237 protein-coding genes, 1 pseudogene, 1 riboswitch and 1 other annotated feature (2 of these 240 only partly in view) are annotated in these 230686 nt (G+C 45.9%); of the genes and pseudogenes, 206 read left to right on the top strand and 32 right to left on the bottom strand.

Annotated features, from left to right (window positions below; translation table 11 throughout):
• Positions 1–301: the 5' end (the start) of an ABC transporter permease gene (locus tag G9U52_RS03635; protein WP_375790225.1), read on the bottom strand. 593 nt of this gene lie to the left of the window's left edge; the window shows 301 of its 894 coding nt (coding positions 1–301); it begins with the start codon at positions 299–301; the stop codon falls past the left edge of the window.
• A gap of 292 nt (positions 302–593) precedes the next feature.
• Complete coding sequence (locus tag G9U52_RS03630; protein ID WP_166146239.1) at positions 594–2117, bottom strand: extracellular solute-binding protein; 1524 nt, start codon at positions 2115–2117, stop codon at positions 594–596.
• 286 nt (positions 2118–2403) lie between these two features.
• Between G9U52_RS03630 and G9U52_RS03625 the strand changes: the two are divergent.
• From G9U52_RS03625 to larA, 4 genes and pseudogenes are all read left to right on the top strand, one after another.
• Positions 2404–2769 (top strand): annotated as a pseudogene (locus tag G9U52_RS03625) (ABC transporter permease subunit); the annotation flags it as partial.
• A 174-nt stretch (positions 2770–2943) separates the two neighbouring features.
• On the top strand, positions 2944–3912 hold the full coding sequence (locus G9U52_RS03620) for a dienelactone hydrolase family protein (RefSeq protein WP_243767097.1): 969 nt from the start codon (positions 2944–2946) through the stop codon (positions 3910–3912).
• Positions 3913–4216: 304 nt separating this feature from the next.
• Entirely contained in the window at positions 4217–5119 is a 903-nt protein-coding gene (locus G9U52_RS03615) for an NAD(P)-dependent oxidoreductase (protein WP_375790218.1), read from the top strand.
• A 29-nt stretch (positions 5120–5148) separates the two neighbouring features.
• Positions 5149–6414 (top strand): nickel-dependent lactate racemase, encoded by a 1266-nt coding sequence (larA, locus tag G9U52_RS03610; RefSeq protein WP_166146233.1) that lies wholly within the window; start codon positions 5149–5151, stop codon positions 6412–6414.
• A gap of 97 nt (positions 6415–6511) precedes the next feature.
• On the opposite strand, the gene G9U52_RS03605 is transcribed toward larA, so the two are convergent.
• The gene (locus G9U52_RS03605) at positions 6512–7435 is read right to left on the bottom strand and encodes a DMT family transporter (RefSeq protein ID WP_207952761.1); all 924 of its coding nucleotides are present in this window, start codon (positions 7433–7435) and stop codon (positions 6512–6514) included.
• Positions 7436–7670: 235 nt separating this feature from the next.
• Here G9U52_RS03605 and G9U52_RS03600 point away from each other — a divergent pair, with 235 nt between their 5' ends.
• Positions 7671–10001, top strand: a complete 2331-nt coding sequence (locus tag G9U52_RS03600) for a helix-turn-helix domain-containing protein (RefSeq protein ID WP_166146230.1) — start codon at positions 7671–7673, stop codon at positions 9999–10001.
• A 316-nt stretch (positions 10002–10317) separates the two neighbouring features.
• Here the strand turns inward: G9U52_RS03600 and G9U52_RS39125 are convergent, their stop codons facing one another.
• Together G9U52_RS39125 and G9U52_RS39120 are read right to left on the bottom strand one after the other, a co-directional pair.
• Positions 10318–10485: a hypothetical protein gene (locus G9U52_RS39125; protein ID WP_207952760.1), complete on the bottom strand. Its 168-nt coding sequence runs from the start codon at positions 10483–10485 to the stop codon at positions 10318–10320.
• A gap of 605 nt (positions 10486–11090) precedes the next feature.
• A complete protein-coding gene (locus G9U52_RS39120; RefSeq protein WP_207952759.1) occupies positions 11091–11402 on the bottom strand; it encodes a hypothetical protein in 312 nt (103 codons plus the stop codon).
• Positions 11403–11609: 207 nt separating this feature from the next.
• On the opposite strand from G9U52_RS39120, the gene G9U52_RS03595 reads away from it, so the two are divergent.
• From G9U52_RS03595 to G9U52_RS03550, 10 genes are all read left to right on the top strand, one after another.
• On the top strand, positions 11610–12569 hold the full coding sequence (locus tag G9U52_RS03595; RefSeq protein WP_375790224.1) for an ABC transporter permease: 960 nt from the start codon (positions 11610–11612) through the stop codon (positions 12567–12569).
• Positions 12570–12587: 18 nt separating this feature from the next.
• On the top strand, positions 12588–13469 hold the full coding sequence (locus G9U52_RS03590; RefSeq protein ID WP_166146227.1) for a carbohydrate ABC transporter permease: 882 nt from the start codon (positions 12588–12590) through the stop codon (positions 13467–13469).
• A gap of 185 nt (positions 13470–13654) precedes the next feature.
• Positions 13655–15187: a type 2 periplasmic-binding domain-containing protein gene (locus G9U52_RS03585; RefSeq protein ID WP_166146224.1), complete on the top strand. Its 1533-nt coding sequence runs from the start codon at positions 13655–13657 to the stop codon at positions 15185–15187.
• Between the two features lie 126 nt (positions 15188–15313).
• The gene (locus tag G9U52_RS03580; protein WP_166146221.1) at positions 15314–17344 is read left to right on the top strand and encodes an alpha-amylase family protein; all 2031 of its coding nucleotides are present in this window, start codon (positions 15314–15316) and stop codon (positions 17342–17344) included.
• Between the two features lie 166 nt (positions 17345–17510).
• Positions 17511–19052 (top strand): type 2 periplasmic-binding domain-containing protein, encoded by a 1542-nt coding sequence (locus G9U52_RS03575; protein WP_166146218.1) that lies wholly within the window; start codon positions 17511–17513, stop codon positions 19050–19052.
• A 115-nt stretch (positions 19053–19167) separates the two neighbouring features.
• On the top strand, positions 19168–21195 hold the full coding sequence (locus G9U52_RS03570) for an alpha-amylase family protein (protein WP_166146215.1): 2028 nt from the start codon (positions 19168–19170) through the stop codon (positions 21193–21195).
• A 112-nt stretch (positions 21196–21307) separates the two neighbouring features.
• Positions 21308–23317, top strand: a complete 2010-nt coding sequence (locus tag G9U52_RS03565) for a family 10 glycosylhydrolase (protein ID WP_243767095.1) — start codon at positions 21308–21310, stop codon at positions 23315–23317.
• A gap of 221 nt (positions 23318–23538) precedes the next feature.
• Positions 23539–24402, top strand: coding sequence for an alpha/beta hydrolase family protein (locus G9U52_RS03560; protein WP_243767094.1), 864 nt, complete (start codon positions 23539–23541; stop codon positions 24400–24402).
• 20 nt (positions 24403–24422) lie between these two features.
• The gene (locus G9U52_RS03555) at positions 24423–25397 is read left to right on the top strand and encodes an aldo/keto reductase (protein ID WP_207952758.1); all 975 of its coding nucleotides are present in this window, start codon (positions 24423–24425) and stop codon (positions 25395–25397) included.
• 19 nt (positions 25398–25416) lie between these two features.
• On the top strand, positions 25417–26088 hold the full coding sequence (locus tag G9U52_RS03550; RefSeq protein WP_166146212.1) for an HAD family hydrolase: 672 nt from the start codon (positions 25417–25419) through the stop codon (positions 26086–26088).
• A gap of 140 nt (positions 26089–26228) precedes the next feature.
• On the opposite strand, the gene G9U52_RS03545 is transcribed toward G9U52_RS03550, so the two are convergent.
• On the bottom strand, positions 26229–27167 hold the full coding sequence (locus tag G9U52_RS03545) for an AraC family transcriptional regulator (RefSeq protein WP_166146209.1): 939 nt from the start codon (positions 27165–27167) through the stop codon (positions 26229–26231).
• Here G9U52_RS03545 and G9U52_RS03540 point away from each other — a divergent pair.
• Positions 27158–29128, top strand: a complete 1971-nt coding sequence (locus G9U52_RS03540; RefSeq protein ID WP_207952757.1) for an ADP-ribosylglycohydrolase family protein — start codon at positions 27158–27160, stop codon at positions 29126–29128. The genes G9U52_RS03545 and G9U52_RS03540 overlap by 10 nt on opposite strands.
• 329 nt (positions 29129–29457) lie before the next feature.
• The gene (locus G9U52_RS03535; RefSeq protein ID WP_166146203.1) at positions 29458–29796 is read left to right on the top strand and encodes a DeoR/GlpR family DNA-binding transcription regulator; all 339 of its coding nucleotides are present in this window, start codon (positions 29458–29460) and stop codon (positions 29794–29796) included.
• Between the two features lie 152 nt (positions 29797–29948).
• Here G9U52_RS03535 and G9U52_RS03530 read toward each other — a convergent pair whose 3' ends face one another.
• Complete coding sequence (locus G9U52_RS03530; RefSeq protein ID WP_166146200.1) at positions 29949–30407, bottom strand: flavodoxin; 459 nt, start codon at positions 30405–30407, stop codon at positions 29949–29951.
• A gap of 218 nt (positions 30408–30625) precedes the next feature.
• Here G9U52_RS03530 and G9U52_RS03525 point away from each other — a divergent pair, with 218 nt between their 5' ends.
• Genes G9U52_RS03525 through G9U52_RS41270 form a run of 3 tightly spaced genes read left to right on the top strand, consistent with a single transcriptional unit; the run spans position 30626 to position 32982 of the window.
• Positions 30626–31315, top strand: a complete 690-nt coding sequence (locus G9U52_RS03525; RefSeq protein WP_311764798.1) for a DUF421 domain-containing protein — start codon at positions 30626–30628, stop codon at positions 31313–31315.
• 49 nt (positions 31316–31364) lie between these two features.
• Positions 31365–31967: a PDC sensor domain-containing protein gene (locus G9U52_RS39710; protein WP_243767093.1), complete on the top strand. Its 603-nt coding sequence runs from the start codon at positions 31365–31367 to the stop codon at positions 31965–31967.
• Between the two features lie 19 nt (positions 31968–31986).
• Complete coding sequence (locus G9U52_RS41270) at positions 31987–32982, top strand: sensor domain-containing diguanylate cyclase (protein ID WP_311764797.1); 996 nt, start codon at positions 31987–31989, stop codon at positions 32980–32982.
• On the opposite strand, the gene G9U52_RS03515 is transcribed toward G9U52_RS41270, so the two are convergent.
• Positions 32968–33855: an AraC family transcriptional regulator gene (locus G9U52_RS03515; protein ID WP_166146197.1), complete on the bottom strand. Its 888-nt coding sequence runs from the start codon at positions 33853–33855 to the stop codon at positions 32968–32970. The genes G9U52_RS41270 and G9U52_RS03515 overlap by 15 nt on opposite strands.
• A gap of 163 nt (positions 33856–34018) precedes the next feature.
• On the opposite strand from G9U52_RS03515, the gene G9U52_RS03510 reads away from it, so the two are divergent.
• Positions 34019–35494, top strand: a complete 1476-nt coding sequence (locus G9U52_RS03510; RefSeq protein ID WP_166146194.1) for an alpha-glucosidase/alpha-galactosidase — start codon at positions 34019–34021, stop codon at positions 35492–35494.
• A gap of 120 nt (positions 35495–35614) precedes the next feature.
• On the opposite strand, the gene G9U52_RS03505 is transcribed toward G9U52_RS03510, so the two are convergent.
• Positions 35615–36601 carry a GNAT family N-acetyltransferase gene (locus tag G9U52_RS03505; RefSeq protein ID WP_166146191.1) on the bottom strand — a complete coding sequence of 329 codons (987 nt, stop codon included), beginning with the start codon at positions 36599–36601 and terminating at the stop codon, positions 35615–35617.
• Between the two features lie 384 nt (positions 36602–36985).
• On the opposite strand from G9U52_RS03505, the gene G9U52_RS03500 reads away from it, so the two are divergent.
• The 30 genes from G9U52_RS03500 to G9U52_RS03355 all read left to right on the top strand — a co-directional run bounded on the left by G9U52_RS03500 (position 36986) and on the right by G9U52_RS03355 (position 71827).
• Positions 36986–38212, top strand: a complete 1227-nt coding sequence (locus G9U52_RS03500; RefSeq protein ID WP_207952756.1) for a hypothetical protein — start codon at positions 36986–36988, stop codon at positions 38210–38212.
• A 456-nt stretch (positions 38213–38668) separates the two neighbouring features.
• A complete protein-coding gene (locus tag G9U52_RS03495; RefSeq protein WP_166146188.1) occupies positions 38669–39106 on the top strand; it encodes a cupin domain-containing protein in 438 nt (145 codons plus the stop codon).
• Positions 39107–39109: 3 nt separating this feature from the next.
• The gene (locus tag G9U52_RS03490) at positions 39110–39967 is read left to right on the top strand and encodes a creatininase family protein (protein ID WP_166146185.1); all 858 of its coding nucleotides are present in this window, start codon (positions 39110–39112) and stop codon (positions 39965–39967) included.
• A gap of 1 nt (position 39968) precedes the next feature.
• Positions 39969–41168 carry an amidase gene (locus tag G9U52_RS03485; RefSeq protein ID WP_166146182.1) on the top strand — a complete coding sequence of 400 codons (1200 nt, stop codon included), beginning with the start codon at positions 39969–39971 and terminating at the stop codon, positions 41166–41168.
• 3 nt (positions 41169–41171) lie between these two features.
• Positions 41172–41927, top strand: a complete 756-nt coding sequence (locus tag G9U52_RS03480) for a cysteine hydrolase family protein (RefSeq protein WP_166146179.1) — start codon at positions 41172–41174, stop codon at positions 41925–41927.
• A 24-nt stretch (positions 41928–41951) separates the two neighbouring features.
• Positions 41952–42728, top strand: a complete 777-nt coding sequence (locus G9U52_RS03475; RefSeq protein ID WP_166146176.1) for an ABC transporter ATP-binding protein — start codon at positions 41952–41954, stop codon at positions 42726–42728.
• A 4-nt stretch (positions 42729–42732) separates the two neighbouring features.
• Positions 42733–43587, top strand: a complete 855-nt coding sequence (locus tag G9U52_RS03470) for an ABC transporter permease (RefSeq protein WP_166146173.1) — start codon at positions 42733–42735, stop codon at positions 43585–43587.
• Positions 43588–43619: 32 nt separating this feature from the next.
• Entirely contained in the window at positions 43620–44924 is a 1305-nt protein-coding gene (locus tag G9U52_RS03465) for an NtaA/DmoA family FMN-dependent monooxygenase (protein ID WP_166146170.1), read from the top strand.
• 58 nt (positions 44925–44982) lie between these two features.
• Complete coding sequence (locus G9U52_RS03460) at positions 44983–46116, top strand: ABC transporter substrate-binding protein (protein ID WP_166146168.1); 1134 nt, start codon at positions 44983–44985, stop codon at positions 46114–46116.
• 45 nt (positions 46117–46161) lie between these two features.
• Complete coding sequence (locus G9U52_RS03455; protein ID WP_166146165.1) at positions 46162–47175, top strand: aromatic ring-hydroxylating dioxygenase subunit alpha; 1014 nt, start codon at positions 46162–46164, stop codon at positions 47173–47175.
• Between the two features lie 40 nt (positions 47176–47215).
• Positions 47216–48523, top strand: a complete 1308-nt coding sequence (locus G9U52_RS03450; RefSeq protein WP_166146162.1) for an NtaA/DmoA family FMN-dependent monooxygenase — start codon at positions 47216–47218, stop codon at positions 48521–48523.
• A gap of 60 nt (positions 48524–48583) precedes the next feature.
• Positions 48584–49444, top strand: coding sequence for a fumarylacetoacetate hydrolase family protein (locus G9U52_RS03445; protein ID WP_166146159.1), 861 nt, complete (start codon positions 48584–48586; stop codon positions 49442–49444).
• A gap of 60 nt (positions 49445–49504) precedes the next feature.
• Entirely contained in the window at positions 49505–50185 is a 681-nt protein-coding gene (ribE, locus tag G9U52_RS03440) for a riboflavin synthase (protein WP_166146156.1), read from the top strand.
• Positions 50186–50189: 4 nt separating this feature from the next.
• Positions 50190–51455 carry a bifunctional 3,4-dihydroxy-2-butanone-4-phosphate synthase/GTP cyclohydrolase II gene (locus G9U52_RS03435; RefSeq protein WP_279538534.1) on the top strand — a complete coding sequence of 422 codons (1266 nt, stop codon included), beginning with the start codon at positions 50190–50192 and terminating at the stop codon, positions 51453–51455.
• A 13-nt stretch (positions 51456–51468) separates the two neighbouring features.
• Positions 51469–51939 carry a 6,7-dimethyl-8-ribityllumazine synthase gene (gene ribH / locus G9U52_RS03430; protein ID WP_166146153.1) on the top strand — a complete coding sequence of 157 codons (471 nt, stop codon included), beginning with the start codon at positions 51469–51471 and terminating at the stop codon, positions 51937–51939.
• Positions 51940–52185: 246 nt separating this feature from the next.
• Positions 52186–53778 (top strand): response regulator transcription factor, encoded by a 1593-nt coding sequence (locus tag G9U52_RS03425; protein ID WP_166146150.1) that lies wholly within the window; start codon positions 52186–52188, stop codon positions 53776–53778.
• Between the two features lie 4 nt (positions 53779–53782).
• Positions 53783–55522, top strand: coding sequence for a cache domain-containing sensor histidine kinase (locus G9U52_RS03420; RefSeq protein WP_166146147.1), 1740 nt, complete (start codon positions 53783–53785; stop codon positions 55520–55522).
• Between the two features lie 222 nt (positions 55523–55744).
• Positions 55745–56653 carry an ABC transporter permease gene (locus tag G9U52_RS03415; protein ID WP_166146144.1) on the top strand — a complete coding sequence of 303 codons (909 nt, stop codon included), beginning with the start codon at positions 55745–55747 and terminating at the stop codon, positions 56651–56653.
• On the top strand, positions 56647–57507 hold the full coding sequence (locus tag G9U52_RS03410; RefSeq protein WP_375790216.1) for a carbohydrate ABC transporter permease: 861 nt from the start codon (positions 56647–56649) through the stop codon (positions 57505–57507). Before G9U52_RS03415 ends, G9U52_RS03410 begins: the two co-directional genes overlap by 7 nt.
• Positions 57508–57532: 25 nt before the next feature.
• A complete protein-coding gene (locus G9U52_RS03405; RefSeq protein WP_166146141.1) occupies positions 57533–59056 on the top strand; it encodes an extracellular solute-binding protein in 1524 nt (507 codons plus the stop codon).
• Positions 59057–59585: 529 nt separating this feature from the next.
• Positions 59586–60989 (top strand): cytochrome ubiquinol oxidase subunit I, encoded by a 1404-nt coding sequence (locus G9U52_RS03400; RefSeq protein WP_166146138.1) that lies wholly within the window; start codon positions 59586–59588, stop codon positions 60987–60989.
• Entirely contained in the window at positions 60976–61989 is a 1014-nt protein-coding gene (gene cydB / locus G9U52_RS03395) for a cytochrome d ubiquinol oxidase subunit II (protein ID WP_166146135.1), read from the top strand. The genes G9U52_RS03400 and cydB overlap by 14 nt, the downstream gene beginning before the upstream one ends.
• Positions 61989–63752 (top strand): thiol reductant ABC exporter subunit CydD, encoded by a 1764-nt coding sequence (gene cydD, locus G9U52_RS03390; protein WP_166146132.1) that lies wholly within the window; start codon positions 61989–61991, stop codon positions 63750–63752. The genes cydB and cydD overlap by 1 nt, the downstream gene beginning before the upstream one ends.
• Complete coding sequence (gene cydC / locus G9U52_RS03385) at positions 63727–65475, top strand: thiol reductant ABC exporter subunit CydC (protein ID WP_166146129.1); 1749 nt, start codon at positions 63727–63729, stop codon at positions 65473–65475. Before cydD ends, cydC begins: the two co-directional genes overlap by 26 nt.
• 264 nt (positions 65476–65739) lie before the next feature.
• Positions 65740–66690: an ABC transporter permease gene (locus G9U52_RS03380; RefSeq protein WP_166146126.1), complete on the top strand. Its 951-nt coding sequence runs from the start codon at positions 65740–65742 to the stop codon at positions 66688–66690.
• Between the two features lie 125 nt (positions 66691–66815).
• On the top strand, positions 66816–67685 hold the full coding sequence (locus G9U52_RS03375) for a carbohydrate ABC transporter permease (RefSeq protein ID WP_166146123.1): 870 nt from the start codon (positions 66816–66818) through the stop codon (positions 67683–67685).
• Between the two features lie 121 nt (positions 67686–67806).
• Entirely contained in the window at positions 67807–69396 is a 1590-nt protein-coding gene (locus G9U52_RS03370; RefSeq protein WP_166146120.1) for an extracellular solute-binding protein, read from the top strand.
• 92 nt (positions 69397–69488) lie between these two features.
• Complete coding sequence (locus G9U52_RS03365) at positions 69489–70439, top strand: PfkB family carbohydrate kinase (RefSeq protein WP_166146117.1); 951 nt, start codon at positions 69489–69491, stop codon at positions 70437–70439.
• Between the two features lie 116 nt (positions 70440–70555).
• Positions 70556–71080, top strand: coding sequence for a DUF3450 domain-containing protein (locus G9U52_RS03360; protein WP_166146114.1), 525 nt, complete (start codon positions 70556–70558; stop codon positions 71078–71080).
• A 48-nt stretch (positions 71081–71128) separates the two neighbouring features.
• A complete protein-coding gene (locus G9U52_RS03355) occupies positions 71129–71827 on the top strand; it encodes an AIM24 family protein (protein ID WP_166146111.1) in 699 nt (232 codons plus the stop codon).
• Between the two features lie 142 nt (positions 71828–71969).
• Here the strand turns inward: G9U52_RS03355 and G9U52_RS03350 are convergent, their stop codons facing one another.
• Positions 71970–72176 (bottom strand): hypothetical protein, encoded by a 207-nt coding sequence (locus G9U52_RS03350; RefSeq protein ID WP_166146108.1) that lies wholly within the window; start codon positions 72174–72176, stop codon positions 71970–71972.
• Positions 72177–72345: 169 nt separating this feature from the next.
• On the opposite strand from G9U52_RS03350, the gene G9U52_RS03345 reads away from it, so the two are divergent.
• The 6 genes from G9U52_RS03345 to G9U52_RS03320 all read left to right on the top strand — a co-directional run bounded on the left by G9U52_RS03345 (position 72346) and on the right by G9U52_RS03320 (position 82102).
• Positions 72346–74100 (top strand): exo-alpha-sialidase, encoded by a 1755-nt coding sequence (locus G9U52_RS03345; RefSeq protein ID WP_166146104.1) that lies wholly within the window; start codon positions 72346–72348, stop codon positions 74098–74100.
• Positions 74097–75512, top strand: coding sequence for a M55 family metallopeptidase (locus tag G9U52_RS03340; protein ID WP_166146101.1), 1416 nt, complete (start codon positions 74097–74099; stop codon positions 75510–75512). The genes G9U52_RS03345 and G9U52_RS03340 overlap by 4 nt, the downstream gene beginning before the upstream one ends.
• Positions 75513–75646: 134 nt before the next feature.
• Positions 75647–77236 carry a response regulator transcription factor gene (locus G9U52_RS41265; protein ID WP_166146098.1) on the top strand — a complete coding sequence of 530 codons (1590 nt, stop codon included), beginning with the start codon at positions 75647–75649 and terminating at the stop codon, positions 77234–77236.
• A gap of 18 nt (positions 77237–77254) precedes the next feature.
• Positions 77255–78991: a cache domain-containing sensor histidine kinase gene (locus tag G9U52_RS03330; RefSeq protein ID WP_166146095.1), complete on the top strand. Its 1737-nt coding sequence runs from the start codon at positions 77255–77257 to the stop codon at positions 78989–78991.
• Between the two features lie 87 nt (positions 78992–79078).
• Entirely contained in the window at positions 79079–80698 is a 1620-nt protein-coding gene (locus G9U52_RS03325) for an extracellular solute-binding protein (RefSeq protein WP_207952755.1), read from the top strand.
• 81 nt (positions 80699–80779) lie between these two features.
• On the top strand, positions 80780–82102 hold the full coding sequence (locus G9U52_RS03320; protein ID WP_166146089.1) for a sialidase family protein: 1323 nt from the start codon (positions 80780–80782) through the stop codon (positions 82100–82102).
• 29 nt (positions 82103–82131) lie between these two features.
• Here the strand turns inward: G9U52_RS03320 and tatC are convergent, their stop codons facing one another.
• Genes tatC through G9U52_RS03305 form a run of 3 tightly spaced genes read right to left on the bottom strand, consistent with a single transcriptional unit; the run spans position 82132 to position 84808 of the window.
• On the bottom strand, positions 82132–82869 hold the full coding sequence (gene tatC / locus G9U52_RS03315) for a twin-arginine translocase subunit TatC (protein ID WP_166146684.1): 738 nt from the start codon (positions 82867–82869) through the stop codon (positions 82132–82134).
• Between the two features lies 1 nt (position 82870).
• Positions 82871–83092: a twin-arginine translocase TatA/TatE family subunit gene (locus G9U52_RS03310; RefSeq protein ID WP_166146085.1), complete on the bottom strand. Its 222-nt coding sequence runs from the start codon at positions 83090–83092 to the stop codon at positions 82871–82873.
• 48 nt (positions 83093–83140) lie between these two features.
• On the bottom strand, positions 83141–84808 hold the full coding sequence (locus tag G9U52_RS03305) for a PhoX family protein (protein WP_166146082.1): 1668 nt from the start codon (positions 84806–84808) through the stop codon (positions 83141–83143).
• Between the two features lie 262 nt (positions 84809–85070).
• On the opposite strand from G9U52_RS03305, the gene G9U52_RS03300 reads away from it, so the two are divergent.
• From G9U52_RS03300 to G9U52_RS03265, 8 genes are all read left to right on the top strand, one after another.
• Positions 85071–85253, top strand: coding sequence for a hypothetical protein (locus tag G9U52_RS03300; protein ID WP_166146079.1), 183 nt, complete (start codon positions 85071–85073; stop codon positions 85251–85253).
• Positions 85250–86611 carry a hypothetical protein gene (locus tag G9U52_RS03295; protein WP_166146076.1) on the top strand — a complete coding sequence of 454 codons (1362 nt, stop codon included), beginning with the start codon at positions 85250–85252 and terminating at the stop codon, positions 86609–86611. Before G9U52_RS03300 ends, G9U52_RS03295 begins: the two co-directional genes overlap by 4 nt.
• A gap of 13 nt (positions 86612–86624) precedes the next feature.
• The gene (locus G9U52_RS03290) at positions 86625–87392 is read left to right on the top strand and encodes a hydroxypyruvate isomerase family protein (RefSeq protein WP_166146073.1); all 768 of its coding nucleotides are present in this window, start codon (positions 86625–86627) and stop codon (positions 87390–87392) included.
• A 177-nt stretch (positions 87393–87569) separates the two neighbouring features.
• Complete coding sequence (locus tag G9U52_RS03285; RefSeq protein WP_166146070.1) at positions 87570–88487, top strand: aminoglycoside phosphotransferase family protein; 918 nt, start codon at positions 87570–87572, stop codon at positions 88485–88487.
• 58 nt (positions 88488–88545) lie between these two features.
• Positions 88546–88938 carry a VanZ family protein gene (locus G9U52_RS03280; protein WP_207952754.1) on the top strand — a complete coding sequence of 131 codons (393 nt, stop codon included), beginning with the start codon at positions 88546–88548 and terminating at the stop codon, positions 88936–88938.
• 64 nt (positions 88939–89002) lie between these two features.
• Complete coding sequence (locus tag G9U52_RS03275) at positions 89003–90436, top strand: MATE family efflux transporter (protein ID WP_166146064.1); 1434 nt, start codon at positions 89003–89005, stop codon at positions 90434–90436.
• Between the two features lie 151 nt (positions 90437–90587).
• Complete coding sequence (locus tag G9U52_RS03270; protein WP_166146061.1) at positions 90588–91175, top strand: histidine phosphatase family protein; 588 nt, start codon at positions 90588–90590, stop codon at positions 91173–91175.
• A gap of 80 nt (positions 91176–91255) precedes the next feature.
• Positions 91256–92512, top strand: a complete 1257-nt coding sequence (locus tag G9U52_RS03265; protein WP_166146058.1) for an aspartate kinase — start codon at positions 91256–91258, stop codon at positions 92510–92512.
• Between the two features lie 3 nt (positions 92513–92515).
• On the opposite strand, the gene G9U52_RS03260 is transcribed toward G9U52_RS03265, so the two are convergent.
• The 3 genes from G9U52_RS03260 to comA all read right to left on the bottom strand — a co-directional run bounded on the left by G9U52_RS03260 (position 92516) and on the right by comA (position 94643).
• The gene (locus G9U52_RS03260; RefSeq protein WP_166146055.1) at positions 92516–92980 is read right to left on the bottom strand and encodes a DUF441 domain-containing protein; all 465 of its coding nucleotides are present in this window, start codon (positions 92978–92980) and stop codon (positions 92516–92518) included.
• 67 nt (positions 92981–93047) lie between these two features.
• Positions 93048–93809 carry a 2-phosphosulfolactate phosphatase gene (locus G9U52_RS03255; protein ID WP_166146052.1) on the bottom strand — a complete coding sequence of 254 codons (762 nt, stop codon included), beginning with the start codon at positions 93807–93809 and terminating at the stop codon, positions 93048–93050.
• Positions 93810–94643 (bottom strand): phosphosulfolactate synthase, encoded by an 834-nt coding sequence (gene comA / locus G9U52_RS03250; RefSeq protein ID WP_166146049.1) that lies wholly within the window; start codon positions 94641–94643, stop codon positions 93810–93812.
• A 126-nt stretch (positions 94644–94769) separates the two neighbouring features.
• Between comA and G9U52_RS03245 the strand changes: the two genes are divergently transcribed.
• The 9 genes from G9U52_RS03245 (at position 94770) to G9U52_RS03205 (ending at position 101263) form a co-directional block, all read left to right on the top strand.
• On the top strand, positions 94770–95036 hold the full coding sequence (locus G9U52_RS03245; protein ID WP_166146046.1) for a YqhV family protein: 267 nt from the start codon (positions 94770–94772) through the stop codon (positions 95034–95036).
• A gap of 69 nt (positions 95037–95105) precedes the next feature.
• Entirely contained in the window at positions 95106–96299 is a 1194-nt protein-coding gene (locus G9U52_RS39700) for an AAA ATPase domain-containing protein (protein WP_375790223.1), read from the top strand.
• Entirely contained in the window at positions 96293–96811 is a 519-nt protein-coding gene (spoIIIAB, locus tag G9U52_RS03235; protein WP_166146043.1) for a stage III sporulation protein SpoIIIAB, read from the top strand. Before G9U52_RS39700 ends, spoIIIAB begins: the two co-directional genes overlap by 7 nt.
• Before the next feature lie 85 nt (positions 96812–96896).
• Positions 96897–97100 carry a stage III sporulation protein AC gene (gene spoIIIAC, locus G9U52_RS03230; protein ID WP_166146040.1) on the top strand — a complete coding sequence of 68 codons (204 nt, stop codon included), beginning with the start codon at positions 96897–96899 and terminating at the stop codon, positions 97098–97100.
• A gap of 9 nt (positions 97101–97109) precedes the next feature.
• Positions 97110–97499, top strand: a complete 390-nt coding sequence (spoIIIAD, locus tag G9U52_RS03225; RefSeq protein ID WP_166146037.1) for a stage III sporulation protein AD — start codon at positions 97110–97112, stop codon at positions 97497–97499.
• Positions 97500–97542: 43 nt separating this feature from the next.
• Positions 97543–98808: a stage III sporulation protein AE gene (spoIIIAE, locus tag G9U52_RS03220; RefSeq protein ID WP_243767132.1), complete on the top strand. Its 1266-nt coding sequence runs from the start codon at positions 97543–97545 to the stop codon at positions 98806–98808.
• Positions 98809–98845: 37 nt separating this feature from the next.
• Complete coding sequence (spoIIIAF, locus tag G9U52_RS03215; protein ID WP_166146034.1) at positions 98846–99694, top strand: stage III sporulation protein AF; 849 nt, start codon at positions 98846–98848, stop codon at positions 99692–99694.
• A gap of 46 nt (positions 99695–99740) precedes the next feature.
• Complete coding sequence (gene spoIIIAG / locus G9U52_RS03210; protein WP_243767131.1) at positions 99741–100367, top strand: stage III sporulation protein AG; 627 nt, start codon at positions 99741–99743, stop codon at positions 100365–100367.
• A 20-nt stretch (positions 100368–100387) separates the two neighbouring features.
• Entirely contained in the window at positions 100388–101263 is an 876-nt protein-coding gene (locus tag G9U52_RS03205) for a SpoIIIAH-like family protein (protein WP_166146028.1), read from the top strand.
• Between the two features lie 188 nt (positions 101264–101451).
• Here the strand turns inward: G9U52_RS03205 and G9U52_RS03200 are convergent, their stop codons facing one another.
• Positions 101452–101778 (bottom strand): hypothetical protein, encoded by a 327-nt coding sequence (locus G9U52_RS03200; protein WP_166146023.1) that lies wholly within the window; start codon positions 101776–101778, stop codon positions 101452–101454.
• Between the two features lie 281 nt (positions 101779–102059).
• Between G9U52_RS03200 and G9U52_RS03195 the strand changes: the two genes are divergently transcribed.
• The 18 genes from G9U52_RS03195 (at position 102060) to spo0A (ending at position 117825) form a co-directional block, all read left to right on the top strand.
• Complete coding sequence (locus tag G9U52_RS03195) at positions 102060–102257, top strand: hypothetical protein (protein ID WP_166146020.1); 198 nt, start codon at positions 102060–102062, stop codon at positions 102255–102257.
• Between the two features lie 82 nt (positions 102258–102339).
• Positions 102340–102846, top strand: a complete 507-nt coding sequence (gene accB / locus G9U52_RS03190; protein WP_166146018.1) for an acetyl-CoA carboxylase biotin carboxyl carrier protein — start codon at positions 102340–102342, stop codon at positions 102844–102846.
• 50 nt (positions 102847–102896) lie between these two features.
• Positions 102897–104255 carry an acetyl-CoA carboxylase biotin carboxylase subunit gene (gene accC / locus G9U52_RS03185; protein WP_166146015.1) on the top strand — a complete coding sequence of 453 codons (1359 nt, stop codon included), beginning with the start codon at positions 102897–102899 and terminating at the stop codon, positions 104253–104255.
• A gap of 142 nt (positions 104256–104397) precedes the next feature.
• Positions 104398–104808, top strand: coding sequence for an Asp23/Gls24 family envelope stress response protein (locus G9U52_RS03180; RefSeq protein WP_166146012.1), 411 nt, complete (start codon positions 104398–104400; stop codon positions 104806–104808).
• Between the two features lie 116 nt (positions 104809–104924).
• Positions 104925–105485, top strand: a complete 561-nt coding sequence (gene amaP, locus G9U52_RS03175) for an alkaline shock response membrane anchor protein AmaP (RefSeq protein WP_166146009.1) — start codon at positions 104925–104927, stop codon at positions 105483–105485.
• A 14-nt stretch (positions 105486–105499) separates the two neighbouring features.
• Positions 105500–105736 carry a DUF2273 domain-containing protein gene (locus G9U52_RS03170; RefSeq protein ID WP_166146006.1) on the top strand — a complete coding sequence of 79 codons (237 nt, stop codon included), beginning with the start codon at positions 105500–105502 and terminating at the stop codon, positions 105734–105736.
• A gap of 141 nt (positions 105737–105877) precedes the next feature.
• Positions 105878–106336: a transcription antitermination factor NusB gene (nusB, locus tag G9U52_RS03165; RefSeq protein WP_166146003.1), complete on the top strand. Its 459-nt coding sequence runs from the start codon at positions 105878–105880 to the stop codon at positions 106334–106336.
• Positions 106337–106351: 15 nt separating this feature from the next.
• On the top strand, positions 106352–107218 hold the full coding sequence (gene folD / locus G9U52_RS03160) for a bifunctional methylenetetrahydrofolate dehydrogenase/methenyltetrahydrofolate cyclohydrolase FolD (protein WP_166146000.1): 867 nt from the start codon (positions 106352–106354) through the stop codon (positions 107216–107218).
• 3 nt (positions 107219–107221) lie between these two features.
• A complete protein-coding gene (gene xseA, locus G9U52_RS03155; RefSeq protein ID WP_166145997.1) occupies positions 107222–108598 on the top strand; it encodes an exodeoxyribonuclease VII large subunit in 1377 nt (458 codons plus the stop codon).
• Entirely contained in the window at positions 108573–108830 is a 258-nt protein-coding gene (gene xseB, locus G9U52_RS03150) for an exodeoxyribonuclease VII small subunit (RefSeq protein ID WP_166145994.1), read from the top strand. Before xseA ends, xseB begins: the two co-directional genes overlap by 26 nt.
• Positions 108827–109732 carry a polyprenyl synthetase family protein gene (locus tag G9U52_RS03145; protein WP_166145991.1) on the top strand — a complete coding sequence of 302 codons (906 nt, stop codon included), beginning with the start codon at positions 108827–108829 and terminating at the stop codon, positions 109730–109732. Before xseB ends, G9U52_RS03145 begins: the two co-directional genes overlap by 4 nt.
• Positions 109733–109893: 161 nt before the next feature.
• Positions 109894–111780, top strand: a complete 1887-nt coding sequence (gene dxs / locus G9U52_RS03140) for a 1-deoxy-D-xylulose-5-phosphate synthase (protein WP_166145987.1) — start codon at positions 109894–109896, stop codon at positions 111778–111780.
• 33 nt (positions 111781–111813) lie between these two features.
• Positions 111814–112653, top strand: a complete 840-nt coding sequence (locus tag G9U52_RS03135) for a TlyA family RNA methyltransferase (protein WP_166145984.1) — start codon at positions 111814–111816, stop codon at positions 112651–112653.
• 65 nt (positions 112654–112718) lie between these two features.
• Entirely contained in the window at positions 112719–113186 is a 468-nt protein-coding gene (locus G9U52_RS03130) for a hypothetical protein (RefSeq protein ID WP_166145981.1), read from the top strand.
• Positions 113187–113636, top strand: coding sequence for a transcriptional regulator AhrC/ArgR (gene ahrC / locus G9U52_RS03125; RefSeq protein ID WP_166145978.1), 450 nt, complete (start codon positions 113187–113189; stop codon positions 113634–113636).
• A gap of 14 nt (positions 113637–113650) precedes the next feature.
• Complete coding sequence (gene recN, locus G9U52_RS03120; RefSeq protein WP_166145975.1) at positions 113651–115345, top strand: DNA repair protein RecN; 1695 nt, start codon at positions 113651–113653, stop codon at positions 115343–115345.
• Positions 115346–115463: 118 nt separating this feature from the next.
• Positions 115464–116795 (top strand): SpoIVB peptidase, encoded by a 1332-nt coding sequence (gene spoIVB / locus G9U52_RS03115; RefSeq protein ID WP_166145972.1) that lies wholly within the window; start codon positions 115464–115466, stop codon positions 116793–116795.
• A gap of 226 nt (positions 116796–117021) precedes the next feature.
• Positions 117022–117825, top strand: coding sequence for a sporulation transcription factor Spo0A (spo0A, locus tag G9U52_RS03110; protein WP_166145969.1), 804 nt, complete (start codon positions 117022–117024; stop codon positions 117823–117825).
• Positions 117826–118084: 259 nt separating this feature from the next.
• On the opposite strand, the gene G9U52_RS03105 is transcribed toward spo0A, so the two are convergent.
• From G9U52_RS03105 to G9U52_RS03095, 3 genes are all read right to left on the bottom strand, one after another.
• Entirely contained in the window at positions 118085–118597 is a 513-nt protein-coding gene (locus G9U52_RS03105; RefSeq protein ID WP_166145966.1) for a hypothetical protein, read from the bottom strand.
• A 770-nt stretch (positions 118598–119367) separates the two neighbouring features.
• Entirely contained in the window at positions 119368–119799 is a 432-nt protein-coding gene (locus G9U52_RS03100; RefSeq protein WP_166145963.1) for a universal stress protein, read from the bottom strand.
• Positions 119800–119941: 142 nt separating this feature from the next.
• A complete protein-coding gene (locus tag G9U52_RS03095) occupies positions 119942–120271 on the bottom strand; it encodes a hypothetical protein (RefSeq protein WP_166145960.1) in 330 nt (109 codons plus the stop codon).
• A gap of 109 nt (positions 120272–120380) precedes the next feature.
• Between G9U52_RS03095 and G9U52_RS03090 the strand changes: the two genes are divergently transcribed.
• Positions 120381–120659 (top strand): hypothetical protein, encoded by a 279-nt coding sequence (locus tag G9U52_RS03090; RefSeq protein WP_166145958.1) that lies wholly within the window; start codon positions 120381–120383, stop codon positions 120657–120659.
• 50 nt (positions 120660–120709) lie between these two features.
• On the opposite strand, the gene G9U52_RS03085 is transcribed toward G9U52_RS03090, so the two are convergent.
• On the bottom strand, positions 120710–120976 hold the full coding sequence (locus G9U52_RS03085) for a DUF2627 domain-containing protein (RefSeq protein ID WP_166145955.1): 267 nt from the start codon (positions 120974–120976) through the stop codon (positions 120710–120712).
• A 199-nt stretch (positions 120977–121175) separates the two neighbouring features.
• Between G9U52_RS03085 and lpdA the strand changes: the two genes are divergently transcribed.
• From lpdA to G9U52_RS03065, 4 genes are all read left to right on the top strand, one after another.
• Positions 121176–122597, top strand: a complete 1422-nt coding sequence (lpdA, locus tag G9U52_RS03080; protein WP_166145952.1) for a dihydrolipoyl dehydrogenase — start codon at positions 121176–121178, stop codon at positions 122595–122597.
• 108 nt (positions 122598–122705) lie between these two features.
• Positions 122706–123719, top strand: a complete 1014-nt coding sequence (locus G9U52_RS03075; protein ID WP_166145949.1) for a thiamine pyrophosphate-dependent dehydrogenase E1 component subunit alpha — start codon at positions 122706–122708, stop codon at positions 123717–123719.
• Positions 123719–124699 (top strand): alpha-ketoacid dehydrogenase subunit beta, encoded by a 981-nt coding sequence (locus G9U52_RS03070; RefSeq protein WP_166145946.1) that lies wholly within the window; start codon positions 123719–123721, stop codon positions 124697–124699. The genes G9U52_RS03075 and G9U52_RS03070 overlap by 1 nt, the downstream gene beginning before the upstream one ends.
• A gap of 103 nt (positions 124700–124802) precedes the next feature.
• Positions 124803–126167: a dihydrolipoamide acetyltransferase family protein gene (locus tag G9U52_RS03065; RefSeq protein WP_166145943.1), complete on the top strand. Its 1365-nt coding sequence runs from the start codon at positions 124803–124805 to the stop codon at positions 126165–126167.
• A gap of 57 nt (positions 126168–126224) precedes the next feature.
• On the opposite strand, the gene prli42 is transcribed toward G9U52_RS03065, so the two are convergent.
• Positions 126225–126308, bottom strand: coding sequence for a stressosome-associated protein Prli42 (gene prli42 / locus G9U52_RS39695; protein WP_279538543.1), 84 nt, complete (start codon positions 126306–126308; stop codon positions 126225–126227).
• Between the two features lie 84 nt (positions 126309–126392).
• On the opposite strand from prli42, the gene G9U52_RS03055 reads away from it, so the two are divergent.
• Positions 126393–127526, top strand: coding sequence for a M20/M25/M40 family metallo-hydrolase (locus tag G9U52_RS03055; RefSeq protein WP_166145937.1), 1134 nt, complete (start codon positions 126393–126395; stop codon positions 127524–127526).
• Positions 127527–127620: 94 nt separating this feature from the next.
• On the opposite strand, the gene mciZ is transcribed toward G9U52_RS03055, so the two are convergent.
• Entirely contained in the window at positions 127621–127905 is a 285-nt protein-coding gene (mciZ, locus tag G9U52_RS03050) for a Z-ring formation inhibitor MciZ (RefSeq protein WP_166145934.1), read from the bottom strand.
• Between the two features lie 231 nt (positions 127906–128136).
• On the opposite strand from mciZ, the gene G9U52_RS03045 reads away from it, so the two are divergent.
• The 4 genes from G9U52_RS03045 (at position 128137) to fur (ending at position 131237) form a co-directional block, all read left to right on the top strand.
• Complete coding sequence (locus G9U52_RS03045; RefSeq protein ID WP_166145931.1) at positions 128137–128697, top strand: NUDIX hydrolase; 561 nt, start codon at positions 128137–128139, stop codon at positions 128695–128697.
• A 1-nt stretch (position 128698) separates the two neighbouring features.
• Positions 128699–129925 (top strand): endonuclease Q family protein, encoded by a 1227-nt coding sequence (locus G9U52_RS03040; RefSeq protein ID WP_166145928.1) that lies wholly within the window; start codon positions 128699–128701, stop codon positions 129923–129925.
• An 82-nt stretch (positions 129926–130007) separates the two neighbouring features.
• Positions 130008–130649 (top strand): stage II sporulation protein M, encoded by a 642-nt coding sequence (gene spoIIM / locus G9U52_RS03035; protein ID WP_166145925.1) that lies wholly within the window; start codon positions 130008–130010, stop codon positions 130647–130649.
• Between the two features lie 138 nt (positions 130650–130787).
• A complete protein-coding gene (fur, locus tag G9U52_RS03030; RefSeq protein WP_166145921.1) occupies positions 130788–131237 on the top strand; it encodes a ferric iron uptake transcriptional regulator in 450 nt (149 codons plus the stop codon).
• Positions 131238–131306: 69 nt separating this feature from the next.
• Here fur and lepB read toward each other — a convergent pair whose 3' ends face one another.
• Positions 131307–131855, bottom strand: coding sequence for a signal peptidase I (gene lepB / locus G9U52_RS03025; protein ID WP_166145918.1), 549 nt, complete (start codon positions 131853–131855; stop codon positions 131307–131309).
• Positions 131856–132007: 152 nt separating this feature from the next.
• On the opposite strand from lepB, the gene ald reads away from it, so the two are divergent.
• From ald to G9U52_RS02990, 7 genes are all read left to right on the top strand, one after another.
• Positions 132008–133147 (top strand): alanine dehydrogenase, encoded by a 1140-nt coding sequence (gene ald / locus G9U52_RS03020; RefSeq protein WP_166145915.1) that lies wholly within the window; start codon positions 132008–132010, stop codon positions 133145–133147.
• Between the two features lie 98 nt (positions 133148–133245).
• Positions 133246–133479, top strand: coding sequence for a DUF4227 family protein (locus G9U52_RS03015; RefSeq protein WP_166145912.1), 234 nt, complete (start codon positions 133246–133248; stop codon positions 133477–133479).
• Between the two features lie 95 nt (positions 133480–133574).
• A complete protein-coding gene (gene xerD / locus G9U52_RS03010; RefSeq protein ID WP_166145909.1) occupies positions 133575–134483 on the top strand; it encodes a site-specific tyrosine recombinase XerD in 909 nt (302 codons plus the stop codon).
• Positions 134484–134729: 246 nt separating this feature from the next.
• Positions 134730–136058, top strand: a complete 1329-nt coding sequence (locus G9U52_RS03005; protein WP_207952753.1) for a GTPase — start codon at positions 134730–134732, stop codon at positions 136056–136058.
• Between the two features lie 32 nt (positions 136059–136090).
• On the top strand, positions 136091–137266 hold the full coding sequence (deoB, locus tag G9U52_RS03000) for a phosphopentomutase (protein ID WP_243767091.1): 1176 nt from the start codon (positions 136091–136093) through the stop codon (positions 137264–137266).
• A 62-nt stretch (positions 137267–137328) separates the two neighbouring features.
• On the top strand, positions 137329–138159 hold the full coding sequence (locus G9U52_RS02995; protein WP_166145903.1) for a purine-nucleoside phosphorylase: 831 nt from the start codon (positions 137329–137331) through the stop codon (positions 138157–138159).
• 35 nt (positions 138160–138194) lie between these two features.
• The gene (locus tag G9U52_RS02990; protein ID WP_166145900.1) at positions 138195–139043 is read left to right on the top strand and encodes a purine-nucleoside phosphorylase; all 849 of its coding nucleotides are present in this window, start codon (positions 138195–138197) and stop codon (positions 139041–139043) included.
• A 45-nt stretch (positions 139044–139088) separates the two neighbouring features.
• On the opposite strand, the gene G9U52_RS02985 is transcribed toward G9U52_RS02990, so the two are convergent.
• Together G9U52_RS02985 and G9U52_RS02980 are read right to left on the bottom strand one after the other, a co-directional pair.
• A complete protein-coding gene (locus G9U52_RS02985; protein ID WP_166145897.1) occupies positions 139089–139703 on the bottom strand; it encodes an MFS transporter in 615 nt (204 codons plus the stop codon).
• A complete protein-coding gene (locus G9U52_RS02980) occupies positions 139696–139893 on the bottom strand; it encodes an MFS transporter (protein WP_166145894.1) in 198 nt (65 codons plus the stop codon). The genes G9U52_RS02985 and G9U52_RS02980 overlap by 8 nt, the downstream gene beginning before the upstream one ends.
• Before the next feature lie 259 nt (positions 139894–140152).
• On the opposite strand from G9U52_RS02980, the gene G9U52_RS02975 reads away from it, so the two are divergent.
• Complete coding sequence (locus G9U52_RS02975; RefSeq protein WP_166145891.1) at positions 140153–140554, top strand: flagellar protein; 402 nt, start codon at positions 140153–140155, stop codon at positions 140552–140554.
• 253 nt (positions 140555–140807) lie between these two features.
• Positions 140808–141185 carry a cupredoxin domain-containing protein gene (locus tag G9U52_RS02970; RefSeq protein WP_166145888.1) on the top strand — a complete coding sequence of 126 codons (378 nt, stop codon included), beginning with the start codon at positions 140808–140810 and terminating at the stop codon, positions 141183–141185.
• Between the two features lie 124 nt (positions 141186–141309).
• On the opposite strand, the gene G9U52_RS02965 is transcribed toward G9U52_RS02970, so the two are convergent.
• On the bottom strand, positions 141310–142110 hold the full coding sequence (locus tag G9U52_RS02965) for a helix-turn-helix domain-containing protein (RefSeq protein ID WP_166145885.1): 801 nt from the start codon (positions 142108–142110) through the stop codon (positions 141310–141312).
• A gap of 278 nt (positions 142111–142388) precedes the next feature.
• Here G9U52_RS02965 and G9U52_RS02960 point away from each other — a divergent pair, with 278 nt between their 5' ends.
• From G9U52_RS02960 to sigF, 9 genes are all read left to right on the top strand, one after another.
• Positions 142389–144029, top strand: coding sequence for a type 2 periplasmic-binding domain-containing protein (locus G9U52_RS02960; RefSeq protein WP_166145882.1), 1641 nt, complete (start codon positions 142389–142391; stop codon positions 144027–144029).
• Between the two features lie 101 nt (positions 144030–144130).
• Positions 144131–145066, top strand: a complete 936-nt coding sequence (locus tag G9U52_RS02955; RefSeq protein WP_243767090.1) for an ABC transporter permease — start codon at positions 144131–144133, stop codon at positions 145064–145066.
• Between the two features lie 28 nt (positions 145067–145094).
• Positions 145095–145970 carry a carbohydrate ABC transporter permease gene (locus G9U52_RS02950; protein WP_166145879.1) on the top strand — a complete coding sequence of 292 codons (876 nt, stop codon included), beginning with the start codon at positions 145095–145097 and terminating at the stop codon, positions 145968–145970.
• Between the two features lie 55 nt (positions 145971–146025).
• On the top strand, positions 146026–147213 hold the full coding sequence (locus tag G9U52_RS02945) for a hypothetical protein (protein ID WP_166145876.1): 1188 nt from the start codon (positions 146026–146028) through the stop codon (positions 147211–147213).
• 138 nt (positions 147214–147351) lie between these two features.
• On the top strand, positions 147352–148683 hold the full coding sequence (locus G9U52_RS02940; protein WP_166145873.1) for a pyrimidine-nucleoside phosphorylase: 1332 nt from the start codon (positions 147352–147354) through the stop codon (positions 148681–148683).
• A gap of 141 nt (positions 148684–148824) precedes the next feature.
• A complete protein-coding gene (locus G9U52_RS02935; protein ID WP_166145870.1) occupies positions 148825–150012 on the top strand; it encodes a D-alanyl-D-alanine carboxypeptidase family protein in 1188 nt (395 codons plus the stop codon).
• A 146-nt stretch (positions 150013–150158) separates the two neighbouring features.
• Complete coding sequence (spoIIAA, locus tag G9U52_RS02930; protein WP_166145867.1) at positions 150159–150512, top strand: anti-sigma F factor antagonist; 354 nt, start codon at positions 150159–150161, stop codon at positions 150510–150512.
• Positions 150509–150955 (top strand): anti-sigma F factor, encoded by a 447-nt coding sequence (gene spoIIAB / locus G9U52_RS02925; RefSeq protein WP_166145864.1) that lies wholly within the window; start codon positions 150509–150511, stop codon positions 150953–150955. Before spoIIAA ends, spoIIAB begins: the two co-directional genes overlap by 4 nt.
• A 14-nt stretch (positions 150956–150969) precedes the next feature.
• On the top strand, positions 150970–151725 hold the full coding sequence (sigF, locus tag G9U52_RS02920) for an RNA polymerase sporulation sigma factor SigF (RefSeq protein WP_166145861.1): 756 nt from the start codon (positions 150970–150972) through the stop codon (positions 151723–151725).
• Positions 151726–151767: 42 nt separating this feature from the next.
• Here the strand turns inward: sigF and G9U52_RS02915 are convergent, their stop codons facing one another.
• Positions 151768–151980, bottom strand: a complete 213-nt coding sequence (locus tag G9U52_RS02915; RefSeq protein ID WP_166145858.1) for a DUF378 domain-containing protein — start codon at positions 151978–151980, stop codon at positions 151768–151770.
• 183 nt (positions 151981–152163) lie between these two features.
• On the opposite strand from G9U52_RS02915, the gene G9U52_RS02910 reads away from it, so the two are divergent.
• From G9U52_RS02910 to G9U52_RS02800, 23 genes are all read left to right on the top strand, one after another.
• A complete protein-coding gene (locus tag G9U52_RS02910; protein ID WP_166145854.1) occupies positions 152164–152796 on the top strand; it encodes a stage V sporulation protein AA in 633 nt (210 codons plus the stop codon).
• Complete coding sequence (locus G9U52_RS02905) at positions 152793–153218, top strand: stage V sporulation protein AB (RefSeq protein ID WP_166145851.1); 426 nt, start codon at positions 152793–152795, stop codon at positions 153216–153218. Before G9U52_RS02910 ends, G9U52_RS02905 begins: the two co-directional genes overlap by 4 nt.
• Positions 153219–153243: 25 nt before the next feature.
• Positions 153244–154908, top strand: a complete 1665-nt coding sequence (locus G9U52_RS02900; RefSeq protein ID WP_166145848.1) for a spore germination protein — start codon at positions 153244–153246, stop codon at positions 154906–154908.
• Positions 154909–154998: 90 nt separating this feature from the next.
• Positions 154999–156333, top strand: coding sequence for a diaminopimelate decarboxylase (lysA, locus tag G9U52_RS02895; RefSeq protein ID WP_166146676.1), 1335 nt, complete (start codon positions 154999–155001; stop codon positions 156331–156333).
• Positions 156334–156408: 75 nt separating this feature from the next.
• Positions 156409–156840 (top strand): peptidylprolyl isomerase, encoded by a 432-nt coding sequence (locus G9U52_RS02890; protein ID WP_166145845.1) that lies wholly within the window; start codon positions 156409–156411, stop codon positions 156838–156840.
• Positions 156841–157056: 216 nt separating this feature from the next.
• A riboswitch (FMN riboswitch) is annotated at positions 157057–157222 on the top strand.
• Positions 157223–157457: 235 nt separating this feature from the next.
• Complete coding sequence (ribD, locus tag G9U52_RS02885; protein WP_207952799.1) at positions 157458–158573, top strand: bifunctional diaminohydroxyphosphoribosylaminopyrimidine deaminase/5-amino-6-(5-phosphoribosylamino)uracil reductase RibD; 1116 nt, start codon at positions 157458–157460, stop codon at positions 158571–158573.
• 7 nt (positions 158574–158580) lie between these two features.
• Positions 158581–159252, top strand: a complete 672-nt coding sequence (gene ribE, locus G9U52_RS02880; RefSeq protein WP_166145839.1) for a riboflavin synthase — start codon at positions 158581–158583, stop codon at positions 159250–159252.
• Between the two features lie 42 nt (positions 159253–159294).
• The gene (locus G9U52_RS02875) at positions 159295–160509 is read left to right on the top strand and encodes a bifunctional 3,4-dihydroxy-2-butanone-4-phosphate synthase/GTP cyclohydrolase II (RefSeq protein ID WP_166145836.1); all 1215 of its coding nucleotides are present in this window, start codon (positions 159295–159297) and stop codon (positions 160507–160509) included.
• A gap of 43 nt (positions 160510–160552) precedes the next feature.
• Complete coding sequence (gene ribH, locus G9U52_RS02870) at positions 160553–161020, top strand: 6,7-dimethyl-8-ribityllumazine synthase (RefSeq protein ID WP_166145833.1); 468 nt, start codon at positions 160553–160555, stop codon at positions 161018–161020.
• A gap of 49 nt (positions 161021–161069) precedes the next feature.
• Positions 161070–161858, top strand: a complete 789-nt coding sequence (locus tag G9U52_RS02865; protein ID WP_512699204.1) for a segregation and condensation protein A — start codon at positions 161070–161072, stop codon at positions 161856–161858.
• A complete protein-coding gene (gene scpB / locus G9U52_RS02860) occupies positions 161827–162444 on the top strand; it encodes an SMC-Scp complex subunit ScpB (RefSeq protein ID WP_166145830.1) in 618 nt (205 codons plus the stop codon). The genes G9U52_RS02865 and scpB overlap by 32 nt, the downstream gene beginning before the upstream one ends.
• Positions 162445–162582: 138 nt before the next feature.
• Complete coding sequence (locus G9U52_RS02855) at positions 162583–163254, top strand: DUF2953 domain-containing protein (RefSeq protein WP_166145827.1); 672 nt, start codon at positions 162583–162585, stop codon at positions 163252–163254.
• A 119-nt stretch (positions 163255–163373) separates the two neighbouring features.
• Complete coding sequence (ytfJ, locus tag G9U52_RS02850) at positions 163374–163889, top strand: GerW family sporulation protein (protein WP_166145824.1); 516 nt, start codon at positions 163374–163376, stop codon at positions 163887–163889.
• Between the two features lie 310 nt (positions 163890–164199).
• Positions 164200–165252: an HD-GYP domain-containing protein gene (locus G9U52_RS02845; protein ID WP_243767089.1), complete on the top strand. Its 1053-nt coding sequence runs from the start codon at positions 164200–164202 to the stop codon at positions 165250–165252.
• Positions 165253–165428: 176 nt separating this feature from the next.
• Complete coding sequence (locus tag G9U52_RS02840) at positions 165429–166616, top strand: D-alanyl-D-alanine carboxypeptidase family protein (protein ID WP_166145818.1); 1188 nt, start codon at positions 165429–165431, stop codon at positions 166614–166616.
• An 82-nt stretch (positions 166617–166698) separates the two neighbouring features.
• Positions 166699–167319: a nucleoside recognition domain-containing protein gene (locus tag G9U52_RS02835; protein ID WP_166145815.1), complete on the top strand. Its 621-nt coding sequence runs from the start codon at positions 166699–166701 to the stop codon at positions 167317–167319.
• Positions 167320–167325: 6 nt separating this feature from the next.
• Positions 167326–167859 carry a spore maturation protein gene (locus tag G9U52_RS02830; protein ID WP_166145812.1) on the top strand — a complete coding sequence of 178 codons (534 nt, stop codon included), beginning with the start codon at positions 167326–167328 and terminating at the stop codon, positions 167857–167859.
• A 150-nt stretch (positions 167860–168009) separates the two neighbouring features.
• On the top strand, positions 168010–168756 hold the full coding sequence (locus G9U52_RS02825; RefSeq protein WP_166145810.1) for a pseudouridine synthase: 747 nt from the start codon (positions 168010–168012) through the stop codon (positions 168754–168756).
• Positions 168757–168877: 121 nt separating this feature from the next.
• The gene (gene resA / locus G9U52_RS02820; RefSeq protein ID WP_166145807.1) at positions 168878–169411 is read left to right on the top strand and encodes a thiol-disulfide oxidoreductase ResA; all 534 of its coding nucleotides are present in this window, start codon (positions 168878–168880) and stop codon (positions 169409–169411) included.
• A gap of 120 nt (positions 169412–169531) precedes the next feature.
• Positions 169532–171226, top strand: coding sequence for a cytochrome c biogenesis protein ResB (gene resB, locus G9U52_RS02815; RefSeq protein ID WP_166145804.1), 1695 nt, complete (start codon positions 169532–169534; stop codon positions 171224–171226).
• A 53-nt stretch (positions 171227–171279) separates the two neighbouring features.
• Entirely contained in the window at positions 171280–172470 is a 1191-nt protein-coding gene (gene ccsA / locus G9U52_RS02810) for a cytochrome c biogenesis protein CcsA (protein WP_166146672.1), read from the top strand.
• 42 nt (positions 172471–172512) lie between these two features.
• A complete protein-coding gene (locus tag G9U52_RS02805; protein ID WP_166145801.1) occupies positions 172513–173229 on the top strand; it encodes a response regulator transcription factor in 717 nt (238 codons plus the stop codon).
• A gap of 10 nt (positions 173230–173239) precedes the next feature.
• The gene (locus G9U52_RS02800) at positions 173240–175108 is read left to right on the top strand and encodes an ATP-binding protein (RefSeq protein WP_166146670.1); all 1869 of its coding nucleotides are present in this window, start codon (positions 173240–173242) and stop codon (positions 175106–175108) included.
• 87 nt (positions 175109–175195) lie between these two features.
• Here the strand turns inward: G9U52_RS02800 and serA are convergent, their stop codons facing one another.
• A complete protein-coding gene (gene serA, locus G9U52_RS02795) occupies positions 175196–176782 on the bottom strand; it encodes a phosphoglycerate dehydrogenase (RefSeq protein WP_166145798.1) in 1587 nt (528 codons plus the stop codon).
• 66 nt (positions 176783–176848) lie between these two features.
• Positions 176849–177107, bottom strand: a binding site (T-box leader).
• Positions 177108–177210: 103 nt separating this feature from the next.
• Positions 177211–178128, bottom strand: a complete 918-nt coding sequence (locus G9U52_RS02790) for a hypothetical protein (RefSeq protein WP_166145794.1) — start codon at positions 178126–178128, stop codon at positions 177211–177213.
• A 64-nt stretch (positions 178129–178192) separates the two neighbouring features.
• On the opposite strand from G9U52_RS02790, the gene G9U52_RS02785 reads away from it, so the two are divergent.
• Both G9U52_RS02785 and G9U52_RS02780 read left to right on the top strand, forming a co-directional pair.
• A complete protein-coding gene (locus tag G9U52_RS02785; protein ID WP_166146668.1) occupies positions 178193–178786 on the top strand; it encodes a CPBP family intramembrane glutamic endopeptidase in 594 nt (197 codons plus the stop codon).
• A complete protein-coding gene (locus G9U52_RS02780; protein WP_166145791.1) occupies positions 178786–179007 on the top strand; it encodes a hypothetical protein in 222 nt (73 codons plus the stop codon). The genes G9U52_RS02785 and G9U52_RS02780 overlap by 1 nt, the downstream gene beginning before the upstream one ends.
• A 51-nt stretch (positions 179008–179058) precedes the next feature.
• Here the strand turns inward: G9U52_RS02780 and G9U52_RS02775 are convergent, their stop codons facing one another.
• Positions 179059–180039 (bottom strand): polysaccharide deacetylase family protein, encoded by a 981-nt coding sequence (locus G9U52_RS02775; RefSeq protein WP_166145788.1) that lies wholly within the window; start codon positions 180037–180039, stop codon positions 179059–179061.
• 122 nt (positions 180040–180161) lie between these two features.
• Here G9U52_RS02775 and G9U52_RS02770 point away from each other — a divergent pair, with 122 nt between their 5' ends.
• The 55 genes from G9U52_RS02770 to G9U52_RS02500 all read left to right on the top strand — a co-directional run bounded on the left by G9U52_RS02770 (position 180162) and on the right by G9U52_RS02500 (position 226427).
• Positions 180162–180467 (top strand): hypothetical protein, encoded by a 306-nt coding sequence (locus G9U52_RS02770; RefSeq protein WP_166145785.1) that lies wholly within the window; start codon positions 180162–180164, stop codon positions 180465–180467.
• 199 nt (positions 180468–180666) lie between these two features.
• Positions 180667–181269, top strand: a complete 603-nt coding sequence (locus tag G9U52_RS02765; RefSeq protein WP_166145782.1) for a genetic competence negative regulator — start codon at positions 180667–180669, stop codon at positions 181267–181269.
• A 153-nt stretch (positions 181270–181422) separates the two neighbouring features.
• Entirely contained in the window at positions 181423–182115 is a 693-nt protein-coding gene (gene prsW, locus G9U52_RS02760) for a glutamic-type intramembrane protease PrsW (protein WP_166145779.1), read from the top strand.
• A 351-nt stretch (positions 182116–182466) separates the two neighbouring features.
• Positions 182467–183825 (top strand): germination protein YpeB, encoded by a 1359-nt coding sequence (ypeB, locus tag G9U52_RS02755; RefSeq protein WP_166145776.1) that lies wholly within the window; start codon positions 182467–182469, stop codon positions 183823–183825.
• A gap of 123 nt (positions 183826–183948) precedes the next feature.
• Entirely contained in the window at positions 183949–184602 is a 654-nt protein-coding gene (locus G9U52_RS02750) for a flagellar brake protein (RefSeq protein WP_207952752.1), read from the top strand.
• 198 nt (positions 184603–184800) lie between these two features.
• A complete protein-coding gene (cmk, locus tag G9U52_RS02745; RefSeq protein WP_166145770.1) occupies positions 184801–185478 on the top strand; it encodes a (d)CMP kinase in 678 nt (225 codons plus the stop codon).
• A gap of 1 nt (position 185479) precedes the next feature.
• Positions 185480–186064 carry a lysophospholipid acyltransferase family protein gene (locus G9U52_RS02740; protein ID WP_166145767.1) on the top strand — a complete coding sequence of 195 codons (585 nt, stop codon included), beginning with the start codon at positions 185480–185482 and terminating at the stop codon, positions 186062–186064.
• A 126-nt stretch (positions 186065–186190) separates the two neighbouring features.
• Positions 186191–187537: a 30S ribosomal protein S1 gene (gene rpsA / locus G9U52_RS02735; protein WP_166145764.1), complete on the top strand. Its 1347-nt coding sequence runs from the start codon at positions 186191–186193 to the stop codon at positions 187535–187537.
• Between the two features lie 20 nt (positions 187538–187557).
• Positions 187558–188655 carry a type 2 isopentenyl-diphosphate Delta-isomerase gene (fni, locus tag G9U52_RS02730; RefSeq protein WP_166145762.1) on the top strand — a complete coding sequence of 366 codons (1098 nt, stop codon included), beginning with the start codon at positions 187558–187560 and terminating at the stop codon, positions 188653–188655.
• Between the two features lie 126 nt (positions 188656–188781).
• Positions 188782–189429 carry a hypothetical protein gene (locus G9U52_RS02725; RefSeq protein WP_166145759.1) on the top strand — a complete coding sequence of 216 codons (648 nt, stop codon included), beginning with the start codon at positions 188782–188784 and terminating at the stop codon, positions 189427–189429.
• Between the two features lie 112 nt (positions 189430–189541).
• A complete protein-coding gene (der, locus tag G9U52_RS02720) occupies positions 189542–190864 on the top strand; it encodes a ribosome biogenesis GTPase Der (protein ID WP_166145756.1) in 1323 nt (440 codons plus the stop codon).
• Positions 190865–190876: 12 nt separating this feature from the next.
• The gene (plsY, locus tag G9U52_RS02715) at positions 190877–191470 is read left to right on the top strand and encodes a glycerol-3-phosphate 1-O-acyltransferase PlsY (RefSeq protein WP_311764795.1); all 594 of its coding nucleotides are present in this window, start codon (positions 190877–190879) and stop codon (positions 191468–191470) included.
• A gap of 14 nt (positions 191471–191484) precedes the next feature.
• Complete coding sequence (locus tag G9U52_RS02710; RefSeq protein ID WP_166145753.1) at positions 191485–192510, top strand: NAD(P)H-dependent glycerol-3-phosphate dehydrogenase; 1026 nt, start codon at positions 191485–191487, stop codon at positions 192508–192510.
• Positions 192511–192646: 136 nt separating this feature from the next.
• The gene (locus G9U52_RS02705; protein ID WP_166145750.1) at positions 192647–192922 is read left to right on the top strand and encodes a stage VI sporulation protein F; all 276 of its coding nucleotides are present in this window, start codon (positions 192647–192649) and stop codon (positions 192920–192922) included.
• Between the two features lie 176 nt (positions 192923–193098).
• Positions 193099–193278 (top strand): DUF2768 family protein, encoded by a 180-nt coding sequence (locus G9U52_RS02700; RefSeq protein ID WP_166145747.1) that lies wholly within the window; start codon positions 193099–193101, stop codon positions 193276–193278.
• A gap of 19 nt (positions 193279–193297) precedes the next feature.
• The gene (locus G9U52_RS02695) at positions 193298–193591 is read left to right on the top strand and encodes a 2Fe-2S iron-sulfur cluster-binding protein (protein WP_166145744.1); all 294 of its coding nucleotides are present in this window, start codon (positions 193298–193300) and stop codon (positions 193589–193591) included.
• A gap of 48 nt (positions 193592–193639) precedes the next feature.
• Entirely contained in the window at positions 193640–194257 is a 618-nt protein-coding gene (locus G9U52_RS02690; protein ID WP_166145741.1) for a nucleotidyltransferase domain-containing protein, read from the top strand.
• Between the two features lie 19 nt (positions 194258–194276).
• The gene (locus G9U52_RS02685; protein WP_166145738.1) at positions 194277–194621 is read left to right on the top strand and encodes a 2Fe-2S iron-sulfur cluster-binding protein; all 345 of its coding nucleotides are present in this window, start codon (positions 194277–194279) and stop codon (positions 194619–194621) included.
• The gene (locus G9U52_RS02680; protein ID WP_166145735.1) at positions 194615–195358 is read left to right on the top strand and encodes a YphF family lipoprotein; all 744 of its coding nucleotides are present in this window, start codon (positions 194615–194617) and stop codon (positions 195356–195358) included. Before G9U52_RS02685 ends, G9U52_RS02680 begins: the two co-directional genes overlap by 7 nt.
• Before the next feature lie 267 nt (positions 195359–195625).
• Complete coding sequence (gene spoIVA, locus G9U52_RS02675; RefSeq protein WP_166145732.1) at positions 195626–197104, top strand: stage IV sporulation protein A; 1479 nt, start codon at positions 195626–195628, stop codon at positions 197102–197104.
• A gap of 191 nt (positions 197105–197295) precedes the next feature.
• Positions 197296–197571 (top strand): non-specific DNA-binding protein Hbs, encoded by a 276-nt coding sequence (gene hbs / locus G9U52_RS02670; RefSeq protein ID WP_166145729.1) that lies wholly within the window; start codon positions 197296–197298, stop codon positions 197569–197571.
• A gap of 224 nt (positions 197572–197795) precedes the next feature.
• On the top strand, positions 197796–198719 hold the full coding sequence (locus G9U52_RS02665; protein WP_166145726.1) for a phosphatase PAP2 family protein: 924 nt from the start codon (positions 197796–197798) through the stop codon (positions 198717–198719).
• A 115-nt stretch (positions 198720–198834) separates the two neighbouring features.
• On the top strand, positions 198835–199062 hold the full coding sequence (gene mtrB / locus G9U52_RS02660) for a trp RNA-binding attenuation protein MtrB (protein ID WP_166145723.1): 228 nt from the start codon (positions 198835–198837) through the stop codon (positions 199060–199062).
• A 107-nt stretch (positions 199063–199169) separates the two neighbouring features.
• Entirely contained in the window at positions 199170–199700 is a 531-nt protein-coding gene (locus G9U52_RS02655; protein WP_166145720.1) for a hypothetical protein, read from the top strand.
• Between the two features lie 184 nt (positions 199701–199884).
• Positions 199885–200724, top strand: a complete 840-nt coding sequence (locus tag G9U52_RS02650) for a heptaprenyl diphosphate synthase component 1 (RefSeq protein WP_243767088.1) — start codon at positions 199885–199887, stop codon at positions 200722–200724.
• Positions 200725–200734: 10 nt separating this feature from the next.
• The gene (locus tag G9U52_RS02645; RefSeq protein WP_166145717.1) at positions 200735–201454 is read left to right on the top strand and encodes a demethylmenaquinone methyltransferase; all 720 of its coding nucleotides are present in this window, start codon (positions 200735–200737) and stop codon (positions 201452–201454) included.
• Positions 201455–201476: 22 nt separating this feature from the next.
• Positions 201477–202349: a UbiA-like polyprenyltransferase gene (locus tag G9U52_RS02640; protein ID WP_166146662.1), complete on the top strand. Its 873-nt coding sequence runs from the start codon at positions 201477–201479 to the stop codon at positions 202347–202349.
• A complete protein-coding gene (locus G9U52_RS02635) occupies positions 202346–202969 on the top strand; it encodes a UbiX family flavin prenyltransferase (protein WP_166145714.1) in 624 nt (207 codons plus the stop codon). Before G9U52_RS02640 ends, G9U52_RS02635 begins: the two co-directional genes overlap by 4 nt.
• Positions 202966–203940: a heptaprenyl diphosphate synthase component II gene (gene hepT, locus G9U52_RS02630; RefSeq protein WP_166145711.1), complete on the top strand. Its 975-nt coding sequence runs from the start codon at positions 202966–202968 to the stop codon at positions 203938–203940. The genes G9U52_RS02635 and hepT overlap by 4 nt, the downstream gene beginning before the upstream one ends.
• A gap of 76 nt (positions 203941–204016) precedes the next feature.
• Positions 204017–204460 (top strand): nucleoside-diphosphate kinase, encoded by a 444-nt coding sequence (gene ndk, locus G9U52_RS02625; RefSeq protein ID WP_166145708.1) that lies wholly within the window; start codon positions 204017–204019, stop codon positions 204458–204460.
• 14 nt (positions 204461–204474) lie between these two features.
• Complete coding sequence (locus tag G9U52_RS02620; protein WP_166145705.1) at positions 204475–205254, top strand: CheR family methyltransferase; 780 nt, start codon at positions 204475–204477, stop codon at positions 205252–205254.
• Between the two features lie 94 nt (positions 205255–205348).
• A complete protein-coding gene (locus tag G9U52_RS02615) occupies positions 205349–205513 on the top strand; it encodes a hypothetical protein (RefSeq protein ID WP_166145703.1) in 165 nt (54 codons plus the stop codon).
• Between the two features lie 496 nt (positions 205514–206009).
• Positions 206010–207173 carry a chorismate synthase gene (aroC, locus tag G9U52_RS02610; RefSeq protein WP_166145700.1) on the top strand — a complete coding sequence of 388 codons (1164 nt, stop codon included), beginning with the start codon at positions 206010–206012 and terminating at the stop codon, positions 207171–207173.
• Between the two features lie 51 nt (positions 207174–207224).
• On the top strand, positions 207225–208319 hold the full coding sequence (gene aroB, locus G9U52_RS02605; protein ID WP_166145697.1) for a 3-dehydroquinate synthase: 1095 nt from the start codon (positions 207225–207227) through the stop codon (positions 208317–208319).
• 5 nt (positions 208320–208324) lie between these two features.
• Positions 208325–208702 carry a chorismate mutase gene (gene aroH, locus G9U52_RS02600; protein WP_166145694.1) on the top strand — a complete coding sequence of 126 codons (378 nt, stop codon included), beginning with the start codon at positions 208325–208327 and terminating at the stop codon, positions 208700–208702.
• A gap of 255 nt (positions 208703–208957) precedes the next feature.
• Entirely contained in the window at positions 208958–210499 is a 1542-nt protein-coding gene (gene trpE / locus G9U52_RS02595; RefSeq protein ID WP_166145691.1) for an anthranilate synthase component I, read from the top strand.
• Between the two features lie 83 nt (positions 210500–210582).
• The gene (gene trpD, locus G9U52_RS02590; protein ID WP_166145688.1) at positions 210583–211626 is read left to right on the top strand and encodes an anthranilate phosphoribosyltransferase; all 1044 of its coding nucleotides are present in this window, start codon (positions 210583–210585) and stop codon (positions 211624–211626) included.
• Positions 211613–212410, top strand: coding sequence for an indole-3-glycerol phosphate synthase TrpC (gene trpC / locus G9U52_RS02585; RefSeq protein ID WP_166145685.1), 798 nt, complete (start codon positions 211613–211615; stop codon positions 212408–212410). Before trpD ends, trpC begins: the two co-directional genes overlap by 14 nt.
• 9 nt (positions 212411–212419) lie before the next feature.
• Entirely contained in the window at positions 212420–213175 is a 756-nt protein-coding gene (locus G9U52_RS02580) for a phosphoribosylanthranilate isomerase (protein WP_166145682.1), read from the top strand.
• Positions 213168–214373: a tryptophan synthase subunit beta gene (gene trpB, locus G9U52_RS02575; protein ID WP_311764794.1), complete on the top strand. Its 1206-nt coding sequence runs from the start codon at positions 213168–213170 to the stop codon at positions 214371–214373. Before G9U52_RS02580 ends, trpB begins: the two co-directional genes overlap by 8 nt.
• The gene (trpA, locus tag G9U52_RS02570) at positions 214360–215175 is read left to right on the top strand and encodes a tryptophan synthase subunit alpha (RefSeq protein ID WP_166145679.1); all 816 of its coding nucleotides are present in this window, start codon (positions 214360–214362) and stop codon (positions 215173–215175) included. Before trpB ends, trpA begins: the two co-directional genes overlap by 14 nt.
• A gap of 64 nt (positions 215176–215239) precedes the next feature.
• On the top strand, positions 215240–216340 hold the full coding sequence (gene hisC / locus G9U52_RS02565; protein ID WP_166145676.1) for a histidinol-phosphate transaminase: 1101 nt from the start codon (positions 215240–215242) through the stop codon (positions 216338–216340).
• A gap of 31 nt (positions 216341–216371) precedes the next feature.
• The gene (locus G9U52_RS02560; RefSeq protein WP_166145673.1) at positions 216372–217466 is read left to right on the top strand and encodes a prephenate dehydrogenase; all 1095 of its coding nucleotides are present in this window, start codon (positions 216372–216374) and stop codon (positions 217464–217466) included.
• 340 nt (positions 217467–217806) lie between these two features.
• A complete protein-coding gene (locus G9U52_RS02555; RefSeq protein WP_166145670.1) occupies positions 217807–218397 on the top strand; it encodes an RNA polymerase sigma factor in 591 nt (196 codons plus the stop codon).
• A complete protein-coding gene (locus tag G9U52_RS02550) occupies positions 218394–219029 on the top strand; it encodes an anti-sigma factor family protein (protein ID WP_243767087.1) in 636 nt (211 codons plus the stop codon). The genes G9U52_RS02555 and G9U52_RS02550 overlap by 4 nt, the downstream gene beginning before the upstream one ends.
• Positions 219030–219093: 64 nt before the next feature.
• Entirely contained in the window at positions 219094–219678 is a 585-nt protein-coding gene (locus G9U52_RS02545) for a histidine phosphatase family protein (RefSeq protein WP_311764805.1), read from the top strand.
• A gap of 143 nt (positions 219679–219821) precedes the next feature.
• On the top strand, positions 219822–220955 hold the full coding sequence (locus G9U52_RS02540; protein ID WP_166145664.1) for a hypothetical protein: 1134 nt from the start codon (positions 219822–219824) through the stop codon (positions 220953–220955).
• A 50-nt stretch (positions 220956–221005) separates the two neighbouring features.
• Positions 221006–221521, top strand: a complete 516-nt coding sequence (locus G9U52_RS02535; protein WP_166145661.1) for a gamma carbonic anhydrase family protein — start codon at positions 221006–221008, stop codon at positions 221519–221521.
• A gap of 1 nt (position 221522) precedes the next feature.
• Entirely contained in the window at positions 221523–221771 is a 249-nt protein-coding gene (locus tag G9U52_RS02530; protein ID WP_375790215.1) for an IDEAL domain-containing protein, read from the top strand.
• Positions 221772–221867: 96 nt separating this feature from the next.
• Positions 221868–222305 (top strand): DUF2487 family protein, encoded by a 438-nt coding sequence (locus G9U52_RS02525; RefSeq protein ID WP_166145658.1) that lies wholly within the window; start codon positions 221868–221870, stop codon positions 222303–222305.
• Between the two features lie 244 nt (positions 222306–222549).
• Positions 222550–223098, top strand: a complete 549-nt coding sequence (locus G9U52_RS02520) for a Rieske (2Fe-2S) protein (protein WP_375790214.1) — start codon at positions 222550–222552, stop codon at positions 223096–223098.
• 16 nt (positions 223099–223114) lie between these two features.
• Positions 223115–223786, top strand: coding sequence for a menaquinol-cytochrome c reductase cytochrome b subunit (qcrB, locus tag G9U52_RS02515; RefSeq protein WP_166145655.1), 672 nt, complete (start codon positions 223115–223117; stop codon positions 223784–223786).
• A 15-nt stretch (positions 223787–223801) separates the two neighbouring features.
• Positions 223802–224680 carry a menaquinol-cytochrome c reductase cytochrome b/c subunit gene (locus G9U52_RS02510; RefSeq protein WP_166145652.1) on the top strand — a complete coding sequence of 293 codons (879 nt, stop codon included), beginning with the start codon at positions 223802–223804 and terminating at the stop codon, positions 224678–224680.
• 83 nt (positions 224681–224763) lie between these two features.
• Positions 224764–225435, top strand: a complete 672-nt coding sequence (locus G9U52_RS02505; RefSeq protein ID WP_375790213.1) for a DUF1405 domain-containing protein — start codon at positions 224764–224766, stop codon at positions 225433–225435.
• Between the two features lie 122 nt (positions 225436–225557).
• The gene (locus tag G9U52_RS02500; protein WP_207952751.1) at positions 225558–226427 is read left to right on the top strand and encodes a sporulation protein YpjB; all 870 of its coding nucleotides are present in this window, start codon (positions 225558–225560) and stop codon (positions 226425–226427) included.
• 6 nt (positions 226428–226433) lie between these two features.
• Here the strand turns inward: G9U52_RS02500 and G9U52_RS02495 are convergent, their stop codons facing one another.
• Positions 226434–227300, bottom strand: a complete 867-nt coding sequence (locus G9U52_RS02495; protein WP_166145649.1) for a YitT family protein — start codon at positions 227298–227300, stop codon at positions 226434–226436.
• 250 nt (positions 227301–227550) lie between these two features.
• Between G9U52_RS02495 and G9U52_RS02490 the strand changes: the two genes are divergently transcribed.
• The 6 genes from G9U52_RS02490 to bshA form a co-directional block, all read left to right on the top strand.
• Positions 227551–227889, top strand: coding sequence for a nucleotide pyrophosphohydrolase (locus tag G9U52_RS02490; RefSeq protein ID WP_166145646.1), 339 nt, complete (start codon positions 227551–227553; stop codon positions 227887–227889).
• A 199-nt stretch (positions 227890–228088) separates the two neighbouring features.
• Entirely contained in the window at positions 228089–228589 is a 501-nt protein-coding gene (locus tag G9U52_RS02485; protein ID WP_166145643.1) for a tetratricopeptide repeat protein, read from the top strand.
• A gap of 46 nt (positions 228590–228635) precedes the next feature.
• Entirely contained in the window at positions 228636–229439 is an 804-nt protein-coding gene (gene dapB / locus G9U52_RS02480) for a 4-hydroxy-tetrahydrodipicolinate reductase (protein ID WP_166145640.1), read from the top strand.
• A 49-nt stretch (positions 229440–229488) separates the two neighbouring features.
• Entirely contained in the window at positions 229489–229905 is a 417-nt protein-coding gene (locus tag G9U52_RS02475) for a methylglyoxal synthase (RefSeq protein ID WP_166145637.1), read from the top strand.
• Positions 229905–230603, top strand: a complete 699-nt coding sequence (gene bshB1 / locus G9U52_RS02470) for a bacillithiol biosynthesis deacetylase BshB1 (RefSeq protein WP_166145635.1) — start codon at positions 229905–229907, stop codon at positions 230601–230603. Before G9U52_RS02475 ends, bshB1 begins: the two co-directional genes overlap by 1 nt.
• 56 nt (positions 230604–230659) lie before the next feature.
• Positions 230660–230686, top strand: partial view of an N-acetyl-alpha-D-glucosaminyl L-malate synthase BshA gene (bshA, locus tag G9U52_RS02465; RefSeq protein WP_166145632.1) — the 5' portion only. The gene runs 1143 nt beyond the window's last position; only the first 27 of its 1170 coding nucleotides appear in the window; it begins with the start codon at positions 230660–230662; its stop codon lies beyond the right edge, outside the window.

Genomic DNA, 230686 nt, shown 5'->3' with positions numbered 1-230686 from the left:
TACTATGCCGAACCTCATTGAGCATCAACGCCAATAAGATAGGCACAGGGAAAAAGAATAGCAGGTTGAGCCCAAATAAAATAAGCGTGTTCGCAAAAATTTGAAAAAATGCCGGATCCTCAAACAGCCGTTGAAAATGCTCCATGCCGACCCAGCGGCTTCCGGTCATCCCCAAATAAGGCTTATAATCCTGAAAGGCGATGATCAGCCCCCACATCGGAACATATTTGAAGATAAGAAAAAATAAAAAGCCTGGCAATATCATTAAGTATATAGCCCTGTTTTTAATAACTCGCCGCATCAGCGTAGAGCTGGAGTTGCGCCTGGCTTTTACTGTGTTGGATAGCGTAGTTTCGCTCATGCTGATTCACTCCTTTGTAAGCATTCATCAGCTGTCCGAAGCACAAGGCTTGAAGCTTGAAAGCTCGAGGTTCGAGATCCAAGATTCGAAGCACGTGTTTCGAGATCCGTTGAAGCAGAGCCAGCAAAGCTAGTAAGGTAAGCTATGACTTAAGCAGGCTTGCTGAGCCTCGGACAGATTCTGGAATGCTCTTAACTGTTTGACTTCATTAATACTTTATTTACTTTTCACTTTATTTCTTAATCTTCTGAAAAGCAGCCGAATATTCCTCAATGATTTTATCGCCGCCATCTTTTCTCCATCTGTCGACCTCTTTTTGAAAGCCGGCCTCGTCAATTTTACCGATAATAAAGTTATAGGTGGCATCCTTAATAATATCCTGCAGCCTTACGCCTTTTTCTGTATAGGTTTTGGAATCTAATGGAGCTGTCGGATCATTAATCAATACTTTATTGTTATCAATGACCAGTTGGCCTGCTTTGGTTCTTGTATCATAGGAGAAGTACGGCTCATACATACCGTTAGTGCTCGGACCTCCAACCATAAGTGCTTGGTAAGGCTTAACGTCACGGTCCGTCAGCTTGGCATCATCCACAACGGCCGCTTTACCATCCTTCAGGGTATAATGCTTGCCATCAAGCCCGAAATTGATGAAGTTGCTTAATTCTGGGCTCATTAATTGATCATAAAAGGTTAAAATCGCTTTAAGGTCCTTGTCGGTTTTGACTGCGGATTTCGGGAATAATACGGCTGAGCCGTAGCCTGGAATGGACCATATACCTGTTTTTCCATCTGGGCCATTCACACGGTTTTGCACATCAAGTACGGCATCCTTGTTTACAGGAGCAATTTTCTGGTAAAGCGAAATTACATCCTCCATCGAGCCGATGTACACGCCAGCTTTGCCTGTGACGAATAGATTAATTTGGTCATTTTTACTTGTAACCGGGAAGTCTTGGTTGATTAGACCTTCCTTGTGCAGCTTTTGAAAATATTTTAAAGTGTCCATATAAGCCGGAAATACAAACTCGGGAGCCATTTTTCCGTCCTTTTCACCCCAATTGTTCGGTGTGCCAAAATAGGAAGCAACGGTTTTAAAAGCGCCATAGAGCAGGTCATTCCGATCAGTTAGACCAATCGTATCTTTTTTTCCATTTTTATCGGGATCATTTTCTGTGAAAGCTTTCATCATTTTATAAAGGTCTTCCGTTGTTTTGGGTGCAGCAAGCCCGAGGCTATCCGCCCAATCCTTGCGGTAAATGACCCCTTGCCTTGAAAGCGGCCGTTCCTGATAAAGCGAATAGATTTTGCCATCTACCGAAGTATTGTTACTGATTGTCGGATTGAGCTTGTTCAAATTCGGATAATCCTTAAGCAGCGGACCTATCTCCCAAAACTGGTTATTGCGGATCGCATCTTTAAACAGCAGCAGTGATGCTTGGTTCCTTATATATACCGCTTGTGGAAGTGTTCCTGTTGCCATCGAAGCGTTCATTTTCTCTTCGTAGCTGCCGTCAGGCACCCATTGAATGTTAATGTCCGTGTTCGTTTTTTCCTCCAGTAGCTTCTCAACGGTATCCGAAGGCACCTCTGCTGTGTGCAAAACCGCCATCATCGTAAACTTAAAGGGACCAGCTGGGGCTGGAGTATTCGCCGCACCACTCGTTTCCGGCTTGCTTGCATTAGGTGTACAACCTGCCGCTACCGTTAAAGACAAAGCAGCTGCGATAACCATCATTCCGCGTTTTTTTCTCATTTGTATAGACCTCCAATTTATTTAAGGTACATCGTTTACGTCCTCAGATTATTCCTCCTTGCCAATTACGTCTATAATCATTGGATTGGCAGGCTCGCAGAAAGCGGTTTAACAAGGAAAAATCCAGTTCTGATCTCATTTATCTGATATAATGATTATTTCCTGGAAAATGATTATTGGACTTGGGAGTGGTATTTGTTACTATGGAATTCAAGTCCTTTTCAGACTAGATATAAGGAGTTTCCATTCATGAACAAGCAAAGCCTATTGACGAAGCTGATTCTTTTCTAAAATTGACGGCTGCAGCGATTGGGGCATTTTATTCAAAATTGTCATCCCGTTGTCGATGCCAGCGATTGCCACGATTTCGTTATTTTATGCAGTTACGTATTGGAATACGTATATGACGGCCATTTTATATTTGAATGAAAATGCCAAATGGCCGATTCAAATTATTTTGCGGCAAATCGTGATTCTCGCAAGCGGACTGAGCGGCGACACGTCTGGCTTTAGTGACAGCTATGTGGCTCCGCCGGACCAAACGATCAAGATGGCCGTTATCGTGGTGGCTACGATTCCCGTACTACTGGTGTATCCATTCCTGCAAAAGCATTTTGCCAAGGGAGCGCTGCTTGGTTCGGTTAAAGGTTAAATAGTCACGTTTAATGGCAATGGGCATTGAAATGAACGTCTTTTCCAGCATACTGGAACTATCATGGATTTATAAAAGGAGCTGTCTGTTATCTGGAAGCCTGACCGATTTCTTGAACAATTAGTTGCGGATACCCAAGTAATCCGTGATCACAGCAGTGGCCATCACGGCAGCTTGGAGGCAAAAAGGGAGCAGCTTCGAGCCAAGCTGCGGCAAACGCTTGGCTCTTATGGAGACGGAGCAGGCGATCAACCGCTGCTTGATCCGGTCGTGCTGGAGAGCACCGACCTGGGCGACGTGATCCGCGAGCGTGTCGAGTATTCGACAGTGGACGGCCTGCGGGTTCCGGCCTATGTGCTGCTGCCCAAGGAACGCGGCAAGCTACCGCTGCCCGCCGTGCTCGCATGGCATGGCCACGGCTATGGCAGCCGTCAGGTCGTCGGGCTGCTCCCGGATGGCTCCGAGGATCAGGGTGAGCCTGGAATCCATCGCCATTTTGCCCTGGAGCTTTGCAGGAGAGGGCTGGTCGTGATCGCTCCCGAGATTGTGGGCTTCGGCGACCGGAAGCTTGACTGGGATATTGCGCAGAATCCAGACACGCCAAACTCATGTTTTCCGATTGCTGCTGCGCTGCTTATGGCAGGCAAAACCATCGCCGGACTCAGGGCGCATGAAGCGATCCGTGCCGCCGATTATTTGGCTCAGCGAGCCGAGGTTGATGCTTCGCGAATTGGCTGCATGGGCTTATCCGGCGGAGGCATGGTGGCGTCCTTATCTGCCGCACTCGACAAGCGGATTCTAGCAACGGTTATTTGTGGCTACAGCAATACGTACGAGAGCAGTATCTTGGCACGCCGCCATTGCTTGGATAATTACATTCCCGGCATATTGCTGCATGCTGAGATGCCGGAATTGATCGGGCTGATTGCACCGCGCGCTTTATTCATCGAATCGGGCAGCCACGACCCGCTATTTCCTGTCGAAGCGACGAGGACGACCATTGCCAAGCTTGAGGAGATTTATACTTCACTTGGCGCCGAAGGCAATATCGAATCGGATATATTTGAGGGTGGCCATGAAATCAGCGGTCGGCTAGCTTTTGATTGGTTAGCAAGAAAGCTTGCGGATCCCAATAAGAATTAACATTAGAGCCATGACAGGAGAACCGCGAAAGTGGTTCTTTTTGCTGTAGGCATAACTAAATCCCTTCGTACAAAAATGTATTATAGACGGAAATTGCAACCACTTATTATAATCATAGTGGTTCTGTCAGCCGCCTGCCCCATATACGTTTGGACAGCAATTGATATTGGGTGCAGGTTTAAGCCAAGAACTGTGGTCAGACTAGGACGGATTTTGATATTTGAGCTGCCTTGAGGAAACATCAAGAAATGTCGCTTTCATATCTATCGAACTTCAATTAAACTGTAAGGGTAGCATTTATGGGATGTATCAAAGGAGGAATTTGAAAATGGGTTCAATTAAACAAGATGCCGCTATCGGCTTTATCGGTACGGGTGTTATGGGACAAAGCATGGTCAAAAACTTGATTAAAGCAGGGTATAAGCTTCATGTGTACAGCAGAACCAAATCGAAGACCGATGAGCTAGTGGAAGCGGGAGCTGTTTGGCAGGAATCACCTGCCGCATTAGCTAGCGAGGTTGATGTGGTGATCACTATGGTAGGTTTTCCGAGTGACGTTGAGGAGGTTTACTTGGGTGAGCAAGGCGTTGTCCATAATGCTAAGCCAGGTACCTATTTCGTGGACATGACCACTTCAAGCCCTTCATTGGCTAAAAAAATTGAGGAAGAAGCGAAAAAAGTGGGCAGCTATTCGTTGGATGCTCCTGTCTCCGGTGGCGATGTTGGTGCCAAAGAAGCAAGGCTTTCCATTATGGTTGGTGGCGACCAGGATGTATTTGAAGCTATGAAGCCAATCTTTGAGGTTATGGGCAAAAATATCGTCCACCAAGGGAAAGCAGGAGCAGGACAGCATACGAAAATGTCCAATCAAATTGCGATTGCCTCGAATATGATGGGTGTTTGCGAAGCTTTAATTTATTCCAAAAAGGCTGGACTTGATCCGTCCACTGTACTTAAAAGCATTGAATCCGGTGCTGCTGGAAGCTGGTCGTTAAGCAATTTGGGACCAAGAATTATTGATGGCAATTTTGAGCCGGGATTTTTTGTGAAGCATTTTATTAAAGATATGGGTATCGCGATCGAAGCGGCTGATGAGATGGGTTTACAAACGCATGGCTTAAAGCTTGCCAAATCTTTGTATGAGCAGTTGAAAGAGATGGGCGAAGAAAATAGCGGAACACAAGCTCTTTATAAAATTTACGAGTAGTGGATACGATTATAAAGGCGTGATAACTAGTGGAAACCTTTTTACAATATGGAAAAGCTGAATTGCGTATCCAGGTGCCTGACCATGCAACCGTCATTGAGCCCTCCCATATGGAGGGTCTTAAGGATGAGAAGGCAGCCGTGATGGCAGCTTTACAGCAGCCGATAGGTGTGCCCCGCCTGCGGGATATGGTCAAGGCAACGGATACGGTAGCGATTGTAATCAGCGATATTACGCGCCCCACGCCTAACGAAAAGCTGGTGCCTTGGTTAATTGAGGAGCTTTCACATGTTCCAGCCGGGCAATTCGTTATTATTAATGGCACAGGGACGCATCGCGACCAAACCCGGGAAGAATTCGTACAGATGCTGGGCGATGAAATTGTCGACAAGTATCGGGTAATTAATCACCATTGTCATAATCAAGACGAATTGGTCAATTTGGGCAAAATCTCATTTGGCTGTGACGCCTATTTGAACAAGGAATATGTGGAAGCTGATTTTAGAATCGTTACCGGGTTTATCGAGCCGCATTTTTTTGCTGGATTTTCTGGTGGTCCCAAGGGCATTATGCCGGGTATCGCGGGTATTGAAACGATTCTGACCTTCCACAATGCGAGAATGATCGGTGACCCTCTTGCCACTTGGGGCAATATGGATCGTAATCCGCTGCAGGAAATGGCTGGCGAGGTTAACCGTCTCTGCAAGCCGCATTTTATGCTGAACGTAGCCTTAAATAAGGACAAGGAAATTACCGAGGTTTTTGCCGGAGAGCTATTTGAAGCGCACAAAATAGGCTGTGCCTATGCGAAGGCGCATGCGATGGTCGCGGTGGAGCAACGTTATGATGTCGTCATTACATCGAATTCAGGCTACCCCTTGGACCAAAATTTATACCAGGCGGTCAAAGGGATGAGCGCTGCACATAAAATCGTCAAGCAAGGCGGCACGATCATTAGTGCAGCTGAATGCTCTGACGGGATACCGGATCATGGCAACTACGCGGCGATTTTGCAATTACGTCGAACACCACAGGAGATTCTGGATCTGATTAATGATCCCTCCTTCTCCCAGTTCGACCAATGGCAGGTGCAGAAGCAAGCGGTCATCCAGGTTTGGGCCGATGTATATGTCCGCTCATCATTGCCCGATGAGCTTGTTGAGAAAGCGATGTTTAAGCCAACGGCTAATATTGATGAAACGCTGGAGCAACTAAAACAGAAATATGGCGAAGGCATGACCGTCGCCGTATTGCCGTTGGGACCGTTAACGATTCCTTATGTGCAGGGTGAATAGCCGTTATTAGCAGGTAAAGTTAGCACGTTGATTTAGCCATTTCAAAGAGCCTTTGAGGCAACGGATCGGGAGCTAGTCCTAAACCAATCCTGTTGCTTCAAAGGCTTTTTTCTTTATTTTCACTAATCCCATCCGCATTACCGCTTTTATTAAACCGCAAAAAGATATAAATACCGATAAAGATTACACAAGAACCAAGCGCCTGCGGAAGGGTAATGGATTCACCCCAAATCAAGTAAGCCAATAGGCAGGTTCCTATAGGCTCTCCAAGGATACTCATCGAAATCGTCGATGCACTTAACCATTTAATCAACCAATTAAAAATCGTTTGTCCCATTAAAGTTGGAATGATAGCCAGTCCCAGAAAGCATAGCCAATCTGAGGCTGGATAGCCAACCAAAGGAGCTTGCATCATCAGGCAATAGGCGAGCAGGAATAACGAGCTTGTGGAATAGACAATAATGCCAAAAGGGACGAGGGACATATGCTTTCGAACATTTTGGGCGATTAAAAAATAAGCAGTAATTGCCGCGGCTCCAAGTAGGGCTAGAATGTCTCCGTAGAGCGCTGCTTCACCTAATTGCATATCCCCCCAGCCAATAATTACACTGCCTACGATCGAAAGAACACCTCCGCTGACCGCTACTTTTCTTAATCTTTCCCCATAGATCAAATAGCCCCCAATAAAAGCGAACAACGGTTGAAGCGTCACAAGTACAGTTGAACTGGCCACGGACGTGAACAGCAAGGATTCAAACCAAAGTAAATAATGGACTGCAATAAAAGCACCGGATAATGAACCCCATATCCATTGCTTCCTCGTTATTTTTCTAAGATCGGCTAAAGCATTGGGCACTATTAATAAGAAAGGGAGCAATAATATAAAGGAAAAAAACATCCGGTACAAGGCAGTTATGGGCGCTGGAGCGCTGGAAAGCTTTACAAAAATAGCTGAAGTGGAGAGAGCAAATACGCCCAGCAGTACATAGAGGGCAAAAAGTAAATTGTGCTTGCGGGACAAATAAAGAGCCTCCCTATCATGAAAATCATGCCTGACCTCTATAGATTGCCATATATGCTCCTATTCGTCTACTATATTGACCAATTTTGCCCTGAAATTAGTGGATGACAAGGATTGACGGTTCAATGCCGGGGTGGTTGAAGTTATAATCATGTAGTACAATACAGGTGTCGATCATGAATTACAGACATAACAGACATTGCGCGGAATCGTCCCGCAGCAGTTGGAGGCGACTATGGTTAATTGGCTAAACCGCTTGTATCGAATCCTATTTCCTGGGAAAGAGGAACGAAGCGGTAAATATTTTCACCGTTTAATTTGGGTCGGATGCCTTTCGGTATGTGTGCCTATTTTGATTGCTGGCTTAGTATATTATCAATTTGCGATGGAGCGGACCAAGGGTCAAATTATAGATGAAAGCAAATCCTCTCTGGCCTTAACGAGAGATAGGGCGGAACGCATTATCCAAGGCATTGAGAAGGAATCGCTACAACTGGCGGCCGAGCCGATCATTAACGATTTGTTCACTAATCGCATTGTAGATAAGCCTTTAGTATGGCATCTAGAGTTGATCAACAAAATTTTGCTGGTCAAAAATGCCAATGATTTCATTAATGAAATTTATTTCTACACCAATCAGGAAAATATAGTCCTAACGAACCAATATGGAGGCGTAGAATTACAGGAATTTAAATACAAAAATGATGTAGAGCAATTAATGGCAGATAAAAATCCGTTGCGCTGGATTTATTTGCCTGACAGCCAACAGGAGGGTTTGATTACCTATTTCCGTAAAGTGCCGGTTGTAAGCACATCAGCGAATCAAGGCATTCTTGCTTTCCAAGTGGAAGCTAAAGGCATTATGCGCTTTTTGCCGGATGAAACGGATCTCTTTTTTAAAGGAAAAGAAATGATCTTTGTGAGCTATCCCCATTCACTGGGTGCGGCAACGAATCAAACGACAGCGAATCGGCAAATGATAGAAAATTCGCCAGTTTTGCAAAAAATAAGTGAAGCTACCAACAGTATTGATAGCTTTTATTTTACAGACGAGGATGGAAAGGAGTCACACTACTCCTATGTGAAAAGTGTATTTGGACGTACCTATGTATCGGTCATTCCTGAGGCGCTTATTACGGAAAGGCTGGTTTGGATTCGTGTAGTTACCTTGTTAGCGTTAACTTTTTTTATTATATTGGCGGTTATTTTCACCTATTTCAGCACGAAGCGAGCCTACAGTCCAGTAGAGCAGCTTATTAAGCATAGCCGGTCACTTGGGGAAGGGCTTATTCAAAGCAATGAAAATGAATTCGACTATATTCGCGCTTGCCTTGATTACTTGAGTAAAGAGACACAGCAATTGGGCAGCTATATGGACAAGGTCCAGCCAACCCTTCGTGAACGGTGCTTGCAGCAGCTTATTAATGGCGATTATGTGCTCAGTACCTCACTAATCCAGGACTGTGAAACGTACGGGCTAACCGTCAAATCCAACTACGTGATCATGGTCGTAGAAGTGGAGAATGTGATACGGGAAACAAGGTTCCTGCCAGGGGACCAGCCGATTATCGCTTTTGCCGTGTCCAATGTTATTCAGGAGCTCATGGAAAAAACTGATGATTTAAAGGGCTATGTGTTCCCTTATCAAGGAAAGGGAATCGCCTTGCTGCAATGGAGCCAGGATGCGGAGCAATCCAAGCTGCCTGAGCGCTTGATCGAATTCGCCCATACGGTATGCGAGTCTTTAAAAAGCTTCCTATCCTTTGATGCCTCGGTTGGCATTGGCCGTTGTTACTCGCATATTGCGGACGTTCCGGTTTCATATAAGGAAGCAGAGGTTGCGCTGCAATACCGGATTTACCAGGATACGGCCTCTGTTTTATATATAGAGGATCTGGAAAATTCGAAAACGCGGGCAGTATTTCGGTATCCGCGTGACCTTGAAGGCGCAATCGTCGACTCTTTATCCAAAGGCGAATTGGCGCAAGCCGAGCAATCCCTTGAAAGATTTACGAAGGCATTGCAGACCTCACAATCGTATAATTTTATCCACCAAAGCTATTCCGTCTTATTGTCCGCAGTGATCACTTCCTTGGAGAAGCAAGGGGGGAGCATTTTGGATATTCTAGAACATAATCTGTTCGGGCAATTGGAAAGCAAGCAAACCTCGCGCGATATTATTGATTGGTTTACGGTGGTGCTGTTCCCGCTTCACAAAAAGCTTACCGAGGATTCGTTGAACGATACCGGACAAACCGCGATTTGGCAGGTTTCCCAGTATATTCGTGACCATTGTACAGAGGATCTTTCCTTGGTACATTGTGCCGAGCTGGTTGGCATGAGCCCTTCTTATGTGAGCAGGCTTTTCAAAAAGGAAATGGGCATCAACTTTCTGGAATTCGTTGTGGAGTGCAAGGTAGAGGAAGCGAAGCGGCTATTGCTGGAAACCGATCAAAGCATCAGCGAGATCGCGGCGATCATTGGCTATTCGGAGCGAAATTTGACGAGAGTGTTCCAGCGGAATATTCAAATGACACCGGGGATGTTTAGGACGGCTTATCGTTAAGGGTAAATACGTGCAGCTGCACGACCAAGATATTCCTCCGATTGCTGTTGTTCAAGAAGCCATCATATTACCGAGTTCATAGTAAATACGTGCAGCTGCGCGACCAAGATGTTCCTCCAATTGCTGTTGTTCAAGGAATTTTTGATTAGATAAATGATTAGCGGTAAAATTCCTTGAACAAAGGCACCGCTTTGCTATCTCCAGAACACCTTGGTCGCTCCGCTTGTTATTTTCATACTTTCACGAGCCTAAAAAGCCTTCATATTCCCGGATTAAATGGGATTGGAGGCTTCTTTCTTTTTATTTCTCGCTTTGCTCAATACTGAGCCACTGCCTCAATAGGCATCTTCACAGCTTTTGCTATCACGTCCAGAGCTATCCCTTGCTTGTATATGCCTAGAATGGCATTTGCACGAGCCCATTCATACAAAGGGGCATTTGCTGGGGGATCAATCGGCAATTTCAGCAGTTCAACAAAATGCAATTCTAATTTATCCGTGCCTAGCTGTAATGTGTATCTTGTTCTAGCACCTAGCAGGCTAATCAGAATTGGCTTTGTTCTTTCATTACCAAATACAGATTTAAAAACACTATTTACTTTACACTATCTACTTTTAAAGAAATAAATCGACTTTTCTTATTATTTACGGTCTACGCCAAAATCAGCGCTTGACGATGTCAAAAGGTAGATCAGTTGGACGAGTGGGAAAACCTCCTGTTTCTTTCAAAAATCCACCTTTCTAATACTTACATGGAAAAACTACCTTAAATTTGAGCCCAATGGGCTCAAACCTTGAAATCAAGGCGGTTTAGCTGGAGGTTTTCCAGTTACCTTTCTTTTTGTCAGAGTTCAAGCGCAATTAGCTGGAGCTATTCCGTTAAAACCAGCATACTGTCGGGTCAGAATCGATATGCCGCAACCCGTTTACTTCGGTGCTACTCATGCAGACTAATTTCGGTTTCTTCTAACTCCAATTTTAGCTACTCCGCATTCGTCAAGCACTTGTTTCTGCATAGAGCCTATTTAACTGATTAATATCTCCGCTGAAATCCATCTTATTTCCGATCACCATCCCATACCAAGTTGTTTTAAACTACCTGTAAAGCCTTCGGGATGTTCTCGTTGCTTTGAACAATTCCAGAATACCATAAAAAATTGAAGGAAATAACGACAAAACAGTCGTAATCCCTCAAAAAAATTCCCTGAAATCCCTGTCCGTCCACTCTCCACCGGCCCCCGCATCCGCCCCCCAAGCAAGCAAATCCCGAAGGGACAGCGACTCTTATCCAACGTTGCCGCACAACCCGCATCCGCTGCCAAACCAAGCGTGTCCCGAAGGGACGGTAGCGCCCCGAGAACCCCGCAGCCTCGCCGCACGCCAAAGGGAGTCCAGAGGGCAAAGCCCTTTGGGTCCCTCCCTATAAGGGAGGGTGGGGAGGGTGCTCTCTGAGGGTGCTCCCTAATTATATCAAATGACAAGAACTGTCCCTCCGTATCTCTTTCCTGCAAATTCAAGAATTGTCTGTATACTGCCCTCTGCATGCCGTTTAGTATAGGACTCACAAGGAACGTCCATAACAAATGAACAGAGAGGGTGTACAGCAATGATGGAAACAAGCAAAGCCGTACTGGTCACCAGAAGACCAAGTAACGTAGGCTATGGCTCTAGATTGTGGAATCGGATGGTTCAGCATAAATATATGTATATGCTGGCAATACCGGGTATTTTATTTTTTCTCATTTTTAAATTTGTACCGCTTTGGGGCTTGATGCTTGCTTTTAAAGAATATAATCCGTACTTAGGATTTACAGGCAGTGAGTGGGTAGGGCTGAAGCATTTTAATGAGTTGTTTTCGGATCGAAACTTTTATATTATGCTGCGAAACACCTTTGCGATCAATATTTTCGGCTTGATTTTTATGTTTCCTATGCCGATTCTTCTGGCTTTAATGTTAAATGAAGTGCGTCATGAATTCTTCAAACGTATTAATCAGTCAGTTGTATATTTACCGCATTTTTTATCTTGGGTAGTTGTAGCCAGTATGACGTTTTTTGTATTATCGACCGATGTGGGAATTGTTAATAAATTGATTACCGACTCCGGCGGTGAAAGTATTCCTTTCTTGTCCAACCCTAACTATTTTTGGGCGATGATTACGGTACAGAACATGTGGAAAGAGGTGGGCTGGGGAACGATCATCTTCCTTGCGGCTATGGCCGGTGTAGATCCACAAAGATATGAAGCAGCCGTTGTGGATGGTGCAACCCGTTGGCGCCAAATTTGGCATATTACTTTGCCAGCGATTCGTCCAACGATCTTCATTTTACTTATTCTGCGTCTTGGACAAATGGCGGATGTAGGCTTTGAACAAATATTATTGATGATGAACCCGTTAGTCTCGTCGCTCGCTGAAGTATTTGATACGTATGCATATACCCAAGGGATTCTTAAAGGACAGATTAGCACCGGGGTTACAGTAGGTATGTTTAAGGGTGTCGTTGGCTTCGTGCTTGTGATGGTATCCAATTATGTAGTGAAAAAATTAGGGCATGAAGGCATCTATTAATAGAAGGAGGAGAATCTGATGAGTTTTGTTTCGTCGAAGAAGCTGCAGCCCTTTGATTGGGTCAACTATACATTGTTGGGGATCATTTCATTGGTTTGCGTATTTCCGTTTTTGTATGTGTTTAGTGTATCTTTTACAGATCCAGAGGTTTATGTGCCTTTGCAGTTTTATATTTTTCCGGAAAAATGGTCGCTCTCTGCTTACAAATATATTTTATCGACCAACAGCTTCACTAACGCATTAAAAAGCACAACCTTTATTACGGTGATCGGCACGATCCTTAACATTATTGTATCGTTCTCACTGGCTTATGCACTAACGAAAAAAACAATGCCCGGACGTGGTATCATGATGGGAGCGGTTATTTTCACACTGGTGTTCAGTGCGGGTATCGTCCCGAACTACCTGCTGATCAAGCAATTGGGCTTGCTAAATTCATACTGGGCGCTGATCTGGCCTGCACTCACTAACGCATGGAGTTTAATTGTTATTAAAAGCTTCCTGGAATCCTTGCCCTCAGAGCTTGAGGATTCCGCGAAAATTGACGGCTGTTCCGATCTGGGTGTGTTTATGCGGATTGTCATTCCGTTGTCGATGCCTGCGATTGCTGCATTTACCTTGTTCTTCGCAGTTGCCCATTGGAACACGTACTTTAATGCGATGATCTATATTTCCGATTCGAAGAAATGGACGCTTCAGGTGCTGGTCAAGACATTGGTTATCGATTCCGATTCCAATGGTGTGGCTCAGTCGGGTTCCGGTGGCGATGACCGCATGGTACCACAGGAGACCATTCGTATGGCTTCGATTATGATGGCGATGGCGCCAATCCTTGTCATTTACCCATTCCTGCAAAAGCACTTTGCCAAAGGCGTAATGCTGGGCTCAGTCAAAGGTTAAGCTACAAAACATAGCTATAACACAGCTAGGATGAAGAACAGACAGTTCTTATCCTGCCCTGAGCTGTACATCAATTGTCTGTATAACTCCGTGCCGGGAAGCTATAAGATCGATAAAGTAAAGAGAAAATGTTCTCCATCAAGGGAACCTCTTCCAACATAATATTTTAGGAGGAAATCAATCAAATGAAATCAACACGCAAATGGACAGCAGGCGTATCCTGCATGGTGGCGCTATCGGTTTTAGCTGGCTGCGCAGGTAACGAGGCTCAACCAACAACAACACCAGGTGCAGCAGGAACAGGAGCTTCCGGGAAACCGCTGGAGATTAAATTTTTTGCCGGACTTTATAATGAAGTTCCCGATATGAATAATGCATTCTGGACAGAATGGCAAAAAAGAACAAATACGAAGCTGGATATGGAATGGATCCCCGATGGCGATTTGAATACGAAGCTGGATCTATTGCTGGCTTCTGCCGATTTGCCTGAAGTGCTTGCAGCACCGTCGGCGGTTCGCCCTACTTTATTGAATGCTGTACGCAGTGGCGCCTTTTGGGATTTGACGCCTTTCCTTGGCGATATGAGCCAATATCCGAATTTGAAAAACAATTTGGGTAAGGATGCACTTAAATATTTGACCGTTGATGGCAAGATCTATGCCGTGCCACGCTCCCGCTCAAGGATCGATCCCGGTATTAAGATTCGTAAGGATTGGCTGGACAAGCTGAATATTCCGGTTCCAACTACACTGGATGAATATGCAGCTGCTTTGAAGAAAATCGTTGAAGGTGATCCGGATGGCAATGGCAAAAAGGATACTTTGGGCTTAATCGGTAATGAGATTATTGTTAAAGATGCGGATCCTTCCTTTGCTGCTGGCTTTGGCGCGCTGGATCCTACTTTCGATGCAGAAGGTGGGATGATCGAAAGCCGTTTGACTCCACAATATGCGGATGCGGTGCTCTTTTATAAAAAGCTGTATGATGATGGCATTCTGTCCAAGGAATTTGCGGTTATGAAAAAGTCACAAGCCGAAGAATTGTACAAAACGGGTAGAGCGGCTTCTTATGGACGTAGTGTATGGTGGGACAATGAGTGGGAAACCGCAATCAAAAAAGTTCAACCTGAAGGAAAGATTCTTAACCTTCATCTAAAAGGACCTAAGGGCGACGCGATTGAGCTGCAAACCGGAGTTTCCGGTGGCTACTACATTTCCAAAAAGGTTCCTGAAGCTAAGGTTAAAGAGTTATTAAAATATTTTGACCAAACAGCTTCAACTGAATTGACTGATTTGGGGTATTATGGAATTGAAGGTGTCCATCATACTGTCGTGGACGGACAAAAGGTGTTGAATGATCTAGGTATTAAAGAAGTGAATACCACCAGTAAAGGTGCAGGTGTACTTGCTTACTCGAAATGGGGTAAGGTAGAGAGCGCGTCAGGCAGCAAGGCTTACAATGATGCGAAGAAAAAGGAAGTTGAAATTTTCGACGAGGTTGGTAAAGTAAACCCATTTAACTATACGTTGTCGAACACATGGAACAGCACATGGCCTAAATATGAGAATGAGTGGAAAGCGAATGTAACGAAGGCGATTGTTGGCCAAATTACAATAGACGAGTACAAGGCTTATGTGGAAAAGATCAACAACACACCAGAAATGAAAAAGGCCTACAAGGAATTTGCTGAATCCTATAAAGCTTTTAATGCGAAATAGACTGCAAAATGAACGGTAGACCAATTAGATAGAACACAATCAAACGGTTATCATGCCTTGTTGAATCAATCCTGAATGCTGGAATGATCCACCTGGATGGTAACCGTTTCTAGGAGGAAGCTAAAGATGAGCATATCAACGGAGTCAAAATCATGGTGGCAGAAACCACTGCGCGTTATTCAACCTAATCTACAAGTAAGGGATACCGATTTAATCGATCCCGCAGAGCTAGCGGCACAAATGAAGGACATGGGTGCCAATACGATCGTATTTAATGTAGGCGGCATTTATGCTTGGTACCATTCCCAAGTGAAATACCATACGATTAATGAGTTTTTGCCTACATCGTTTGATTTATTGAAAGCTGTTATCGAAGAATGCCACAAGCTGGATATTCGTTTTATTGCCCGCGTGGATTTTAGTAAAGCCGAAGACTCGATTTATTTACAACGGCCAGATTGGTTTGCCAGGGATATTGCTGGAGAACCCGTAACGATTGGAGCGCTTCGCCCTGGAAACTGGTCGTTGCTGATGTCCACATGCATCAACAGCGCTTATAGAAATGATGCTGTAGCTGTTCCTGTGTTACAAGAAATCATGAGCAACTATGATATTGATGGTATTTTCTTTAATGCTCCGAATTACACGGTTTGCTTCTGTGAAGCTTGCCGCCGTAAGTACTCGACTTTATATAACACCGAAATGCCTTCGGACAGGAAGCAATTCCATCCAGACTGGGCTTCCACTTGCATGCGTGACAATATGGATAATCTGTATGCGACGATCAAACAAACCGGCAAGGATATCCCGATGATCCTTTACTACAATTTGTACCATGATAATTTGTTTGACCGTGCTGAAACAACCGATATGCTTTGCACCGAGCCGCAGGATATTTTGTCGCTGGGCCATCACCATATCCCTGAATTTTGGAAGCCGGCGCTTAGCATGAAAATGGGAAGAAGCTTGCCTGACCGCCCTACTCCGTTTGGTATCGTCCATTCAAGTCCTGGTATGGATTGGCGGCATACAGGATTGCCACCAGCAGAATACAGCTTCTGGCTTTCACAGATTCCGGCGCATGGTGGCAGCATCTGGCATTCCTTGACGGGTATCCCGAACACAATTGGCGACAAACGGATTCTTGATGTGGTCAAAAGCTTCAACCTCAACGTGGAAAAGGTCGAGAGCTATATGGACGAAGCTATAGCATCTGCACAGATTGCCATGATGTGGACAGCCGATGCCTCTGCGGAAGGTTGGGCAGATGGCTTGATCAATATGCAAATTCCATTTGACGTCTTGCTGGAGGCACAAGCGACGCCTGACAAGCTTTCTGAATATAAGGGGCTCGTCATTCCGGAAGGCATGAAGTATAACGATAGCTTCATTAGTATCCTTACTCATTATGTTGAGGCTGGTGGACATATTTTCGTTGAAGGAACGATTCCTAATCATCCTGAGTTATTGAAGCTGTTGGGCATTTCCGAGGATTTCTATATCAGCGAGCCCTTAACGGCATCCTACTTGCGCTTTGAAGGAGCTAATAATCCTTTGCAAAAAGGGTTGGAGCATACCGAAATTATCGCACATCGCGGCAAGGTGTTATATGTATTGCCTAATGGAGCTAACACACAGGTACTGGCAACACTCGTTCCGCCTTTCTCACCTATGGAGAGTGTTGGCGCCCCTCCTGAACGTGCCTCGTTGCCTGTAAGCCATACCGACCTGCCACTTGCGGTTTGGAATGCTGTGGGTAAAGGCCATGCCTTATATCTGCCATTCTCATTAAGCCACTTAATTAATGAATATAAGCTGGGCGAGCATTACCAGGTATTGTCCAATGCGATTGATATGGCGCTCGGTAAGGACAAGTTTATTGAAGTCAGCAATTATCAAGGATTGCAAATGACCGTATTCGAAAAAAATAATACGTTATTGGTCCACTTGGTTAATGGTGTGGGCAGACGTCCATTGTCAACGAATATTCCTTTGCATGAAATTATCGTCAAGCTGAAGCTGGATAGCAAGAAAGTGAAAGCGGTGCGCCAGCTGATCTCGGAGCAGCCATTAAGCTTTGAGAGCAGCAATGGAAAGCTTTCCATTACAGTGCCAAAGCTAGATATTTGGGAATGCCTGCTGATTGAGTTCGAATAAAACGCTACAGACTGTTTTTGCCTTTCGGACAGTTCTTGTCTTTCCTCATAGATTACATGAATTGTCTGTATTATTCCGGTTGTATGCACCTTAATATCAAATCAATGGGGATCAGCCTTCACGAAAGTGGAGGCACCCTTAATACAATTATCAAGGGGGAAGATGTATGAAAGCGTTTCAGAAATGGTCAACAGGGGTATCTTGCGTCGTGGCTTTATCATTAGTTGCCGGCTGTTCAGGCGGGGCGGCTACAGAGAAACCAGCAGCAACGGCACCAGGTACTACAGATACGAAAGCTGCTGCGAAGCCGCTTGAAATCAAGATTTTTGCCGGCTTATACAATGAAGTTCCTGATATGAAAAATCCGTTCTGGACGGAATGGGAAAAGCGAACCAACAGCAAGCTGGATATCGAATGGGTACCTGATGGTGACTTGAAAACGAAAGCGGATCTATTGTTCGCTTCCGCCGATCTTCCTGAGGTTGTGGCATCACCTGATGCAACTTGGCCTACACTTCGCAGTGCGATCAGGAATGGTGCATTTTGGGACTTGGGACCTTTTCTTGGTGACTTGAGCCAATATCCGAATTTGAAAAAGAATATGGCCCCTGACTGGCAAAAATATTTAACTGTAGACGGTAAAGTGTATGCGGTTCCACGTTCCCGTTCAAGGATTGATAATGGGATTAAAATCCGTAAGGATTGGCTCGATAAATTAAACATTCCCGTACCGACTACTCTGGATGAATATGCTGCGGCATTGAAAAAAATGGTTGAAGGCGATCCTGATGGAAATGGCAAGAAGGATACACTTGGGTTAATCGGGCATGGAGTAATTATTGCTGACGGCGATGATGCATTTGGCGCTGGCTTCGGTACGCTTGATCCTACTTATAATAGTGAAGGCGGCATGATCGACAAAAGAATGACGCCTCAATATACGGAGATGGTCAACTGGTTTAAAGGCTTGTACACGGATGGGGTCCTTTCCAAAGAATTTGCTGTTATGAAGAAAACACAAGCTGAAGAGCTTTACAAAACAGGCCGTGCAGCTTCTTATGCAAGAAGCGTTTGGTGGGATAAAGAATATGAGGATTCCATTAATAAAACACAGCCGGATTCCAAAATTCTGAACTTGACTTTAAATGGACCTAAAGGACCTGCTATCGTATTATCTACGGGCGTATCAGGTGGTTATTACATCTCCAAGAAGGTTCCTGAGGCGAAAGTGAAGGAATTGCTAAAATATTTTGATTACACGGCTTCTGATGAAATGACGGACTTTGGTTATTACGGGATTGAAGGCGTGCATCATAAAGTGGTCGGTGGACAAAAAGTATTAACCGATTTGGGTGTGAAAGAGGTTAATACTACAAGTAAAGGCGCAGGCGTTCTTGCTTATGCCAAATGGGGTAAAGTAGAAAGTGCTTCGGGAGATAAAGCGTACAATGATGCCAAGAAAAAAGAAGTTGAAGCTTATGACACGATTGGTAAAGTAGACCCTTTCCGTTATGTATATTCCGCAACCTTCAACAGCACTTGGCCCAAATATGATTCTGAATGGAAAGCCATGGTGACGAAAGCTATTGTTGGACAAATTACAATGGATGAATATAAGGCTTATATTGAGAAACTGAATAATCTTCCAGAGATGAAGAAGGCTTATATGGAAAATACCGAAGCTTACAAAGAGTTTAACAAGAAATAAGCAGCACTTGATCGAGCGATACGTAATAAAGAACCAACCATGGACGGTTACCGGAGCTTCCTCCAGTAACCGTTTCAAGTTGCTTGGGGATACCGTTTAGAAGGAGGCTTTACCTATGCAAACGAAAGAAAAAGCTTGGTGGAAAAAACCATTACGCGTTGTCCAAACCAATTTGCAAATTAAAGACACTGCTTTAATTGATCCCGAACGTTATGCCGCAGGCATGAAGCAGCTAGGAGCCAATACGATTTGCTTTAATGTAGCGGGCATTTATGCTTGGTATCCAAGCAAGGTGCCTTACCATACGATTAATGAATATTTGCCGCAAAACTTCGATTTGCTGCAGGAGGTTATTGCCGCTTGCCATAAGCAAGGGATCCGCTTTATCGCTAGGTTCGACTTTAGTAAAACCGAGGATACGTTTTATTTACAGAAGCCACAATGGTTTATTAGGCAGCCTTCAGGCGAGCCTGAAATTATTGGTGCGGGTCGGCCAGGCAAATGGCCGCTTTTAATGTCTACCTGCTTGAATGGTGCATACCGCAATGAAGCAGTAGCGATTCCAGTGCTGGATGAAGTCATTAGCCATTATGATATCGACGCGATCTTTTTTAATGCGCCGCGATTTGTGCCGTGCTGGTGCGAAGCTTGCCACAAGAAGTATATCAAGCTATATAATAAGCCACTTCCTATCGATAAAAGCCAATTTGATCCTTCTTGGGCACCGACCTGCTTCCGCGACAATGCCAATAATTGGTATCGTTTTATTAAAAGCAAAAATCCAGAGCTTCCGATGATCCTTTATTTATATCCGGCTAATATGCTGGACCGGGAGCAAACATCGGATATGCATTGCACGGAGCCGCAGGATATTTTGTCGCTAGGGCATCATCATATTCCTGAATTCTGGAAGCCTGCACTCAGCATGAAGCTTGGCATCTCCCTTCCAGATCGGCCAACTCCGTGCGGCATTGTCCATTCAAGCCCGGGCATGGATTGGCGCCATACCGGACTGCCACCTGCTGAATATAGCTTCTGGCTATCGCAAATTCCAGCCCAAGGCGGGAACATCTGGCATTCGTTGACCGGCATACCGGAAACGATTGAGGACAAACGCATTCTTGAGGTGGTTGCTGATTTCAACCACAATGTCGAGAAGGTTGAAGCCTACATGGAGGATGCCATTGGCGTAGCGCAAATTGCGATGATGTGGACAGGTGATGCTTCCGCTGAAGGCTGGGCGGACGGCTTGATCAATATGCAAATTCCGTTTGATGTGATTTTAAGCGCGCATGCAACAGCGGAAAAGCTGTCTCCTTATAAAGGCCTGATCATCCCTGAAGGCATGAAGTATTCGGATGAATTTATTGCTTTAATCAGCGACTATGTGGAGGCCGGTGGTTGTATATTTGCCGAAGGGGCTATCCCTGAAGAGCCAAGGCTGCTTGCATTGCTTGGGATCGCCAACGATTTATATACCAGCGAAGCTTTGACCGCTTCCTATTTGCGCTTCGAACGCTCCGAGGGAGCGAGCAACCCGCTGCAAAAAGGGCTGGAGCATACCGAGCTGATCGCGCATCGCGGCAAGGTGGTCTATGTGAGGCCAGTTGGCGTCCAAAGCCAAGTGCTGGCAACGCTGGTGCCGCCATTCTCGCCGATGGAAAGCGTAGGGGCTCCGCCTGAGCGGGCCTCGCTTCCCGTAAGCCATACCGACCTGCCGCTTGCCGTATGGAATCAGGCAGGTAAAGGGCACGCGATGTATATGCCTTTTTCGCTGAGCCATTTGATCAATGAATACAAGCTGGGCGAGCATTACCAGCTGCTGTCCAACGCGATCGACATGGCGCTCGGCGAGCATAAATTTATTGAAATCAGCAATATCCAAGGGCTGCAAATGACCCTGTTCGAGAAGGGGAATACGCTGCTCATCCATTTGGTAAACGGGGTAGGCCGCCGGCCGTTATCATCAAATATTCCCTTACATGACATCGCGCTAAGCTTAAAAATTGACGGCAGACGTGTCAAACAAGTCAGCCAGCTTATTTCGGGTGAAGCACTTAGCTATCAAGAAGCTGCAGGCAGGCTGGCTATTAGCGTACCACGCTTAACGATTTGGGAATGCTTATTGATTGAGTTTGAGTAAAGTTTTGACTAGATTGGATGAACTTAAGAAACGACCAGCCTGAGCGGAGGAAGGGTCATCTTGTGGAGTGGCTTCTTGCTGGCTAAAGAATAGGAATAGGATTGGGGAGAATATGATGAGCTGGTGGCAAAAAAACAACTTAAGACTGGTACAAAATAATCTTCGTGAAACCGATGCGAATTTGGATGTAGACCGCTTAATTACAGACCTGCAGGCATTATCAACGAACGTACTTATGATGAATGGCGGCGGGATTGTCGCTTTTTATCCAACAAAGCTGGAGTACCAATATCGTGCAGAGGGTCAAACGAAGGATTTACTGAAGGAAGCTGTCGAGAAATCGCACACAGCCGGGATGAAGTTTATTGCCCGCTTCGATTTTAGCAAAGCCCATGAGACCATTTTCGCCCAAAAGCCGGAGTGGTTTTACCGTACCCGTGAGGGTAAGGAGGTCAATTACCACGGGATTGTTCATACCTGCATTAATGGTTATTACCAAAGGGAATATTCGCTGCAAATGATTGATGAAGTGATCTCCAACTACGATGTAGACGGTATTTTTTTCAATATGTTTGGCTACCAAACCCGTGACTACAGCGGCACGAATTATGGAATCTGCTTCTGCGATAGCTGCAAAACCAAATTCCGCGAATTTAGCGGCTTGGATCTGCCTTTGACCGAAAGCCTTGAGGATCCGGTTTACCGTCAATACAAGCTATTTCAAGATGCTACAACCAAGGAAATGCTGGACCGTATTTATGAGCTTGTAAAAAGTAAAAATAAAGATATCGCGATCTCCACCTACAACGAGCATAAAGTCGACATTGTCCGCAAGGAATCGAATACGGATAACAAACGCCCACTCCCGGTTTGGTTATATTCGGCTTCGGAGAATGTAGCGTCACTAGAGGACTCGTGGGATGACAAGCTGGTCAGCAATTGCTGCATCAATGCGATTGATTTGGTTCACCGCTTTACTGGTGTTTCCAGCCATGAGGTCAATATTCGCTTGAAGGCTGGCTTAGCAAGCGGTTCGGGTTTGGACTTCTGCATTATTGGCGTATTCGAGGATTACCCAGACCGGGAAAATCTGCCAACCGTCGCTTCTGTCTTTGAGTACCACAAAAATAATGAAGACTATTACGGCAATTTCCTCTCGATGTCTGATGTGGCATTAATTAAACCCGGAAAACCGGTTCAGAAAAATATGAAGGAATATTTTGGGATCTACAAAATGCTGAAGGAAGCGCATATCGTGTTTGACGTGCTGGACCAGAATGTACTTGCTCGCAAGCTTAGCTCCCTGAATTCATACAAAGCTGTCATCATTCCCGACATCAGCGAATTCTCCGAGGAGGAGCTGCAAGCACTGGAGAGCATCTCCCTGCAAGGCGTGTCCTTGATCAGTACAGGGGGTTCCTTTACAGCGGGCGCTGCTAATCAGTCGTTCCTCAAGCGTAATTTTGACGCTGTCTTGGCTCAGGAGCATGTCCATAATCAGGAAGCGGCTTATTTACTAACGGATGATAAGCAAATATTTAATAGCTTTCCCGAACGGGATTGGATTTTCCTTACGGGCTCCTTTTATAAAATGGAGTTTGGAGCCAGCACCCAGAAGCTGCTGCCTTATGTGATTCCATCCACTTTTGGTCCTCCGGAGCGTGCTTCCGGCCATAAAATATCCGAGCAGCTTTGGGGCGCAGCAACGAACAAGAAAGGGCAGCAAACCAACATCTATATCCCATGGCCGGCTGGCGAGCTTTATTATAAACATGGCTATGCTGACCATAAACATGTCGTGTTAAACCTGTTGCAGCAAGCGATTAAGCAGCCGCTGGTGCTTACGACGAATGCTCCTTCTAGTGTTGAGGTGTTCTTCCATAAGCTTGCTGATGGCTCCTATCTGTTGCATTTGCTGAATCTATCGGGATTCAACGGTTTAACGTACACACAGCCGCTACCTATTTTCGACTTAAAGATTACCCTTAATGGGCTTGGCGAATGCAATGAAGCCATTTATTTAGTTGATCAATCACAAGCTATCTATGCCAATTCGGAGCAACAAATAACGATTGAAGTGCCAGAGCTGACGGATTTTGCAGCGATTGTCATTCGCAAGTAGTTTACTATTTTCTACTCTGTAAACTCATAGATATAAAAAACACCTCACTATCCACTATTCAAGTGGGAGTTGAGGTGTTTTTTTATCGTGTACCAACAACGGCAGGAATCCCCATACGCTTGACTTCACCTGCCAGATGGCCACCTAGGGGTGGTCGTTTTTAAGTAACTCGAATTTTGTGGGGTAAAGCGTTACAATAGAAGAAAAAGGAGTGATGGGACTTGAGTGAGCATGCTATTATTGAGGAAGCTTTTACGCTAGAGGCGGGACACTTGGACACGGGTGAGCAGCTTTTTATCCGTGGAGAAGTTCGAGTCATACCTGAGGGCAATTCACCTAAGCCTGTACTTATCATCTGCCACGGCTTTAAGAGCTTTAAGGACTGGGGATTTAATCCTTATATAGCGGGACAATTTGCCAAGCATGGCTTTTATGTCATTACCTTTAATTTCTCTTGCAATGGAGTTAATCGCAGCGACTTTGACGAACTGGATCGGTTTGCGGTCAACACCTTTTCCAGAGAGCAGCAGGATGTGGGATTGGTTATTCAAGCACTGACGGATGTTGCACTTCCTTTGACTCCATATGCGGATGCAGCCAGCCTTCATTTGCTAGGCCACAGTAAAGGTGGAGCAACAAGCCTTATTTTCGCGGCTGACCACCCTGAGGTGAAATCCGTGGTAACATGGAATGGAATTGGATATACGGATTTATTCGATGATACCTTTAAGCAAGTGCTGGCCGAGAATGGAGTCGCTTATGTAGCAAATACCCGCACCAAGCAGGAAATGCCGATTAAAGCTGTGTTTTATGAGGATTTAAAGCTTAATGAAGACCGCTTTAATATTGTGCAGCGCTTGGCTACTCTGACGACACCTGTATTGCATGTCCAAGGCGACCAGGATGGCAAACGTTTAATGAAAAGCTTGGACGCGATGCGTGCCGTAGCTCCGCACAATCCCGTTGCCATGATAGAAGGCGGAACCCACACATTCGGGGCGGTCCATCCGTTTCAGGGAACAACACCACAGCTTGAGCAAGCCATACAAGCATCCGTACAATTTCTCTCAGGTATTCAAGCTTAAAAAAGGAGATGTTGATAGCCATGCAGCACAGAAAATTAGGGAGAACCGGATTAAAGGTATCCGAGGTTAGCTTAGGGACGATGGCATTTGGCCGTTGGATTGATGAGGAGCAATCGCAGCTCGTCTTGGATGCTGCGATAGATGCAGGCATTACGCTTGTCGATACGGCTGATGTCTATGGCAAAGGGATGGACCGTGATAATCCGCTGGAGTCCGGTGAATCGGAGTACATACTCGGGAGAGTGTTAAAGGGTAGGCGGAACCAGATTATTTTGGCGACGAAGGTTCATGGCAAGGTAGGCATCGGTCCTAACGACTCTGGCCAAAGCCGCTACCATATATTCCGTGCGATTGATGCCAGCTTGCAGCGGCTGCAAACGGATTATATTGATTTGTACCAAGTGCATCGCTTCGATCCCGAAACGCCTCTTGAGGAAACACTTAGCGCTTTGGATGACTTGGTGAAATCGGGCAAAGTCCGATACATCGGCTGCTCCAACTTTGCCGCCTGGCAAATTGCCAAGGCTCATGGCATTAGTGCGCTACACCACCTTCACCGCTTCGAAAGTGTACAGCCGGAATATAGCATAATTTCGAGGGGGATTGAAAGTGAATTACTGCCTTTTGTGGAGTCGGAGCAAGTCGGTGTGGTCGTGTATAGCCCATTAGGCAGAGGGCTTCTGAGCGGAAAGTACAAGCAGGGCGAGGCTCCTCCTGAAGGCTCACGCGGTGCGGCAGGGGAAAAGCGGCTCCATAGCCTGCTTGGTGCGGATAGAAATTACCATATTGTTGAATCGCTTAAGCCACTGGCAGCCAACAGAGGTTGGACACTGGCGCAATTCGCGCTGGCGTGGGTGCTTAGCAACCGCCATATTTCTTCCGCAATACTAGGGGTATCCCGTCCTGAACAAATTGGGGACGCTTTGCAGCATATCGACCAAAAGCTAACGTCTGAAGAATTGGCTGAGGTAGACCGGATTTCGAAAGTGGACTAATGCGGGAAAAGAGGATCATATGTGGAATAATCAAAGCATTAGCTGGATCTTTTTTGATATAGGCGAAACACTTGTTGATGAATCGAAGCCTATAGGAGATAGTATTGAGCAATTTGTGCAGCAGGCCGGCAAGCTCGGCTATTCGATTGAAGCTCCAACTGTAAAGCAAGCGCTGATGGACTATCATCGGCAATTATGCGAATTTCCCATGCGTCATGTTATGAAGCAATTGGTTCCATCCGAGCAGGATCGCCTTGCAATCTGGAAAGCGATGGCATTTCGTAAGGAGTTGGAGGAGCCTTATCCAGAATCGCTCAAAGTATTAAGTACCTTACAGCCCCATTATAAAATAGGGATTATAGCCAACCAAAGCAAGGGAACGGTCAGTAGGCTGGAGAAGTATGGGATGCTTCCCTATATTTCGCTCGTATGCTGCTCGGCGGAGACGGGTCTGTCGAAGCCGGATGCCCGCTTCTACGAGCTGGCTTTAAAGGAGGCCGGATGCCTGCCCGGGCAGGCGGTTATGATCGGTGACCGTATAGACAACGATGTGATCCCAGCCAAAAGCTTGGGGATGAGCGCCATCTGGGTGCGGCAAGGGCTTGCCAAGCATCAGGATATCCCGCAGAACCATACGGCACCGGATGCTGTGGTGGAGTGCTTGAACGATATTTTGGCATATTTTGCATAAGGTTAGCAGGATAGAGCCATCAGATATCCTATTGAGCAGATTGCAGATTGCTTATATCAGCTTGCGCAAATAGCTTTCTCGAAGGTTTCCTATTAGGAGCCAGCGAGAGGGCTTTTTTCATAAGGGTCATTCTTTTGCAGCTATTTCGTTTCATGAAGCTTTCGATAATGCTGCGGGGATAAGCCCTCCAGCTTTTTAAACATGCGGCTGAAGTAGAACGGATCTGCATAACCGATCGATTCACCGATTTCGCGTACACTTTGCTCCGTGTTCAATAAGTAATGCTTCGCTTGTTGAATTCGCATTTGATGGACATAGGCCATCATCGTAATACCTGCGTATTTTTTGAACACCTGGCATAAATATTCATATTTTCGATCGGTCATTTGCTCCAAGGCTTCGGTGGAAACCTCAGTTTCATAATTATTATTTAAATGATTGGCCAGCTTTCTGAACGTGGTGTAGGAAGTGGGGAACACCGTGTGCGTCTTGTTGTATTCGAGGAAATCATGGGCTAACAGCCTGATGATTTCACCCAGCAGCAGCGTGGCATGAAAGCGGAAATGGCCGACCGGCTTATCTAATATTTCGACTAACTGCTCAAATATGACTAATAGCTTATATCGATGCGAGGTAAGAAAGCGTCTCGGAATAATAAGCGGATCCTCAAACTGGCCCTCGGATATGCGTAATGCACTGCTTTGCACATGGACAATATTAAGCTTGGCTGCTCGTTCCGCGACAAACTCCTGAATGCCAGGCTCACAGGAAAACTGCACCCAGTAAAACTGCCCTTGCTGCTCATCGACCCTCCAGCCGCGATGCTGTTCCCAGGGCATAAGCAGCAGTGCTTCCCCAGTTTGCAGGGTTAACCGCTCTTCATTGGCAGCCTGCAGGTAAACAGGACCTTGGGCAATCAGGATCAATTGATAAAAGGGGTTTTGGTGATTGTCTTTGAAGGTTTTATGTTTGGCATGAAACAAGTCAGCCCACCGAACATCCATGACGGAAAGTCTAGAAAGTGAATAATACATGTCAGCCTCCGAGATTTTGTAATTGATAATCTTAATTGTCTTCATGGCTTTCCAGCACTCGCAGTTCGTATAATAGCATTATACCAAAAATGGTTGGCGGCATATTAAAAACGACCTCGGAGGATGATAAGAAAATGGGCATCAGTATATTGAATGAGCAGGATTATTATAGAATTGTTTACGGCGGTTGGTTAGGAAAAAATATTGGAGGCACCTTAGGGGCTCCCGTGGAAGGGGTCAAGGAGCTATTAAACCTGACCTTTTATCCGCGGCTGCCAGATGGTCCGTTGGAAAACGATGACCTGGATTTACAGTTGGTATGGCTCCACGCATTAGAGCAATATGGACCCAGCTTGACGAACAAGCAGCTCGGGCAAGAATGGGTAGAGCATATTTTTTTCCCGTTTGATGAATATGGCTATGCCTTAAGCAATCTGCGCAGAGGCTTGGTAGCTCCGGTTGCAGGCTGGTTCAATAACCCGTTCACCAATTGCATGGGCTCGCCGATTCGTTCGGAAATTTGGGCGATGGTAGCACCGGGTGCGCCAGAGATGGCTGCCCATTACGCTTACCAGGATGCGACCGTTGACCATGCAGGGGGAGAAGGCGTATATGGAGAAATGTTTTTTGCAGCTATTGAGAGCGCTATCTTTTATGAGCAGGACCGTGATACATTGATTACAATTGGTTTGCGTTATATCCCGGATGATTGCCGCACCGCGCTTGCCGTTAAGGATTTGATCAAATGGTTTGAGGAGGGCAAGGATTGGCAGGCCAATCGAGCGCTTATATTAGAGCATCACGGCCACGATAACTTCACGGATGCCCCACAAAATATCGCTTTTACCATTCTCGGCTGGCTGTATGGCGAGGACTTCGAGGATGCGATCCTAAAAGCAACCAACTGTGGCTATGATACGGACTGCACCGCGGCAACGCTTGGCGCGATTTTGGGTATGATACTTGGACCCGAGGGGCTGCCTGAGAAATGGGTACAGCCGGTCGGAGACCGCGTCGTAGTAAGCCCGCCGATCAAAGGCTTCCCGGCTCCAACGAATCTTGACGAGCTAACTCGCCGCACGATCCGCATGGGCAAGCAAGTGCTGGCGGCATGGGAGACAGATATTCTTATTCATCCTGACCTGCCAACCTCTTGGAACCGCGAAGCTGCCGGCGAACGGGCAGTTAAGCAATACTGGAGCCGCAGCGTGACAGAGAACCGTTATTTGCTGCCGCAAGGCACGAATAACAAGCCGGATCTGGAGCTTACGCTGGACTATGGAATGGAGGGACCAGCTATAGGCAGGGGACAGTCCAAAACACTTAAAGCCACTTTAACGAATCAGTCACGGATTGCGCTTAAAGGCAGCCTTTCGCTGGATACGCCACAGGATTGGACGGGAAGCGATCCGCTTGAGGTTAGCCTAGCTCCAGGAGAAACTGTGGAGTGGACGGCTACGGTGCAAGAAGCCTCTGCCACGGCTATAACTTCTCACGAGCTGGCAATCCGATGGACAAGAAGGCATGATGGCCAAGTGTGGTCCGTGGAGCGGGTGCCGTTTGTACTGCTTGGCGCGGGGCATTGGCAGGTATGGGGACCGGGCAGCGAGCAGGCAACAGCTGCTGTGTTTGCGGGCAACCGGCTTGACTGGAGAGCGGCGCTTGGCACAGAAGCAGATGGCTTGTACCGCGCCAGCACGCAGCTGCTGAATCCGTCTGAGCGTAAGCTTCGCCTGATCGCTGCGGCCAACGCCCCCGTTTTGTTGAAGCTAAACGGGGAAATCGTTATCGACTGCCCGCATACACGGGAGTTTATGCCAGCCTACCATAGGCCAGAATCACAGCAAATGATTGAGCTGACGCTTCCCGCAGGAAGCCACCTGCTGGAGGTTGAGGCTACCCGCGAAGGGGCACCGCTTGAGGTTTACATTCTTCCCGTGTCCACTCGGGAGACGGAATCCCCAGGTCCGTTCTATTACTATACGGATATGCTGTTTACACAATAGGAGCCATGATCGATAACAAAAAAGCACCTTCGTATCCACTACAATAGTGGACGGAGGTGCTTTTTTCTTTTGCTCGTAATGGTGGGTCAATGACTGGAAACGTAAAGATGTCAGGAATATGTAGGCAAGGGGATTGACGTATAAGTGTAAAATTCGGTAGGACACTAATGGAAATAAAACCAAACGAAACTAATAACAATAAAATGAAGATTATAAAAATAGATTGACCAAGCCATACCGTTAGACCGGATTCAAGATGCCTTCGATTTGTATAAGCAGCCAGGAGCCGTCAAGAGTAAAATCATGCTTATTAATGGAGCTGAGCCACTGTGAGGGCGCTCACGCAATCACGTAAATTACTGGGGCTGGAGCGCCATCAATACATTATGGAAGGAATCTATGTGGACATCGCTTTTATTGGGGTCAATGGGTTCAGCTTAACTCATGGGTTAACTACGCCAAGCATTGAAGAAGCAAGGGTCGTTAAAAAAGTGATGGTTAATGCACAGAAGGTGGTAGTTGCTGTGGATCATACGAAGTTTAATCATGTGGCATTTTTTCGGCTTTGTACGGTAGAGCAGATTCACACTATTATTACAGATGTGAGGACACCAACTGGCCAGATTGAGCATTTGCGGGACAAAGGTATCACTGTGATCTTAACTTGACAGTCTTGCAGGATAGATCGTGACAGATAAATCGTCGTCAAAATAGGTTCCGTGAGTCGCGAACCAACCAAGCCAGGTGTAGGCTGAACCAAGCCAAGTGCAGGCAGTCCTATACTTAGCAAGGGAAGCTGACTCACGAAATAGGTAAGATCCTAGGCTTGCTCTACGCCAACGAATTGTCTTGCGAATGCGGCTCCGAACTCCTGGCATTGCTCCAGCTCGCTTTTTGAAGGGGACATTTCGATCTTCAAGCCCTCAGCTACAACCTCTGCACCGATTTCTGTCAGCTTGGCAACCAATTGATCAACCGCTCCACCATAAACGGGGTAGGACGAATCGCAAGATCCGAATACAATCGCTTTCTGTCCATCCAGCTGAACCTCGCACATTTCATCGAAGAAATCGAGAAATTCGTCCGGCAAATCCCCATCTCCCCAAGTATAGGCACCAAGCACAATGCCGTCGTAGTTAAGCAGGTCATCACCTGAAGCATACATGACTTCCTTAATTTCCAATTCAACGTGCTCTGATTGAATACCCTCAGCAATGGCATCAGCCATATCTCTTGTGTTTCCAGTTAGGCTTGTAAAAACCATCAAAATTTTACTCATCCCTGTATCCAGCTCCCTATAAAAATAATTAATAATACATATAGGTGATAATCGTTATCACACATTCAATAATGATAATCATTATCATTTATAATGTCAATATTGTCAATCGAAAATTATTTTAAAGGATTTATGTCCCACATTTTAGCTGGATTTAGTATCAAGAATGCTTGCGATAGTGTAAAATGTTCTTAAACGTAAGAGAGGGATGTTCCTAAGTGGAGAGCTTTGTATACATAACAGTTAAATTGGTCACAGCCATGGTAGGGCTATGGTTGATTACAAGAATATTAGGCAAGAAAGAAATATCTCAACTGACTGCTTTTGATTTTGTATCCTCCTTAATGCTGAGCGAAATTGTGGGCAACACTCTTTATGATAAAGATATTAGTTTAATGGAGCTTTTGTACGCGTTGGTTTTATGGACATTGATGGCGATTTTTTTGGAAAAGCTGGTGCAGTTCATTCCAGGTATGTCCAAATATTTGAATGGTCGTGCCGAAATCATTATTTCTCATGGCAAGATTGATTTTCGCGCGATGAAGCGCAATAACCTCGATTTTGACCAGCTCCATACCCTGCTTCGCGAACAAAATATTTTCACGGTACGGGAAGTGGCTTTTGCCGTATTTGAAACCAATGGCAGTATCTCTGTTATGAAAAACTCGTCTGAGGAAAGCGTGACGCGCAAAGATTTGGGGCTGCACGATAAGCCACTCTCCTTGCCTATGGTGATTGTAGAAAATGGGCGTGTCCAACGTGACCGTTTAGCAAGGCTTGGTCGTGATGAGCAGTGGTTAGTTGGCGAGCTTAAGAAGCAGGGAATTAACCGTATACAGGATATCTTGTATATGGAATGGTCGGAGAACGACGGGATGTACATTCAAACCAAAAACGAACAATCTTAAAGCAGATCCAACACTATGTATTCAAGGCAGAGGCTTAGGGGGAACATCATTGGTAGAACACAAGTATGCAAATAAAGGATTTAAACTTTCTCTGATCATTTCCAGCGTCGTTTTATTTTCAGTAATTATTACATTGCTCATCAATGCCCTAGTTGCCTATCAAGCTGAAAAATCCTCTTTGTATAACAATACACTCGATTTAAACAGGATTCATTCCAATGAGCTTAGCCGAACGGCCCAAACGATTATATTATCCATGAAGCAATCCGTAAAAGGGACAGCGCTCTATTATTCGAATGAGGAGAGCTCGGATGAAGCTACACAGAAGCAGTTAGATTTTCTGATGAGCACGGATACCTTCTTTAGCTCGATGTCGATGATTGATACTGAAGGTACGGTACGTTCTGTATCGCCCAGCAGTTTAGGTATCGTTGGTCAAAAGCTGACCTCACAAGCATCGAAACAAGCGCTGGAGCTAAGGAAGCCTTTAATTTCCGAACCTTATGTATCCATTACAAAACGTATGGTTATCATGGTCAGCCACCCTATTTTTGATGTAACCGGCGCCTATAAAGGCTATATAGCTGGCTCTATTTACCTGCAAGAAGCGAATGTGTTGAAAAAAAATATTCGGGGAGCAATCAGAAAATAGTAATGGCTCCTACTTCTATGTGATAGACGCTTCAGGCCATATCTTATTTCATCCGAGTCCTGGGCGGATTGGTACGCCTGCTTCACCCAATCCTGTAGTTCAACAGCTGATGGCTGGACAAAGTGGTCAGCAAAAGGTCACCAATACGGAAGGCCGCCAATTTTTGGCGGGGTACTCCTATGTACCGGAGGTAGGGTGGGGGGTAGTCTCACAATCACCTGTAAGCAATGTGGAAGATAATGTGCGTGCCTTGCTGAGGACGATGGGCTTATACTCGTTGCCGCTATTAGTTATTGTGCTGCTTTTTGTGCTTTGGGTTTCAGCTAAGCTATCAGAGCCACTTAATAAGCTTGCACACCTTGCCTCAAGGCTAAACAAGAATGAAGCTCTATATAGCCAAATTCCGAATATTAATCACTGGAATTATGAGGCTAATGAGCTATACACCACGATAACCGAGGCTTTTAATGCGATGCGTAAAAGGGCGGAGGAGCTATCGTTTGAAGCGCAAACCGATCCTTTGACTGGCCTGACCAATAGAAGATCCATGGAATCCATTCTCCGTTTGTGGTTCGAGAACCCGATGAATTTCAGTATCGTGATGCTTGATTTGGATCATTTTAAAGCTGTCAATGACAAGCACGGCCATCAAATGGGTGACGAGGTGCTCAAATTTACAGCCCGTGTTATGCAGTCCGAAAAACGCGAGCATGATTTTTGCTGTAGATACGGTGGAGAAGAGTTTACCATTCTGCTGCCTGATACTACCAGTGAAGAGGCATTCCTCTTAGCCGAGCGCATAAGAACGCAGATTGAAATTCTGGAGAACCCGATTGGTGAGAAAATTACCATTTCTTTGGGGATTGCCTCTTACCCTGATTCCGCCCAGGATCTCCATACCTTATTTAAATATGCGGACCAATCCTTGTATGAAGCCAAAGAGAATGGGCGTAATCAGACCGTGCTATATAGCGCTTTGAAAAAAATTCCTTTAAATCAATCATCTCAAAAATAAATTATCGGTGGCCAAGCCTTGCTCGCTGCGGTATTTTCCCGGTGACATACCCACCCAATGCCTGAATACCTTGGAAAAATAATTGCCATTGGCAAAACCAACATGAATGGCAATTTCATCCAAGGTTTGCTCCGACGTCTTCAATAAAACGGCAGCCTTCTCAATCCGCAGCTTATTCAAATATTCCAGCGGGGTCAGCCCCATAAAGCGATTAAATTGGCGCAAAAAGTGGTATTTGGACAATCCAGAAATTTCTGCCATTTCGTCAAGATTAACAAGCTGCTCGTAATTAAGATCAATAAAATGGACGGTTTTTAAAATGGATTCCGGGATCTCTGAGCTGGATTTCTCAAAGGTAGTGCTGCGCTGAAGCTCGATAATAAATTGGTAGGCATACAGTGAATTCAAGTATCCATCTGTAATTTGCCGCAGCTTGGCCTGCTCGAATATCAATTTTAAAGTGCGGATAGTAGGGCTATCGATCGTGAAATCGGGTAAATATCCGAGCTTGCCGATAAGCTCCTGAATAATCGTGGCGAGGCGTTCGCCGCGCAAGATAACGAACATGTACTCCCAATGGTCGCTATCCGCAGGAAAATAATAGCGGTGGTTTCCAGGAATCCATACCATAAAAGCTTTCCCGGCAAGCAGGGGATGGGTTTGCTGATCAATCTGGATCATTCCGCGTCCAGATAATGTATATTGGAATAAAAAGCTGCTTTGGTCGCCACGGTTAAGGCCATCCCAGTCATACTCTGTGCTTATTGTATTTTCCCACCCAATCCCATGGATTTGGGCTATTTCATATTCCGGGGTTTCCCGAAACCGAAAGCCGTAGTTATGTCGAAACGGCTCTTTGGACTTGCTTGACATGCTCAGACCCTCCCTTTGGCCATATTTTGAAAGCGTTATAGTAGAACAGCAATATATTGTAGGGTAAAAGCAGTTTATTACCATTGTCATTGTTTATATAATACTTTACTTTATAGATAGGAAGCAATTTATTATATAGATGATCAAACAGGAGGGAATAAGCATGTTGAAGGTAGCCATGATTGGTGCTGGTAGTGTTGGTTTTACACGCAGATTGATGATGGACATTTTATCCGTCGAGAAATTCAGGGATACGGAATTTAGGCTGATGGATATTCACGCAGATAATTTGCGGATGGTTGCAGATTTGTGCCGCAACCTGATTGGCAAGAATAGCTTGGCTGCAACGATCGTAGAAACGACGAACCAACGGGAAGCGATCTCAGGAGCCGATTATGTGATTTGTATGGCGCGTGTTGGCGGGTTGGAAGCGTTCCATCACGATGTGGAAATTCCCTTGAAATATGGTGTGGATCAATGTGTCGGTGATACACTTGGACCGGGCGGCGTGTTTTTTGCACTGCGGACGATTCCTGTACTGCTTGGTATTGCCAAAGATATGCGTGAGACCGCACCTAATGCGTTGCTGCTGAATTACTCCAACCCGATGGCGATGAACACTTGGGCGCTTCGGCGCGCAGGTGGCATTAATGTGGTTGGCTTATGCCACGGCGTTCAAGGCGGCCACAAGCAGATTGCCCGGGCGCTTGGCTTGCCCCGCGAGGAAGTCGATTTTATATGCGCCGGGATTAACCACCAAACCTGGTATATTCAAGTGACCCATGAGGGTAGGGACATGACACCTTATTTGTTGGAGGCTTTCCAGAAGCATCCTGAGCTTTCCGAGCGCGAGCCTTGCCGGATCGATGTACTGAAGCGTTTCGGTTATTATTCAACGGAGTCTAATGGCCATCTGAGTGAATATTTGCCCTGGTATCGCAAAAACAAGGAAGAGATCGACAAATGGATTTATCAAGGCGAATGGATTGGCGGCAGGACCGCTGGTTATTTGAACCATTGCATCTCCAAACGCGATGAATATTTAGAAATGTATCCAAAATGGATGAGCGGCGAAGCTGAATATATGAAGCTAGGCGAACGCTCCGACGAGCATGGTTCTTATATTATCGAGGCGCTGGAAACGGGGAGCACTTACCGCGGCCACTTTAATATCGAGAACAAAGGCTTTATTACGAACCTGCCGGATGGCTCGACAGTCGAAATCCCATGCTACGTGGACCGTAATGGCATTAGTGTAGCATGGGTTGGCGACCTGCCGTTGCAATGTGCGGCGACCTGCCGCACAAGCATCAGTGTGCAGGAAATGGCCGTTGAGGCTGCGTTAACTGGCAACCGCGAGCTGGTAAAGCTGGCGATTCTGCATGATCCGTTAACGGCTACGCAATGTACGACCCAGCAGGTATGGGATATGTGTGATGAAATGTTCGATGCGCTTGCTCCTTGGCTGCCACAGTTTAACGGCGAAGGCAAAACCTGGCCCGATATCCCGCAGCCGGAGGCCTTTTACAAAATCAGCAAGTCGGCTGACGGCTGGCTGCCTCCCGCCCTGCGTGATGGCCAAGACCAAGCAACGGTCAATACAGAGGAACGCTTGTCCGTTGGCTACAAGGATTCGTAGAATAGCGTAGGAAGTATAAGAAAGGGTAGATTGGCTTACAAATAACGCATAAAGCGGCAGTCTATAACGAGCTCCTCGTCATAGGCTGCCGCTCTTTATCCAGAACTATCTCACTTACACTCATCTGAGCTCGCGCACCATCTTATAATTCCCAGGCTCCGCCCGGAAGCCAATCAGATCACGATTTATTCGCAGCATGGGGACATTCATTGAATCGTTGTGTGTTCTCAAATAGGGGACTCCGCATGTGCGGGCCGTTTGCACACCGAGCATTTTTAAGGCGAGCGCAATATGGCGTCCGCGGTATTCCAGAAGCACGCCGGTGTATTCATGATACATCGCCCATGTTTGATCGTTCTGCTGCAACGTGACGACGCCAATGTAGCGATCGCCATCCTTGGCGATATGGATCCATTCCGGGCGTACACCGGTTTGCTCAATGCTCCATTTTTTCCATTCTTCGAAAATGGGAAAGCTGCCGGAGTATCCAGGAATATCGGGATGCGTGACCTTATACAACTCATACAGCTTTCTCTCGCTCGCTTCCCCTGGCACCTCCCCCAACGTGACGAATCGGATTCCGGCTCGCTCTGCCTCGTTGATCGAATTGTACAGTTCACCGCCATCAAATGATGCCAAGTCCAGAACGGATTCGAACGTGTGGCGTTCCTTTACGTAGCCTCGACGTTTTGCAAAAGCTGCCGACCGCTCATCTGTTTCCCTAATGAAGTCGATCAGACGCGAGGCTTTGACAGCTACAGCCCATTGATGAAGCGCAACGTACAAGGCTGTCCCAACCCCGTTCCCACGGCTTTCTGGGTGAACGACAACGGTATGGATCAATGCTCCGGTCTCTGTCCATGGAGCTCTCCAAGCGATCGCGTAGGCGACGACTTGTCCATGCTCGTCTTCCGCAACCCATTTGGGACGATCCCATCCCATCAGCTCGCCCTCTTCATTGTAATGCAGCTTGCCTGGAGGGATTTTGTCCTCGTCTTCCTTCAGCCGTTCAGCCGTTGTCGGCTCCGACCAGATCAGATTTAGCAGCGGAGCAACCGCCACAAAATCGTCCGGTTGTCGCATCCTTCGAATAACGAACTTTGCCATTTTTCTACCTCCAGCTTATTCAAGTAAACTTACATGGAAATTATCCCATATATGTAATATTAATTCACGGGAAAGTCTGGATATAGAAAAAGATTCTGATCGAAGCCCTTTCGATGAGGATACATCGCAGAATTGCCATCAAATAGGTTTTCGATAAGATATTAAGTTTGGCTTAAACGCACGGTGCAAACTATCAGCTATTTGCATCAGGCTTTCGCTGGTGGGTGCGGATCTCTTTGTTGCAAACTTCACAGGGTATTGGCAAGCTAGGAGCATTAAGGTTTTGCGGGATTGGTACATGATTTGACGGATTGTATGCATAGCTCCTCCAAGGTGCGCTTGTTAAACTATGAGTAGTTAGTAAAACAAGGGAGGTAAGCGTCATTGATTGATTTATCTGCTCATTATCCTGCCTATACGGAATTTAACCCGGAGGTTCCCGTTTGGTGTGTCACCCCCAGCGAAGGACGGGTCATCCATCGTTTTTTTGATACATCACCCTTTAGTCCATCGGGTCGGTATATGGCACTTTTTCGTATGCCCTTTGAGGATCGGTACCCGGTTCCTGGTGAAATGGGGCAAATTGTACTGCTTGATCTGCAAGAAGGCACCGAGGCTATTGTAGCTGAGACCTGCGGCTGGGAGAGCCAGGTTGGTGCTCAGGTTCAATGGGGAACTAAGGACACGGAATTATTTTATAATGATGTGAATTCGACCACATGGAAGCCTATTGGCGTGAGGCTGAATCCGTTTACGGGCAGCAAACATATTTTTGAGGAGGGGTTGTTCGTCATTTCGCCTGATGGGCGAAGTGCTGCAACCACCTGCCCGCTCCGTGCAAGGCGAACCCAGCATGGTTATGGCGTGATCGTTCCTGATGAATTCATACCGAGAAATGGTGGGATGCCCTACGACGACGGCATTTATATTACAGATATAGAAAGCGGACGAAGAAAGCTGTTGATCTCGATTGGAGATATGCTGGAATCACTCAGCTCCCAGCTAGATTTGGATAAATTCCGTACGAGTGAAAGCTACGGCTTTCAATGCCGGTATAACCCGCAGGGCACGCGACTGATGATGATTCTCAGATGGCTGAAGCCTGGCGGTGGTGAAATCAAACTGGCCATTACTGTGAAAAGTGACGGCACCGATGTCCACCTGGCTGTATCTCTTGAGGAATATTCGAAGGGCGGCCATCATATTAATTGGCATCCTGATGGTGAGCATTTAACGATGAATTTGAATATCGAAGGGGAGGGGATCCGCTTCGTGCAATTCCGCTACGATGGTAGTGAATTGCACAAGCTGGTGGACAATCCGGGATCCGGGCATCCTACCGTTCATTTGAATGGAACCCATTTGCTGACCGATTCTTATTTAAATGACACAACTGCTTATGGCGATGGAACCGTACCGCTACGCTGGGTTGATTTGCGAAGTGGAAAAGAAACTGCGATTGTGCGCATCCGTACGGAACAAGCTTATGACAAAACTCTTAGGGTGGATCCTCATCCGGCTTGGGATTATGGGTTCAAATGGATTGCGTTTAATGGCTTTGTCGATGGAACGCGCAGAGTATATGTAGCGGATCTATCCTCACTGCTCTAATCTGGAATACGATTGCACCTTGCAATAGCAGGCAGAAAGAGGCGGAGCCGATCCGCCTCTTTCTCATTCACAGGAATTCTTCCAAACATCCGACTTGCCCCCTCCCCTTATGACAATAAGCATCCATGACAACGCGCATTCATCTGAACAGCTTAAATACTAAAGGATAATATTTCTTTTATTGTTAAAATACTTAATAATATCTGAATGAACATAACATACACATAACATTAACATTGGTTATTTTACAGCGTATTGAGTTTTATTTATGTAATTATACAAACTTATGTGATATCCATTGACTAAATACTAGATAAAATCTATATTTCTAATATAAGATGTCACCTAACATTACATAACAAATGAAAAGCTATTAATTGAATCCTCTTTATTATAGTTATGTTAGATATGGGTTCAATTCAAACATTGGACGAAGGTCCCGAGAGGAAGATGATAATGCTAACGACAGGAATGCTTGCAGACCATTTTGAAAACTGCCCGGTGCATAAAATTTCTGCCCAGGACAGCAACAAATTTATTATCCTTTGTGACGGAGAAAAATTTCCTTTTGTATCCGTTGTGGAAATTTTTGATGAGGGTGGGAAAACACCGCCGAACGAACATAGTGCAGCATACGAATATTTTTATGTAATTGCGGGGGAGGGCAAGGCGACCGTAGATGGGGAGGTAGTAGCGATCCGGCAGGGCTCCTATTTCGTTGTATCTCCGGGGCATATGCATGAAGTTGAGAACACGGGGGTCGGAAAGCTTTATGTGTTGACCACGTTGATTCCCGATGAGAATTTTACAGCTCTCATTCGATCCGGCCCAGAGGCTAGCCTGGATGACGAAGATATTCGTGTGCTAACAGGGTTACGCCTGAGAGGAGCATAAGACATGTTTAGATATGAAGGTAAGGCCTGGGAAGAACGGTTTTTACCCCGGCTCTCTTCCCTGCAAATCAAGCAGCTCGCGAAGGATGACGCTCTCGTTATTTTACCGGTCGGTGCAGTCGAGCAGCACGGTTGGCACATGCCGGTCATGACAGACGCTCTCATTGGGGAAGCGCTGCTGACGCAAACGATGGATCTGCTGCCAGAGGAAACGAACGTTTGGCTGCTTCCCCCGATTTCCTACGGTAAGAGCAACGAACACCTGGATTACGCGGGCACCTTTTCCTTGTCTTCGGCAACGCTGCTTCATGTGCTGTCTGATATTGGAGCCAGTGTGAAAAGAAACGGATTTCGACGGCTGCTGTTGTTTAACACACACGGCGGCAATGTTGATTTGCTGAACGTGGCTGCGAGGGAAATCCGGGTTTCAACCGGTCTGATGGTTTTCTACGTTAATCCCCACAGCTTGGACACAACGCATGATCTGGTTTCGGAGGAGGAACTGGAATACGGTATTCATGGCGGGGATATTGAAACCTCTATGCTTATGGCGATTAAACCAAATTGGGTCCAGGAAGAATTAAGGGTATCGGAAATGCCGGATGTGTCTCAACTTGAATTTTTGACCTTGGAAGGAAAAATTCGGTTTGCTTGGGTGATGAGTGATATTTCGCAAAGCGGGATCGCTGGGGACGCTACAAAAGCAACCGCTGAAAAAGGAGAGGTCATCATGCAGCGGAGTGCAAGCGAGCTGGCCAAAGCCATGCAAGAACTGTGTCGATTTGAAATCTCACAGGTTCTCCCCAAAGTAAAGCATGACCCATTCTTCAACAACCGTATCGAAGACGGAGGGGGTCATTAAGATGAGTGATCCTTATGGTGCCTTTTGTAATGATCTCCTTCAATTGGATGCTCTAGGTTCCGGTACATTGAACGGCTTAACCTTTGCGGTAAAGGACGTTTTTGACATAAAAGGGTACGTAGCAGGTGCGGGGAGTCCGGATTGGAAACGAACCCATGTCGCTGCCGAACGTGATGCGGATGCGATCGGTCTCCTGCTGAGGCAAGGGGCGAAAATGATCGGAGTCACGCATTCCGACGAATTAATGTTTGGTTTGAACGGAGAGAATTACCATTATGGAACTCCGCTTAATCCGATGGCGGAGCGGCATATTCCTGGCGGATCTTCCAGTGGATCGGCAGTAGCGGTCGCCGCCGGCTTGGTCGATTTTGCCCTAGGGACGGATACGGCGGGCTCCATACGCATTCCCGCGAGTTATTGCGGCCAATACGGTTTTCGCCCGTCTCATGGAAGTGTGTCGGAGCGAGGGGTTGTCCCGCTTGCTCCGATGTTTGATACCGTTGGCTGGATAGCGAAACAACCCAGCGTGTTGATGGAAGTGGGAATGGTGCTTTTGAAGTCCGAGCCTCCTGCTGATTCCGGTTTTCGCAAGTTGTTCGTGGCGGAGGACATGATGGCATTGGCGGACGGAACTTGTCTAGCAGCACTTTCCCCGGCGATAGGTCAAATCAAGAGCTTTGTAAATGGCACCGAAACTTTCACAGTAGCCGAAGAAGGATTGGAAGAATGGATGCGTGTCTTCCGCACCCTGCAAGGCTGGGAAATATGGCAAACGCACAGGGCATGGATTCAGCGTGAGCAACCACGCTTCGGACCTGGAACCGAGGAGAGGTTTCAGTGGAGCAGCACGCTGCAAGATATCGAAGTGCAGGAAGAACTGCGAATACGTGAACAGATCAAGGAAAGAATGAGAGAGTTGTTAAAGGATGACGGGGTCATCCTTGCACCGACGGCTCCGGGCACCCCCCCACTGCGTAATACGCGAGGGCAGTTGATGGAAGAACGTCGTCAACGAACGCTGCTGCTTGGCTGCGTTGCGGGTTTAGCTGGTTTGCCACAGGTGAACCTGCCTTTTGTCGGCAAGGATGGATTACCTATCGGCTTATCCTTGATTGCTGGTCCCGGACAAGATGCCCGCTTGTTGAAGTGGGTGGAGACCATAACGACTCAACTAGATTTAGACTATAAGCGGGAGGAATGAAATATGCAACTTCTAGGAAATCGCCGAAACAATTGGCAGGTGACAAAGGAGCAAGTGGATCTTCAAAGATTGCCGTTGCCCACTATACCGGTCACCTTCGATGCGCAGCCCCAACGAGTTACTGTGGATCTGGCGAAATCGGCGATTGTCGTTATTGATATGCAGAACGATTTTTGTACTGCCGGCGGTTGGTTGGACTATATTGGAGCGGATTTCATGCCAGCTCGAAAACCTATCGAAACGTTAAATCGATTACTTCCTGAGTTTAGAAAAGCAGATGTTCCCGTGATTTGGCTCAATTGGGGAAACCGGCCGGATCGGTTGAATTTAAGCCCGTCCGTGCTGCATGTCTATAACCAGAGCGGTGAGGACGTTGGTCTAGGCGGGCAGCTCCCGAAAAACAAATCGGCTGTATTGGAGAAAAATAGCTGGGGGGCGGCGATTGTATCGGAATTGGAGGTTCAGGAAACGGATATCTACGTGGATAAATACCGCATGAGCGGTTTTTGGGATACCCCCCTTGACAGCGTCTTGAGAAATTTAAACGTTCATACGTTATTTTTTGCCGGGGTGAACGTGGATCAATGCGTAATGGCTACACTGGAGGATGCGGTTTGCATCGGATATGACGCCATACTGTTGGATGATTGCAGTGCGACGACCTCACCCGCGTTTTGTGAAGAAGCGACAATCTACAATATAAAACAGTGTTACGGCTTCGTCGCTCAATCGACGTCAGTCTTATCCGGGATGATGTAATGGACTTCTAAAGGGGGCAGCAATGTGTCTTATATCAAGGTATCAAATCTCAGCAAACGTTTTGTTCGCAGGGGGCAATCAACCGAAGCATTAAGCGGCATCAATTTAGATATTGACCAAGGATCATTTGTAAGCTTTATAGGTCCGAGCGGATGCGGAAAGTCGACATTACTGCGGGTTATCGGTGGTTTAATGAATGCCGAGGAAGGTGATGTCACGGTAGGCGGTCGAACGCCGCTCGAGATGCAATCCGACAAGCAATTTGGGTTTGTTCCGCAAGTCCCAGCGCTTTTTTCCTGGAGAACAGTGCTGCAAAACATGAACATTCCTTTTGAAGTGAATCGTAAGAGTAAAATTGACCTTGCAGAGCAAAAAGGAGATCCGATCGAGCTGCTACAATCCGTTGGGCTTGGGGATTTCATGCATGCCTATCCGAGGGAGCTCTCCGGGGGGATGAAGCAAAGGGTCGGCATCGCCAGGGCGTTCGGCTCCGGTGCTCCAACTTTGTTGATGGACGAACCGTTTTCTGCACTCGATGAAATTACCAGGGAATTACTTATGCACCAACTGATGAAAATTTGGGAGCAACACAAAAAGACGGTTATTTTTGTAACTCATAACATTCAAGAAGCGATTTACCTTTCGGACAAGGTCGTTATTATGTCCAGTCGCCCAGGACGTGTGTCTTATGTAATTGATATCGATTTGCCTAGACCTCGGAATGAAGCAATCATCGAAACTCCCGAATTTTATAAATATTTGGTTCAATTGCGGGAATTGCTGCGGGAAAGGTGGGAATAGCGAGATGAGTCAATCCGAATCGTCGGTTCTGGCAGTAGGCAAAAAAGGGGTGGGCGGAATGGGCAGGAAGAAACTTGCCGCCGATTCGGCGGAATCCAGAATAAAGGGAATGACGGGCACCGTTCTCACGCCACTCCTAGCTTTTGTTGTACTGTTTGGCTTATGGGAGCTTGTGATTCGTGTATTTTCAATTAAAATGGTCATTTTACCGGCTCCATCCGGCATATTTGCCGAATTAGCTCGTAATTTCAGTTTTTATATGCCGCATATTTGGATTACATTCTATGAAGCGACTCTTGGATTTTTAATCGGATCGTTTGTTGCATTGATGGCCGGCGTATTAATGTCCCAGTCCCGTTTATTGGAGCGTGCGCTGCTGCCGATTGCTGTAATGGCCAATGTGACGCCGATCGTTGCCATCGCACCCTTGTTCATTGTTTGGTTTGGCTTCGGAGGGCTTCCCAAAATACTCTTGGCAGCGATTAGTACATTTTTTCCGATGCTGATTAACTCGATCATAGGCTTCCGTTCGATCGACGATAACAACTATGAATATTTGCAGTCCTTACATGCCAGTAAATTTGAGATCTTTTTGAAGCTTCGTTTGCCGAATAGCCTGCCGTTTATTTTTGCCGCCGCGAGGACGGGCATGAGCATGGGTGTCATCGGAGCTATTGTCGGTGAAATGTACGGTGGAAGTGAAGGGTTAGGTAATGTGCTTACAGTATCTGCAAATTACTTGCAAATGGAACGTATGTTCGCATGTATTTTATTGCTGGCGCTGATGGGTATATTGCTGACTAACCTCGTAAAGGTATTCGAACGCAGGTTCTTGCATTGGCACAGCTCTGCACAATAAAGGTTGGATTTCCATAGAAGAGAGGGTTAAACATGACAAAAAAGATTCATTTTGGATGGTTTTCCCAATATGCGGGACCTGTCGGCTTTAATAATCCTAAAGCTACAGAAGGAGCGGACTGGCGGCAGCCGGATATGTATCAGAAAATGGCGCAAATATGTGAGAAAGGCAAATTTGATTTTGCTCTGTTTGCTGATCATCTCGGCATATCGTCCGATTCCGGAAAATCTATCGATTCTCATGTGTTGCAAGGCGTGACCGTATGCCATGACTCAACGGTATTGGCCGCCATGGTAGCAGCCCAAACCAACCATCTGGGGGTTGGAGCAACCTTGTCCACGTCATTAACGCTGCCTTATCAGCTTGCCCGTCAGCTTGCTTCACTGGACCATCTGAGCAAGGGGCGCGTCGCTTGGAACATAGTGACGTCGTACAGTAAGTCAGCTTTTGATAATTTTGGCCATGACAGCGTACCAGAGCATGATGCGCGTTATGACCAAGCGGATGAATTTATGGAATTGTGCTATCAGTTGTGGAACAGCTGGGAGAAAGATGCAGTAGTTATGGACAAGGAAAGTGGAATGTTTGCCGATCCGAGTAAAGTGAAGCCGATTCATTTCGAAGGAGATTATTATAAGTGCGCCGGACCGCTCAATATGGTACCCCCGGTAGAAGGCAAACCGGTAACTATTCAAGCTGGTTCGTCCGATCGTGGTATGGAATTCGCGTCTAGATGGGCTGATGCGGTCATCGTAGCTAAGCAAACGGTGGATGACATGAAGATATACTATGACAGCTTAAAGGGACGACTGCACAAGTATGGACGGAATCCGGAAGAGGTAAAGGTCTTATTCATTATTAAGCCCATATTTGCAGCGACAGAGGAGCTTGCCAGACAAAAGGCTGCGGAGCCAGTGTCGGATTACGACCTCCATAGGGCGATATCGCAGTTGTCTACAAGAATGAATAGGGACTTAACCCAGTTAGACCTCGACGAGCCGGTACCTACGATGAGTGAGAAGGAAATTACGGGTGGCCAGACCACCTTGTCGCGACATCAGACTCAGGGTCAACGTCCGACATTGAGACAGATTGCAACCAAAGAGGTCGTCGGAAACAATCTGGATATTGTCGGTACTCCTGAGCAGGTAGCAGATCAGCTGCAGCTTATTATGGAAACCATTGGAGGAGACGGTTTTGTTCTACGGGTAAACCCGCATGAACATCAGTACATGCAGGAGTTCGTAGATATGGTGGTTCCTGTTCTTCAGCAGCGGGGAGCTATGAGAGCCGAATATACAGGGCATACCCTTCGTGACAACTTGCTGGAATACTAACAATAAATAGATGGCAGGGCCGAAGATGATAACTCTATCAGATGAGAGGGTGGGAAAGATGAAGAATAATAAAAGGTTTTGGGGAGCAATGGCGTTAAGCGTTATGATGGTAGTTTTGGCTGCTTGTGGAGGAAACGGATCCGCGAAACCAGCTGAAACGACGGGACCCGCGAATGCAGCAAGTACGCCAGTAACGACAAGCGGCATTAACTGGGGAGAGCGAATCGCTGCAAACAAAGCTGCCGGTGAAATCACGACTATGACTAGCTTTAACTATTCAGCAAACATCGCGAATACGAATGCATGGATCGCGGATGAGCTTGGGTTCTTCAAAGAGTTAGGACTTAATGTGAGTGTAATGCCCGGATTGAGTGCTGACGCTATGAAATTGCTTGCTGTCGGAAAGCTGCAAGTGGCTCACGCCGGTTCGGCGAGCGAGGTTGCCCAGTCTGTGGCGAACGGCGCTGAGATCAAGGGGATTCTAGCGATGGCACCGGTCGGATTGAGCGTATTGATCACGCTGGAGGAATCGGGTATAAAAACGGTTAAAGACCTGGAAGGTAAAATGATAGGGTATAAAGGAGCCATGCCTGCCCATATTACGGCGATGCTTAAAAAGGGAGGCGCGGATCTATCGAAAATTAAACAAGTAGGTGTAGGTTTTGACCCTACGATATTAAAAACTACCGAAGTTGTTGCGATCACGGGCTTTAAATCAAACGAACCTTATCAATTGGAAAAGCTCGGTTACAAAGTCCGTATACTGGATCCGGAAGAATTAGGGGTGAATACTTCGTTCGGGATTGTAGCTGCGAATAACGATTTTGCCGCCAAGCATCCGACTGCAGTAGAAGATTATTTGAGAGCACTCCTTAAGGCGCAAGAATGGATTGTGAAAAATCCAGCAGAGACGATTAAAATTTTAGAAAAACGGGCAGGCGGTAATTATAATGTGGAAATTGAAAGCAATCGCCTAAAAGTGGAAACGGGATTAATTGAAACTGCAAAGCATAAGGGTGTAGGGCTCGGCGTATTCACGAAAGAGCAATGGCAATCTGAGATCAACATCTTGAATGAAAGCGGAGTGCTGATGAAACCAGTGACGGCAGAACAAGTAGCAGATGCTCAATATATATCTAAAGTTTATGACGGCGAGAAATTAGTATGGCCGGAACAAGCGGCAAAAAAATAAATAGGCATTAAAAGAGGTGGGCGTTAAGAGGAGGAGGAAGTAATTATGCTACAAACCAAGCAAAAAGTACTAAGATCATTTTATTATCCTGTCATGCCAATTGCGGATCTTCAGGATGGTCCCAAGCCGTTCAAAATAATGGGTGAAAATATCGTCTTGTGGCTGGATGAAGAACAGAAACCTGCGGCAGCGATCGATCGGTGTTGCCATCGTACAGCTAAGCTGTCTAAGGGTGAGCTTCGGAACGGCTGCATCGTCTGCCCATATCATGGCTGGTCTTTTAACAGAGACGGCAAATGTACCTGGTTTCCGCAATCGGAGCTGGAAGATCCACCAAAAGTGTACAAAATTCAAGGCTACCACTGCGAGGAAAGGTACGGTTACGTATGGGTGGCATTGGCTGCGCCCATTACGGAGCTCCCTAAGTTTAGATATTCAGACAATCCTGAATTTCGCAAGGTGGATGAATTTTATGAAGTCATCCATTGCGCCGGTTTACGGTTGATGGAAAATTCGTTTGATGTGGCGCACGTAAATTTCGTTCATAAAAATACGTTTGGGGATGTCGACAATCCGAAACCGCCGAAAGTGACCATTACCTCGAATGACTGGGGCTTTGAAGCCTACATGGAAATTCCGGTTCATAACAAATTGAATCAAGAAGTGAAGGCGTTGAATATGGATGCAGATAGAACAGTGCGTAAGCAAGTCAGTGAATGGTTCATGCCCTTTATTCGGCAAACCAACATTACGTATCCGACGGGACTGATTCATTCGATTGTCACATGCACCACGCCGATCGACGACGATACCTGCCAACTGGTGCAGTTCGTTTATCGGAACGATCGTGAAGAAGATGTTCCTGCGACGAGTATCATTGCCTTTGACCGAAAAGTGGTCGATGAAGATATGGAAGTGCTGGAAACGACGGAAACCAATGTATCTCTGGATATTACTAAGAAGTTAGAAAACCATATGCTTTCTGACCATCCGGGAATTTTGATGAGAAAGATGCTTCTGGCGCTTTTGGAAAAGCACGGCGAACAGGAAGTGTACTGACGTCTGCAGCCATGATTAACTCATAGAGAGGAAGACTCCGTTGAAAAAGAAAATTCACTTTGGTTGGTTTACTGAATACGGTCCGATCGGCTGGGACGGTCCAGATGCGGTGGAGGGAGACTGGCGGCAGCCGGAGTTGTATCAGAAAATGGCGCAAATTTGCGAGAAAGGCATGTTTGACTTTGCACTGTTTGCGGATCATTTAGGAATTACAGCTTCCTTCAAAGGTTCAATAGATAACTATGTGAAATATGGTTTGAACGGGATCAACCACGATTCGACGCTGCTCGCTACGATGGTCGCAGCAGCGACAAAACATATGGGTGTCGGCACGACCGTGTCGACGATGCTTACCCCTCCTTATCTTTTGGCACGCCAGACTGCATCGTTGGATCACCTTTCCAAGGGGCGAGTGGCTTGGAATGTGGTCACAACGGGCAACGCTGCCGGCTTTTTAAATTTCGGTATTGATCAATTGCCAGATCACGATGCGCGTTATGAGCAAGCTGAAGAATATATGGAGCTGTGCTTTAAATTGTGGGGCAGTTGGGAACCAGACTCGGTCATTATGGACAGAAAAACGGGCATTTTTGCAGATCCGGAGAAAGTACATCCGATCGATTTTGAAGGCGAATATTACAAGAGCCGTGGCCCGCTGAATGTATTGCCATCACCTCAGGGCAGACCGACGATCATTCAGGCGGGCTCGTCGCAACGAGGCAAAGACTTCGCGGCAAAGTGGGCGGATGTCGTCATCGTGGGTGCGCATTATGTGGACGACATGAAGGCTTACTATGACGACATGAAGGAGCGCGTGATCAAATTCGGACGCAAACCGGAACAATTGAAGGTGTTCTTTATTATTAAGCCGGTGCTGGGGCAGACGGAGGAACAAGTCAACCAGAAGCTGGAGGCTCTGAAGCATCCGCCGGAGTCGCTCATTCATGCCGCATTGTCTGCTCTTTCGTCCAGAATGAGCTTCGACTTGTCCAAGTTTAACATCGATGAACCGCTGCCCGCGATCGATGAGAAGGAAATCCAAGGTGGTCAAACGACTTTGTCCCGGTTTTATACTTCAGGTCGCTGCCCAACGCTTAGGGAGGTCGCCATCCAAGAGGCTGCCGGTAACAAAGGATCCATTGCAGGCACGCCAGAGCAAGTGGCGGATCAATTGCAGCATATTATGGAATCGGTTGGCGGGGACGGTTTTGTCCTTAGGGTGGACACTCACGACCACAGCTACATGCAGGAGTTTGTAGACACGGTTGTTCCTATTCTGCAAGAAAGAGACTTGATGCGCAAGGAATATACGGGGAATACGCTGCGTGAAAACGTAATGGAATTTTAAGGGGCATGGTTGCCCAATAGTGTCAATAGGTGATTCAACGAAGCGATCGGAGATGAAGAAATGGAGCTAACGACACTGAAAGTGAATTCGGAGGAAATCGTAGCTATCTACACCTCCCACGGATATGTTGCACTGGATTCGTTTCATAGGGAAGACGGCGGGAGATGGCCGAGAACGTTAATAGAGCTCATTAGGGAAGGTTTGATGGATGAACTCGGTGAATGGTATCGAAACGGCGGCGTCCACAAGCTCGCAAATTTGCCAGTGATCCCTCATAAGGAAGCAGTTTTCGCGCCATTATATCGGAATCCCGAGAAGATTTGGGGAATCGGTATGAATTATGTGCAGGACCCCGCAGAGCTGGAGCTCAAAAATCCGGACGACGAGCCGGTCGGTTTTATGAAGCCGTCTACGACGTTGATCGGTCCCGGAGACTCGATTATGTTACCGGACGATTGCGGAACGATCACCGCCGAAGCAGAGTTAACTATCGTCATCGGGAAAAAATGCCGCAATATTTCGGAGTCTGAAGCGCCCTCGGTCGTGGCTGGATTTACAATGGCCTTAGATATGACGGCTGCCGATATTCACAGTAAAAATCCAAGGTTTTTAACAAGAGCGAAGAGCTACGATACGTTCTTTAGCTTTGGTCCCCATTTGATTACTGTCGACGAAATTCCCGACGTACTCGATCTCAACGTTTTTACCGTCCTTAATGGAGAAAAGGTGCATCAAAACCGCATTTTTAATATGAAGTATCGGCCTTGGTTTACGGTCGCTTTCCATTCCCAATTCATGACGCTCCTTCCAGGTGACCTGATCATGACCGGAACACCTGGACCGGTCATCATACGTAACGGTGATCGTGTAGAATGCCGGATCAATGACTTCCTGCCGCTGGTAAATCCGGTCGTCGGTTGAGTTCTTGAGATAATTGGTGCATGTTTTATATCCGTGGGAAGCGAGGTGGAAAGGTTCCATATGTTTACTGGACTGGTTGAAGAAGTCGGATCGTTGCAAACTATAAACAGGCAAGGCGAGTCGCTGGTGCTTACGATTCGTGCTAAGCGTGTTTTGGAAGGTGTCTGTCTTGGGGACAGCATTTCGGTAAACGGTGCATGCTTAACCGTCATTCGGTTTGATACTCATACGGTCTCGATGGATGTAACGCCGGAAACGTTCCGCCGGACGACATTGAATCGACTCGTCCCCGGCGAACGTGTGAATTTGGAACGCGCCATGCAGGCGACGGCCCGATTTGGCGGGCATATTGTTCAGGGCCATGTAGACGGAATCGGATTTATCAGGAATAGAGAAGTGCAGGTTAATGCTGTTTACTTTACGGTTGAACCCCAAGATCCAAGCTTATTTCGGTATATGATCCCGAAGGGCTCTGTCGCGATTGATGGCATCTCATTAACTGTAGTCGATACTGAGGGGCTGTGTTTCCGCGTTTCCATTATTCCGCATACGCTTGCTGATACGGCGCTGCAGTATAAGAGGCCAGGAGACTCGGTTAATTTGGAAACGGATGTTATAGGAAAATATGTAGAGCACTTGCTGTCATGGAACGCTATGGATGAAACGGGATCGAGACCCGTAAAGCGCAGCAGCGGATCACGTTTATCGGAGGCCTTTTTAAAAGAAAACGGGTTTCTATAACAGCATGATTGGAACGGAAACGGAGGGGAAGTTGATGGCGACTCGGTCGATGTTCGATAGCATAGAGGAAGCCATACATGATTTGAAATTGGGCAAGCCGGTCATTGTGGTCGATGACGAAAATCGGGAGAATGAAGGAGATTTCATTGCACTTGCGGAGAAAGCGAAGCCAGAGGTCATTAATTTTATGATTAAAGAGGGTCGGGGGCTTGTCTGTGTGCCCATTACCGAGGAACGGGCGCTAGAGCTCGATTTACAGCCGATGGTTCCACATAACACCGATTATCACAAAACCGCGTTCACGATTTCCGTCGATTATGTGGGGACAACGACAGGCATTTCTACGCACGAGCGCTCTCAAACGGTTCAAGCGTTGATTGATTCCAGCTCTAGGCCAGGCGATTTCCGCCGCCCTGGGCATATGTTCCCGCTTATTGCCAAGAAAGGCGGTGTGCTGCGCCGTGCCGGCCATACAGAAGCGTCTATCGACTTGGCTCTCATGTGTGGGAGTTATCCAGCCGCAGTCATTTGCGAGGTTATTAAAGAGGATGGCGAGATGGCTCGAGTGCCGGATTTGCGCAAAATCGCCGATCAGTTTGATTTAAAGCTGATCACTATTAAAGAGCTGATTCGGTACCGTAACGCGAAGGAAAAGCTTGTCCACCGCGAGGTAGAGGTGAAGATGCCGACAGATTTCGGCACATTCCGCGCTATCGCTTATACGAATGAGGTGGATGGCAAAGAGCATGTTGCATTCGTCAAGGGCGAGATTGATCCGGAGCAGCCGGTGCTTGTACGTGTCCACTCGGAATGCCTGACGGGCGATGTATTCCATTCGCAACGGTGCGATTGCAGAATGCAGCTGGCCGCTGCGCTGCGGGCAATTGAGGCGAACGGCTCCGGGGTGCTCCTTTATATGAGACAAGAGGGTCGCGGGATTGGGCTTATTAATAAATTGAAAGCTTATCAGCTGCAGGAGCAGGGATTGGATACGGTTGACGCGAATCTTAAGCTGGGATTTGCTCCCGATCTCAGGGAATACGGGATAGGCGCGCAAATATTAAAAGACTTGGGTGCTCGCTCGATTCGATTGTTAACGAATAATCCTAGGAAAATTGCGGGTTTAGAAGGGTATGGTTTATATATTGAGGAGCGGCTGCCGCTCCAGATGCAAGAGAACGAAGTGAACAGCAAATATTTACACACGAAACAGGAAAAGCTCGGACATCTACTTCAATTCGCGGATAAAGTCGATACAAATATATCATAAGGAGGATCATCTCATGGTACACTATTATGAAGGCAATCTGATTTCGGAAGGTAAAAAGTACGGTATTGTTGTCGGTCGATTTAACGAATTTATCTCCTCTAAGCTGCTCAGCGGGGCGCTTGATGCCCTCAAGCGCCATGGTGTGGCCGATGATGAAGTTAGCGTCGCTTGGGTGCCAGGCGCATTCGAAATTCCGCTAATCGCTCAGAAGATGGCAGAGAGCGGCCGATTCGACGCCGTGATTACGCTTGGTGCGGTCATTCGCGGATCTACGCCGCATTTTGATTATGTTTGCAGCGAAGTGTCCAAGGGTGTAGCGGCTATTTCGCTCAAGACTGGCGTTCCTACCGTCTTCGGCGTATTGACGACCGACTCCATCGAGCAAGCTGTCGAGCGTGCCGGTACGAAAGCTGGCAACAAAGGCTGGGACGCGGCGGCTATCGCCATCGAGATGGCAAATCTGATTCCCCAATTCGATAAATAAAAATGTGCTTTTCCATAGGCTGCAACCTTCGACCCGAGACAGGGATCGGAGGTTTTTTTATTTGGAAACATGACGAGGTTGACATCGGATATGCTACATTATTGGCATATGGATACAGAAATTACTGAATGGCATTTATAGAGGGTTGTGGTATGCTGTAGGCATATTTCTAATGTCGATCCTGGAAGGGTATAAGACATTCTATGGATAAAGGGTCTAACTGGAGAAAGAAGGAGGGGGCTTAAGGTGGGTGAATATGGGGGATCCAAGGGCGTGGCTAAAAACTTGCTGAGGATCATTATTGTGGATGACGAGCTTCCTATTAGGCAAAGGCTGCAGATGTTTGATTGGTTGGCTTGTGGTGCCGAAGTCGTCGGAGAAGCAGAGAATGGTGAGGAAGCGCTTGATTTATGTGCCAGCCTGCTGCCTGATATTGTGTTCACTGATATTAAAATGCCGGTCATGACCGGTCTTGATTTATTAAAACAAATTTCACAGGAATACCCTGAGATTCCTGTTGTACTCATAACGAGCTTTGATGATTTTAACTATGTCCACCAAGCCTTAAAGATGGGTGCCGTAGATTACTTAATGAAGGTCACCTTGCGACAGGAGGAACTGGCGCAAACGATCGATAAAGCGAGAGCCTGGATTCAGAACCGTTTTTCACAGAAGGAATATGAGCGGGGAGAGCTGCGCAAGCATAAATCCCAGATGTTTCGCCAAATGCTAGGGCATTCCCAGCCACAGCCGCAAGAGCAATCACAGGAGCTGTTAAAGGAATTACTGCAGCCAGAGCGTCTGCCTGAGCTTCCATTTCGTTTTATTCGCCTCATCACCCGCGTCAAGCGTGAGGACGAAATGGTCGTTGACCAGCAGCTCCAAGAAGTGCTGAATGTGCTGCAAAAGAAAAATAAACCAGCAGGCCCCTGCTATTGGTTCTGGTTTTCCATTAACTTGGGCGATTATCTGGTTTGGTTTCCACATGCCCAAACGTTGGATGAGCTTACAGCTGCTGCAAACCATATGTTAAGCCATATTCGGGCATCCTTGGCAACGAGCATGCCCTATTTATTCCATGAAGCTGCCGTCTATGCCATTATAAGCAGCGAAGTACATAGCTACAGCGAATACCGTGAAGTGTTTCGCGAAACCTTTTATTGGGTCGATTATTGTTTTTTTAATGAGGATTATTCCGTATTTATGGGTAAGCCTGTGCCGATGCAGGTGATGGATGGCAAGCTGGAGTTCGAATTACGCACAGGCTTTCGCCGCAGCTTAACCGATATATCGAGCTTTAACGAATACATAAGGAATGACTTTAATGCGTGGATGCTAAAGCATCGGGTACATCCGGCAGGGATACGGATGTTCCTCAAATCGGAGCTGCAGGAATGGAATTCAGGCTCCAAGGATATCGCCCAGGACCATAATCAGCTAGCCACACGGATCGACCAATCCGCAACGATGGATGAGCTGATCTCGAATATGATTTATTGGATGGAGGATAAACGCGGAGATTTTGTGAGAACCGAAATACGCAGAGCCAAGGAAATGATTCAACAGCGGTTAGGCGAGCCAGTAACCTTATCGGCGATTGCTGAGGAGGTTGGGCTGAGCGGTGATTATTTTGGCAGGCTGTTCCATGAAGAGCTGGGGATGACCTTCAAGGAATATTTGACCCGCTGCCGGATCGAGAAAGCGATTGAGCTTTTGCAAACGACGAATTTGAAAGTATACACGGTATCCGAAATGGTAGGCTTCCCAAGCTATCGTTATTTTGCTCCATTATTCCGTAAATTCACCGGCCTCTCACCATCTGATTATAAGCGGGGGTAACATCATGCTCGGACGTATATATCGTATGAGGCTCGCAACCAAACATTTTATTTTCCTGTTCTTAGGGGGACTGCTTGTATTCGGTGTTCTTGCTGGAAGTACCTTAGTGCAATCGGAGCAGCTGTTTCGCAGCCAAACTATCCGGGATTCCGAGGTTATCATCAGCCGTACGAATGATTATTTGGATGCTTACCTGGAAAATGTCCAACATGTTATTTTGCAGCTGGCGTCCAGAACGGATATTCTCGATAATCTTGACCCCGCCTATACCGAAAAAGCGTTGCAGGAATATGCGGATAGGAATAATTCGATCATTAGTACCATCCTGCTGGTTAAGGAAGACGGAACGATGCTGAGCAATGCCCCGCTTTATTACGACATTCTCGGCTATGGGGAGCTACCCAATGTATTTGAGCTCGCCGAAGGCAATTATGGCGGAATCAATTGGAGTGAGCCCTATTGGTCGCCATTATCCCAGCATACCGTAGCTTTTGTCCGTCCAGTGGGCAGCTCACAAAAAAGTATCATCGTGATCGAAATTAATTTAAAGGAATTTTCTTCGCGGCTAGCTACACTGAGCAGTAATGACTTCCAAACCTTTATGATCCTCTCAGCGGGTGGGCGCCTTGTGGTGGGCAATCCCTACAGCAAATTATTGCCATACCCGTCTTATCCTCCCGAGCTTCCAGGAGATTTGACCGCCCAGTTATCTGGGCTGCCGACAGGAACCAGCGAGCTTGCGGCCAGTAATAAACAATTAATTGCCATCAAGTCGAACATGAACCGATTGGGCTGGAGCTTGGTTTCTGTATTGGACAAGGGCTATTTTTACGGAAATATTGGTGAATTGTATGCTACTTATGGCAGGGCAGCCTTGCTCTTGGTGATCATCCTTATTGTAGGTGCGCTTATGATTAGCAGAACCTTTTCCTATCCAATTATTACTTTGGCCAAAAAGATGGATCGCGTTCAGGATATTGATGTCCCTTCCTATTTAAGTGTGTCGAGGGGCGATGAAATAGGTGATTTGGCCAGAAGCTACAATTCCTTGATGGCTCGGATCAGCATACTGAGCAAAGATATTGTCGAGATGGAAGTGAAAAAAAGAAGCTATGAAATCCGCATGCTACAAAACCAAATCGGGCCACATTTTTTATATAACACGCTTGCCTGCATAGCCAGCCTGGCCTACCAGAACAAAAACGACCAGGTTCAGGAGACGATCAACTCGCTGGTAGGTTTATTAAGTATTACGATGGGTAAAGAATCGCCGCTGACGACACTTGCCGAAGAAATTCAAGGGATTGAAATGTTTACGCAAATCCAAAATGTGAGGTATGGCAACCGCTTCACCCTGAAATTGGAAATTGATCCAAGCGTGGCCCATGTGCTGATGCCCCGCTTAACGCTGCAACCACTTGTCGAGAATGCGATTTTTCATGGCATTGTTCCTACCCGCCAGCATGGCATCATTACGATCCGGGCGTTCCGTCATAGGAAGGGTGTGCGCATTTATATCCGTAATAATGGAGTCGGCATTAACAAACGGTTTTTTCAAAAGCTGTTGGAGGGTCATTCGGATGATACTGACTTGAACCAAGCGGACGGGCTTGGCGTTTACAACGTTAACCATCGGTTATTTTTGTATTTCGGAAAGCCCTACGGGCTGAGGGCAAACGGTATTCATACAGGTACGGTGCTGAGTGTGCATATACCTTATACGACGAAGCGAGACCCATTGTAAGTGGATGGGCAAAAGGGCAAGGGGTAGAGCTTCGGCTGCCTTCGCCTTTACCACAGAGGATCGAGAAGGAAGCGGGGGCATAGGCTCGGCTTCTTTTTGGTATGGGGCGATCTAACGGAAATAGAGGAGAAAATCACGGTATTTATGTATAGAGTTGCATCCGGCGACTTGATAAACTTAAGTAGTCAACAACGCAAAACTTGGAGGAGGTCCCAAACTTGAATGCTGCTCAATAGACACAAATGGAATAAGTATTTTGCTTACTACACGATGCTGCTGCCGGGGGTCATTTATTACATTGTTTACAAGTATTTTCCGATGTATGGGTTGATCATTGCTTTCAAAAATTTCAGCATTTTGGATGGGATTGTCGCCAGCCCTTGGAACGATCCTTGGTATGGGCACTTCCAGGAGTTTTATCAGTCGCCTTACTTTTGGCAGCTGCTGGAGAACACCTTTTTGTTAAGCGTTTACAAAATGGTTGCAGGTATCGTACCGCATATTGTGCTCGCGATTTTCCTGTTTGAATGCAGGGTCATCTGGTTTCGCAATGTGGTGCAGACGCTTAGCTACATGCCCCATTTCTTATCGTGGGTCATTATTTACGGGATTTTGATTGCGTTCCTGTCGCCTAGCTCAGGCCTCATCAATAGCTGGATCGTAGGCGCAGGTATGCAGCCAATCGCGTTTATGTCTTCGGTGGATTGGTTCCGAAGCGTACTTGTAGGGTCAGACCTATGGAAGGATCTTGGCTGGGGAGCGATCATCTATTTGGCATCAATGGCGGGCATTAACCCTGCGCTGTATGAAGCTGCCAAAGTAGATGGAGCCAATAAGTTTCGGATGATCTGGCATATTACATTACCAGGCATACGCAACGTCATTGTGATGATGGTCATCCTAAAGCTGGGCCATATCCTTGACGCTGGATTCGAGCAGGTGTACTTGTTGTATAATATTAGCGTTTACGAGGTATCGGATATTTTGGATACCTGGGTGTTCCGAACAGGGCTTGAGCAGTTGAATTTCAGTCTTGCCGCTGCTGTGGGATTATTCAAATCTTTAATTGGGCTTGTACTGGTCCTCCTATCCAATCAGTTGGCGAAGAAGTGGGGTGAGGGCATTTGGTAAACTGGAGATCCGACCAATTATTTAATGTTCTGATGTATGTCACGCTTACGTTGGTATCGGTGGCAGCCCTGTTTCCGATGCTTTACGTTGTATCCGTATCCATTACACCTTACACAGAGCTATTGCGCAATGGTGGGTTTATTGTGATCCCAAGATCGGTTACTTTTGCAGCGTATCGAGAATTATTTAATCAGCCTTATATTCTAAGCGCCTTTAATGTTACGCTTTTTATCACCATTGTCGGAACCGCAATTAACCTCGTGCTAACAACATTAATGGCTTTTCCGCTAAGCCGTAAAGGCTTGCCTGGACGTAATATTGTGCTCATGATGGTCGTGTTGACCTTGTTATTCAGTGGAGGGATCATTCCTACCTATTTGATTGTCAAAGATACGGGGCTGCTGGATTCGGTTTGGTCAATGATCATTCCAAATGCAATATGGAGCTTTAATGTATTAATTATGAAAAGCTTTTTCGAAAATTTACCGGAAGAAATTATGGAGTCTGCAAGAATGGACGGATCATCCGAATACGGCCTGCTCCTCAAAATTGTGATTCCGTTATCAGTGCCGGTTATGTTTACCTTAGGCTTGTTTTATTTGGTGGGCCATTGGAACGAATTTTATCAGGCGATCATGTATGTGACGAAGCCAGAAATTCAGCCTTTACAAGTCGTAATCCGCAATATGTTGATGAAGGCGCACAGCCAAGTGGAAAGTGTGGATGAGACCATACCCACAATGACCTTACAGATGGCAGCCGTCGTTTATGCCTCTTTACCGATTATCGTGTTTTACCCGTTTATCCAAAAGCATTTTTCCAAAGGGATTATTATTGGCGCTATCAAAGGATAAATATAAATAGAAAGAGGGAGTTCGAATGAATCGAAAATTTACAATGGTTATATCCATGCTTGTTACAGGGGGATTATTGGCAGGCTGCTCGGGGGGAGCCACTACGGCAGGTACCGATGCGAACAAAGCAAAAGAAACAGCGACAGTCAAAACACCGGAAAAACCAGTGAAAATTGAAGTGGCACGTCCTGGAGGCAATTTGCCAAAGCCGGAAGAAGATTTGGTGAAGCAAGGTATTGATAAAAAGCTTAATGTCGATTTCAACCTGGTAATGATTGGCGGAACGGATTACAAAAACCAAATCAATGTAAGGCTGGCTGCGGGGAATTATCCGGATGTGTTCGAGCTGGAGCCTGGAGAAATCAAAAGCTTTGCCGACAAAGGGCTGCTGCTTGATTTGACCCCTTATGTGGAGAAGCTAAAGCCTGTGCTTGATTTCCAAGGCAAGGAGGATTTTGAGCGGGGCGTAATTGGCGGCAAGCAATTTGCGATTGGGCGTGATGCCAACCTTCCATTTAATACGTTTCTGATCCGCAAGGATTGGCTGGATAAGCTTGGAATGAAAGCGCCAACGACACTCGAAGAATTCAAGACGGTAGCCAAAGCATTTGTTGAGCAGGATCCCGATGGGAATGGCAAAAAGGATACGATTGGCCTGACAGGCTTTGAGTTCGATACGTTTGCTCCGTTATTTGGCTCCTTTGGCGTAGGCAGTCCAGGCAATCTGTATTTGAAAAATGGCAAGCTGACCGATGCGATGTTTGACCCTGCTATGAAGGATGCGCTCACGTATATTAAAGATCTGATTGATTCAGGTGGCGTAGATATGGAATATATAACGAATAAAAACGGGCTTGCTCTCGAAAAAGCGTATCAAGGCAAAGCGGGTATTATTTATACGGGCTGGCAGAGCTTTCTTAGAAAAGATAGCGAGCTGAAATGGAAAAGTGTGAATCCGAATGCCCAGTGGGTGCAAATGGCTTCCCCAACAGGACCAGGCGGACAATTTGATGCTTCCTATGATTATGGTAAAGCCCCTCAATATTTCGTCATCTCCAAAGCCGTCGAGAAGGATCCGGCCAAGCTGCAAAAAATATTGGATGTCTTCAACTATATGGCAAGCCCTGAAGGCTTGAATTTGGTTTCCTACGGTGTGGAAGGACGGCATTATAAGCTCAACGGCGGCAAGGTTGAACCTACCGAGCTGATGGACACAGAGGGCGGCTACTTCTCCCTATACCAAATGGCTGGACGTAAGGAATTGGAGTACCTATCCACTCGCTTCCCTTATGTAGAGAAGGAGCTTAAGTTCACGAATGAGCAGCCACGCATTAAAATTTTGAACGGCTATATTTATAACTACCCAGCCGGCTTTAACAAAAACGATATGGATCGCTTCACCAAAGACGAGATCATTAAGTTTATCCACGGCAAACGCCCGTTAACGGAATACGACCAATTCTTGGGCACGTTGAACTCGACCTTTAAGAATGATGCTTATCTGGAGCATGCTGCAAAGCTTTTGAAGGAAAAGGGTGTTTTGAAATAAATAAAGAACAACAATGGGAAAATAATTGTGTGTTCCCTATTATTGAATAAAACCGTCTGTGGGATGATTCCCGCTAGCGGTTTTTTTGCTTATTTTTAAGTTTACAAAAGTGCAGGATGTAACTAAACCAAGACGGTCATCAACGGTGTATGCAGTCCTTTCTTTGCGTTAAGGCCAGAAAGCAGAGTTATTCTGGAATTTATGGGTCTGTAGGCGTGGAAGTATAAATCTTGTGATTTACTTCACATAGTTGTCAACACCATGCCACGAATCAGACACGATCATAGCCCTTTTGAGTATTGGATTAGCCAATATTATTAGTATAATAGGTGTTATAAACCAAATCCTAATTGTTGGATTGGCATCACAGACTCAGGATATGTGAAGAACAAGGAACAGTCATGACATTATTGTGAATATTTTCACATAATATGTGAAAATATTCACGTTGTAACCACAAGCCGCATCCTGGTCCTTTCACCGTAGTCGGAATGGGGTTCAAAATAACAAAGAAAGTAGGGATCGCACTATGGATATCGTTGATTTAGCCCGTCTTCAATTTGCCCTTACCACCATTTTTCATTATATTTTCGTACCCATTTCCATTGGTTTATCGTTGCTTGTGGCCATTATGGAGACATTGTTTGTGGTGAAGAAAAAAGAAATATACAAAAAAATGGCCAAATTCTGGGGCACCTTTCTATTAATCAATTTTGCTGTTGGGATCGTCACAGGGATCTTACAGGAATTCCAATTCGGGATGAACTGGTCTGCCTTTTCACGCTTTGTCGGTGATGTTTTTGGAGCCCCATTGGCCATCGAAGCGCTTTTGGCTTTTTTCCTGGAATCCACCTTCATTGGGTTATGGGTATTTGGCTGGGATCGGCTATCCAAGGGATTGCATCTTGCCTGCATGTGGCTCGTGGCTATTGGCACGATGCTGTCGGCACTTTGGATACTGGCAGCCAACTCGTTTATGCAGCGTCCGGTTGGATATGCTATAAATAATGGCAGAGCCGAAATGACGGATATATGGGCGTTGCTTACAAATGGCCAGTTGTTGTGGGAATTCCCTCATACGTTATTTGCCGCTTTTGCAACGGGTGCTTTTCTGGTAGCGGGTATTAGCGCTTGGAAAATATTACGCAAACAAGATTCCGAATTTTTTATCTCATCCTTTAAAATCGGTATCATTGTAGCCTTGATTTCTTCGCTCGCCATTGCCCAGTTTGGGCATGGACAAGCGCAATATCTGGTTGAAACCCAACCGATGAAAATGGCGGCTAGCGAAGGGCTGTGGGAGACAAGCGCGGATCCAGCCCCATGGACGGTATTCGCTACGATCAATCCCCAAACCAAAGAGAATGGCTATGAGTTTAAGGTTCCTTATATGCTAAGCTTCCTGTCGTACAGTAAATTCTCGGGAGCTGTACCCGGAATGAATGATTTGCAGGCTGAATATGAGCAGGCCTATGGACCAGGCAACTATATTCCACCTGTACGGACCACATTCTGGAGCTTTCGCATTATGGTTGCCAGCGGTAGTATGATGATTTTACTGGGCTTGTATGGGGCTTACTTGATGATTCGTAAGAAAATGGGGCAACCTAATAAGCTTTATATGCGGTTGATGGTAGCCGCTATCTCCCTGCCATTCATTGGAAATACGGCGGGATGGATTATGACGGAAATAGGGCGCCAGCCTTGGACAGTATTTGGCCTGCTTCGTACGGAGGATTCCGTTTCTCCAAGTGTCACGACCGGCCAGGTGATGTTTACCGTGATCTCTTTTTCATCCGTTTATTTAATACTACTGGGTCTTACGGTCTTTTTGTTCGCCCGAGTGGCTCGCAAAGGGCCAGATGAAGAGCACCATGATCACCAAATACATGATCCATTCGATAAAGGAGCTGAGCATAATGCCGTTAAATGAAGTATGGTTTGTGCTGATCGCTGTGTTATTCACTGGTTTTTTCTTTCTGGAAGGTTTTGATTTCGGCGTGGGAATGGCAACCCGCTTGCTGCCACATACGGATGGAGAGCGACGGGTTCTTATCAATACGATCGGCCCGTTCTGGGATGCTAATGAAGTTTGGTTAATTACAGCAGCAGGAGCGATGTTTGCAGCCTTTCCCCATTGGTATGCGACCATGTTTAGTGGTTATTATGTGCTACTTAGCTTCATTTTACTTGCGCTAATTTTTCGAGGTGTGGCATTTGAATTCCGCGGCAAAGTTGACAAGCAAGCATGGAGGGGCATTTGGGATACAGGGATTTTTATCGGAAGCTGCGCGCCTCCTCTGTTGTTCGGCATGCTGTTTGCCAGTATGGTGAAAGGCGTACCGATTGGACCAGATATGGAGATGGTCGCTGGTTTCTCAGATATTGTTAATGGGTACTCCATTTGGGGGGGAGTAACGGTAGTTGGCCTTTGTTTATTGCACGGCCTTACCTTTATTTCCTTACGAACCGTAGGGGAAATACGTATGCGTGCCAGGCGATTGGCTTTAAAGCTGTTGCCCGTTCAAATGGGATTACTTGTTGTATTTACAATTTGGACCTATGCTGCAACGGACCTGTTCGAGCATCGTCAAGTTTTCTTAATTATATCTGCCTTACTGGGCTCAATCGTTTGCATTCTGGCTGGTTACTTTATGAGGAAGGGAAGGGAAGGCTGGGCATTCACCATGACAGGTTCATTAATTGTATTGACCTTCTCTTCACTGTTTATTGGTTTGTCGCCACGGCTGATGGTGAGCTCGATCGATAGCGCTTTTAATTTAACGCTGCAAAATGCGGCTTCGAGTCCGTATACGCTACAGGTGATGACGGTAGTCGCAGCAGTGCTGCTGCCTTTTGTACTTGCTTACCAGGTGTGGAGTTACTTTGTCTTCCACAAACGGGTCACTGAGAAGGACCATTTGGAGTATTAATGGACAAAAATTGGTTTCATCTGAAGGGGTTTCGCCCGGTCATACTGCTGCTTTCCGTGCTCTCCCTTCTTCAAGGCTTATCGATTGTTGCACAGGCGTTGCTGTTGGCACATGCCATAGCTTTGTTATTTGAAGGAAACCCTATTCATTTGGCTTATCGTTTCCTAGCGCTGTTTGTACTTGTGTTTGGGGCGAGGCATGGTTTTGTCTGGTTGCAGCGCAAGATTGCCGGGCGATTTGCTGAAGCAACAGCCTTGTCCACAAGGCAAAAACTGCTTGAGCGATTATTCGAAAACGGACCTGTATTTGCTGCCAAGACTGGAAGCGGCAAGCTGGTTACGCTCGCAATGGAAGGTGTAGACCGGTTTCGCACCTATCTCGAATTGTCGATTCCCCGGATGCTGGATATGGTGGTGGTTACCTTCATCATACTGGCATACGTGTATAAGCTTGATGTTCTCTCCGGGGTGATCTTGACCGCTGCGATGCCGGTTCTAATCGGGTTCTTTATACTGCTCGGTATGGCGGCACGTAAACAGGCAGATAAACAATGGCAATCGTACCGCATTCTTTCGCAACATTTTGTAGAATCCTTGCGTGGGCTCGAAACACTGCGCTTTCTGGGGCGAAGCCGTGCGCATGGTAAAACCGTGGAGGGCGTGGCCGACCACTATCGGGCAGCCACGATGCGAACGCTGCGTGTAGCTTTTCTATCATCTCTTTCTCTTGATATTTTCAGCATGCTTTCCATCGCATTCGTAGCTGTCAATTTAGGGCTAAGGCTGATCGATGGAGGCGTCGGGTACGAGGTAGCACTTGCTGTATTGCTGCTTGCACCGGAGTATTTTCTTCCGGTAAGAATGCTGGGTACCGATTACCACGCGTCCTTGGATGGAAAGGAAGCCTGGGAAACCATCCGCACCGTCCATAGCGAACAACGTTTGCCGGAGAAACGGGCATTAGAGCTTAGTGGACCTTCGTTGAAAGTATCCAATCTCTCTTCCTGCACGATGGACTTGTCACATATCCAAGTGATCGGCGAGGATGGAAAACAGCGGTTAAAGGATATACATGTACGTGTGGAACCCCATCAAAAAAGAATCGGCATTGTCGGTGCGAGTGGTGCAGGAAAATCCACGCTTCTCGACGTGCTTGGAGGTTTTATGGAGCTAGATGCCGGTGAAGTAAGGGTAAGCGGCCAGCGTATTGATGAGGCTACCCAAACACAGTGGCAGCAGCAAATCGCATTGATTCCACAGCATCCCTATGTGTTCAGTTTGTCGCTTATGGATAATATCCGATTTTACGAGCCGGAGTCTACCCAAGCCGAGGTGGAGCAGGCGGTCGATGCGGTAGGTCTCCGAGAGCTTGTAGACAGCCTGCCGCTTGGCATATTGGAAAAAATCGGAGAGGGTGGCCGGCCACTTAGTGGCGGACAGTCCCAACGAATTGCATTAGCCCGCTCTTTTCTGGGTAAGCGTCCTATTATGCTGCTAGACGAGCCGACAGCCCATCTTGACATTGAAACGGAGTGGGAATTAAAGCAAACCATTCGCTCGATCTGGCAGGATAAGCGGGTATTTCTTGCTACACATCGTTTGCATTGGATGAAGGATATGGATTGTATTTGGGTCATGCATGAAGGGCAGCTTGCGGAGACAGGGACACATGAGGAACTGCTTGCCCGTAAGGGCGTCTATTACGAGCTCTTGGTGGCCAGTAGGGGAGGTGGATCGCATGCAGGATACGAAAGTCATGAATAAGGGCTGGATCACGGCATATTTGAAGTCATATGGATGGTATTTTGCGGGGGCGGCGATGCTTGGAACATTAGCGGTGTTATGTGCAGCCGCATTACTCTATACATCGGGGTATTTGATTTCACGTTCAGCACTAAGACCGGAAAATGTGTTGATGGTCTATGTGCCAATCGTGCTTGTTCGTGCATTCGGCTTCGGCAAAGCCATCTTTCAATACGTGGAACGCTTGGTGGGCCACCATGCTTCTCTACGGGTCTTAGCTGCGATGCGTGCCCGTATGTATAGGCTGCTTGAACCTCAAGCGCTGCGGCTGCGCAGCCGTTTCCGCAGCGGCGATTTGCTTGGTCTGCTGGCGGAGGACATCGAACAGCTGCAAAACGTATACCTGCGTATCGTCCTGCCCGCTATTTCTGCTCTTTTCGTCTATGCGGTCGCTATAACCCTTCTTGGAAGAATGGATACATTATTTGCCTGCTATATGGCACTATATGGAGGATTTTGGCTGTTTATCGCTCCTGCGGCAGCCTTGTGGATATCCAGCTCGAAAAGACGCCGATTCCAACAAGTGAAAAAAAATAGTTATCAAGAGCTGACGGATGCGATCTTTGGCATGGGCGATTGGATACTGAGCGGCCGCACTAAGAAATGGCTGGAACAATTCCAGGAGCAGCAGGCTACAGCGGCGCAGCTTGAAAAAAAGCTGCGCCGCAGTGAATGGCGTATTCAATGGTTATCTCGCTGCGCGACGGCAGGGGCAGTCGTTATGCTGGTTGTGTGGGCAGGCAGGCTTGCTGCTCAAGGGAGGATTGATGCAACCTGGATTGCGGCACTGGGGCTAGTTGCATTTCCATTAATGGAAGCGATCCTGCGCGTAGTAGAGGCGATTATTCGAATGCCGGATTACCAGGATTCGCTTGAGCGTCTCAATCAGATTGGCGATGCTGGGACGGATTCAACCCATCTAACATCGCTCCAGTCTCTGGAAAAAGAACAGGAGCAGGTAGCCAGTGATTCCATTGATTTGAAGCTGGAGTCGGTAAGCTTTCATTATCCGAATGAACGTGAATGTACCGTTAAGGATATCTCCTTGCACATTCCACAGGGCAGCAAAATAGCTGTGCTCGGGCGGAGCGGCGCTGGCAAAACTACACTGCTCCATTTGATTCTGGGCGAGCTTCATCCAAAGACGGGCAAGGTAACCATCAATGCCCTTCCTGTTCATGAAGGTATGGGCGTATTCTCGGTATTGAACCAGCGGCCTTATTTATTTGATACAACGGTGGCGAACAATATCAGGCTGGGAAGAAGCGAGGCTACGCAAGAGGAAATCCGTTCCGTAGCCGAGCAGGTGGGATTACATGAGATGATCGAATCACTTTCCGGCGGTTATGAGACCCGGATGGAGGAAACAGGCCGCCGATTCTCAGGTGGAGAACGTCAGCGCATCGCTCTGGCACGTGTCCTTTTGCAAAACCATCCCGTTGTTGTACTTGATGAGCCTACCGCAGGCTTAGATCCGATCACGGAAGCCAAGCTGCTGGAAACCATATTTCGAGTGCTGAAAGGAAAGTCAATCATTTGGGTCACCCATCATTTACTGGGTATAGAACAGATGGATGAGTTGCTTTTTATGGAAAAGGGCTCAATTACGATGCGTGGCACCCATGAAGAGCTCCTTAGACTTCACGAAAAATATCGAAGGTTATATGAGTTGGATCAGATATGAGCATACGTATGAAAAATAAATAGACAAAGCCGTTGCGATCTCGTTATGAGAGGTAACGGCTTTTTTGATGAATGTGCAGCTTGTTCAGCCTGTTCAGCCTAATGGAAGCAACCAAGCTCTCAAATCCCCTGAAGTAACCTAACAAACCCCTGTTAAATATTAACTCGCCCCTATCTTTTATTGGCAGCAATTTAGGTAACATGAATACAGAAGGAAAAAGTTTACGAAGCCAACTTGCTACGCAAAACTTAAAGGAGGGAAAACATGTCCAAACAGCAAGCGACGTTGCTCTGGCAGAAGCAATCGTCGGGAACGAACAAAGGATGGAATCGTGTAAAAAAATTCAAATGGCTGTATGTGCTGCTGCTGCCCTCGATTGCCTATTTCTTTATATTCAGCATTTTGCCCTACTACGGGCTAAGCATCGCATTTAAAAACTTTTCACCATTTGTGGGGATCGCAGATAGCCCATGGGTAGGGATGAGGCATTTTGAACGGCTGATGGACAATCCCGATTTTTACCGTTTATTAAGGAATACGCTGTTGATTAATATTTACAAACTGATTTTCGGTTTTCCCGTTCCGATTATCTTTGCCTTGCTGCTCAATGAGGTGCGGTCTGTCCTTTTTAAGCGGTCGGTGCAGACGATCACGTATTTCCCGCATTTTTTATCCTGGGTCGTGTTTGGCGGCATTGTCGTCACCTTCCTGACACCCTCAGGGATCATTAACGGGGTTTTGAAAGCCTTCGGCATGTCGTCGATCAACTTCCTTGTGGACCAGCAATTTTTTCGCCCGATGCTGGTTGTGACAGGCATTATGAAGGATTTTGGCTGGGGAGCTATTATTTATTTGGCAGCATTAGCAGGTGTGAAACCCGAGCTGTATGCATCGGCAAGAGTTGATGGAGCGGACCGATTCCAGCAGATGCTGCATGTGACACTGCCGGGTATTCTGCCGACGATTTCGCTGATGCTGATTATTAATTTAAGCCATATGCTGGATGCAGGCTTTGAGCAGGTATTCGTGCTGATGAATCCGACGGTATACGAGGTAGGGGATATTATCGATACCTACGTATACCGGATGGGGCTGGAGAAAGGTCAATTTAGTATCGCCACGGCTGTCGGCTTATTCAAGGGTGTGATCGGCTTTGTGCTAATTGTCAGCGCCAATACGCTGCTGCGGAAGCTGGACCAGCGCTCGATCTGGTAGGCCGTTTGCTTCCGCTCCGCATAACAAGGAACCTGCACAAGAAACCAGCTTTCCAACAGGAAGGCCCAGATGATGTTTACGAAGTAGGCTTTCCACAGGAAAGCCCTCAGGAGGAACCCCAACCCATGCCCAAAAGAGAACGAAATCTATTCACAGACATCCTTATTCACACGGTATTGGTCTTTTTCTGTGTGGTCACGCTGCTGCCGGTGCTACACGTATTTTCCGTATCCTTCAGTGATCCTGTTGCAATCCATCGCTCGACGATAATGCTGTATCCGAAGGACATTACACTTAGCGCCTATCAGTATATTTTTTCCACCTCTGCGCTGGTTCGAGCCTTTATGATTACCGTATTTATTACGGTGGTTGGTACATTTTTGAACCTTGTGTTTACGATTACAGCTGCCTTTTCGTTGTCAAAGCGGAACCTGCCCGGACTCAAGTTCTTTATGATCTTAATTATTATTGTGATGAACTTTAATGCGGGCATTATTCCCAGCTACTTGAATATTAAAAATCTCGGGCTGCTCAACAGCGTCTGGGCGATGATTATTCCAGGTCTGGTCAGTGCCTTTAACCTGATCCTGATGCGTAATTTCTTTATGGATTTGCCGGAGGAGATTGAAGAGTCCTCGAAAATGGATGGCTGCAATGAATTTACATTTATTTGGAAAATCCTCATCCCCCTTTCACTGCCGGCGATTGCGACGATCGGCTTATTTTACGGCGTTGCCCATTGGAATGAATTTTTCAAAGGCGTCTTTTATATTACCGATTCACGAAAATGGCCGTTGCAGGTGCTGCTAAAGGTTATTGTATTTGATGGTAACTTTACGAATCTGGCGGGGGCGGAAACGGATAATATGAAGGTGGAGCCTGCCAATGTGCAAGCGGCTGCGATTATATTTGCGACATTACCGATCGTGCTGGTGTATCCTTTCCTGCAAAAGCACTTTGTTAAGGGCATTGTGATGGGGGCTGTAAAAGGCTGAAACTTAAACCAGCAGGGTGAAACATTAATCGAGTCTTATTATAAAAAAGTAATTGAAGCGCTACCATTAGTCGTGTAGAACAGCAACACAAGCACCATATATGAAAAGGGAGGTTTTATCATTGATACGTATACGTAAATCATTACCCGTCCTTCTTACAGGAATGGTGGCATCATCGCTTTTATATGGCTGCACCGCACCCGAAACGAAAGCCCCTGCGGCTGCGCCCGCAACAGCACCAGCTGCTACGCCAACACCGCCAACAACGCCAGCCAACACAGCACCTGCCAAAATTAGCGTAATGAAGCCGCTTTATCCCGGGCATGTGTTTTACCCCGATTCGGAGCTGGAGAAGCTTCTAGAGAAGGGCGCGAATGTCGAGCTTACCTACGAAACGCCGCCCAACACGGAATATAAAACAGCGCTTAACGTCAAGCTTGCTGGCGGGGACATCCCGGATATTGTGAACACTTTCTCCCCAGGCGATACCGAGCATAATGCGCTTATTGCGCAGGGCGCCTTCAGGCCGCTTGACGATTTACTTCCCAAATTCCCGAAATTGAAGGCTTCCTTCAGCGATTCAATCTGGAATATGCTCAAAAATCCGGTGGACGGCAAAATTTACGGAGTTCCATGGCTGCGGGATCGAGGCGGCACAGGCATTGTGATCCGCAAGGATTGGCTTGAAAAATTAGGCCTGCAGGAGCCTAAAACCTTAACGGAGCTGGTAGAGGTGCTTAAAGCATTCCGCGATAAGGATCCGGATGGCAATGGCAAGCAGGATACGATTCCCCTTGCCTTTAAAGACAACCAGCTGCCCAATATATATGCCTTGCTGCCGCTGTTTGGGATCAATCCCGCTTGGGCTCCTGATGCGAAGGATCCGAATAAGCTGGTAAATGGTGTTACCCAGCCGGCAGTACTGGATGCGCTGAAATTTGTAAGGCAATTGAGGCAGGATGGGCTGCTCGACCAAGATTATTTGGTAGGCAAAACGATCGGATTTGATAAATTTAAATCAGGCCAGGTCGGCGTGCTATTGACGGGGCTTGGCGATTACAGGCAGCTTGCCATTCTAACCACGATGAAAGCAGAAATACTCGATCCCATCGAGCACAATGGCAAGAAGTGGGGTCTATCCATGCCTTCGATTCCAATTTCGCGGACGAACCAAATTTCCGCCAAGTCGAAAAACCCGGAAGCGGCATTGCGTTATTTGGAATACCAAATCACAGAGGGCTTCGACAATATCCAATATGGCGTGGAAGGGAAAACGTACAACGTGGTGAACGGGATCAAAACGCCATTCGCGGATGATAAAAAGGATAAGCTTTACAACACCAACGTAGGTCTGGAGCTGCTTCAGCCGGAATGGCTGTTCGTGGATACCGAGAAATACACGAAATTCGTATCGAAGGATATCGCCCAGTACATGATTAAGAAAATCGATGAATACGAGAAATATTCGATGTTCGATTACTTGCGACCCAATGTGGATTTCCCTTATCGCACAGAAACCTCCGTGCAGCAAACGCAAATTCTTACCGAGGGCTACAGCAAAGTGCTGCTAGACACCAATGTGGATGCCGGCAAAATGTTCGATGAAACGATTGCGAAGTGGAAGGCTGCGGGTGGCGATAAAGTTACTGATGAGGTCAATAAGCTACAAAAGGATAAGTCCGCTCCTAGTTATACGTATAAAAAGAAATAAATATGGGATAGCATTAATAATTTTAATAGCCACTTTTACAAAAAAATCATATAATAGATTCCTAAGACCATTCAAGTTCTAAGGAGCTAGCTATGAAAAATTTTGTATCAATAATAGGTACAGTGTTCGTTGATTGTAAAGGCTTTGCCAAACAAGCTTATTTACCTCAAGGCAGGAACCTCGGAAGCATCGAGTTTGTGCACGGGGGCGTAGGCCGTAATGTGGTTGAGAATATGGCTCGTCTTGATTTAAACACAGCATTCATATCCACAATAGATCATTCCGGTTTAGGTATAGAGATTAAACAACGTCTGCAGACGGTTAAGGTGGATACGGAATTTCTAAAACCGGCCAATGAAGGTATGGGCATGTGGCTGGTCGTATTGGATCAGGCGGGTGATCTGGCTGGATCGATTTCCCAAATGCCGGATCTAGCATCCCTGCAAAGTATCATAGCCGATTCCGGTCAGGCGATTGTAGAGCGCTCCTCCCATATTGTATTGGAGCTGGATCTGAATGAGCAGATTAGCAGTGACGTACTGGCAATGGCAGTCAAGCAACAGAAGCCTGTATACGGGATTCCTGGTAATTTGGATGTTGTTTTGAAAAACAGGGGATTGCTGAGCGACCTGGAATGCTTTATCTGCAATGATGTGGAAGCGGAGCGCCTAACAGGCAAAAGCTTTGCTGGCTTGAGCAACGACGAGATGCTGCAGGAGCTTGTAGCCTTTGTAAATGCGGCAGGTATGCGTTCGATGGTGATAACACTTGGCGAGAAGGGTTCCTTGTATTATGACGCCAATACTAAAGCCAAGGGTCACCAGCAGATCTTCCCTGTACAATTAAAAGATTCCAGCGGCGCAGGTGATGCTTTTTTCTCCGGTACGGTGATGGGATTAGTTAGAGGCTTGAGCCTGGGTGAAGCTGTTGTATGTGGCACAAAGGTTGCCGGCTGGACAGTGGAGTCGCAGGAAAACAATTGTCTTGAGCTACAATCCAAAATTAGCAATGATGAATATTTCCAAAGACTGCTTGTTAAATAGCAGTCTTTTTTCTTGTGCTTCAAGTTGCTTCTTTATAAGAGGTTCATTGTATTTGCATCTAGCGAAATATGGGGTAAAATATAAGTAGATGTCGATTTGATGGAGGTGGATAAGGGATGAAGAGCAAATACCGTTTGAGAGACTACGCTTCTGGATGCAGGTCTTACCCAACATTGATCAAGCGACTGGGACAAGGCCTGCTGGCTGCAGCTTTTGCCGGCATGCTCCTACAGCCTTTTTCCACCGTCCATGCCGGATTTTTTGATCGGGTGCAGGATATTTATCGTCTGCCGGAGCAGATGGAAACGGTCGAGAAGCAATACGAGGCAACCAAGCAGCAGCTGCAGGAGCAGGTCAAGAAGTTCGATGAGCAGAAGGATCAACTGGCAGAAACCATTGCCAGATCCAAAGCAACTGAGGAGCGGCTACTCGCCCAAAACAAGCAATTAATGGCGCAAAATGAAGCGCTGCAACATAGTATCCAAGCCGCAGAGCAAGCAAAGCTTGAGCAGCAAGCACGGACACGGAAGTACATCATGTTTGGCATCACCGCTGTCTTATTAGTTGCTGGCTATTTTGTTGCTGGTCGATTAATTCGGGTAGCGGTTTGGAAAAGACAAAAGCGAAGCTTGCGCAAATAGATTGGCAGATAGCAGATAGGTAAGCTGGAAGTTGCGGAGGGCGCTTTTATGGACATTTCTTTTGAGCAAGCAGGACAGATGACCCGTTTGGCTGCGCTGACTGTTGATAAGGGAGAATCCGTCCATGTGCTGCATCCCAATCAGATCGTCGCTTTTCAGGGTGCGTCCCACCTGCGCGAGGATTCATTTATGAAGCTGTCCAATATGTACCGCAAAAAAAGATTGATCCAATCGCGAATTAGTGGTCCGTCACGCTGTATGCTGGGGCTTCCCGAGGGATATAACTTGGGTACGGTTGCTATTAAAGAGGATGACGATCTGTTGTTTGAGTTTAAGCATGTGTTATTTTATATGGAAGGCATGAGCTTTCGGACGCATATCCAAACGGTGCGAAATGCGATCATGTCCCGCGATTTTGTGAAAATGCGGTTTCAGGGGCCAGGGACGCTCGGTTTGCTGACGGCAGGTCCGCTTTATGAGGTGGAGCTTCATCCGGACGAGCCGTTATATGTGGATGTCCAATGCCTCGTTGCTTATCCCCAGCATATTAGCCTTAAGCCTTGCGTATACGGCAATACACTTGCCAGCCAGCATATGAATTACCACTGGGAACTAACGGGTACAGGCTCTGTGCTGCTGCAGCCGTGTAAACCGGACAAGCAGCTAGACGAGCATATGCAAAGCGAGAGCTGGATGCGCCGGGTGCTTAGAGAAGTGATTCCTTTTGGCGGTATTTTTATTAAATAGCCATGTAATAAAGCTGGTTGCCCATGGGCAGCCTTTTTTTGTTTTTCGTCGCCTCCAAGCCTGTTCTTATTTGGCAAGTGAGAGTGGTTTATCGTCCGATCGACCAAGTAAAAAAAGCCACCAAAGTGGCTTCATTGTTTGCTTACACAAAACCCTTTATGGTGGAGTTTGGTCTTTCTTCTGTTTGTAGAGTAACGGTTTTTATCGAGCTGATTGGAATGATATTGAGGTTATGGGGAGATTGGTACTTGACGAATCGCTCATCCATCTCAATTAACTTTCCATTGCCTATACTTCCGCCATCAATGAACAAAATTGTCACTTGTTGATTGAGAAATTCTTTTAACATGGATAACCACATCCTTCTTTATTTAGTTTAACCTAAACTGGAATATAAGGCAAAGTGAAGATGAAAAGTTAACAGAGTCAGGTAATAACTTAAGTTAGACCTATCTTTTATTGCCACCGAATTCGTTATGATGGAACGGAAGCAATTATATGGAAAAGGGTGAGCCAATATGAGTAACCAAACGACCAACGCAGCTGCTGATTTGAGGAATATTAAATGGGGACATGAAATCCCGTGTGAGCATTATTGTGACCAGCCCTATATCGTGATTACCGATAGTGGCGAATGGGTTTGCGTATTAACGACAGGCGAAGGCGTCGAAGGTGAATGGGGCCAGCATGTTGTCTCCACCATTAGCACCGATCAAGGACAGACCTGGTCGGAGCTGATTGATATAGAACCCGCTGATGGCCCGGAGGCTTCTTGGGTAATGCCGCTTATCCTCCCTAGTGGCAGGATCTATGCTTTCTATACCTATAATGGGCAAAATAGAAGAGAGGTTATATCCGACAACGGTTCCTATATATCCCGTGTAGATACATTAGGTGACCTAATGTTCAAATATTCCGATGACAGTGGACGCTCATGGTCTAAGGAGCATTACCAAGTGCCTATACGTAATATGCAGATTGATCGCGATAACCCGTACGAAGGTGAAGTGCAATTTTTTTGGGGTGTAGGTAAGCCAATGATTCATGAAGGCGCCGTTTATATGGGTCTTGCCAAGGTGGGAAGCTTTGGTAATGGTTTTATGGCTTCGTCCGAAGGGATTTTTGTAAAAAGCAGTAACCTGTTATCGGAGTCAGATCCCGCGCGAATCGAATGGGAAACGCTCCCAGATGGAGACAAAGGGATTCATGCGCCACTTGGCAAGGTTGCTGATGAGCATAACCTTGTGGGCTTGAGTGATGGCAGCCTATATTGTACTTACCGAACCATTGAAGGACATAATGGCCAAGCTTATAGCCGTGATGGTGGGCACACATGGACAAGTCCACAATATGCGGAGTACAGCCCAGGTGGGCGGAAGATCAAGCATCCGCGGGCGGCCAATTTTGTGCGCAAATTCAGCAACGGCAACTATATTCTCTGGTTCCATAATCATGGCAAGGATAACCGTGCAACTCCACCCTTAGCTTACTTGGACCGCAATCCGGCATGGATGTGTGGTGGGGTAGAGATCAATGGTCATATTCATTGGTCACAGCCGGAAATTGTGCTGTACGACGACGAGCCGAAGACACGAATTAGCTATCCGGATTTTATCGAGGACCGCGGAAAATATTTTATTTCCGAGACCCAGAAAACCGTTGCCCGCGTGCATGAGGTTGATCCAGCATTGCTGGAAGCGATGTGGAGCCAGCATACGAATAGCCAGCTAGCAGAGCGGGGGCTGGTGTTCGAAGCCTCACAGGCGGAGCTGGGCGGAGCGCTTGCCCTGCTTCCGCAATTGCCGAATTTGGCAGCGGGCGGCGGGTTTACGGTCGATATGCGTCTATTTGCCGGAAGCCGGGACCAGGTGGGCATGCTGCTTGATACAAGAGGGCGAGATGGCAAAGGCATCGCTGTTACGCTGACGGAACGCGCAACTGTGCGTTTAACCTTGAATGACGGCAGAAGCGAAGCCTCCTGGGAGTCTGATGATGGGTTGATTCAGCCTAACGCTTGGCAGCATGTGTCTATAATCGTGGATGGCGGACCCAATATTATTACGTTTGTGGTCAACGGCGAGCTTGGTGACGGCGGAAAGCAACGGCAGTTTGGCTGGGGGCGATTCTCGCCGCATTTGCAGGATGTCAATGGCAGCGGCCAAGTGTTGTTGGGCGCAGGCTGGAGCGGAACGATTGGAGCCTTGCGCCTATATGACCGCCACCTGCTAACCTCGGAAGCGGTAGGCAACTACCGGGCAGGGTTATCCTTATGAGCGAACCGTACCTTATAGATAGACAGCCTTTGAAGGAACAGCCTATGAAAGAACAGCCGTGGAAACGTTATTTTCGCTTAGGGCTGAACCACCATTTATTATTTCCATTGACCTTTGAATCCGTGTCCGAGCACCGCCGCACCCTTCCCGAGGTATTGGCCTATCCCGAGTTTGAAATTATTGATATGTTTGTTCCAGAGGATGGAGCAACGGCTGAAGAAGAAACAGCACAAGTGCTGTCCAGCGGTAAAATACCCGTTTACAACTGCCCGTTAATGAACAGCTCCAGGCGAAACCCGAACAGCCCGGATGCCGAGATTCGCCAGGAAACGATCGACGAAGTAACCCAGCATTTGCGAAGGGCGCTTGGTATTGGCGCCGAGAAGGCGGTCATAGCGAGCGGACCCAATCCGGGAGCAGCGCTTATTGTCGAGCAAACCGGCTACTTTGTTGACTATGTGGCAGCACTTTGCGAGGCGGTTCCCGAGCTTATGCTGATGATCGAGCCCTTTGACCGCTCCATTGGCAAAAACCTGCTGGTCGGATCGACGCACGAAGCAGCCGAGGTCGTTCGGCGGGTGCAGGAGAAAGGCTACCCGAACATTGGGCTTCTTTTGGATATGGGGCATGTCCCCTTAATGAATGAAACTTTTGCGCAAGCGGTAAGTGACTCTAAGAGCTATATCCAGCATGTCCATCTGGGTAGCTGCGTTATGAGCAATCCGGGTAGTCCTTTATATGGCGATATGCACCCGCCTTGGGGCTATGAGTTCTATGATATCCACTTTTTCGGGACGAACGTAGACTTGTTCCAGCTGGATCCCCGGGTTACAGCAATTTGCGGCAAGCCGCATTATGCTCCTGCTAATCTGGGCTTCTTGGACAAAAGCTTCGACGGGATGATTTTGCTTGGTCTTCATGCAAAAGCTAGCACGCCGGGAGCGCTGCTTAACCACAATTACGAGCATGATATTAGCTTAATGAGCGTAAATGGGGTTGTCGTTGGCGAGATCGGGCTTGAAGCGCTGATGGCCGGCGAAGCGGGTGTACCGCTGGTGATGGTCACAGCCGACTCGGAGGGCGCGAAGGAGACCGAAGCGTTGCTGCCAGGCACGGTTACGGTCAGCGTGAAGCAATCGCTTGACGATGCGGCGGCGGCCTGCTATCCGCCGTCCAAGACGGCTGGGCTGCTACAAGCCGGAGCCCGAGCATGCGTGGAAGCCACGACGCGTCTGAAGCCTTACACCATCGCCGGACCGATTGAGCTGGATATGCAGTTCAAGCCGGGAGCTTTACTCGAGAAGCTTAAGCTGAGGTTGGCGAATGATTTTGTCGATACGAACAGAATGATTCTGAAAGGTGATTCGGTGCTGGCAGCCTGGAACCAATATTTGATAGCCAAGTCGGATTAACTGACCCCCCATAAACCTATACACAGCCGTGTATTGTTCGTACCTTGCTTGCAGGTACAATGAACATACACGGCTACAGCTGTTTGTGGGAAAATATGGTGGTATAATGATGTATAGATTAGGGATGGAAGGCAGTGAATGGGGTGAATGTAGCCATAGATATATTAATCATCGAGGATGAAGGTGAAGTACTCGAAGGCATACGCACTGCTCTTCAACAGCTGGACCCGGCTATTGGGCATATCTATGCGATTGGCAATGCGGAGGACGCAAGAGAAATGATCCGTACGTTGTTTCCGCGGATTATTATTACGGATATTGTCCTGCCCCGGTTGTCCGGCTTGGAGCTGCTCGATGAGGTTATGCAAATGCCGAATTATGATCCGAAGGTAATTGTCATAAGCAGCTATAATGAATTTTCCTATGCACAACGAAGCCTGCAATTAGGGGCGCTTGATTATGTGCTGAAGCCCTTTGATAAAACTGAATTTTCCCAGAAGCTGCGTAAAATTGTTGGGATGATCCAGGATGAGGATCGCCAGCGGTTCGAAATGCAGCATCGGATTGAGCATGCACAGATGGGTACTAAAATGCTGATGGACCAATATATATTAAGCTTTTGCACGAAAAAAACGCAGCTACAGGAGCATATTTACCATCGGCTTCAGCTTTGGAATTTAACCTGGCTCACGACCTCCTCTTACCACCTGATGGCCTTTGGGGTCAGCGGCGATGTACCGGAAAGCGATAAGGACATGGAGCTTCAGCTATTTTCTTTAGGCAATGTGGCCGGAGAAACGATGGAATCGTTCCATTCCTCCTATTTAATGAAAAATGTCCATAACCGCTGGATCGTCGTGTCTGCTTATCCGGACCTGGAGGAAATGATGGAGGCGATCCGCCATAATGTGCGGAAGTATCAGAAGCTGGAGCTGCATTTTGGCGTAAGCGGCACGATGTTTTCTTTTCAAGCCTTGTACGATGCCTATGAGCAATCCATCCAAGCGCTGAGATGGGCTGCAGCCAATCGTAAGCCTGAGCTATACTATCAGGAAATGAAGGTGGATGGACAAGGGCAAGCAACGGCGGATATTAATGAGCGATGCACGGCTGCCTTAATTGGTGGGGATCGGGATGGAATTATTGAAGCCGTTCGGGATAAAGTGGAAAGCATGGTACGTTTCACCCAAATTATGCATCGTAAGCAACTGGCACAAAGCTGCCTCGACTGGATTATGGAGATTCAAGCGCTCGTAAATGAGAAATCGGGCATCTATATCGACCAAATTTCGCTTTCCTTGTGGGAACGTCTGGAATGCTATGAATCAATTGACTCCGTTAAGCATGAGCTTTGCGAATATTTTGAGGATCTTTCAGCGAAAGTAACCGCACAGCTAACGGGTTCAGGCAATGCGATTATTGAGCAGGCGAAAGCAAGAATTGCTGAGGAGTTCGATAAGGACATAACGCTGCAAGGAATTGCTGACGGGCTGGCTATTCATCCGGTATGGCTAAGCCATTTGTTCAAAAAGGAAACCGGGCAAACCTTTTCCGATTATGTGATTGAATTGCGGATTGAAAGGGCAAGGAGACTGCTGCGCGAATCCAATTTGAAAATTTATGAAATCGCTTCAAAAATCGGGTATTTGGATCTGCAGCATTTCGGCAAAATTTTCAAAAAAAGGACGGGGATGTCCCCCAAGGAATATCGGTATGGCAAATGAACGGAGTGTGTGACGGGTATGGTCAATTTGAATTTATATGCCAAAATCAGCCTGCTGCTACTTTCGGTCGTCACGATCCCAACGATGCTGCTGGGATATTTGTCGTTCAGTAATTCGAGCGAACAAATCCGCAATGTGACCAATGCCTTCCTGCTGGACAATTTACAGCATAATGCGGAGCGGGTTAATTCGTTAATGCTGAGGATTGAGCAACGCTCCGAAAAGGTGATCGAATCGGACAAGGTCAAAGTGCTATTAAGAGAGCCTGCGCCGGAGAGCTTGCTGAATGAGTTCGATTTTATCCGCTTAATGAACCCGGTCATAGATGAATTGAAGGGCGAATATGAGCTGAATATTTATCCGAATCAGCCTGATAGTTACCCCAATTATGCAGGAGGTGTTACCGGGGAGGAGGGCTGGTTTAAACAGGCGATGCAGATGGAAGGGCGCGGCTATTGGCATGTACAGGCGACCAATGGCTCGAAGCCTACCGAATTGCTTTATGTAAGAGCTATTCGTGATTTTCCACAGCTAAAGCCTTTGGGTGTGCTGACTATGCGTGTGCCAAGCTTTCTGCTGGCTAACCAGCTGATCATTCCCGAACGTGTTGAGCAATTAAGCTTTTATATGATCAATGATGCCGGAACCCTTGTAGCCACCAAGTCCAATTCCAAGGACATTGCCATCACGAGTACAACACCCAGCTCGATTCATCCCAATTCGCCCGTGCTCAAAACCCAAATAAATGGCATCGAGTACTACGAAGCGGCCAAGTCGTTGGGTATTGCCGGCTGGGGGTTGACCGCTTTGATACCCGTCTCGGCATTGATGGGGCCCATCGAGAATATCAAGCAGTTTACTTGGATTTTAGTCGTTTCGGGGATTAGCATCATGAGCATATTCCTGCTGATCATCGTGCGCAAGGTGACAATACCGATTAAATCGCTGGTCAAGCATATGCGGAAAATTATGCTCGGTGAGCTGGTTTATTTGGACAGCTACCGTCAGCGTACGGATGAAATCGGACAGCTGATTCGCGGGTATAACGCGATGATTACAGGTATGATCGAGCTGCTGGGCAAAACCAAACAGTTTGAAGAAGAGAAAAGAAGGCTGGAAATCCGTACCTTAATCCATCAGATGAATCCTCATTTTCTTTACAATACGATGGATACGATCAAGTGGAAGGCGGAGAAGGCACAGGAGCCTGCAATCGTCAATATGGTTACGGCGCTTTCCAACCTCCTTCGCTTCAGCATTAATAATGGCGAAGAGCTAACGACCGTGGAGCGGGAAATCCAGCATGTGAAAAATTATTTAAGTATCGAGCTACAGCGGAACCATGATGCGTTCTCCGTGTTTTTTCAGGTGCAGCCCAACATCCTGCATTACCCGTTTATGAAGCTGACGGTGCAGCCGCTTGTTGAGAATGCAATTAAGCATGCGGTCAAAAAGATGAAGGAAGGCACAGGCAAAATCATCGTCTCGATGTACCAATCAGGCGAGCGGATTGTGTGCTGCGTAGAGGACAACGGAATGGGCAGCGACCAGGATCTAGCAGAGCATTTTGCAACAATCGAATTGTCTGGCGGCAACCAAGAATCCGGTGTAGGCCTTTACAATGCGGATCGGCGGCTGAAGCTTCGGTTCGGGGCGGATTTTGGCTATGGCATCTCACTGGAAAATCGGCCAGAAGGCGGCTGTAAAGTAACCTTGATGCATCCGGTGATTGAGCATGAGGCAGCGGAGGCTTGATTCGCAGCAAACCCTGGTTTAGCACAGAGCCTTGCAAGAGCTCAACCCAACAAAAATGCTCATGAAATTAACAAAGCACGGTGAAACATGAAACCAACCGTCTTTCGACAATGGCAAGACCGCGCTACAATTTGGAGGCAATACCTTAAGGGGGACAACCGTTTGGGCAAAAACCATACGCTCATGGTGGTAGGATTGCTAATTATGTTGGGATTGTTGGTTGGGTGCAAGGACGGCTTGGATCAAACGCAGGTGAATACAGGGAAGGAGGAGCCTATCCCTCAATTAACGGTGATCAAGCCGCTTTTCCCCGGCCATATTTACCATCCGGATACGGAGCTCGAAAAGCTTATCGAGCAAGGGGCTCGGGTTGAGGTAAAGTATGAGACACCACCCTTTAGCGAATATAAGGCGAGGCTTGCTGTTAAAATGGCCGGAGGGGATTTGGCTGACATCATGAATACCTACAGCCCCAATGACCCAGAGCATAACGCACTGATCGACCAAGGAGTGTTTCTTGCGCTGGACAGCTTGCTGCCCAAATTCCCCAAGCTGAAGCAGGCCTTCAGCGAGCAAACCTGGGAATATATGCGAAATCCGACGGATGGCCATATATATGGAGTTCCTTGGATGAGGGATCGTGGAGGACAAGGGATTGTAATTCGTAAGGATTGGCTCGACAAGCTGGGGCTGAGCATGCCTACTACGCTGGATGAGTTAGTTGCGGTGCTAATCGCCTTCAGGGACCGGGATCCAGATGGTAATAATCTGAAAGATACGATTCCATTGACCTTTAAGGACCATCAGATATCGAACCTGAATACGATCTTCCCGCTATTTGGCCTTAACCCCGGCTGGGCGCCCCTGGTAACCGACCCGAATCGGCTACAATACGGGATGATCCAGCCAGAGGCCAAGGAGGCACTCATTTTTCTTCGTTCCTTGCGCCAGCAGGGGCTATTAGATCCAGATCTATTAGTTGGTAAGACGTTAGGCTATGATAAATTCAAATCCGGTAAGGTGGGTGTCCTGTTTATGAACCTTGGCGATTATCGGCAGCTTGCCGTGATGCCCTCGCTACAAACAGAAATCGTGGATCCCATTGAGCATAAAGGCAACCGTTGGAGCCTGACCCTGCCATCAACACCAATCAATCGCACGAATCAAATTTCAAGCCGCTCTGCCAATCCCGAAGCTGCCCTTCGTTATCTGGAGTACCAAATTACAGAAGGCTACGATTATATTCAATACGGCGTGGAAGGCAAAACCTATCAGGTGGAGAACGGAATCAAGGTGCCTTTTGACAATGAGAAAAAAGATCCACAATTCAGCACCAACGTTGGGCTTGAGCTGCTGCAGCCGGAATGGCTATTCAGTGATCCTGAAAAGTATACCAAGTTTGTGTCCAAGGCTACGGCTGAATATTTGATGCGCAAGCTGGATAGCTATGAGAAGAACAGTATGTACGATTATTTACGTCCTAATGTGGTAGTCCCTTCCCTACAGGAAAAATCAGCACAGCTCAGGCTTATTTTAGAGGAGGGTTATACGAGGATTATTGTCGATACAAAAACAAATCCAGATACTGCCTTTGATGAAATGGTAAACAAATGGAAAAAAAACGGAGGCGACCAGGTTACCCACGATGTGAATCTGCTGCAAAAGGATAAATCTGCGCCTAGCTACACGTATATGCGCAAGCCTTAGGTGCTGCGGGCGTTATAACGACGGATCGTGCGGATTTGGTAGCGCCCCATTGGAAATAGACTCATATGAGGGAGGTTTAGCATGAACACGAATAGTATGAACCCAGCAGATCACACGAAAACAAGTGGCGTAAGCGCGAATCCCAATCAAGCAAAACCGGCGCTTCAAGCAGAGGAATGGAAGCGTAGTAATCCCGATATAACGGTATTTCTCCCAGAGGAGGATGCTTATACCGGAGACAATGAGCACTTTCTCGTATTCGAAAGCCCGCAGGGAGACTGGCTTGCGTTGTGGACGCAAAGCTCGGTTGAGGGGCACGGAGATAATCATTTGGTACTGGCGCGCAGCAAGGACCAGCATGCTTGGTCAACGCCCAGCTATGTAGCTGGCGCACGCAGAGGGGAAAGAGGCGGGCAGGCGAGCTGGGGCTTTCCCGTTGTGTCGCAGCAGGGACGCATCTATGTGTTTTATACGAAGGACATCGGCGTGTACGATTTTGATTCGCAAACGACAGGCGCTATGGGCTGCATCTATTCGGACGATGACGGGCATACATGGATAACAGGCTCAGATATCCCGATGGAGCGTAACCGCTTCGACCACCCCGATCCGAAGGTGCCGCGCAATTGGATCGTCTGGCAGAAGCCGATCCGCGATAGCCGCGGGCGCTGGATGGTAGGCTACACGCAGTGGAGCAGCAGGGAAGTGTATGACTTCCCCAAGGATGGCTGGTATAGCAAAGATTCGCGCGCTTTATTCATGCGGTTTGATAATATAGATGAGGGGCCAGACCCGGAGCAGCTCATTATCACGTGGTTGCCTATTGCTGAAGAAGGCAAGCAAAGCGAAGGGCTGGAGGTACCGCTTCCTGGCAAGCCGGAGGTGTCAGTTGCCCAGGAGCCTAGCATCGTACTGCTTCCCGATGATCGCTTATTTTGCGTGATGCGCACCTATACGGGTTATATCTGGTATGCGATTTCCCAGGATGATGGAGCAAGCTGGAGCAGCCCTTCAATACTGCGCTACGAGGATGATGGCGAGCCTATTCGCCAGCCTATCGCTTCATGCCCGATTTTTCCTTTGCGTGATGGCAGGTATGTGTTGGTTTTCCACAATAATGACGGCCATCTCGGGGAATATGGGCCTCAGCACGCTCTCTATAATCGCCGCCCGGCTTATTTGAGTACTGGCCGCTATATGAAAGAAGCACACCAGCCGATCTGGTTCACAGCGCCGAAGCAATTCCTGGATACGGATGGTCTGACGATTGGACCCAAAGGTACGAATGAAATTGCCACCTACCCCAGCTTAACGGAGTTTCAGGGCAAAACCGTGCTTTGGTATCCAGACCGCAAATATTATTTGTTAGGGAAATATATAACGGAGGATGGGCTGGAGGCATAGAACCTATTTGTGTACAAAAAACCGCGGAGCTAGAGCTCCGCGGTTAGCCGCATTTTCTTTTTATAGGCGATCTTCGATAGCGTGATGCTGACCTCGTACAAGATCAGGAGGGGGACAGTTACCAAAACGTCTGAGACCAGATCAGGAGGCGTAATGGAAATGGAGAGTACAACTAAACAAAAGTAGGCGAGCTTGCGAGCTTTGGCTAGCCTTAATGGGTTAATAATTCCGAGCCTTGTCAGGAACAGCACAATGACCGGCATCTCGAACAACAAGCCAAACGGCAGCGTCAGGTTCAACATAAAGGTGAAATAACGTTCAGCCGTAAACATGGCGATAACCTGCCCTTGGGTCATTTCCTTCATAAATGCGAATAACATCGGGAACAGCACGAAATAACCAAAGCTGATGCCAGCGGCAAATAATAAAGCGATAGCAGGGATATAACCAAGCGTAGCCTTGCGCTCCTCCGAGGATAACGCGGGTTTGGTAAATTGCCATATTTGCAGGCCTATAACCGGCATCGTGACGCCGAGTGCAAGCACGCCCGAAATAACGAAGTAGACCCATAATAAATCGGTAGGTCCGAGCACGGTTAGTTGGCCTTCCGCATCCTTTGCCAGCAGATTGTACATTTGGGGAGCATATAGGAATGCGGCAACTACGGCAATGACAAAGGAAACCAACACAATGATAATGCGTTTACGAAGCTCCTCCATATGGGCGAGCAAATTCATGTCTTTGTCATCGAGCTTTTTGGTAGTCATCTTATTTAAGTTCGGTTGAGGCCGGCTTTGGGTCAACAACGGCTTTAGCTTCAGCCTTATCCTCGTCATCCCCATGAATCAAACCTCTTGTGGAATTTTTGAATTCACTAAGTGTACGTCCGAAGGCTCTCCCAAGCTCAGGAAGCTTGGACGGTCCAAAAATAATTAAGGCAATAACAAGAATCAACACCAGGCCTGGAATTCCAATATTGCTAAATGGCATATCGTTCACTTCTTCCTAATTGGATTACTTACACAATCCCAGCTCCTCTTAAAAAGTAAAGCCGGTAATCGCTACTACTGCAGGACGGGGAATCGTATCGCCAGCACGGTGGGGCCACATGCTAGTTGGCTTGGTAACATCTGTAGTATTTTCACCTGGATGTTGGACAGCCAGAAACAAGGTGCTTTCATCCGGTGTGAACCAAGGGCCAGTCAGCTCAGCATCCGTAGGAGCAGAAGCAAACTGCAAGGCAACACCCTTATCAGGACCGGCAACAGGGATAATGAACATGCCATTATTGCCAAATGAGGTATGGACGCCTTTGTTCATGCTGCTTGAAGAAATATCCGTAACGGTCCACAGGTTTCCATTGCTGTCGAAGGTCAGGTTGTCCGGTGCGCTGAACCCGCTTTGGCGGCCACCTGCAGCAAAAATTTCAAAGTCAAAATCCATCGCCCCATGGTCGGCATCCTTTTCAAAAAAGCGGGTAATATGGCCATGAATATTGCCATGGTTATCATTATTCGTATGGGCTACGAAGAACGTCTTATCAAACGGACAAATTTCAATATCCTCAGGACGGTCTGTTGGGCTTGCTCCGAGCATAATGGCCGCTTCATGAGTGTAGACAGCAATATCAGCCTGCGTTAGGAAAATAGCCTTAAGCTCGTCTTTTTTCTTCGTAATCAGGGCAGGAACCTTGTAAGCATCATCGTTAAGCAGCTTTTGCACGGCTTCAATTGTTAATGCGATCCATTTCCCCTTCTTCAAATCGGCCGCGTATAAAGTCCCATCCGTAAGCAGGTCGGAGTTTGCTTTTCCAGCAGCGGCTGAATAGATTCCGTTACTGATGAACTTGTAAATACAGGCGTCCTTTTTATCATCGCCCATGTAGACAACGATTTTTCCGTCATTGGCAAGGCCCATGGCTGTGTTCTCATGATTGAAGCGGCCTAGATTCGTATGCTTGCGAATTTCGAAGCTACTGTCAAAAGGATCTACTTCGACGACCCATCCATAATGAGTCGGATCCAGTCCACAATCAGCGCTAGTTTCCTCGAAATTTTCTTCACAGGATAACAAAGTATTCCAAAGCGTCATGCCACCTGAGCAGTTGGCAAACGTACCTTGAACTTGGGTAGCGTTATTAACAGATGCGGTGCCCGCTGCAATCCCTACCATTTTAAAGGGAGTTAATCCGGTAACCCGGCGTGCATACTGGGAGCTTGTGTCCATCTTCCATACACCGGCCTCATCACGGTATACTTCGATAATTGAGCCGCCTTGATTATAGAGCATGATATCGATTTGTTCCTTGGTGTAGGTGCCAACTTTTTTGCCATGAACGAAAACCTCGCTGGAATACTCATGATTGACCCACAGCAGCCCACGATTATTAGAGCCTTCGATCGGAAAGTAGACGGTGAAGTCGTTGTTGAAGCCAAAGGTATCGCCGTTTTGGTTGATGACATCGCCGAAAGCAGCAACAACATGATATTGATAACCACTTGGTAAAGTAAGCAAATCTTCTTTGATTGGGGCAATGGGGGTGAAATAACCGGATACTTTATTGGTCTTGTAACCGAACAAGTGATTAGCTGCAGTTGCTCCAGCCTTGCTTTCTGTCAAGCTTGCCAAACCTGTTGATGCCACTGCCAAGGCGGCAGTACCTTTACCCAAATATGATAAAAATTTACGCCTGTTTAAGCTTTCCATAATTTCACCCTTTCTAAATATCCATGTCCATGGACTTAATAGTAAGTTTAACGAGCAATTGTAATGGGTGTGTAAATGGCAAATGAAGACTTTGTAAATAACATACCCTTGTGAAAAGTTAACAGGAGCGTCTTTCTATAGCCCTATTGAAATTGTAAGATAGTGGAAATCCCAATTATCTAGGGGCTTTTTCAGTATGATAAAATGGATCGTTTCGAATGAATGGGTATCAATGGCTTGCAAATAAGGGAGGATGATCCCAGTGCGACAAAGACATATCGCCAAGGAACCAAGAATATGTACCTATGAAAATTATGATAAGCGTCCTTTAAAGGTGAATGAAGTACGGGTGATGGAAGTCGGTAGTGGAGTTACACGATTTGTAGTAGGTGACCGAGTATGCGGATATGGTGTGGTCGCAGAGAAGCAGGTGGTGCCTACATGACTACCCTGCTTTTTATTGACGACTGGCATTTGAGCAGCATCACGAATATGGACCGCAAGGTGGGCAAGCCAGTCTGGATTCGCGAAGGGACGCTGGTTGATGGCCTTACAGAAGGGACTTGGAATTTCCCGCTGGTTGTTTATGAGCCAGAGCTTCAGCTGTGGAAGGCTGTTTATTGCGGTGCTGTCGATTTTGACCCTGTAAGGGCAAACAAAAACCGCTTTTTGCGCAACCAAATACTGCTTTATGCAGAAAGCAAGGATGGTGTGCATTGGGTGAAAAAAGATGTTAGCGCCAAGTCCGTCATTCAGGGCAAGCGTTATGCACCGAACCAAGTCTTCGGAATCGATGAGCATTGTGACGGTGCGCCTGTGTTTTATGATCAGCATGATCCTGAACCGGGAAGGCGTTGGAAATATTTTTTTGCCAGCCATCGTAAGCAGTATTTAGCTGTTTCGCCAGATGCGATTCGCTGGCAGGTGGAAGCGATACCATTAAAGGAAGTAACGCTTGATTCACCGATTACATGCTTCTATAATGATGTTAGGGAAACGTACGTTTTATCCCGCCGCATCCACAATGGAGACCGCAGGATAGCATTGTTCGAAACTCGCGATTTTCGTCATTTCACAGAGCCGGAGATCGTGATTCATCCCGAGCCGCAAGACCCGCCGTTGGTCCAGTTTTATGGAATGCCCGTTTACAAATACGAGCATCTGTTTATGGGTCTGTTATGGATGTTCCACACCGATCCGGGAGAAATTGAATATCACAAGGACTTCGGTCCGATTGACTGCTCGCTTGCTTATAGTATGGATGGGCGGCATTTTTTTCGTGCACTTCATGAGCCATTTATTCCTCGTAACGATCGTGGAGAGCATGGAGGGGGGAGCATCTATACGAGCACGATGCTGCAGGCTCCCGATGGCAAGCTGCGTTTTTATTCGGGTGGGTCGAAGGCGGAGCATTTCCAGGATCAGAATCTCGAGGATGCGGCGTTGCTGCTGCATGAGCTTCGCAAGGATGGCTTCTTTTATCTGGAGAGCCATGCGATGGGAGGCAAAATAATGACACGCTGCGTTGATTTTAGCGGGGATAGCTTAAGCCTTAATGTACGTGCGCCCTATGGCAGGGTACGGGTGCAGCTTTCCGAAGCGCGGGGCAAGCCGCATGAGGGCTTTGCCTTTGATGATTGTGTGCCTTTTCGTGGAGACGACACGGAATATGAGCCTGAATGGACATCAGGCAGGAAACCTTCCGAGCTGCAAGGCATTCGCACACATATTGAAGTGGAAGTCACATCAGGAGAGCTTTATGCGATACGGGGGAAATTTGAGATCCAAATTGGGTCGAAATAGGAGCAGTGACAATATGATCTATTCTCCATCTATTGATCCCATTTTTCGAAATAGCGGCTACGATATGGACACCATACTTAGAACTGTCAAAAAAATGGGCTTTACGGCCTTCGAATTTTGGAGCTGGTCTAATCGAGATCTGGATTTACTGGAAAAGCTCGTTAAGGAGCTGGAGCTTCAGGTCGGTTCTTTTTGTACAAAAGCGGTTTCTTTAGTTGACCCAGAGCAGCGTGAAGCATATGTTGAAGGTCTGCGAGAAAGTCTGGATGTAGCTAAACGCTTCAACTGCCGTTATTTGATCGCAACAACAGGTAATGCGTTGGCCGGCGTTTCACGTGAAGCGCAGCACCAAAGCATTGTGGATGGCTTGAAAGCCTGTGCACCTCTATTGGAACAAACAAATGTTACCTTAGTATTGGAGCCACTTAACGTAAAGGTGAACCACCCTGGTTATTTTCTTGAAAGCTCCGCAGAAGCCTTTGGCATTGTAGCCGAGGTAGCCAGCTCAAGCGTAAAAGTGCTCTATGATGTGTACCACCAGCAAATTACCGAAGGGGATCTGACACCTACGATAACCGCTAATTTGGAGCAGATTGGCTATATCCACGTAGCTGACCATCCCGGCAGGCATGAGCTGGGAACAGGCGAGATTGCTTATCCTTTTATTATGCAAAAGCTTCGCGAGTTGGGCTACAAGGGTTATGTTGGTCTTGAGTTTATACCGACGGGAACTCCCGAGGATGGTTTAAAGGCTTGCTTGGAGCAACTAGGTAATGGATAGTAATAGTATACATACAATGAAATAAAGAGCAGTATTTGCCTCGTAGCCGTGTAGTCATATACGGTTACGGTGTTAGTTGCGTCAGTTTCAGTGGATACCTCTAACGGATTTTCAGTCTTTTCCCGGTACTATTTCGTGGTATACTTGCATTATATCGGAATGAAAGGATTGAAGCTGATGAACCTATTACCCGAATCCTTTATTAGCACCATTAAGGGTGTTCACCAAGAAAAAGGCGAGCTATGGCTGGAGAAGCTGGATAGCCTTATCCAATATTGTGAGCAACGATGGTCATGTCAGGTATTGGCTCCTTATCCGCTTTCCTATCATTTTGTCGCACCGATCCGATTTAACAAGGGAACAGAAGCGGTGTTAAAGCTTGGTGTGCCTGGCAAAGAAATGATCCATGAAGTGGAAGCTTTACGCTTGTATAAAGGAAATGGCTGTGCCCAATTATGGGATAGCGATACGGCTAAGGGGATTCTGGTCCTTGAACGTGCAAATCCAGGGCATACCCTCAAGGCAGTAGCAGATGATGAGGAGGCTACCTTGCTGGCTGCCGCTGTTATGCGGAAATTACAGGTGCGTCCGCCCATACAGCCGTTGTTTCCGTCGACATTGGATTGGTCCAAAGGGCTGCAAAAGCTGCGCAGCCGTTACAACGGCGGTACAGGGCCGCTGCCTGAGCCGATGGTACGCAAGGCTGAGGATTATTTTGCCAAGCTGCATGCTTCCTGGAGAAATGTACAACTGCTGCATGGCGACCTTCATCATGAGAATATATTGGCAGCGGAACGTGAGCCTTATATAGCGATAGACCCAAAGGGCGTAATCGGTGAGCCTGAATATGGAGTCATCCCTTTTTTAATCAATCATTTGCCGGAGCATAACGCGATAGATGTCATCAGACGCAGGATCGAATTGTTCACGGAGGAGCTTTCGTTGAATAAAACGAGGATTATCGCCTGGGGCTACAGCCACTCCGTGCTTTCCGCATGGTGGTTCGTAGAAGACCAGTTGGATGGGTTCGAGCAGGAGCTAAGCAAGGCTTTGATCTTTGAAAAGCTGATGGAAGAGGTACAGGATGAATGCTAAAGGGCATAGGCTTTATAAAAGCATAGCAGGTATGATGCTTACGGGATATTCAGCATTTATGTGTTATCTCCTATTCTTCGGGTTTTCGCGTGCAGGACGGACAGAAAGAATGATGAACCTGGTTCCTTTTAAAACCATTGGCAATTATATCTCTGGTTACCGTTATTATAATTTTGATACCTGGATCATTAATTTGTTTGGCAATGTTGCAGCCTTTATTCCTTTTGGCTTGTTGGTTCCATTAATATTTCCGCGTGTTCAAGGCTATTTTCAAATCATATGGCGCTTTACGTTGGCCCTGCTTTTGGTTGAAGCGACCCAATGGGTCTTTAAGGTGGGCAGCTTTGATGTAGATGATATTTTATTAAATGTATTAGGTGCACTCCTTGGTTTTGCTATGCTGCAACGATTACGCCGTCTCAGATTGGCAGGGAGAAAGTGGCAGCCTTAAGCTTGAGCGGCAAGGCTGCCTACTTCCCGCCATCTTATTCAGAAAGTCGAAAGAAGGGTAACGAATGGTTCAGCAAACTGTTGTTGAAAGCGCTCTACCAGAACCGCCGCCGAAGAAACATAAACGTTTGTTAGATTCCGAGCAGTTGCTCCGGCTGGAAACAGGCGGCAAAAAGGAAATTCGTAAAGTGATTCTCCAGCTTGCCGGACCTTCGCTCGTCGAGAATATGATGATGAATTTGCTGCAGATGATTGTGATGGTAATGGTTGGCCATTTAGGTGCAGCAGCAGTAACGGCGGTTGGTTTAACAAACCAGCCTGTTTTTTTTGCATTGGCGATCTTTATGGCTCTGAACATCGGCACAACGGCGATTATTGCCAGAGCGATGGGTTCAGGTGATATTCAGGATGCTACCCGCACGGCACAGCAAACGTTTATGCTTAGCCTGCTTCTTTCTATTGTAGTAAACGGACTTAGTTATATCTATGCGGAAAAGATCCTGATGCTATTGGGTGCATCTCCAGAGGTGCTTCACGAAGGTGTAGGGTATGCACAAATTATGTTTCTCTCTTTGGGATTTACAGTAATTTCCACAAGCCTGTCTGCTATACTGCGTGGGGCAGGGGATACGAGAACACCGATGAAAATCAATGTGCTGTCGAACATCCTTGTGGTTGTATTGGGATACCCGCTTATCTACGGGGTAGGTGCCATTCCTGGCTTCGGACTCATCGGTGCCGCGATTGCCACTACCGTGGCCAGAGGCATGGCTACGATTTGGGTCGTTTATGTTGTATTCGGTAAAAGCGCAATTATTAAGCTGTCTTGGAGACATTTGTTCCGCATCGATTATCCGGTCATTCGTCGCATTGTTAAGCTCGGTCTGCCTTCGGCGGGTGAGCAATTCGCCTTGCGGGCAGGGCAGCTGGTGCTAACGTTAGTGGTGAGCGGCTTGGGTACGGCCGTATTTGCTGCACATACGATTTGCTTTAATGTGATGGGCTTTACTTTTATGCCCGGCATGGCGTTTGCTCTCGCAGCAAGCACACTGGTAGGTCAAGGGCTTGGAGCGGGCAGGCCGGATCTGGCTGAAAAATTCGGTTGGGAAACGAGCCGATTCGGGCGTATATTTGGTGGGCTGATGGGTGTAGCTTTTATTGTGCTGGCTCCCTACATTATGATGTTATATACACATGATCCTGAGGTTATTGACGCGGGGGTTGCTGCATTAAGGATCATCGGGCTCTTCCAGACCTTTCAGGCCTCCCAATTTATTTTGGCAGGTGCATTACGCGGCGCAGGCGATACCCGGTTTCCAATGATTTCGACCTTTATCGGCGTTTTTATTTTTCGTGGGTTTTTGAGCGTGCTTTTTGTACTTGTCTTTCATTGGGGCATCATCGGAGCGTATTTATCTATTGCGATAGATCAGGTGGTTCGAACGGCCATCATCTATTTCAGGTATAAAAATGGCAGGTGGAAAACAGCAACGGTGTGAATGAAAACCACCACTATTTACGCCTCCTACGATTCTTGGGGCTCGAACTTTGGGTATATAGGTATAAAGTAGTTTATTTACCAAACTAACGGATATGAGGCAGGCTGCTTCTGCATAAAATAAGGGTAACAACCAGAGAGGGTGATCTCAGATGGAGATCGTTTTTGTTTGTCATGGCCAAGGAGAGCACACTCAGCAAATCCCTGAGAGCTATAACTTGGCGAATCCTGGACTCACCGAGTTGGGGAAGAGTCAGGTTGAACGTTTAAGAGCGGCGCTGCCGTTAACGGAACGCCATGCAGTTATTGCCAGCCCGACCCGGCGTACGCTGCAAACCGCGCGCCTTTGGTGCAGCGGTACTGGCGCTGCGCGTTTTGTTCATCCCGCAGCAGGTCCGCGCCAATTTCCGCCCAAATTCGATTTCAGGACGATGCGCTGCGATGAGATGCTGGAGCCCTCCTGTTTAGCGGATTGCTTTGACGATTTTGCACTGCCTCCGGATGTTCCAGCCTATCTGTGGCTGCAAGGTATTAATACACAGCCGACGCTGCTATTCGAGAAATGGGCCAACCAATTTATGGAATGGTGCCAGAAGCTGGAGAAGGATACGCTATATATCGTTAGCCACGATGGCACGATTGCTTCCTATATGCAGCTTATTACCGGAGCGAAGCTAACCCGCAAGGATTTGCTTCCAGATGCGGGCTGGATTCCGTTGCCTAGCTACCAGCAAGTCTAACACTTTTTATTTCACCCTGATCGGCTGTTATGCTATAATAAACCATTGTTATGTAAAAGTTTCGTTAGGGAGTGAACAGCTTGTCTCTTATAGTAATGAAATTCGGTGGAAGCTCGGTTGGTGACGCGGAGCGGATGAAACGCGTTGCGGGCCGTATTGTGGAAAGACAGCGGGAAGGGCATCAATGTGTGGTCGTCGTTTCTGCAATGGGGGATACTACGGATGATTTGATCGATTTGACGAAGCAAATCAGCTCGGAAACACCACCCTCTAGGGAAATGGATATGCTGCTGAGTACAGGTGAGCAGGTTTCTGTAGCTTTGTTATCCATCACGATCCAAAGCCTCGGGCAAGCGGCTGTGTCGTTTACAGGCTGGCAGGCTGGCATGTATACAGAGGCGGTTCATGGAAAAGCACGGATTACCGATATTAAACCCGAACGTATTTTTACAGCTTTGGAGCAGGGGAAAGTCGTTATTGTGGCCGGATTCCAAGGGATGACCGAGGATGGCGAAATCACGACCTTAGGGCGTGGTGGATCAGATACAACGGCTGTAGCTTTGGCTGCTGCAATTCAAGCAGATGTTTGCGAAATTTTTACAGATGTAGATGGAATTTATTCAACTGATCCTCGTGTGGTTAAATGTGCGCGTAAGCTTCCGGAAATTACTTATGACGAAATGCTGGAGTTAGCGAATCTAGGCGCTGCGGTGCTTCATCCAAGAGCTGTGGAATATGCCAAAAATTACAACGTACCGCTGGTCGTCAGATCCAGCTTTAACCATAACGAAGGTACTCAAGTCAAGGAGGAAGCAGCCATGGAGCAAGGCATCGTAGTTCGTGGGATCGCGAGCGACAAAAATGTAGCAAGAATCAGTATTTTGGGCGTAGATGAGAAGCCGGGCCAATTAGCCAAAGTATTCACGGCTCTTGCCAAAGAGCAAATTGACGTCGATATTATCGTACAAAGCGGTGTGCTTAATGGATTGGCTGATTTTGCGTTCACCGTAGCGCTTTCCGATAAAGATAAAGCCGTAGCGGTAATTGAAAGTATTCGTGGTACTGTTGGCTTCCGCGAAGTGACTTCCCAGGAAAATCTCGTTAAGGTTTCGATTGTTGGCGCAGGTATGGTTAGTACACCAGGTGTTGCAGCCAAAATGTTCGAAGTTATTTCTGACTTGGGGCTTAGCATCAATATGGTCAGTACGTCTGAAATCAAAACCTCATGCGTCATCGACAGCGGTCGTTTGCCAGAAGTGATCCAAGCGCTACATACCGCATATGGCTTGGACACAGAGCAGCAGGTCTTTGTTGGTGGACCTTCGGATCGACGGTAATCCTTATTTCCATTTATCAAAAATGAATGTAAATATTTTTAATAAAAAAGCGGTAATTCCCGCCGCCATTAACGGACCGACGGGAATACCCCTAAGGAAAATGATCCCAAAGATCGAACCGATAACAAGACCCACAATTAATTGTGGGTCTATTTTTAGTAAGCCTAGTCCTTTGCCATTCATGTAAGTGGCGATGGCGCCGCCTAACAAGGCGAGAATACCAGGCCAAGTCGTAAACATATTGCCGACGTCCTTTAACGATATTTTCTCGCTGGCAAAAGGTACCAGCACGCCCATCGTTAGAAACAGCAAACCCAGCTCCAAGCCTCTGCGTTCAATCGTCGGCAAATAGCGGTCGAGGCTGATAAGTTTAATAATCAGCAGTACACAAGCTGCTGTTGTAATAATATGCGAGCGCCCGATCAGTCCGATAATAATCAGCGCTACAAGCAGGATTTCACCATTCATCTTCAGGACTCCTTGCCTCATGGATTTCCATTTCATTGTATGAGACAAGCATGTATTTCATGCCATGCTAATGATATTGGCTTGCCAGCTGGCTTTGCCTTACCGGTAAAGCGGTAATCCGATCACCCACCACAATCGGTACGAGCTGAATTAGATTCATCTGGGAGCAATACGTAACATCCTCGCGAAACCCGAGCTTGGTCAGCCGTTTGCCGTTACTGCAATGCAGCAAAGTCTCTGTCATCCCGGGTTGTATATGGCGGAATGCGTATAGCATGCTCAGTCCAAAATCATCAATGTGCAGCTCCACATCTTTACCTTGGACAGCCCCATACAGCTCCTCAATAATTTGCCCTGCACAAATCCCGTCTTCGAAGGAGAAAACATCCTGTGTACCCGAGCAAAGCAGCACGATGTCCTTGTTCAAAGCTGCTGCTTCACTTGCGCAAGCCCTGCCATTTAACAGGGAGGCAATGAGGATCGTACAAGCTCTATGAGCTTTACGGATCGCTCGGGTTCCATTCGTAGTTGTTAAAATAATCGGGTAACCCGCAAATTGGTCGTCCAAATACTCAAAGGGCGAATTTCCAAAGTTGAACCCGGGGATTTTTTTGCAGGAGCGCTCCCCGCCAGTTAGCCAAGAAGGATGCTCTTGCTTAAGCTGCTTGGCTTCAAGCACCGTTTCAACCGGATAAATGGCTTCGCAGCCATGGGCAAGTGCTGTGACTATGGTGCTGGTAGCACGTAACACATCGATGACAATGACGGTTTTATGTGCAAGATCATCCCAACAAGCCTCATTGATATAGGGAATAACTTGAATGTCCACTTAGATCACCCAATCCGCCACGTACACATATGGAGCTTCTGTTCCCAAATGCATCGTATCCGAGCGAAGTCCTCTTCGTAGCGCCTCCAATGAAATCAATTCCGTCGGCGCTACATTCCCTAGGTGAATATCCGTTCCAAGCAGCTTCATTAAATGTACCTGCTGTTCCTTATTCGGAGCTTCCCATAGCAATAAATGGCTGTTAGGCACACGCTCGATCATCTTTAGGATGTCATCGTCCTTGCAAGCTCCATTTTGGTCAAATATGCCTACGCCTTTGCCGGATTCCCTTCCTTCTATGGTAACCAGGCTGGCTCCAAGCTGGGTATCAATGAGGACTGTTTCAATTAATTCTTCAATTTCAATTGAAGAGCCCCAGCATTTTTTTCCGTATTCGGTAATGACCATTAAACCTGATTGGCGGGCTCGCGTAATCAGCTGGCTGCGGTAACCACGCTCCAACTCAATCGTTCCATCGGAAATTTCCACACCGTTAAATCCCATCAAGGCGACCATCTCAAAAAACTCATCGACGGCTTCCTGCTGGATAGCGACCTCCAAGAAAGTGCCTCCGGGATAAACAACAATTTGCTGCTCCTTGGCCATGGCAATTTTTTGTTTAAGTAGATCCGGCTCATAAAGCGGCGAGGTGCCAAAACCGATTTTCAGAAAATCCACATAACAACCAGCTGTTTGCAGCAAATCTTCAAGTGCATGAAGTCCTAGTCCTTTGTCAATCACCATCGTTTTGCCTAACAATCTTGGTTTATCTGTCCTTTTGCCCGATGGATCGCTTAATAGAGGATGCCACTGTAATTGTGAAGTTACTTCCATTTTATCGCCTCGCAGTGATTTGATTAATTGCTTCGACATCATATGCACCCAGAATTAGCATGGTGCCCATTATGCCTAAATCAAGATAAGTCCGCATAAGGATGATAGAGAGAGGAGAGGAGCCATTTGATTATTAAAATTGTATGGGCCATGGCTATGCTGCGCCTGTTATCAGGAAGCATTGAGATCATTGCCGCGCTATTGATGCTGCGTTTCAACCAGATTGAAAAGGCGTTGCTGGTCAACACAGGGCTAGCTATGGTGGGGCCGCTCATCTTGCTGGCGACAACAACAATCGGGCTGGCTGGGCTGGCGGACAAGCTGTCGATAGGTAAATTGATCTGGGTTTTGTTAGGTGTCAGCTGTATTTTCATAGGCATATTGCGAAAATAAACGGTCATATTTGAGTAGGCCAAGCATACATATAACTATGAAATAGTCCAAACACAGACAGGGGGATGCCTGATGCAGACACTTCTTCCGTTTTTTTCTGGCCCCTTGCGCCAAAGACTAGCGTCTCTACCATTTGCCATTATGCAAACCGTGCAGGAAATACGAGTCCGCGAGCAACGTCCGCTGGAGCTTGGCTTAGAGCAGCGGTATAGCTTTGTTTCCGAAGCGGGCGGTTTGTGCGAGGATCCCGCGATCGCCTACAGGGCCACTCATGAGGATTGTGCTGTGCTGCTGGAAATGCTGACCCAACACTCCTTGTACACGTTTGAAGAAGAGCTCCGACGAGGCTATATAACCGTAGCAGGAGGCCATCGAGTTGGCCTTGCCGGGCGAGCTGTATTGGAGCAAGGCAAGGTCAAGCTGCTGAAGGATATCAGCTCCTTTAATATTCGAATTGCCAAGGAGCATACAGGCTGCGCACTTAAGCTTCTCCCTTACTTAATCGATGCATCCAGCCCGGCTGGCATTCATCATACGTTAATCGTATCTCCGCCCCAGCAAGGGAAAACAACGTTAATCCGCGACTTGGCGCGCCTATTAAGCAGTGGCGGTATAACGGTAGCTGAGGAACCTCCGAAGTTGTTGGGGGTGCCACCGCGAGTACCGACGCGTACACCATCACGGACACCACCGGAAGTGGAGCCGATACGCCAGCCGCCACAAGCGTTGACAAGGATGCCATCAACGCCAACCTCAACGTCACCACCTCTGGCGCTCCAGCCAAAGCTGGACATGCCGCGTGGCTACAAAGTAGGCATCGTCGATGAACGCTCCGAGATCGCAGCTTGTACAAGAGGTGTGCCGCGCTTTGACCTCGGACCACGTACCGATGTGCTTGATGGCTGCCCGAAAGCGGAGGGGATGATGATGATGATCCGCTCAATGTCGCCCGAGCTTATCATTGTGGATGAGATTGGTCGTCCCGAGGATGCAGCAGCCATTCATGAAGCGGTTCATGCCGGCATCCGTGTCATCGCTACCGCACATGGCTCTGATTATGCAGACCTATCGCACCGCCCGGTGCTTAAGGAATTGCTCCAGGAAGCGGTGTTCACACGTATTGTGCTGCTGGGCAAGCACCCTACTACAGGATCGATTGCAGCTGTCTACGATGGCGAAGGCCGCCCGTTGTTCGTACCTGAATCCGTGCCCAGCAACAGTGCCAGCAGGGCCAGCAGGGATGAGGGGAAAGCCTTATGCTAAAGCTGCTCGGGGCGATATTGATCCTGTTGTCCGCAACGCTGTTTGGCTTTTACCAGGCCCAACAGTTTGCTCGCCGACCCAAGCAAATCGCGGATTTGGTGCGGTCCCTGCAAAGGCTGGAGACAGAAATGGTGTATGCGATGACACCATTGCCACAAGCGCTTCAGCAGCTTGCCCATACTTGCCCGGCACCTGTCAGCCTGCTATTCCGTTATGCGGCCGAGGAATTGAAGCATGCGGCGGGGAGAACGGTGCAGCATATTTGGGGGGAAGCAATTGCTATACATTGGAAGCATACTGCCTTAAAAACCGGTGAGCAGGACATAGCGAGGCAGCTTGGGACTACACTTGGACTTTCGGACAGCAACGACCAGGTCAAGCATATCCGTTTGGCGATCCATCAGCTCGAAGGCGAGCTTGATACAGCTGTTGAAGAACGCAAAAGATACGAAAGCATGTGGCGAAGCTTAGGGCTGTTAATGGGGGCATTAATCGTTATTTTGATGTACTAGGGATAGGAAACACCGAATAATAACGACCGCTGACTTTCGGTTGTTTCTAGGAGAAGGGTAACAGGCCAGGGGTGAGGTGCCGCGAATGAATATAGACGTGAATGCGATATTCCAGATTGCCGGAATCGGAATTATTATCGCAATGATTCACACTGTGCTTAAACAAATGGGTAAAGAGGATATGGCACATTGGGTGACATTAATTGGGTTTGTAGTGGTGCTTTTTATGGTAGTCAGGATGCTGGACAGCTTGTTTCAGGAAATCAAAACCATCTTTTTATTCCAGTAGGTGAAGCGTGTGGAGATTGTCCAGATTGTGGGATTAAGCATTTTTGCAACTATTCTCGTCCTGGTTCTCAAAGAACAGAAGCCGATGTTTGCTTTTCTAATTACCGCTTTTACAGGGATTACGATATTTTTGTTTTTGATTGGCAAAATCGCTATGGTCATCCATGTGCTGGAGGATTTGGCGGACAAAGCAAGCATCGATATGATTTTTCTTAAAACGATTTTGAAAATTATCGGAATCGCTTATATTGCTGAATTCGGAGCCCAGATCGTCAGGGATGCAGGGCAAGAATCGATTGCCTCCAAAATCGAGCTTTCTGGAAAAATTTTAATTATGGTTATGGCGATACCAATTGTATCCGTCATTATTGAAACGGTTGTCAAGCTGCTGCCCGCTTAATATGAAGTCTCAAAAGTTCCAGGAGATGAAGCTAATGAAGCTAATGATGCCGCCGAAATCGTTGAAAATACTCTCCACGCCCAGCCAACTGGAGGAACGAAAATCTGCAAGAATCAAAACCTTGTGGCTGCTGCTTGCATGCACCTTATATCTATTTATTTGGGGTCCCGGCAGTGCAGAATTTAAGGGGAAATCCGCTCAGGTGGAGGCTGCAACACCTGTTGAACAAATCATTAAAGAACAGGCGGAGAAGCTGCAAACTGATCCTGTCGAGCAATACTGGACACGGCTGATGACGACCTACGGGGGTTATTTTCCGGATAGCCGCACACCCACCTTCAATGAATTGCTGACGGGTGCCAAGGATTTTCGGATGAGTACGATTTTCTCTGGGATTTTCCGTTATTTTTTTCATGAGCTGGTCTATAACGGGAAGCTGCTGGCATCCATCGTTGTGCTTTCTATTTTCAGCATGATCCTAGAAACGCTGCAAAGCGCTTTTGAGAAAAATAATGTCAGTAAAGTCGCCTATGCGATCACATTTATGGTGTTGATGATAATAGCTGCGAACAGCTTTAGTGTTGCGATTGGATATGCCAATGCGGCCATCAGTGAAATGATCCATTTTATGATTGCCATTGTTCCGCTGCTGCTGACCTTGCTGGCCTCGATGGGCAATGTAGTGTCGGTGTCCGTGCTTCATCCTTTGATTGTGTTTATGATCCATGCCGTGGGCACCGCTATTTATCTGGTCGTGTTCCCGCTACTGTTTTTCTCAGCTGTGCTCCATATCGTTAGCTCCTTGTCAGACAAGTATAAGGTTACCCAATTGGCTAACCTGCTAAGAACGATTAGCGTAGGCTGCTTGGGTGTGTTTATTACGGTTTTTCTCGGCGTGGTTTCGGTTCGGGGTGTGGGCAGCGCTGTAGTTGATGGGGTCACGATCCGTACAGCCAAATATATCGCCGGCAATTTCGTTCCTGTTGTCGGAAAAATGTTCTCTGACGCCTCCGAAACGGTAATTGGTGCTTCCTTGCTGGTCAAAAATGCGGTCGGTTTGGCCGGATTAATTATTTTGCTGATTCTTTGCGCATTTCCTGCCTTGAAAATAATGGCGCTAGCCTTCATATACAACCTGTCAGCAGCCGTCATGCAGCCGCTTGGTGACAGCCCGATCATCGCTTGCTTGGATACGATTGGGAAAAGCTTAATTTATGTTTTCGCCGCACTGGCTGTAGTAGGCCTGATGTTTTTTCTGGCAATCACGATGCTCATTGCAGCGGGCAACCTGTCTGTGATGATGCGCTGATACCAAACAGGTGGGTAGAGAGGAAGGGGCGGATGCCATGGACTGGTTATCAGACTGGCTTAAGTCTGTTGTTATGGTCATTTTGCTGGCATCGTTCGTTGACATTCTGCTTCCCAGCCAGACGATGCAGCGGTATGTCAAAACGGTAATAAGCCTGTTTATTTTATTAACGCTGCTTCAGCCTGTGCTCTCCTTATTGCAAAAGCAAACCTCCATTGACCAATTGCTGGCGGATGCTGATGTTTTGCTCCAAGGGAAATCGGCTCCGGCAGCCGCAATCCCGGCATTCAGTCCCTCATCTACGCTGCAGATGGCGGGTGGCGGGCAGAAGCTGGCACAGGCACCTAACGCCGGCATGCAAACGCTGGAAAGCATCCAGCAGCAGGCTGTGCAGCTGCAAACCGCGCAGGAGAAGCGCTCGCAGCAGCTCATGCAGCAGCAAATCACCACATTGATGAAGCAAAATGTGGAGCAAGCGTTACCCTTCAAGGTGCAAAGCTTGAATGTGGAAACAGGCAAGGATGCACAGGGGCAAATGCAAATTATTGCGATCCACCTACAGGTATCGCAACGCAATGAGGCTGTTTCGTCGAAGCAAGCGGAGCCGAAGCTTAAGGCGCTGCAGGTTGAGCCTGTCAAACCGGTATCGATAGCGATTCGGGCCGATGGAGCTGCGAACAAAGGGGGGAGTACCGATGGAAGCTCGGCTACAAGTGCAGATTCAATCGCAACCTCACCTTCAACCTCAGGTTCCAGTTCCAATTCAAACGTGACTTCAAGCCCCAGCTCATCTTTTGCACAGGAAAAGTCGCAAATACAAAGCCTGATCAGCAAGGAATGGCAGGTGCCGAATGAGCTTATTTTTGTAGAGGTGTCAAAAATCTGAGGCTTTTTGCATCGGTAGAAGCAAGGGAGGTGAACCGGTGGGGAGTTTGATGAAATGGATGGAGAAATGGCTGGGTGGCGGACCTAATGGAACGAAACGGATTCAAACGTTTCGTTGGCTACTGCTACTGGGCCTAGCTGGAGCAGCGTTTATGGTACTTAACTCTTTTATACAAATAAAAGATGTTGACCCTATCGGTGAAGGGAGGGCCTCTCCCACAGAGTCAAGCAATCCTGCTTTTGGTGGTACCTTAAACAAGGAGCGCAGCAGCTTTCGTGAATATGAAGAAGCTTACCAGTCCCAGCTAAAGGAGCTTTTAAGTAAAATTGTTGGCGTAGGCGAAGTGGAGGTGTTGGTTACGATTGATTCGACAGAGGAAATTTTCGTTGAACACAATACGAAGGAAACCCAGCAGGTGACCAATGAAAAGGATCAGCATGGTGCGACCCGCCATCTTAGCGATGTGACACGTAGTGGTGAAGTCGTTATTTACGAGGTTTCCGGTGGCAAGCAACCGCTGATCCTCAAATATATCAAGCCGAAAATTAGGGGTGTCGTGGTAGTTGCCAAGGGAGCCGAAAATTTGACTGTCAAAAAGATGATGGTCGAGGCGGTCGAAAGAGGATTGGATGTGGCGGCTAACCGAATTTCGGTATTGCCCCGTAAACAATAAAAACTCAAGGAGGAACAAACATGAACTCTAAGCGACAAACAATTTGGTTAGTATCGATGTTAAGCTTGATGGTTGTGCTTTCCGCTTATTATTTATTTACCGAGGATGTCAGCAAGCTGGAATTTACAACAACGGGTTCAACCGTCACAGGACAACCAGGCACTTCAGCAACTAAAGGGAGTGGGGAGCTGTCTGCTAAGGAGATTGTGATCAACACTAATGATCTGAACGTTAAGCCTGCTGAATCCAAAACAACGCCAAAAGCAACAGCAACAACGGAGCCGAGCCCTGCCACAACTCCACAAGCAGCTTCTACTCCACCGCCAGCTTCAACAACGAATCCTACAGCGGCTGCGAAACAACAGCCTGTTGCCCAAGCTAACCCCACCGCCCCATCTAAAGCTACGACGCCAACCTCTGCAGAAAACAAAGTTAGCAGCACACCTAACCCAGATCCATCCCTTGCACAGCCTACTACCAAGGCTAATGACACGGTGAGCGCGGCTGATGCCAAAGTGCTCCAACAGGTGATGACCCAGGTGAAATCTGGAAGCGACTATTTTGCCGGATTGGGTCTTAAGCGCAATGAAGAGCTTGCCAAACAGACGGAGCAATGGATGACGATACTTGCAGACCCTAAGCAAAGCGCGGTAGCAGCAGCCAATGCTGAAGCTGAGTTAAGAAAGCTTCAAGATAATGAAGCTAAGGTTACCAATCTGGAGGATACGTTAATGGCTGAATTTAAGCAAGCCGTTATTACGGAAGAAGCCAATAAGTGGAGAGTAACCGTCCAGAGCAATAAGCTGGAAAAAAGCCAAGCCGTCAGCATTATTGACCGAGTCATGCAGGAATTGAACATTGGTGCTGATCGAATCGTCGTTCAATTTGTTCCCTGAGCGAGCACAGCAAATTAAGGAGCTTCCATGGGTCTCAACGACCATGGAAGCTTTTTAGGTTGCCCCAATGCTCTAACTGCCTTCCCGCAAGATCTTCTGGAAGCTGCTTGGGACATCCATACAAAATAAAAGAGGTTGTTCCTTAGTCATTTCTGACTTCTGGAACAGCCCCAATGTATGAATAGCTATTATTCCGCTGGCTCCGTAACGATTTCGTTGGTTTCTTCGGCTTCGTTAGTATCTTCGGCCGAATCGGAGATTGCTTCGTCCTCCTCCTCGTCCTCCTCCACAGCTTCTTCGCCCTCATCTTCAAGGGCATCTTCTTCGCTCTCATCTTCAGCTACATCTTCTTGGACTGCATCTTCCTCGGTAACGCCCTCAAGCTCGTCCAGCGTTACATCTTCTTGCGTAGCTTCAGCCTCATTGGCTTCGGCTGTACCTTCAGCAGCAACGACTTCTTCTGTTACTGTAAGCGCTTCCTCAAAAACGATGACCTCATTCTCAACTTCACTCATATGTAATCCCTCCCATAGTGCTTAGCTTAGCTAAGCCTAAGCTCAATATAGCAGGAACTATTTGCAGTAGCTGTCGATATGTAGCAGGAGATATTAAGTTTTGATTACAAATTATCGCAGCTTCACTTTTCATAGATGACCTATGCACTTCGTGGTAATCCTTGGTAAACACTTGTTTAATACGGCACAATAATATTATTCTAGAAAGGTTGTATGCACAGCTTGGCTGAATCCAAAGCAAGTAATGTAATCCAATCCAATTACTTCAGGTAGGCTGTAATTTGCCGGATTATGGGTTCATTCTGAATGAAATGATGTATACCAACGGTGATACCATTCGGCTCGACCGATTCATTCAGCTGAAGATCGAGTTTGAAATTGCATTCGTTTTGAAAAAGGAACTAAAGGGACCAGGTGTAACGATTGAAGATGTAATGGATGCCCTTTACTTTACTCATAGAGGAGTATCGCCTAAGTAATCGGAGGAAACTCTTTCTTTGTATTCGGTTTGTGGTATAATAGCAACGTTATTGTTTCACCATTGTTGAAGGAGTGAATCTCGTGTTTAAACTTAATGAAATTAAAGAATTGATCAAATTGATCGACCAAAGTTCCTTACAGGAATTAGAAATTGAAAATGAAGGCTCTCGTTTGCTTATTCGCAAACCTAACAAAACGGAGTCCGTAGTATTTGCATCTTCACCTGTTCAGCACTCATTTCAACATTCAACACCCCAATCTTTACCTCAAAATGTTATACAAGCCCATAATACGGAAAGCCATATAACAGTGCCGGATGCTCCCATAGCCCCTGCGGCAAATGCAAACTTACATAAAATCGTTTCTCCCATGGTAGGTACATTTTACACGGCCTCTTCGCCGGGTGCTGCTGATTTTGTGGACAAAGGTAGCCAGGTCAAAGAGAAGTCTGTGGTCTGTATTATCGAAGCGATGAAGCTGATGAATGAGATTGAAGCTGAAATTAAAGGTGAAATCGTTGAGATTTTGGCTGAAAACGGACAATTGGTGGAATACGGACAACCTTTGTTCCTTGTAAAACCAGAGTAATTGCTTAGAAGCCAGTTTTGCTAACGCAAAACTTTTAGGAGGAAACACGCGTGAAGTTTCAAAAAATATTAATTGCCAACCGTGGTGAAATTGCCGTCCGTATTATTCGCGCTTGCCGTGAAATGGGGATATCTACGGTAGCTGTCTATTCGGAGGCGGATCGAGAGTCGCTGCATGTACGGCTTGCAGACGAAGCCTATTGTATCGGGCCTACCTTGTCAAAGGATAGCTACCTGAATTTAACCAATATAATGAGCGTCGCGACTTTGACTGATACCGATGCGATTCATCCAGGCTACGGTTTTCTAGCGGAGAATGCCGACTTTGCCGAAATTTGTGAGAGCTGTAATATTACCTTTATCGGGCCTTCGCCGGATGCGATCAATCGGATGGGCGATAAAGCGGTCGCCAAGCTTACCATGAAGCATGCGGAGGTACCTATTATACCCGGTTCCGATGGGCTTGTTGAAGATATGGATGACGCGGTACGTATTGCCCGTGAAATTGGGTATCCCGTTATTATTAAAGCAACAGCCGGAGGAGGCGGCAAAGGAATCCGCATTGCTGATAATGAGGAAATGCTCGTTCAACAAATTACTACAGCCCAGCAAGAAGCACAAAATGCATTTGGCAATGCCGGTGTTTATTTGGAAAAATATTTGACCGGAATGAAACATGTGGAAATTCAAATATTGGCAGATAAGCATGGCAATGTCGTTCATCTGGGTGAGCGGGATTGTTCCGTACAACGCAGGCGCCAAAAGCTTGTTGAAGAAGCGCCATGCCCGATTATTACCGAAGAAGTTCGCACACGGATGGGGCAAGCTGCTGTACGTGCAGCAAAAGCCGTTAATTATTCGGGAGCGGGCACTTTGGAATTTCTGTTGGGAGCGGACGGAGAGTTTTATTTTATGGAAATGAATACTCGGATTCAAGTTGAGCATCCCGTTACCGAGATGATCACACGGATCGATATCATTAAAGAGATGATCCGCGTTGCTGAAGGGGAGCCATTATCCTTCACACAGGATGAAGTGAGAATTGAAGGCTGGGCTATTGAATGCCGAATTAATGCCGAGGATTCTACCCGTAATTTCATGCCTTCGGCTGGACAAATCCAATTTTACCTGCCACCAGGTGGATTCGGTGTCCGGGTCGATAGCGCCGCTTACCCAGGCTATACCATTTCACCACATTATGATTCGATGATCGCCAAGCTGATTGTGTGGGGAAGAACTCGGGATGAAGCGATCCAGCGTATGAAACGTGCCTTGTCCGAATTTACGGTTGAAGGTATTCACTCAACCATCCCTTTTCATTTAAAGCTGATGGAGCACCATAAATTTATTTCCGGTGACTTTGACATTAAATTTCTTGAGGACCACGATGTGAATGATCCTGCTTCTTAGCTACTATTTGTCACTGTAATCTTATAATGATATAGTAGTGGCTAAGACAAGTTTTGTAACTTCGTGCATACATATAAATGGAAACATTACGAGAGCGAGTACATGTTGCTTATCGTAATTTCAACAAAGGAGGCATCTAACCATGACGATTATTGCGGCCGATTATGAGAAAACAGAAATGGGCACGATCCAGATTGCACCCGAAGTCATTGAAATTATTGCGGGTATGGCTACGATTGAGGTTCCTGGCGTTGCTGGTATGAGTGGTGGCTTTGCTGGTGGAATTGCCGAGCTATTGGGACGTAAAAATTTGTCCAAAGGTGTTAAAGTTGAGGTTGGCCAACGTGAAGCAGCCGTTGACGTATCCATTGTCATTGAGTTTGGCACACGAATTCCTGAGGTAGCGGCAGGTGTACAGCTTAATGTGAAGAATGCTATTGAATCCATGACGGGACTACATGTGAAGGAAGTCAATATTCATATTCACGATGTTATCTTCAAGACGGTTGACCGGGTAGAAGAAACGGAAGTTCTCCCTCACCGAGTGAAGTAAGTGAGTCGTGCAAGTTTTCTTTCTGATTTTTCTTTCTGATAATGTGAAAAAAAGGATTGGAAAACCCCCTTCAAGCAATAAGGGGGTTTGCTCTCATTCGGAAGGAGTCCGGTTTTGTGGTAAAAGTGATGGATAGATTGCTTATCTTCGTGCTCAGCGCAGTTGCTTTGATCGTAAGTTGCACGCTCCTGTTCTGCGCTCTTGGATGGATTCCTTTTGATAAGGTTGGCAGATTTGCGCAAGCTGTATATTTTGATTTGAATATAGCTTTAACCTTTATTACATTTACAGTTATAGTAGCACTAATCAGTATTCGTTTGCTGATTGTATCTTTGCCGCGTGGCCAAGCAGTAGTTCCATCGATTGATCAACGAACGGAATTAGGCGATATTCGCATTTCGGTTGAAACCGTAGAAAATCTGGCTTTAAAGGCAGCACGCCGTGCCCGCGGAGTCAAGGATTTAAAGGCTCGTGTGAAAGTAAGTCCCGCAGGCTTGGAAATTATTATTCGAGCGATCGTAGATGGTGAAAGCTCCATTCCCGAGCTAACAGAAGAGATGCAAGCCAATATTAAAAAGCATATTGAGGATATTACAGGCATTCCTGTTGCCGTTGTTACGGTATTTATCGCCAACATTCAACAATCATCCCCTACATTTAAAAGTCGGGTGGAGTAGAGGTGGGTTCTTCCATGTGGATTGGGGTATGGGAACTACTCTGGGAAAGACACCGAGGCAAATCCATGGGTTTTGCTGCTGGTGTAGGTTTGGGACTCGTCTATTTAATTTGCGGATTGTGGGATATGTTAATCTTTGCCCTAATCGTATATACTTGTTATCAGATAGGGAGTCGTATGGAGCGGGGAGAGCCCGCCATTCCCGTTGAAGCAATGTGGCGTTGGCTCATGGACAAATGGAGATTGAGATGAAATCCCTGGTTCTTGCCAAGGATTTTTTTTGTTTAGTCAAGATTTATGCTTACGATGCAAGTTTTTGCCTAAGGGCAAAAACTCAGCAAATGCTTACGAAGTTAGTTTTCCTACGGAAAACTCTTAGGAGGAAACAATAAAGTGAGAAGAAGATTGGCAAGAGAGCTAGCGCTCCAAAGCCTGTACCAAATCGAAATGAACCATATGAGCTTAAGTGAAGCCATTACGAACGTGATCGAAGAGGCCCAGAGTGACGATGAGTCGGAGCTGGTCAAAAACAAGGATGTTATTTCCCATGAGGAAATCCTGGAGCTAGTAGAAGGCACATTAGCGAATAAAGAAGTGATCGATGATCTGCTTAAGGAATATTTGAAAAATTGGCAGATGGACAGGCTCTCCCGCGTAGACCGTGAAATTTTGCGTTTAGCCGCTTATGAAATGTTGTATCGAGATGATGTTCCTCCCAAGGTTGTTGTCAATGAGGCAATTGATTTGTCAAAGCATTTTGGTACCGAGGAATCCGGCAAATTCGTTAACGGTGTGTTAGGTAAAATGATCAAAGAATTGGATGATATTAAAGCCAACCTACTAAGTAGTTAAGGAAGGGGACACAACATGTCTGCACAGGTTATTAATGGCAAGGAAATTACAGGTGCTTACCGCGCACAAATCAAAGAGGATGTAGCCAAGCTGGCGCAACAAGGTGTTCAACCGGGCTTAGCTGTTATTATTGTAGGAGAGGACCCGGCTTCTCAAGTATATGTCCGCAATAAAGCTAAGGCATGTGAGGAAGCTGGCATGTACTCCGAGGTTCATCGCTTAGAGGCGGGTGTTTCAGAGAAAGAGGTTTTGGCTTTAATAGAAAAGCTGAACCAAAGCCCCAAAATCCACGGCATTCTAGTGCAATCTCCATTACCCAAGCATATCTCCGAAGATAAAGTGGTTGAAGCGATAGCTGTAGAGAAGGACGCAGATTGCTTTCATCCGGTTAACGTGGGCAATTTGATGATTGGCAAAGAAGGACCGGCTCCATGCACGCCAGCAGGTGTTATTGCCATTTTGAAGCATATTGGTGTAGAACTTGCAGGCAAGCATGCCGTAGTGATTGGAAGAAGCAACATTGTGGGGAAGCCGATGGCTATTTTATTGCTTAGGGAGCATGCAACAGTGACCATCTGCCATTCCAAAACGGCCAATATGGCTGAGATCACCAGCCAAGCGGATATTTTAATTGCTGCTGTAGGCAAGCCTAGGATGATAAGGAAAGAGCATGTTAAGCCAGGGGCTATCGTAATTGACGTAGGTATTAACCGCTTAGACACAGGCAAATTGGCAGGTGACGTTGACTTTGATGACGTCCTTGATACGGCCAGCTATATTACTCCTGTACCAGGCTGCGTAGGGCCAATGACGATTACGATTTTATTGAAAAATACACTTGATGCAGCGTCCCGTTCTTTAAAAGCGCAAGTGAATGGATAATCTATGAGGGAAAAAAAAGTGCTTTCCATCAAGGAATTAAACCGCTATATTAAAATGCGGCTTGAGAGTGACAATACCCTGCAGGATGTCTGGGTCCGCGGGGAAATTTCCAATTTTACACATCATTCCAGTGGACATATGTACTTTACGCTTAAGGATGCAGATAGTCGTCTCAAAAGCATTATGTTTTCTTCCAACAACCAGCGGATTGGCTTTATTCCCAAAGAAGGCACAAAAGTATTAGCATGCGGAAATATATCGGTTTATGAGCGTGATGGGCAATACCAATTTTACGTGACCCAAATGCAGCCCGATGGGATCGGAAGCTTGTACCTGGCTTTCGAGCAGTTGAAGAAAAAGCTTGCTGATGAAGGCCTGTTTGCTGCCGAGCGTAAAAAACCATTACCTCGCTTTCCTAAGGCCATCGGGATTATTACTTCACCGACAGGGGCAGCCGTTCGTGACATTGTGATTACGCTTCAACGCCGCTATCCCAATGTCCCGATCCTGCTCTACCCAGTGCTCGTTCAAGGGAATCAGGCTGCGCCTGCTATTGTAAGGGCTATCGAAGCGATGAACGCTCGGAAGGACGTAGATGTCCTGATCATAGGACGCGGCGGCGGCTCGCTGGAGGAGCTATGGGCGTTTAATGAAGAAGTTGTGGCGCGCTCGATATTTGCCTCTGCCATTCCGATTATTTCAGCCGTAGGTCACGAAACCGATTTTACGATCGCCGATTTTGTTGCCGATCTTCGAGCAGCAACGCCAACAGCCGCAGCCGAATTAGCGGTGCCGCATCAATTGGAATTAAAGCAGCAGCTTGCCTATATCAATCAGCGGTTGTACAGCGGCTTATCCAATCAACTGGAACGTAACCGCGAACGTCTGCGCAGGGCAAGGCGCTCACCCGTCTTTCTGAATCCGCGTAGACAGCTATTGATACAGAGGGTGGAGCGCTTGGACAGGACAACAGAGCAGCTGGGCTATAAAATGCGCAGAAGGCTAGCCAAGCTGCAGGAAAGCCATTTAAAGCTGGGCAAAAGCTTGTCCAAGTTTAACCCGAAGGAACAGGTGGTTTATGCCAAGCGCCGCCTCAGCTCAACAGTTCGCCAGCTGCAGCAGGCTATGCATACAGCTAGAAACCAGAAACGACAAGGGCTTGTAGCAGTGATCCGCCAATTGGATGCACTTAGTCCATTGAAGGTGATGCAGCGTGGATACAGCCTAGTTTATGATGAAAACGAGCAACAATTGATTAAATCCATTCAGCAGGTCCAGATCGGGGATGTCCTAAAACTGAGGCTCTCAGATGGAAACGTGGATTGTCATGTGTGGTCAATGGAGGAGAAGCAAAATGGCAAAACAGGAAACGACGCTTAGCTTTGAGCAGGCAATGGATAAGCTGGAACAGATTGTAGCCTCCCTAGAGGGTGGCGACGTCCCTTTGGAGCAAGCTATTGAGCTGTTTCAAGAAGGGATGAAGCTTTCCCAATTGTGTGGAAGCAAGCTGGAGCAAGTCGAGCACAAAATCGAAATTTTGATGGAGCAAGAGGGTGGGTTAGTCAAGAAGCCTTTTAACCCGGCAGCTGAAGAAAAGGGTGAATGGAAATGAACGCCGAACTAACAATTCAGCAATATTTGGAGCAACAGGCACAGCTAGTTGAAGCGGCGTTGCTTGCTTCCATTCCGGGCATCTGGGATATTCCGCAGACACTCCGCGAATCCATGATGTATTCTCTGATGGCAGGTGGGAAGCGGCTGCGCCCTATTTTAATGCTGGCGGCAGTAGAGGCGCTTGAGGGACAAATAGCAGCGGCTATGCCCGTCGCCTGCGCTGTGGAAATGATTCATACCTATTCACTTATTCACGATGATTTGCCTGCCATGGACGATGATGATTACCGCCGCGGTAAGCTAACTAACCACAAGGTGTATGGAGAAGCAATGGCGGTCCTGTCTGGGGATGCCTTGTTGACCCATGCTTTTTACTCCGTGGTACAAGCATATCGGGTTTATCAGGTACCCGCAGAACGGGTTGTTGATATTATTGAAGACCTCTCAAGGCTTGCTGGAGCGCCTGGCATGGTAGGTGGACAAGCGGCAGATATGCAAGGAGAGCAGGGGCTCACACGATTGGAAGAATTGGAATATATCCATATGCATAAAACGAGCGACCTGATTGTTTTTTCCTTGAAAGCAGGCGGACATCTAGCAGGTGCCAATGCTAAGCAGCTTCAGGCTTTAGAGAAGTTCGGTTATAATATCGGTCTTGCTTTTCAAATTCAAGACGATATTCTCGATCTTGTTGGAGATGAGAAAAAGCTGGGAAAGCCTGTTAAAAGCGATGAAAAGCAACAAAAAGTAACTTATCCTTTCTTTGTTGGTATCGAAGCCTCGCAAGCGAAAATGCGTGAATTGACAGAGCAGGGAAAGCAGGCTATTTTGGATGCAGAGTTCCCTTTTTCAAAAAGGCTGCTTCAACTTGCTGATTTTTTGGTAAAAAGAGACAGGTGATCAGAAATTTAAACGATTCCGTATTATGTTATATTTGAGCACGTAATGCCACTATGGTATAATGGATCAAACGTTTAGTGGAAACTATTACTTATTCACTCCTGCGGTTGGGGTGTTTGTTATTATACGCAACAGTCCGAACAGGAAAGCGGGGAACCAGCGTGCTGCTAGAACATATCAATCAGCCACAAGACCTAAAGAAACTTTCAATAGAACAATTAGAAATATTGGCTGGAGAGACAAGGCAGTTTCTTGTAGAAAAGTTATCGGTAACCGGCGGGCATCTTTCACCCAATTTAGGAGTTGTCGAGCTCACGATTGCCCTCCATTATTTATTTAACAGCCCATATGACAAATTTATTTTTGATGTGGGGCACCAATCCTACGTCCATAAAATGTTTACGGGCCGTATGGCTCAATTCGATACGCTTCGCAAATACAAAGGTTTATGTGGCTTCGTCAAACGCTCCGAAAGCGAACATGATGTATGGGAAGCTGGGCACAGCAGCACATCGCTATCTGCCGCAATGGGGATGGCAGTCGCTCGCGACCTCAAGGGGGAGCACAATAAAATCGTAGCGATTATCGGCGATGGCGCTTTAACTGGAGGTATGGCCTTTGAAGCGTTGAACCATATTGGCCATGAAAAGAAAAATTTAATGGTGATTTTGAACGACAATGAAATGTCGATTGCTCCGAATGTCGGAGCGATGCATAACTATTTGGCCAAAATTCGTTCCGATAAACATTATATGAAGGCCAAAGAGGAAGTCGAGTACCTATTGAAAAAAATCCCTGCCATTGGCGGGACATTAGCGAAGACCATGGAAAAGCTGAAGGACAGCTTAAAATATATGCTCGTTTCCGGAGTTATTTTTGAGGAATTAGGCTTTACTTATCTAGGCCCTGTAGATGGTCATAATCTGCCTGCATTGCTGGAAACGCTGAAGCAAGCCGAGAAGATTGAAGGCCCTGTGATGGTTCACGTGCTTACCCTTAAAGGCAAAGGCTATTTGCCCGCAGAGGCGGACTCCCACACATGGCATGGAGCAAGCCCTTACAAAGTGGAGTCAGGTAAAATGCTGCAGGTTGTTGGACATCCGATGTACACGCAGGTTTTCGGTGATACATTAATTGAGCTGGCCAAGCTGGATAATCGGATTGTTGCTGTAACACCAGCTATGCCAGGTGGCTCTGGATTGCTCAAATTTGCCAAGGAATTCCCGGATCGCATGATTGATGTCGGCATAGCTGAGCAACACGCGGCTACGCTCTGTGCTGGGCTTGCAAGTGAGGGGATCAAACCGGTTTTTGCTGTTTACTCGACCTTCCTGCAAAGAGCCTATGACCAAGTCGTGCACGATATTTGCCGCGCTAAGCTGAATGTCGTATTTGCGATTGACCGTGCCGGATTTGTTGGTGCAGATGGTGAAACCCATCATGGTGTTTTTGATATCACTTATTTACGCAGCCTGCCGAATATCGTAGTGATGATGCCCAAGGATGAGAATGAGCTGCGCCATATGCTGAAAACATCGATTGATTACAATGAGGGGCCGATTGCAGTTCGTTACCCCCGTGTCAACGGACTGGGCGTCTCCATGGATGAACCCCTAAAATCGATTCCCATTGGTACGTGGGAGGTATTAAGACCTGGAGACAGCGCTGTTGTGCTGGCTGTTGGTCCGATGATTGCCATTGCGCTGGAAGCCGCGGAGGCTTTAAGCAAGGATGGTCTTCAGCTTAGGGTAGTAAATGCCCGATTCATTAAACCGATGGATGAAGCGATGCTGCTTCAATTTTCCAAGGAAGATTTGCCGATTATTACGATGGAAGAAGGCGCACAAATGGGCGGCTTCGGAAGCGGGGTCCTCGAGTTTTACGCTAACCAAAGCCGTTACGGCATGCAAATCAAAATTCTCGGAGTACCCGATTATTTTGTTGAGCATGGGTCAGTTAAGGAGCAACGCCAAGAGGTCGGACTTACGGCTGAGCGGTTAGTAACCGAGGTCAAAGCATTAATGCCGCGCAAACGGCAGCATGCTTGATAAGCTTCAATAGAAAGTGGGAACCTCTTCAAGATGGCTGTAGATAAAGAACGGTTGGATATATTGTTAGTGGAGCAAGGTTTTTTTGCTACAAGGGAAAAAGCCAAAGCCTCCATTATGGCGGGGCTTGTCCTTGTAGATGACGTACCCAGTGACAAGGCAGGCACGAAGGTGCTTAGAAGCTCGAGGATTATTGTTAAGGGCGCTATTCATCCTTATGTAAGTAGAGGCGGCTTAAAGCTGGAAAAGGCGTTAAAGCTATTTGAGATTGATCTGACAGGTGTAACGATGCTGGACATCGGTGCTTCGACAGGTGGTTTCACGGACTGTGCCTTGCAGAACGGTGCTGCTGAGGTATATGCGGTGGATGTCGGTTATAACCAATTGGATTGGCTAATACGCAATGATCCTCGTGTACATGTGATGGAACGTACCAACTTTCGATTTATGAAACCAGAGGATCTGGGTGGCGGCACTAAGCCTAGCTTTGTATCTATTGATGTTTCTTTCATCTCCTTAAAGCTGATTCTTCCTCCATTAAAAAGCATACTTGGAGATCAGGGCTCGGTGATTGCCTTGATCAAGCCTCAATTCGAGGCAGGGCGAGAGAAGGTTCCTAAAACAGGTGTGATCCGTGAACCAGCTGTCCATACCGATGTGCTTCAAGCGGTGCTTGGATTTGCCAAGGAAGCCGGATTTTATTTGCAGGGCCTTACGTTCTCGCCTATTCGCGGTGGAGAAGGCAACGTGGAATTTCTTGCCTACTTTCATGCTGCAGAGCCTGAGACAACCCTTACAACTGAACTACAAGACGAGTGGATTAGGCAAGTAGTCATCGATGCGCAAAAGCTTCAAAACTCATCTGGCGGATGAGTTTTTTGTTTTTTTGGAGGAATCGACCCATGATTCACGAATAGTAACCATTGGGGTGAAGCTGGATGCAAAATGGCGATGGTTTGGTAATCTTTTTAATTATGATCGTGTTGGGATTTTGGATATTTCTGTCCATTCGTGCTCGAATTAGAAAAACCGTGGAAGGTGAAGGGCTCCCGATTCCGGATGAAGCTCCTGTCACTGAAGATGAAGTTACCCGCTTACTTGATGATGAAGGCTATAAGGTTATAAGCGGCAAGCAGCGCATCCCCATCCATATTTCTGTTAACGATAATGAGCTTTTGCAAAGCCGCTTGTTCATTGACTATTTTGTGGAGCGGGAAGGCCTGTATTATATTGTGAAATCCGCAAGAGAACGCAAGCCTATGGAATTAACGGGCAGCTCGATACGTGACCATTTGCTTGTTTTCCATTTATTGTATCCACAGACGACCGGAATTCTTTATGTAGACAGCCAGCAAAGAAAAGTACAGCGGATCCTATTTCAAATAGATAATGAGGATGAGGGATAAATGAAAGGCCAGCGGCATATTAAAATACGCGAAATGATTAACAATAATGAAATCGAAACGCAGGACGAGCTTGTTGATCGGCTGCGCGATGCGGGCTTTCCGGTTACCCAAGCGACCATTTCCCGCGATATCAAAGAGCTTCATCTGATGAAGGTACCCCTGGACGACGGGCGTTATAAGTATTCTGTGCCAGCAGACCAGCGCTACAATCCATTAGTTCGTTTAAAGCGGGCTTTGAACGACCATTTTGTCCATATCGATAGTACTGAAAACCTTGTTGTGCTTAAGAGCCTTCCAGGAACAGCCAATGCGATAGGCTCTTTAATCGACAGCCTAGAATGGCAAGAAATTATGGGTACGATCTGTGGTGATGACACGATATTAATCATATGCCGAACGAAGGATCAGAGCAATAAAGTTGTTAATCAAATTTTATCCATGCTTAGCTAACGGGAGAGATAACGATGCTGCTTGAAATGTCGATACGCAACTTAGCGGTAATAGAATCGGTTCATCTTCATTTTCGTAAAGGTTTTCATGTGTTAACAGGGGAAACCGGAGCTGGTAAATCAATCATCATTGATGCCTTAACCTTAGTCGCTGGGGGAAGAAGCTCGGCGGATTTGGTGCGTTATGGAAGCGACAAATCCACGATTGAAGCTTTATTCCATATTGAAGCAGGCCATCCGGTTTGGGCTGCTTTGGCAGGTTTAGGGATTGAAGCGGATGCGGAGGAGCACTTAATCATCCGGCGTGAAATTACATCCCAAGGAAAAAGCACCAGCCGTATAAATGGACAAATGATCAACCAGACCGGATTAAAAACAGTAGGCGCTTGGCTTGTTAATATTCATGGCCAGCATGAGCATCAATCGCTTTTTCAAGTAGAGCAGCATATTAATTGGCTGGATTTATTCGGCGAAGCAGCCATCATGTCTATAAAAAATGAGTATACAAAAGCTTATCAGGTTTATACGGGAATCCGTAAGAGATTAAAGGATCTGGAGACCACCAGTAAACAATCCTTGCAAATGCTTGATTTGTACCGGTTCCAGGTTGAGGAAATCAACACCGCCCAATTAATTTTGGGTGAGGATGAATCTTTAAATGAAGAAAAGCGCAAACTAGCCAATGCCGAAAAAATATATCAAAATGCTGCCGATTCCTATGAATCGATGAGTTCGGCAGGAAGCGGTCTGGAAACCATCAACAAAATGATGCAGCAAATTGAGGATATCGCTCCTTTGGATCCTGCTAAGCTGAATCCTTTAATGGAACAAATCCAGAATGCCTATTACCAGCTTGAGGATGCAGTTTACCAAATTCGCGATTATCGGGACGACATTGAATTTAACCCAATCCGGCTAGATGATATTGAACAACGGTTACATATGATAGCGTCCTTGCGTCGTAAATACGGAGATAGTATTGCCGATATCCTTGCTTATGTATCCAAAGTGCAAAAAGAACTGGATCTGATCGAGAATAAGGACGAGCTGCTGCAGGAGCTGCAAAAGCAGGAGAAGCAGGCGGCAGAAAACGTGCGTAAATGGGCTAAACGCTTGTCCGAGCAAAGGCAACTGATATCGGAGAAGCTGGCCTCAGAAATCGTAGCAGAGCTGCGTGACCTTCATATGGACAAAACACAATTCAAAGTCCAGATAAGATACAATGAAGCTGCTTTTGGCGTTAATGGAGCAGATGATGTGGAATTTTTAATATCGGCCAATCCTGGAGAGCCACTACGCTCGTTAAGCAAAATTGCTTCAGGCGGTGAGATTTCCAGGGTAATGCTTGCCTTAAAATCCATTTTTGCCCGGGTAGACAGGATCCCTGTACTCGTTTTTGATGAAGTGGATACCGGTGTAAGCGGACGTGCCGCGCAAGCAATAGCTGAAAAAATGTCGCGGCTGTCCCGCGACTGCCAGGTTTTTTCCATTACTCATTTACCACAGGTAGCTTGCATGGCTGATTCCCATTATTGTATCCATAAATCTACAGATGGGACACGCACCTTTACGAATGTAGATGATCTTGACATGAGTGGACGCATCCATGAGCTAGCTCGTATGCTGGGTGGCGTAGAAGTGACGGAGACCACGCTACAGCATGCTCAGGAAATGCTTGACTTGGCAGAAGACAAAAAAAGAAGTATGTAGAACCAAGTGTGGGATCATTTTCACTTATAAAACGGTTGGACTGGGGATACCTTAAGGGTACGCAAACAGCGGTAAGAGATGTACCGTGAATGCGCAGGAAGCAAGGGAGCGTGACACCATGAGTTCCAACCATAGAAGAAAATTATTTGGATTGATGCTCATCTTTTTCGTTTGTCTGGGCAGCCTGTCCACACCCTTCCAAAGCTTTGCTTCATTTCCAGAAGAACTGAGGCTGTTCACCGGCCAACAAGCCAGCCTCCAGCTTTCGATGCCCGTAAACGCGCAAGTCACGGTTAATGGTCCAGACATTGTAAAGGTTAATGGATCAGCCAAGCACTCATTTCAAGTAGACCTTCATCAGCCGATTTCCTTAGAAACCTATAAAGCGGGGCAAACCGAATTAAAGCTAAAGCTCTTCGGAACCATTCCGCTCAAAACGGTCAAGGTCAATGTGGTGCCTGACCTCCGAATTATTCCGGGTGGGCATACCATTGGAGTAAAGCTGAAGTCGGCGGGTGTTCTTGTAGTCGGCCATCATCTGGTAACTGTAGCGGAGGAGAAAAAGATTTCGCCAGGCGAGGACGCCAAGGTTCAATTGGGCGACTTAATCGTCAAGATTAACGGCAAGCCGATTACCGATGTTTCCAAGGTTGCTGATGTTGTAAATGAGGCAGGAGAGAGCAAAAAGCCATTGAATTTGACAGTGAACCGCAATAATGAATTAATTGAGCTTCAAATGCAGCCTGCTTATGATGTTGTGGACCAGACCTACCGGCTTGGCCTGTACATTCGCGACTCAGCGGCAGGTGTAGGGACATTGACCTTCTTTGCACCGGATCAAGGCGTATATGGCGCACTAGGCCATGTTATTACCGATATGGACACGCAAACGCCAATAACGGTGGGCACTGGCGAAATTGTTCATTCTAATGTTACCTCGATTTCCAAAAGCCAAAACGGGGAGCCAGGCGAGAAAAGAGCCCAGTTTTCTAAAGAAAGCAAGGTGCTTGGCAATATCGAGAAAAACACAGCCTTTGGCATCTTCGGGAAAATGCGTGAGCTTCCTGATCACAGCTTAAGTAAAGAAGCGCTACCTGTAGCCTTTTCTGAAGAGGTTAAAGAAGGACCTGCCCAGATTTATACCGTAGTTAATGGCCAAAAAGTCGAAAAATTCGATATTGAAGTTATCCACGTGTCCAAGCAGGATTTTCCGGCAACCAAAGGGATGGTTATTAAAATAACAGATCCACGCTTGCTTGAGAAAACAGGGGGAATCGTACAAGGCATGAGTGGGAGTCCTATCATCCAGAATGGAAAAGTTATTGGGGCAGTAACCCATGTATTCGTCAATGACCCCTCAAGCGGCTATGGTTGTTTTATCGAATGGATGCTACAGGATGCAGGCATTGTACTTCGCCAAACTCCAAATGAGCTAAAAGAAGCGTCTTGAGTTCCCTTCGGGGAACTTATTTTTATTTACTTTTGTTTGTCGAATGTTGACTTCTGGTGAAGTAATTTGACTTAATATAAATTAAATTATTAATTATAAGATAAAATGAAAAATAAATCCAGAAAAATAATTTTCGACAGAAGGAATTTTATGTACCATGTCGAAAGTATAATGACAGATATAACTGTTATTCATTGATTTTCCCATTTTGAAGGAGGAAGCTATCTTGCAAACGATTGAGGTCTTGCTGGCTGATGACAACCGAGAATTCACAAACTTACTTTCTGAATATATTGATGAACAAGAAGACATGCATGTTTCTGGTATTGCCTACAATGGTAATGATGTACTCCGCTTGATTCAAGAAAGCGAACGGATGCCAGATGTGCTTATTCTAGATATCATTATGCCGCATCTGGATGGTTTGGGTGTATTGGAAAAGCTTCGTGATATGAATTTGAATCCACAACCAAAGGTTATTATGCTCACCGCCTTTGGCCAAGAAAACATTACACAAAAGGCGGTTCAATTAGGTGCTTCCTATTACATATTAAAGCCTTTTGATATGGAAATCCTAACGAATCGAATCCGGCAGCTAGTATCCAACAATCAAAGCAATTCAGTTACTTCCAACACATCCAGCGCCAGGGCCAATGTCGTACAGCTTCCTAAAGGAAAAAATTTGGATGCTAATATTACAACAATCATTCATGAGATCGGCGTACCGGCTCATATTAAGGGCTACCAGTACCTGCGTGAAGCCATTACGATTATTTATAATAATATTGAAATATTAGGCTCCATTACGAAAACGCTCTATCCGCAAATTGCCGAAAAATACAAAACAACACCTAGCCGCGTCGAACGTGCAATCCGCCATGCAATTGAAGTCGCTTGGACGCGCGGCAACATCGACAGCATCTCGCATCTGTTCGGATATACGATTAATATCTCGAAATCCAAGCCGACGAATAGCGAATTTATCGCGATGGTTGCCGATAAGCTCAGAATCGAGCATAAGGTGTCTTGAAAGTCCGATTGACGCGGAGGTAGCGCGTTTGTTTGGAGCATGGTTGCCAAGAGTTTATCGCCTATTAGCGATGGGGTTCCGATAAACGCCTCCGGAACAATGTTAATAAACTACGTAGGTTTTGCCCTCCCCGGTCAGTCCATTTAGCAATATTAGCTTGCTCTAATTGAATTGAAGCATACGTAAAGCACCATTCTCGGAAAGATCCGGGGATGGTGCTTTTTATGCCACAGCGTGTTTAGAACAGGTCGCTACGTTATTAATTACTGCTAGGCTTGGATACCATATCCATAGTCCAATCAATCATTCCATTCATAATTGCCAGTACAAGATTAACCGCATCTTCATTCGTTAATGTGTCGCCACCACTGGAGCTGTTTTGGATATAGCTTTGCATTTTAACCTCTAATTCGCTGGTTAAATCCTTGAGCATAGAAAAATCCGTAGCTATGGCAGATAGCTCTTTATCCTGGTTATCACTTTTGCCCGCACTATCGGCTGAATCAGTGGAACTGTTCTTTTGGCTGCTGCTTCCTTTAGTGGTGGTAGCATCTTTACTACTATCCACATTACTGCTGTTTGGTTGATTGCCGCCATTTGCTTCATCCTTATTGTTCTTTGAACTACCCGCACTGCCTGAATCCTTATTGCTGTCCTTATTAGCTGATTGCTGGATAAGCAGTTCTTTAATCGATTGTAATTCTTGAGTTAATAATTGATTATGTTCGCTTAATTGCTCGATTTCATCCTTCAATTCACGATTGCTGATCATGGGTTTTGCTCCTTTATTTTATTATGATTGTAGTTTTACCCGTTATGGTAAAGGCTAGTCTTAATAGATCTGATTTCTAGATATGCATATCACATCGTATAATTAGAGTAATTGAAAGCTTTAGCAAGAATGAAAGCGTTATATCAAGAAAAAGTAGGCTTACTTATAATTAACAGAATTATTTGAATATTTACAAAATTAATGAAAGAGTGTATATTTTAACTATCAACTCGGGATAAACATTCAAAGTGAAAAGGGAAAGCCTAGCGATAAGGCGAACCTTTATCGAAAAGGGACTTTGGAGCTAGAATAGATCCTTTGAGCTTGATGCTATACTTTATATCCTGAATGGTAAATATTCACAATCATTACAGAATGAAAATGGATGGCATTCTCCTTAAGGAGCATATCTTTATCAATGCCAGCAACCAATCGTTATGGATGATTACTGAATTAAAATTACCTTCGAGGATGCGCACCAGGCTATGGTAGCAAATAAAGAAGTATGCGTACCTAGCAGATGCAACCTCAGACGATTTCTATCGAATGAGAACGACCGTTTTGTAAAGACGGTTACCAAGCAAAATTTGCGATAGGAAAAAGGAGTTCTGAGAAAAAAATGAGTATAGCTAAAACAACCTAAAACCCCTCTTATTGATATGTGATATCAATAGAAGGGGTTTTAGGTTTGTTTATCAAGCAGATTAGGCCTATCCAATGATGATTCTGGACATCATGATGAATACGAAGTTTTTGCTGGAGCAATCGGATTATTTAATTACCAAAACAGGTATTTTAGCATGCTGCATAACGTTATGGCTGACGCTGCCTAAGACAAATTCACCGAAGCTATTTAAACCTCTGCTACCAATTACGATGAGATCAGCTTTGGTCTCTTCGGCGTAATCCAGAATGGTTTTTGCTGGATTGCCTAGCCTGATTTCTATGTGAGTATTTGAAAAGTCGTTGATCATATCTTTGATCTTGTTAGTGACCTCAGCCGAATAACGGGTATATTCATCCTGCGATGCCTGCAAAGGCGTGAAGTACATGGTGCCAGCTAAATAGGAAGGTTCATTAATGACATTAATAATTTCAAGCTTTGAGAAATGGTTAAGCTTAGCTAGCTTTAGTGCGGAATCGAATGCTTTATCCGATGTTTTCGAACCATCATAGGCAATTAGTATTTTTGAATATAACATGAGAGCACCCCTTTCAGTGGATAAGTAAATACTATCATCTTATCATTGCTATTCCTATGAGAAATATCATATCATGTTCAAATAACAAAAAAATACCGTGTGCAAATTGGTGGATGGCCACATCTGGACACGGTATTCACTTTTATAAAATAATAGGTGGTGCTTCTGTATTAGCAGCATGTAGGTTGGTCGTTGCCATTTCATCAGCATAATACTCTTTAGCCCATTCAAGCCATCCTTCTGGAAGCTGCTCGGTAAGATAACTGCTCAATTGCGGGAATCTTATAACCATATCATGAATGACTTGGCCATAAGAGTGGAGCATAGCTTCAAAATCTAACCCAACGTCATCCATTAATAGTTCTTTCAATGCGATATCGTTGTTATCGAACTTCCGATACATCAAACCATCATAAATTTCCGTAATCAGACCATTCTGAACACGAACAATTTTTTGACATATTTTTTGCATTGATTCTACTCCTTGCGCTAAGATAATCATAAGTATAGCATAGGCTATATACATTTTTTGTAGAAATTTGTTGAAGGCATTGGAATAAAGCTATTTATTTTTGGAGGCTATGATGAAATTCGACTATTGTGAGATTGAAGATGGTTCTGCCCAAACTTTGGCTATTTATGTGGGATGTCGTTTTGAAGATGAGCCTGAGGAGCTGTATGTTATTCAACTACATATAAGCAAGAATGGGATTGTCCAACTGCTAAAGCTGCTTTTTAATGGCATGGATTGCAGATACTCTTTCAAGGATGAAGAAAAGGCCTCAATAAAGAATTACATTTATGAAATGCTGCCGGCAACACCTTATGAGGAATGGCTTGAAGGCAGCATAGCCCTCTAAACCTAATAAGGAGGCAAACCGGGTTGCGGGCAGCATAGGCATAAAGCTTATTACCTTTTGCGCTTTACTTTAAACCGCGGTGCGAGATAGTTGCGTTTACGGTCACGGTAAAAAGTCCATCCACCAATAAAGGCGACTCCAGCCGCGAATAAGACAAAGCCAATGGCGAATTTTCCCCATAATATATGAGGGTCTGATTCTGCTGTCCCGAACTGGGCGAAAAAGGCATCCTTCATGGCGAGGAATCCGTAGGTTGCCATAAATCCTGGAATAACAAGCAGCAACACAGCTGCGAATTTGGTTAGTGTAGTTTTCATGGAGGGCTCCTTTGTAAAAGATTAAGTATTTTAAGATTACTAAACAGTTCATGTATCTTTCGTAAATTGTACTATATTTCTGGACGAAAATAGAGTTACAATAAGAGAAACATAAGCGGATGCTGCAGAAGTTGGCTGGTACCGACAATAAGTTGACACATACGAAGTGATTTTTTGAAAATGACAGGAGGTTTTTTACATGACGCAGGCTTTTGATTTCGTGATCCTTGGTGGAGGCATGGGTGGATATATCGCTGCCATCCGAGCCGCCCAATTAGGAAAAACGGTTGCCGTCGTGGAACGCGAAAAGCTTGGAGGAACCTGCCTCCATCGTGGATGCATTCCGAGCAAGGCGCTGCTGCGCAGTGCGGAACTATATGCAACTATGCTAGAAAGTGAGAAGTTCGGTATTGAAACTGCCTCCGTCCAGCTGAATTTTTCCAAGGTACAAACCCGTAAACTTGCGATCGTCGAGCAAATGTATAAAGGTGTCCAGTATTTAATGAACAAGCACAAAATAAATGTGGTGTATGGCAATGGCAGAATTATTGGACCTTCCATTTTCTCACCCCGCAGCGGTTCAATTTCGGTTGAGCAGTCCGATGGGGAAATCGTTACGTTAGTTGCGGATAAGCTGATTATTGCAACAGGCTCTCGTCCCAAAAAGCTCGCGGGTCTAGACACTGATGGAAGTTATATATTAAATAGTGATGATGCGTTGCAGCTTGAAGAGCTGCCAGAATCGATGATTATTGTCGGTGGCGGCGTCATTGGTATGGAGTGGGCTTCGATGCTGAATGATTTTGGTGTCAAGGTTACAGTAGTCGAATATGCCCAAAGGTTGCTGCCTACTGAGGATGCTGATGTATCCAAGGAAATGGAGCGCTTGCTCAAGAAAAGAGGCGTGCAGATTTGGACAGAGGCAGCTATAGCGGTGGATACAGTAAATGTAGCAGCAAGTAAAGTGCAGCTCGACTTTGACCGGAAGGGCGAACGTAAGCAGCTACAGGCCGATAAAATATTAGTATGTGTAGGCCGGCAGGCTAATATTGAAGGAATTGGCTTGGAAAATACAGACATCAAGCTGACTGGTGGCGTCATTCGCGTCAATGAACATTTGCAGACAGCAGAGGCGCATATTTATGCAATTGGCGATTGCATTGGCGGGCTTCAGCTTGCTCATGTAGCTGGACACGAGGGGATTGCCGCTGTGGAGCATGCCAGTGGGCAAACCCCCCATCGGCATGAAGCGCATCAAGTGCCGCGTTGTATCTACACAAGGCCAGAAGCCGCATCGATCGGCTGGACGGAGACCCAAGCTATTGGGCTTGGACATGAAGTGAAAATCGGCAAATTCCCTTATTCGGTGTTAGGTAAAGCATTGGTTCATGGAGAGCAGGATGGCTTTGTAAAGGTGATTGCCGATAAACAAACGAATGATATATTGGGCGTGCACATGATTGGTGCCCATGTAACGGATTACATATCAGAGGCGGCACTCGCTCAGCTATTGAATGCAACAGCTTGGGAGGTAGGACAGACGATCCATCCACATCCTACACTTTCCGAAGCTTTAGGGGAAGCGATGCTAGCTGTAGATGGACTAGCTATTAACATGTAAGGATAATAGCTATCAAGATTGTGTTCATAATTGAAAGAGTTTATAATATCTATATAGTGGTAAGTATTAGTACCTAGTAATAAGTTTATTGTGGGAGGGGTTACGTCCATGTCCATCGGGCAATTGATGAAGCACCGCAAGCTGGGGTTATCAGATGAGCGAGCAGTTGAGATGTACACATATATGCAAAAAGCGAGAAAGTTTGACGAACGCGGATTTTTATTACAGCGGTCAGGCAAAATTGGATTTCATGTTTCGGGTATCGGGCAAGAAGTTGCGCAGGTAGCGGCTGCTTTTGCTCTGCAAAAAGGCAAGGACTATTTCCTGCCCTATTATCGGGATTATGGGTTCGTGCTCTCTGTTGGCATGAGCTTAACGGAACTGATGCTTTCGGTATTCGCCAAATCCGAGGATCCCAATAGCGGCGGTCGGCAAATGCCGGGACATTTTGGGCATAAGAAGCTGAACATTGTGACGGGCTCAAGCCCCGTAACGACTCAGGTGCCGCATGCTGTTGGATTTGCATTGGCAGCAAAGATGAAAAAACAAGACTTTGTCGCGTTTGCCACCTTTGGTGAAGGCTCAAGCAATCAGGGCGATTTTCATGAAGGCTGCAACTTTGCGGGTGTCCACAAGCTACCTGCAATTTTCATGTGTGAAAATAACCAATATGCGATTTCGGTGCCGCTGCATAAGCAAATATCCGGCAGCATTGCCGAGCGTGCCGCAGGCTATGGCTTTCCAGGCATCAAGGTTGACGGGAACGATGCGCTGGAGGTTTACCGTGTTATGAAGGAAGCACGGGAGCGCGCTGTACGAGGCGAAGGGCCAACATTGATTGAAGCGGTAATGTATCGGATCTCTCCACATTCTACATCCGATGATGATATGCTGTACCGCACTAAGGAAGAAGTCGATGAGAACCGGGCCAAGGACGGTATTCCGGTTTACCGTAAGTACTTGGTTGATTGTGGGCTATGGAGCGATGACCAGGAGGATGAGCTTATGGAGCAGCTGAAGCTCGAAATTAATGAAGCTACCCATTATGCTGAGCAAGCTCCATTCCCTCTGCCTGAAGATACATTACGCCATGTTTATGCAGAAGAAGGAGAGGTGCGTTAATGGCTGTTATTACGTACTTGGAAGCTATACGCTCTGCCATGCAGGAAGAGATGGCACGTGACGAGAATGTGTTTGTGTTAGGCGAAGATGTCGGCAAAGGCGGCGTCCTTAATGCGACGAAAGGGTTGCGCGATCTATATGGTGAAGAGCGGGTAATGGATACGCCTCTAGCTGAATCTGCGATAACTGGCGTTGCGATTGGCGCGGCGATGTATGGGATGCGGCCCATCGCGGAGATGCAGTTCGCCGATTTTATTTTCCCAGCGACGAACCAAATTATCAGCGAAGCGGCGCGGATCCGTTACCGCTCGAATAACGATTGGAATTGTCCTATCGTTATTCGTGCACCCTATGGGGCAACAGGCGGCGGGGCACTTTATCATTCGCAATGTCCGGAATCGGTTTTTTTCGGTACCTCGGGCTTGAAGATGGTGGCGCCTTCTAATCCTTATGATGCGAAAGGTCTGCTGAAAGCGGCGATTCGTGATGAGGATCCCGTGCTATATTTTGAACACAAAAAATGTTATTTAGGCATCACGGGTGAAGTTCCAGACGATGATTATATCGTCGAAATCGGTAAAGCGGATGTGAAACGACACGGCACGGATATTACGGTGATTTCTTATGGAATGACCGTTAATTATGCACTCCAGGCAGCTGAAGAGCTAAGCAAGGAGGGGATAAGCGTGCATATTCTCGATCTGCGGACCCTACAGCCTATGGACAAGACTGCGGTTCTCGAAGCAGCGGCCAAAACGGGCAAAGTGTTGATTATCCATGAGGATAATAAAACGGGCGGCATCGGAGCAGAAGTTTCGGCGATTATCGCCGAGGAGATGCTATTTGACCTCGACGCACCAATCAAACGCCTTTGTGCGCCAGATGTACCAGCTGTTGGCATGAACCCGCCGATGGAGAAATTTTATTTGCTTAGTGCTGATAAAATTAAAGAGGCTATGCGTGAGCTGGCTTTGTATTAATAGAAATGAACCTATTTAGGTTATTTTTGCATTGTCATGAGGAACACATCGTTAAGGCTTATGAAGAATGTTTTCCAATGGAAAACTCTTAGGAGGAAACCCAATGAATCCAAACACACGAGGAACCGAAGTGACTGTCCCGCATTTGGCGGAAAGTCTCGTATCGGCGACCATCGGAAAATGGCTTAAGCAGCCCGGTGATTACATAGAGGAATACGAAGCAATATGCGAATTGATCACCGAAAAAGTGACGACAGAAATGCCTTCCCCTATAAGTGGGCGCTTGACGCAAATTTTGGTAGCTGATGGTGAAACAGCAGCAGTGGGTGAAGCCATTTGCCTGATTGAAGAGCCAATCGGCCAGCAAAGTGGGCAGGCTGCAAGCAACCCGGCACAGCCAGCGGCTGTGTCAACTAACGGGGATAAGCAAGCCAGCGAAAGTGGCGATGAAAATATGCGCAGCCGATATTCGCCGTCGGTATTAAAGCTTGCGGGCGAGCATGGGATTCGCTTAGAGGATATACGTGGAACAGGATTAGGCGGGCGAATTACCCGCAAGGATGTTGAAGGATATGCTGCCAGCAAGCCAGCATCAGCGGGAATAAGCGCCGCTAATCAGCCGATACGATCGGGCACAGCTAAGGAATCAGATGCTGAGGATGCCAATAATGCCCGAATTCGCAGGGATCATGTGCGAACCACAGGCATTCATCTTTCGGACAATCCGACCTTGCCGAAGATTGAAGTAGAGGAACAAATAGCGGAAACCGGCAACGAATATATGATTGATGTGACCCCTATTCGTAATATGATTGCGAGCCGTACGCGCCAAAGTGTAAGCGAAATTCCGCATGCTTGGACGATGATCGAGGTGGATGTAACCAACCTTGTTCAGCTTCGCAATAAGGTAAAGGATGAATTCAGAAAGCAGGAAGGCATCAATTTGACTTATCTTTCCTTTTTATTGAAGGCTGTTGTCAGTGCGCTAAAAGACTTCCCGATTATGAATTCAGTATGGGCGGTTGACAAAATTATTGTGAAGCGGGATATCAATATTACACTGCTTGTGGGTACAGAGGATTTTGTCGTCAATCCGGTCATTAAAAAAGCCGACCAAAAAAACATTGCCGGCCTAGCCCGGGAGATTGATGAATTGTCCCGAAAAGCAAGAGCCGGCAAATTAACACTCAGTGATATGCAAGGCGGTACCTTTACGGTGAATAACACAGGCGCCTTTGGGTCGATCTTGTCCTATCCGATCATCAACTATCCCCAAGCGGCTATTGTCACCTTCGAATCGATTGTAAAGAAGCCCGTAGTTATTCAGGATATGATCGCTGTCCGCTCCATGGTCAATCTATGCTTGTCCTTAGACCATCGCATCTTGGACGGTGTGATTTGTGGCAGGTTCCTGCAGCGTATTAAGGAAAACCTGGAGGCTTACAACCAGGATACGAAGCTGTACTAAGTGTTATTAGGTTATTTAGCTAATTCTAATTCAGCTAAAAGAAGATGCCTGCCTTTTTTAGAAAAACGATGTAAATGAAAACAATAAAGTAGACAAAAGCATAGAAGCTAGCATTGCGTAAATAATAATTTTAAACAACATTTTGTTGCGCATGAATTTCAACTCCTTATTATAAGCTTAATGTATAATTATATTTTACCTTAAAGTAGGTAGAGGAGCAAAGAGATGATTCAGGAAAAAAGATTGGTAGCGGAGTTTATCGAGCTAGTCCAAGTAGATAGTGAGACACGCTTCGAGCAAGAAATCAGCCAAGTATTGAAGCAAAAGTTTACCGAGCTCGGTCTAAGAGTGGTGGAGGATGACGTCGCTGACAAAATCGGCCATGGCTCTGGCAACCTGATCTGCACTTTGGCTGCTACGGCGGGTACTTCGTTGCCGCGGATTTTTTTCACCTCCCATATGGATACAGTAACCCCGGGTAAAGGAATCAAACCGCAAATTGGTGAGGACGGGATTATTCGCAGTGATGGGACGACCATTCTCGGCAGTGATGATAAAGCTGGGCTAGCCGCTATGTTCGAGGCCATTCGGGTGTTGAAGGAACAGGATGTGAAGCACGGCCAAATCCAGTTTATTATTACGGTTGGCGAGGAATCGGGTCTCAAGGGCGCCCGTGCGATGGATCCTGCTTGGATGGAAGCGGATTTTGGTTATGCGCTGGATTCCAATGGCAAAATCGGAGATATTGCTGTAGCAGCGCCGACGCAAGCCAAAGTGACGATTGGCTTCTCGGGTCGTTCGGCCCATGCCGGCGTCAATCCCGAAGCGGGGATCAGCGCGATCACCGTAGCGAGTAAAGCAATCTCCAAGATGCCGCTAGGGCGTATTGACAGTGAAACGACCGCCAATATAGGCCGGTTCGCAGGTGGTGTCAATGGCGCTACGAACATCGTAGTGGACTATGTCGAGCTTGAGGGTGAGGCGCGCAGCATTGTTCAAGCCAAGCTTGATCGCCAGCTAGAGGCGATGCGCAAGGCTTGTGAGGAAGCGGCAATGGAAATGGGGGCGCAGCTTAATTTTCAAAGCGAGGTTATCTACCCAGCATTTATGTACGATGAAGAGGCTGCTGTTGTTAAGCTGGCGATGAACGCCATGAGAAAGATCGGGCTAAATCCGAAAACCTTTCATTCCGGTGGCGGCAGCGATGCCAATGTCTTTAATGGCATGGGTATCCCAACCGTGAATCTTGCAGTGGGGTATGAATTTATTCACACCAAAGCAGAGCAAATTGCGATCAAGGATATCCTCAAAGTAGCAGAGGCTGTTGTACAGATTATTAAAGAGGTAGCTGGGGAATAAACAGACTATAAAGAAATAAATAATAAACCGTCTCAAAGCCTTAGGCGATGTGGCGGTTTATTTATGTTAGGGTTAGGGTCTACAAGGTTAGGGTCTACATGGGGAGTTGAAAGGTCGGCTGAGCCTGTTGGTGGGGCATAAAGTGATGCTGCCTGAGCGCCCGATCGTGAAAAGGTATGAGGGCAGCAGGGGTCAAAGTATTCTCTTCGTCAAGCACCAAAGAGCTGGGTTTGGTATGTGCATAGTCCGTTTGCTCTGCCAAATAGGTCAAGAGGCTCGTATCCTTGGTAAGCTTTCGTTGAGCCAGCTTTAAGTACCTCCGAATTTCCCAAACTCTTCCCACCATGCTTAATTGTTTTTCTGAGATATAGGTTTTCATAATCTTGTCCCTCTTTTCCGGTTAAAATGGGTTCTTTATACCGTATGAGCTGCTGGGGCCAAATATGCTTATGGGATTCATTAATCCTAAAGGACGGGTCATATATGAGGTCGTGTCGACTGTGATATAATAGGGCTTCAAGCTGGCTGCACTAATTTTGTTTGTAACACCAATATTGTCTGTAAGTAGTATTACAGCAAATCTTACTATTTAAAACGGAGGAAATGTCAAATGACACCAATAAATCATAAAAAGTTTGAAGAAGTTACCCTTTCTACAGAATCCATTTTCCAAGGAAAAATCATTTCCTTGCAGGTGGACACGGTCCGCCTCCCGAACGGCAATATAGCTACACGCGAGATTGTGAAGCATCCCGGAGCTGTAGCCGTATTGGCTATAGTCGATGACCGGATGCTGGTTGTAGAGCAGTACCGCAAGCCTTTGGAACGCAACCAGATTGAAATTCCCGCAGGCAAGCTGGATGCCGGTGAAGACCCGCTGGATGCGGCAAAACGGGAGCTGGAAGAAGAAACAGGCTATAGCTGCGATACGTTAAAGCTGATAAGCTCCTTTTACACATCTCCAGGGTTTGCCGATGAAATTATTCATTTATACGTAGCAGAGCAGCTAATTAAGGGGGAAGCCCATCTGGATGAGGATGAATTTCTCGATGTGGAAAGCATTACCCTTGATCAAGCCCAGCAATACATGCGTGAAGGGCGTATCAGCGATGCGAAGACGATTACAGCTGTTTATGCATGGCAGGTCTATAAGCTGACAGGAAGCTTTTAGCATGGCCTTGAAGCCGTTTTACGCTGACCTGCATATTCATATCGGGCGTACAGAAGAGGGGCAGGCTGTAAAAATAAGCGGAGCCCAAAATTTGACCTTTTACAATATCGCCCGCGAAGCATCGGAACGTAAAGGTATGGATTTGATCGGTATTATCGATTGCCATTCCCCCTCCGTGCAACGGGAAATGCAGCATTATTTGGATCGGGGCGAAATGGAGGAGCTCGCAGGCGGGGGGATCCGTTACCATAGTTCGACGATCATTCTGGGCAGCGAGCTAGAAATTCGTGATCCTGGGATGGGTACTGCCCATTTACTGGCTTACATGCCTACACTTGCGATTATGCAGGAGTTTACCAGGTGGATGTCCAAGCATATGAAAAATGTGGAGCTAAGCTCACAGCGCATTTATGTCCCAGGCAAGGTATTGCAGGATGAAGTTGTAGGCCGCGGCGGTTTATTGGTTCCGGCACATATTTTCACACCACACAAAAGTATGTATGGAAGCTGCTCCACACGGATGGAGCATGTGCTGGATTTGGATAAGATTGCTGCTGTGGAGCTTGGGTTAAGTGCTGATTCGGAAATGGCGGGCGCGATATCCGAGCTGGACCGCTATACGTTCTTGACCAATTCTGATGCCCACTCGCTTGCCAAAATAGCCCGTGAGTACAATAGGCTCCAGATGGAGGAACCCAGTTTTGCTGAACTAAGCAAAGTATTAGCGAATCAAGATGGGCGGGGCGTAATTGCTAATTATGGGCTGAACCCGCGGCTTGGCAAATACCATCGCACCTATTGTGCGGCCTGCAGCTCCATCCTAGATGAGGTGGAAACGACGGTTGAACGTTGCCTGTACTGCGGCAGTAAAAAGGTCGTGCGTGGTGTGATGGACCGTATACAGGAGATTGCAGACCGTGGGCCAAAAGCAACTTCTGCGGATTTGGTGTCTTCAACGGAAACGGAGCTATTCGGAGCGTCGCCGCAGCGTCCGCCCTATCATTATCAGGTGCCCCTTGAGTATATTCCGGGAATTGGTCCGAAGAAGTTGAAGGGCTTGCTGGAGCGTTTTGGAACTGAAATGAAGGTGCTCCATCACATTCCCTTGGAGCAGCTGGCAGAAGTGATAGGTGAGGAGTGTGCGAGCTACATCGGGCAAGCAAGAGAGGATAAGCTCACTCTTCAGGTAGGTGGGGGCGGGAAGTATGGTAAAGTGATCAATAACTAAAGAATCTCACATCCCTTTTTGTCATATCTTTGCTCTAGTCCTCATATCCTTGTACTAATCGTGCAAGGGAGGCTTGTTCACCATGGATCGTAATCGTTCGCTGCAGCTCTATATGAAGGAGCATTTATCCTTATATGTGTTTGTTGGCGTTATTTTTCTCACAGGTGTGGTATTCGGCACCATCATGGCGGGTGCCTTGTCATTAGAGCAAAAGCAGGAGATTATGCGTTTTGTGGGCAACTTTTTTTCTTCGGTGGAGCAGGGGGCTTTGACGGATGTAGGGTCAACTTTCCAGAGGTCTTTTACTCTGCATATGAAATGGATTTTAATTATTTGGTTACTGGGTATGTCTGTTATTGGACTGCCGCTTATATTGATTCTTGATTTTTTAAAAGGAGTGCTGATCGGCTTTAGCGTAAGCTATTTGGTGGCCCAATTCTCATGGAAAGGGCTCCTGTTTGCCTTGGTTTCGATTGCACCACAAAATCTGGTGGTCATTCCCGCTTTAATAGTATGCAGTGTTACAGCGATTGCCTTCTCGATCTACTTGGTCAAGCAACGATTGATGATACGGAATGGATCGTTTTATGAACTTTTTATGCGGTATGCTGGAACTATTCTACTAACGGGCTTCTTATTGGCGGGTGTTGCTTGGTTCGAAGCCACAATTTCGCCAATCATGATGAAATGGGTCACACCTATGCTCATCACTATGGCTTCGTAAATGTTTGACTTTCCTGCTAACCTCAACCTATAATATAAGTTGAAGCCCAACTAAAGTCCGTTTTGTTATGTAAGGCAAACGGGGTGCCAATGCTTATGTAGCAGGTTTTGTATTTGCAAAACCCGTAGGGGGAGGAACATGGAAGCTCGCATCGAGAAAATTAAGCAGCAGCTTCAATCGCATGGCTTTAAGCTAACTCCTCAACGAGAAGCTACTGTCCGTGTGCTGTTGGAGAATGAAGAAGATCATTTAAGCGCAGAAGATGTATTTATGCTGGTGAAAGACAAGGCTCCTGAAATTGGTCTTGCAACCGTATACCGGACGCTTGAATTGCTGAGTGACCTGCATGTGGTTGAAAAAATGAATTTCGGTGACGGTGTGGCCCGTTACGATTTAAGAAATGACAGTACACGCCATCATCATCATCATTTAATCTGTGTACAATGCGGAGCCTTGGATGAAATTATGGAAGACTGGCTCACGGATCTAGAACTGCGTTTGGAGAACGAGTACCGATTCCAGGTTCTTGACCATCGGCTTGATTTCCAAGGCATCTGTCACCGTTGCCGCGACAAAAACAACTCATAAACCAAAACAAAACCTTCTTTAGCTTGCTGCTAACCAGACAAGTTAAGAAGGTTTTTTGCCATTTAATCGTTACATTTTAATTCCTAGTACATGATCAAGAGGAATAAATCCAATATTGCGGCTATCCTTGCTGTTGTTGCGGTTATCGCCCATCACAAACAGATGCTGAGCCGGAACTGTAATTTTTTGCGAGGAGGTGTAGAGCATTTGCTCATTGAGGTAGGGCTCGTCCAAAGCAATCCCATTCCTGTATACTTTATGATCCTTAAACTCAAGGACATCGCCTGCTTTGCCGATAACCCGTTTGATATAGAAGTTGCGGTCGCTATTACCAGTGAATAAAGTAATTAATGGATGCTCCGAAATATCATCAAATACATTACGTTGCCGCTCCACACGGCTGTCAATAATGACAATTTCACCGTACTTGGGTTCTTGGTGAAAGGTATGCGAAATTTTGGAGACAAAGATTCGTTGTTCATCATGAAGGGTAGGATCCATAGAATGGCCCAGTACATTCGTAGGCTGGATCACAAAAACACCGATCAATAGCGCACATGCAAGAGCGATTCCAATGGAACTGGCCCAGCTGCGGAGCTCAGATGTTAGTTTTCTCATTAAAGACAGCAGTTCCTTTCCTGTAAAGATGGATATGTAAATTATAGCATGTATGAATGGATAAACTCAAAGCTTAGAATCAGGTTTAAGGATCAAGGATTAGGGGAAATTAGGATAGAATTGAATATAATAATTAAAAAAGGGGGCTTATTATGACAAACCACCACTCTACCATAGGGATTCCAAAGGAAATTAAAAATAATGAAAACCGTGTTGCTTTGACTCCAGGTGGTGCGGCTTACTTGCATCAGCTGGGGCATAAGGTTTTGGTCGAGTTCGGAGCTGGAGAGGGAAGTGGCTTTACCGACCAGGATTATGCGAGTGAAGGTGCTCTGTTAGTAGAACGAGCAGCTGATGTTTGGGGGCAGGCAGATATGATTATGAAGGTGAAAGAGCCGCTGCCTGAGGAATTTGGCTTCTTCCGCGAAGAACTGCTGCTGTTTACCTATCTGCATTTGGCGGCGGAGCCTAAACTAGCGGAAGCACTTGTTACAAGCAAAGTTACGGCTATTGCCTATGAAACGATTCAACTAGGGAATGGGAGTCTGCCGCTGCTCACTCCTATGAGTGAGGTTGCCGGACGTATGTCTGTTCAAGTTGGAGCTCAGTTTTTGGAGCGATTTTATGGGGGCAGAGGTATTCTACTAGGTGGTGTCCCGGGTGTTCCCCCGGCGGATGTTATTATTTTGGGAGGCGGAATTGTTGGGACGAATGCAGCCAAGATGGCGCTGGGGCTTGGCGCAAACGTGATTATTATTGATCGTAGTGCAGATCGGCTTCGTTATTTGGATGACATCTTTCAAGGTAGACTGCGCACGCTGATGTCTAATCCATTCAACATTGCTAGCGCTGTTAAGCGGGCTGATTTGTTGATAGGGGCTGTATTAATCCCGGGCGCAAGGGCACCTAAGCTTGTAACCGAGCAAATGGTCAAGCAGATGAAGCAGGGAGCGGTGATTGTGGATGTAGCCATTGACCAAGGAGGTACCATTGAAACGATAGATCGAGTGACGACGCATAGTGCCCCTATCTATATTAAGCATGGAGTGATCCACTATGCAGTCGCTAATATGCCTGGAGCCGTTCCGAGAACGTCCACCATGGCGTTAACGAATGTAACGCTCTCCTACGCTGCTGAGCTTGCAGGCAGAAGGCTTGCTGATGCCATAAGGATGCATCCAGAGCTTCGGCTAGGAGTCAATACGTGGCAAGGCCATGTTACACACGCTGCTGTGGCAGAAGCTGTAGGCTTGCCGCTGGCCGATCTGGATAGCTTGCTTAAACAAGCTTAAAGAGGCTGGACATATTAAGGGACTAAAGATCATAGGTTAAGTATAGCCGGAGCTTACAAAGTAAGTTTTGCGTAGCAAAACTTGTGGGAGGGTTCAACATGATCTTGTATGTTCGTGAATGGTTAGTTCGCGGGAAGTTTTTGCTTTTTTTTCTCGTTCTCACTTCTATTTTATATCAAATCCTGCTGCTGGTCACCCAATGGATTGAGCCGAAGGAGCGTTATAAGGAGCCCCTTGGGCAATCGGTAAAGGTTTTTCAAAACCACGTTTCGTTATCCGACCAAGCTCCTATGGGTGAGCGTTTGAAGCTGTTCTATTGGCTAGGCGAATAAGCGTTTGCGAGCAGAAAGAGGAGATTGGGCTTCCGTGTGGAATTTATTAAACAGGTTGAACTTTGGTGTTAACTAGCCATAGGAAGGAAAAAAGTATGGAAAACCAATTGCAATCTTTTGTTTATTTTCTGTCCGATGAGCGCAGAGTATCCCCGAACACTTTGGAATCTTACAAAAGAGATATTAAACAGTATCTGGAGTACTTGGGCAGCCAAGGATTCATTTCCCTTAAGGACACCAAAAAACTGCATATATCCAATTATATGTTTCATTTGAAGCAATTAGGGCGCGCTGCTGCCACACAGTCCCGAACGGTTGTATCTATTCGCGCCTTTTACCAGTTCCTAGTGCGCGAGCGGATGGTTGACCAGGATCCCTCAACCCATGTCGAAATTCCCAAGCTGGAGAAACGTCTCCCTAGTGTCCTGACCATCCTGGAAATGGATAAGCTATTGGAATCGCCGCAAACAGATACCCCTAGTGGGTTACGGGATAAAGCGATGCTGGAGCTGTTGTACGCTACGGGCATTCGAGTTTCAGAGCTGATATCGCTGGATGTCGAGAATGTGAATCTGGATATGGGATTTGTTCGCTGTGCGGGTAAAGCATCGAAAGAGCGGATTGTTCCGCTTGGAGGAATTGCTGCTGAATTTGTTGGCTCTTATATGAAGACGATGCGCCCACGTTTGTTGAAGCATTCCAAGGAAGAGCAGGCCTTGTTCATTAGCCATCTCGGTACAAGAATTACCCGGCAGGGCTTTTGGAAGATCATTAAACGTTATGCTGCTGAGACGGAAATCGTAAAAGAAATTACTCCGCATACATTGCGCCATTCGTTTGCTGTGCATCTGTTGGAAAATGGTGCAGACCTCCGTTCCGTACAAGAAATGCTGGGGCATGCAGATATTTCTACAACGCAGGTATACATGCAAGTCAATCGTAATAAAATGAAAGAAGTATATGACCGGACCCATCCCAGAGCCAAAAGTAAAGAAAGCTTGTAAATAAAAGGTTATCGTTGACATATGACATGGACTGCCTAATATGGGCAGTCTTTTTTTGCGAATATACGTTCTTGTTTTGATGAATTTAATGCCAAATATTTGAATTGTTTTTTCCAGAGCTTGATCAAATGCTGGATCACAACCATACTCGGCTGCTTATGCAGGAACTGCTAGTGGACAAAGCTCATCATCCCCGTTGCTATTTTTACTTATGATAAGGTAAGGGACGAGCTGAATACATTGTCTATGTCGATACCTGGGCACGAAATACTACGATTTCAATATTTGAAAGTGGAGCTGAAAAAGCAGCATTGGCGGCGATTTATCGATTCCACTAACCCGGGTGCTGCTGCATTATTAGCAAAAATGGCGTATACTAAGGATGAAAAGCGTCAAGTGCGAACTGCCTTCTTACGCAAGATGCTTCGTCTTCGCAAGGATTTGGATGACGCCAGAGTGAGTTTAATTTACTTGACTAATGGGGGGATTACTTTGACCGAAATTGACAATCCATCTTTTAAAAATATCGAAGATATTCTCGGTGAACTAAGCAAAGAGAAAAACACGAAAATAAATATTGCTTTATTTGGTCAGCCGGGCTCTGGAAAATCCTCTATTATTAACGCCATAATAGGTGAAAATGTAGCTGAGGTTTCTACACGTACAGACACCACTACTGAAGAAGGAAGCATCATTTGGGGTGAGGATGATTCGTTATTGTTAACGGATCTTCCTGGGTTTGGGACTTCCCAGTTCCCAGCTAATGATTACTGGCAGCGGTTTTCATTGGATAAATATGATTTATTTGTTTGTGTCTTCTCAGGAAAATTCCATCAAGCTGATGACGAATTGTTTAATAAAATTATCGAAAAAGGCAAGCCTTGTATTTTTGTGAGGAACTATTCCGATACTTTGTTTGATACGAAGAGAATAAAAACAAAGGATGAATTAAAAGTAGAAATACGAGAAGCGCTTGAACAACGGTACGGAGAAGCGGCTAAGCTGATCTTTACCAGCTGTGTAACTGGTGAGGGGATAGGAGAGCTGATTGAAGAAATTGAAAATAGGCTTTCTACCTCTAAAAGAGCTAAGTGGGAGCGCAATGCAAAAGCTTACTCGATTGAGTTTTTAATGAAAAAAAAAGCAGCTTGTAAAAAGCTAATTACACTCACCTCAGCCGCCGCCGCTGCCAATGGGCTTAATCCGATACCAGGTCTTAATATAGCTATCGATATTGGTATTCTGCAAAAGATGTTTACGCAAATCCGCAAAAGCTTTGATCTTTCCGAGGATAAATTAAAGTCTAGGCTTCACCTGTACCCTCATCTTGCGAATGTGGTCAATAACCTGTTAAAATCAGTATCCACCCATGGCGTCATCAGTCTACTTGAAAAACAAGCGGGAAAAGTGGCCGCTCAACAATTATCCAAATATATCCCGTTTATCGGACAAGCGATTTCCGCTTCAGCCGGCTTTGGCATCACTTATTTGGCGGGTAATTCTTATTTGGATAATTGCTATGAAGTAGCGGAAGCAATGCTGAAGGAAGATTTGAATTATGCAATAACAGAATGATGAATGGTTGTTCATATACGGAGGTGGCAAGATTGAGATTTCAACGCATTTGTATAATTGTCTTGGACAGTGTAGGTATAGGTGAAATGCCGGATGCGGGGCAGTTTGGTGATCTGGGCTCCCATACTTTAGGCCATATTGCAGAGCGTAATCCTGGATTCACCTTGCCTCATATGCAAAAGCTGGGTCTTGGCAATATCGCTCCTATTCGAGGCATAGGTGAAGCCCTTCAGCCGCTTGCTTATTATGGAAAAATGGCAGAGGCTTCTGTTGGCAAGGATACCATGACAGGCCATTGGGAAATTGCCGGACTCCACGTCAATATCCCGTTTAATACATTCCCTGATGGGTTTCCAGCAGAGCTGATTGAACGATTCGAGCAGGAGACGGGCCGTAAAGTAATTGGCAATAAACCAGCCTCGGGAACGGAAATCTTGGATGAGCTGGCTGAAAGGCAGATGGCAACGGGGGAATGGATTGTTTACACCTCGGCAGACAGCGTGTTTCAGTTAGCTGCCCACGAAGAGGTGATCCCGCTCGAAGAGCTTTACCGCGGCTGCGAAATTGCCCGCAGGTTAACGCTTGACGAGCCCTATGCAGTAGGCCGTGTGATCGCCCGCCCTTATCTGGGCAAGCCGGGCGCATTCAAGCGTACTTCAAACCGGCATGATTATGCGGTAAAGCCTCCAGAGCCAACTTTATTAAACCATATTCAGGAGGCGGGTTTGGACTGTATCGCGATTGGTAAAATCAACGATATTTTCTCAGGAGAAGGGATTACGCATTCAAGGCCGACAAAAAGCAATTTGGATGGGATAGAAGCTACTATTGAACAGCTCAAACAACCTGTACATGGATTGATTTTTACCAATCTGGTTGATTTTGATTCGTTATATGGGCATAGGCGTGATCCTGTTGGTTATGGTAATGCTCTTAAAGAGTTCGACGAATGGCTGCCACGTATTATGGAGCAAATCGGCAATGACGATTTGCTTATATTGACTGCGGACCACGGCAATGATCCCATTCATGCAGGAACCGACCATACCCGTGAATATGTGCCTTTGCTTGTATATAGCCCCCTTTTTAAAAAGGGAGCGTCGCTTGGCATCCTTAATACCTTTGCCGATCTGGGCGCAACTGTAGCAGATAACTTTGGTGTAAAGGCTACCAGCAACGGCGTCAGTTTTTTGCAAAAGCTGAAATAGGGATAGGGCAATTAGTTGTGTTCATACATAAAATATCCGAATCTTGAAAGGGGCTGTACCATATGGGAGATCAAGCATTACTTAGTAATATTAAAGAAGCAGCTAACTATATTCGCCATCAATATGAAGCTATTCCGCAGATTGGGCTGATCCTTGGCTCAGGTCTTGGCGTTATAGCTGACTTGGTTGAGAATCCTACTGTAATCGAATATAGCGATATACCCCATTTTCCTATCTCTACCGTTGAAGGGCATGCAGGTGAGCTGTTGCTGGGGACAATCCATGGCAAGCACGTGCTGTTAATGAAGGGGCGGTTTCATCTTTATGAAGGCTATGGGGTAGATGTTGTTTCCTTCCCTGTGCGCGTAATGAAGGAGCTTGGGGTGGAAAAACTGATTGTTACCAATGCGGCAGGCGGCATCAATACGTCTTATGAGGTTGGCGATTTAATGATCATTAAAGACCATATTAACTTCACATTCCGTAATCCCCTGATTGGACCTAATATAAACGAGCTTGGCGTGCGTTTTCCAGATATGTCTGAAGCCTACAGCCGGAATTTGCGCCAAACTGCTCGTGAGGTAGCTTCTGAGCAGGGCTTAGAGCTTCCAGAAGGCGTATATGCAGGCTTGCTGGGCCCGTCTTATGAAACACCGGCGGAAATCCGTATGCTGCGTACATTAGGGGCAGATGCGGTCGGAATGTCAACCGTTGCTGAGGTTACTGTGGCTCGCCATGCGGGTATCGAAGTGTTGGGATTTTCCTGCATTAGCAATATGGCGGCTGGTATTCTTGACCAGCCATTATCGCATCAAGAGGTTATGGAAACAACGGAACGTGTAAAACCGAAGTTTCTTAAATTAATTCTGGGTATTGTCGCCAAGCTAGGCTAACAAATTGCTTGCTTGCTGAAAGGGGCTCGAATAGCTTGGAAACCAATTATAACCAACAGATTCAGGAGGCAGTCGCTTGGATGCGTGAGCGGTTGGATGGAGCTATCCCGCAGATCGGCCTTATACTAGGCTCCGGCTTAGGAGATATGGCTGAGCAGGTGGAAGCAGCTCTCAAAATTCCTTACGCGGATATCCCGCATTTTCCAGTATCCACTGTGGAAGGCCACGCGGGGCAATTCGTAATCGGCACGCTAGAGGGCAAACCCGTTATCGTGATGCAGGGTCGCTTTCATTATTATGAGGGCTATTCGATGAAAAAAGTGGTGTTTCCGATTTACGTGATGAAGCAGTTGGGTGTAAAGTCGATCGTAATAACGAATGCGGCGGGCGGAATGAACCGTGATTTTCAAGCAGGCGATCTGATGCTGATTTCGGACCACTTGAATTTGACAGGGGACAGCCCATTAATCGGCGCTAACCATGCAGAGCTAGGCGAGCGTTTTCCCGATATGTCGGAGGCTTATAACCGTGATTACCGGCATTTGGCGAAGGAAATCGCGGCAAGCATGAAGCAGGAGACTAAAGCGATTCGCTTGCAGGAAGGCGTCTACAGCGGAATTAGTGGACCGACCTACTTGCCTCCAGCAGAATTGACGATGCTGGCTAGGCTAGGCGGCGATGCCGTGGGCATGTCGACGGTAGGGGAGGTCGCTGCAGCGAGGCATTGCGGCTTGCAGGTGCTTGGGATTTCTTGCATCACCGACATGGCGATTGGCGAGGAGCTGGAGCCATTGACGCATGAGCAGGTGGTAGCGGTAGCCAATCGGACAAAGCCCATGTTTATTGAGCTGGTGCGGCGCTTTGTAGCCCAAGTGAAGGTTTAACCTAATAAAGAACCGTCCCATGCTATTTGGGACGGTTCTTTTGTTTTACGGAATCTCAGCTTGTGCGAGCTCAGCTTCCACAGCCCACTCCTTAAGCTTGCGGTCAGAAGGCAAAAAGATGGCAAGTAGTCCTATAAGTGGCAGGAAACAGCAAAGCTTAATGACATAGTCAATGCTTGTGGAATCGGCAAGCATGCCTAATGCAGCAGCTCCGAGCCCGCCTGCCCCAAAGGCAAGCCCGAAAAACAGCCCCGATACAGCTCCGATATGACCAGGCAACAACTCTTGGGCATAAACGACATTAACAGAGCCGCTAGACATAATTGTAAAACCGATGATGATGCAAAAAAGTATACTAATTTGGAAATTCACGTAAGGTAATAGGAAAGCGAACGGAAGTGCTCCAAGAATAGAGAACCAGATTACATTTCTTCGTCCCCATAAATCGGACAGATGGCCGCCAAAGAAGGTTCCGGCAGCACCCGCCGCCAGAAAGGCAAATACACACAATTGAGCTTCTTGGACGGTAAGCTGAAAGTGGTCCATTAAATAAAAGGAATAAAAGCTTGTGATTCCCGCCAAATAGGCCATTTTGGAGGTCAGAAGCAATATCAGAATTGTAATGGCAGCCGCAACCTTATTTCGATTTGCTCTAGGCATACCTGATTTGCTCTTTTTGCGTTGCTTTCTTGCATTCGTATACAACCTGCCGCGGAAATATAGCTGGGACTATCGATTGAATGGTATCATTTAGCAGATGTACCATGCTGACAGCAAACAAAATGCTAAATACGGTAGCGTTCTTTTTCACCGCAGCTTCGTTTGCTTCTTCTGAATGCTTTGTTTTCATGATGAAAACCCCCAAAACGGTGATATAGTTTGAGAAAGTATAGCATAGAACATCGTCCTGTAGTCAAAATCATAGCCGAAATAATGGTGACAACAAATCGGGGGATATTTGTGCCAAATAGGTGTATGTACCTCTATCCATAGGAATAGAACTCGGGATAAAATTTTTTCGAAAAAAAGATTATGGGTATGTATTACTATCGATTGTCATGTTATAATTGGTTCGATAGGACTACATTTTAAATTGGGAAGTGACAGCCATGAGTATTTTGATGGTAGCTAATTGTCCTGGTTGTGGCAAGGTTTTTCAAAAAAACTTGCGTAATCTTTGCTCATACTGCGTCATTGCCTTGCAGTCTGAGTTTGATGCTTGTGACCGTTATTTGCGGAGCAATCGCAAATCTACGACCCAGCAATTAAGTATGGCAACTGGCGTTTCGGAAAAACAAATCATGCTGTGGATTAAAGAAAGACGCTTGTCACCTTCCGACTATCCTAATTTAACCTATCCTTGCAATAGCTGTAGAGAACCGATCAGGCAGCAAGAGATGTGTATGTCTTGCCGCACTCGTCTAACCAATGATATTCGCGAAATGCAAGCGAAGGAAGTTAAACCGCTTATTTACAATACAGCCTATAAAAGCCACACCAATCGCTATTAATACAGGTAATGGTACCACTTACATAAGTAATAGCTTTTAATCAAGCCTTCACTTTTAGTGTGAGGGCTTTTTGTTTTTTTAGGTTAATGTGATAAAATGTCAATATTAGCAGTGTATAAGCAAAATTGTCACAAACTTTTCACCGGAACCATCCAAAAGGCAATAGGTAAAATGCAGTTCATTAGGTACAATGTTAAATAGGATTCCAGTTCGCAATAGCGTTGCCTGCGAAAAATGCATAGGAGGATTTACAATGTCAAAGTGGATCATGTTTAGTTTTATAATCGTAGCCTTTTTATTAGGCGTAGGTGTGTTGTTCCAAGATATTTCAGGTCGCCAAGCTGAAAATGCTTCGCAAGCACATGCAGGTCCCCAACTAAAATTTATTGCATCAAACTTTCAATTTGACCAAGCTGAATATACAGTGAAGTCCGGTGAAAAGGTCACTGTATCCTTGTTAAATAAAGAAGGGCTACATGCATTAGAGATTGTTGGTCTAGACGTGAAATTGGACGGTGCAACCAAGTCGGCTGAAGTAACCTTTGATAAACCAGGCACATATGAAATTCATTGCGTCTTGCCTTGCGGAACGGGTCATGCCAATATGAAATCGGTATTGATTGTAACTTAATTAGTTTAACGACTCTAGTGTATTTTTAGTTCATCTTTTACCGAATGTATACAAAAACCTCCAAATCCACCATAAGGTGGGCTGGAGGTTTTTTGTGGTTTCGAGATAAATAAGGTTTTTTGCCTTATTTGGCCCAGTTTTTATGCTTGCGGTATTGGGTGGGGCTCATTTTAATTTTTTGCTTGAAGAAATGGGAGAAATGGGACGTATCATAGAAGCCGAGATAGTCAGATATATTTTCGATACTATAATTGGAATTACTCAATAGTGAGCATGCTTTGTTAATTCTTAACTGGTTGTATAACTCAATGACGCCACTGCCGAATTCTCTTTTCACGAGTCTTTCGAGATGGGATTGGCTGATGGCTAATTCTTTTGAAACATCACTTAGGGTAATTTTTTGATCCAAATTTTTATTGAGAAACGTTAGCAGCTTGTTTTTAAAATCGATATCAGTGCCATTTACGGCGTTTTCCATACAAGCTACCATCACACCATCTAGGACGTTGGCTATTTTAATTTTGGAAAGCTTGGTAAGCTCCCGGCAGTCCTTCTCAAAGGCAGGCAGTACATCAAGCAAATGGCTATAGTCAATAACGATAAAATCCGGCATATAAACGTCCATCAGCCCAATAATCCCTTTAGCGTCCTTGTTGATTTGTAGGTTGATGCCTAGCTGGTAGTATCCGGTCTCTGTTCGCAAGGAATGAGGCTGAAAAGGTGGCGTAATGCAAATGTGACCTCTTTTTAGGACATACTCTTCACCATCTACTTTAAATAAAAGCACCCCTTCAATGACATAAATAATTTGAAAATAAGGGTGATGGTGTTCTGCCATATTCCAATCTTCACGTCTTCGATAGAAATTAACTTCTTCATAAGGCTCAGAAATATCGAAGATTAAAAAACTTTCATCTTTTTCCATATTCGCCAACTGACCTCCAGTGCTAAAGAAAGAATATGAACGAAATATACAAAAAGTTGGTTTGAATGTCAATGGAGCTAGGGCTTTACATGCCTTATAATCAAGGTATTAAGACATGCCAAGATATGATGACATTGGCGAGATTATACAACATTTTTTGAGGTCAAAGGTGAAAGCAGGATTTTAATAGAAAGGAAAGATGATTCAATTCTATAATGTAAACGCTATCTTTACGAGTATTGAGTATGCGCTTACTAAAAAAATAAGGAGGAACGATTATGTCTACCAAAAAGTTTGCTACGTTGATCGTCACATTACTATTCACAACTACAACAGTATTAGCGGGGTGCACCGATTCTAATACAGCGGCTCCTGCTGCACCAGCGAAGCCAGCGGATCAAACAGCTGCGCCTCAAGCAGGGGGGAAAATTTCGGATAAACCTATAACGGTTACGGGTTGGACGGATTTTATTCCTGCAACCGGTTCCAATGGAGTTACCAGCTATGCCGATCAAATTGTATGGAAAGAAATGACGAAAAAAACGAACATCACCGTAAAATGGGAAACCACCGCTGCGCCAGGTGCAGATGATTTTAAACAGCAATTGGGATTGATTATGGCTTCTGGAAAAATTCCGGATCTCCTAGGGCATATTGACCCCTTATTAGCTGACCAGTACGGCCGCCAAGGAGCGCTTCAGCCGCTTGAGGACTTAATCAAGCAGCATGCGCCCAATCTTCAGAAAATTTTGGATACAACACCAGCGGTAAAAGGACAAATTACTTCTCCTGATGGCCATATTTATTTTTTTCCAAGACTACTTCTCGACCCTCGTACGCAAGCATTTGCAGGTTATATGATCCGAGGGGATTGGTTAGAAAAAGTAGGCATGAAGGCGCCGGATACGACGGAGGAATTGTACCAGGTTCTAAAGGCGTTTAAAGAAAAAGACCCGAACGGAAATGGCAAAGCGGATGAAATCCCGTTTACGGATAACCCGAATCCAATCATTGGTGCTTTTGGGGTAGGCAGCAGAGGACCCAACAGCACGGACGATTTCTTCATCGAGGATAGCAAAATCAAATATGGTCCTACAGATCCGCGCTATAAGGATGCTTTGCAATACCTGAACAAGCTTTACGCTGAAGGCTTATTGGATCCGGAATATGAAAAAATGAAAGCGGATGTTCGCGAAGGCAGAATTTTGCAGGAGGTATCCGGTTTTATTTATGGATCAAACGCGGGCTATTTGACCAAGTTCAACAAAATGCTGGAAGGCGCCAATAAAAAGCCAGGCTTTATTGCAGTGGCAGCACCTAAAGGGCCGACAGGCGAACGCAATATTTTTGGCAAGCATAATGAAATTGATCCAGGTCGTGGCGTTTCCATCGCCAGCACGACTAAAAATGCGGTTGAGCTTACGAAGATGATGGACTACTTCTATTCCAAAGAAGGCGCCATGCTGCTGTACTTCGGCTTAGAAGGCGACACTTATACCATTAAGGATGGCAACCCTGTCTACACGGATAAGGTGACTACAGATCCAAAACTCGATATTCTCGGTTACTTGAATACTTATGTTGGATATGTTAGCGGTTGGCCATCCTCGCAAATTGCTGAGCATTACCTGGCAACGTTAAGTGATGAAGGCAAAAAAGGCAATGCATTGGCTGTTCAGCATGCTGGCAAGAAAAAGGTTCCTGCGCTGCACTTTACGCAAGAAGAGTTGAATGAAGTGCAGACGCTGCAAAGAGATATTAATACGTATGTTGATGAAAACATGAATGCTTTTATTCGCGGCAAAAAGCCGTTCACCGAATATGACGCTTTTCAACAAGGGCTTAAAAAGATCGGCTCTGACAAGCTAGGTGAGCTGTATAGCAAGGCGTACGGACGTTACACAGCTTCCATTAAATAATGTAAGCAATCAAGGAAAGACAAGAGGATCAAGCCGGGCTATGAACAGGAAGGAATGTTTCCTTCCTGTACTTGCCTGCAATCCTGGGAGGTGCATAGAACTTGGAAAATTCCGCAATAGCACGAAAAAATAACATGTGGATGCGTAACAAGGTAAAACGGAATTTAGTTTTATATGTATTCCTCGCACCAGCGGCCATTTATTATTTGTTATTCCATTATGCCCCGATGTATGGAACGTTGATCGCTTTTCAGGATTATAATCCTTTTCGCGGCATGTCGAGCAGCCCTTGGGTAGGCTTTAAGCATTTCGAGGCCTTTTTCAATTCGATTTATTTTTATCGTTTAATTCGTAACACGTTATTAATCGGTTTTTACAGTATTTTATTTGGGTTTACGATTCCGATTGTGTTTGCATTGCTGCTGCATGAGGTGAAGCATCCCAAATTCCGTAATCTGATCCAATCGATCAGCTACTTGCCGCATTTTATTTCCACAGTGGTGGTGGCAGGATTAATCGTGAATTTCACCTCGCCATCGACAGGTTTTATTAATGGCCTGATCGAGTTTTTTGGAGGCACTCGGATCGACTTTTTGCGTGAGTCTGGGTGGTTTCGAACGCTTTATGTGTCCTCAGGCGTATGGCAAACCGTGGGCTGGAGCTCGATTATTTATTTTGCATCGTTAACTGGAATCAGCCCAAGCTTATATGAAGCGGCCGAGATGGATGGAGCTAGCCGCTGGCAAAAGGTATGGCATATTTCCTTACCGGGTATTAAACCAACCATTATTACGATCCTGCTGTTGGATTTAGGGCGGGTTATGGATGTGGGCTTCGAGAAGGTGTACTTGCTTTATAATTCTACCACGTACGAGACAGCAGATGTCTTGAGCACCTATGTATACCGGTCTGGGCTAGAGCAGCAGCAATATAGCTTTGCCGCATCGGTAGGATTATTTAATTCGTTCCTGACCTTCGTCTTTATTATTGTCTGTAACCGAGTGGCCCGCAAGCTCAGCGGATATTCGCTATGGTAACCGAACTTATTGAAAGCGGGTGGGAGCAATGAATCAAACATCGCCCAAGATAAGCGGGGTTGACCTGGCGATCTATGTGGCCCTTGCTTTAACGGCACTATTATTTGTATATCCTTTTGTTTATATCGTATCGGCATCCTTTAGCGATCCGGCTCAAGTTATTGAGCATCCCATGCTGTTCCTTCCAATCGGCTTTACGCTGGAAGCCTACAAGCTATTGCTTTCTACCTCAACAATTTGGTTGGGCTATTACAATAGCATTATTTATACCGTAGCCGGGACGACATTAAACGTAATCGTCACCTTATTGGCAGCTTACGCTTTATCCAGGCAGGAGCTAGCAGGTAAACGAGTCATTATGTTTATGATTGTTATTACTTTATTTTTTAACGGAGGAATGATTCCCACCTATTTGATTGTCAAATCCTTAGGGCTACTGGACACACGCTGGGTATTGATCGTATCGGGCGCTGTAACCACATGGAATTTGCTAATCACCAAATCGTTTCTGGAGATGAATATCCCACAGGAATTGCGTGATGCAGCTGAGGTAGACGGTGCTACAGAGTTTACATTTTTCACTAAAATTGCTTTACCGTTATCAAAGCCGATTATTGCTGTTATTGCTCTATTTTACGGCTCCGGGCATTGGAACGCTTATTTTAACGCACTTATTTATCTTCGCCAGCGTGATCTTTACCCACTTCAAGTTTTTCTGAGAGAGATGCTGATTCTTGATCAAAATACAGAGATGATGGGGGATGTCAGTGACCAACGTGTGTTAGTCGCTTTGACGCTGAAATTTGCCATTATGGTCGCAGCGATAGCACCACTATTGCTAGTATTCCCTTTCGTACAGCGTTTTTTTGTAAAGGGCGTATTGATTGGCGCTTTAAAAGAATAAATGAAGCTTGGGGTTATGTCGACACAGTCAGGCATATTAGGAAATGGAGGCTTGTATGATGGAGTTAGAGAGAATTAAAAACAAAGCTGTGGAAATAGAGAGATTAACAGAGGGTGAAGGGCATTATTTTTATGGATATTATGACAATCCTGCCTGGAGCGGTGACGATCGCTACCATTTGTACCAAAAGGTAAAGTTTATGGACCGCATGCAGGAAGCTGACGATATAGCCGAAGTCGGCATGATTGATACCCATACGAAACAAACCATTCCGCTTGCCGAAACCAAGGCATGGAATTTCCAGCAGGGCTCGATGCTGCAATGGCATCCCTTGCATCCTAACGATGAAATTATTTTCAACCAACACACGGATGAAGGTATTCGGGGGGTTGTGATGAATGTCCATACCAAGCAGCAGCGGATGCTGGAGCTACCTGTAGTGAATGTCGATCCGACAGGCAAATATGCCCTTAGCGTTAACTTTAGCCGAATGTTTGACTTCCGCCCAGGGTACGGCTATGCAGGAGCGCCAGATCCATTCAAGGACGAGCCGCATCCCGAAGAAGACGGTATCTTCCTGATTGATTTGGCAACGGGGGCAAGCCGATTAATTTTGTCTTTACAGCAAATTTGGGATTTTACGAAAAGCTCCTTTGCCGGCGTTGATCAGAAAATAATGATTAATCATATTAATTTTAATACGGATGGCACACGTTTTGTTTGTCTAGTTAGAAACTTTCCTGTAGGAGGCGATAGCTGGAAATCGGCTATATTGACCGCTAATTATGACGGCAGTGACATGTTTCTTTTATCAGATTATAACCATGCCTCCCATTATCATTGGCGCGATCCCGAGCAGCTTGTTATTTATTCCAAAGGAGCGGAAGGCTCGTCTGCTGGTATCCAATTGTATGTGTTGAAGGATAAAACGCATGAAGTCAGTATATTGGACGAGCAATTTTTTGTTAGAGATGGGCACTGCAGCTACTCGCCAGACCGTACCATTCTGCTGTATGACAGCTACCCGGTTGATAGCTACCGCCATTTATACTTATATGATTTGGTACACCGCAAAGGTGTAACCTTGGCATCCTTGTATTCCTATCCTCATATTAAAGAAGATTTTCGCTGTGATTTGCATCCGAAGTGGAACCGTGCAGGCACTGTAATCTCGCTGGATTCGATTCATGAGGGTCAACGCCATATATATACGGTTGATGTTAGCCAGGCTTTTACTGAATAGAGAATTGTTTTTTTGAAGGAACCTTCAATTCCATTATGGAGCTGAAGGTTTTTTTCTGTAGTGAAGTTAGGAGTCCTTCCACTAATTGTGATAAAATTTAGTTATCTATTCACAATAAATGAGGCGGGGGAATGAACCATGAGAACCGTAGATATTATTCAAAAAAAACGCGATGCGCAGCCTCTGACAACAGAAGAGATTGATTTTATCATTGAGGGCTATACGTCGGGGGCAATTCCTGACTATCAGCTTTCTGCTTGGGCGATGGCCGTTTATTTCAACGGCATGACTGCCAAAGAAACAGCGGATCTGACCATGGCAATGGCACGCTCAGGTGACCAAGCGGACTTAAGCTCTATTCCAGGCATCAAGGTAGACAAGCATAGCACGGGCGGTGTAGGCGACACGACGACACTGATTCTGGCTCCGCTGGTTGCCGCAGCAGGCGTGCCCGTTGCCAAGATGTCTGGACGCGGGCTGGGGCATACGGGTGGAACGATTGATAAGCTGGAGTCCATCGAAGGCTTTCAGGTGGAATTAACGAAGCAGCAGTTTTTGCGGCAGGTTCAGGAGATCGGGGTCGCCGTTATTGGCCAATCAGGCAATATGACCCCGGCCGATAAGAAGCTGTATGGGCTGCGCGATGTGACAGCAACGGTAGAATCGATTCCGCTTATTGCAAGCTCAATCATGAGCAAGAAGCTTGCTTCAGGTGCTGATGCGATTGTTCTGGACGTTAAAACCGGCAACGGTGCTTTTATGAAATCGCTGGACGATTCGATTAAGCTGGCACAGGCGATGGTAGAGATTGGCGAGCAGGTCGGCCGGGAGACCATCGCTGTGATTACGAATATGGAGGAGCCGTTAGGCGAAGCCATCGGCAATGCGCTCGAAGTCCGCGAAGCGATTGAGACGCTGCAGGGTAAGGGACCTGCCGATTTGACCGAGCTTTGCCTTGTGCTGGGCGCTCATATGGTGCAGCTTGGTGGCAAAGCCGCAAGCTACGAGCAAGCCAGGGCAATCGTCAGCGAGCTGCTACACGATGGATCAGCCCTTGCCAAGCTGAAGCAGCTAATAGGTGCACAGGGCGGCGATGCGGGGATAACAGAGCATCCCGAGCTGCTGGCCACGGCTGCGTACCAAGTACCCGTGTTAGCCGAAGAAGAGGGAACGGTTTCGCAGATTGATGCAGAAGCGCTTGGCGTGACCGCAATGCTGCTCGGCGCTGGCAGGGCCACCAAGGACGATCCTATCGATCTTGCCGTAGGCATCGTGCTGAGGAAAAAGGTTGGCGATACCGCACAGGCAGGCGAAACAATTGCGGAGCTTCATATGAACAATAACGAGCCCATGTTCACGGAGGATATAACACAGCGGACACGTTCTGCGTTTACTTTTGTGCAAGGCGAGGTAGCGAAGCCGACACTTATCTATGCGATCGTAACCAAGCAGGGTATTACTAAGCTGTAACTGTAATGGAACTGTAATGAAACATTGTGAGAGGCCCCTTCTTATGTTGTGGGTCTTTTTCCAACGTCTGGAATATTTCTTGCTTTATTCGTCAACACTGAATAGCAGAACTATAACTATATGTTGGAGGGATAAATAGGGATGTTTATCAAAACAATGAAGCTGATTATATGCATTCATCTGCTAATGGCTTTTAGCTTGCCAGCGGCTTTTGCCGAAGAAAAGCAGTCTACGCCCTTAAGCCCATCCGTTGATTTGGCGCCCAATGCCTCTTCAGCCGTTACGATTGATGTGGATACAGGCACGATTATTTTTGAGAAAAATAAAGACGCCAAGCTGCCTCCTGCCAGTATCACCAAAATTATGACGATGCTGCTGGTGATGGAAGCATTGGATCAAGGGAAAATCAAAATGGACGAGAAGGTTCGTACTAGTGAGTATGCAGCTTCTATGGGCGGCTCGCAGATTTTTCTGGAGACAGGTGAAGAAATGACCGTAAATGATATGCTCAAGGGCATAGCGATGGCTTCGGGCAATGATGCTTCTGTAGCGATGGCCGAGAAATTGGCTGGTTCTGAGCAAGCCTTTGTCCAAATGATGAACACCCGCGCAGGGCAGCTAGGCTTGAAAAACACCCATTTTGTTAACTGCAATGGCCTACCGGCGGACAATCATTATTCCTCGGCTTATGATATTGCGGAGATGTCGCGTGAGCTGCTAAAGCATGAAGAAATTACACAATTTACTGGGATGTACCAGGATTATTTGCGCAAAGATACGGCAAAGCCGTTTTGGCTGGTCAATACGAACAAGCTGGTTCGCTTCTATAGCGGTGCCGATGGGTTGAAGACCGGTTATACGAATGAAGCGAAATTTTGCCTGGCAGCCACGGCCAAGCGTGATAACTTTCGAATTATTACGGTCGTGATGGGTGAACCCAATACAAAAACACGCAATGCAGAAGTAAGCAGCTTGTTCGATTATGCATTTTCACAATATTCGAATGTTCCGATTTATCAAACAGGCGACCCGATAGGTGAATTTAAGGTCAGTAAAGGGGATATCGAAGTAATTCCCTTTAACGCCAAGCACTCCTATAGCCTTTTGCTGAAAAAGGGTGAGGCTGGAGAAGGCATCCGTCATGAGGTGCAATTGCTACCCGATCTGAAAGCGCCGATTACTGTGGGTCAGCCCATTGGCAAAATTGTCGTCTATAAAGGTGAGCAGATGATTGCTGAATTTCCACTGGAGTCTTCGATTGAAGTGAAAAAGGCAGGCTGGTGGCTACTGACCAAGCGTACAGTAAGGCATCTGTTTTTTTTAGAGTAAAATAAGGCTCAGTTATTTGCTGATTACCTTGCTTAAAATGTCGTATTTCTTCGCTTTCTAGCACATTTCTTCTAGTTTTGTCGGGTGGCAGGAAAAGGGAATTCCCGTGTAGAATTGGTGTGCATGAAAGGGAAGGAGTGAGCAGCTTGAGTCTGCATATTGAAATAGAGCATCACCGCAAGGCGCTTATTGTCCGGTTGGAGGGTGAATTGGACCACCATACGGCTGAACCCGTCAAGCTGCGGATGGAAGAAGCTTTGCAGAAGAGCAAATCCAACCATATGATTTTGTGTTTAAAGGGCTTGTCCTTTATGGACAGCTCCGGTCTGGGTGTGATACTGGGGCGTTATAAGCAGGTTAAGGCGAGGAATGGCCAGATCATTGTCTGTGATGTGAACCCGGCTGTGTATCGGCTGCTGGAGATGTCAGGGTTATTTAAAATTGTGTCCATTCAGGCTGACGAAAAACAGGCGCTTGGCAGTCTGGAGGCCGTCTCATGAATGAACGGAATTTTATGCTCCTGCAATTCGCCAGCCGCTCTGAGAATGAATCCTTTGCCCGAGTGGCGGTAGCGGCATTCGTCTCCCAGCTCGATCCTACCATGGAGGAGCTCAATGATTTGAAAACCGTCGTATCCGAGGCGGTTACCAATGCGATTATTCATGGCTACAACAACCGCCCGGATTATGTGGTCACGATTGAAGTGGAGATTGAGGATGAGACGATTTTTTTAAGGATAGAAGATCAAGGTGAAGGCATCGAGGATTTGGAGCAGGCCAAGCAGCCTTTGTATACTACAAAGCCGGAATTGGAACGTTCGGGAATGGGCTTTACGATTATGGAAAACTTTATGGATGAGATCGAAGTGACGACGGCCATCGGAATCGGTACAAAAATCAAAATGAAAAAGCGGATTGAATCTAAAAAAGCTTTGTTCAATTAGGGGTCTGATCTATTATGGATGTCGATTTGAAGCATGCCTCCCACCGATATTTGGATGATAGTGAAGTCAAACGCTTAATTGCAATGAGCCAATCCGGAGATAACCTCGCCAGGGAAACACTGGTTAATTGCAATATTCGACTCGTTTGGTCGGTTGTCCAGCGATTTTTGAACCGTGGCTATGAGGCTGATGATTTATTCCAGATTGGTTGCATCGGATTGTTGAAATCAGTGGATAAGTTCGATTTGTCTTACGATGTAAAATTTTCAACGTATGCAGTACCTATGATTATCGGTGAAATCCAGCGTTTTCTCAGAGATGACGGCACGCTTAAGGTTAGCCGCTCCTTGAAGGAACTGGCGAATAAAATCCGCAAGACAAAGGATGAATTGTCCAAAAACCATGGGCGGCTGCCGACGATCAAGGAAGTTGCGGAGGAGCTGCAGATCACGCCGGAGGAAGTGGTGTTTGCCCAAGAGGCGAATAAACCGCTCTCCTCCATCCATGAGACGGTATTTGAGAACGACGGTGATCCGATAACTTTGATGGACCAGATTGCTGACGAGGGGCAGGATAAATGGTTTGAAAAGCTTGCCCTCAATGAAGCGATCGGAACACTCAGTGAGCGGGAGCGGCTGATCGTCTATCTACGGTATTACCGCGACCAGACCCAATCGGAGGTAGCCAGCCGGTTAGGCATTTCGCAGGTCCAAGTGTCGCGTCTCGAGAAAAAAATATTGCAGTCCATCAAGGATCAAATTGCGCAATAAAAAAGAACCAACCCGTCCATGCGACCGGTTGGTTCTTTGGCGTTACTTGGCCCTTCTTGTTTCATCCGTAAACAGGTATTTTAAGCAATATAGCCCTGACAGGCCTACAAGTGTATAGATAACCCGGCTAATTCCAGAGGACTCTCGATGCACATCCCCTCCTAGGATCGCGGTAACGAGATCCCATTCAAACAAGCCGACTAATAGCCAGTTCAAAGCGCCAATAATAACGAGTGTTAATGCTACCTTACCCATAATTCAAACACCCTCTCATCAATAATAATGGTTGTCTTGTCTTTACTCTTTGATAATAAGCACAATCTTATACACGAGCGAACGTGCGCTAGGACAAAGTGAATGATTGCCAAAAGCTTCAATGATTAGGAGAGCCGTTTTTTTTTCATACTATGGATAAATACACAAGGGAAGTGATTGGGTATGGTAACAGGATCCGGTCCCACCTTATATATCCGTTTACGCAAAAGATTGACGATCCGCCGAGGCGACCCCGTTGTTCTTGGGCAAGTCGCGCAAATGCTGGTAGACACGGAATACGAGCCTGCATTGCAAATGCTGCTGCTGCATCATCCCCAGGTGCAAGAAGGCAATATGCTGCTGGTGGATATGATGCTCATTGTAAGTAAAGTGAAAAAGCGCTACCCTTTTATGCAAATTGAGCATTTTGGTGAACCTCATTGCCTGATCGAAATTATGGACAAACGCAAGCGGACAAGTCTGGTATGGGTAGCTTTCGTATGGCTGCTGCTTTTTATCGGGTCAGGGCTTGCTATTATGAATTTTCATGCTGATGTAAGTATGAGTGTAGTGCATCAACATATTTATAAGCTGATAACCGGGGAGTGGGTGCAATATCCACTGCTGCTGCAAATTCCGTATTCGTTTGGTATTGGGCTGGGGATGATTATATTTTTCAACCATCTATTTAAAAAGAAATTTAGTGAAGAGCCAAGCCCGCTTGAGCTTGAAATGTTTATGTACCAGGAAAATGTTAATTATTACGTGATTACAGAGGAGTATTGTAAAATTCAAGAAACGGAGGATACGCAATGAGTTTATGGTGGCAAATTCCAGCTCAAATCATTATAGGCTTAGCAGGTGGTATTGCGGTGGGAAGTGGCATGGTTGCTTTTCTCGTTGCTTTGGACATCATTCCCAGGCTAGCCCAAATTACTCGTTCGTATCGTTTAATCCGCTGGTATGAGTGGTCGGTTGTCGTTGGCTCGTTATTTTTTACGCTTTCCGATTTTTTTGAATGGTCGTATTCGTTCCACCCGCTTTTGGCTGTGTTTTTTGGCTTGTTAGCAGGAATCTTTATCGGCATGCTGGCTGGGGCATTAACGGAGATCATGAACGTGCTGCCTATTCTGGCGAAGCGGGTTGGGATGGCTTCTTATATGGTTTGGTTGCTGATGGCCATGGTATTTGGCAAAATTATTGGCTCTTTGATGGATTGGCTGCATATTATTGGATAACCAACAGAAGTGAGGTAGGACTATCATGAATAAAGAAATGATCCGCACGAAATCGCAGGTAGGGCATGATGAGGAGAAGGAACAGCCTGATCAACAGGATCAACAGGAACAACAGGAACAACAGGAAAATAGTGAAGAAACCAAGCTACGTATCGATGAGGAAGGCAATCTTAGCTCATTGGACGATATCCAGACCACATTTGTGGCTTTAAAAAAGCTATTGGAAGAGCAGGTAGGCCTGAATAAAAGCTTCGATGTTGTATTTCGCGAGATGGTATTTGGCGGCAAAAAAATTGGGATTTTTTACTACAATGGCTTCGCCAAGGACGAAGTACTGACACTGGTGCTGAATCGGTTGTCCACAGCTGGGCACATCAGCGAGGCAGGTGAGGATGGAGCCATAACAGACGTACCTGTGCATCATGAAATTCGCCACGCCGAAGGTGAGGAGACCGTGCAGCTATTTATGGATGCGTTGATCCCGCATATCCAGGTAAAGCAAACGGACAAGCTTAGTGAAGTGATCGACGAGGTATCGATGGGAGCTACCGGATTTTTCTTCGAGGGCTCTTCATCGGCTATCGTTGTGGATGCCAAGACATTTCCCGTCCGTTCGACGGAGGAGCCGGATCTGGAACGCGTGGTGCGTGGTGCGCGCGACGGCTTTGTGGAGACGTTGCTGACGAATGTCACACTTGTCCGCCGTCGGATTCGCGATCCGCGGCTGAAGCTGGAAATGCTGCGAGTCGGACGCAGGACGCATACCGATGTTTGCTTAGCCTACATCGACGATATTTGCGATCCGATGTTAGTGGAGTCGCTCCGCGACAAAATTAGCCAAATCGAAGTTGAAGGGCTTCCCTTGGCGGAGAAGCAGTTGGAGGAAGCGATCATCGGCAAAAGCTGGAACCCGTATCCGATGGTTCGTTATTCCGAACGGCCGGATGTGGTAGCTGTCCATTTATTGGAGGGGCATGTTGCGTTGTTTGTGGATACATCGCCAAGTGTAATTATTTTGCCTGCGACCTTTTTTCATCATATCCAGCATGCGGAGGAATATAGGCAGACACCCATGGCAGGCACCTATTTGCGGTGGGTGCGTTTCCTAGGGGTTGCCGCTTCGTTGTTTTTATTGCCGATCTGGTTTCTGCTCGTAAGCAACCCTGAACTAAAGCCGTTAGGCCTGGAATTTATCGGTCCACAGGAAACCGCTAACCTGCCTCTAATTGTCCAATTCCTGATTGCTGAGGTAGGCATAGATTTAATGCGTCTGGCCGCTGTGCATACGCCTGCACCGCTTACAACTGCGATGGGCTTGGTGGCCGCTGTCCTTATCGGAGACGTGGCTGTGAAGACGGGGCTATTCGTCAACGAGGTTATTTTATACCTTGCCGTTGCCGCCGTTGGCACCTTTGCGACACCGAGCTATGAGCTGGGTCTGGCTAATCGCTTAACCCGTTTGCTGTTCCTAATCGCTGCTGCATCCTTTAAGGTTCCGGGCTTCGTAGTCGTTGCTACGTTCTGGGTCATCTATTTGGCTTTGCAGCGCTCCTACAATGCACCTTATTTATGGCCGTTTATTCCCTTTAATCTCAAAGCACTAAGAGAGATTATACTCAGGCGTCCATTTTTGGCTACAAAGACACGGATGAGCTTGACCAAGCCAAGAGATCGCACAACCCGGCCGTAAAAGTGGCTTAAAAGGGCTAGACATATTGTAAGTTCATACCCCAATATGGTACTTTAGAGGTAATATCTACGGGGGAGAGGAAAGTTGAATATGTACTTGCATGGAACAAGCATGATTAATGATCAAGGGCATTTGCAAATCGGCGGGTGCGATACAACAGAGCTCGTGCAGCGTTATGGAACGCCTTTATATGTGATGGATGAACAATTAATTCGCCAAAGATGCCGCGAGTATGTGGGGGCTTTCCGCGAATCCGGCTTGAAATTCCAGGTGGCTTATGCCAGTAAGGCATTTTGTGTGATGGCCATGTGCCGTATTGTTGAGGAGGAAGGCATGTCACTTGATGTTGTCTCCGATGGCGAGCTATACACAGCACTCCAAGCGGGATTTCCGCCGAGTCGGATCCATTTCCATGGTAACAATAAAACGCCTTACGAAATAGGGATGGCGATTGATGCCGGGATTGGCTGCTTTGTGGTTGACAATCTAGTTGAGCTGCATATGCTAAGTGCAATTGCCAGCGAGAAGCGTCAAAAAGTCAGGATTTTATTCCGCATCACCCCTGGCGTTGAGGCGCATACACATGAATATATTTCGACCGGCCAAACCGATTCGAAATTCGGTTTGGATTTGGATAATGGCTCTGCTTACCTGGCCATCCAAGCGGCAGTAAAGCTTCCTTTTATCGAGCTTTTAGGCGTCCATTCCCATATTGGCTCACAAATATTTGAAGTAGAAGGCTTTCAAATGGCTGTGGATAAAGTGATTGGCTTTGCAGCCAAGGTCCGTGACGAGTTGAACTTTGTGTTCTCCGTGATTAACCTGGGTGGCGGCTTCGGCATCCGTTATATCGAAGGCGATACACCGCTTCCGGTAGGGAATTACGTGAAAGCAATAGCTGAGTCCATTACTGCCAATTTCAGCAGATACGACTACCCAACACCGGAAATCTGGATAGAGCCCGGACGCAGCATTGTCGGTGATTCCGGAACTACTTTATATACGGTAGGCACCTATAAAAATATTCCCAATGTCCGTAAGTACGTAGCTGTAGACGGCGGGATGACCGATAATCCACGTCCAGCCCTTTATCAATCGCGCTATGAAGCGATGCTCGCCAACCGTGGCAGCGAAACAAACGAAGAGCTGGTCTCGATCGCCGGCAAATGCTGCGAAAGCGGGGATATGCTGATTTGGGATGTGATGCTGCCAGAGGTGCATACAGGTGATGTGCTGGCGGTATCCTGCACAGGAGCATATAATTACGCGATGGCTAGCAATTACAACAGGATACGCCGCCCGGCTGTTATATTCGTTAAGGATGGCGAGGCCGATGTTGTAGTCGAGCGCGAATCCTTCAAGGACATTACAGGCAATGACCGCATTCCCGTAAGATTGAAGCCGACCACGCAAGTTTCGCCGTAGCATTTGTACAGTGGACATGGATGTAGTACAATAAAACACATTGAATACTAAGATTACAAGGGAGTGTACGATTACATGTCTAAACAAGCTCAAATTAAATTAGCCAATGGTGGCGAAGTTGTTATCGATTTATTTGAAAATGATGCACCTAACACAGTAGCAAATTTCGAAAAGCTCGCAAATTCCGGTTTTTATAACGGACTTGTCTTCCACAGAGTGATTCCAGGCTTTATGGCTCAAGGCGGTTGTCCAACGGGAACAGGGACAGGCGGTCCAGGTTATAAAATCAATTGCGAAATTAATCCGAACAAGCATGTTCGTGGTACACTTGCTATGGCGCATGCAGGACGTAATACGGGTGGCAGCCAATTTTATATTTGCTATGGTCCACAACCTCATTTGGACGGCCAACATACCGTATTTGGCAAAGTGATTTCAGGTATGGAATTTATTGATGAGCTTAAAGGCAGAGACCAAATGGAAACTGTTACAATCGTTGAAGCTTAATTTCAAGCAATTTATGCTTTTATAAGCTATTATAAGGCGTCGAATTCCTTTTTTTCTGAGGAGTTCGGCCTTTTTTTATTTGAACAGGCGCTATTAAAATATACCCACTAAATAAAAGTTAGAAGAAACACTTGCTTTTTGCGTCTATCAATGGTAATATTTTTTATCAATTGGGGAATATCCATTTTAATCTTATCGGGATTTCCAAGTATAAATGTTTTCCTTCGGGGCGGGGTGGAATTCCCCACCGGCGGTGATACAAAATGCTTAGGTGTTTTGTTCAGTCCGTGACCCGTTGGCTTGTAGATTCGCTATTGCAGCCACCGGTGGACTTGGTGAAAATCCGAGACCGACAGTATAGTCTGGATGGGAGAAGGGAAAACGTGGACGGCTTTAATTCGACATCATTGGTTTCAATGGGCATGCAGCAGTTTAATTAAAAATGGGCATTTGGCCTATTCAATTTGTGTTGCCCTAACTTCCTGATTTTGTCGAAGCTGGCTTAACCCTGCGTTTTTTTCGAAATTCTATCACACAAGCCCTTTTCTTAATAGGAAAGGGCTTTTTCTGTTGAGCGTTAGATGTTTGAACTTGCACATGGGTGGGATGTAGGGATGATGGAGCTGTTGAATGACGAATATTATATGCGTCTCGCTATTCAGCTTGCAGCTGGTGCTTCGGGGCAAACGGGGATCAATCCGGTAGTGGGCTGCGTATTAGTCAAGGACGGCAGAATCATCGGCATGGGTGCTCACCTCAAGCGTGGAACGGCACATGCCGAAATTCACGCCTTGCAGATGGCGGGAAGCGAAGCCGAGGGAAGCACGGCTTATGTGACCTTGGAGCCTTGCAGCCACTTTGGAATCACGCCGCCATGCTCGGATAGGCTTATCCATGAGAAGGTAAAGCGGGTAGTTGTAGGGAGTACAGATCCGAACCCGCTGGTCGCAGGTCAAGGGGTCGAACGCCTAAAGCAGCATGGCGTGGAGGTCGAAACAGGCGTATTGGCAGAGGAGTGCCTGCAACTCAATGAGATGTTTAACCACTTCATTATGTCGAGGCTGCCTTTTGTAACGATGAAAACAGCCAGCACACTGGATGGTAAAATCGCTTCAAGGACGGGCGATAGCAAATGGATTACGGGCGCTGAATCCCGCGCCTATGTCCATACGCTGCGCCATCGCCATCAAGCGATTATGGTTGGCATCGGCACGGTGCTTGCCGATGATCCGCAGCTGACTACACGGCTGGATGTACCCGCGCTTCATCCGATTCGGATTATTGTCGATTCCCGGTTGCGGCTTCCGCTGGAAGCTAAGGTGGTGTCGGATCGTACCGCGGAGACCATCGTGCTAACAACGAGCCATGCACCTGAATTAAAAAAGCAACAGCTTGAAGCTGCCGGTGTTACTGTTCTGGTATGCGGTGAAGACGAGCGGGTCGATTTGCTCAAGGCGATGGAGCTATTAGGTGGACGGGATATCGCCTCCATTTTACTCGAGGGCGGTGGAGCCTTGAACGGTGCCATGCTGGAGCAGCGGCTAGTGCATAAAACTCAATTGTTTTTTGCACCCAAGATTATTGGTGGCGGCAAGCTTGCTCCTGACAATATGCAGTTTAACGGATTCGCGTACATGAAGGATGCCATCCATCTGGAGCGTACAACGGTAGAACAGTTTGGCGAGGATATTTGCATTACGGGGTATCCACGTTATAGCAGCGAGGCGAGGTGATTAAACGATGTTTACAGGCATTATAGAAGAAATCGGCAGCATGCGGGCGATAACCATGCAGGGACAGGCAATGATCCTCAGCATAACGGTCAAACGAATTCTGGAGGATGTCCATCTGGGCGATAGCATTTCGGTGAATGGGGTCTGCCTGACCGTCGTCAAATTTGACGGCACCTCGATCACGGTTGATGTCATGCCAGAAACGTTTCGCAGAACGACGCTGCGCAAGCTGCATACCGGCGAACCGGTGAACCTGGAACGGGCGATGGCAGCAGGCGGGCGTTTTGGCGGACATATTGTACAAGGGCATGTGGATTCCGTGGGCACGATAACCTCAAGGACAACCATGCAAAATGCCGTAGTTTACGTAGTCGAGCCAGTCGAGGCGTCTATCCTCAGATACATGATTCCTCATGGATCAATCACCATTGATGGGATAAGCCTTACACTTGTTCATGTAACAGACCAGCGCTTCACCGTATCCATTATTCCACATACCCTTGCCCAAACTGTGCTTCAGAATAAAAAGCCGGGTGATGAAGTGAATTTAGAGGCCGATGTGTTAGGCAAGTATATGGAAAAGCTGCTTAGCAACCGTACTAGTCATGATGGGCATGGATCCGGGCACAAGCAAGGCAAACTAACTGAAGCATTTTTGGCTGAGAACGGATTTTTATAATGGAGATTGGGTTTTTGTAAACTAGAGAGGTAGGTGAGAGTGATGACTGTACCCATTAAATTCCATACGATTGAAGAAGCAATTTATGATTTGATGCTTGGTAAGGTTATTATTGCAGTGGATGATGAAGACCGCGAGAACGAAGGGGACTTTATCGCTTTGGCGGATAAGGCTACACCGGAGATTATTAATTTCATGATCAAAGAAGGGCGCGGCCTGGTCTGCGTGCCAATCACTGAAGAGCGGGCCCTGGAACTGGAGCTGCCGCCGATGGTATCGAAAAACACCGATTACCACGGAACTGCTTTTACGGTTTCTGTAGACCATGCCGACACGACAACAGGCATCTCCGCATCCGAACGCTCCATGACGATTAAAGGTCTTATCAATCCCAATACCAAAGCAAATGGCTTCCGCAGGCCAGGTCATATTTTCCCTCTAATTGCCAAAGCGGGAGGTGTGTTGCAGCGTACTGGACATACGGAAGCAGCGGTGGACTTGGCCAAGATGTGCGGTTCTTACCCGGCAGCGGTTATTTGCGAAATCATTAAAGAAGATGGAGAGATGGCGCGTGTTCCCGATTTGATGGAAATTAGCCAAAAGCATGATATCAAAATCATAACCATCAAGGATATGATCCAATATCGCAATCTGAAGGATAACCTGATCAGGCGCGAGGTGGAGGTCAAGCTTCCAACTGACTACGGTGTTTTCAAGGCTGTTGCTTACACGAATGTGGTCGATCAGAAGGAGCATGTTGCACTTGTCAAAGGCAAAATTGACGGCTCTGTACCTACTTTGGTACGCGTGCACTCAGAATGCTTGACAGGAGACGTTTTTCATTCCCATCGTTGCGATTGCGGACCCCAACTGAATGCGGCTTTAAAGCAAATTGACGAAGCGGGTTCAGGTGTGTTGTTATACATGCGCCAAGAAGGCCGAGGTATTGGATTAATCAACAAACTCAAAGCGTATGTTCTCCAAGAAGAGGGATTGGATACCGTGGAAGCGAATATTAAATTGGGCTTTGCCCCTGATCTTCGTGAATATGGTATTGGAGCACAAATTTTAAAGGATCTGGGTGTTAAGCAAATTCGTTTGCTGACTAATAATCCACGCAAGATCAAAGGCTTGGAAGGCTACGGTTTGGAAGTCACGGAACGTGTGCCTATCCAAATGCAAGAGAACGAGTCCAATTCCAGCTATTTGCACACGAAGCATGAAAAGATGGGCCATTTGCTTGATTTTCAAATCTAATCATTTACCACTTAACCTACACTTGGAAGGATGTTAACTAATCATGGCGAAAGTATACGAAGGACATTTAATTTCTGAAGGCTTAAAATATGGTATCGTGGTTGCGAGGTTCAATGAGTTTATTACGAGTAAGCTGCTTAGCGGCGCGTTAGACGCTTTTAAACGCCACGGAGCTACTGAGGATGAGGTTGAAGTAGCGTGGGTACCCGGCGCCTTCGAAATCGCCCTAATTGCCCAAAAAATGGCGGCAAGCGGCAAGTATGACGCGGTTATAACATTAGGTGCTGTTATTAGAGGCTCCACGCCACATTTTGACTATGTATGCAGCGAAGCTGCTAAAGGTGTGGCTGCGATCAACCTGAAAACAGGCGTACCGACGATTTTTGGCGTGCTGACTACAGACTCCATTGAACAGGCGATTGAACGTGCGGGCACGAAGGCCGGCAACAAAGGCTGGGAAGCTGCGGTAAGTGCAATTGAAATGGCCAATTTGACCAAACAGTTCTCCTAATATACAATTCATAGGAAGCTATTGCATAACGATTTAGGGGGAACAACTGTTGGAGAAGGTTACCTATAAGCTCGACATGTTTGAGGGCCCCCTTGATCTGTTGCTGCATTTGATTGATAAATCGGAAGTCGATATTTATAATATTCCGATTAAAGAAATTACGGATCAATATATGAGCTATCTGGATGCGTTGCAGGAAATGGAGCTGGAGTTGACCAGCGAGTTTTTATTAATGGCTGCTACACTGCTGGCTATCAAAAGCAAAATGCTGCTGCCCAAAGCTCCCATTATCGATTATTATGACGACGATTATAGGATGGATGAGGACTATGACCCTCGCGCTGAATTGGTCGAGAAGCTGGTCGAATACCGTAAATATAAAGCAATCGCTGATCATTTACGTGATAAAGAACATGAGCGGAAGCTCATTTATACCCGAGAGCCTGAGGATCTATCGGCTTACGTCCAACAAGTCGTGGTCAATCCAGTCAAAGGGCTAGCCGTTGTTGATCTCGTACAAGCATTTCAACGTGCGATGCAGCGGATGTCCAGCAGGAATATGGTAACCAAAATCCGCAAGGATGAAATCTCGGTGAAGGATCGGATGAAGGATGTTGTGCGTTGGCTGGAAGAGTCCGATGGTGAGGTGCTTTTTTCGAAATTAACAGACGGTGATGTTTCCCGTGAAAGTATCGTTACTACCTTTTTGGCACTGCTGGAGCTTATGAAAATGAAAGTGGTTGTGTGCTACCAGCATCGTTTTTTTGAAGATATTGTGATCCAGGCAAGAGGGGAAGGAAACGCATATGGATTCTCAACAGATGAAATCAGTTATTGAGGGCTTGCTGTTTGTAGCTGGCGATGAGGGTTTGGATATCAAACAGCTTGCTGAAGTTATGGAACAGGAGAATGATTTCATACGGGATCTGGTTACGGAGCTGAAGGTGGACTTTCGTAAAAGTAAGCGGGGTCTGCAAATCGTCGAGCTTGCCGGAACCTACCAATTGACTACGCTCCCCGCGCATGCTCCTTATTTTGAGCGGCTTGCCTACTCGCCATCACGCTCCTCTTTATCACAAGCGGCGTTGGAAACATTAGCCATTGTTGCTTATAAGCAGCCCATAACCCGGGTGGAAATCGAGGAAATACGCGGCGTCAAAGCTGAGCGTGCCTTACATACATTGGTGGCCAAAGATTTAATAAAAGAAGTAGATCGTGCCGATGCACCTGGAAGACCCATTTTATATGGAACGACTAAGCCTTTTCTTGATTACTTCGCCCTTGGCACGATAGCAGAGCTTCCGGAATCCTCCTTGTTCCAGAATGATGATAATTTAGAAGAGGAAACAAGGATGTTGTTCAGTAAGCTTGACCGTGAAAGCCAAGAGCAGGTATCCTTTGAAGATGTTACAGAAAGTGAATGAATGAGACATAGAAGGCGGTTTATCCTCACTGTGCATATTTTACCAACATAGGGCCATACTAACTCCTGAATGATAAGAAGCATTGCTTCTTGGATGAGGGGTTATTTGTTGTTTCTGGGGAAGGAGTAGACAGCGACGATGTGGATTTGGATAACGGGAACTGTTGTGGTCATAATAGTGATTGTTCTCTCTAGCTCTATCAAAATCAGGCTTACGCTCATAAGGGAAGACAAGGATGACGAGATTAGCTTCGATGCCAGGTTCTTATTCGGATTGCTGCGTAAGCGAATTGCGATTCCAAGTATTCAATTCAACAATTTGATAGATGGTGTAAAACTAGAGTCTGAATATATCGATGCCAATGAAAAGCAATTAATAAGCGCCAAAGAAGAGCAGATTACAACGAAGACGATCAAAGAAAGCTTTGATAACGCATTATCTTTATTTAAAGGCTGCTTTCGTTTACATGAATGGCTGGTTGATACGATAAGCCATGTAAGGTGTACACAATTTCGTTGGAGGACGCAGGTCGGTATAGGAGATGCACCCGAAACCGCATTGGCTACTGGCATGATTTGGGGGCTTAAATCCACCATGCTTGGTTTTCTTACGCGCTTCATCAAGTTGGATGTTCGACCAGAGATCCAGGTCCTGCCGCGTTATAATGAAAGCAAGTTTTCAACTGATGTGTTGGTCGTATTGCAGATCCGTATGGTTCATATAGCGATTGCTGGCTGCCAGTTGCTCTATCGGATCGTGAAAGTCAAGGGAGGCTTAAGGACCTGGAGGCGTGTACTATTTAAATCCTAAGCTTTCATATACAGATTTCTTACCTTGTACATACGATTCCGTTCTTTCGGATAAACTAACCATGTGTTGTAATTCCTTATGATTCAAAATTTAGGTATAAACAAAGGAGGATAATACGAATGTCAGAGCATCCCATACAAGGTCTTATGAAAACGGCAATGGAAAATATTAAAGAGATGGTTGATGTGAATACGATTGTGGGCGATCCTGTTGAGACGCCGGACGGCACCGTAATTATGCCCATTTCTAAAGTGGGCTTTGGATTTGCCGCGGGAGGAAGCGAATTTGGAGCCGATGATTCCACTTCCACTTCCGGTTCCTCCTCCCATTCCCCAAGCATTCAAAAGCATGAGGGAGCCAATGCCCAGGTTTCGCTTCCTTTTGGCGGTGGTAGTGGAGGAGGCGTGTCGATTACACCGATTGCCTTTCTGGTAGTAGGAAAGCAAGGCGTCAAAATTGTGCCTTTGGACAATCAAACGCATTTATTGGAAAGGCTTATTGATGCGGCACCAAGTGTAGTTGACCGCATTCAAAGCATGATGAAGGGCAATTCGTCAGGCAACTTGTCTGGGCAATCACTAAATGGCGATACGAATGGAACAACCAATATCGAAAACCAGAATTTCATTGTGTAATTTGGTTGAATTGGCACAAATGGATAAATGTATACGTTCTACCAGAAACAAATAGTGGGCACCACGTTAAGTTTGCTTCATAATACGAAGGTGAACTAAATGACTTATATAGAGAAAAAGGTTAGCTTGCAGCTGCTCATATCCATGGGCAGCTTTACATATTTTTGTGAGTAAAAGATTAGGAAGAATTGGGAAAATAGATTGCTCTTTTCGCACGTTTCTTTTATATTGGTTTTAGCTGATATTATATGAAATGGATGAAAGAGGTTTTCTTGTGCGATTTATGCCGACACGCTCCTGTTCTCCGGGAATGAAGCTTGCAAAATGTATTTATAATGAGGATGGCATTGCACTCCTTCATGAAAATGTCGAGTTGACCCAGGCGCTGATCATCCGATTGGAGCGGTTGGGCGTTGACTTTGTCTATATACAGGACAAGGAAACCGCGGACTTGGTAGTTGAAGATCCGATCAGCCAGGAAACTAGAGTAAGAGCACTAAGTGAAATTAAAACGCAATATAAAAAAATTATGGAAGAAACCAGCAAAAGCAAATTTTCTAAAAATCATTTTATGGGACGAGCCTTTACCAATTTGATCAAAATGATCATGGAGGATTTGGATTCCAAAGAAGGCGCCCATATTATGTTGTTGAATATGAATGTATTGAATAATTATGTATTTAATCATTCACTTAACGTCTGTATTTATGCAACGATGCTAGGCATGGTCAGCGGCTATAGCCGTGAAGAAATCGCCGTACTCAGTATGGGAGCGTTGCTGCACGATATCGGCAAAACGAAAATCAACCAGGATATATTGAAGAAACCAGGTCCATTATCCAATGTGGAATATGCCGAGGTTCAAAAGCATGCTGAGTTTGGATACAAGATTCTTAAGGACGAGCCTAATATGCCGTTACTTGCAGCCCACTGTGCTTTCCAGCATCACGAACGTGAGGATGGAAGCGGGTACCCGCGAGGAATCAAAGGCAAGGAAATTCATAATTTTGCCAAACTTATTTCTATTATAGATAGCTATGATGCGATGACCACCCACCGTCCTTATCGGTTGGCGATGTTACCCCACCAGGCGATGGAAGTTTTATTTAGTGGCGTTGAAACCAAATACGATTGTAATAAAGTAGCTTTATTTCGTGATAATGTTGCGATTTATCCAATTGGCTTAGGGGTAACGCTAAGCTCAGGGGAAAAAGGGGTTGTAGTGCTTATAAATCCCATCATTCCCCAGCGCCCGACTATCCGGATTTTTATAGGCTCTGATGGTAGTAAAGTAACGCAGCCCTATGAAATGGATTTGTCAAAAAAGCTGACTGTTTTCATTAGTGAGGTCCATACAGGCTAGCCGCCCTTATAGATTTGAACCTGCCCTAAAGAACATAAAAGTTCTTTGGGTTTTTTTGCGTGCAAAAACAGCGATATCCGATAACGAAGCATACATAAAAGGGGACAGGTTAGGCATATATATGTACAAGATGTTGGCAGAACACTTATTTAACCTATGTGTGCAGGAGGCTCCCGATGAATAGAAAAGTAAACTTCTTGTTAATTTTGGCGCTGCTGTCGATAATATGGACACCATTGGTACCCCTACATGCAGCTCCCGCTTTATCGACAAGTGCAGAAGCAGTTGCCTTAATTGATGTGCGCTCAGGACGGATTTTGTACAGCAAGCAAGGAGACAAGCCGCTTAGAATTGCTAGCTTGACGAAGATCATGACGGCGATAGTCGCCATTGAACATGGCAGGTTGTCAGATTCAGCCAAGGTCAGCAAAAATGCATTTGCCAAAGAAGGCTCTTCCATTTATTTGAAGCTAGACGAAGAGATGAGCCTACACCATCTGTTATATGGGATGATGCTTCGCTCCGGTAATGATGCGGCAACTGCGATTGCTGAGCATGTGGGGGGGACTGTGGAAGGCTTCGCTTACTTAATGAATGAAAAGGCACGGATGATCGGCATGGACCATTCGTTGTTTAAAAATCCGTCAGGGCTGGATGAGGAAGGGCATCTTTCAACAGCCAATGACATGGCCAAGCTGGCAGCCTATGCGTTGCATCATCCGCAATTTCAAGAAATTGTAAAAACTAAGCTAAAAAAAGCTCCTAATCCCAACGATCCGTGGGATTACACTTGGCTGAATAAAAATAAAATGCTAAACCTTTATGAGGGTGCGGATGGTGTAAAAACAGGCTATACCAAGCTATCTAAACGCTGCTTGGTATCCTCGGCTACCCGCGGCGGCCAGCAATTGGCCGTAGTCACCTTAAATGATGCCAATGATTGGGCGGATCATGCCAAGCTGCTTGATTATGGCTTCAATAACTACCCCTTGACGCCTTTAATCCATAAATGGGATGCGGTGGAAGGGACGGAGTGGGTCGCGGGTGCAGACTTCAGCTACCCCACACAAGAAGCAGAAAAGGGTCAATATACGTTCAAAGTTGAAGTCAATGATAACCAATCTACCAGCTTTCGACTGGGTGAAGTTGGGCGTTTAGCTTATATGCTGGAGGGCAAGTCGATAGGGCAAGTACCTTTATTGGCAAAGGATAGCCCACGGCTTAAGCTGAACGAGCGAAACGTCTTTTCATCTCAAGGTATTTTTCAAGGTACTTTAAGTGCGAACGCAACTCATGTGGAGAAATGGCTCTTTATTGTCCAATTTCTCGTCCGAATGGTATTTACCGGCCACGCTGTCCACTAGGAACAACCGTGAAGCAGCTGTTACCAACAATCCATAATTCGGTGTCCTCAGCATTTGAATGAAAGAGAGGTCGAGCAAAATAATGGTCAATATGATCTGGTTGTTTTTTTTGGTTTCGGGTTTTGTGGTGGCAGCCTTTACTGGAAAGATTGAGTTAGTCACGCAAGCCACCTTTGATGGGGCAAAAAGTGGCGTAACGGTCTGCTTTGGTTTAGTCAGCATTATGGTATTTTGGCTGGGTATTATGCGGATCGCGGAGGATGCCGGCTTGTTGAAAGTATTAGCTTCGCTGCTTCGCCCGATCGTACGGTTTTTATTCCCCAGTGTGCCGCGCGACCATCCGGCTTTGGGTTACATCATGTCCAATATGGGTGCTAACATCCTTGGGCTGGGGAATGCTGCTACTCCAATGGGAATTAAAGCGATGCAGGAACTTCAGCTATTAAACGCGGACAAAGAACTGGCCAGTCCTGCGATGTGTACGCTGCTAGCGCTTAATACAGCGAGCATTACCCTGATCCCGACAACATTAATTGCGATCCGCATGAACTACAATTCCATCAGCCCCGCTGAAATTGTGGGCACAACCTTGATGGCAACAATCGTATCGACCTTAGCCGCTGTATTTGTGGATAAGTGGTATCGCTATCGCCATTCCCACAAGCCGCCCGCGCTTATTAACAACCCGAAAGGGAAAGGATGAGGCAGGATGTATGCATTTGTAAATTTAATTTCCGCCTGGGCCATCCCCGTAATCATTGTATTTATTCCGTTATTTGCCGCTTATCGGAAGGTGCCGGTATATGAATCGTTCGTGGATGGGGCGAAGGATGGCTTTGATACGGCGATTCGGATTATTCCCCATCTGGTTGGAATGATGGTGGCGATCAGCATATTTCGCGCTTCGGGGGCGATGGAGCTGATGATTGGCTGGGTGAGGCCATTTTGCGAATGGATCGGGATTCCGAGCGAAATCCTTCCTTTAGCGATATTGCGCCCCATTACCGGAGCGGGATCGTTAGCGTTTACCACAGACTTACTAGAGCAGTTTGGACCGGATTCCATGATAGGGAGGATCGCCTCAACGATTCAGGGCAGCACCGATACGACGATGTATGTAATTACCGTCTACTTTGGGGCCATCGGGATTCGCAAAGCAAGCTATGCTTTAAAGGTTGGCTTGATTTCTGATGCCGTCGGGTTTGTTGCTTCTATTGTGATTTGTTATTTGGTGTTTGCTTAATGAAATACTTCCATCCTGCCTTTTTGCAGGTTTTTTGGTCTGTTCATCGGTTTTACACATGATCACTCGTTCTGATACCTTTTTCATTGCTCCCTGCTTGTGATTTCTCCTTAGGATGGGTATCATTAGGTTAGAGGTGAATGGAGACTTATGGAACGATTACAAAAAGTATTGGCAGAAGCGGGAGTGGCCTCCCGTCGTAAATGTGAAGAGTTAATAACAGCTGGACGTGTGATGGTGAATGATGAAATTATTACAACGCTGGGCGTCAAGGTTGAAGCTACCTCCGATGTGATCAAAGTAGATGGTCGCACGATCAGGCAGCAGAAAAAGGTGTATATCTTATTTAATAAGCCCAAAGGGGTGATTACCAGCGCTTCAGATCCTGGTGGTCGTAAGATTGTTACCGATTTTCTAGAGGATATCCAAGAGCGGATTTATCCGGTAGGTCGGCTTGACTACGATACGGAGGGTCTGCTGCTGCTGACCAATGATGGGGAGTTTGCTAATTTATTGACACATCCCAGACATCATGTCCCGCGTACATATCATGCTACGGTTAAAGGTGTACCGCACGGCTCCTTGCTGGACAAGCTTCGAGATGGAATCGAGCTTGAGGATGGGATGACTTCGCATGCTGAGGTGGATTATTACGATATCGATCTCGCTAAAAAAGAAACGATTGTTTCTATTACGATCTACGAAGGGCGTAACCGCCAGGTTAGGCGTATGTTTGATGCTATCGAATTCCCCTTAATTAAGCTTAAACGCGTCCAATTCGGACCGATAGCTTTGACAGGGGTACCGCGGGGTAAATTTCGACATCTGGAGCCTAAGGAAGTTAAAGAGCTTACAGATGAAGCACTCAAGACACATAATATTCAAAAAGACAAATAAACGCCGCCATGAAAGTTAGCTATAATAAAGAATAGGTGAAAACGCCTAAAGAGCAGCCGGATAATAACCTATAGTAAGCCGTTATTCGGATGTACCAAGCTTCCGTTTGGAGTGAGCATCAATGGGGAAAAATAAAAGATGGATACAGCTTTGTATATTTGCTATTGTGATCGTGATTGGTGCTTTGACGCTGATAAACAATTTGTATGCAACGGAAAAAAAACCTTTGGAAGGCTCCGTCGCTCCTGATTTCAACTTAATAAGCCTTGATGGCAAGCAGCATAAGTTATCTGATTATAAAGGGAAAACGGTGATGGTGAACTTCTGGGGAACCTGGTGCCCACCCTGCAAAGATGAAATGCCGGCCATTCAGCACCAATTCGACAAGATGGACAAGCAAAAGGTGGAATTCCTTGCTTTAAATTTGGGCGAGAGTAAAATTACCGTACAAAGCTTTGTGGAGCAGTATAAGATAACCTTCCCAATATTGTTGGACGACAATGAAGCCACACGTAAACGATATGGCGTCAGCCAGTATCCCACAACGTTCTTTATTACCCCTGATGGCAAAATTTCCAAAATCATGATCGGTGAAATGACCGAGGCTGTTATCGAAAAAGCGATAGCTTCCATTCCTGCCACTTCTAATAAATAGCGACCGAAGCTTGCTTCCGTTTTTTATATTAGAGGTGGCTATTACTTCGCATAGGGCTTGAAACGCAAGCCCAAGCTTAAGGAGCTAGTTTTCTCCGAAAACTCTCAGGAGGGTAACCCAATGATTCACAACACAAAATGTGAATGCGGCCATCTGAATCATGTTGGTACCGTACTTTGCGAAGCCTGTGGCAAGCCCTTGTATGAGGAAGATGGCAAAGAACCATTAGAAATGCGCTATGATGGAATAGCCAGACGTTCGCAAAAATCGAATCCAGATTGGGTGGACAAGGTCTGGAATTTTTTCTCCTCCGTCAAGATTGCGATCTATATGATTCTCATTACGTTAGCCGCATCAGCGGTTGGCACCATTTTTCCGCAAGAGAATACGTTTTTGAACTTTGATCCCTCCCTTTATTACCAAGAAAACTACGGTACAATTGGACACATTTATTATTTGCTGGGGCTGTCCCATACGTTCGAATCGTGGTGGTTTATCGGGTTGCTGTTTATGATCGGAACCTCACTTGTGGTATGTAGCCTTGACCGCGTATTACCTCTGTACAGGGCATTGTCCAAGCAACAAATTCGTAAGCATTTAAATTTTATATTAAGGCAAAAGGTTTCCTTCAGTGGTGACCTTGCCATCGATACGGTGTCTGCGTCTAAGAAGGATGCACAAGCCGAAGAGGAAGAATGGGTGAAGCGTGCGGCCGTTCAGCTAAAAAAGCAGCATTATCGAGTGTATGCAGATGGATCCGCGCTACTGGCGGAGAAAAATCGTTTCAGCCGTTGGGGTCCCTATATTAACCATATCGGGCTTATTATTTTCTTGTTGGCCATCCTCATGCGAAGTATCCCCGGCTGGCATATGGATCAACATATCGCCTTTCCTGAAGGGGTGGCTGTACAAATACCGGAAACCTCTTATTACTTGAAAAATGAGAAGTTTACACTTGAGTATTATGATGAGACAGAAATGTCTGAAGGCTTTCGGGCCAAGGAGCAGGCAGTTCCCAAAATCTATGAAACCAAGGCGGTTTTATACCGATGTGTTGCCGATTGTGAGAACCCTTCGAAGCAGCCACAGCTTACAGAAGTGCACCGGCAGGATATCATCGTAAATGAACCGCTTGAGTATAAAGGGTTTATGGCTTATCAGTTTGACTATAAGGAAGCACCAATGTTAGTTTCTGTAAAGCCATCACTGAAGGATCTGAGGACAGGCGAATCTTATGGAAGCTTTGATCTATCCATGGCTCGGCCGGAGGAAAGCTACCAGGTAGGAAGCTATACTTTAAAGCTAAAAGGTTATTTTCCTGAGTTTATGCTTGATGATAAAGGGGTTCCAACGACCAAATCGAATGAACCTAAGATGCCTGCTTTTATATTCTCAATAACAGGTCCTGGTTTATCTGTACAAGGCGAGCCTTACCTCTATTTCCCGAGGCAGGTGGATAAGCTGTCCTTCCGCCAGGATGATATTAATGGTGAGATTGGCAAGAAATTCGAGCTATCCGTCAATTCTATGGCTGATGTTCAGTTCACCAATTATATCAGCTATCTGAATATTCGTGTAGACTTGGCCATGCCCTACATTTGGATAGGTGCAGGGATTTCCATGCTTGGACTCATTATGGGCTTTTATTGGCATCACCGCCGAATTTGGCTGCGTATTGATAATGGCCGTTTGTCGTTAGGTGCCCACACGAACAAAAACTGGTTCGGTGTTCGTAAAGAGGTCGCCCAATTGTTGCATAAGTCGGGGATTGAAGTGGATCCCAAATCGTTGGAAGCTGGAGGGGTGACGTCGTGAACAGCAGTTCGTTTTTACTAATAGGCTTTATCGTCTATAACCTAGCATTTCTTATGTTTGTTACTGCGATACTCGGAAAAAAATGGGCCAAAGAGGATCCTATAGCCTATACTCGCAAATGGGGCAATGGCGCCATCGTGGCTACGATGGTAGGGCTCGCAGGCCATTTAGCATTTTTCTTCACCCGATGGGCGGAAGCCGGCCATATTCCAACAAGTAATATGTACGAGTTTATGACCTTTCTTGGCATGATGATCATATTCGCGTTTATTATTGTGTATTACATTTATCGGGCAACGGTGCTGGGCATATTTGCCTTACCCATTGGGATTATTATAATCGGGTATGCCTCGGTATTTCCGAAGGATATTCAGCCGCTAATTCCAGCCTTACAAAGCTATTGGCTGAAAATTCACGTAACGACTGCTGCTACCGGAGAAGCTTTTTTTGCAGTAGGCTTTGCTGCCGGCTTAATGTATCTGCTGCGCAGTGTTAACTTTTCAGGACAAACACCTGGCGACCGTAAGGAACAACGTGGGGTTGAGCTTACTTTATTTTCGCTGGTTATGATCGTTGCTTTTGTGGTTTCCATATTCGGTTTTAATGCTGCCGGCTATCATGCAAAATATACAAACGATGTCTTGTATACTAGCAAGGATGGTATTGAGCAAACCGTAAAACAAACCGTGGATTACGTGCTACCGCCAATTTTCAAGCCATTTGAAAGTGAACAGGTCGAAATGCAGCCGTTTCTGGGGATGACGGAAGCTCCCTTTGAAGCTCCATCCTGGATGCATGGCTCCAATGCAGGGCGCAAGCTAAATACGGTGGTATGGTCGATATTCGGCGGCATTATCCTGTATGGGCTGCTCCGTCTCATTGCCCGCAAGCCATTAGGCGCTGCGATAAGCCCATTGCTTAAAGGCATTGACCTTGAGGATATCGATGAAATCAGCTACCGTGCCATTGCAATCGGTTATCCAATCTTTACGCTGGGCGCTTTGGTCTTTGCGATGATATGGGCAGCCGAGGCATGGGGCCGCTTCTGGGGCTGGGATCCCAAAGAAGTATGGGCGCTCATTACCTTCTTATACTACGCGGCGTATTTGCATCTTCGATTTTCCAAAGGCTGGCAGGGGAAAAGGTCTGCATGGCTGGCGGTTATCGGCTTTATGGTTGTGATGTTTACGCTAATCGGCGTTAATTTAGTTATTGCCGGCTTACATTCGTACTCAGGAACTTAAATTCGTAACTAGGAACTTAAATAAGAAAGGGTGGAAATGCCGATGTCTGAACTACAAATGACAATTTTGGTCGTAGACGACGAGGAGCGGATACGTCGCTTGCTAAGGATGTATTTGGAAAAAGAAAATTTCATTATTGATGAAGCCGAGGATGGCGAGACGGCCTTGAAGAAAGCACTTGAGACCGACTATGACCTCATTCTGCTCGATGTGATGCTTCCCGGCATAGATGGCAACGAAGTCTGTGCCAGGCTGCGCCAGGTGAAATCCACACCGGTCATTATGCTCACGGCTAAAGGGGAAGAAACGAATCGTGTCCAAGGCTTTGAAATGGGGGCCGATGATTATGTAGTGAAGCCCTTTAGCCCGCGTGAGGTCATTTACAGGGTGAAAGCGATCCTCAGAAGATCTTCAGTAACCGCTTATTTGTCCAAGGAGGTTAATTCCAGCAATAATATAGTATTCCCCAACCTGATTATTGAGCATGATGCACATCGTGTAAGTGCAGGTGGACAGGAAGTGGCTTTAACCCCCAAAGAATATGAGCTTTTGCATTATTTAGCGGTGTCTCCGGATAAAGTATTTTCCCGTGAGGAGCTGTTGAAGGATGTATGGAACTATGAATTTTTTGGTGATTTACGGACTGTAGATACACATGTTAAAAGGCTTCGTGAGAAGCTGAATAAAGTGTCGCCTGAGGCCGCTTCGATGATTACGACAGTATGGGGCGTCGGATACAAGCTAGAGGTGCCTAAGTAACGTGTTCAGTATATTCAGTCTAAAAAGCGTCGTTGGCAAGCTCTGGCTGACTATCATCGGATTAGTTGCTGTTGTATTGCTCGTTCTTGGGTTATTTCTTAGCCAATATATCGAAACGTCCTTTCCTAAATCACAGGATCAAACCGAAAATTTACGAAAGCTCGGTTTAAAAGTGGCAACAGGTATTTCCCAGCATATGGGGGATACACGTAACCGTTATATAGATTTGGTTAGTGATGTGCTAAGTGCCCAGGATGCGTACATTTTTAGCGTGGATACCGCATTTAATCCGATCCTGCTTCCTGACGGTAATGTTAGCACTCCTCCGCCTAATGCACAGTATAGCGATTTTTTTTCGGAACCAATGATGAAAAGAGTGTTCGCCGGGGAGACGATTGATAATCGGATGCCCAGCATCGCCTCAGGCAAGCAACTGGTGAATAGTCCGTATTCGGCTGTTGCCGTACCGCTAAAGGATGTGAACCAGCAGGGCATCATTGGCGCCGCGATTATTTTTCAATCGGCGCAATCGGTTGAAGCTACCCAGACCTATGTGATGCAGCTCTTTGCTTATGTATCCTTGATCGGTTTTCTGATGACGACCTTTTTTGCATTTTTTCTATTGACCAAAATTACACAGCCGATCCTGCAGCTGAAAAAAGCAGCCGATCTGATTTCTTTAGGCGAATATGCCACAAGAGTGCCTATCACTTCTACGGATGAAATCGGTGAGCTGGGCAAAACCTTTAACCGGATGGGCGAGGAATTATCGGATACTATTAAGGCGTTAAGCCATGAGAAAGAGCATTTATCAAGTGTATTGCGCAGTATGACGGATGCTGTTATCACCTTCAATTCGGATGGATATGTCATTCTGGCCAATCCCCAAGGTGATAAAATCGTTCATGATTGGAACCAAATCCATTGGAATGAGGAAGAAACTCAGGACAAATATGCGGTAGCCGTAACAGGCGATCCCAATAAAATGATTCCTGGACCCATGAGGATGCTGCTAGAAGAGGTCATAACAGGAGCCAAAGAGATTTCCTCCAAGCTGCACGTGCATAATGAAGTTTGGTCAGTAGTGATGACGCCATTGTATGCCCACGCGGCTGTTCGGGGCGTTGTGGCGGTTTTGCGGGATGTAACCGAGGAATTCAGGCTCGATAAGTTTCGCAAGGATTTTGTTGCTAATGTTTCGCACGAGCTGAGAACTCCGCTGTCGATGCTTCAGGGCTATAGTGAAGCGTTACTTGACGATATTGCAGGTTCTGCCGAAGAACGGCAGGAACTGGCTCAGGTTATTCATGAAGAATCGTTGCGTATGGGAAGATTAGTTCGTGATCTGTTAGATTTGGCACGGATGGAGACAGGTCATATCGAGCTGCATTTCCGGCAAGTCGACGTACGTAGTTTTATGAAGCGAATGCATCGCAAGTTCACCGCCTTGGCCAAAGAACAAGAGATTCTGATCAGCTGTGAGCTGCCAGAGGAAGAGTTGCTGCTGGAGCATGCTGATGAGGACCGGCTGGAGCAGGTGATGACGAATTTACTGGATAACGCGATTCGCCATACATCAGCCCAAGCAGCAATCACGATGCTTGCAGAGCGGCAATTGTACAAGGGGGAGGCTGCTATCTTGATTGAAATAACGGATCAAGGCATGGGCATACCAGCAGGTGACTTGCCTTATGTTTTCGAACGCTTCTACAAAGCCGACAAGGCACGTACACGAGGCGTTTCAGGTGGGACAGGATTAGGGTTATCGATTGTTCGTAATTTGGTAGAAGCCCACCAAGGCACGGTTACGGTCAAAAGCACAGTGGGCCAAGGGACGACATTTTCCGTCTTGCTTCCGGTTCATACAACAATCATATAAAAAGCGGACCTCCGATTTAAAGATCGGAGGTCCGCTTTTTATGTTGAATAAAGAGATATTTTCTTGTTGGTCGTGAAACAATAGCTTTTAATTAAGTGCAAGCTCGTTAACGCCAGTGAGCTCAGGAAGAAGCCTTAATTGCTCAAGAACATTCTTTGGTGTTGGTTTATCTGTCGATAATATCATGATAGCGGATCCGCCAATTACTTTACGGCCAACCTGCATCGTAGCAATGTTAACATCATTTGCACCTAGCAATGTTCCTACTTTACCGATAATCCCAGGTTTATCATTGTGGGAGATCAGTAGAAGGTTGCCGCTAGGAGCAATGTCAACAGGATATTGGTCGATTTGCACGATACGTTCGCCGTATCCAGCAAGCAAGGTTCCAGCAACAACATGTTCTTCGTTTTTAGCCTTTGTGGTCACCGACACCAAATTGGTAAAGGTTTGAGTGGCTACCGACTGTTGAATCACAATATTGACCTCACGGGCTTTGGCGAGATGCATCGCGTTCACAATATTAACGCTCTCCAATTGGTTGCCCAGAATGCCACGAACAATGTAACGGGTTAAAGGAGCGGTGTCGACATCGGCAAGGTCACCGGAATAATTGACGATTATTTCTTTAATCGCCCCTTGGGTGGTTTGTCCAATAAATTGGCCCAACTTGTCTCCCAAGTTAAAATACGGTTGAAGCTTGCTTAACACAGCTGGTGGAACCGGAGACATATTAACCGCATTTTTGAAAGGCTCATCACGTAAAATATGCAGAACCTCTTCCGATACGTCGATAGCTACGTTCTCTTGGGCTTCTACAGTGGATGCGCCCAAGTGAGGCGTAACAATAATTTTGGGATTGTTTAAGAAAGGGTGGTCGGCTTGTGGTGGCTCTTGCTCATAAACGTCAAATGCAGCACCGGCAACGATACCTGCATCAATAGCTTCCACTAATGCGGCCTCATCAATAATACCGCCGCGGGCACAGTTAATGATGCGCACGCCTTTTTTCATCAATTGGAATTGGGGACGAGCAATAATATGGCGTGTTTCCGGTGTAAGTGGTGTATGCACTGTGATGAAATCAGCTTGTGCTGCGATATCATCGACACTTCCCAGCTTGACACCCATTTGATTAGCGCGCTCTTCCGTCAAGAAAGGGTCGTAGCCAATTACATTCATGCCAAACACTTTAGCACGCTTGGCGACTTCGCTGCCGATTCGGCCCATGCCAAGGATGCCGAGCGTTTTGTTACGAAGCTCAACGCCCACGAAGGTTTTACGGTCCCATTCGCCGCTGACCGTCTTTTTGTAAGCCTGTGGAATAGAACGGGCTACCGACATCATCATAGCAAATGTAAGCTCGCAGGTAGCAATCGTATTTCCATCTGGAGCATTAATAACGACAATACCACGGCTTGTTGCCGCTTCAAGATCGATGTTATCAACGCCAACGCCAGCCCGTCCCACAACCTTTAATTTCTCGGCAGCGCCCATAATGCTTGGGGTTACCTTGGTTTGGCTACGTACCATCAAAGCGTCATAATCCGCGATAATCGCGATTAATTCGCTCTCCGATAAACCGGTTTTTTTATCAACCGTTACATCGGGTGCATCATTTAGCAATTGAATACCCAAATCACTGATTCCATCCATAACTAGTACTTTGTACATGTGTCCTAACCTCCGATTTTTTCTAGACAAACTAAAAAACTCTTACTTCCCCATACGTTTCCGTATACAAGGGACGAAGAGTTACTTTCGTGGTACCACCCTAATTCGTTGCCTCTTTGATAGAGACAACCTCATGAGCCTCAAGGACTCAGAAAGTTAACGGTTTCTAACCGGCTGCATCTAGGGATCGCGAATCACGGGATTCGTGTGTCTTCAACACAGCAACTCTGGAGTGCTCTTTAGTAAACCATCATGTCCGATTTCCACCAGTTCATCGGCTCTCTGTGCATTATGGAAATTACAAGGTCTCCGTCAACGTTTTGTAACAAATGAATTTCCATTAGCGTAACATGACCCCAAAGGCGATGTCAATAGTAGGAATAGCGTTGTCACAGCTTGTTCAAAAGCTAGGATTATCAAATCTTTTTTTAGTTTTGCATAAAAAAGAAGGGAAGCTGCGGCAAAATTTCATCAGGGTAAAGCCGGCTTTTGTTGCGGATAAAATCTCCAGAGCGCACCGCATCGGTGGCCATTAATAAATCCATCACCTGCTGTACATTGCTTAGACTTAATTTCTGTGCTTGTCCTGTAGTGATCATATCATCGATCCGGCTTGCAAAATCCTGCGGTGTGTAGAGCTTGAATATAACGCCTGCTAATGTAGAATTAGCTATATAATCGTTTTTCATACTTAAGCTTAGTGTGCTCCATTCCTGGGTCGTCAAGGGTTTGCTAACATCAACTTGTTTGAGCTGAGGGTTGTCTGCCAAATTCCATTTGATGATCGAATCGTAATAGTTTTTTTGCGCAGTGAGGGAAAACTTCTTGGCTTCCGCTAAATAAGCATCCTTATCCATTTCTGCGACGAGGTCATAGCTGGGAAGGGAATTTGCCTTTCCTTGAATCGTTCCTAAAGCTTCGCCAAAAAGCTTCAAGCTTTTGAGATAATTTTGCAGCCCGTCTTGTAAGAGAGGTGAGGAATCCGGCATCGATTTCGTGCTTAATTCCGTATACTTGTCTTTGGAAAGCTGTGCTAAATCCTTTAAAATAGCCGAAGCATCCGCCGAGCGGTTCACTTCTAGTTCATTCATTTTTTCAAACCATTTTTTATGAAATTCCCTGTATGGCTGATAAATGGTATGATAGTAGGAAACCAGATACTGTTGATGATAAGCAGAATATCCGTTTTCGGCTTCTGTCTTTTTGAATAAAACATCCTCATACTTGGCTGTTGCACGCTCTTGCCCCATTCGAAAACCATAGAAAAAAGTGCCAAGTGCTACAACAAGCATAAAAATAAAAGTAATGGCAAATAAGTAATCATAGCGTGAAAGCCGTTTGTTCAAGACTTGAGCACCTCATTTTTTTTAATGATAGTATAGGTGAAAATAACCAAAAAGGGAATCAATGATGAAAAAATTTAATTTTAAGCGGCTAAAATTTCAAAAGCTTGATATTACTACTATCGACGAACGAACGGTAATTCTTAACGTGTATATAACTCAATTGTTAGTTATTTTGGCTGGTAGTGTAATTTTGTTTTTTCAAAAGCCATCATTTCGACACATGTTTTCAATCGAGCAAGGTATTTACATATTAATTTGGGGTGTTGCCTTTGCAGTTGCTGTATTGTTAATCGATATTTGGATCTCCAATTGGGTGCCACCGGAGGTAACAGATGATGGCGGTATCAATGAGCTTATTTTCAAAAATCGACCTCTATGGCATATTATAGTGCTGTCATTCGTTGTCGCTTTTTGCGAGGAATGGTTATTCCGCGGGGCTATTCAAGCCTCATGGGGACCTTACTGGACCAGTATCTTATTCGCCGCCATCCACATACGTTATTTGCAGCATTGGCTGATGACGGGACTCGTATTTGGCATTAGCTACGGTCTAGGCTGGATATATATCCAAACAGGCTCTTTGTGGACGCCGATTGCTGCACATTTTCTGATCGATTTTATCATGGGTTGTATTATTCGTTATAGGAGAGAGAGTTAATGCGTTCTACAAACAACTATCAAAAGCGGCCGTCCCTTGATTCTGCACCTAAAACAGCAACTGAAGAAGACGAAACTTTTTTGCCTCCGCGAAACGTAGTGCACCCCACTGAAAGTGAAAAGGTGCTCCGCATCTTTTATTTATCCATATTATGGATATTCATACTGCTAGTAGCTGGTTTTATATTCTGGGGCTGGCAACGAATGCAAGGGGAAGCTTAATAGCTCCCCTTTTTGCTTTTATAATGGTATTTCTGTTAAAGGGAGTTTCGATTACAAAGTAGTGTCAATGGATGCAGGGTCTACAAATTTATATGACTTCGCTTCTAATTGGGTTAGCAGGTTGTCCATGGCTTCAACGGTCCATGGCAGCTCATGCATCAGAATATTGCTGCCTGGCCTTAATTGCTCCAGAACGTTGCTGACTACCTTGGCGGGATCATTTTTCTTAACGGTCATATCCCAATCCAAGGAGCCATTAGACCATGTCATAAATAGCATGTTCTCCTGCTTCGCTTTTTCTCTGACCAGATCACCACCTGATCCAAAGGGCGGACGGAAAAATTGGGGGGCACTGCCTGTTAATTCCTTTACCAGCTTTTGCACATCTCCGATTTGTTGATCGATTTTCTCCTTGCTTTCCTTCTTTAAATCGATATGGTCCCAAGAATGATTGCCTATAGTTTGGCCGTGGTCCGTGATCAATTTAATCAGCTCTGGCTTCTGCTGCACCCGATAACCGTTTACGAAAAATATCGCTTTTGCTTTATGCTTGTCTAAAGTGCCTAGCAACGCTTCCAGCATATCTTTATCCTTTGGACCGTCGTCAAAGGTCAACAGTACGACGTTTTTATCAGCGGAAGCTGGGTCGATCGGCACAATGTCGTAGGTTTTTGGATTCATTTTATAAAGCTTGGCAGCGGCTTGGGGTGCAGGAGCGGGCTGCTGTGTTGCTTGTGGAGTAATGGGGGCAGCTGTGGATGTGGATGCCGAAGGTGGAACTGCAGGCTGTTGTGCGCTTCCAGGCGCCACGTCTGAAGGCTTGCTAGGCTGTGCAGGCGTTCCAGCCCCGACTGGAGCCACAGAAGCCTCGCTTTTCTCCGTAGGCTTGGCTGCAGGAGGTACCGTCTGGGCTTGGCCTGTGGCTGAAGCCCCGTTGCCAGCAGGTGCAGCGGAGGGCTGGCTATTATTTTGGCATGCAGCTGAAGTTGTAATAAGCACAGCGGCAAGCCCTATAAGCAATTTTTTATTCATTAATAGTTCTCCTATTCATTGTGGGTTATCTAGAAGTTAGATGTTTCCTAATTTTATCATGCATGGAACCGATGTACATAGAGAAAAATAAGCTCTGAACCAAAACAAATGGAGGGATAGCTATGAAAATGGGATCTTTTTTATTGGGCGGTATGGTTGGAGCAGCAGCGGTTATTTATTTAAACACCAAAAATAAGGCGATGCTTTTATCAGCATTTAGCGGCAATAATGCATCAATGGGCAACAACATGTCTAAGGCGAAAGAAAAAATGACAGGTGCTTTCGATAAAGAAAGCCACTCCCCGAAGGCTGGTTTTGGGGAGGTAAAGGCTATTATCAATAAAGAGCCTCAGCTGAAAGCCACGTTCGAAGAGATTTTAGCAGAAAATGCAGACAATCGATATAAAGAAATGCATCCTCCCCAATAATATGGCTTGTTTTCGGTGTAATATAAGGCAAGAATAGGTATTTCCTATTCTTGCCTTTCTTTTTTTTAAAGCATAATAGATTTATTGTTATGTTGTGCTATAATACTCATATAATTGAATACAAGCTTGAAGCTTATTCACCTTTTTAAGCTTACTTCATAAGCTGTTATTAAAAGTGGCGGCAAGGGAGGAATCCTGAATGAAAATGGAGCGTTTGAGTCAGGACAAAATACGGATTTTTCTCACTTTCGATGACTTGACGGAGCGAGGTATTCAAAAAGACGACATGTGGAGAGAGATTCCCAGAGTCCACGAGCTGTTCAGTGACATGATGGACCAAGCGTATGCCGAATTGGGTTTTGACCCTACAGGGCCCTTAGCTGTAGAAGTACTGGCACTTCCTGCACAAGGAATGGTAGTTATTGTAACCCGCGGCAAGATGGAGTTTCATCATACTTCCGACTCCTACGAGGAAGAAGTGGAAGAAATGTACGAGCTTGAGGTTACCATGGAGCAAACAGATCAAATCTCCTACGTGTTTCACGATTTTGAAGATTTGCTTCGCATGGCGAAAGTGATTAAGCCGTTGCTAACCGATGGAGGCATTTTATTTTCTTATAAGAACAAATGGTTTTTGCAGCTTGATGCTGTAAATATGGAGGAAAGTAGCTATCAATCCATCATTGCCGTCTTGTCCGAGTATGGAGATGCCGCTTCCGTAACTAGAGCCGTTCTTGAGGTTTATGGCAAAACGGTAATAGCTGCGGACGCCATCAATGTGCTATGCACGCATTTTAAATAGATCCAAATATTTGCCCAATAGAAAAGCATTCCCAAAAACATTATTGTTTTTGTGGGATGCTCTTTTATTTTTGAAAGCATGGAAAAAAGCTTGGAATATGTCTATAATGATCTTTGTATGCGAAATATACACTAAACTTTTGGAGGTGACACTTTGAGCGTCATTTCAGTCCTATTGGCAGCCATTGCGCCGGGTGTCGCTTTGTTAGCTTATTTTTATTTGAAGGATCGTTATGAAACCGAACCTATACATTTAGTAGGCAAGATGTTTTTATTCGGCATTTTGCTTGTATTCCCCGTGATGGTGTTGCAGCGGGCGTTTGTGCACGGATTTGGAGATGATCCGTTTGTATTTTCTTTTCTGATTTCATCAGGCGTCGAGGAATTTTTGAAATGGTTCCTTATTTATTTCCTTGTGTTTCGGCATGGGAAATTTGATGAGCCTTATGATGGAATTGTATATTCGGTAGCCGTTTCCCTTGGTTTTGCCACCTTGGAGAATGTCTTCTATGCCTTTCTCAATTCGGCCTCCATTTCTACACTGCTGTTAAGAGCCTTCTTGCCGGTATCAGGACATGCAATGTTTGGTGTGATGATGGGCTATCATTTAGGCAAAGCCAAATTTAATCCGAAGCAGCGTAACCGGCAATTAATATATTCGTTAATATTGCCCATATTTTGGCATGGGGTGTTTGATTATGTACTGCTTTCCGCAAAAACCTATTGGATTTGGATCATGCTTCCATTAATGGCTTTTCTCTGGGGTCGCAGCTTGTGGAATGTGAACCGTGCCAATGCTAAATCGCCATTGCGCGTTTTAAGGCGTGATGAACAGGTTGAAATGTAACTGGCTTGTGCATACTTAGGAATAATCGAATATTGAAATTATTATTCGTTGGTTCTTTAGGTTGGAATTGACAAGCTGGAGGTTAAATATGGCTGCCAATGAGCGGATTAAAGTGACAATACGGTGTAAGCGCTGTGGGGATCGATTTGTTTTGAAGGGCAGACAAGATAAGGGCAGAATAGATACGGGCTTTAAACAATGTGTTTGCAGTAATGAAAAGGATTTTATTATAGAAACCAAATGCTTTTAAGGAGCCCTAATAGGGTTCTTTTTTTTGTGATCCATGAATAAGACCCCTTCCTTCGACGAAAGATAAAGGCAAGATTGGGTGATGAAGGGAGATTTGCAGCTATGTATAGCCGATTAAGTATCGTGATGTTTCCTATTTTACTGATATTTCTTATTGGTGCCGGGGTATGGGGGTACTTGGAACATCAGGAAAAAAACGCAATTCTGATTAAAGCAGAAAACCAGTACCAGCGGGCTTTTCATGATTTGTCGTTTCATGTGGATAAGCTCCATACAGAACTTGGAAATACGTTGGCATTGAATACGGCATCCCAAGACTCTTACAAAAAAGGCTTAGTTAATGTTTGGCGGATCACAAGTGAAGCGCAAAGCGAGATTAACCAACTCCCACTGGCCCTGCTTCCTTTCAATAAAACGGAAGAATTTTTGGCTAACATGGCGAATTTCTCTTATCGCGCAGCAGTGCGGGATCTTGGTAAGCAGCCATTGAACGATGGTGAGATCCAAACCATGAATGCCCTCTATCAGCACTCAGACGAAATATCTACTGCACTTCGGGAGATGCAGACGAAGGTTCTGGCAAATAATCTGCGGTGGATGGATGTCGAGACCGCGCTCGCTACCCAAAAGGAGCCGCTCGATAATGCGATTATAGATGGCTTCCAAACAGTGGATAAACAAGTGGCGGATTATAAGGACGTGAAGTGGAGCCCATCGGTGATGAGCACCTTTCAAAAGAATGATGTGAATATGCTTCCAGGCAGTGAAGCGACCGTAGATGAAGTGAAGCAAAAGGCTGCCCAGTTTTTAAATATCAGTGATCCGTCTACGATTCAAGCAGTTGAGAATGGGGCCGGCACCGAATATCAATCTATTAGTGTTACCATCCCAAAAGAAAATTCGGTAGAAGGTATACAGATGGACTACACCCGGAAAGGTGCGCAGCTTTTATGGTATTCAGCCTCAAGGGATGTAACAGAGAAAAAGCTCGATATTAGGCAGGCAAGGGATGCTGCAGCGGAATTTTTGGATATGCACGGCTATCCGGATATGACCTCCGTATCTTATGATGAGTATAATAATATTGCGAATGTCACTTTTGCCAGCCGCCAGAATGATACGATTAATTACATCGATAAATTGGCTGTAAAGATAGCCCTGGATGATGGGGAAGCTATAGGTTTACAAGCAACAGACTACGTATTTGGGCATAAGGAACGTCAAATTCCGCCGCCAAAACTAAATTCAGCTGAAGCACGCAAGGTCTTGAATTCGGATCTCCAGGTCGATCATGAGGCAATGGCTTTAATACTCAACGATCTGCAGGAAGAGGTGCTTTGTTATCAATTCATCGGCCGAATCAATGGAGGTATATATCGCATTTATATTAATGCAGAAACGGGCGTAGAGGAAAAAGTCGATTATTTGCGCAAAGAAGAAGCGGCACTGAGTGAAATATAGGAAAGTTTAGGAGAGCCTAACGTGGGGCTCTTCTTTTTTGTTTCCCATCTGTGGACTCAGTGCTATAATAAAGGACGAGCTTGGACAATCGGATTTATGACAACATGCAGGGGGGTGCAAAATTTGCTTCCAAAGGTGAATCAAATTTTACATATACAAGTTAACTCAATCGACGAAGAAGAAGCAAGGCAAGAATATAAATCCCGAATCGCCGATATGAACGACAACATGATCTTTATGGAAATCCCCATTAATGAAAAGACTGGACGTTTGAAGAAGCTATATATTGGCGACGAAATTTCCGCTTTTTTTATAACGGATGGTGGTGTGAAAAACTATTTTACAACCTCGATTCAGGGCTTTACGGACGATGTCATTCGGCTGGTTTTGATCCGGAAACCGAATTTGGAATCGATCACTAAAGTGCAAAGACGCAGTTTTTTGCGGGTTCCAGCCGAATTGGAAATGGCTGTCAAATATTCCGAGCAGCTGAAGTTTATTGCAATAACCGATGATGTGGGCGGTGGTGGTATTTCCTTTTTATGTGATGGCTATATTCCACTATCTTCACAGCAAATTGTTAGCTGCTGGTTATTGGCCAACTACAAGAATGGACAAATTGAACATATTCCGTTTCAAGGTGAAATGGTTCGTATTAAGATGCTCGAAACCGGCAGACAGCAGGTGATGATGCGGTTTGCGGAAATCTCAGATCGGGATCGCCAAAAAATTATCAAATATTGTTTTGAGCGTCAGCTTGATTTCCGCAAAAAATAACTTTTTTTAGTAATTTTTGGTATATTTCAGGGCAATTATAAAGGGATGATTCGCATCCATGTTAGCTTGTTTGATAATTCGACGTAAGGCAACTTTGCAATCCCGCTTTCACCTATGGTATAATTTTCATTGATTACAGGCGGGGCCTGTTTGTTAAGAGTTCAAAGTTTATTTCTTTTTTTACGGGAGGCCCTTGTTTTGGAGAAATTTAATATTGCAATAGATGGTCCAGCAGGAGCAGGGAAAAGCACAATTGCCCGGCTAGTTGCTAATACATTAGGCTTTGTTTATGTTGACACTGGAGCCATGTACAGAGCGGCAACCTGGTGTATGCTTCAAGCAGGTATTTCACCTGAACAAGAATCAGAGGTTATAGCCCTGGTGCGTGATTTGGATATCCGTCTAGTACTGGGATCCGATGGGCAGCAAGTATTGGTAAACGGCAAAGATGTCACTGCAGAAATTCGTAGTGCTCTTGTTAATAGTCATGTTTCTCAGCTTGCCCGAATCCCGGAGGTTCGTCATGTATTGACAGACAAGCAGAAACTACTTGCTGTTAATAAAGGTGTAGTTATGGATGGAAGAGATATCGGCAGCCATGTTCTGCCTCACGCAGAAGTTAAAATTTTTCTCACAGCAAGTGCCAGAGTAAGAGCAGAAAGAAGATTTAAGGAAACTGAGGGTCGTCCAGGTGTAACAGTGGAGCAACTGGAGCAGGAAATTACGACTCGTGACCGAATGGACGAACAAAGAGAAACGGCACCATTAATCCAAGCAGCAGATGCTGTGCGGCTCGATACTACTCATTTAACTATTCCTCTAGTTGTAGAGCGTATATTAGAGCTTTGCAGAACCGAAGTCGGTGGAGGTAAGTAGTATGCTTTATCATACGTTTCGTGCTTTATTCCATTTTATGTTTCGATTGTTTTTTCGATTGAAGGTAATCGGGAAGGAGCATATTCCTGAAGGTAAGCCTGTCATTCTTTGCGCCAACCATACAAGCAATTTTGACCCGCCTTTATTGGGTTGTGCGTTGGTAGGACGTCGTGTTCATTACATGGCGAAAGCAGAGCTGTTCGATATACCAGTATTGGGTTGGATATTGCCAAGAATTAGTGCATTTCCAGTAAAACGTGGTGGAGTAAGCAAGGAATCCATCCGGTTATCGCTCCAGCTGTTAGAAGAAAATCGGATTCTTGGTATTTTTCCTGAGGGTTCACGCAGCAATGCAGGTGGAATCGGGAAAAAGGGTGCGGCGAGTTTAGCATTGAAATCGGGTGCGACCGTTATTCCTTCTGCTATAATAGGTGGTTATAAGCTATTTCGAAAAATGACCCTTATTTATGGTAAACCGATCGATATTAGTGAGTTTGCTGATGCAGGCAGCGCAGGTATTGAACAAGCTACAGCCCGAATCATGGAGACAATCCGTGAAATGGTCATAAGCTACGAATCAAAATGATAAATGGTGGAATACTTAGAAAAACAATTAACCGCGTAATTTTTGCGTTGGTAAATTATATTAGAAAGCGGCAATTGTAACTAAGATATGTTTTGGTTGAAGTTGCTAACTAGGAGGAATTGAATCATGTCCGAAGAAACTAAAGATGTAGCTAACGTGGAGCAAAACGCACCCGTTGAAAATGATCAAACCGAAGCTGTGAGTGAAGTACAGCCACAGGAAGAAGTACAAGAAGAAATTTCCCAAGAAGAATCCATGGCTAATGTATCGGTTCTTAAAAAGGGTGATACAGTTACTGGCAAAGTTATTAAAGTTGACGATGATCAAGCTTTCGTTGACGTTGGCTATAAGTATGACGGTGTCATCCAGCTTCGCGAGCTTTCTTCCGTTCAATTGGGAACTGCTGGTGAAAGTGTTGAGATCGGCCAAGAGGTTACACTTAAGGTTTTAACTATTGATGACAATAAGGAAAAGCTAGTTCTTTCCAAACGTGTTGTCGATAACGAAAAGGCCTGGGAGCAGCTTCAATCCGATATGGAGAATAAAACGATCCTTGAAGCTAAGGTCGCTGAAGTTGTTAAGGGCGGTCTTGTAGTGGATGTTGGCTTAAGAGGATTCGTTCCAGCTTCTATGGTTGAACGCAATTTTGTTGAGGATTTCAGCGACTACAAAGGACGTACTTTGAAATTGCGTGTCAAAGAAATGGACCGTGAGAAAAACAAAGTTATTCTATCGCAAAAAGATGTTTTGGATGAAGAGTTTGAAGTGAAAAAGAAAGAAATTATTTCCGGGCTTACCATTGGTCAAGAGCTATCAGGTACGGTTCAACGTTTGACGCAATTTGGTGCATTTGTTGATATCGGTGGTATTGATGGTCTTGTGCATATTTCAGAAATGGCTTGGCATCATGTAGAAACGCCATCCGAAGTTGTTAAAGAGGGCGATTTGGTTAATGTGCAAATCCTTAAGCTAGATCCTGCTAATGAACGTATTAGCCTTAGTATCAAAGCTACCCAGCCAGGACCATGGCAGCAAGTTACTAGCAATTTCAATATTGGTGATATTATTACCGGTACTGTAAAACGCTTGGCTCAGTTTGGAGCATTCGTTGAAGTTGCGCCAGGCGTTGAAGGCTTGGTTCATATCTCACAAATCGCTCATCGCCATGTGGCTACTCCTTCTGAAGTATTGCAAGAAGGTCAAGAAATTCAAGTTAAGATCTTAGATTTAAACTTGGATGACAAGCGTATCAGCTTGAGCATTAAAGAAACAGAAGAAGCGCCTGCATCATCATCTTCTTCTTCGTCAGCATCATCTCCTTCCCCTAGAGGTGAAAGAAATGATAGAGGCGACAGAGGTGACCGTCCTAACAGATCTAAAGATAGAACAGTTATCGCTGAAGAATATCAAAATGGTGCTTTAAAATCGACGCTTGGTGAGCTACTAGGCGAAAAACTTAGCAAATTTAAATAATACGGAGATGAGGAGCCACGATGCGTATTCCGAGAAAGTTGGAGCATGTGCATCATGCTCTGCAGCTTGGTCAAAGCGGAGATCAAGGTTTTTCTGACATCAAGCTGATTCCAAACTGTCTTCCGGAAACTTCATTAAGGCTAATCTCATTACACACTCAGATCGGCGAACTCAAATTGAGTTCGCCGATTGTTATTAATGCGATGACCGGTGGGGCTGCGGAGACGGAGGAAATTAATAGAGAGCTGGCAATTGCAGCTAGAGAATGTGGCTTGGCAATGGCAGTTGGCTCGCAAATGTCCGCAATTAAAAATAAGGAAGTAGCTCCAAGCTACCAAATTGTACGTAAAATAAATCCTAAAGGTATTATTTTTGGCAATTTGGGCAGTGAAGCTACATTAGAGCAGGCAGAACTGGCTGCCGAGATGATTCAAGCGGATGGCTTGCAGATCCACTTAAATGTGATGCAGGAATTAATTATGCCTGAAGGGGATCGTGACTTTACGGGAATGCTAGAACGGATACATATAATTGTCCAGCATCTTCAGATTCCTGTCATTGTGAAGGAAGTGGGCTTCGGAATGTCACGTGAAGGTGCAGCTGCTTTAATGCAAGCGGGGGTTACCGTTATTGATGTTGGCGGGTTTGGTGGAACGAATTTTGCTGCAATTGAGAATGCACGTCGGGATGTACAAATGAATTGGCTAAATGACTGGGGCTGCAAAACCTCGATTGCCTTGTTAGAGGTTATGGATGCTATACCTATTCGGAGCGCTAATTCAAAAGCAATATCTTCTGACCTCAAGCTAGCGATAATTGGCTCGGGAGGCATCCGGGGGAGCTTGGAGGCTTGTAAAGCACTTACTTTAGGAGCTTCCGCGGTGGGTGTAGCTGGAGCCTTTCTGCGTGTGCTTAGGGAGCAGGGTACGGCTGCTTTGCTAGTACATATCGATGAGATGCATCAACAATTAAAGCTGTTAATGACTGCGTTAGGCGCATCAACGATTGAAAAGCTCTGGAATACACCCATTGTTATTACGGGCGACACCGCTGCTTGGTGTGGGGCTAGAGGGATTGATAGTACCAGTTATGCAAAGCGAACAGGTTTTCATAAATAGTTCATTGGATAGCCATACTAAGTGCATGAGCGACGAAGCAAATGCTAATAAGGTAAGTTTTGCAAACAAAACTCAGCAAATGCTAAAGAAGTAAGTTTTGCAAGCAAAACTCTTAGGTGGGATCCAATGAATCCAGGTTATTTATCATGGTTACTGATGGTCATTTCTTTAATTTTATTTGCAAGCGGCTGGAAAGATATTTTAATGAGAGGTATGACTTCAAGAGTGATACTTCTTTTTTTTGTCTCCTTCCTTATCGGGATCCCTTTGTTTGTAACGGTGCCGGGTGGAAGGGTTTCACTTTGGCTCCTTATTTTATTAGGGTATGCAGGGCTGGTTTTATGGAAGCTTGATAGGCTTGTCAATAAGCTGCATGTGATCTCTGTGGGAATATTGGTCGGGTCGTTGTCATTTTTTATGCAAGAAACGGTATATCTGTTCTCTTCCTTGGTTTTGGGAAGCTTGGAATTAACTATGGCATTGGTGGTTGGCTTATTAGTTGTAATGACCCTTAAATTGCCTTCAGTACAAATTGCCATGCTTACGGTAGGTCTGAGCTTGGGCGAGTTTTTTTATTTATATATTCACCAAAAGCATACCGGCATGGAATTGGGTTCACTTAAGCTTTTGGACCGTTGGTGGTTGAATGTCTTTATAACTAGAGGTCTGTCTATGGTCATGAGGGGGATTTTTTTGGCTGGAAAGCAAAGCCTGGCCTTCGTTACAGCTATAATTAAATTAAGCTTGAAAAACAAGCTAGGAAACAAGGAATAGAATAGGCAAGCTAGTAAATTTCGTTGATTTCGTTGGATCTAGGTGCTATGATGTAGGTTGTGGAATTTTTGAGTTGCGAATTTTGCTTCACCCAGGAAAGGAATGAAGTCTAGTGGCAAGACCTATAGTAGCCATTGTCGGAAGGCCAAATGTTGGTAAATCGACAATTTTTAATCGCATTGTTGGAGACAGGATTGCGATTGTGGAAGATATGCCCGGAGTTACCCGTGATCGTTTATATGGAGTTGGAGAATGGCTAGACCATGATTTCAGTGTCATAGATACCGGTGGTATTGAAATAGAAGGTGTGAATGAGCTGCTGAAATCCGTTCGGGCTCAAGCTGAGCTTGCTATTGAAGAAGCGGATGTAATCATTTTTATGGTCGATGGCAAAGCGGGAGTCACCTCTGCGGATTCGGAGGTAGCCGAGCTATTGTTTCGTGCGAAGAAGCCGATTGTTTTGGCTGTTAACAAAATCGATAACATTAAACGCCAGGATGATATCTATGAATTTTTCAGCTTAGGGTTTGGAACACCTTATGGGATTTCTGGTTCTCATGGTACCGGATTAGGCGACTTGCTAGATGCAGTAGTGGAAAGCTTCCCGGAAAATGTAGAAGAGGAATACGGTGAAGATGTAATCCGTGTGGCTTTAATTGGCCGTCCTAATGTCGGAAAATCCTCTCTGGTTAATGCGATTTTGGGAGAAGACCGAGTCATTGTGAGTGCAGTGGCAGGTACTACCCGGGATGCAATCGATACCCCTTTTGAACGTGATGGGCAAAAATATGTCATTATCGATACAGCGGGTATGCGAAAACGGGGCAAGGTTTACGAAAATACAGAAAAATACAGCGTAATGCGTGCCATGAAGGCTATAGAAAGAGCCGACGTAGCTCTAGTACTGATCAACGGCGAGGAAGGCATCATTGACCAAGATAAGCATATTGCAGGCTATGCACATGAGGCTGGCAAAGCAGCGATCTTCGTGGTCAACAAATGGGATGTAGTGGAGAAGGACGAAAAAACAATGAAGGATTTCACACAGAAAATTCGTGACCACTTCTTGTTTATGTCTTATGCACCAATCGTGTTTTTATCAGCCAAAACCAAGCAACGGATACATAAATTGCTTCCCGTTGTTATTCAGGTTGCTGAGCAGCACACATTGCGGATTCAAACCCATGTATTAAATGATGTCATTTCCGATGCGGTTGCGATCAATCCACCTCCAACCGATAAGGGCAGAAGACTTAGGATCAATTATGCAACTCAAGTTACGGTGAAGCCCCCGACATTCGTCTTATTCGTAAATGATCCGGAAATGATGCATTTCTCTTATGAACGTTACCTGGAAAATAAAATTCGGGCTGCTTTCGGATTTGTTGGAACGCCGATGAGGCTATTTTCACGAAAAAAATCGGATGATGAATAGGAGAGATGCTCGGTGTGGTTTGTCATCCCCATCCTGATTAGCTATTTGTTGGGATCAATCAGTTTTAGTTATTTAGCTGGAAAGCTACTGAAGGGCATCGACATTCGTAACCATGGTAGCGGCAATGCAGGAGCTACCAATACGCTTAGGGTGCTTGGTGTTGGCCCTGGAGTCACGGTATTGCTCCTCGATGCGCTAAAGGGAGTTATTGCCGTCATGCTCGGCAGTTGGCTTGGTGACGGCAGCTCGTTGCTGCTGGTGCTTTGCGGGGTGGCCGTGATTTTTGGGCATAATTGGCCGATATTTTTTGGGTTCCGCGGCGGTAAAGGTATTGCTACGACGATTGGCGTTATGATTACGTTGGCTTTTCTTCCTGTCCTGATTGCTATTATTGTCGCTATTCTCATTATCGCAATCACCCGGTATGTTTCCTTGGGCTCTCTCGTGTTAACCGCTCTCTTACCGATTCTTATTTGGTCGATGGGACGCCCCACGGAAATTATCGTGTTAAGTTTAGCCATGTTCGTATTTGCTTGGTACCGCCATCGTAGTAATATTGTGAAATTGCTGAAGGGCCAAGAAAATAAACTCGGAGCAAAAAAATAGACGGAGGTGGCTCTATGCCAAGTAAAGTATCTGTGCTTGTTGCCGGAAGCTGGGGTACAGCCATTGCCACCGTACTTGCCGAAAATAAACGTGACGTTACCTTGTGGTCGCGCAATGAGGAGCAAGTAGCTGAAATTAACCGGGAGCATCGTAACCACAGGTTTCTCGGCAACATGGAGCTTTCCCCGCTTATTTATGCAACTACTTCGATGGAACAAGCCTTGCATCTAGCTGAGGCGGTAATTGTTGTGGCACCTTCTGCGGCAATGAGGGAGGTAGCCGCGCAAATGCGCCCATTTTTATCCAAGGATACGCTGCTTATCCATGCAACCAAAGGTTTTGAAGCTGATAGCTTGAAACGGATGAGCACCGTGCTGGCCGATGAATTGCCTGAGTATGACGCGTCATCGATCGTCGTTTTATCGGGACCCAGCCACGCTGAGGAAGTGATTAAACAATGCCCGACAACGGTTGTTGTTGCCTCGGAGAATAGTGCTGCTGCTGAAGCTGCCCAGGATTTGCTGATCAATGCTTATTTTCGCGTCTATACGAATCCCGACGTTATCGGTGTTGAGGTTAGTGGAGCACTGAAAAATATTATCGCGCTTAGTGCAGGCTTGACCGACGGCCTTGAGTTTGGAGACAATGCCAAAGCGGCCTTATTAACTAGAGGGCTGGCCGAGATCACGCGGCTTGGAATGGCGATGGGCGGGAATCCGCTTACCTTTGCTGGGCTTGCGGGCATTGGCGACCTCGTGGTTACTTGCACGAGCAAGCACAGCCGTAATTGGCGTGCAGGTTTTTTGCTGGCACAAGGCAAGTCGTTGCCTATCGTGCTGAAGGAGATGGGGATGGTTGTAGAAGGCGTGAAGACAACACAAGCTGCCTACAAGCTCTCCCGTCAGTACGAAGCCTCTATGCCTATTGCTGACCAGCTATATGAGGTGTTGTTTAATGGTAAGGCGCCTAGGGCTGCTGTGGAAGACCTGATGGGTCGTGGGCGCAAGGATGAAATTTCGGAACTGGACTCGTTGGACTAGCTGGTTCAATCATTATTAAAGCATTAGACCACCGCCTACACCGTGCGGATCCCTCCTTCATAAAATACTTTAGAATCATTCCTAGTGGACTGATTCCGAAGTGAGCTTTCTGCGAAAGCTCGAAGGAGGGGCAACAATGGCCAAAGATATATCCAAGGACGTGCTTAATGCCGTTAAGAAAAAAACCGGTAAAAATATTAGCGAAAAAGATATAAGTAAGCTGGCCAGTGGTGTCAAGCCTTCAACCATGCAAAGTGAGGCTCAACTCAAGCAGCTGATCAAGCAAGTATCTAGCTTGGCTAACGTACCGGTTTCGGAAGCAACGGTTAACGAATTGATCCATGCGATCAAGAACAGCAAGGTAAGTCCAAGCAATATGGAGCAGATGGTAAAGATGTTGACCAAAAAATAATTTTACATGGCACAGGCGCTCCCATCTTGGGAAGCTTGTGTTTTTTTTATAGCTGCAGCTTAGTAACATTAAGGATGTCACCTGTGCTTCACGGCTTGGTGTCACTTTTGCCATATGAACTATGGTATAATAGGTCATATTTCACCCTATTTAAGATGACAAGGAGCCGTATATTAATGAGTTCAATGGATAAAATGTGGGCATCGTTCGTTGCCATCGGCCTTATGGCAGGGGCGTCTTTCTTGATTTCATATGCAAGAAGCCGCACTAAAGGGGCCATACGCATGATTCTTTCCATCATTGCTTTTTTAATGTTTGTACCGATTTTGTTATACATGATTGTATCTATTTTGTGAACGGGGGTTTAAAGCTGTTATGATCTTGCTTAACGGGCGTAAAGTACAAAAGCAGATAGAATGGGAAAGTGGCTTAACGGTCTTGGATTTGGCGCTTAAACATGAAGTGGATTGGGGCTTCGCTTGCACGCGGGGCTCCTGTGCCCGCTGCCGCTGCCTTGTTAAAGAGGGTAGTGAATATCTAAAGGCTCCAACAGATGCTGAGCTAGATCGGCTAGAGCCGGAGGAAATCGAAGCTGGCTACCGTCTTGGCTGCCAATTGCAGGTTCAACAAGATGGGGTCATAACCATAACGCACAAGCCTTATTTCTAATCCGGTAGGATAAAGACGGATAAAGGATAGATGGCAGGAGGAGTATAGATGCATGGATGGGAAGCGCTCTCCATTGCGCTTAGGCAGGTAGTGGTTCTTTTAAAGGATGTTAAAGCGTCATGGTTAGTGGGCGGAAGCTGCGGTTTGCTGCTCCAAGGTGTCCCGCTCACAGCGGCTCCCCAAGATTTAGATCTATATGTCGATTCAGAGGGTGCACAGGAGCTTCATTATGCCTTATCTGCATATTCCACAGATCAGCAGCTGGAAGACCGTACAGCCATATACCGTTCGATTCTAAGCCACTACTCGGTTGCCGGAACCAACGTGGAATTAGTCGGAGGGTTTGAAGTGAACACAAACGGCTGCTTGTATAATGTGGAAGTAGACTTTTTAAGTGAGCAATACAGCCAGATTTATAAGCTATTTTTAGAGGATAGCCCTGCCACAAATAAACATGTGCTTCGTTTAATGCCACTTGAGCATGAGCTTCTTTTTAATTTGCTGCGTAACCGGCCCGATCGTTATGAGGCTATTGCAGCGGTAATGAGAAGTCGAAGCTCTAAGATTTCTAAGGCTCTGGAAGCATTGCTGGAGCGTAATATGTTCAGTGAAGCTATTATTCAAGAGCTCAACAAACTTCTGCTGTCGGAAAACAGACAAGCATGAAGAAGGAGTGAATCATACGATGGGCGTCCATATCACGTTTTTACCCGACAATAAATCGATCCAGGTGAGGCCTGGGATGACGATATTGGAAGCTTCCCGCAAAGCAAGGGTGCATATTCGTACTAGATGCGATGGCAAAGCCGCTTGTCTGATGTGCAAAGTCCATGTGCCTGACCAAACTGCTCTTGCTCCTATGAACCAGAATGAGCGTCTTAAGCTTGGGGGCATGGATGAGCAAGGCTACCGGCTTGCCTGCCAAGCCAAAGCCATTGCCGATGTGACGGTAATGCTGCCTGAGGATCCGCTAAAAGCGGCTATACGCAAGCAGCTAGAGGCAGAGCGGGAGGATGATGGCTTATGGTAGTAGGGAAACAGGCTGCAAGGATACTGGTGCTATGCCTGATGTGCTTAGCGTTAGCGGGCTGTATGTATCCACAGGATATGCGTAAGGAAAATCAGATCGCCACAAGTGAATATATAGTGGTTGTGCAAAATGCCATTGACCAGTATCAGGCAAAGACCGGTGTGCTGCCGATAAAAAACAGTGAAGAAACGACACCTATTTTCGAAAAATATCCGATCGAATTCAAAAAGCTAAAGGAACGGGCACTGATTAGCAATGTCCCGGCTAATGCCTTTGAGAGCGGAGGCAGTGTCGTCTATATGCTGGTCGATGTGGAGACAAAGCCTGCTGTAAAAATGATGGATCTGGCTTCATTCCAGCAAACTGTCGAGGCGCAGAAGCTTGTAGATGCCTACAAAGCCAAAAACAATGGGCAAATTCCTAAAGGCGAAGCTGTGGCACCTTCATTTTACCGATTGGACTTTGTCAAAATGAACAAAAAGCCGCTGGTGGTACAGAGCATGTATACGCGGCAAGTGCAGCTACCTCTTCTGATGAATGAAGAGGGGCAAGTGGCAATCGACTATGCAGAAGAAATCATGCGGTTGATCGATAAAAAATCACTGCAAAGCCAATTAAATGACAAGCAGGATTTAAGGCAGCTTTTAGTCAAGGAAGCATTTTTTGTCCCTGCCCGCTCGTACGCGTACCATTGGTTGAATGGACAACCTACGCCAGTTATGGGAGTGCCTATGTAAAGCAGCTATGCCGTCTCCAATGCCCCTAGCCCATGAGATTCATGGAGCTAGGGGCTTTTTTTATAGAGCAGCAGCATATTAAATACCTCCTGTTCATATATTCTCAAAGAGATGATGCTGCGGCTCGGTATGCCGTCATGAGCAGGGAGTGATTACAAATAGCCGAGGAAACAATTTATCATAATTGGCTGGCTTGTACATATAGTATAGTAATCTGAAATCATATGTACGAGTTTCGCTTTAAACCACCTGTAGGAGGGATTCTCATTGGAAAAAGTGGATATCTTTAAAGACATTGCAGAGCGTACTGGCGGGGATATTTACCTGGGGGTCGTTGGAGCGGTCCGTACGGGGAAGTCAACGTTTATCAAGCGATTTATGGAATCCGTGGTGCTGCCCAACATACTGAACGAGTCAGATCGAACTAGGGCAACGGATGAATTGCCACAAAGTGCAGCAGGACGCACGATAATGACGACGGAACCGAAATTCGTGCCGAATACCGCTGTTCAATTGCATGTAGCAGAAGGGCTAAACGTGAACATACGTTTAGTTGATTGTGTGGGCTATGTCATTGAGGGAGCCAAAGGCTACGAGGATGAAAATGGACCAAGAATGATTAACACTCCTTGGTTTGATGAAGCGATACCCTTTCAGGAAGCGGCAGAGATTGGCACAAGAAAGGTCATTCAGGAGCATGCGACCTTAGGTGTTGTTATAACGACGGATGGCTCGATTGCGGAGATTCCACGTTCCTCATACGTGGATGCTGAAGCGCGTATCATTAATGAGCTTAAAGAAGTAGGGAAGCCTTTTATTGTCATTGTGAATTCGACCAAGCCCAATGGCGAGATCGCCCAGGAATTAAGAAGTGAGCTGCAGGCTACCCATGATATTCCTGTGGTTTCGATGAGTGTAGCGAATATGAATGAAGACGATATGATATCCGTACTTCGTGAGGTGCTCTACGAATTTCCCGTACATGAAGTGAATGTTAACCTCCCTAGCTGGGTGATGGTGTTGCAGGATAACCATTGGTTACGCTCGCACTTTGAGAATTCGGTCAGGGAAACCGTCCAGGATATCCGGAGACTGCGGGACGTCGATCGGGTTGTTGGCCAATTCGAAGCTTATGAATTTATTGATAGAGCCGCTCTAGCCAGTATGAATATGGGGCAGGGTGTGGCTGAAATCGATCTTTATGCCCCGGATGAGCTTTATGACCGTATTTTGATGGAAGTGGTAGGCGTTGAAATCCGTGGCAAAGACCATCTGCTGCAAATGATGCAGGAATTCAGCCATGCCAAAAGGGAATATGACCATTTCGCAGAGGCGTTGGAGATGGTGAAAACAACAGGTTATGGAATCGCCCCACCGACGCTTGCGGATATGGTATTGGATGAACCGGAACTGATACGTCAAGGCTCCAGATTTGGAGTGAGATTGAAGGCTACAGCGCCATCCATCCATATGATACGTGTAGATGTGGAATCAGAATTTTCCCCAATTATCGGTACGGAAAAGCAAAGTGAGGAATTAGTGCGGTATTTAATGCAGGATTTTGAGGACAATCCCTTGAAAATTTGGGAGTCCGATATATTCGGCAGATCGCTCCACTCTATTGTGCGAGAGGGAATTCAAGGCAAGTTAGCGATGATGCCGGACAATGCCCGCTACAAGCTGCAAGAGACATTAGGTCGCATAATTAATGAGGGTTCCGGCGGATTAATTGCCATTATCTTATAATTAACCTAATATTTGTGGAAAAATGCCCTCGAAATGAGTGCATTTTTTTGTTTGTACTTGAAAAAGCGCGGTCAGTGTATTAATATAATCTTGATTTGTTCGCTTTCCGTAATTTTCGATGTATACTTTTGAACATTTCAGTTAACAAAGAATGTAATGGTATAAATTTTTTTTGGGAGGAGGTGAATGGCATGAATAAATCTGAATTGATTACAAAGGTAGCCGAAACATCTGAGCTTTCCAAAAAGGATGCAACTAAAGCAGTTGAGGCTGTTTTCGAAGCAATCTCCGAAGCCCTGCAAGGTGGAGATAAAGTACAACTGGTAGGATTTGGAAACTTTGAAGTTCGTGAACGTTCCGCTCGTAAAGGACGTAACCCGCAAACTGGAGAAGAAATCGAAATTCCTTCAAGCAAAATCCCTGCTTTCAAACCAGGTAAAGCTTTGAAAGACGGAATTCAATCATAATATTTCCTACATACTCTTTTCTTCATATACGAAATGTATGAGCTGAAAGTATGCATGGAACACCCTAATCATCCAATGATTAGGGTGTTCCTTTTTCTTTGTAATAATTTGAGAAGGACCTGCTTTTATGTTAATATTTGATGAAGCAAGCTCGCGCAACTTTTGCTATACTAACTAGGGATTATATATAGGGTAAGAAGTTTAGCAGGAGGGGAAATTAGACCATGTATATCCGCGTAAAGGGATGGTTGGAATCCCTCGATTGGTCGCATTATGGAATCATTGCGTCCATTTACTTGATTTGGCAGATTGGGGTAGGAGGGAATTGGAGCACAGCTTGCTGGATGCTATTGTTGATATGCTTGCTCGGTGTTCGACAAGATCAAGTTGATGTGGAATGGAAACGTTTTTTTATATTTGGATTGCCTCTGTTGTACTTATTTTATTATTTTTACGGTTCTGGCAATGACTTGTGGTGGAACATTGCGAACTGGATGTTTGAAAATAATCGTCATCCATGGGAATGGGATGTTGCGATGAATAGCATTCCTTATAATGATGCCGCATGGGCAAGAGCCTTTAATACCCCTGCTTTGGATGCAGCGATGGTGTGGGTATATAATTACGGATTCGTGCTATCGCTATGGCTTTGTATCGTCCGCAGCTTTTGGACCCGAAGCATAAAGAAAATGTTTTCCTATGCGTTATCCGGTCATATCATGCAATTTCCATTGATCCTGCCCTTTTATAATTTAATTATGCTTCGTGAGGTTTGGTATGTGAAAGGGCAGCCTGATTTGTTAGGACGTGTTTTTGCAACCGAGGGTGACCTCACCTTGTATGTAATGAACTGTTTTCCAAGTATGCATACCTCGATCGCTTTTGCTATGCTTTTGGTATCCCTTCGTGAGAAGGATCGGATTTTCAAATATATGATGGTTACTTACTGCTCTTTAATTATTATCTCGACGATGTATCTACAAATCCATTGGGTGTTGGATGTATTTGCAGGTATGGCTTTTGCTTATGGTACTGTCAAGCTTGCCGATCTTGTTATACGTATAGCGTCCAATTGGCTGCCGGACAGACTCAAAAGCTATTACAACAGCAAACAAAAAAAAGTATATAAAGATACAATGGCTGCCTAGGGGCAGTCATTGCTGCCTTACATATCCTGATTTCGCACATGCCAACCAGTTGACAATCATGGAAATTTTCTGCATCATACATAGTAAGCAAGCAAGGACAGGAAGGAAGATAAGGATGGATACCAACCAAAATCATGATGATTATTTCGTCATTAAAGCGAAGGAAAATGGTGTACAGGTAATAGGGTTGACTCGTGGACAGGATACGAAGTTTCATCATACTGAAAAGCTCGACAAGGGCGAGATTATGATTGCCCAATTTACTGCCCATACATCTGCGGTAAAGATCAGAGGCAAGGCTGTTGTTATGACCAAGCATGGAGTTATGGACACTGAGGTCTAATTAATTAGCTTGTGCAGGCATAGCCTGCTTTTTTTTGTTGTACACTGATAGTGGTAAGGTCTCTTCGGTTCGCGTATGGAAGGGTAAAGCCAAGGGGGAATTGTCCAATGAGATGGTTAGTCCGACTTCTTATCACTTCAATGCTGTCCACTGTAATTGCGCTCTCGCTCTCCGTATTGCCACAGCTCGAGGATGGCTGGAATTCACCTGTGTTTAACTTGGCTCGAGCAGAACCTATATCTGAAATGAATATCGTGGATGTGTTAAGTAAAACACAGCTGCATCTTCGGATTCGCAAGGTTGAAGTCAGCCGTGCTATTGTTTCGATTGATTTATTCACCACGCCATCAACAGATCGCTTGGAGATTGCCAAGGATGTATATGCCATAAGCCAGGTGATGGTTAATCGCTCCTCCAATATTAATCAAGTGCTTATTAGAGTATTGGATGGTTCCAAGCAAGCGGGGGGGAGCGCTTCCTTGCTTATGGCTTCTGATGCAAGGCGTGAGCAAATGGTGCCAAAGCTTGAAAGCAGCTTTAGCGTAGATGACCAACAAGAGCTAGAAACCTACTTGCAAAAGCATTTCCGTGTAACCTACACAAGAAATTGGCAAGAGAAATTCGAATTAATAAACTGAAATATAATTGCAGGTTAAGCTGATTTTTGTCGTGGCCTTTACTCTCCTATTAGTGGAGGAGGATTCGTCGAGACATTGGTTGTGCGTCAAGACTTTGATTGTGCTATAATAGTTTGGATTATGATCAAGAGATGTTCTCTTACCGGTTCGGAGGCAAATGATGAATGGTTATCGGATACCAGAAATGGCTACTAAATATATGAATTATGACATGATACAGAAGTATACGGAGCTACCCCAATTTCCTGAGATCCGTACACGGATTTTATATGCATTTCTTAACCAGAGTAATACCATGCAGGAAAACAGTGAGTTATTCAGCCTGGTAACCAGCTTGGTACAGGTGGGGCTTGAAACGCATGATTCAGTTAGTATTACCAACGAGGCCAAGGATATAAGAACGGCAAGATCCAGGCAGATCAAGGTTTTGGCTGGCGATTATTTTAGCGCTTGCTTCTACAGCCTTCTAGCTAAATCTGGACACATCCAGCTTATTGGCGCACTTGCTGAAGCCATATGTGAGGCGAATCGGTTAAAGTTAACCCTGTATGAGACAATGAAAACATTAAAGATGCCTGCTGACGAATACTTGAAGCAATCTATCGAGGTCAGGATGCAGCTCTATCTTGCTTTCACGCCGTTCATGCAGTCGCCTATGGATAGAATTTGGCCTGAGATTTTGCGTTTATTCACACAAGGTGAGCTTCTGTTGCAGGAGGTTGGACGTATGGAGAAGGAGCAGCCGATTCTTGATAGCTGGAGCTTCTGGTACTTGTTGCAGCACACCTCTAAGGAAGAACGGAAGCTGATGCAGGTAGAGGAGCCTGACCAAGGGAAATTACGCTCGCTTTGGATGAAATATAAAATCTCAGCCCAGCTGTACCAAATGCTTCTGGCTACATCACGGCAGCTTCAGGAGAAGCTACACAATCTGGATCTACAAGAATTCAGCAAGGAGCTTTTGTCGATTGGAGAGCCGTTTGTTCTCTATCTCTCTACACCAAAGGCGCTAGAAGAAATTTGAGGTGAACCCATTGCAATCTAAGTCAAAAGAAGAATTTGTTCACTCTGTCTTTGAAAGTATAGCCCCCAAATATGATATTATGAATGATATTTTGAGCTTTCGTAGACATAAAGCTTGGCGGCGCTTCACGATGAAAAAGATGGATGTTAAACCCGGTACTACCGCAATCGATCTATGCTGTGGAACCTGCGACTGGACCATCAGCTTAGCGAAGGCCAGCGGAACAGGGGCTATGATTGGTTTGGACTTTAGCCAAAATATGCTGGATTATGGCGCCATGAAAATCCGCGAAGGTGGAATGGACAAGCAAATTACATTAATCCGCGGCAATGCGATGCAGCTTCCTTATGAAGATAACTCATTTGATTATGCTACAATTGGCTTCGCCTTGCGCAATGTACCGGACCTTGTTAAAGTCATCCAAGAAATGCAGCGTGTAGTGAAGCCTGGGGGCATGGTGGTATCCTTGGAATTATCGAAGCCTACCTGGCAGCCCTTTAAAGGCTTGTATTACTTTTATTTCAAATACATTCTGCCTTTTCTCGGTAAATTGATTGCCAAAAGCTATGAGCAATATAAATGGCTCCCAGAATCCCTGATTCATTTTCCTGATCATAAGCAGCTTGCCGATATTTTCAGGAAAACAGGGCTGAGTCAGGTACAAGTGTACCCATTAACCGGAGGTATTGCAGCTCTTCATATCGGCATTAAAAGCGAGCAAATGGAATGAGAAACGGGAGTGGATTTACATGCTGCTGAAGAAAACTAAGATTTTTTTGGAAATGATTAAAGTTGAACATACGCTGTTTGCCTTGCCTTTCGCATTTATGGGAGCGATATTGGGCTCCATCGTTATTCATAACCAAATGCCCGGTTGGGCAGCAATTGGCTGGATTATTCTGGCTATGATCGGAGCACGCAGCGCGGCAATGGGCTTAAACCGTGTGATTGACAAAGTATTTGATGCCCGTAACCCTAGAACGTCAGCAAGAGCCATTCCAGCAGGATTGATTTCATCCAAGGAAGCGATTGTATTTATCGTGCTATCCTTCGTTTTGTTAATATGGGCTACATCGAATTTAAGCTCACTTTCTATGAAGCTGCTGCCTGTTGCAGTCTTTTTTCTTGTCATTTACTCCTATACCAAACGGTATACTTGGGCATGTCATTTAATTTTGGGATTAACCATTGGTTTGGCTCCGTTAGGTGGTTGGGTGGCAATCACCAATGAGATTTCACTTCCTGCTTTGATCTTTTATGTCTCGATTTCCTTTTGGACGGCCGGCTTTGATATCATTTATGCCTGCCAGGATACCGAGTTTGATAAGCAGGAGGGCTTGTATTCGATTCCTCAGCGATTTGGAGTAACGAAAGCTTTGCAGATTGCCCGTCGGTTACATATCATAACTGCCGTTGGCTTTATTGCTTTATTTTATTTATCCGAGCTGAGCTGGATTTATTTAATTGGTATTTTCATTGCTAATCTTCTGTTGTTTTACCAGCATAGCATTGTGACTCCAACCAATTTGACCCGCGTGAATACAGCTTTCTTCACATTAAACAGTACACTAAGCTCTGTTGTCTTCGTATTCACCCTGGTGGATTTGGTGGTGCTTGGCAAATGAGCCGACCTTGGGTGATTGGAATAACCGGAGCTAGTGGAGCGGCTTATGGTGTACGTTTAAGCTCGTACCTACTTTCACAAGGTCTTGAAATCCATCTGATGATAACGGATGCTGGCTGGAGAGTGCTTAAGGAAGAGCTGGGCTGGGATATAACCAAGCGCAAAGAAGCGATCCAACAGCAATTTGGAAGCCATCCAGAGAAGCTTCACTACCATACGATCCAAGACATCGGAGCGAGTACAGCAAGCGGGTCATTTCGGACGAGTGGTATGGTGGTCATTCCTTGCTCGATGGGCACTTTGTCAAGCATAGCATCAGGTGCCTCCGACAATTTATTGGAGCGTTCGGCCGATGTGATGCTAAAGGAAGGCCGTCCCTTAATTATTGTGCCACGGGAAACACCGTTGCATGCCATCCATCTGGAAAATATGCTCAAGCTGTCTAGGCTAGGCGTTAAGCTTATCCCTGCGATGCCGGCATTTTATCAAGGACCTCAAACCATCGAGGACATGGTTGATTTTATAGTAGGCAAAGTATTGGATAGTATGGGTATCGAGCATGAGCTTTTTAAAAGATGGGGTACACAGACACATAAATCTGTGACACAGGTGGCGGAATGAAACTGATTGAATTGTATGCCAAAATGAAAAAAGATGTCTCTTATATCGAAAAAGAGCTGGAGCGCAGCATTGACACGGAGCAAGCTCTGCTCAGAGAAGCGTCACTGCATTTGCTTAAGGCTGGAGGCAAACGGATCCGTCCTGTATTTGTTCTGCTGGGTGCAAAGTTCGGCAACTACGATTTGGAGCGTATTAAGCATGTGGCCGTAACCCTGGAGCTGATTCATATGGCTTCTTTGGTCCATGACGATGTAATTGACGATGCAGACACGCGTCGGGGCCAACTAACCGTAAGGTCAAAATGGGACAATCGAATTGCCATGTATACAGGCGATTATATTTTTGCGAAAGCTTTGACAGTCGTGACGAAGCTGCCAAATTCGAAGATCCATCAAATTATGTCGAGGGCGATCGTGGAAATGAGCATCGGTGAAATGGAGCAGATTCGCTTCTTTTTTAATACCGAGCAAACCGTTAGAAATTATTTGTTGAGGATTAAGCGGAAAACCGCTTTATTGATTGCGATCAGCTGCCAGCTTGGTGCCATAGCAGCCGATGCGGAGGATGGATTGTGTACACAGCTGTACCATTTTGGCTACAATGTAGGAATGGCCTTTCAGATCCGTGATGACCTGCTCGATTTATGCGGTACGGAGAAGGAAATCGGCAAGCCGCCAGGCAGTGATATCCGCCAAGGCAATATTACACTTCCCGTTATATTCGCTTTGCAGCAACCGGAGCTTAAAGCTCCATTACTAGAACAAATGGCTCGTATTCGCGACGAGGATGGGCAATCCGATATTAGTGACTTTATAAGCTTAATCCGCAAAAGCAATGGCATTCGCCGCTCAGAGTTGCTGGCCTCACGTTATATTGATAGGGCGATTACTGCGCTTCAAGGGATGCCGAATATTCAAGCGAAGAAGGATTTTATTGGTGTAGCTCATTTTATTGGCAACAGAACTTACTAAAATTACTGTTTTCCAGAGTAATGGGTATCCTTAACCGGTAATTGTGATATATTGGGATCAAAAGGGGGATTGGAATATGGAACGCAGCTTTTTAATGGTTAAGCCTGATGGCGTGCAACGTGGTTTTATTGGAGAAATTGTGAAACGGTTTGAACAAAAAGGTTTTCAGCTCGTGGGAGCCAAGCTCATTCAAATTACGAAAGAGCAAGCCGAGCTTCATTACGCAGAACATACAGGCAAAGATTTTTTTGAAAGGCTCGTTACCTTTATTACTTCGGGTCCTGCGTTTGCCATGGTGTGGGAGGGTGACCAGGTGGTTGCTTTGTCCAGAATTATGATCGGTAAAACGAATTCAATGGATGCAGCACCTGGAACGATTCGGGGAGATTTTGCGGTACATACGAATTTTAATTTAATTCACGGCTCGGATTCATTGGAGAGTGCACAACGGGAAATTGCCAACTTTTTTAGTGAGCAAGAGCTAGTGAGCTACAGCAAGTCGATACAAACGTGGATTTAAGGTGGGAAAGCAGCATGGAGGACCAAGATTTTCTTTTATTTATTAAAAAGGTTAAGGATTATACATCCATTGATCTGTCGCAGTATAAAGAAGCCCAAATGAAACGCAGGCTCACCACTTTACGAACCAAAAAAGGGTATAACACCTTTGCTGCTTTCTTTGAAGCCATGACTAAGGATAAAGCTTTGTTTTATGAATTTCTTGACCGAATGACGATTAATGTGTCCGAATTTTGGCGTAATCCTAACCGTTGGGAAGTGCTGGAGAAATCCTTTTTACCAGAGATGCTTCGCAAAAACCGGAAGCTGAAATGCTGGAGTGCGGCATGTTCAACAGGTGAGGAGCCTTATACACTATCCATGATATTGGCCAAGCTTAATGCGCTCTCTGATACCAACTTGCTGGCAACGGATATTGACGATGGGGCAATAGTTAAAGCGAAGGCAGGGATTTATTCGGATCGTTCCATCCGTGACGTGCCTCAAGACTATTTGCAAAAATATTATAAAAAAGACAACTTAACCTACTGCATAACCGACGAGCTTAAGCGTGGCATTCGTTTTCAAAAGCAAAATTTATTGACGGACACCTTCGATACGCAGTTCGATCTTATTATTTGCCGTAACGTCATGATCTATTTCACGGAAGAAGCAAAACATTTGCTGTACCAAAAGTTCGCCAATGCCTTGAAAATCGGCGGTATTTTGTTCGTCGGCAGCACGGAACAAATTTTTTCTCCAAACCAGTACAATCTGGAGCCCGCAGAAACCTTCTTTTATCGTAAGAAAGAATAAGTCGGATGTATAGCCTTTTCCAATCTCGCCCATACTAAGCAGTAATGCTAACGAAGCTAGCTTTCCTAAGGAAAAACTACTCAGGAGGGGTTCGATGGACAAGAGAAAAGTGATTATGGCTTATCGCAAAGGTTTTATTACGATACAAGAATGTGCACAAATTCTCGGCATTGATTCCATGCAAATTATGGGCTTTGTTAATGATCCGAATCAAGACATAATTGCAAGTGCAACTAAAGTTCAGTCGATTAATGGCTGATTATATCTGGAACCAATAGTATACCTAACAATCAGAACGCGCTGCTGCGGCTTTTATGCCGTCGTTGTGCTTCTTTTTTTGTGTATACGTTTCTTGTCAAACGGTGAAGCCTATACTATAATTAGCAAAGGAATCGGATACATATAGCCAAGTCTTTTTTACACATCTAAATATATGCTGTAAAAAGTTGAGAGCAAAGCAAATCAACATCCCTAAATTTAACTCGTACAACAAAAGTAGTTCAAGAAAAACGTAATATCGTGCCCATCTAGGGCACCCAAGCCAAGCGTGTCCAGCAGGACGAAAGCGTCCCGAGAACGCCGAAGCCTCGCAACCATCCCAGGGCACCCAAGCCAAGCGTGTCCGACAGGACGGAAGCGTCCCGAGAACGCCGAAGCCTTGCGCCCAGCATGGGAGTCCAGAGGGCAGCGCCCTTTGGGTCCCTCCCTATAGGGAGGGAGGGGAGGGTAAAACTATACGGAAAGAGGAAAACCAAGTGAGATATTTAACAGCAGGCGAAACACATGGTCCACAGCTGACAGCCATTATTGAAGGTTTTCCAAGTAATGTGACCATTGACTTCGAGAAAGTAAACTTTCAATTAGGGCGGCGCCAGAAGGGCCACGGCCGTGGACGCCGGATGCAAATCGAGAAAGATACCGCAAATATTGTCGGCGGCGTAAGACATGGCAAAACAACCGGTGCACCCATTGCCCTAGTCGTTGAAAACAATGACTGGAAGCACTGGACATCCGTTATGAATATTGAGCCGATTGAAGGCAACGACGAGTCGAAACGTAGAGTAAACCGCCCGCGCCCAGGCCATGCCGATTTGAATGGCGGCTTAAAATATAATCAAAAGGATTTACGCAATATTTTGGAGCGTTCAAGTGCTAGAGAAACGACGATGCGTGTAGCAACAGGCGCGGTTGCCCGCCAGCTGCTTGAAGCGTTTGGCATTAAAATAGCCGTACAAGTTATACGCATCGGGGACGTGGAAGTCGAGCGGCAGGATTTAACAATTGACGAGCTAATCCGCATCACGGAAGAGTCGCCTGTACGTGTTGTTGACAAGGAAGCGGAAGCCCGGATGATTGCTGCCATCGATGCGGCCAAAGAGGATGGCGACACGCTTGGAGGCATCGTGGAATGCATCATTGAAGGCGTGCCTGTTGGACTAGGCAGCCATGTGCAATGGGATCGCAAGCTGGATGGGCGTATCGCCCAAGCCGTTTTGTCGATTCAAGCGTTCAAAGGCTGCGAGATCGGTATTGGCTTCGAAGCAGCCAAGCTGCGCGGCTCCAAGGTGCATGATGAAATCATGCACAATGAGGACCGTGGCTTTTATCGCGCCTCGAATCGTGCAGGTGGCTTTGAAGGTGGCATGACAACAGGTGAGCCGATCGTGGTTCGTGGTGTGATGAAGCCTATATCAACGCTATATAAAGCGCTACAAAGTGTCGACATCGACACCAAGGAGCCCTTCACTGCACAGGTAGAACGTTCAGATACTTGTGCAGTTCCTGCCGCAGGCGTCATTATGGAAAATATTATTGCTTGGGAAGTAGCCAATGCGTTTCTGGATAAATTCGGCGGCGATTCGCTGGAGGAAATCCGCAATAATTACAACAGCTATTTGGAACAGATCAAGAGCTACTAAATGTAAGAAGACATCCTTTAGACAGTTATATAGAGTGGAGCGTTGAAGCGGATGAGAGAGCTTAATGTTAACTTGGGCGAACGATCCTACCCGATTTATATCGGGCAAGGGATCATGGAGCAGATCGGCGAATTGTTCGCCAAGCATGGGATTAGCAAGGGGTCACCCATGCTGATTGTAACCGATAGCCATGTGGAGCAGCACCATTTACCTAACGTAATCCGCAGGTTGGAGGCGGCAGGTTATAAGATCACCTCGTACACGGTTCCATTTGGCGAGCAGTCCAAATCACTTCGCGTATTAGAGGATATTATTGCTGTTGCTTTGCAGGCAGGACTCGATCGTAAATCGACAGTGGTCGCCTTGGGTGGAGGTGTTGTTGGTGATTTGGCGGGGTTTGTGGCAGCTAGCTATATGCGTGGTGTGAAATTTATCCAAATTCCAACAACGATCCTAGCCCATGACAGCAGTGTTGGAGGGAAGGTAGCGGTCAACCATCCGCTCGCCAAAAATATTATTGGAGCCTTCCATCAACCCGAGCTGGTGTTGTACGATACCTCAACCCTGCAAACCTTGCCAGACCGGGATGTTCGTGCAGGCTTATCCGAGATGATCAAGCATGGTTTAATCTGGGATGCCAATTTTGTGGCATGGCTTGAAGAAAACGCGGAGAAGCTGGTTCATTTAGATGCTGAGGCATTAGAATATGGTTTATATGAAGGCTGCAGAGTGAAAACCATTGTAGTCTCTCAGGATGAGAAAGAGCACGGCCTTCGTGCCATCCTCAATCTTGGGCATACCATAGGCCATGCGTTGGAGGCTACTGCTGGGTATAATGAGCTTCTCCATGGGGAAGCGATTTCTATTGGGATGGTCGGTTCTGCGAAGGTAGCTGTACGTTTAGGTTATTCAGAGCATATTTATACAGTGACGAAGCGGATTTTGCAAGCCTTTGGTTTGCCTACAAGCTTGCCGCAGCATTTGGATACCGATGAGATTATGAGCGCGATGATGCATGACAAAAAATTTGATGAAGGCAATATCGTCTTTATTGTACCCACAGAAATCGGTAAGGTAGAAATTAATAAAAATGTGTCTGCGGCTTTGGTTAGAGAAGTCGTTGAACAGCTGAAATTGGAGGTTTAAATCATATGTTTGTTAGAGGGATTCGAGGAGCCACTACGGTAGGAAACAACGAAGAAACCGAAATTTTAACGGCGACAACGGAATTATTGAATCATATTATTGCCGAGAACGGAATTGTGCCTGAAGAAATCGCTAGCGTATTTGTCACAGTAACTACTGACCTGACTGCTACCTTTCCAGCCCGTGCTATACGTGCAATGGACGGCTGGGAGCTTGTGCCGCTTATGTGTTCATTGGAGGTTCCTGTAATGGGTAGCCTGCCTCTTTGTGTGCGCTTGATGGTTATGGTAAATACCGAAAAAAAGCAGGATGAGATTGTCCACATCTACTTGAAAGAAGCGATGCGTCTTCGCCCTGATTTATCTAAATTGACAAAATCATAATCGAGATAGTATAGTTGAGATAGTAAGAAGTAAGTAGCAGTACGAGCCGAGTAGAGTAAGCAATTAGCTGAGCAGAGCCTGAGATGAGCCGAGTGTAATTCCGAATGAAAGTGCAAATTATTTATTTGCATTTATATGTTTATTGCCATATATGGCAATAATATTTCGGTATGGTTACTATCATCTGTGATGCCACCTCTACTTTGATGTAGAGGTTTTTTTGATTTTATTAGATGAGCAGAGGAGAGAGCTAAGATGTATACACCTGAACTTAAAGAAGTTATCCGTTTGTCCAAGCAATATAATTTGATTCCCATCGTGCGTACCTTAATGGCCGATACGGAAACGCCGATCCGCGTATTCCAGCATTTTTACAATGAGAAACGTGCATTCCTGCTGGAAAGTGTGGAGGGTGGAGTTAAATGGGCGCGATATTCATTTATCGGAACGGATCCTTTTATGATGATTACAGCCAAAAATGGCACTGTGGAAATTGAAACCCAGCAGGAAAAGAAGCATACGCTGGAAAAGCCGATCGATGTGCTGAAGGCGTATCTGCGTTACTACCAAAGTCCTTCATTGCCGGATCTTCCTAGGTTTACGGGTGGGGCGGTTGGTTTCTTCGGCTATGATTTGCTGCAATATTACGAAAAGCTGCCAGCCCATCGTGTAGATGACCTGCAGATGAACGATATTCAATTTATGTTTTGTGACCAGGTGATCGTGTTTGACCATTACAAGCAGCAGCTTAAAGTGATCGCTAACGTGCATATTCCCAAGCAAGGTACAGATGCAGATATTGCCGCGGCCTATGAAGCAACAACCGCTAAAATCGAAGAAACCATTGAGCGGTTAAGGCGTCCTTTACCTGGGCTTTCGATGTCGCAGCAGCCAATTCCTGAGGATGTTGAAGTAGGCGAAGTGAAGTCGAACTTGACCAAAGAGCAATTTATCGACAATGTAGAAAAAGCGAAGGAATATATTCGCGCGGGTGATATTTTCCAAGTTGTGCTTTCCCAGCGGTTTGAGATCGAGACAGACGTATCGCCACTTCATGTATATCGGATTTTGCGCACCTTGAATCCTTCACCCTACATGTATTGCTTGAAGATGGATGATGAGGTCATCGTGGGTACGTCTCCGGAGCTGTTAGTCCGTGTAGAGGACGAGAAGGTGGAGACCCGTCCAATAGCAGGCACACGCCCTAGGGGGAAAACACCGGAGATGGATGCGGCTTATGAGCTGGAGCTGCTTGCTGATGAGAAGGAGCGGGCAGAGCATTTGATGCTTGTGGATCTTGGGCGTAACGATATTGGCCGTGTGGCGGAATTTGGCTCGGTGCACTGCGATACATTCATGCAGGTCGAGCGTTATTCGCATGTTATGCATATCGTGTCCAATGTATCAGGCAAAATTGCCAAGGACAAAGACTTCTTCGATGCTTTTCTATCCTGCATGCCTGCAGGGACCGTATCCGGTGCACCCAAGCTAAGAGCGATGCAGATTATAGCTGAGGTAGAAAATGAGGCGCGTGGTGCTTATGCAGGAGCAATTGGATATCTTGGGTTTTCCGGGAATTTGGATACCTGCATTACGATCCGTACGATTATTTTCAAAAATGGTAAGGCGTACGTCCAAGCAGGTGCAGGCATTGTATGGGATTCGGTTCCAGAGAGCGAATATTTGGAGACTGTCAATAAAGCGGCAGGCATGCTGAAATCGATCCGCACCGCTGAGATTGTATTTGCCCAAAAGCCCCATATGAGCTCGGTCATTAACCATGACTATTACAAATAAATAATCAGAATCTGCCGTGCAAGCTGCAAGGGAATAAGCCTTATTCACTTATAGCTAAAGGTTAGAGAAAGGAAGTTAGAGCTATGGAACATAAAATTACGATTCAGCAAGCCATTCAAAAAGTAATAGGCTCTGAGCATTTGACCCGAGCGGAAGCAACCGGAGTAATGTCGGATATTATGGATGGCTTAACAACCCAGGCACAAATCGGTGGGCTGCTTACTGTGCTTCGAATGAAAGGTGAAACCATTGAGGAAATTACCGGCTTTGCCGAGGCGATGCGTGCCAAAGCTAACCAAGTGTTGACGGAGCAAAATCATTTGCTCGATACATGCGGAACTGGCGGCGACGGAGCCGATACCTTCAATATATCGACTACCGCAGCGATCGTTGCTGCAGCAGGAGGCATACGGGTCGCCAAGCATGGCAATCGTGCGATGTCGAGCAGAAGCGGCAGCGCGGATGTGCTGGAAGCGCTAGGGGTCAATATTAACCTTGACCACCACCTTGCAGCCCGCTGCTTGGAGCAGGTAGGAATTTGCTTTATGTTTGCGCAAAAGTACCACCAATCGATGAAGCATGCTGCCGGCCCCCGTCGGGAACTAGGGGTTCGCACCGTATTTAATCTACTGGGCCCACTGACCAATCCAGCGGGTGCAGACCGGCAGGTGCTTGGTATTTTTGACCGCGGTAAAGCGGAAACGATGGCGTATGTGATGCAAGCATTGAATGTGAAACGCGCTCTTGTAGTCGCTAGCTATGATGGGCTGGATGAGATTAGTATTTCCGATGCCACACAAGTGACTGAGCTGAAAAACAATGAAATTACAACCTATGACATTACTCCGGATTTGCTCGGTCTAAAGCAATATAGCTTAGAAGAAGTAATCGGCGGAGACGCGGCGGCCAATGCAGAAATTATCCTAAATGTTTTTCGAGGGATGACGGGAGCTTGCCGCGATATCGTGCTGGCCAATGCAGGAGCTTGCTTTTATGTAACCGGTAAATGTAATACACTGCAAGAGGGTGTGAAGTACGCAGCCCATGTGATCGATTCAGGGCAGGCCACCTCAAAGCTACAGCAATTAGTCCAATGTACGGGAGAGCTTAGCCATGTTTCTAGATAAAATTGTCGATACCAAGCAACAAGAGGTTGCTTTATTAAAAGAAAAGCGGACGTTAGCTGATTTGGAAAAGACGATCGCTTCCCTTCCAGCTTGCCTTGGCTTTGAACGTGCACTAACCACCAACCGTAACCGAGCAATGGGTCTGATCGCCGAGGTGAAGAAGGCCTCTCCATCCAAAGGCCTGATTCGGGCTGATTTTGATCCGGTTACCTTGGCTCAAGCCTATGCGAATGCGGGAACAGATTGCATATCGGTATTGACAGATGTCGACTATTTTCAAGGCTCGAACGCCTATTTGCAAGCGGTAAGAGCGGCAGTGGGCGTGCCGATCCTGCGAAAGGATTTTACAATTGATATCCACCAAATTTATGAGGCACGTGCAATCGGCGCCGATGCGATACTATTGATCGCGGCTATTTTGACTACGGAGCAGATGAAGCAGTTCTCCCGTGAAGCAGAGGCTATTGGCTTGGATGTACTTGTTGAGGTGCATGATAAAGAAGAGCTTGACCGCGTCTTGGAGCTTAACACCACGTTGATTGGCATCAACAATCGGAACTTACAAACATTCGTTACAGATTTAAAAACGACGGAGGAGCTAATTGCCTATATTCCCAAAGCGGTAACGGTAGTTAGCGAAAGCGGCATTTCCCAGCCTGCTGAGCTTGCCTATCTACAATCGGTTGGCGCTCAGGCGCTGCTGATTGGCGAGCATTTTATGCGGCAGCCCGTCATAGAGCAGGCTGTGCATGACCTGATGGGCACCTTTACGGCGAAAGGATAGGAATTAGCCATGAGCCATGTGAAAATATGCGGATTACAGCAGCCAGCTATGGTGGAAGCTATTATGCATTTACCGATCGATTATATCGGTTTTGTATTTGCGAAGAGCAAACGACAGGTCACTTCAATACAGGCGGGGCTTATGATTGAAGTTTTGGAAGGGCGCCGAGCAATAGGGCTCCCTGCTCCGCTGTCTGTTGGTGTATTCGTCAATCCATCACAAGCAGAGCTGTTGTCAATTATGAAGGAAGCTAAGCTTGATGTTATCCAGCTCCATGGACAGGAAAGCCCGGAGTTATGCCGTTGGGCAAAGGACATGTTTCCTAGGGTAGAGGTGTGGAAGGTTGTATCTGTGGTTGCTTTGGAGCAAGTCAGTGGAAGCCATGCGGCAGTTGGAATGGAAATTTCGGGGAAGCCGGCAGCCAATATAATGGATTCCACAGTAGCTAACAGCCGTGTTTCTGACTTGCTGCAGCCTTACCAAGCATCGGTAGATGCCTTTCTTTTGGATACGTTTGATCCGGTTTATGGCGGGGGCTCAGGCAAAACCTTTGCATGGGAAGCGATCCCGCCTTATCAAGCTTGGTGCAGGGAGGCAGGACTTAAGCTAATCGTGGCTGGCGGCCTTGTGGCTGATAATGTACGAGAGCTTCTGGACGCTTATGAACCCGATGGGGTTGACGTTTCGAGTGGAGTGGAAACAAACGGGGTAAAGGATATAGATCAAATAATTCGATTTGTCGAAAGGGTGAAGCATCGTGATTAATGTACCTGATGAGCAAGGAAGATTCGGTAAATTTGGTGGACGCTATGTGCCAGAAACGTTGATGAATGCTCTAATCGAGCTGGAGCAGGCTTATAAAACGTTTGTGAAGGAAGAGAAGTTTCAGCAGGAGCTGCATAATCTCTTGCATCAATATTCGGGCAGACCAACCTCATTGTTTTATGCGGAGCGATTATCTGCACATTTGGGCGGAGCCAAAATTTATTTAAAAAGAGAAGATTTAAACCATACAGGCGCGCACAAGATCAACAACGCGTTGGGTCAAGGGCTTCTTGCCAAATGGATGGGCAAGAAAAAGCTGATTGCCGAAACAGGAGCAGGCCAGCATGGAGTAGCTACCGCTACTGTCGCAGCTTTGCTTGGTTATGAGTGCAAGGTATTTATGGGCGAGGAGGATATGAAACGCCAGCAATTAAACGTATTTCGGATGAATTTATTGGGCACTGAGGTTGTTCCTGTTTTGTCAGGGACTAGGACCTTAAAAGATGCTTGCAACGAAACACTTCGTTATTGGGTCAGTAATGTAGATGACACCTTTTATATACTAGGCTCGGCAACTGGCCCCCACCCTTATCCAATGATGGTCCGTGATTTCCAGCGTATAATTGGCGACGAGTCACGCAGGCAAATATTGGAGCAGGAAGGTCGTCTGCCTGACACCATCATTGCCGCTGTTGGCGGAGGCAGCAATGCAATTGGTATCTTCTATCCGTTTATTCAGGATACCAATGTACGATTGATTGGTGCTGAAGCGGCTGGTAAAGGTATCGATACAAAGCTGCATGCTGCAACGATGACGATGGGAAGCCATGGTGTATTCCAAGGCTCCATGAGCTACTTGCTGCAGGATCAGCATGGACAAGTTCAAGAGGCGCATTCCATTTCCGCGGGCTTGGACTATCCCGGAATCGGACCGGAGCATGCCTATTTGAAGGATTCAAGCCGTGCGGAATATTATCCGATCACGGATCAGGAGGCACTGGATGCCTTACAGCTGTTAAGCCGCACGGAAGGCATTATTCCTGCGCTTGAAAGTGCGCATGCCATCGCCCAGACGATGAAGATAGCACCGACCATGGGCAAGGACGAGATTATTATCGTAAGCTTGTCAGGCCGTGGCGACAAGGACGTAGAGGCGATTATGAAGCATTTGGGAGGTACTACTGATGAATCGCATTGACCGTAAGTTTGTTGAGCTAAAAGAACAGAAGCAAACGGCGTTTATTCCGTTTCTGACCATTGGGGATCCGGATGTCCGTACTTCAATTGACATTATTAAGCAATTGGAGCAATCCGGTGCAAGCATTATCGAGCTGGGTGTTCCCTATTCGGATCCGCTGGCAGATGGACCGGTCATCCAGCGATCTTCCCAACGTGCGCTTAGCAGCCATCAAATATCAATTAAGGATTGTATTGAAGCTGCAAGGATAGCACGTAGTGAAGGCAGCGAGCTGCCTTTTATCCTATTTACGTATTATAATCCAGTGCTGCAGCTTGGCCTGGAAACGATATTCCCGATGCTGGTAGAAAGTGACATCAGCGGACTTATTATTCCTGATCTTCCTATGGAAGAGGATGAAGAGGTGCAAGCTCTTGCCCGGCAATATGGGATTCACCTGATCCCTTTAGTGGCACCGACATCCAAAGAACGCATCCAGCGCATTGTTTCCCGAGCATCGGGTTTTGTTTACTGCGTATCGTCCTTAGGGGTTACCGGAACAAGAACGCAATTTCATAGCGGGATTGACGAATTTATCGAGACGGTTAGACAGTCTACTGCACTACCCATTGCTGTTGGCTTTGGAGTTTCGACAAATGAGCAATTTGCTAAATTTGCCACAAGCTGTGATGGTGTTGTCGTAGGCAGCGCACTTGTGAGGCAGGTGGAGGATGTATTGCCTTTATTCGCAGATCCAGCCACACGTCCACAAGCACTTTTACAAATTGATGCCTTTGTGAAGGATTTAATACAGTTGCCTTAGTATTAGTAGTAAGTTAGAATAGTGGTTACTATGGATTAACAACCCTTGAAATGGAGTGACTTTTGTGCAACCTAAGAAAAATATTGTCCATCTCCCGGTTTATAAGCCAGGCAAGCCAATGGAAGAAGTGAAAAGAGAATTAGGATTAACGGAAGTCATCAAGCTTGCTTCCAACGAGAATCCATTTGGCTGCTCGCCTAAGGCGAAAGAAGCCATTATTGCCAATATCGACCAAGTCAGCATCTACCCCGATGGTGGCGCTGTTGACTTAACGGCTGCTGTAGCGAAGAAATTCCAAGTGGAAACCAACCAGGTTATTTTTGGCGCAGGCTCTGACGAAATTATTTTAATGCTGGCACGCGCATTTTTAGTTCCAGGCGACGAGACGATTATGGCGTTCCCGACATTTCCACAATACAAGCATAATGCTGAAATTGAGGGTGCCGTATGTATAGAAGTACCTTTAAAGGAAGGGTCGCATGATTTACCTGCCATGCTTGCCCAAATTAACGACCGCACCAAAATTGTCTGGTTATGCAACCCTAATAACCCAACGGGTACAATGAATGATCACCAAGAAGTAGTTAATTTTTTAAACGCAGTTCCAGCCCATGTACTTGTCGTGCTTGACGAAGCCTATGCCGAGTATAATGTAAGCGGGGAATATCCCGATAGCATAGCTTTGATTAAGCAATTTAAAAATACGATCATGCTGCGTACCTTTTCCAAAATCTATGGTTTAGCCTCCTTGCGGATTGGCTATGGCATCGGCCACCCTGAAGTGGTTCGTTCAGTCAATCAGGTGAGGGAGCCCTTTAACACGACAGGATTTGCCCAAAAAGCAGCGCTTGCCGCGATTCATGACGAGCAGTTTATTGAGGATTGCCGTAATGCGAATGCCCAAGGGATCGTTTATTTATCAGAGAAGTTTACTGAGCTGAAGTTGCCCTTTTATCCGGCGCATGGTAATTTCATGATGGTCGACGTCCAGCGTTCAGGGGCTTTAGTTTTTGATGCACTGCTGCGCAAAGGACTTATTATTCGCCACGATCCTTCATGGCAATTGCCGACTATGATTCGTGTAACGGTAGGAAGCCAAGAGCAAAACGAAAAATTTATTAACGCGCTGCAAGAGGCGCTTCATGAAGTGGCTGTAGGCGTATAGGCGGAAGGTTCTAGGAGGGCTATAGTTTCTCATGATAAAAATCGCTATATTTGGCGTAGGCTTGATCGGTGGCTCCTTGGCGTTATGCTTTAAAGGGAAGCCAGAGATTCATGTTGTAGGTCATTCTATTAATCCAAAGTCAGTAGAGAAATATTTGAAGCACGGGGTAGTCGACCATGCCACAGTTTCGCTGGAGGAAGCAGCAACGGATGCAGATTTTATATTTCTTTGTGTCCCGGTCGGCAATCTAGAAGAGTATTTGATCAGGTTATCCCAGATCAAGCTTAAGCCTGGCTGCATCATCACGGATGCAGGCAGTACAAAGGCATCGATTACAGCATGCGCGGAAAAGCTCAGCTTCGCTGACGCTTATTTTATTGGCGGCCATCCCATGGCAGGCAGCGAGAAGTCCGGCGTGGAGGCGGCGAGCTCACATTTGTATGAGAATGCTTTTTATGTGCTTACTCCGATGGAAAATACTCCGCAGGAGGTTTATGATCGCCTTGCTGGACTCTTAAGATGGACAAGGGCTCATATTATTAAGGTGGATGCGAGCTTACATGATGATATTGTTGGAGCGATCAGCCATTTGCCCCACATTATTGCTGTAGCATTGGTCAACCAAATTGCCCGCTATAATGAATCGAATAATTTATACGAAAATTTGGCGGCAGGTGGCTTCAGGGATTTAACGAGGATTGCTTCAGGTGATCCTATTCTTTGGAGAGATATTCTTAGTGATAACCGAGAGGTTCTTCTAAAGCTCTTAGGGGATTGGAATGCGGAAATTAGCCGTTTTATCGAATTGCTTGAACATAATGACGGTGCCGGGATTGAATCCGAATTCCGCCAAGCTAACGAGTTTCGCAGCGGGTTACCGGAGCGGCGCAAAGGTGTGCTTTCCTCGATATTTGAAATCTATGTAGATGAGGTTCCCGACCATCCGGGGATTATCGGGCAAATTACGATGTTACTAGGCAATAATAAGATCAATTTGAGCAATATCCATATTATCGAAAGCCGTGAGGATGTGCCAGGTGTGTTGAGGCTGTCATTTCGTGAAGAACAGCATATGGATCGGGCGATTAAGCTGCTTGAAAATGAAAATTACACGATTCATGTGTAATTTTTTTTTTTTAGCTACCATTTTAAATAATTGAAGCGTTTTCAAAATATTCATTGACAGATTGTAACCGTATACATATAATAAAAGTACAGTATGGTTTCTCTCCACTCCTATCCGAAACTCTTGCACCTTGTGCAGCCACCTTTTCAGAAAAGGTGGTATTTTTTTGTGAAATTTTATCAATATTGTCGATAAAGCAGGAATTTCGAACTTGTTAACGAATCCATATAAGTCTGATTTTAAAAAATTAATATAATCGGCGCAACTTTTTTACTCCCGCATAGTAACAATAAGTAGAATCGCTGGGGGTAGCAAGGAATCACAAGGAGGGTCGTATTGAATGACCGATTCCCAGTTGATCAGAGAGATCAAAGATGGTAATGTACAGCTTTATGATGAATTAATGCGGCGCTACGAACGTAAAATTTTGGCATTCATCTACCACATGCTAAAAAGCGCACATTTAGATTCGATGGCTGAAGATTTATGTAACGAAACCTTTTATAAAGCGTACCGCAGCCTAGCCTCATTTAGGGAAATAGAGGCGACTTTTTCAACATGGCTGTATACGATAGCTAGAAATACCGTGCTTAGTGAGCTACGTAAAAATAATAATGTGAAAATGTCATTGGATCAAAGCGGTTATGAGCCGCAGGCCTCCTCTGATTCTATGCCTGAAATTAGCGTGTTGCGGAATGAGAAAGTTTCTATGGTTCGGGATGCGATTAATAATTTGCCTGAAAAGCAGCGTTCAGCGCTAATCATGCGTGAATATGACCAAATGGATTATCAGGAGATTGCTAACATTCTCGGTCAAACGGTTAGTTCGGTCAAGTCCTTATTGTTTAGGGCAAGAGCTAGTGTAAAGCTTCAACTGGAACCATACTTTCTTGATCCGGTTTTTGAGGAGTATGAAGGGATGAAACGATGATGAAATGTGAAGAAATTCAAGAGTTGCTTGGTGCTTACTGGGATTTGCCAGAGCATGATTTAAAGAGGCGTAGGGTTGACGAACATATTTTACATTGTGAGAGCTGTGCCGCTGAATTCCAAATGTGGCAGGAAAGCACTGAGCTTATAAAAAGTGCTGGTGAAGAGAATGAGCCCTATGCAAGCCCCACACCTATTTCGCGCAGTGTCATGAATCGGATTTATGAGGATGAATCTTGGAGAGTTCCCATTACGGACAGGAAGTATGCATTTTCCTTCAAGCTCCGCAGGAATATGACAGCCGTTATTGCTTTTTGTTTAGCCTTGTTTATAGTATCCTTCGTTTATTCGATTAACTATCAGCAAACCGGAGACATTGTTGCCATATCGCCGGATTCTTCTTCGGTCATTGGTCGAATGAGTGATCCTGTGGTAGTAGCTGGAAGTAAGGCGGAATCGATGAATGTACGTACGATGCCCTCAGCGGTAGCTAGCTTGAAGGGATTCAGTGAACCTTTTATGTATCAAGTTGGACCTATCCATACGTACAAGGATTATTTATTGTTCCTCTCTTTGCTCGGTCTCACCTGCACCTTGCTTATTATGAACTGGCTATCAAGAACAAGATCATAGCATGGAGAGGAGCCCCTTTGGGCTCTTTTCTACATTAGAAAGAGAGTGAATTAAATTGATAAAAGTGGGCTTCATTCGACATGGAACAACAGAATGGAATTTGGCAGGCAGGATGCAAGGCCATATGGATACGGAGCTTGCAGAAATCGGAATTAAACAAGCTGAGCGGTTAGCTTCTCGCTTAAAGCTGGATGAATGGGATGGCCTGATGTCAAGCGATTTGATTCGTGCCAAGCAAACGGCACAAACCATCTCCGAGGTCACAGGAACTCCGTTTCTGGGAACAGATTCACGATTGCGGGAACGGCATTTTGGGCAGTTGGAAGGGACGACGCTCGAGGATCGCATTACCTTATTTGGTGAAAGTTGGAGAGAACAGGATTTAGGGCTTGAGAGCGATGAACTCCTTTTGCAGCGATGGTTTTCATTTTTTGAAGAGCTGGAAGCGAACCATCCTGGCAAGCGAATATTATTGGTTAGCCACGGGGGTTATATAGCCCCCGTGCTTGAGCATATTATGGGTAAGCCAATAACCTCGCATCTGAATAATACCTCACTGACTGTGATGGTGCTATCAGAGGGGCAAGTCTGGAACTGTCACTTATTAAATTGCACGGCACATCTGGATGATACTAACAATCCACAGTAGGGCTTGCACAATAAAAGAGCCGTCAAGGGCGTTCCTCCCTGGCGGTTCTTTTATTTCTCATTTAAAATATTTTTCGAAAATCGCGTTTAAATCCGCAGCTTTTTCCAATAATGGTACTAAGCCATTTATGGAGGTATCAGCCGATGAATTTAGCAGATATGTTAAGCTATGCCGATATTCATGACTTAAGCCGGATTGCCGCAACCTATAACTGCGAGTGTAACGGCCATTCGAAAAACGAGCTCATACAGTCCATTCTGGCAACTGTTAGCCGCCGCGACGTATTTGAACAGCAAGTGACGCGTTTGCCAATAGAGGACATCCGGTTTTTAAACTCATTGATCTTTGATAAAGGTGGCACCTTCAACATAGAGGAGCTTGTCGCAAGAGTCCAACAAAGCCGATTCGTCAAGGCCAAGGAGGAGGAGCAGGACACCTGGAATCCTAGAGAGATGATTAGCAGGTTTAAGCAACAAGGCTGGCTATTTAATGGCTATTCGCGAGATACTCGATATTTGTTTCAAATACCAGCAGATTTGAAGGCCAGATTCAGTGAAACGTTGATGAAGCAGTTTCAGCAGCATGTTGTATCAGTAAGCGAGCCAAACGTTTATCGCGATGAGCAGCGGCTAATTATCGATGATATCCGCCAGTTTTTGCAATTTGTCCATGAGCAGGAGGTGCTGTTGACCGCCGAAAATTATATGTACAAACGGCAGCTACAGCAGCTGCTGGAAAGGCTGTCGGTAAAGGAAGCCATGATTGCCAAAACCGCTTGGCGCTTCGGGTACGGACGGATGGCCAAGGAATACCCAAACCGTTTCTCCTTTATATATAATTATTGCTATTTCCATGGATGGATTACGGAGTATAACCAGACGCTTACACTTAGCACAAAAGGTAAGGAATGGATCGCTAGCGATTCCGAAGAGGATTTGCTGCAAGTATACCGATTTTGGCTGAGGCTTTACAAAGGAGCGATACCGAATCTCCAATCCCTAGTGTTTTGGTTGGAAAAGCTGGTTCCCACATGGGCGACTGTAGCTTCTTTAAAGGAAGTGCTGATTCCTCTCATTCGCCCCTTTTATTACGATACAGCGGATAGCATATTGGAACAACGGATTTTGCAAATGCTGATGCACTTGGGCTTGTTGCGCATTGGCGAGCATGAGGAAAGTGGCACAGTCATTCAGTTATCAAAACTGGGACGAAGTATCATTAAGGGGATTTATGTGGCAAATGAAGATTTAACCGCAATACCATTTGACAACATTTGAAGCGATTGATAGAATCACACCCATATCGAAGGAAAAAGGGGTTGCGCTTCATGTTACATAGTTATAACGGAATTTACCCGAAGGTGCATGCTAGTGTGTTTCTAGCAGCGGGTGTACAAATTATTGGAGACGTTACGATTGAAGAAGGCGCAAGCATCTGGTTCAACACGGTGCTGCGCGGCGATTTGGCACCAATCCGGATTGGGCGCAACAGCAATATCCAGGACGGGTGTATCGGTCATGTCAATGTCGACCAGCCTCTGCTTATTGGTGAAGAAGTGTCAGTAGGACATGCAGCTATTATACACGGTTGCCAGATAGGTAAAGGCACATTAATCGGGATGGGGGCTATTGTACTAAACGGTGCGGTGATTGATGAATATGCTTTAATAGGAGCGGGGGCTCTGGTTACTGAAAATAAACAGATTCCATCTCGCACACTTACGCTTGGGACGCCTGCTAAGGTAATTCGGGAGCTTGCCGAATCGGATCTGTTGCGTATGCAACGTACAATGGAAAGCTATGTAGCTAGAGGTGAGGAATACCGTTTGCAGGAGAAGCTATAGTTTGTTGAATACAAATCTTGAGCGATCTGGCTTGGAGGTAGGTTCTATGGGCAAAATGAATATTTCCAACGATACAATGCTGGGCTTATTTGCTGAGATGGTCTTGGATGAATCCATTCGTAAGTATAAGGAGCATTATTTGTACAAAGAGATTGATTTGGCTTTGGCCAAGGGAGATGAAGTGACTTTCCTAGCCCTCACCACAGAACTGAAATCGCTCTATACACTTGGAAATAACGATGCCCCTTAGAGTCTAAATGATGGCAACTTTTCGAAAGCATGTGAAGCTTATTCATATGCTTCTTTTTTTGTGCTAAAGTAAGTGGATGCGATAGGAGGAATCCATATGAAATTTAGTGATGTTAACGAGAAGAGCTGGGATGACTTGCGTCCCTATGTGGATACATGCCTGCTGCCTGTAACAGGATTAACCGGAAACGAGCTTCCGTGGGAAGCAACTTGTGCACTGGAAGATCTGCGGGATGCCTTGGATTTATTTGAAATTCCCTTTAAAGGCAGGGTTCTTACATACCCGGCGCTTCATTATTTAAAAGGGGGCGATAACATGGAGCAAATCAACGCGCTGTGCGCACAGCTTAAAGGCAGTGGATTTAAGTATGTAATTACGGTAAGCGCGAAGGCAGAATTGGAAGGAGTGCTCGCTGAATGCGATGCCGATTTATCCTTCACCCTATCCCCTCAAACCTTGACGGAATCGTTACCTGTCGAAAAAAAACGGATAGCCGAACAGCTGATGCAATTATGGACAAGCAACAACGAATAACATCTCATGTATGAGCGGTGGCAATTTTGTTAATTCTATGTATACGGCTTTCCGTTTACGTTGTATGCGCAGATGTGACAAATTCGTTAAAAGTTACTGTAATGACAAGCTTTGAAGCTTTGAAATTGGGGGCAATATTCTTGACGCACCCTAACTCGTAAGCTATTATTAGTAATGTCCTAGTATGCGTGGTTAAGTAATGTCGAACGACATGATATATGTTGTATGAGGGGGTAGAATACGAGTGAGTGAGCACAATAATCAGGATGAGCATCATCAAGGAGGAACGGCGGTTAAACGTCGCGAGATGTCACGTCGACAGTTTCTTTCTTATACCCTTGGTGGAGCTACAGCATTCATGGGCGCTGGAATGATTGTTCCTATGCTTCGTTTTGCTGTTGATCCTGTCCTTCAACCGAAGACAGAAGCCGCTTGGGTAAAGGTAGTAGAGGAAACGAAAATTACGGAAACACCTGCATCTTTCAAATTTAAAGTCCATCAAGTAGATGGTTGGTGGGAAAGTGACCCGGAGCTGGAAGCTTGGATATCCAAAGACAAGGCGGGCAATATTTTTGCTTTGAATCCAACCTGTAAGCACTTGGGATGTACAGTTGACTGGAATTCAAATCCGGCCTTTAAAGATCAATACTATTGTCCTTGCCATGGCGCACACTATACGGCTGACGGAAAAAATCTTGCAGTTGCCCCATTGCCTTTGGACCAATACGAACTGAAGACGGAAAATGGCTTTGTGTATGTAGGTCAGCTCGGTCCGAACAAAAGGGCACAATAAGGAGGCGTAACATCAGATGTTTAAAAGTATGTATAACTGGATTGATGAACGTCTTGATATCACGCCGATGTGGAGGGATGTGGCCGACCACGAGGTTCCGGAGCACGTTAATCCGGCGCATCACTTTTCCGCATTCGTGTATTGCTTTGGTGGATTGACGTTTTTTATCACGGTTATTCAAATCCTATCGGGTATGTTCTTGACGATGTATTATGTTCCAGACATAATCAATGCCTATGCAAGCGTTGATTATTTGCAGCATAAGGTTGCTTTCGGAGTTATTGTACGTGGTATGCATCACTGGGGAGCCAGCTTGGTTATCGTCATGATGTTCCTACATACTCTGCGTGTATTTTTTACAGGGTCCTACAAAGCTCCTCGTGAAATGAACTGGGTAGTGGGAGTGCTGATTTTCCTTGTCATGCTAGGTCTTGGGTTTACCGGATACCTATTGCCATGGGATAATAAAGCATACTTTGCCACACAAGTAGGTATTAAGATTGCTGCTTCTGCACCATATATTGGCGAATACATTAAAGTTTTCTTGCAAGGCGGCGAAATCGTTGGTGCACAAACATTAACTCGTTTCTTTGCCCTTCATGTATTTTTCTTGCCTGGTGCATTGCTTGCCCTAATTGGGGGACATTTCTTTATGATTCGTAAGCAAGGAATTTCCGGTCCGTTATAGAAGGAGGTGTGAACAGTGGCACATGGTCACGATTCTGACGAAAAGATTGTTTATGTAGGCGATTCACGAATACGCTCCAAAACATCACGTTTAACACAACCTGATTACTCGGCTTTTCCGGGTAAATCAGAAGTATTTATTCCTAACTTCCTATTGAAGGAATGGATGGTTGCGGTTGTTGCGATGGTAGGCATATTGGTGCTGGTTATGACCGAGGCTGCTCCACTTGGTTATCCGGCAGACCCAACAAATACCCAATTTATCCCAATGCCTGACTGGTATTTCTTATTTATGTACCAATTACTGAAATACCCTTATGCGTCTGATCAATTCGTCGTGTTCGGGACTGTTATTGTTCCTGGTATTTTGTTCGGTTCTTTGATGCTTGTGCCTTTTCTGGATACAGGCAAAGAAAGACGTTTCTACAGACGTCCTATTACATCAACGCTGATGATGTTATCGTTGGTAGCCATTACTTACTTAACCGTAGTATCATGGACGCATTACCAGCATGAGTTGACGGAAAAAAACATTATCCCTGAGCATATTAAACGCGAAGAAGAGATGCATGCAGCCAAAAGTGCAGGTCTTCCAGCGCCAAGTACGAAGAAAACAGCAGGTGCCGCTATCGTTGCAGCCGATGATCCTGGTGCAGAGATTTATAAGAAAGCAACTTGCGTTACCTGTCATGGTGCGGAGCTGAAAGGAATTCCTGCTTCAGGTATTCCGGCACTTCGTGGTGTAGGCGACAAGCATAACCAAGAAGCGATCTTAGGCATTATTAGCAAAGGTATCGGTAACATGGGTCCTCAACATGATGACAATATTAAAAAAGGTTTAACCGAAGCGGATTTGACCAAATTAGCTGAATGGCTAAGCAAACAAAAATCGTAACAAATCCAGGACCTGGCCATCAGTAGTATGGCCAGGTTCTTTTTCAAACCTATTATCCTCAAATTTGTACGGGAGGAACTAACTTGCTGACTCTTACGTTTCGGACCTATTTCTCAAAAGCTTTTTTATCGAGCAGATTTATGCTTTGGTCTCTATTCTGGGTCAATTTGCTCGGGACGATCTATGGGTATTACTGGTATTGGGATCAACTTGTACTCACAACCGAGTCGATGTCTCCTGGCTATTTAATATTCGTACCCGACAGCCCGACGGCAAGCCTCTTCTTTACAGGGGTGATCGCTTATTTGTTGTTTGATTCTTATCAGAAACCAAAGCGCAGTTCTCTACAGGCAACCGGGTGGTTTCGTGGCCTGATTGAAGCGCTAGCTGTTATCACTTCGTTTAAGTACGGGATCTGGGCGGTAACAATGATTTGGGCGGGTGCCTATCAGGGGGATTCGGTTAACTGGCAGGATTGGATGCTGACGGTATCTCATCTGGGCATGGCAGCTGAAGCCTTATTATATTTGCGGTTGTATACATATCGAGTGAATGCGATTATTGTAGCAGCGCTCTGGACGTTATTAAACGATTATATGGATTATGGAATGGGGTTGTTTCCATGGCTACCGGCTTCATTGGATGATGATTTAACCATTGTTGCTGCGTTTACGATACAGCTTAGCTTTATCAGTATCATTCTCTCTTGGGTGATGCTTCAAGTTCGCAAGCTTTTGGATAAAAGAAAGGTATAAAAGTGGACATCCCCCCATACGATGAGCATAGATGATACTGACGGAGTAAGTTTTGCTAAAGCAAAACTAAGTATCGCTTACGAAGTAAGTTTTTCTTCGAAAACTTTCAGGGAGGGATATCCATGTGGTTGAACAACAAAGTAAAAACGAGGAGCTTTATCTTAACCCTACTGATCAGTGTACAATTACTTGCTGGCTGTTCATTAGGACAAAAGCCCGTAGAACAAGCTGCTCCACCAAAGCCAGCGCAAGACCAATTGCAAAAGCTAGAATTACTAAACCAAACCGCCGATGACATGTATAAAAAAGTCATGCAGGGAGATTTAGCGGGTGGACGAGCTGCACTTCAACAGCTGAGCGAACAAATTCCGCAAATCCGTTATGAAGGCATCACAACACTTGAAGGCCTGAATGCACTGACCACGACCATTACTCAAAGTAAACGTGTATTTAATGCCGTTAACTTGTCCCCAGAAGAGGGACAAGTCTCTGTAGCGACGATTCGCTTGGCGACCGATGCCTTAACACATCCGCGTGAGCCTATGTGGATTCAGCATTATAGGCTGCTGCAGGACGATTTGGAGCAAATGGAGCGTTCCATGCATGCCCAGAATAAGCCTGAGTTGTTAGCGGCGGACGCTAAATTCCGTCAGCATATTGCCGTGCTCCACCCCAGCCTGCTTATAAGCCGGGATCCCATTGAGATAGAAAAACTGGATTCTCTCGTATTATTTATAAGTGATCAGGTCCGTTCGGAGCAAGAGCTATATAAGCAAATCTTGAATGTAATGCCCAGCCTGCGGCATACGATTGATGTGTTATTTTTGAAGAAAGAGGCAACTGCTTACTTACCGATTATCGATGACCATAACCCAATTTTGTGGACACTTGTGATGGGTACGATTATTTTGACTGTGCTAAGCTTTGTAGCTTGGCGTCTTTCCAAAAAGGATGGTGGAGTCATCACCATACGCAAAAGCCTTGAAGAGTAAAATAGCTTATTCCGGCTTGAAGCCTTCTCCCAATACGTCATGAACCTCGTTAATAATGATAAAGGCGCGAGGGTCGACGGAACGGACCAAGTCTTTGAGCCTTTTTAATTCTTGTCGGTAAACCACACAGTAGACGATGTTTTTTGGATTTTTCGAGAAACCGCCGAATGCAGGAATCATGGTAGCTCCCCGGTCGGTGTGCAAGGTGATGGCATGGACGACTTGCTCGGCATGATCGGAAATAATCATAAACGCATGCGCGGCGTAAGCACCCTCAATGATAATGTCAATCACTTTACTTGTGATGAAAACGGCTACGAATGTATACAAAATTTGTTCCTTAGGTAAAAAAAAGATCGCTGAGCCAATAACCAATACATCAATTAGCAAAATAATTTGCCCCATGCTCCAGCCCCTCCATTTCTGGACAATTCGCGCGATAATATCTGTGCCTCCTGTTGTTCCCCCATAACGAAATACGATGCCGAGTCCAATTCCTAACGTAAGTCCCGCATAGGCTGTAACGAGAAAATAATCTTGCTCCGTCTTAAAAGGAACGAGCCAGCCTCTATGTATGATCCATTCCATCATCCAAAGAAAGCCTGTGAGAGAAGCAGTTCCGAAAATTGTATACAGCATGGACTGCCTGCCAAAGATTTTCCAGCCGATTAAAAAAAGTGGAATGTTGGTTATCAAAGTGGTGATGGAGAGGGGGATATGAAAAATATAATTAAGCATCAGGGCGATTCCAGTAATTCCACCTTCCATTAACTGGTTTGGGATAATAAAATAATGCAAACCAAAGGCGTAAATAGCAGTTCCCAGCCAAATTGGGAACAAAGTCTGCAATCGCTCTCTAATCAATTTGTACATAGAGTTCATCTCCTTAGAGTTTTCGAAGAAAACTAGCATTGAAAGCATAACTGAGTTTTCGCAGAAACTGGCGTCGAAAGCATTCAAGTGACTGCTTTCATTTAGTATGCCTAATTCTAACCCAAAAAAAATTTGTCATCCTACGACGTTTGCGATAACATAGTAAAAAGGGTTTTGTACTATAGGCATTCAGCAATAATGAACCCTTTAAGATAGGTATATTCATAATAAGGTTGGTGATGGTCTTTCGATGACACAACGGACGCTTGCGGAACTGCAGCAGGAAGTAGACCAATATATATCGCAGTTTAAGGAAGGCTATTTCAGCCCTATGTCTATGCTGGCTCGGATGTCAGAAGAGGTGGGCGAGTTAGCCCGTGAGGTCAATCACCAGTTTGGCGAAAAGCCCAAAAAATCCTCGGAAGCAGACAACTCCATTGAGTTGGAGCTGGGCGATATTTTATTTATAACGATTTGTTTTGCCAATTCGTTGGGGCTTGATTTGACGGAGGCGCATAATAAAATTATGGAGAAGTTTCGGACTCGGGACGCCGACCGGTGGACCAAAATAAACACCGATGGCGACTGAAAAACATATGCTGTACCATCGAGTATGTTTATGAGCAGGCATAATGCCAAGCTTTAGAAGTGCGGTGAATAACTTTTGGAGTGGCCGTGTGTTCTGGAGATAGTAATATCCCAACTATACAGCGGTTACTTATTACTGCACATTTAGGCTAATGCTCATAAGTTAGTGTGCTCGGATAACTCTAAGGAGGATGGGCAGCATGGATGGGGAAGAGCAAATTAAGAAGGCTTATGAAGCTATATTGATGCATGACTTTGAGCAGGCGGTGGAATGGTTCGGGCAGGCTATAGCAATCAGTCCCAATAATGCTGTTTTTCATTATAAATTATCCATTACATGTGCTCGAAGCAATAAGCTTTCCAAAGCCATTGAACATGCCAGCAAGGCAGTTATGCTTGATAGCACGGAGTCACAGTTTCGGTTGCATTTACAGCACCTGCAGGCTAGAGAATTGATCGTGCAAGCTGAAGCTTATTTCACAGAATCTGAAGTGGAGCTTTGGCGAGCGATTGGCTTATTAAAGCAAGCTATTCGTTTGGATTCGATAAACATAGAGGCATTTATACTATTAGCGCATGGATACTCCTTACTTAAGTTGTATAATGAGGCTATCGACGCCATCTATGAATGCTTAAAGCTAGATCCCCAGCACGAAATCGGCCAGCGCCTGCTATTGGAATATCAACAGCATCTTAAGTGAGCATATAGCCATAAATAAGGCAAGAGAAGAAAGGATCGAATAGAGGATGAGTAAGATTCGAGTTGCCGTAGCTGGTGCAAATGGCCGTATGGGCCGTGAGGTTGTAAAAATGGTGTTGGAAGATAGTGGACTTGAGTTGGTAGCAGCGATAGGAAGGTCTACTGGCCATGAAGTCGATGCAGGTAGAATGGTAGGCTTGGAGCCTTGTGGCATTAAGATAAGCAATGATTTGGAGCTAGCCCTGGTGGAAGGCAAGCCGGATGTATTGGTTGATTTCACGACGCCTCATTCCGTAGTAGCAAATACCGCTTTAGCGATCAAATATAAAGTGCGTCCTGTCATCGGGACAACAGGATTCACACCTGAGGATATTGAAATATTTGATAGGCAATGTAAGGAGCAAGGAATTGGAGGTATTATCGCTCCCAATTTTTCAATCGGAGCGATTCTTATGATGAAATTTGCCGCTCAGGCAGCTAAGTATATGCCAAATCTGGAAATTATTGAGTATCATGGCGACCAAAAGCTGGATGCCCCTTCAGGTACAGCGATCAAAACCGCTGAGCTGATTTCCCAAAGCCGCGAAGAAGTTAGACAAGGCAACCCCAATGAAACGGAAACCATTGAAGGTGCTCGCGGCGGCTTATATAATGGATTTAGGATACATAGTGTTCGGCTTCCTGGCGTATTTGCTCAGCAAGAGGTTATTTTCGGAGCATTCGGTCAAACTCTGAAAATTCGCCATGATTCCTACGATCGGGCAGGTTATATGCCGGGAGTTAAGGTTGCGGTGAATAAAGTAATGGAACTGACAGGTATTGTTTATGGATTTGAACATTTTATAGATTAATCAGTGTAGATAAGATAAATGTGAAGCCATATGGAGGAGTAAAAGCGAGATGAACATAGCATTAATAGCACATGATCGCAAAAAAGACGAAATGGTTAATTTTATTATTGCTTATGAGACGGTTTTTGAGAATCATCTGCTTTATGCAACGGGAACAACAGGCACTCGAATTATGGAGAGCACCAAGCTGCAAATCCACTGCTTTATGTCGGGACCACTTGGCGGCGATCAACAGATTGGCGCTATGGTGGCGACCAATGAAATGGATTTGATCATTTTCTTGCGTGATCCGCTGATGGCTCAACCCCATGAGCCGGATATTATTGCATTGCTTCGTCTTTGTGATGTACAAGGCATTCCATGCGCCACCAACATTGCGACAGCTGAAATTTTGGTCAAAGCATTGGATCGCGGTGATTTTGCCTGGAGAGAGCTTGTCCATAAATATAAACCAGGTGAAATGTAATGAGTGGACATCTGGATTTGTTGGTTTTTGGCGCACACCCGGATGATGCCGAAATCGGCATGGGTGGTACCATTTGTAAGCACACAGCAGCAGGCCAGCGTGTTGGTATTTGTGATTTGACCTACGCGGAGATGTCCTCGAATGGCACAGTAGACATTCGCCAGAACGAAGCGCAAGCGGCTTCTGGAGTGTTGGGCTTGGCAGAGAGAACCAATCTCGGCCTGCCTGACCGAGGTTTATGGATCAATGAGGCCAACGTTAAGGCGATAACATTAGAAATCCGTAAGCACAAGCCACGAATAGTATTCGCTCCTTATTGGGAGGATCGGCATCCGGATCATATTGCGTGCAGCAGGCTGGTACAAGAAGCTGTATTTAATGCCAAGCTTCGCCGGTATGATCCTGATACTGAAGCGCATACCGTAGAAGAGCTTTATTTTTATTTTATTAATGATATTTATGAATCGGATTTATTGGTCGATATTACGGGCGTCCATGAGCTTAAGATGCAAGCCTTACAGGCTTACCGTACGCAATTTGAGAGTGTAGGCACAAACAATGATTTTGTGAAAACGCCACTGAACCAAGGCTATCTGGAGCGAATTGAAGCTAAGGATCGGATGCTGGGCCAAAAGCGGATGGTTGCTTATGCGGAAGGGTTTGTTAGCAAGGTACCCTATTTGATTGAAAAATTTTAGCAGGACACCGGGCTCTTGATAAATACTCATTAGAAACAGGCAACGGAGGAAGTCTTATGAAGGAACGTCTTAAAATCGGTATT

This window comes from Paenibacillus agricola, from assembly GCF_011440305.1.
In the GTDB taxonomy this organism is placed as follows: domain Bacteria; phylum Bacillota; class Bacilli; order Paenibacillales; family NBRC-103111; genus Paenibacillus_S; species Paenibacillus_S agricola.
The sequence above is the reverse complement of the archived record's forward strand: the minus strand, read 5'-3'. Positions and strand labels throughout refer to the sequence as shown.

Excerpts from the sequence above, each read along its gene's own strand:
- G9U52_RS03170 (WP_166146006.1), top strand. The coding sequence starts at position 105,500 with ATGTGGATTGGGGTATGGGAACTACTCTGGGAAAGACACCGAGGCAAA.
- G9U52_RS02830 (WP_166145812.1), top strand. The coding sequence starts at position 167,326 with ATGTATGCATTTGTAAATTTAATTTCCGCCTGGGCCATCCCCGTAATC.
- G9U52_RS03055 (WP_166145937.1), top strand. The coding sequence starts at position 126,393 with ATGATTCAGGAAAAAAGATTGGTAGCGGAGTTTATCGAGCTAGTCCAA.
- G9U52_RS02540 (WP_166145664.1), top strand. The coding sequence starts at position 219,822 with ATGAATTTAGCAGATATGTTAAGCTATGCCGATATTCATGACTTAAGC.
- G9U52_RS02890 (WP_166145845.1), top strand. The coding sequence starts at position 156,409 with ATGTCTAAACAAGCTCAAATTAAATTAGCCAATGGTGGCGAAGTTGTT.
- G9U52_RS03070 (WP_166145946.1), top strand. The coding sequence starts at position 123,719 with ATGGCTGTTATTACGTACTTGGAAGCTATACGCTCTGCCATGCAGGAA.
- ccsA (WP_166146672.1), top strand. The coding sequence starts at position 171,280 with ATGTTTGTTACTGCGATACTCGGAAAAAAATGGGCCAAAGAGGATCCT.
- G9U52_RS02940 (WP_166145873.1), top strand. The coding sequence starts at position 147,352 with ATGAGAACCGTAGATATTATTCAAAAAAAACGCGATGCGCAGCCTCTG.
- G9U52_RS03600 (WP_166146230.1), top strand. The coding sequence starts at position 7,671 with ATGGTTAATTGGCTAAACCGCTTGTATCGAATCCTATTTCCTGGGAAA.
- G9U52_RS03630 (WP_166146239.1), bottom strand. The coding sequence starts at position 2,117 with ATGAGAAAAAAACGCGGAATGATGGTTATCGCAGCTGCTTTGTCTTTA.
- G9U52_RS03280 (WP_207952754.1), top strand. The coding sequence starts at position 88,546 with ATGTGTTATCTCCTATTCTTCGGGTTTTCGCGTGCAGGACGGACAGAA.
- G9U52_RS03570 (WP_166146215.1), top strand. The coding sequence starts at position 19,168 with ATGCAAACGAAAGAAAAAGCTTGGTGGAAAAAACCATTACGCGTTGTC.
- G9U52_RS02765 (WP_166145782.1), top strand. The coding sequence starts at position 180,667 with ATGAAAATGGAGCGTTTGAGTCAGGACAAAATACGGATTTTTCTCACT.
- G9U52_RS03145 (WP_166145991.1), top strand. The coding sequence starts at position 108,827 with ATGAACGCCGAACTAACAATTCAGCAATATTTGGAGCAACAGGCACAG.
- G9U52_RS03580 (WP_166146221.1), top strand. The coding sequence starts at position 15,314 with ATGAGCATATCAACGGAGTCAAAATCATGGTGGCAGAAACCACTGCGC.
- G9U52_RS03065 (WP_166145943.1), top strand. The coding sequence starts at position 124,803 with ATGAATCCAAACACACGAGGAACCGAAGTGACTGTCCCGCATTTGGCG.
- G9U52_RS03135 (WP_166145984.1), top strand. The coding sequence starts at position 111,814 with ATGGCTGTAGATAAAGAACGGTTGGATATATTGTTAGTGGAGCAAGGT.
- lpdA (WP_166145952.1), top strand. The coding sequence starts at position 121,176 with ATGACGCAGGCTTTTGATTTCGTGATCCTTGGTGGAGGCATGGGTGGA.
- G9U52_RS03545 (WP_166146209.1), bottom strand. The coding sequence starts at position 27,167 with ATGAAGACAATTAAGATTATCAATTACAAAATCTCGGAGGCTGACATG.
- ribD (WP_207952799.1), top strand. The coding sequence starts at position 157,458 with ATGGAGCTGTTGAATGACGAATATTATATGCGTCTCGCTATTCAGCTT.
- G9U52_RS02635 (WP_166145714.1), top strand. The coding sequence starts at position 202,346 with ATGAGCCGACCTTGGGTGATTGGAATAACCGGAGCTAGTGGAGCGGCT.
- hbs (WP_166145729.1), top strand. The coding sequence starts at position 197,296 with ATGAATAAATCTGAATTGATTACAAAGGTAGCCGAAACATCTGAGCTT.
- G9U52_RS02995 (WP_166145903.1), top strand. The coding sequence starts at position 137,329 with ATGGGAGATCAAGCATTACTTAGTAATATTAAAGAAGCAGCTAACTAT.
- G9U52_RS03460 (WP_166146168.1), top strand. The coding sequence starts at position 44,983 with ATGAAGAATAATAAAAGGTTTTGGGGAGCAATGGCGTTAAGCGTTATG.
- G9U52_RS03290 (WP_166146073.1), top strand. The coding sequence starts at position 86,625 with ATGATCTATTCTCCATCTATTGATCCCATTTTTCGAAATAGCGGCTAC.
- prli42 (WP_279538543.1), bottom strand. The coding sequence starts at position 126,308 with ATGTTGTTTAAAATTATTATTTACGCAATGCTAGCTTCTATGCTTTTG.
- G9U52_RS03350 (WP_166146108.1), bottom strand. The coding sequence starts at position 72,176 with ATGTTAAAAGAATTTCTCAATCAACAAGTGACAATTTTGTTCATTGAT.
- G9U52_RS03075 (WP_166145949.1), top strand. The coding sequence starts at position 122,706 with ATGTCCATCGGGCAATTGATGAAGCACCGCAAGCTGGGGTTATCAGAT.
- G9U52_RS03575 (WP_166146218.1), top strand. The coding sequence starts at position 17,511 with ATGAAAGCGTTTCAGAAATGGTCAACAGGGGTATCTTGCGTCGTGGCT.
- ndk (WP_166145708.1), top strand. The coding sequence starts at position 204,017 with ATGGAACGCAGCTTTTTAATGGTTAAGCCTGATGGCGTGCAACGTGGT.
- G9U52_RS03040 (WP_166145928.1), top strand. The coding sequence starts at position 128,699 with ATGGCCTTGAAGCCGTTTTACGCTGACCTGCATATTCATATCGGGCGT.
- spoIIM (WP_166145925.1), top strand. The coding sequence starts at position 130,008 with ATGGATCGTAATCGTTCGCTGCAGCTCTATATGAAGGAGCATTTATCC.
- trpE (WP_166145691.1), top strand. The coding sequence starts at position 208,958 with ATGTATACACCTGAACTTAAAGAAGTTATCCGTTTGTCCAAGCAATAT.
- aroB (WP_166145697.1), top strand. The coding sequence starts at position 207,225 with ATGAGAGAGCTTAATGTTAACTTGGGCGAACGATCCTACCCGATTTAT.
- G9U52_RS03505 (WP_166146191.1), bottom strand. The coding sequence starts at position 36,601 with ATGGCAAAGTTCGTTATTCGAAGGATGCGACAACCGGACGATTTTGTG.
- G9U52_RS02485 (WP_166145643.1), top strand. The coding sequence starts at position 228,089 with ATGGATGGGGAAGAGCAAATTAAGAAGGCTTATGAAGCTATATTGATG.
- G9U52_RS02965 (WP_166145885.1), bottom strand. The coding sequence starts at position 142,110 with ATGGAAAAAGATGAAAGTTTTTTAATCTTCGATATTTCTGAGCCTTAT.
- G9U52_RS03490 (WP_166146185.1), top strand. The coding sequence starts at position 39,110 with ATGTTTAGATATGAAGGTAAGGCCTGGGAAGAACGGTTTTTACCCCGG.
- ahrC (WP_166145978.1), top strand. The coding sequence starts at position 113,187 with ATGAAAGGCCAGCGGCATATTAAAATACGCGAAATGATTAACAATAAT.
- rpsA (WP_166145764.1), top strand. The coding sequence starts at position 186,191 with ATGTCCGAAGAAACTAAAGATGTAGCTAACGTGGAGCAAAACGCACCC.
- G9U52_RS03085 (WP_166145955.1), bottom strand. The coding sequence starts at position 120,976 with ATGAAAACTACACTAACCAAATTCGCAGCTGTGTTGCTGCTTGTTATT.
- spoIVB (WP_166145972.1), top strand. The coding sequence starts at position 115,464 with ATGAGTTCCAACCATAGAAGAAAATTATTTGGATTGATGCTCATCTTT.
- G9U52_RS02785 (WP_166146668.1), top strand. The coding sequence starts at position 178,193 with ATGAAAAAATTTAATTTTAAGCGGCTAAAATTTCAAAAGCTTGATATT.
- mciZ (WP_166145934.1), bottom strand. The coding sequence starts at position 127,905 with ATGAAAACCTATATCTCAGAAAAACAATTAAGCATGGTGGGAAGAGTT.
- G9U52_RS03015 (WP_166145912.1), top strand. The coding sequence starts at position 133,246 with ATGATCTTGTATGTTCGTGAATGGTTAGTTCGCGGGAAGTTTTTGCTT.
- G9U52_RS03200 (WP_166146023.1), bottom strand. The coding sequence starts at position 101,778 with ATGAGTGAAGTTGAGAATGAGGTCATCGTTTTTGAGGAAGCGCTTACA.
- spoIIAB (WP_166145864.1), top strand. The coding sequence starts at position 150,509 with ATGAATGAACGGAATTTTATGCTCCTGCAATTCGCCAGCCGCTCTGAG.
- bshB1 (WP_166145635.1), top strand. The coding sequence starts at position 229,905 with ATGAGTGGACATCTGGATTTGTTGGTTTTTGGCGCACACCCGGATGAT.
- tatC (WP_166146684.1), bottom strand. The coding sequence starts at position 82,869 with ATGACTACCAAAAAGCTCGATGACAAAGACATGAATTTGCTCGCCCAT.
- G9U52_RS03555 (WP_207952758.1), top strand. The coding sequence starts at position 24,423 with ATGCAGCACAGAAAATTAGGGAGAACCGGATTAAAGGTATCCGAGGTT.
- G9U52_RS02475 (WP_166145637.1), top strand. The coding sequence starts at position 229,489 with ATGAACATAGCATTAATAGCACATGATCGCAAAAAAGACGAAATGGTT.
- fur (WP_166145921.1), top strand. The coding sequence starts at position 130,788 with ATGGAAGCTCGCATCGAGAAAATTAAGCAGCAGCTTCAATCGCATGGC.
- G9U52_RS03340 (WP_166146101.1), top strand. The coding sequence starts at position 74,097 with ATGAGCGAACCGTACCTTATAGATAGACAGCCTTTGAAGGAACAGCCT.
- G9U52_RS02555 (WP_166145670.1), top strand. The coding sequence starts at position 217,807 with ATGACCGATTCCCAGTTGATCAGAGAGATCAAAGATGGTAATGTACAG.
- G9U52_RS03585 (WP_166146224.1), top strand. The coding sequence starts at position 13,655 with ATGAAATCAACACGCAAATGGACAGCAGGCGTATCCTGCATGGTGGCG.
- G9U52_RS02700 (WP_166145747.1), top strand. The coding sequence starts at position 193,099 with ATGAGTTCAATGGATAAAATGTGGGCATCGTTCGTTGCCATCGGCCTT.
- G9U52_RS02690 (WP_166145741.1), top strand. The coding sequence starts at position 193,640 with ATGCATGGATGGGAAGCGCTCTCCATTGCGCTTAGGCAGGTAGTGGTT.
- G9U52_RS03565 (WP_243767095.1), top strand. The coding sequence starts at position 21,308 with ATGATGAGCTGGTGGCAAAAAAACAACTTAAGACTGGTACAAAATAAT.
- G9U52_RS02970 (WP_166145888.1), top strand. The coding sequence starts at position 140,808 with ATGTCAAAGTGGATCATGTTTAGTTTTATAATCGTAGCCTTTTTATTA.
- G9U52_RS02500 (WP_207952751.1), top strand. The coding sequence starts at position 225,558 with ATGTGGTTGAACAACAAAGTAAAAACGAGGAGCTTTATCTTAACCCTA.
- ribH (WP_166145833.1), top strand. The coding sequence starts at position 160,553 with ATGGCGAAAGTATACGAAGGACATTTAATTTCTGAAGGCTTAAAATAT.
- resA (WP_166145807.1), top strand. The coding sequence starts at position 168,878 with ATGGGGAAAAATAAAAGATGGATACAGCTTTGTATATTTGCTATTGTG.
- G9U52_RS03400 (WP_166146138.1), top strand. The coding sequence starts at position 59,586 with ATGGATATCGTTGATTTAGCCCGTCTTCAATTTGCCCTTACCACCATT.
- serA (WP_166145798.1), bottom strand. The coding sequence starts at position 176,782 with ATGTACAAAGTACTAGTTATGGATGGAATCAGTGATTTGGGTATTCAA.
- G9U52_RS02740 (WP_166145767.1), top strand. The coding sequence starts at position 185,480 with ATGCTTTATCATACGTTTCGTGCTTTATTCCATTTTATGTTTCGATTG.
- ytfJ (WP_166145824.1), top strand. The coding sequence starts at position 163,374 with ATGTCAGAGCATCCCATACAAGGTCTTATGAAAACGGCAATGGAAAAT.
- xseB (WP_166145994.1), top strand. The coding sequence starts at position 108,573 with ATGGCAAAACAGGAAACGACGCTTAGCTTTGAGCAGGCAATGGATAAG.
- resB (WP_166145804.1), top strand. The coding sequence starts at position 169,532 with ATGATTCACAACACAAAATGTGAATGCGGCCATCTGAATCATGTTGGT.
- G9U52_RS03090 (WP_166145958.1), top strand. The coding sequence starts at position 120,381 with ATGATGAAATTCGACTATTGTGAGATTGAAGATGGTTCTGCCCAAACT.
- G9U52_RS03405 (WP_166146141.1), top strand. The coding sequence starts at position 57,533 with ATGAATCGAAAATTTACAATGGTTATATCCATGCTTGTTACAGGGGGA.
- G9U52_RS02665 (WP_166145726.1), top strand. The coding sequence starts at position 197,796 with ATGTATATCCGCGTAAAGGGATGGTTGGAATCCCTCGATTGGTCGCAT.
- G9U52_RS02915 (WP_166145858.1), bottom strand. The coding sequence starts at position 151,980 with ATGGGTAAGGTAGCATTAACACTCGTTATTATTGGCGCTTTGAACTGG.
- G9U52_RS03180 (WP_166146012.1), top strand. The coding sequence starts at position 104,398 with ATGACGATTATTGCGGCCGATTATGAGAAAACAGAAATGGGCACGATC.
- G9U52_RS03100 (WP_166145963.1), bottom strand. The coding sequence starts at position 119,799 with ATGTTATATTCAAAAATACTAATTGCCTATGATGGTTCGAAAACATCG.
- G9U52_RS02855 (WP_166145827.1), top strand. The coding sequence starts at position 162,583 with ATGTGGATTTGGATAACGGGAACTGTTGTGGTCATAATAGTGATTGTT.
- G9U52_RS02910 (WP_166145854.1), top strand. The coding sequence starts at position 152,164 with ATGGTAACAGGATCCGGTCCCACCTTATATATCCGTTTACGCAAAAGA.
- G9U52_RS03105 (WP_166145966.1), bottom strand. The coding sequence starts at position 118,597 with ATGATCAGCAATCGTGAATTGAAGGATGAAATCGAGCAATTAAGCGAA.
- G9U52_RS03515 (WP_166146197.1), bottom strand. The coding sequence starts at position 33,855 with ATGTCAAGCAAGTCCAAAGAGCCGTTTCGACATAACTACGGCTTTCGG.
- cydC (WP_166146129.1), top strand. The coding sequence starts at position 63,727 with ATGCAGGATACGAAAGTCATGAATAAGGGCTGGATCACGGCATATTTG.
- G9U52_RS02805 (WP_166145801.1), top strand. The coding sequence starts at position 172,513 with ATGTCTGAACTACAAATGACAATTTTGGTCGTAGACGACGAGGAGCGG.
- spoIIIAB (WP_166146043.1), top strand. The coding sequence starts at position 96,293 with ATGCTAAAGCTGCTCGGGGCGATATTGATCCTGTTGTCCGCAACGCTG.
- G9U52_RS03530 (WP_166146200.1), bottom strand. The coding sequence starts at position 30,407 with ATGAGTAAAATTTTGATGGTTTTTACAAGCCTAACTGGAAACACAAGA.
- G9U52_RS02680 (WP_166145735.1), top strand. The coding sequence starts at position 194,615 with ATGGTAGTAGGGAAACAGGCTGCAAGGATACTGGTGCTATGCCTGATG.
- G9U52_RS02710 (WP_166145753.1), top strand. The coding sequence starts at position 191,485 with ATGCCAAGTAAAGTATCTGTGCTTGTTGCCGGAAGCTGGGGTACAGCC.
- G9U52_RS02985 (WP_166145897.1), bottom strand. The coding sequence starts at position 139,703 with ATGCCTAGAGCAAATCGAAATAAGGTTGCGGCTGCCATTACAATTCTG.
- trpC (WP_166145685.1), top strand. The coding sequence starts at position 211,613 with ATGTTTCTAGATAAAATTGTCGATACCAAGCAACAAGAGGTTGCTTTA.
- G9U52_RS03095 (WP_166145960.1), bottom strand. The coding sequence starts at position 120,271 with ATGCAAAAAATATGTCAAAAAATTGTTCGTGTTCAGAATGGTCTGATT.
- G9U52_RS02705 (WP_166145750.1), top strand. The coding sequence starts at position 192,647 with ATGGCCAAAGATATATCCAAGGACGTGCTTAATGCCGTTAAGAAAAAA.
- G9U52_RS03360 (WP_166146114.1), top strand. The coding sequence starts at position 70,556 with ATGAAGAGCAAATACCGTTTGAGAGACTACGCTTCTGGATGCAGGTCT.
- mtrB (WP_166145723.1), top strand. The coding sequence starts at position 198,835 with ATGGATACCAACCAAAATCATGATGATTATTTCGTCATTAAAGCGAAG.
- G9U52_RS02960 (WP_166145882.1), top strand. The coding sequence starts at position 142,389 with ATGTCTACCAAAAAGTTTGCTACGTTGATCGTCACATTACTATTCACA.
- G9U52_RS02840 (WP_166145818.1), top strand. The coding sequence starts at position 165,429 with ATGAATAGAAAAGTAAACTTCTTGTTAATTTTGGCGCTGCTGTCGATA.
- G9U52_RS02900 (WP_166145848.1), top strand. The coding sequence starts at position 153,244 with ATGAATAAAGAAATGATCCGCACGAAATCGCAGGTAGGGCATGATGAG.
- G9U52_RS03480 (WP_166146179.1), top strand. The coding sequence starts at position 41,172 with ATGCAACTTCTAGGAAATCGCCGAAACAATTGGCAGGTGACAAAGGAG.
- G9U52_RS03375 (WP_166146123.1), top strand. The coding sequence starts at position 66,816 with ATGCCCAAAAGAGAACGAAATCTATTCACAGACATCCTTATTCACACG.
- qcrB (WP_166145655.1), top strand. The coding sequence starts at position 223,115 with ATGTTTAAAAGTATGTATAACTGGATTGATGAACGTCTTGATATCACG.
- G9U52_RS03415 (WP_166146144.1), top strand. The coding sequence starts at position 55,745 with ATGCTGCTCAATAGACACAAATGGAATAAGTATTTTGCTTACTACACG.
- G9U52_RS03590 (WP_166146227.1), top strand. The coding sequence starts at position 12,588 with ATGAGTTTTGTTTCGTCGAAGAAGCTGCAGCCCTTTGATTGGGTCAAC.
- G9U52_RS02950 (WP_166145879.1), top strand. The coding sequence starts at position 145,095 with ATGAATCAAACATCGCCCAAGATAAGCGGGGTTGACCTGGCGATCTAT.
- lepB (WP_166145918.1), bottom strand. The coding sequence starts at position 131,855 with ATGAGAAAACTAACATCTGAGCTCCGCAGCTGGGCCAGTTCCATTGGA.
- G9U52_RS03295 (WP_166146076.1), top strand. The coding sequence starts at position 85,250 with ATGACTACCCTGCTTTTTATTGACGACTGGCATTTGAGCAGCATCACG.
- scpB (WP_166145830.1), top strand. The coding sequence starts at position 161,827 with ATGGATTCTCAACAGATGAAATCAGTTATTGAGGGCTTGCTGTTTGTA.
- G9U52_RS03130 (WP_166145981.1), top strand. The coding sequence starts at position 112,719 with ATGCAAAATGGCGATGGTTTGGTAATCTTTTTAATTATGATCGTGTTG.
- G9U52_RS03005 (WP_207952753.1), top strand. The coding sequence starts at position 134,730 with ATGTCGATACCTGGGCACGAAATACTACGATTTCAATATTTGAAAGTG.
- G9U52_RS02770 (WP_166145785.1), top strand. The coding sequence starts at position 180,162 with ATGAAAATGGGATCTTTTTTATTGGGCGGTATGGTTGGAGCAGCAGCG.
- G9U52_RS03285 (WP_166146070.1), top strand. The coding sequence starts at position 87,570 with ATGAACCTATTACCCGAATCCTTTATTAGCACCATTAAGGGTGTTCAC.
- G9U52_RS03470 (WP_166146173.1), top strand. The coding sequence starts at position 42,733 with ATGAGTCAATCCGAATCGTCGGTTCTGGCAGTAGGCAAAAAAGGGGTG.
- G9U52_RS03310 (WP_166146085.1), bottom strand. The coding sequence starts at position 83,092 with ATGCCATTTAGCAATATTGGAATTCCAGGCCTGGTGTTGATTCTTGTT.
- G9U52_RS02775 (WP_166145788.1), bottom strand. The coding sequence starts at position 180,039 with ATGAATAAAAAATTGCTTATAGGGCTTGCCGCTGTGCTTATTACAACT.
- G9U52_RS02495 (WP_166145649.1), bottom strand. The coding sequence starts at position 227,300 with ATGTACAAATTGATTAGAGAGCGATTGCAGACTTTGTTCCCAATTTGG.
- G9U52_RS03045 (WP_166145931.1), top strand. The coding sequence starts at position 128,137 with ATGACACCAATAAATCATAAAAAGTTTGAAGAAGTTACCCTTTCTACA.
- G9U52_RS02905 (WP_166145851.1), top strand. The coding sequence starts at position 152,793 with ATGAGTTTATGGTGGCAAATTCCAGCTCAAATCATTATAGGCTTAGCA.
- G9U52_RS02655 (WP_166145720.1), top strand. The coding sequence starts at position 199,170 with ATGAGATGGTTAGTCCGACTTCTTATCACTTCAATGCTGTCCACTGTA.
- G9U52_RS03380 (WP_166146126.1), top strand. The coding sequence starts at position 65,740 with ATGTCCAAACAGCAAGCGACGTTGCTCTGGCAGAAGCAATCGTCGGGA.
- G9U52_RS02845 (WP_243767089.1), top strand. The coding sequence starts at position 164,200 with ATGAAGCTTGCAAAATGTATTTATAATGAGGATGGCATTGCACTCCTT.
- G9U52_RS02825 (WP_166145810.1), top strand. The coding sequence starts at position 168,010 with ATGGAACGATTACAAAAAGTATTGGCAGAAGCGGGAGTGGCCTCCCGT.
- G9U52_RS02695 (WP_166145744.1), top strand. The coding sequence starts at position 193,298 with ATGATCTTGCTTAACGGGCGTAAAGTACAAAAGCAGATAGAATGGGAA.
- G9U52_RS03330 (WP_166146095.1), top strand. The coding sequence starts at position 77,255 with ATGGTCAATTTGAATTTATATGCCAAAATCAGCCTGCTGCTACTTTCG.
- G9U52_RS02490 (WP_166145646.1), top strand. The coding sequence starts at position 227,551 with ATGACACAACGGACGCTTGCGGAACTGCAGCAGGAAGTAGACCAATAT.
- lysA (WP_166146676.1), top strand. The coding sequence starts at position 154,999 with ATGTACTTGCATGGAACAAGCATGATTAATGATCAAGGGCATTTGCAA.
- comA (WP_166146049.1), bottom strand. The coding sequence starts at position 94,643 with ATGGAAGTAACTTCACAATTACAGTGGCATCCTCTATTAAGCGATCCA.
- G9U52_RS03420 (WP_166146147.1), top strand. The coding sequence starts at position 53,783 with ATGCTCGGACGTATATATCGTATGAGGCTCGCAACCAAACATTTTATT.
- ypeB (WP_166145776.1), top strand. The coding sequence starts at position 182,467 with ATGTATAGCCGATTAAGTATCGTGATGTTTCCTATTTTACTGATATTT.
- G9U52_RS03445 (WP_166146159.1), top strand. The coding sequence starts at position 48,584 with ATGGAGCTAACGACACTGAAAGTGAATTCGGAGGAAATCGTAGCTATC.
- G9U52_RS02980 (WP_166145894.1), bottom strand. The coding sequence starts at position 139,893 with ATGAAAACAAAGCATTCAGAAGAAGCAAACGAAGCTGCGGTGAAAAAG.
- G9U52_RS03275 (WP_166146064.1), top strand. The coding sequence starts at position 89,003 with ATGGTTCAGCAAACTGTTGTTGAAAGCGCTCTACCAGAACCGCCGCCG.
- G9U52_RS03205 (WP_166146028.1), top strand. The coding sequence starts at position 100,388 with ATGAACTCTAAGCGACAAACAATTTGGTTAGTATCGATGTTAAGCTTG.
- trpD (WP_166145688.1), top strand. The coding sequence starts at position 210,583 with ATGGAACATAAAATTACGATTCAGCAAGCCATTCAAAAAGTAATAGGC.
- cydB (WP_166146135.1), top strand. The coding sequence starts at position 60,976 with ATGCCGTTAAATGAAGTATGGTTTGTGCTGATCGCTGTGTTATTCACT.
- fni (WP_166145762.1), top strand. The coding sequence starts at position 187,558 with ATGCGTATTCCGAGAAAGTTGGAGCATGTGCATCATGCTCTGCAGCTT.
- G9U52_RS02650 (WP_243767088.1), top strand. The coding sequence starts at position 199,885 with ATGGCTACTAAATATATGAATTATGACATGATACAGAAGTATACGGAG.
- G9U52_RS02615 (WP_166145703.1), top strand. The coding sequence starts at position 205,349 with ATGGACAAGAGAAAAGTGATTATGGCTTATCGCAAAGGTTTTATTACG.
- G9U52_RS02620 (WP_166145705.1), top strand. The coding sequence starts at position 204,475 with ATGGAGGACCAAGATTTTCTTTTATTTATTAAAAAGGTTAAGGATTAT.
- dapB (WP_166145640.1), top strand. The coding sequence starts at position 228,636 with ATGAGTAAGATTCGAGTTGCCGTAGCTGGTGCAAATGGCCGTATGGGC.
- spoIIIAE (WP_243767132.1), top strand. The coding sequence starts at position 97,543 with ATGATGCCGCCGAAATCGTTGAAAATACTCTCCACGCCCAGCCAACTG.
- G9U52_RS02550 (WP_243767087.1), top strand. The coding sequence starts at position 218,394 with ATGATGAAATGTGAAGAAATTCAAGAGTTGCTTGGTGCTTACTGGGAT.
- aroH (WP_166145694.1), top strand. The coding sequence starts at position 208,325 with ATGTTTGTTAGAGGGATTCGAGGAGCCACTACGGTAGGAAACAACGAA.
- G9U52_RS03325 (WP_207952755.1), top strand. The coding sequence starts at position 79,079 with ATGAAACCAACCGTCTTTCGACAATGGCAAGACCGCGCTACAATTTGG.
- ribE (WP_166145839.1), top strand. The coding sequence starts at position 158,581 with ATGTTTACAGGCATTATAGAAGAAATCGGCAGCATGCGGGCGATAACC.
- recN (WP_166145975.1), top strand. The coding sequence starts at position 113,651 with ATGCTGCTTGAAATGTCGATACGCAACTTAGCGGTAATAGAATCGGTT.
- G9U52_RS03495 (WP_166146188.1), top strand. The coding sequence starts at position 38,669 with ATGCTAACGACAGGAATGCTTGCAGACCATTTTGAAAACTGCCCGGTG.
- G9U52_RS03320 (WP_166146089.1), top strand. The coding sequence starts at position 80,780 with ATGAACACGAATAGTATGAACCCAGCAGATCACACGAAAACAAGTGGC.
- cydD (WP_166146132.1), top strand. The coding sequence starts at position 61,989 with ATGGACAAAAATTGGTTTCATCTGAAGGGGTTTCGCCCGGTCATACTG.
- G9U52_RS03345 (WP_166146104.1), top strand. The coding sequence starts at position 72,346 with ATGAGTAACCAAACGACCAACGCAGCTGCTGATTTGAGGAATATTAAA.
- G9U52_RS02935 (WP_166145870.1), top strand. The coding sequence starts at position 148,825 with ATGTTTATCAAAACAATGAAGCTGATTATATGCATTCATCTGCTAATG.
- G9U52_RS02780 (WP_166145791.1), top strand. The coding sequence starts at position 178,786 with ATGCGTTCTACAAACAACTATCAAAAGCGGCCGTCCCTTGATTCTGCA.
- G9U52_RS03305 (WP_166146082.1), bottom strand. The coding sequence starts at position 84,808 with ATGGAAAGCTTAAACAGGCGTAAATTTTTATCATATTTGGGTAAAGGT.
- hepT (WP_166145711.1), top strand. The coding sequence starts at position 202,966 with ATGAAACTGATTGAATTGTATGCCAAAATGAAAAAAGATGTCTCTTAT.
- G9U52_RS02835 (WP_166145815.1), top strand. The coding sequence starts at position 166,699 with ATGGTCAATATGATCTGGTTGTTTTTTTTGGTTTCGGGTTTTGTGGTG.
- G9U52_RS02535 (WP_166145661.1), top strand. The coding sequence starts at position 221,006 with ATGTTACATAGTTATAACGGAATTTACCCGAAGGTGCATGCTAGTGTG.
- folD (WP_166146000.1), top strand. The coding sequence starts at position 106,352 with ATGTCTGCACAGGTTATTAATGGCAAGGAAATTACAGGTGCTTACCGC.
- G9U52_RS03615 (WP_375790218.1), top strand. The coding sequence starts at position 4,217 with ATGTATCAAAGGAGGAATTTGAAAATGGGTTCAATTAAACAAGATGCC.
- G9U52_RS03550 (WP_166146212.1), top strand. The coding sequence starts at position 25,417 with ATGTGGAATAATCAAAGCATTAGCTGGATCTTTTTTGATATAGGCGAA.
- G9U52_RS02560 (WP_166145673.1), top strand. The coding sequence starts at position 216,372 with ATGATAAAAATCGCTATATTTGGCGTAGGCTTGATCGGTGGCTCCTTG.
- xerD (WP_166145909.1), top strand. The coding sequence starts at position 133,575 with ATGGAAAACCAATTGCAATCTTTTGTTTATTTTCTGTCCGATGAGCGC.
- trpA (WP_166145679.1), top strand. The coding sequence starts at position 214,360 with ATGAATCGCATTGACCGTAAGTTTGTTGAGCTAAAAGAACAGAAGCAA.
- G9U52_RS02875 (WP_166145836.1), top strand. The coding sequence starts at position 159,295 with ATGACTGTACCCATTAAATTCCATACGATTGAAGAAGCAATTTATGAT.
- G9U52_RS02580 (WP_166145682.1), top strand. The coding sequence starts at position 212,420 with ATGAGCCATGTGAAAATATGCGGATTACAGCAGCCAGCTATGGTGGAA.
- G9U52_RS02725 (WP_166145759.1), top strand. The coding sequence starts at position 188,782 with ATGAATCCAGGTTATTTATCATGGTTACTGATGGTCATTTCTTTAATT.
- ald (WP_166145915.1), top strand. The coding sequence starts at position 132,008 with ATGACAAACCACCACTCTACCATAGGGATTCCAAAGGAAATTAAAAAT.
- G9U52_RS03435 (WP_279538534.1), top strand. The coding sequence starts at position 50,190 with ATGATTGGAACGGAAACGGAGGGGAAGTTGATGGCGACTCGGTCGATG.
- G9U52_RS02685 (WP_166145738.1), top strand. The coding sequence starts at position 194,277 with ATGGGCGTCCATATCACGTTTTTACCCGACAATAAATCGATCCAGGTG.
- G9U52_RS03455 (WP_166146165.1), top strand. The coding sequence starts at position 46,162 with ATGCTACAAACCAAGCAAAAAGTACTAAGATCATTTTATTATCCTGTC.
- G9U52_RS03465 (WP_166146170.1), top strand. The coding sequence starts at position 43,620 with ATGACAAAAAAGATTCATTTTGGATGGTTTTCCCAATATGCGGGACCT.
- G9U52_RS03510 (WP_166146194.1), top strand. The coding sequence starts at position 34,019 with ATGTTGAAGGTAGCCATGATTGGTGCTGGTAGTGTTGGTTTTACACGC.
- spoIIIAC (WP_166146040.1), top strand. The coding sequence starts at position 96,897 with ATGAATATAGACGTGAATGCGATATTCCAGATTGCCGGAATCGGAATT.
- ribE (WP_166146156.1), top strand. The coding sequence starts at position 49,505 with ATGTTTACTGGACTGGTTGAAGAAGTCGGATCGTTGCAAACTATAAAC.
- G9U52_RS02525 (WP_166145658.1), top strand. The coding sequence starts at position 221,868 with ATGAAATTTAGTGATGTTAACGAGAAGAGCTGGGATGACTTGCGTCCC.
- spoIIIAF (WP_166146034.1), top strand. The coding sequence starts at position 98,846 with ATGGACTGGTTATCAGACTGGCTTAAGTCTGTTGTTATGGTCATTTTG.
- ribH (WP_166146153.1), top strand. The coding sequence starts at position 51,469 with ATGGTACACTATTATGAAGGCAATCTGATTTCGGAAGGTAAAAAGTAC.
- G9U52_RS03485 (WP_166146182.1), top strand. The coding sequence starts at position 39,969 with ATGAGTGATCCTTATGGTGCCTTTTGTAATGATCTCCTTCAATTGGAT.
- G9U52_RS02975 (WP_166145891.1), top strand. The coding sequence starts at position 140,153 with ATGAGTATTTTGATGGTAGCTAATTGTCCTGGTTGTGGCAAGGTTTTT.
- G9U52_RS03355 (WP_166146111.1), top strand. The coding sequence starts at position 71,129 with ATGGACATTTCTTTTGAGCAAGCAGGACAGATGACCCGTTTGGCTGCG.
- G9U52_RS03365 (WP_166146117.1), top strand. The coding sequence starts at position 69,489 with ATGAAAAATTTTGTATCAATAATAGGTACAGTGTTCGTTGATTGTAAA.
- G9U52_RS03270 (WP_166146061.1), top strand. The coding sequence starts at position 90,588 with ATGGAGATCGTTTTTGTTTGTCATGGCCAAGGAGAGCACACTCAGCAA.
- G9U52_RS02945 (WP_166145876.1), top strand. The coding sequence starts at position 146,026 with ATGATGGAGTTAGAGAGAATTAAAAACAAAGCTGTGGAAATAGAGAGA.
- G9U52_RS03595 (WP_375790224.1), top strand. The coding sequence starts at position 11,610 with ATGGAAACAAGCAAAGCCGTACTGGTCACCAGAAGACCAAGTAACGTA.
- sigF (WP_166145861.1), top strand. The coding sequence starts at position 150,970 with ATGGATGTCGATTTGAAGCATGCCTCCCACCGATATTTGGATGATAGT.
- xseA (WP_166145997.1), top strand. The coding sequence starts at position 107,222 with ATGAGGGAAAAAAAAGTGCTTTCCATCAAGGAATTAAACCGCTATATT.
- G9U52_RS03260 (WP_166146055.1), bottom strand. The coding sequence starts at position 92,980 with ATGAATGGTGAAATCCTGCTTGTAGCGCTGATTATTATCGGACTGATC.